Here is a 230,686-nt window from a genome sequence, read left to right on the forward strand (position 1 = left end):
GCGGCCCGCTTCGCTGCAACCGCACGCGAACGACGCGTTGGCTTTTTTTCATCGGTATTCACACATTTACCTCATCCATCTGGTGTCACCGCATCATAGCAAAGGGATTCATCGCTGCCCAATCCGCGCCCTGCACCTTTTTTGCTCAGCCTGCATGCAAAACGTGCAGCGAATTTTGACCATATGGTCTGAAATGGACCAGTTACTCCACATAACACTTTCGGGTTATTTTTAACTCATTGTTATCTAAAAAAATAAAAAATGTGGCACACAGTTTGCAGAATTGTGACTGAGCGCAGCCTACAGGGACGTAGCAGGATGCAGTGCCGCGCGTGAAACACCTTTCCCCCATCGCAACGAGGTTTCACATGAAGATAGGCGTCTTTATTCCGATTGGTAACAATGGCTGGCTGATTTCGTCCAATGCGCCGCAGTACATGCCGACCTTTGAACTGAACAAAGCCATCGTGCTGAAAGCCGAGCATTACCACTTCGACTTTGCGCTCTCGATGATCAAACTGCGCGGCTTCGGCGGAAAAACAGAATTCTGGGATCATAACCTGGAGTCATTCACGCTGATGGCGGGCCTGGCTGCCGTCACGTCACGTATTGAGATCTACGCCACCGCAGCCACCCTCACGCTGCCCCCGGCGATTGTGGCGCGCATGGCATCCACTATCGATTCCATTTCAGGCGGTCGTTTCGGCGTTAACCTGGTGACCGGCTGGCAGAAACCCGAATATGAGCAGATGGGAATGTGGCCGGGCGATGAGTACTTCGGCAGCCGTTACTCTTATCTGACCGAATACGTTACCGTGCTGCGCGACCTGTGGGGCACCGGGAAATCGGACTTTAAAGGTGAGTTCTTCACCATGAATGACTGCCGCGTCAGTCCGCAGCCACAGCGCCCGATGAAGGTGATTTGCGCCGGTCAGAGCGATGCCGGAATGGCCTTCTCCGCCCAGCACGCCGATTACAACTTCTGCTTCGGCAAAGGAGTGAACACGCCTTCTGCATTCAGCTCGACCTCGATTCGCATGAAGCAGGCCGCCGAAAAAGCGGGCCGCGATGTCGGCTCCTATGTGCTGTTTATGATCATCGCAGCCGAAACAGATGAAGAAGCGCGGGCTAAGTGGGAACACTACAAAGCCGGGGCGGATGAAGAGGCGCTCTCGTGGCTCACTACCCAGAGTCAGCAGGACACCAAATCAGGCAGCGACACCAATGTGCGGCAGATGGCGGATCCGACCTCGGCCGTCAACATCAATATGGGCACCCTGGTGGGTTCATACGCCAGTGTCGCGCGGATGCTGGATGAAGTGGCGCAGGTTGAAGGCACTCACGGCGTGCTGCTGACCTTTGATGATTTCCTGGAAGGTATTGAGAACTTCGGTCAGCACATTCAGCCGCTGATGGCCTGCCGCAGCGCCCTGCTTGACACACAGCAGGAGGTGGCATGATGAATACCGTTTATTGTGCCCACACGCCGGATGTTCCGCAGGTTGAACTGCCGGCGCGGCCAGAACCGATTGCTTTTCCGCCTGGCCAGACGGCACTGATTGTTGTGGATATGCAGAATGCTTACGCCACAGAAGGCGGTTACCTGGACCTGGCGGGATTCGATGTTTCCGCCACGAAACCGGTCATTGCGAAGATCCATCAGGCAGTGACGGCGGCCCGTGCGGCCGGCGTTCAGATCATCTGGTTCCAGAACGGCTGGGACAGTGACTATGTTGAAGCCGGTGACGCCGGTTCCCCCAACTTCCACAAATCGAATGCACTGAAAACCATGCGCAAACGGCCTGAACTGCAGGGTTCACTGCTGTCGAAAGGCGGCTGGGATTACGCGCTGGTTGATGAGCTGGTGCCACAGGCCGGTGACATCGTGCTGCCAAAATCGCGCTACAGCGGCTTCTATAACACCCCGCTCGACAGCATGCTGCGCAGCCGCGGGATCCGCCATCTGATTTTCACCGGCATCGCCACCAACGTCTGTGTGGAATCGACCCTGCGCGACGGCTTCTTCCTGGAGTACTTCGGCGTGGTGCTGGAAGACGCCACGTATCAGGCTGGCCCGCCCTTTGCTCAGCAGGCGGCCCTGTTCAATATCGAAACCTTTTTTGGCTGGGTATCGGATGTCGATACCTTCTGCGAAAGCCTGAATACCCGTTAATCCACGAAGAGGACGTCGCTATGCCGAAAAGTATCATTGTTCCACCTGGCACCACCACGCCCATCGCCCCGTTTGTGCCCGGTACGCTGGCGGATGGCGTGGTCTATGTCTCGGGTACGCTGCCGTTTGATGGTGACAACAATGTCGTCCATGTGGGTGATGCCGCCGCGCAGACCCGCCACGTGCTGGAAACCATTAAAAAGGTGATAGAGACCGCCGGTGGCACCATGGACGATGTGACCTTTAACTCGATCTTCATCACCGACTGGTCGAATTACGCCGCGGTGAATCAGGTTTACGCCGAATACTTCCCCGGTGAAAAACCTGCCCGTTTCTGCATTCAGTGCGGGCTGGTCAAGCCTGACGCGCTGATTGAGATCGCCAGCGTGGCGCACATCGGCAAGCCGGAGGTCTGATGCAGCTGGATATTCTGGGCCTGCAAAATCCTGAGGCACCGACGCTGGTGCTCTCTTCCGGTCTGGGCGGCGTGGCGGGTTTCTGGCAGCCGCAGCTGGCAGCGCTGACGGCACGCTATCGGGTCGTACTGTATGACCAGCGCGGCACCGGTCGCAGCGCGGACAGCTTACCGGAAGGCTACAGCATGGCGATGATGGCGGCGGAGCTGGCCGACGCGCTGGCGCAACACGGCATCCTGCGCTTCAGCCTGATCGGTCACGCGCTGGGCGGTCTGATGGGGATGCAGCTGGCGCTGGATTATCCGGATCGGATCGAACGGATCGTGGTGATCAATGGCTGGCTGTCGCTGCATCCGCATACCCGCCGCTGCTTCCAGGTGCGGCAGGATCTGCTGCTCAATGTTGGCGTCGAGGCTTTCGTGCGCGCTCAGCCACTGTTTCTCTATCCTGCTGAGTGGATGGCCGAGCATCAGACGCGTCTGGAGCAGGAAGATAGTCATCACATCACGCATTTTCAGGGGATGGAAAACCTGATGCGTCGGCTGCACGCCCTGATGAGCGCCGATTTCAGCACACGGGCCGCCGCCATTCCGCAACCGGTGCTGGTGATTGCCAGCCAGGACGATCTGCTGGTGCCGTGGAGCTGCTCAACCGAGCTGGCCGCGGCGCTGCCGAATGCCACTGAACAGATGATGGCCTGGGGCGGCCACGCCATGAGCGTCACCGACCCTGAAAAATTTAATGCCCTGCTGCTGCAGTGGCTGGATCAGACTGATGACGTGCAGCCGCTGCAGCGCGTCGCAGGATAACCCTTTCGCGGAGAACACTATGAGCCTGGAAACCCTTACCCCAGCCATTGAGAAAACTGAGTTTCGGAATGCGATGTCGCGGCTGGGTGCTGCGGTCAACATCATTACGACGGAAGGCCCGGCCGGACGCGCAGGTTTTACCGCTTCTGCCGTGTGCAGCGTCACCGATTCGCCGCCGACGCTGCTGGTCTGCCTGAACCGCTCTGCCTCGGTGTATCCGGTGTTCCGCGAAAACATGCAGCTGTGCGTCAATACGCTGGCAGCGGGCCATGAAACGCTCTCCAATCTGTTCGGCGGGAAAACGCCGATGGCTGACCGTTTTATTGCCGCTGAGTGGTCAACGGCCGTAACCGGTTCGCCGGTGCTGAGTGGCGCCGTCGCCTCCTTTGACTGTCGTATCACACAGATTGTCAGTGTGGGTACGCATGACACGCTGTTCTGCGAAGTCGTGGGCCTGGTGCGTAATGACGACACCCATGGTCTCGCCTGGTTTGACCGGGGATACCATCCCCTGATGCGGCAGGATGCCTGTTAACACTTCCCTGTAACCCACCGGCATTCATAACGCTCTGGAGTAGACGATGGCACGATCCTGGTTTCCGCAATGGCAAAAGAAGTCGGCACTAACTGAAAACGGTATTATCGCCCCGGATGAGACACTCCCCCTGGGGCAGACGCTGGTGCTGGGTTTACAGCATGCGGTGGCGATGTTTGGTGCAACGGTGCTGATGCCGCTGCTGATGGGGCTGGATCCCAATCTGGCGATTCTGGTCTCGGGTATGGGCACGCTGCTGTTCTTCTTTATTACCGGTGGTCGGGTGCCCAGCTATCTCGGGTCGAGTGCCGCTTTTGTTGGCGTAGTGATTGCGGTAACCGGTTTCAGCGGTCAGGGACTGAACCCAAACCTCAGCGTGGCGCTGGGCGGCGTCATCGCCTGTGGCGTGCTTTATACGCTGATTGGGCTGGTGGTGATGAAGTCCGGCACGCGCTGGATCGAAAATCTGATGCCGCCCGTGGTGACTGGCGCGGTGGTAATGGCAATTGGGCTGAATCTGGCTCCGATCGCGGTTCACAGCGTCTCCGCCTCTTCATTCGACAGCTGGGTCGCGGTGATGACCGTGCTCTGTATCGGTCTGGTGGCGGTGTTTACCCACGGGATGATTCAGCGTCTGCTGATTCTGGTCGGCCTGATTCTGGCCTGGGTGATCTATGCGATTCTGACCAACGGTCTGGGATTGGGCAAACCGGTCGATTTTACGATGCTGTCACAGGCAGCCTGGTTTGGCCTGCCGCACACCACCGCACCGACTTTTGATCTGCAGGCGATGGTGCTGATCGCGCCGGTGGCGATCATTCTGGTGGCTGAAAACCTCGGACATCTGAAAGCAGTGGCAGGCATGACTGGCCGGAACCTCGATGCGTACATGGGACGGGCTTTTGTCGGCGATGGTCTGGCAACCATCCTCTCCGGCTCGATTGGCGGCAGTGGCGTGACGACCTATGCCGAGAATATCGGTGTAATGGCCGTAACCAAGGTCTACTCTACGCTGGCATTTGTTGCCGCGGCCATCATCGCTATCCTCGCCGGCTTCTCTCCGAAGTTTGGTGCGCTGATCCACACCATTCCGGCTCCGGTCATTGGTGGCGCATCCATTGTGGTGTTCGGGCTGATTGCGGTGGCGGGCGCACGCATCTGGGTGCAGAACCATGTCGATTTAGGTCAGAACAGTAACCTGATAATGGTCGCCACCACGCTGGTTCTCGGCGCAGGGGATTTCGCACTGAAAATCGGCTCCTTCACGCTGGGCGGGATCGGTACCGCCACCTTCGGCGCGATTATCCTCAATGCCATTCTGCGCCGACGCAGCGCGGCGCAGCAGGATAAGCCGCTGGCGCGGCAGCAGGGTTAACTACTCCAGCGGTGTAGCAGCAGGCTGCACCGCTTTTTTTCGTTTCAGCCGCAGCTCACTGACGATCACACCGCAGACAATCAGCGCCCCACCCAGCAACGCCAGCCCCGGCAGTCGCTCACCCGCAATACGCCCCACCACACCCGCCCAGACCGGTTCCCCGGCATAAATCACCGTGGCACGGGTTGGCGAAACGCTGCGTTGTGCCCAGTTCATGGTGACCTGAATCAGGGCACTGGCCGCACCCAGTCCCAGCGCGCTGAGCAGCAGCGGCGTTGAGATCGCGGGCACCGTCTCACCATTGGGGATCATCAAGGCAAAGGCACACAGCGACGCCACCGCCAGCTGAATCAACGTCACGCGACGCACATCGACCTGACCGGCGTAGCGGCTGATTAAGATGATCTCAGCGGCAATCGCCAGCGTGCTGAGCAGCGTCGCTATTTCACCCGCATTCAGGCTGATGCGACCATCCTGCGGCCCGGCCACCAGCAACAAGCCGGTAAACGCCAGCAGAATCCCCAGCCACGACATTAATCCCGGCGGACGGCGTAAAAACAGCCACTGCAGCAACGGTACGACCGGAACATAGAGCGCGGTGAGAAAGGCAGACTGACTGCTGGAGATGGTCTGCATGCCCCAGGTCTGAAGGCCATAGCCTCCGGCGATCGACAGGCCAATCAGCGCGCCCGCTTTGACCTCCAGCCAGGTTATACCGGCCAGATAACGGCGGAAGAAGAGCGCCAGCAGCAGTGCAGCGGTGGCGAAACGCAGTCCGACAAAGAAGAACGGGCCGGCGTGCTGCATCGCGCGATGCACCACCAGAAAGGTGCCGCCCCAGATCATAGTGATAAAAAGTAATACCAGCTCCTGCCGCGTCAGGCGCAGGGTTAAACCGCGGAATGTGTCCGACATAATTCACCTGATGATGGGTTCGGACGATATTGTGGGGAGAGCGAGGTGGAAAAGCAATGATGTTCACCGCCGGTCTCAGCCGGCGGCAGTGCGGGGTTATGCGTCCGCTTTTTTAGGGCTGCTGCGTCCGCCCTTCTCACCGGCACGTGCGGCACGCTGTGGATCATTTTTGAAATTACCGCCGCTGTTTTTCCCCCCTTTCCGTCCCGCCTCTGCGGCACGTTCACGGTTTTCAGCAAAATTTCCTGAACCGCCACGATGTGTCGTCATGATTTGCTCCTGTCGCGTAGTGCGATAAATAAGAATAAAAAGCAGAGGGCTGACGGCCCGAAGGCGAATCCATCCCATGCTTAAATAATAGCCAGATTCTGCTTTAACTCGTCTGGCAGTCACATTTTGCAACAGAGTTATCACCAGCAATTTGATTAAAGAACGAACATTCTGCCAACATACAACCGATTAGCTGCAGATTTATTGACCGGCTCTTGCCCTGCAGACCCGGCATCGCCTGCGTAAAATGAAAGCTCTTCTATACTTTTTCTGGACGTCAAAACCACCTGGAGAGATTTATGGCCAAAATTCTGGTGCTCTACTACTCGATGTACGGACATATTGAAACAATGGCGAACGCGGTTGCAGAAGGCGCTCGTCGGGTTCCCGGCGCGGAAGTGGATATCCTGCGGGTACCAGAAACGATGGAGTCCGATCGCTTTGCACAGGTGGGCGGCAAAACCGATCAGCAGGCCGCTGAAGCCACGCCTGAGGTGCTGCCGCAGTATGACGCGATTATCGTCGGCACCCCGACCCGCTTTGGCAACATGGCCGGGCAGATGCGGACATTCTGGGATCGCACTGGCGGTCTCTGGGCGTCGGGCGCACTGTTTGGCAAGGTTGCCAGCGTCTTTACCTCAACCGGCACCGGCGGCGGTCAGGAACAGACCATTACGTCAGTCTGGACCACCCTGGCGCATCACGGCATGGTGATTGTCCCTATCGGCTACGGAACCAAAGAGTTGTTCGATATCTCACAGGTTCGCGGTGGCACGCCTTATGGTGCGACCACGCTGGCGGGCGGCGACGGTTCGCGTCAGCCTACAGAAGCGGAACTCAACATCGCCCGTTTCCAGGGTGAACATGTTGCCGGACTGACCGTTAAACTGCAGGACTGATTTAACTAAAGGAGAAAAGTATGTCTACTGAACAATCGAAAGCACATCACGTTGGCGAATGGGCAAGTCTGCGTCATACCTCCCCTGAAATTGCCGAGGCCATTTTCGAAGTGGCGAATTACGATGAGAGACTGGCAGAAGAGATCTGGCGTCAGCAAGGCAGCGATGACGTGCTGATTCGCGCCTTCGAAAAAACCGATAAAGATCTCCTGACCTGGGATGACAAGCCCGTAGAACGTAAGAACGTCTGATTCAGGGGCGGGACTTTCCCGCCCTCAATTTTTTAGCTCACCAAGGAGTACGCTATGTCTTCCTATCAAAGCATTAATCCCGCGAACAACCAGTTGCTGAAAAGCTGGCCGTCACACGATGAAGCCGCCGTCAGCCATGCCCTGGACGTGGCCGATCGCCTTTTCCACTCCTCATGGAGCAAAGGTGAGATCCAGCCACGTCTGCAGGTGCTGAAAAAACTGGCTGATCTGATTGATAGCCGCGCGGAAGAACTGGCCACCATCGCCAGTAAAGAGATGGGTAAACTGATTGGTCAGAGCCGTGGCGAAGTGAAAATCTGTTCGCAGATTGCCCGCTACTATGCAGAGAATGCAGAACGTATTCTGCAGCCGCAATCCTATCCGAGCGATCTGGGCGAAGCCTGGGTCGAGTATCACCCGATTGGCGTGTTAGTGGCCGTCGAACCGTGGAACTTCCCTTACTATCAGCTGATGCGCGTGCTGGCGCCTAACCTGGCGCTGGGTAACCCGGTGCTGGCAAAACACGCCAACATTGTACCGCACTGTGCCGATGTGTTTGAAAAGCTGGTTCGTGAAGCGGGTGCGCCTGAAGGCGCCTGGACTAACCTGTTCATCTCCACCGATCAGGTCGCCGATCTGATTGCTGATGATCGTGTTCAGGGTGTCGCCCTGACCGGTTCCGAGCGCGCAGGCAGCGCCGTGGCTGAGCAGGCCGGTAAACATCTGAAGAAATCGACGCTGGAGCTGGGCGGCAATGACGTGTTTGTCGTGCTGGATGATGCCGATCTCGACGAAGCCGTTCGTCAGGGCGTGCAGGCGCGCCTCAGTAACTGTGGTCAGGTCTGTACTGCTGCGAAACGGTTTATCCTGCATGAGAAGATTGCCGATCGCTTTATCAGCCAGTTCAGCGCCGCGCTGAGTTCCGCCACGCTGGGCGATCCGCTGGATGAGAAGACCACGCTTGGCCCGCTCTCTTCCGCTGACGCGCGTGACCGTCTGGTGAAACAGGTCGATGAAGCCGTCGCTAATGGCGCAAAACTGGTGACGGGCGGTAAAGCTGTTGAAGGTGCAGGTTGCTTCTATCAGCCAACCATCCTCACTGGCATAACCCCGGATAATCCCGCTTATTATCAGGAGTTCTTTGGTCCGGTGGCGCAGGTTTATGTCGTGGGTGATGATAACGCGGCGGTGGCGCTGGCAAACGACTCGCACTACGGTCTGGGCGGCTCGGTCTGGACGCGTGACACGGCACGTGGTCGTAAACTGGCGTCTGCCATTGAAACCGGCATGGTGTTTATCAACTCGCAGAGTGATACCTCAGCGGAGCTGCCTTTTGGCGGTGTGAAACGTTCAGGCTATGGTCGTGAACTTTCCGATCTGGGTATCAAAGAGTTTGCTAACCAGAAACTGGTTGTCGTGGCGGGTTAATCGTCGTGCAGCCATAAAAAAACCCCGTCTCGACGGGGTTTTTTATTATCGGCGAAACAGCGCGATTACTGTGTTGCCACAGCCGGTGACTTCGATTCGTCGTTGTGCGCCGCTGCAGGTGTATTCGCAGCGTTAGCCTGGTCAGTTGAGGCTTTCGCGTCACTGGCCGATGCGGCTTTGTCTGCTTTCGCTTTCTCAGCAGCCGCTTTGTCCGCTTTTGCCTTCTCAGCAGCGGCTTTATCGGCTTTTTCTTTATCAGCGGCGGCTTTATCGGCGTCAGCTTTCGCTTTGGCCGCGGTCGCTTTATCCGCTTCAGCTTTGTCAGTAGCCGCATCATGGGTCGCTGCAGCTTTAGCACTGTCATCGTCAGTCTGGGCTGCCGGTTCCGGTGCTGCCGCTGGCTGCATTGGCGTGCCCTGCAGCGCAGCATTCAGCGCCTGAGAGAACTGATCCCAGCTGCAATAGCCATTGGCATCAGTCTCACAACCCGCCAGCTGCAGCGTGACGCGCTTCGGTGGGTTCTTCAGGCTCAGCACGTCTGCATTACGCAGCTGATCGGCGGTCTGATAGACATACTCAACTTTAAGCAGGTCTTTATCATTTTTCGCATCATGCCAGCGTTCGAAAACAACCTGACCGCCAATCGGCGTTTTTTCGTAGGTATCAGGCAGTTCGTAAGGCTTGACCTGCAGGGCGCTCAGCAGTGAGGCGATGTTCGAGTCATGGCCGACCATCAGCGTGATTTTCGGCGCGTTGGCTTTGTCCTGATCCACTAACTGACTGCGGATGTAATCCACCAGCGGTGCAGCCACTTCACGGGAAACGTCCGGGCTGGTAAACAGCGCGTCCTGATAACCATTTTTGATCGCTGACAGCTCTTTCCACTGTTCAGGCGTCTTGATCTGGCCCCACGCAACCTGATCCAGCGGGAAACCTTCGTAATATTGCAGCGTGAAGGCGTCCATCAGAGAGTTACCCACTTTCAGCGGGCCACTGACAGTCGGCTCTTTACCGTTTTCAGCGCTGAAGGTGTTCTGGCCGCTGCTGAGATCACACTGCTTTTTGTTGTTGCAGGCAGGCGATGCTTTGTAATCGACAATCTTTTCCAGGCGCTGGAAGGCAGGCTTCAGCGACAGTTTTTCATTCGCAGCAGTCATCGCGGCCAGGGCTTTCTTATTGAATGCATCGCTGCCGTCGGTGATGACCGGATTGAAGATAGGATCCATGGAGCCCATTTCATCCTGATGAGTGACCGTCACGTCACAGCCAGGGAAGGCACCATTGACAAAGAACTGGGCGGTGGCAACGGTGCGCTGCAGGCTGTTAGCGTAAACAAAGACGTTATTGCTGTCAGGACAGCTGCCGTTCTTCACCAGGCCCTGCTGTGCCAGCCACTGACGGGTGTAGTTACCCATGTAGACTTCCAGCACCCCCCCTTTCGTGGTCAGCTGTCCGCCGGGAACATCCCACTGCGGCCAGCTTTTTTTGGTCGACTGCTCCAGCACACTGCCATTATCGGCCAGCGGCGCACGCAGATTGTGACGACTCAACATCAGCACCTGTTGCAGCTGCATATCACCCTCAGCAGCAAATGCTACCGTTCCGACCGGCAATGCAGCGAGCACTGACAATGCGCAAAGACTCAGTTTCTTGATCATTGTGCCTATTCCATTTATTCAGTAAAGAAACACTCTGGCTATCAACCGATTAGCTCGCCTCAGAGCGATGTATTTAACAGTGTAACTCAGCTCGCCTCAGAAAAGCGCCAGATGTTTGCAAAAACAGTGAGTGGACTATAGCAGAGATGCAATGGACAGATGAATGCGCAGCCGCGCGTCATCGGCAGTGGCGACCGTTTTTTCGGACTGGAGGAAGAAACAGGAATGGCAGAAACGAAACAGGCCAGCACTGAGTGCTGGCCTGTAAAATGTGGCGGAGGAGGAGAGATTCGAACTCTCGGATGGTTTCCCATCGGCGGTTTTCAAGACCGCTGCCTTAAGCCGCTCGGCCACCCCTCCGTTTTGAAACAGTACTGCGTCGGAAAAATCGTTGATTTTTACCGCTTTATTGCCTGTGGCAGATAAAGTGGCGGAGGAGGAGAGATTCGAACTCTCGGATGGTTTCCCATCGGCGGTTTTCAAGACCGCTGCCTTAAGCCGCTCGGCCACCCCTCCGCAATGACGCGCACTATAAACACCCCGTTTAGGGATGTAAAGCATCTATCTGTTTATTCGCCTGAAAAACAGCCAGATTGTGATTTTTTGATGTCAAAATCGCCACTCTGCTCAAACAATTAGCAGATTAGCGCGTAAAGAAGGGTAAAACGCCTTTTCCCTCATTAATGGCCTGCGTATTCTCGGCACATATTTTACGATCTGCTGATTAGTGTTCTGCTTAAAGGAGCGCAACATGGAAAGAATTGTCACCTCATCGCAGTCCTCGCTGCTGTCAACACACAGAGTTCTGCGTAATACCTATTTTCTGCTGGGGCTGACCCTGGCCTTCTCGGCCGTCACGGCGACCGCCAGCACCCTGCTGGCCTTACCTGCGCCTGGCTTAATCCTGATGCTGGTCGGCTTTTATGGCCTGATGTTTTTAACCTACCGTCTGGCTAACAGTCCGATGGGGATTCTGGCCGCCTTTGCGTTTACCGGTTTCCTGGGATATTGCCTGGGTCCTATCCTGAGCTCCTTCTTAACCGCAGGCATGGGCGACGTGATCGCGCTGGCGCTGGGCGGTACGGCGCTGGTGTTCTTCTGCTGTTCAGCCTACGTGCTGACTACCCGTCGTGATATGTCCTTCCTGGGCGGCATGATGATGGCAGGCTTTGTGGTACTGCTGGTCGCGGTGGTCGCAAATATCTTCCTGCAGCTGCCGGCATTGCATCTGGCTATCAGCGCCCTGTTTATTCTGTTTTCTGCCGGTGCCATTTTATGGGAAACCAGCAACATCATTCATGGTGGCGAAACCAACTATATCCGCGCGACGGTCAGCCTCTATGTTTCGTTGTACAACATCTTTGTCAGCCTGTTGAGTCTGCTGGGTTTTGCCCGCAGCAACTAACTTGGAGTGACAGTCAGCCTGTAAAACCCCGCTTCGGCGGGGTTTTTGCTTTTACTGCCCGCCAGGTTTGCTAAACTGCGCCGTCATTTACAGAGAGGACATCACGTGAATTTTAACGGTAACGAAATTGCCGTCGATGCCGAAGGCTATCTGAAAAGTACCGACGACTGGAGTGAAGCGCTGGCGGCACACATTGCCGGTCTGGAAGGCCTCACCATGACCGAGGCGCACTGGGAAGTGGTCCACTTTGTGCGCGCGTTTTATCTGGAATTTAACACCTCACCGGCCGTGCGGATGCTGGTAAAGGCGATGGCGCAGAAATATGGCGAAGAGAAAGGGAACAGCCGTTACCTGTTCCGCTTGTTCCCTGAAGGGCCAGCCAAACAGGCGACAAAAATCGCCGGCCTGCCCAAACCGGCGAAATGTCTGTGATTAGGCGGTTTTAAAATCACGGGGCGGCTCTGCGGGCTGGCAGGGCTCCACCAGCACCTTATCAACACGCGCGCTGCGGGGCCCGCCCGCTTTAAGCCAGGCGATCAGCGCATCGACCTGCTCCGCCTCGCCCCAGGCCAGTACCTCGACGCTGCCGTCCTCCAGATTTTTCGCGTACCCCATTACGCCCAGCGTCCTGGCTTCTGCCTGAGTACTGTAACGAAACCCGACGCCCTGGACGCGGCCATGAACCCATGCTTTAAAACAGGCTGCTGACATTATTCTCTCCTGCTGCTGTTCGTTGCAATTTCCCGTTATCCACCGGACAATGGCGCCTCATTTTTTCAGGTAAGCATAGCAAACTATGACAGTCAGATTGATTCTCGCAAAGGGACGTGAAAAGTCCCTGCTCCGTCGCCATCCATGGGTCTTTTCAGGTGCCGTTGCGCGTCTGGAAGGTAAAGCGCAACTGGGTGAAACCATTGACGTTTGTGACAGTAATGGTAAATGGCTGGCTCGCGCCGCTTATTCACCCGAGTCGCAGATTCGCGCCCGCGTCTGGAGCTGGCAGGCCGATGAATCCATCGATATCGCCTTCTTTGTCCGCCGTTTTGAACAGGCACAGCAGTGGCGTAAATGGCTGGCAGCCCGCGATGGTCTGGACAGTTATCGCCTGATCGCCGGTGAATCTGATAATTTACCGGGCGTCACCATCGACCGTTTTGGCAACTTTTTAGTGATGCAGCTGCTCTCGGCTGGCGCGGAATATCAGCGTGCAGCGATCATTACTGCCCTGCAGCAGTGTTTCCCTGGCTGCGCCATCTATGACCGTTCTGACGTCGCCGTACGTAAGAAAGAGGGTCTGGAGCTGACGCAGGGCACCGTCACCGGTGAACTGCCACCGCCGCTGCTGCCGATTACTGAACATGGCATGAAGCTGCTGGTTGATATCCAGGGCGGCCATAAAACCGGTTATTACCTTGATCAGCGTGACAGTCGCCTCGCCACGCGCCGTTACGCGCAGGATGCCCGCGTACTCAACTGCTTCTCTTATACCGGCGGATTTGCGGTTTCTGCCCTGATGGGCGGCTGTAAAGAAGTGATCAGCGTTGATACCTCACAGGAAGCGCTGGACGTTGCCCGTCAGAACGTTGAACTGAATGAACTGGACCTCTCCCGTGCGCGCTTTGAGCGTGATGATGTTTTCAAACTGCTGCGCCGTTATCGTGACAGTGGTGAGAAATTTGATCTGATCATTATGGATCCGCCGAAGTTCGTCGAAAACAAAAGCCAGTTGATGGGCGCCTGTCGCGGCTATAAAGACATCAATATGCTCGCCATTCAGTTACTGAATCCGGGCGGCGTCTTAATGACTTACTCCTGCTCCGGTCTGATGGCCACCGATCTGTTCCAGAAGATCATCGCCGATGCTGCGCTGGATGCGGGCCGCGAAGTGCAGTTTATTGAGCAGTTCCGTCAGGCCGCCGATCATCCGGTCATCGCAAGCTATCCGGAAGGTCTCTACCTGAAAGGTTTCGCCTGCCGCGTGATGTGACTTGAAAAAACGGCTCCTGCCCCCATATTGGTAAGAGAGCTTTTTTTCGGAGGTCACTATGATTGCCAGTAAATTTGGTATTGGTCAGCAGGTTCGTCATCGTTTGTCCGGCGTACTGGGCGTTATCGTCGATGTCGATCCTGAATACTCGTTAGATGAGCCTAAAATTGAAGATGTTGGCGCGGAAGAGAAGATGCGCACCGCGCCCTGGTATCATGTGGTGATGGAAGATGAGGAAGGCGATCAGGTGCATACCTACGTCGCGGAGATTCAGCTTTCCGGTGAGACCAGCATTGAACATCCTGAACAGCCTTCAATGGATGAGCTGGCGGCGTCAGTCCGTCAGCAGCTACAGGCGCCTCATCTGCGACATTAATCTGTGGCGGCACGCTCTGCCGCCACGCTAATTTTTAACGCGTTATCCCCAGACGCGGAATTTCAATCTTCGGGCAGCGATCCATAATCACCGTCATGCCCGCATCCTGAGCCAGCACTGCCGCCTGTTCGTTAATCACACCCAACTGCAGCCATAATGTTTTTGCCCCCACGGCGATCGCTTCCTGCGCCACGCCCCATGCCGCTTCTGAATTGCGGAAGACATCCACCATATCAATCTCGCCGGGTACATCCGCCAGGCTGGCATAGCCCTGCTGCCCCAGCAGGGTTTTACCGGCCAGTTTCGGGCTGACCGGGATCACTTCATAGCCCTGATCGAGCAGATATTTCATCACACCGTAACTGGGACGGTCAGGGCGATCACTTGCCCCAACTAAGGCGATACGACGGGTGCGCGTCAGCACGTCACGAATTGTCTGGTCGTTCATGTTTATCTCCTTTCAGGCCAGTGTTTAGTGTAGATGGGCACGCCCGTCTGCGGGTAAGTCCGGAGCGCAATTAATTGAACCTGCGCACGAATAAATATGTTTAAATGTAAATTAACTGCCATAATGTAAGAATTTGCTACACATCACCCTTTGTGTCATCGGTTACCGGAGTAGAAATGAAGCTGTCGCTGGCTGTAACGGGGTTATTAACACTCCTCGTTTCGGCGTCCTGTTCTGCCATCACATTAAAGCTCGATCCACAGATCGATCTGCTGGTGCTGGATGGTCGAAAAATTTCAGGCTCTCTCCTTAAAGGAGCAGACAGCTTAGAGCTGGATCGTGGTCAGCATCAGTTTCTGTTTCGGGTAGAGCAGCAGCGCGAGGGTCAGAAAGAGAACGTTATCTCTTATCAGTCGCTGCCCATGATCGTCACGTTTACCGCAGTCGCTAAAACCATCACCATCCGGTTACCGGCGCTGGAGACAAAACGCGAGCGTTATCATTTTGACCGCAGCCTGAATTTTCAGCTGGTGGATGAAAAAGGCGCGGAGATTGCCAGCGTGCGCGACCATCTGCCGGTCACGACAAATGCAGATATGGAAAAAGCGATGCTGAATTATAACCGCACCCGCCAGATCGCCTCTGTGCCCCGGTTTGCAAATTCCGCTTCTGCACCCCCCTCTTCCGTAGAGCTAACCGCCGATCTGGACTGGACGACGCAGGCCGAACTGCCCTCGCTGCATCGCTGGTTTCACCGCTTCGATGAAGCCACGCGCCAGCAAATTCTGACCCTGGTTAAAATGCTACGAACGAGTTGATAGCGTCGAATGGCCAGAGGTAAACTCGTGCTTTCTCTTCTTGCGCATGAGCCTTATCAGGACGCCTTTATGGAACAGACTGTTCGTACCCTTGGCACCATAAAACATATCGCGCTGGTCGCCCATGACCACTGCAAAGCCGCCCTGCTTGACTGGGTGAAACAAAACCAGCCCGCGCTGGAATCGCACATCCTCTATGCAACCGGGACCACCGGAAATCTGATTAATCGCGATACCGGCCTGAATGTGACAGCCATGCTGAGCGGCCCGATGGGCGGCGATCAGCAGGTGGGTGCGCTGATTTCGGAAGGGAAAATTGATGCGCTGATTTTTTTCTGGGATCCACTCAATGCCGTGCCGCACGATCCGGATGTGAAAGCGCTGCTGCGTCTGGCGACCGTCTGGAACATTCCGGTCGCCACGAACCGCTCCACAGCGGACTTTATTATTCAGTCGCCCCTGTTTGCGCAAAGCGTGGAGATAATGATTCCCGACTATCAGCGTTATCTGGCCGATCGCCTGAAATAACTCAGGCTTTACGCAGCACCGGCACGCCCAGTTGGCGGAAGTGATCGACAAACGGTGACGGCGCTGCCTTATCGAACATCAGAAAGACCTGCTGGCGCGCGCGCGTCAGCGCCACATAGGCCAGACGGCGCTCTTCCGCATCCGGGAACGCTTCGGGTTGCGGTAACAGACCCTGTTCAATAATTGATTCACGAACTTCTGCCGGGAAGCCCTCTTTGCCCTGCTGTAATCCCAGCAGAATGACGTAATCCGCCTGCTGACCTTTGCTGGCATGAATTGTCATAAATTCCAGATTGAGCTTCGGCCAGCGGGTTCTGGCTTTATCCAGTAAGTCCGGCCGCAGATAGTGATAGCGCGCCAGCAGCAGAATTCGCTCCTCAGGTTTCGCATAACCGCTGAGTTTGTTCAGCAGCGCTTCCAGCTGATCCTCCGCCAGCAGTGAAATCGACTTTTTGTTGCCTTTAGTGACGCTGTTCAGCGGTTTTGCCAGCTGCTGCGGATTCTGCTGGATAAACCGGTTTGCAATATCGCCAATGCGATCGTTGAAGCGATAGGTGGTGTCCAGCACGCAGCGGTCGCCCTCGCCAAAATAGTGATGAAATGCGGTGGTCAGCGTCATCTCGGCACCGCTGAAGCGATAGATAGCCTGCCAGTCATCACCGACAGCAAACAGCGCGGTACGCTTATTCTGCTGGCGCAATGCACTGAGCAACGCGGCACGCTGCGGCGAGATATCCTGGAACTCATCGACAAGGATGTGTTTCCACGGGCTGATGAACCGTCCTTTTTCAAGAATGGCAATCGCCTGGTGAATCAGACCCGAAAAGTCGACCGCCCCCTCCTCTTTTAACGCGCTCTTCCACGCTTTCAGTAACGGTGCCATCAGTTTGATGCGTTTACTGAAGAGATCCCGGACCTCTTCCGGCACATCCGCGATCATGGCCGCCTGCGCGCCGCCATGCATACGCATCAGACCGAGCCAGCGCTCCAGTCGTGACGCCAGCCGGTTTGCCAGCCTGTCGTCCTCCCAGAATGGCCCCTCCGGTAACTCCCACTCCAGTTCGTCCCGCAGCCACTGACGCCAGCCGTTTGCCATCGCCTTCTTCTCATGGCACTGCTGTCGCCATTCCTGGATCAGTAATGTGCGACGCGCCTCGGCATCGCTCTCCAGCTTGCTGATAACCGGCTGTTTGTTACTGCCTTCGCGGATAATATGCAGCGCCAGAGAATGGAAGGTACGCGCCTGGATATCACCGGCGGAGAGACGTGACTGGATACGCTCGTTCATCTCTTCGGCAGCCTGGCGACCAAATGCCAGCAGCAGGATTTGATCCGCGCTGGCCAGTTTGCGCTGCATCAGCCAGCCTGCACGGGCCACCAGCACAGAGGTTTTACCGCTGCCTGCACCGGCCAGCACCAGCAGAGAATCTTCGCCATTGACCACCGCCTCACACTGCGACTGATTAAGCGGCGTGCTCTCAACGCTGGCGAAGAACGCCTGATAGCGGGTCAGCATAGCGGCCGTCCAGTCGCGGTTTCGCTGGCGCAGGGCCGCGTCGCCCTGATCCAGCCAGCGCTGACAGAACGACCCGTTTTCGCGGCAGTCCGGAAAATCTTTTAAGCGGGTGAGCGGCATCGGTAACGCATCAAACTGTCTGAGAATTTTAGTTTTCAGCGCCTGCAACTCATGGCGGTTAAGCCAGCGATCCTGCGCGCCAAAGGCCTCGATGTCATCACGTAGCGACTGGAGTACCTCACGGCACACCACGCTCATCTCCAGACTCCAGTTCTGCCAGGCCTGCATCAGATAGTGGTGAAAACGCTGCGTCTCCTGCCATTCCGTGCCGTGCAGCCTGACCACTTTTTCATCGGCCAGCAAAAATTCCAGCTCGCCCCAAACCAGCCCGCGCTTGCAGGCGATATCCAGTAACTGGTTAAAGGGAATCAGATACTCGTGCTTATCGCCACTGACTTCGACGCCCGCCGCCATCAGGCGGACACGATTATAAGGATGCTGGGCAAGCCGTTTGCCCATCGAGGTTGCTTTCAGTTCCACGCCGACACCAACGTCAGATAACAGGATTAAGGGGAGTTTACCTGTCAGACCCTTGGCGCTCCAGCCTTAAAACAGGCTAAACTTGGCGTCACATCTTGCGGAATGCAAAAGGAAAAGAAGATCATGCGCACCGTTTTAAATATTCTGAATTTTGTTCTGGGCGGCTTTTTTACCACCCTGAGCTGGCTGTTTGCCACGTTGATCAGCGTCGTGCTGGTTTTTACCCTGCCGCTGACCCGCTCCTGCTGGGAAATCACCAAACTTTCGCTGCTGCCGTTTGGCAACGAGGCGGTGCATGTTGATGTGCTTCGTCCTGAAAGTAAGAGTCATATTCTGAATACCGGCGGCACCTTTCTGAACATCTTCTGGCTGATTTTCTTCGGCTGGTGGCTCTGCCTTTCGCACATCTCTGTGGGCATTGTGCAATGCATCAGCATCATCGGTATTCCGGTAGGGATTGCGAACTTTAAAATCGCCGCGATTGCGCTCTGGCCGGTTGGACGCCGGGTGGTATCCGTGGAAGAGGCGCGTGCTGCGCGCGAAGCCAATGCCCGCCGCTATTAATATGATGTCGGATGCAGTGCCAGGCTGGCGAAAATATCTGTTTAACAGTACGTGGCGCTATCTGCTGCGGATCCTGTTTGCGCTGAGTGGCTGCGCCGCCATTCCCTGGTGGCTGCATCAGATTGAGTGGACAATCCCTTTAACACTGGGGGTTGTCGCGGCTGCGCTGGCCGATCTTGATGATCGCCTGGCCGGTCGCCTGAAAAATCTGCTGATTACCCTGCTCTGCTTCTGCATCGCCTCGGTTTCAGTCGAGTTACTGTTTCCTTATCCCTTTGCCTTTATTATCGGGCTGGCCATCTCCACCTGGGGTTTTATTCTGCTGGGTGCCCTCGGCCAGCGCTACGCCACCATCGCCTTTGGTGCGCTGCTGATTGCGGTCTATACCATGCTCGGTATCGGCCTCTTCAGCCAGTGGTATATGCAGCCGATGCTGCTGCTGATCGGTGCCCTGTGGTACAACCTGCTGACGCTGCTGGGCCATCTGATGTTCCCGGTCCGGCCGGTTCAGGAACAGCTGGCGGGCAGTTTTTCACAGCTGGCGCGTTACCTGGATGCCAAAGCCAACCTCTTCGACCCGGATGCGGGCGAGCAGGATGACGCCGCGTTTATTGATGCCGCGATGGTTAACAGCCAGTTGGTGGCGCAGCTCAACCTGACCAAGACCACTTTGCAGAGTCGCCTGCGCGGCGATCGCGGCTCACGCGGCACCCGTCGCAGTCTGCACTACTACTTTGTGGCGCAGGATATTCACGAACGGGCCAGCTCTTCCCATCTGCAATATCATCTGCTGCGCGGAGACTGGCGCTATAACGAAATTCTGTTTCGCTTTCAGCGCCTGCTGAATATGCAGGCGCAGGCCTGTCGCCAGCTGGCGCATTGCATTCTGATGCGTGAAAGATGGGTGCATGACAGCCGCTTTGAGCGCGCGTTTGAACGATTACAGAAAGCGATAGAACGTCTGGAACAGCATGAGCCTGAGGCGACGCATACCCGTGCGCTGTTCTGGCTACTGCGCAACCTGCGCGCTATTGATGCTCAGCTCGCCTCCATTGAATCTGAACAGACACTGGCCGGTGAAGATCCTCAGCACAGTGACAATCTGTTGTCGCGCGAAGGATTGAGTGGCTGGAGTGATATCCGGTTGCGCTTCAGCCGTCATCTCTCCCCCTCTTCGGCGCTGTTCCGGCATGCGGTTCGCATGTCAGTGGTGCTCTGTATTGGCTATGGTTTCATCCAGATCACCGGACTACAGCGTGGATACTGGATTCTGCTGACCAGCCTGTTTGTCTGTCAGCCTAACTACAGTGCCACGCAGCGACGGCTGGCCTTACGAATTGGCGGCACGCTGGCAGGGATTGCGATTGGTCTGCCAGTTTTATGGCTGGTGCCTTCGATTGAAGGTCAGTTAATCCTGATTGTGATTACCGGTGTGCTGTTCTTTGCTTTCAGGCAGGTACAGTATGCGCAAGCCACGCTGTTTATCACCCTGCTGGTCCTGCTCTGCTTTAACCTGTTAGGGGAAGGCTTTGAGGTCGCCCTGCCACGGGTGGTGGATACCTTACTCGGCTGTGGTCTGGCCTGGCTGGCTGTCGCATTTATCTGGCCTGACTGGCGCTTTCGTCAGTTACCGGCGGTGGCAGAACGCACACTGAAAGCGAACTGTCGCTATCTGGATGCAATCATGGAGCAATATCATCAGGGCAAGGATAACCGTCTCGCCTACCGTATTGCCCGCCGTGATGCGCACAATGCGGATGCGGAGCTGGCGTCGGTGGTTTCAAATATGAGCAGTGAAAGCCGCACCAGCCAGAAACTACGTGAATCGGCTTTTCAGCTGCTTTGCTCCAATCACTCTTTCCTGAGTTACATTTCTGCGCTGGGTGCCCACCGCGATAAAATTACCGCGCCGGAACTGCTGGCCTTGCTGGATGATACGGTTTGCTACGTTGAGGATGTGCTCCAGACGGATGTGGTCAGCGATGAGCATGTTGAGACGATGCGCCAGCAGCTGGCTCAGCGAATCAGCCAGCTGGCTGCAGATGCGGATACGCGTGCGCCGCTGGTGCTCCAGCAACTCGGTCTGCTGGTGGCCTTAATGCCTGATGTGGCTCGCCTGCGTCGCACGCTAATCACTGATTAGCCTTCGCCGCTTCGCAGGTCGGGATTTGATAAAAGTGTGCGCTGAAACCACGCGTTCAGCTCCACCCGGATGGCCAGCGGCAGCGCGGCGGCATGGTGGCCCGTGATCGCCCCCTGCAGCGCCAGCAGAGTCTGAAACCCCACGTGCTGGTTGATCGCTTTCAGCTTCAGCCAGCACTGTTTGGCCCCCATCTGATAGAGATGATTGACGGTCATAATACCCGCCTCGTACAGCATCATCTCCATGCGTACGCTGAGATTCGGCAGATCTTTCAGTCGCGGAGAGGATTGTCTGTCCTGTAACTCCAGCTGCGCCGTTTCTAAAGAAGCGGCTGAGAGCGCCAGCAGATGGTCAGGATCACGCCATAATGTTTCATCGACCCGAAAATAATTAAGGCTTACCAGTTTGCCCCTCTTGCGAAAGATCAGGGGTTGCAGCGGCCGATCGGTAATGTATTCCCGCAAAGGTTCACTGGCGCGCAGGTAGAGTTCATCTTTATTTATCAAGGCAAAAACCACACTTTCAACAGCCAGCGCATATCCCCCAAACTGGGTGCGGGACTCTATGGTTCCCAGCGGGGCCAGCTGGGCTCTGGAGCGCTCTACGACCGGATTCACCTTTTTCATTGCACCACCTCCATGTAAGAAATTTCTCGTAAATTACCTTGGGTATCAGGTAATTAGAAGATAGAAAAAAGCGTCAGCGGGTTCAATGAATAAATAGTGCTTCAACTAATCTTGTCGCGTTTTTGCGAGGCGTTTTCAGAAATTTGGGTTGATCTTTATCCAGGATGACAGTACTGTATATTCATACAGTCCACTGCTGGTGATTAACTTATGCGAACACAACATCCTAATAATGCACGCTATGCTCATCATTATGCGTCCTCTTCCGTTCCGGCCTCGCAGGGTGGTGGAATTACTGAGTTACGTTACAGCGAGCAGCCCGGTATGATGCAGATGATGCTGTTGCCGTTATTGCAGCAACTGAGTCAGCAGTCCCGCTGGCAGCTGTGGTTAACACCGGCGTATAAACTGAATCGCACCTGGCTGCAGGAATCGGGATTACCACTGGATAAAAGTATGCATATAGCGGATTCTGAACGTCTGAATGCCGTTGAAGCGATGGTTAAAGCGTTGCGTACAGGAAATTACAGTGTTGTTCTCGCATGGATTCCGTACGATTTGGATGAAGATGAGCGACGTCAACTCGAAAATGCGGCAGCTGAGGGTGAAGCGCTTGGCTTAATTTTACGGGCAAGCGGAACATCGGAAGCGCCTCTCAGACCGCAAAGTTCCATAAAAATTCAGTCGGATTTGTTTCATTAAGTAAAAATAAGAAGTTTCCCAGGCTATTTTTCTAATCTGTCGCCGCTAAACCACTGATTCTGTTAGTTCGAGCTGTGACAATGGTTTAGCGGGTTTTTCGGCCTTTTTACCGCGACAATACGACCACTCTAATTGTTAGAAATTATGTATAAATCGCTGTTTCTTTACAGAAGTGCCTCACATCATACTTGTAAGTTTCCAATCTCGTTGTAGACTTTAGCTCGCCAGGGTGCTCAATAACCTCCGTTTTTTGCGGTAGAGTCATAAGCGAGCGTTTTGACCCGGCGAAGGATTTAAACCAAGAGCAACCTTTTTGCTCATTGCCTATTTGGATGATAACGAGGCGCAAAATGAAAAAGACAGCTATCGCAATTGCAGTGGCACTGGCTGGCTTCGCTACCGTAGCGCAGGCCGCTCCGAAAGATAACACCTGGTACACCGGTGCTAAACTGGGCTGGTCTCAGTATCACGACACTGGTTACTACGGTAACGGTTACGAGAACAATGACGGTCCAACTCATGAAAGCCAGCTGGGCGCAGGTGCGTTCGTTGGTTATCAGGCAAACCCATACCTGGGCTTCGAGATGGGCTATGACTGGCTGGGCCGCATGCCTAACAAAGGCAATGTGACTAACGGCGCATTCAAAGCACAGGGCGTACAGCTGGCTGCTAAACTGAGCTACCCAATCAATGACGATCTGGACGTGTATACTCGTCTGGGCGGCATGGTATGGCGTGCAGATGCAACGCAGACTAACCCAACTACTGGCCGCATCAGCGACCACGACACCGGCGTTTCTCCGCTGGCTGCTGTTGGTGTTGAATATGCGCTGACCAAAAACTGGGCTACCCGTCTGGATTACCAGTGGGTTAACAACATCGGTGATGCACAGACCGTTGGTACGCGTCCAGACAACGGCATGCTGAGCGTAGGCGTTTCTTACCGCTTCGGTCAGGATGATGTCGCAGCTCCGGCTCCAGCGCCGGCTCCAGCACCAGCTCCAGTTGTTGAAACCAAGCGTTTCACTCTGAAGTCTGACGTTCTGTTCACCTTCAACAAATCTACCCTGAAGCCAGAAGGCCAGCAGGCTCTGGATCAGCTGTACAGCCAGCTGAGCTCAATGGATCCTAAAGATGGTTCCGTTGTCGTACTGGGCTTCACCGATCGCATCGGTTCAGAGCAGTACAACCAGAAACTGTCTGAGAAACGTGCTCAGTCAGTCGTAGATTACCTGGTATCTAAAGGTATCCCTTCTAACAAGATCTCTGCACGTGGCATGGGTAAATCTAACCCAGTTACCGGCAACACCTGTGACAGCGTGAAAGGCCGTAATGCCCTGATCGACTGCCTGTCTCCGGACCGTCGCGTAGAAATCGATGTTAAAGGCATCAAAGACGTTGTAACTCAGCCACAGGCTTAAGTTTATACGTTATAAAAAACCCCGCTAAGGCGGGGTTTTTTTATGCCGGTAATAAAACCGATTTGAATTTCGCAGACGCTGATTGCTCTACCCGGTTATTCGCTTTCTGAACCCGACTTACCCAGAATGGCCTGCAAATCCTGCTTCAGACTCGACATCTGCGTGGCATATTTTTCTTTGCGTTCTGCATCTTCTATCAGCTGAACAATCGTTTCAGAGAGCGTGCAACCGCGCCGCTGTGCCAGACCAGCCAGTCGCTGCCAGACCAGATATTCCAGGTCGATTGATTTTTTGCGGGTATGCTGATGTTCAGCATTGAAATGGCGTTTCCGCCGGGCGCGGATGGTCTGCTTCAGACGGTTATCCAGATCGGAATGAATATGTTCTGCAATCCATTCATTTACCGTCGCCGGATTATTTTCCATCGCCAGCAGCTTATCGACTGCCGCCTGCGCCGCACTTAATTCAAGGTGACGCGTGATCAGTTCACCTTCCCGATGTTTTTTCACCAGGTATTTCCACTTCCATCCACATTCAAGATTTTCGAGTTGCTGGTATTTCATCGGAATCTCATCGTGATCACGTAACGAACTAAGAATAACAGCTTTTTTCCCGGATGCAGCAACGAAAAACATGCTGTCATCGTCACATCTTCAACAGGAAGTCTGCAGTGCTTAACAAGGGTGAATCCTGTATAATCTCGCTTTTCTTAATACAGACAAATGCGATTATTTTGACCAGCACCCAACTTACGTGGCAGACCTTACAGCCGGATAGCGCGCAATACCAATCCGTTTTCTCCCGAATTGCTGATGAAGAAACTGATGCTCTGGCAACGGTACAGCCCCGGTTGCTGAATGCACTGGCGCACTTACACCACCAGACGCAAGGTTTCCCGTTACTGCTGGTTCGTAGCCAGGAGAATCGCGACTATCTGACATTCATTGTCCAGGCCGCACAGCGGGTCATGGCAGACAGTACCACTTTGTACGGCGGTGATTACCATATCATGGCTGACAACGTCACGCTTCAGCCCCCTTCCGATCCTCAACGACCGTTCACCAGTCAGGGTGGCATTCACTTTGCTGAATGGACTGAGATGGAGCAGCTGTTTGGCTGCGTGCGTCAGTATAAAGATCGCATCCAGCTGGAGCCGGGCCTGATTCATCGCGCCAATGGCGGCACGCTGGTCCTGTCACTGCGCAGCCTGATGACACAGCCGATTCTCTGGCTGCGCCTGAAAAAGTGTATTGAGCAGGGCTATGTTGAGTGGACATCTCAGGATGAACGCCGCCCGCTACCTGTCTCCATTCCTCCCCTGCCACTCAGCCTTAACCTGGTCCTGTGTGGCGACCGTGAAGCGCTGGCAGATTTTCAGGAGCTCGATCCTGAAGCGCACGAAATGGCCATCTATACTGAATTTGAAGAGAACATTCAGATTCTGGATGAAGATGACATGCTCGCCTGGTGTCGCTGGAACGCTGAACTGGCACAACAGGCAGGCCTGCCTCTGCCGGAAGAGGACTTCTGGCCAGAGCTGATCAAAGAAGGCGTCCGCTACAGCGGCGATCAGGATACCCTGCCACTCTGTCCCCGCTGGCTGCAGCGTCAGATGCGCGAGTCAGCTCTGATGGGCGATGAACTCAATGCTGAAGCGCTGCGTGATGCGCTGGAAGCTCGCCTGTGGCGCGAGAACTATCTCAATGAGCGGATGCGTGACGAGATCCTGCTGCGACAGATTCTGATAGAAACTGAAGGTGAAGTGGTCGGTCAGATTAATGGTCTGTCGGTTGTGGAATATCCTGGCCATCCCCGCGCCTGGGGCGATCCGTCGCGCATCAGCTGCGTGGTTCATCCCGGTGATGGTGAGTTCATGGATATTGAGCGCAAAGCGGAGCTGGGCGGTAATATCCATGCCAAAGGCATGATGATTATGCAGGCTTACCTGACCGCAGAGCTGGAACTCGATCAGCAACTGCCCTTCTCGGCCTCAATGGTATTTGAGCAATCTTATTCCGAGGTGGATGGTGACAGCGCCTCGCTGGCTGAACTGTGTGCCTTAATCAGCGCCCTGGCTAATCAGCCGATTAATCAGCAGATTGCGGTAACCGGCTCGGTCGATCAGTTCGGCAACGTTCAACCGGTGGGCGGGCTGAATGAGAAGATCGAAGGCTTCTTTGATATCTGCCATCAGCGTGAACTGACGGGCCAGCAGGGTGTGATTATTCCCGCCTGCAATGTGCGTCATCTCAGTCTGAACCAGGCGGTTGTCAGTGCAGTTGAGCAGGGGCGTTTCCATATCTGGGCCATTGACCAGGCCGAGGAAGCGCTGCCGCTGCTGACCGGAAAAATCTGGAGTACCGAGGATGGTCAGGGCGATTGCCTGCTGAATGCCATCCAGGAACGCATTAGCCTGTTCAACCAGCCGGACGGTCCGCAACGTCCCTGGGCGCTGCGCTGGCTTAACTGGTTCAACCACCGTTAATCAGATTTGCTCAGCGTACAACTGTTCGCTAATATTCGTGATTCACTAAAACAAGGCTTATTGAAAACATGGTAGATAAACGCGAATCCTATACCAAAGAAGACCTGATTCTGTCAGGTCGTGGTGAACTGTTTGGCGAAAATGGTCCGCCGCTTCCATCTGGCAACATGCTGATGATGGACCGCGTGGTCAAAATGACCGAAGACGGCGGCAAATATGACAAAGGCTTTGTTGAAGCGGAGCTGGATATCAATCCTGATCTCTGGTTCTTCGGTTGCCACTTTATTGGCGATCCGGTGATGCCGGGCTGCCTGGGCCTGGATGCCATGTGGCAGCTGGTTGGTTTCTATCTGGGCTGGCTGGGCGGCGAAGGTAAAGGTCGTGCGCTGGGCGTGGGTGAAGTGAAATTCACCGGTCAGGTCCTGCCAGAGGCGAAGAAAGTCACCTATCGCATTCACTTCAAGCGTGTAATTAACCGTAAACTGGTCATGGGCGTGGCAGATGGTGAAGTGCTGGTTGACGGTAATCTGATCTATACCGCCAGCGATCTGAAAGTCGGCCTGTTTAAAGATACCGCCGCTTTCTAAGCGTTTCCCCCCGGAAACAAAAACCTCCGCGCATGGCGGAGGTTATATTCCCTTTTCAGTGACATCCGGTTATGCAGCTACCGACCTGTCCTCCATGGCTTGTCGCCAACCTCCCAACCAGTGAGACTTAGCGTCAATCAACTGATACGGACACATCTCTTTTGAGCGTCCAGTAATGCCTGCCTGATAACCACGTGAATGGGCGCGTTCGAGGCGGTCTCGTTTCTGTCTCTTCATACTCCGTGTCCCTCATGTAAGGTCTGTGGAATCTGGTGGAAAGAAATGTGGTGAATTAATGTTCAACCACTCTTATGTTCTACCCCCTGCGTATCCAAAGATCAATGCCCAATCTTCATGCCAGTGTCATAAATGTGACCTTAATCGGTAAGATTAACGCTCCTTTATGAATCATTCGACAACACTATCTTTCTGATTAAACTCATAAAAAAGCCCCTGCCCGATATCGAAAAATGACGATAATCAGACAGGGGCTTAGCTTATTTATTCACATCAATCTTAATTTAACGCAACCACACTATTGGCAATCTTCTGCGCCGTCTGCTGCCAGCCAGCCGCCAGCGTCCGGACCATGGCATCATAGCCATCTTCAGTCTGCGGCAGGACCAGGTTAAACGCCTGTTTCGTCAGACGGCCCTGATGCTCCAGCGTCCATTCACCACTGACGATGACTTTGCCATCGTAGCGACCCTGGAAGCCTGTCACAGTGACATTCAGCGTATCGTGCTGCGCGCCTAATGGTGAACCTGCCACCAGTCGTCCTGGCAGCGCTTTGCTCAGGTTAGTAATCAACGTCTGCTGCAGCTGCTGATCGAGCGGGCTGGCCCAGAGATTATTCGTGGCGATGACATATTTCACATCACTGGTCTGATAAACCAGCCCATTACCTGCCAGATAGTCCGGCACCGTCACCTGCTGCACCCACAACATCGGCTGCGCTTCATTGAGCTGGCTGCTGGTGACCTGCATGGATGCCGCCCCGGAGGGCAGCTGATACCAGGTATTGTCAACGCTGCTACTGCACGCACTCAACATCAGCGCGGCACAAAGTATCAATCCTTTTTTCACTGTTTCGCCCTCTTCGGCTGGGGATCCTGTCCCGGTTTCACCTCAAATACCAGCGCATTGCTCTTATTGTTCAGCGTTCTCAGCACCGGCTGGAGCTCACGCAGAACCTGATCCAGGCGCTGCATATCCCCCACCACTTTGGTGTAGGCTGGCGAACCTGGCTGCAGGCCTTTCATGCTGCGGTTCAGCTCGCGCAATGTCTGCTGCAGATCCTCAGGCAGAGTTTTCATCGCCGGACTGCCGGTGACTTTGTTGATGTTGTCGATGGTGCGCTGCAGATCACGCATCGTTTTCTGGCTCTCTTTCAGCGTCCCGGTCGCTTCATTGACCATACCGTTCAGTGGCAGACTGTTGATCTTATCCAGCGCCGCCATCAGCTTCTGCTGAATCTGGCTCAGGCCACCGCTGACGGTTGGGATCACTTCATAGCCAGAGACCTTCTGCGGACCTTTGTAAGGCGGCGCATTGTCATAGAAGTCGAGATCGACATAGAGCGCACCTGACAACAGATTGCCGGTTTTCAGCGTGGCACGCAGGCCGCGTTTTTTACCATCCTGCAGATGCTGCTCCAGATCGAAGTTCTCACCCAGCCGGCTGATAAAGCGATCCGGTTCAATGCGAATCAGGACCGGCACGCGGTAATCATTATTCAGCGCCTGAACCAGTCCCGCTTTCATCAATGGCGCTTCAGAGACGGTGCCCAGACGAATACCCCGGAACTCAACCGGTGCGCCCGCCTGCAGACCACGAATGGAGTCGGTGAAGAACAGCACGTAGTCGATATGGTTGGTGTAGAGCGAGTCCTGAATGCTGCGCTGATCGTCAAACAGATGATAGTCAGACTTGTTCTGCGCAGGCTGACCCAGTTCCCAGCCATCCGGCACGTCGAAACTGACGCCGCCGCTAAACAGCGTGGTGAGCGATCCCATTTCCACCCGCATACCGGAGGCAGACATATCCACGGCGATACCGCTGTCTTTCCAGAAACGCACGTTGGTCGTCACCAGTCGGTCATAAGGCGCGGCCACAAACAGCTGATAGGTCATCATGCGTTTGTCAGTATCAAACACACTGGTCTCGACCGTACCCACGCGATAGCCACGGAACAGCACCGGATCGCCCGGATTAAGCTGGCCCGCTTTTTTACTGTCCAGCACGATGCGGATACCTTTGGCATCCGGTGGCGCTAACGGAGGGGCATCCAGCAGCTGATACTGCTCGGGTGGCTGTTTTTTAGTGCCGGGCTGCAGTTCGATATAGGCACCTGACAACAGGGTGCCCAGACCGCTGATCCCTTCACGACCAATCTGCGGTTTCACTACCCAGAAGACGCTGTCGCTGTGCAGCAATTTTTCCATGCCCGAATTGAGGCGCGCTTTGATTTCCACATGGTGAAGATCGTCGCTTAACACCGCGCTCTCCACCACACCGACATCCACGCTGCGGCTTTTAATCGTGGTTTTACCCGCCACAATGCCTTCGGCGTTTTCGGTGATTAAGGTAACTTCCGGCCCCTGATGGCTGAAGTGATAAAAGAGGATCCATCCGCCGATTAACAGCGTAACGATGGGGACAATCCAGACCGGCGACCAGCGCTTAATCTGTTCCACCTTTGCATGGCCGTGGTTAGTTTCCGTCAAGGCGCGACTCCTTCATATTGTTTTCGCGTACACGATCCCAGGTTAACCGCGGGTCAAAGGTCATGGCAGCAATCATGGTGATAATCACCACCATCGCAAAGAGTACTGCCCCCCACGCGGGATAAACATTCATTAATTGCCCCATACGCACCAGCGCAGAGAGCACGGCAATCACAAATACGTCGATCATTGACCAGCGGCCAACAAATTCGACCACTTCATAAATTTTGTGCATCCTGTGGCTGTCACGCTGTCCGCGTCCGCTGGCATCCCAGCAGAGCCAGCCAATCGCCAGCATTTTCAGCGTCGGCACCATGATGCTGGCGATAAAAATCACCAGCGCCACCGGATAAGAACCATCGCCCCACAGCACAATCACACCCGCCATAATATTGGAGGGATAGGCTGTACCGAGGGTTTCCGTCACCATGATTGGCAATAGGTTGGCCGGGATATAAAGCAGTATGGAGGTAAAGAGTAGCGCCAGCGTCCACTGCAGGCTGTGCTTACGCCGTGCCTGGGCCGTGACGCCGCAGCGCGGACAGGCAGGCTCAGCTTCAGGCAGAATGGCGGTACAGCAGGGACAGGATCGCAGCCCCTGCTCTAATCCGCTGACGCCCACTTCGGGCGGATGAGGCAGCGCAGGTCGGGGTGACAGACTGTCCCACAAGCTGCGCCGGTCCACACACTGAAAGGCCCGCAATTGTAACAGGCAGAACAGCACCCACGGCCAGAAGCTGGTCTCCAGGCCAATCTCGCCATAGGCCATCAGCTTGACGAAGCTGACGAGCACGCCCGCCATAAAGATTTCTGCCATGCCCCAGTTACGCAGCTGAAACAGGATGCGCGCCAGACCGATTTTGAGTCGGGTTGGTAAGGGAACACGATTGACCAGCAGGAGAATGGTGATCATGCAGAAGGCCGGAACCGCCTGCACAAACAGCAGGAACAGCGTCGCCAGGCTGCTGTAATCTTCCGTCACCATCACCTGGGGGATTTGTGACAGAGTAATCTGGCTGGTCAGCCCGGCGACCTTCATCGAGACGAAAGGAAACAGGTTCGCCAGCAGCAGCATAAACAGGGCTGCCAGCGCATAGCCCGTCGGCCGCTTACGCGGCTCGTGCCAGTTGGCCGTCAGGGAGGTGTGGCAGCGCGGGCATGACGCACGGCTGCCCACGGGAATGTCCGGCAGCTTAATCATTAAATCGCATTGTGGACAGAGCATCCACGCGTTACTTTTCACTGCTGAACACATCCGTTAGCCCTGCCCTACGCGCCGTTTTTCAGTGACTCAAGCTCTTCCCAGCGCGCAAAAGCCGTTTCCAGCTCCTGCTCAGCCTGCGCCAGATTATCCAGCACCGGTTGCGTCTGATCGTGTGCCTGACTGAAGAAGTCCGGGTGACTCATCTTCGCCTGCAGTTCACCGATGCGTGCTTCCAGCTGCTCCAGTTTTTGCGGCAGCTGTTCCAGCTCACGCGCCAGATTGTAGCTGAGCTTATTCACGTTACGCTTAGCGTCACCCTTCTCTGCGGCAGGCTTAGCGGTGTTACCCGCTGCTTTCGCGGGGGCCGCAGCCCGGTGCTGCCGGTAGGCGGCGCGCTGCTGCTGCGCATCGTGATAACCGCCGACAAAGGTACCGATCTCGCCGTTGCCTTCAAAGATCCAGCACTCGGTGACGGTATTATCGACGAACTGACGATCGTGGCTCACCAGTAAGACGGTGCCCTGATAGCCATCAATCAGCTCTTCCAGCAGTTCCAGCGTTTCAACGTCGAGGTCGTTGGTCGGTTCATCCAGAATCATCAGGTTGCTGGGACGCAGGAACAGGCGCGCCAGCAGCAGGCGGTTACGCTCACCACCCGAAAGGGCACGCACCGGCGTCATCGCACGTTTTGGATGGAACAGGAAGTCCTGCAGATAGCCCAGCACGTGGCGCGGTTTGCCGTTAACCAGCACTTCCTGCTTGCCTTCGGCCAGGTTGTCCATCACGGTGCGATCCGGATCCAGTTCAGCGCGATGCTGGTCAAAGTAAGCCACTTCAAGCTTGGTGCCGGAATGCACGCGGCCATGATCGGCTTTCAGCTGCTGCAGCATCAGGCGCAGTAAGGTCGTTTTACCGCAGCCGTTCGGCCCAATCAGCGCAATTTTGTCGCCACGCTGAACCTGGGTAGAGAAGTCCTTCACCAGCACTTTGCCATCGACCGCGTAGTCGACATTTTCCAGCTCAAAGACAATCTTGCCGGAGCGGGACGCTTCACCGACCTGCATGTTGGCTTTGCCCATCACTTCGCGACGTTCGGAATGCTCACGACGCAGCGCTTTCAGCGCACGCACACGGCCTTCGTTACGGGTACGACGGGCTTTGATGCCCTGACGGATCCACACTTCTTCCTGCGCCAGCTTGCGGTCGAATTCAGCGTTCTGCATCTCTTCAACGCGCAGCGCTTCTTCTTTGCCTTCCAGGTAGAGATCGTAGTTGCCCGGCCAGGAGACCAGCTTGCCACGGTCAAGATCGACAATGCGCGTCGCCATGTTGCGGATAAACGAACGGTCATGCGAGATAAAGACGATGCTGCCGCTGAAGTTCTTCAGGAAGGTTTCCAGCCAGTCGATGGTTTCGATATCGAGGTGGTTGGTTGGCTCATCCAGCATCAGCACGCGCGGGTTACTGACCAGCGCACGGCCCAGCGCCGCTTTACGCAGCCAGCCGCCAGAGAGTGACGACAGCTCGGTATCGGGCTGCAGACCAATCTGCTCCAGCACATCATGGATGCGGCTCTCCAGCTGCCACAGGTTCTGATGGTCGAGAATGGTCTGCAGACGCGCCATCTCATTAAGGTTTTTATCGCTGGGATCGTCCATCACCACATGGGAAATGGCGTGATAGGCTTTCAGATGCTCAGCCTGCTCTTCAACGCCCTCGGCCACGAAGTCATAGACCGAGCCGGTAATATTGCGCGGTGGATCCTGTTGCAGACGCGCCACGACCAGGTCGGTTTCATAAATGATGCGGCCATCATCCAGTGGCTGTTCGCCATTGATGATTTTCATCAGCGTGGATTTACCCGCACCGTTACGGCCCACCAGACAGACGCGTTCGTTCTCTTCGATGTGCAGTTCGGTATTGTCTAACAGCGGCGCATCGCTGAAGGAGAGATAAGCGCCGTGGATACTGATTAATGACATGTAATCTTATTCCTTACCGGCGTGAGTGATCAGCCAGCAGTTGTGAATTTGACGGTTACGCGCGAAGTCCTGCGACTGCGTTTTCTGGGTAATATCCTGCGCCTGCAGGCCCAGTGCTTTCAGGCCATCCATGTCCATTTTGAAACCGCGTTTGTTATTGGAGAACATGATGGTGCCGCCGCGACGCAGCAGGCGCTTCAGGTTTCGCATCAGCATCATATGATCGCGCTGAACGTCAAAGCTCTCTTCCATACGTTTTGAGTTGGAGAAGGTTGGCGGATCGATAAAGATCAGGTCAAAATTCTCGTCACTCTCATTCAGCCAGCTCAGGCAGTCCGCCTGCATCAGACGGTGCTGACGCCCGGTCAGTCCGTTGAGGCGCAGGTTGCGCTCTGCCCACTCCAGATAGGTACGCGACATATCTACCGTGGTGGTTGAACGCGCCCCACCCAGACCGGCATGCACACTGGCGGTGCCGGTATAGGCAAACAGGTTCAGGAAATCTTTGCCCTGACTCATCTGGCCGAGCATTTTACGGGCAATGCGGTGATCGAGGAACAGGCCGGTATCGAGATAGTCGGTCAGATTCACCCAGAAATGCGCATTAAACTCTTTAACTTCGAAATAGTCGCCCTTCTCGCTGAGCTTCTGATACTGCGCTTTGCCTTTCTGGCGTTCACGCGTTTTCATAATCAGACGGTCGGCAGGCAGTTCCAGCACGCTCAGGGTCGCGCTGATCACATCGAACAGGCGCTGACGCGCTTTGTTTGGATCGATGGTTTTCGGTGGCGCGTACTCCTGGATAATTACCCAGTCGCCATAGCGATCGACAGCAACGTTGTAGTCTGGCAGATCGGCATCATAAATGCGGTAGCATTCGATGCCTTCCTGACGCGCCCACTTCTCCAGCTTTTTCACGTTTTTACGCAGACGGTTCGCGTAATCTTCCGCAATCTGTCCGGCGCTTTCATGGCTGTTAACCGCCAGCTGATAGTTTTTCTGCACGCAGTCCAGCGGACCGTTCTTCGCTTTAAACTGGCGATCGGCACGCAGCTGCAGGCAGCTCAGCAGTTCTGGTGAGGCGCTGAACAGCGACAGGTTCCAGCCGCCAAAATGCTGCTTCATCAGACGTCCGAGCTGGCTGTGCAGCGCAATCAGGGCAGGTTCGCTTTCCAGACGCTCACCGTAAGGCGGATTGCTCAGTACCGTGCCGTGAATCGTCGGATCGACCGGATTGGTCAGCTTCAGCAGGTCCTGCTGAGCAAACGTAAAGAGTTCATAGACGCCAGCGCGGCGGGCATTCGCCTGCGCCCACTCCAGCACACGACCATTGTTGTCGTAGCCAAAGAAGCGCGCCTGAGTCGCGGCCGTACCTGCGCGGGCACGGTCCTGCGCCTCAGCTTTTACGTCCTGCCACAGCGCAGCATTAAACTGGCTCCATGCGGTGAAGCCCCAGTGCTTACGCAGCAGGCCGGGTGCGCGATCGCAGGCGATCAGCGCCGCTTCAATCAGCAGTGTACCGGAACCACACATCGGGTCGATCAGCGGTGTGGTCGGCTCCCAGCCTGAACGCAGCACGATTGCCGCCGCCAGCGTCTCTTTTAACGGTGCCTGACCGGTCTGCTGGCGATAACCGCGCTGATGCAGCGAGGTGCCGCTGAGATCCAGCGCGATGCTGGCGCGGTCGTCATTCAGCCAGACGTTGACGCGGATATCCGCCTGCTCGCGATCGACATTTGGCCGTTCGAGATTCTGACGGGTAAAGCTGTCCACGATGGCATCTTTCACTTTCAGCGCGCCGAACTGGCTGTTACGAATGGAGTCGTTGGTGCCGCTGAAATGCACGACAAAGGTTTTGTCGCTGCCGAACATCGACGGCCAGTCCACGCTCTGCACACCCAGATAGAGATCGAGATCGCTGTAGACGCCAAACTCTCCCAGCGGCAACAGGATGCGTGATGCTAAACGACTCCACATCAGGCTTTGGTACATGGCGCGATCGTCGGCTTCGTAGTGAACGCCTCCCTGCACCACTTGCAAATCCTGCGCGCCCAGCGCGTCCAGCTCACTTTTTAACAGCTCTTCGAGCCCACGCGCCGTGCTGGCAAACAGAGAATTCATATCGTCACTTTTTAACTCTTGAGAAAATTGTCGCGCATTATAGCGAATCGGAGACCTATGTCATAAAGTTAGCTTCTTTTGTGTCGCGCGTCGGGTTCAAGGAGAACACCATGATCACGCTTTCCCGCTTATTTATTCATCCTGTGAAGTCGATGCGGGGATTAGCATTATCACATGCGCTGGTCACTGACAGCGGACTGGCGTTTGATCGACTGTTCATGGTGACCGAACCTGATGGCACCTTTATTACCGCCCGGCAGTACCCGGAGCTGGTGCGCTTCACGCCCGCTATTTTACCGGATGGCCTGCTGCTGGCGGCCCCGGATGGCAGTCAGTCCCTGATCCGCTTCAGCGATTTCGATGAGCAGGAACATCCCACCGAGGTCTGGGGCAATCATTTTACCGCGCGCATCGCGCCGCGTGCGATAAACCAGTGGCTGAGCCAGTTCTTCACGCGTGAGGTTCAGCTGCGCTGGGTCGGTCCGCAACTCCGCCGCCGCGTCAAAGCGTTTGAAAATATTCCACTGAGCTTTGCCGATGGCTTTCCGTTTTTGCTGATCAACAACGCGTCGCTGCATGATCTGCAACAGCGCTGCCCGGCCAGCGTCCGGGCCGAACAGTTTCGCCCGAATCTGGTCATCAGCGGTGCTGCCGCGTGGGATGAAGATAGCTGGGCGGAGATTCAGATTGGCGACGTGATATTCGAGGTGCCTAAGCCCTGCAGTCGCTGCGTGCTCACCACGGTCAGCACTGAGACCGGCGTTAAGCATCCCACCGGTCATCCGCTGGCCACGCTGCAGACGTTCCGCACCGCCCAGGATGGCAGTGGTGATATCGATTTCGGTCTGAACTTAGTGGCGCGCAACAGTGGCGTGGTTCGTGCTGGTGATGAAATGGTTGTCCTGAAACGCCATGCCCCGCGCAGCTATGGTGCCGGTGAAGTCGTCGAAACACTGAAACCTATGCAGCAGGCGCCTGATGCCGTGACCATTACTTACCAGGGTCAGACGTTCACCGGAGATAATCAGCAGGTGTTACTGGATCAGCTGGAGATGCAGGGCTTCCGCATCCCCTACTCCTGTCGGGCGGGCCTGTGTGGCAGCTGCAAGCTGAATCTGGTCGCGGGCGAGGTGAAGGCGCTGAAACAGAGTGCCCTGCGTCAGGACGGCACACTGTTAAGCTGTAGCTGCATTCCGGCAGGGGATATCGAACTGAACTGATCAGACGGCGCGTGCGTACCGCGGCGCGACGTCCTGATGCCAGGGCTGCAGGCGATCGTTCATTACCTTGATGGCATCGCCAAGCACCATATTTTTTCCGGCCAGCGTTAATCCTGGCTGCGCCAGCAGGCAGAGCGCCGCATTATCACCACTCTCCACCACCAGCAGACGTGCCAGCGTTCCCTCTTCAGCCAGCGTGACCTGTACCATTTCGCCAGGACGAGGCTGCATGGCCGGGGCATACGAAGTGAAATGCCAGCTTTTCGGCATCAGGGGTTTGAGGAAGCGGGCAGCGACCAGCGCGTTTAACACCAGTTCAGCGCGATGGCTGCCGCTGAGTTTGCAATGGCGGCAGGTCTCTTCAAAGGTGTAATAAAGGGCGGCATCGTCAACACAAAAACCCGATTCAGTGAAGGCATCCGGCGTGAGCATTTTGCGCGAATAACGGGAACGAAAAAGCATACCGTCTGCCAGGTCGAGCATCATTCGGTCGTGGCTGCTGTCAAAATACCAACGCCAGTTATCATCGGGTTTAATTTTCATCGTGTGCCCTGTATTTACCGCTGCGCCAAAAATCGCGCAGAATTCAGCGAAAAAAGAAACATAAGGAAAAGCTGAAAAAGCGTGCAGCAGGACAAAATATAAACGAGCCGAGGGGATAAATAAACCCCCCGGCCAATCATTGTGAGAATTGTCTTAGAGATGGGTGACGATATCTTTAATTAATCCTGGCCCCTGATAAATAAAGCCTGAATAAATCTGAACCAGCGTTGCCCCGGCGGCGATTTTTTCACGCGCTGCGGTCAGAGAATCGATGCCACCAACGCCAATAATGGGCAGGCGACCCTGCAGTTCCTGAGAAAGGCGCTGGATGACCGCCGTGCTGCGAGACTGCACTGGCCGGCCGCTTAATCCACCCGCTTCTTCAGCATGTTTAAGACCACTTACCAGCGAACGATCGAGCGTGGTATTACTGGCAATGACGCCATCAATCTGATGACGAATTAAACTGTCCGCAACCTGAATTAACTCTTCTTCAGAGAGATCGGGCGCAATTTTTACGGCCAGCGGAACATATTTAAGATGACGCTGTTCCAGCTCTTTTTGTTTCTGTTTGATCGACGAGAGCAGATCATCCAGCGCCTCACCATATTGCAGCGAACGTAAACCTGGGGTGTTAGGCGAAGAAATATTGATGGCAATATAACCGGCGTGGGCATAGACCTTTTCCATGCAGATCAGATAATCATCTTTACCCTGCTCGACCGGCGTATCTTTATTTTTACCGATATTGATCCCGAGGACGCCGTTAAATCGCGCTTTTTTTACGTTCTCAACCAGGTGATCAACACCCAGATTATTAAATCCCATCCGATTGATAATTCCGCCCGCTTCCACCAGACGAAACATCCGCGGCTTATCATTGCCTGCCTGAGCGCGCGGTGTAACGGTGCCGACTTCGACAAAACCAAAGCCCATCGCCGCAAACGCATCAATGCACTCTGCGTTCTTATCCAGACCTGCGGCCAGGCCCAGGGCATTCTTAAAGGTCAGTCCCATACAGGTAACCGGACGCGACGGCAGATTCTGGCGATAAAACATCTCCAGCGGGGTGCCGTTCATAAAACGCAGTTGCTGAAAGGTGAGTTCGTGTGCGCGTTCGGGATCGAGTTTAAACAGCGCCGGTCGGACGATAGGATAAAACATGCACTCTCCTGAAGGACGGAAGCGATCGTGGAAGTCGGTGCACGGGAAAATGTGCGCCAGAATGGTAAAGTGCTCTGGCGCAAAAGTAAATCTAACTGCGGGGATGCGTGAAGTTATCTGGAAATGCTTTGATCTTACGCAGCGGAATCGTTTACGGGGTGATTTTCCACCCGTGACGGGAAAAGATAGTCCCGCAGGATGCCGTGACGCTGCATGATGCCAAAAATACCGATGCAGACGAACGCTTCAGCCCCGACCATCGACCATGCGGCCCCGATCGCACCAAACTTCCACGCCAGGAAACAGCACAGCGGCACGTTAATCACCCCCGCGGCCATCATCACCCACATACGCTGACGCGCTAAACCGTGTGGGATCAGAATCTGCAATCCGGCCGGATAGGCAATGTTGCCAAACAGGAAGCAGAGCACGAACACGCGCAGCACATCCGCCGACGGGATAAAGTCTTTACCCAGTAAGATTGAGACCACCAGGTCCGCAAAGAACCAGGTGAAGATCACAATCGACAGACTCAGGGAAAACGACAGCATCAGGCTTTTACGCGTTGCCGCAATCGCAGCCCGTTTATCCCGGCCAAACAGGTGACTGACGCGCGGGAAGAAGGCGCTGCCGATCTGCTCCGGGACCGAGTTAGCGGCTTTACGCAGGCGATCCGCACCGTTATAGATCCCGACCATATAGGTCGAGGTAAACGAGGCGAGGATCACGACGTTGACGCTGTTGAAGAGATTGGCACCAGCGATGGCGATAAAGACATCCATGCTGTCGGTGATGCGCTGTTTGATTTCACGCGGTTCAAAGCGGTAGCGGCCAATGACCTTCATCTCCAGAACAAATTTCAGCGTTATCGCTGCGCTGATGATGGAGACCGTACCCGGGATCAGGGCAGCCAGCCAGGTATCCTGCGGGGACTTCACCAATAAAAAGGTCAGTGGAATCGCACAGAAGTTACCAAAGGTGGCGATCATCGCCGTCTTACCCAGCTTCTCAAAACCCTGCATCAGCCAGCCGAATGAAAACAGCGAGCCTATCAGCGTGGTGCAGTTCGCCAGGATAATAAAGAACAGCGGATGCCAGGCGGGATTAAACCAGGTCGCGGTCAGCAGCGTGCCACTGGTCACCACCAGCAGCATCAGCTTGGCGTTAAACGTTGACCAGAAGAGCTGACTGACGCGTTCCTTGTCATCACGATGGTGCGCAATATCTTTGGTGGTAAAGACATTGAATCCCCAGTCGGAGATGGTGCTGCAATAGAGCACGCAGGCGATCGCCAGCGCCAGCGTACCCATCTGCTCTACACCCAGAACACGGGCAAGATAGGGCAGCGTGGCCAGCGGGAACAAAAACGACGCGCCGCGATAGGCCAGCAGCGAGAAAATATTAATAACCAGACTTTTATCGAGTACTTTTGCCATGACGCAACAACCTTATACACATTGCATGTCTCACCTTCTCATTTCGATAAGGGATAAACAATATCGCTTCACATTTTTCAGAATCAGGCTGATTTTCAGAATCAGGCGGCGTTTTTCAGCTCTTTTTTAACCTTGTAATGCTGCAGTGCAATAAACAGTTCAGGACGATTGAACAATAACCATTCTTTAGCGTTTTCTGTTTTAACGTTACGGCCCATAAAACGAATCGCATTCAGCACATATTCCGGTACGGGGGTGCGGTTATAGAGCGATAAATAGATCATCAGACGAAAGGAGTGGATTAAATAGGCTTTTTCCAGCGTATCGCGCCATGCAGATTTAACCAGGGAACTGGTCAGAGTATTGTAGGCGTTCATAAAGGCATCATAGCGCTGATAGAAAAACTCATTGCTTTTGGTACTGTTGGTCAGTGAGCCATTGCGAATACGCTGCTTATAATAGACCTGATGACTGACCCAGGCCTGCTGACTTTTCATAAAGCAGGAGAGCGTAAAGTTATGGTCTTCATGAACGCGTTTAACAAAGCGTAATTTATGCTGCTCAATAACGCGTTTGCTGATGACATAGCTCCAGGCCGCAGAGGTGTAGCTGCCATTGCGCAGCAGGCGCAATAAGACTTCCTGTGATTTCTGCTGGCCAAACTGCTCGTGTCTGACTTTTGGCGAGGTTATGTCAATCTGACCATCGCGGTAGACGCAGGAGTTAAAACAGAACAGGTTGGTTTCAGGGTGCTTTTCCGCCACCATAGCCAGTTCAGCGACCAGCCCATCTGCCACGACGTCATCCGGGTCACAGAAAAAGAGAAACTGGCCCTTCGCCTGCTCGATACCCACATCACGAGCACGACCGGCCCCCCCATTTTCGGTGGTAATTATTTTAACCTGAGAAAGATGCGAATAATTCTGTTCAAGTAAGGCTAATGTTCCATCGGTGGAGCCATCATTCACAATGAGTATTTCATTGGGCGCTTTAACCTGACGTAATAATGAATCAACGCACTCCACAATATATTTTTCAACATTGTAAGTTGGAATAATTACGGATAATAGAGTGTCAGACATAGGCAATTCTCTGCTGTTAGAAAAATGACAATACGATTCACCTGCCAGATGCAGGGCCTGACCAGAGGCGAAACGTCGAAAAGAGTAATGCGCTAATATTATGATGGCTTTCATTTAGCCCGATTATCTTAGACCGGTTATGCGAAAAAAGACCAGTCGTAAAAGTTCTCTTAACGTTTCACATCATTATCACTGTTCAGGAAAGTGCATCTATAGTCTGCGTTAATGTTAAAACCGTTGAGGAATGATTTAAAATTGCCCTCCCAGTCAGACGTAACCAGATTGAGAAATCTGTAAGCGAACATCTTAAAGGGTGAATAACTTCGCCATTCCTTCATTTTTATTACAGTTTTCTTTCTGCAATTAATCCTAATTTCTGGTGAACACCGCCGCAGATAAGCTGATTCCGTGCCGCTTTTACGCGCTCTTTTGCCAGCCGTTTCGCTTTAAAACGGTGACATCCTCAGGAAGACTGATTAATCAATCAGACGAAAGAGATTTTTTTCAGCCAGCCGGGCGTTTTTGCGTATCTCTTATCATCCCTCTTAATGAATTGTTCCGTTGTCCGCGCCGAATTTAAGAATTATCGGAATCAGGCAGCGTCGCGTTTGGCGCCTTGACTTCTATTTGCAGTTTTCACCGTTGCTTTGCCAGATAAATCATTTAAGCCCACTCCCCTGCTCTGACAGTATGAAGGCATTAGTTCTCAACATTAGATAATCAATAACTTTTAGTTATAAGGAGTGATGATGCGAGTTATTACGCTGGCAGGCAGCCCACGATTTCCTTCCCGCTCGACCTCACTGCTGACGCTGTGTCAGCACAAGCTGGAAGCCCGTGGCATCGAAGTCATTCCCTGGAATATTCACAACTTTCAGCCTGACGATCTGATCAATGCGCGTTTTGATGCGCCCGCCCTGCTGGCCCTGCGTGAAGATCTGGCTTCGGCCGATGGCCTGATTGTGGCGACACCTATTTATAAAGCGTCGTTTTCAGGTGCGCTGAAGACCCTGCTCGATCTGCTGCCTGAGCGCGCGCTGGAACACAAAGTTGTGTTGCCGCTGGCGAGCGGCGGCAGTGCCGGCCACATGCTGGCGCTGGACTACGCCCTGAAGCCGGTTCTCAACGCTTTAAAGGCGCAGGAGATCCTGCACGGCGTGTATGCGGAAGACAGCCAGATTACTCATTACGATCGTCAGCCGGTATTAGAAGATTCACTGGCAGAACGTCTTGACGACGCGGTCTCTGCGTTCTGGCTCGCGCTGACCCGTCACCACCACCCCGTTGCACAAGCGGTATAAGGAAGCAATTGATGAAACAACGATTAGGAAAGTGGCTGGTGGCGGGATTGTTACTGGCGGGGCTGCAGGTTCAGGCCGCCGAATCGGATCCGGCTGAAATTCGTATCGGCTATCAGAAAGGCTCGGTCAGCATGGTGCTGGCAAAGTCACACCAGTTACTGGAGAAGCGTTTTCCCCATACCCGGATTAAGTGGATAGAGTTCCCGGCAGGCCCGCAGATGCTGGAAGCGCTCAACATCAATAGTATTGACCTCGGCAGTACCGGTGACCTCCCGCCGCTGTTCGCCCAGGCCGCCGGCGCGGATCTGCTTTATGTCGGCTCTGAGCCGCCAAAACCCAAAGCAGAAGTCATTCTGGTGCCGAAAAACAGCTCCCTGAAACAGGTTGCGGATCTGAAAGGTAAGAAAGTCGCTTTCCAGAAAGGCTCCAGCTCTCACAACTTACTGCTGCGCGCCCTGCAGCAGGCCGGTCTGAGCATTAAAGACATCACGCCCGTCTATCTGACACCCGCCGATGCGCGCGCCGCCTTCCAGCAGGGTGACGTTGATGCCTGGGCAATCTGGGATCCCTACTACTCCTCGGTGCTGCTGCAGGGCAATTCGCGTCTGCTGACTGATGGCAGCTCATTGAATCTGACTGGTTCGTTCTATTTAGCGACCCGCAGCTATGCCGAAGCGCATGGTGCGTTTATTCAGCAGGTGCTCGACACCTTCAGCGCGGCCGACGCGCTGACAATCAGCCAGCGTCAGGAAAGCACCACGCTGCTGGCGCAGGCGATGGGCCTGCCTGAGCCGGTCATCGCCAGCTACCTCAGCCATCGGCCGCCCACCCGGATTTCGCCGGTCAGTGCCGAAACGGCCGCAGCCCAGCAGCGCACTGCTGACCTGTTCTATGCCAATCATCTGTTGCCGGTAAAAGTGACGATTCAGGATCGCATCTGGCAACCGCATACCGTAACGCAGTAAGGAGCAACAATGAGCGTATCTATTTTCTGGTTCCTGCCGACGCATGGCGACGGTCACTATCTTGGTACGGCTGAAGGGGCGCGACCGGTTGATCACGCCTATCTGCAACAGGTGGCGCAGGCTGCTGACCGTCTCGGCTTTGGGGGGGTATTAATCCCAACCGGCCGCTCCTGCGAAGATGCCTGGCTGGTTGCCGCGTCGCTGATTCCGGTAACCCAGCGCCTGCGCTTCCTGGTGGCGCTGCGTCCCGGCGTGATTTCTCCGACTCAGGCGGCGCGTCAGGCTGCCACCCTGGATCGCCTCTCCAATGGCCGCGCGCTGTTCAATCTGGTGACCGGCGGCGATCCGGAAGAGCTGGCGGGCGACGGCGTGTTCCTGGATCACCGTGAACGTTACGCCGAATCCGCCGAGTTTACCCGCGTCTGGCGTCGGGTACTGGAAGGCGAAACCGTCGATTACGAAGGCAAGCACGTGAAGGTTCGCGGCGCACGTCTGATGTTCAAACCGGTGCAGCAGCCTCGTCCTCCGCTCTGGTTTGGTGGCTCTTCTGAACCCGCCCAGGAGCTGGCGGCTGAACAGGTCGATGTTTATCTCACCTGGGGTGAGCCACCTGCACAGGTCAGAGAGAAGATTGAGCAGGTGCGCGCGAAAGCGGCCGCTCAGGGACGCACCGTTCGCTTCGGCATCCGTCTGCATGTGATTGTGCGTGAAACCAATGAAGAGGCGTGGCAGGCCGCCGACCGGCTGATTGCTAATGTCGATGACGCCACTATCGCGAAAGCGCAGGCCGCGTTCCAGCGGGCAGACTCTGTCGGGCAGCGCCGGATGGCCGCGCTGCATGGCGGTCGCCGCGACAGGCTCGAAATCAGCCCGAACCTGTGGGCAGGCGTAGGCCTGGTGCGCAGCGGAGCCGGTACCGCGCTGGTCGGCGATGGTCCGACTGTCGCCGCACGCATCAAAGAGTATGAAGCGCTGGGTATAGAGACCTTTATCCTGTCGGGTTATCCGCATCTGGAAGAGGCGTATCGCGTCGGTGAACTGCTGTTCCCGCATCTTGATGTTCAGGTTCCCCTGGTGCCACAGCCGCGCGTCGTTCAGGCGCACGGAGAAGCGGTCGCCAACGATTTTACCCCTGAGAAAAAAGTCGCCCGGGGCTGAGGAGAGCATAATGGCCAGAACCCGAAAACGCCTTGCTGATACGCTGCTGCCGTGGCTGCTGCCGACGCTGCTGGTCGTGGTGTGGCAGATTGCTTCGCAGACCGGCTGGTTATCGAACCGCATTCTGCCTGCGCCGGAGAAAATTGTGACGACGTTCTGGCAGCTGACCGCCAGCGGTGAACTCTGGCAGCATCTGGCGATCAGTAGCTGGCGGGCGCTGATCGGCTTCAGTATCGGTGGTTCCATTGGCCTGCTGCTGGGCTTAATCACCGGCACCTCGAAAACCGGTGAGCGGTTGCTGGATACCTCACTCCAGATGCTGCGCAATGTGCCGCATCTGGCGCTGATCCCGCTGGTTATCCTCTGGTTCGGTATTGATGAATCCGCCAAAATCTTTCTGGTGGCGCTGGGCACGCTGTTCCCGATTTACCTGAATACCTATCACGGCATCCGCAACATCGATCGCGGACTGGTTGAGATGGCCCGCAGCTATGGCCTCTCCGGCTGGAGCCTGTTCATTCAGGTCATCCTGCCCGGTGCACTGCCGAATATCATGGTCGGCGTGCGTTTCGCGCTGGGTCTGATGTGGCTGACGCTGATTGTCGCTGAGACTATTTCTGCCAGTTCTGGCATCGGCTATCTGGCGATGAATGCGCGTGAATTCCTGCAGACCGATGTGGTGGTGGTCGCCATCATTCTCTATGCCCTGCTCGGCAAACTGGCGGATGTCGCCGCGTTGTTACTGGAACGTGTCTGGCTGCGCTGGCATCCCGCTTATCAACTGAAGGAGGAGAACGCATGAGCCAGACTTTCTCACCGGCACGCCTGAATACCGGCACGCCCGTTGGCGTTAACGGCGTCAGCAAACGGTATGGCAATCGCACCATTCTCAATAAGATTGACCTGCATATTCCGTCTGGTCAGTTTGTGGCGGTGGTAGGCCGCAGCGGCTGTGGCAAAAGTACCCTGCTGCGCCTGCTGGCCGGCCTTGAACAGAGCTCCAGCGGTGAACTGCTGGCGGGCAATGCACCGCTGCAGTCGGCTCGTGACGATATCCGCCTGATGTTTCAGGATGCGCGACTGCTGCCGTGGAAAAAAGTGATCGATAACGTTGGTCTGGGCCTGCGCGGACGCGAATGGCGCAGCGCGGCAATGGATGCGCTGGCGGCGGTGGGACTGGCCGATCGGGCCGATGAGTGGCCAGCCGCTCTCTCCGGGGGGCAGAAACAGCGCGTGGCACTGGCCAGGGCGCTGATCCATCGGCCCGGTTTACTGCTGCTGGATGAACCGCTGGGGGCGCTGGATGCCCTGACCCGTATTGAAATGCAGGGATTGATTGAGTCACTGTGGCAGCAGCATCACTTTACCGTGCTGCTGGTCACGCACGACGTCAGTGAAGCGGTAGCGATGGCGGATCGCGTGCTGTTAATCGAAGAGGGCGAAATCGGTCTGGATCTGCTGGTGGATTTGCCACGTCCGCGGCGTCGTGGATCTGCGCGGCTGGCCGAGCTGGAAGCGGAGGTGCTGGATCGGGTGATGCAGCGCACGGAGCGACCACAGCCGTTACGGTACGCGCAGCAGCGCTGAAAAAAGGGAGCGTTTTATACGCTCCCGTTTTTATTATCAGGCGTTGAGTGCCCGGGTAATTTTCTCGTAGAGATCGCCAGAGAGTTTATCCAGCTCCAGCAGTTGCTCCAGCGCCTCGCGCATCATCGCCTGACGGCCTTCGTCATAACGTTTCAGACGAATCAGCGGCTCCACCATCCGTGCCGCAACCTGCGGATTACGGGTGTTGAGGTCGGTGAGCATCTCCACCAGGAACTTATAACCGCTGCCATCCTGAGCATGGAACGCGGCCGGGTTAGCTGAGGCAAAGGCCCCCACCAGCGAGCGCACGCGGTTCGGGTTACTCATGGTGAAGGAGCGATGAGTCAGAAGCTGACGCACATTGCGCATCACGTTGGCAGCCGGACTGGTCGCCTGCAGCACAAACCATTTGTCCATCACCAGACCATCCTGATGCCAGCGCTCATCGTACGCCGCCAGCAGCGCATCACGGCACGGTAACTGAGCCGCGACAGCCGCAGAGAGCGCCGCCAGCGCATCGGTCATGTTGGTCGCCTGGTGATACTGCGTCTGCACCAGCTTGTCCGCCAGCTGTGCGTCGCTGAAGGCGAGATAGGTCAGGCAGATATTTTTCAGGCTGCGCTGACCAATCGCGTCATGTTCCACGCGGTATTCAGGCTGCTGATTGGCGTTGTAGATGGCAAAAAACTCATCGGCCAGTTCGCGGGCCAGCGTGCGTTGCAGTGCGTCACGCACCAGCGCAATCGCCTGCGGATCGATAGTATCGAACAGCTCGGCAATCTCATTTTCCGACGGCAGCGTCAGGATCAGCGCCGTCAGGGCCGGATCGCAATCGGTGTCGAGCAGTACGGCGCGGAAAGCGTCGGCAACATGCAGCGGCAGCGACAGATGCTGGCCCTGCTGATAGCGGGCGACGTTCAGACGAATGTAGGTCGCCAGCAGGCTCTGAGCCGCATCCCAGCGGGAGAAGTCGTTGCGCGCATGGCGCATCAGGAAGGTGAGCTGAGCATCGCTCCACTTGTAATCGAGCTTCACCGGCGCAGAGAATTCACGCAGCAGCGACGGCACCGGCTGGAAATAGACGTTATCGAAGATAAAGGTCTGGAACTCTTCGGTGACATTCAGAACATGATGGACCGGATGGCCGTTGTTCTGCAGCGGAATCACCTTGCCTTCACCGTCATAGAGTTCGATATCCAGCGGGATATGCAGTGGCAGCTTCTCTTTCTGATCGGCAGTGGCTGGCGAGTGCTGCGTGACGTGCAGCGTGTACTGCTCCAGCTCCGGATTGTAATCGTCGCGGACCGTCAGTACCGGCGTACCGGACTGGCTGTACCAGCGGCGGAACTGCGACAGATCGACGTTTGAGGCATCTTCCATCGCCTGCACAAAGTCATCACAGGTCGCGGCGCTGCCGTCGTGACGATCAAAATAGAGCTTCATGCCCTTCTGAAAATTCTCTTCACCCAGCAGAGTGTGCATCATGCGGATCACTTCTGACCCTTTTTCATACACGGTCAGGGTGTAGAAGTTGTTCATCTCGATAACCTGATCCGGACGGATCGGGTGCGCCATCGGGCTGGCATCTTCGGCGAACTGCGCACCGCGCACGATACGCACGTTATCAATGCGGTTCACCGCACGCGAACCCAGATCGGAGCTGAACTCCTGATCGCGGAACACCGTCAGCCCCTCTTTAAGACTGAGCTGGAACCAGTCGCGGCAGGTCACGCGGTTACCGGTCCAGTTGTGGAAATATTCGTGGCCGATGACCGCCTCAATGCCGAGGTAGTCTTTATCCGTCGCCGTTTCCGCTTTTGCCAGCACATATTTGGCGTTAAAGACGTTAAGGCCTTTGTTCTCCATCGCACCCATGTTGAAGAAGTCCACCGCCACGATCATAAAGATGTCGAGGTCATACTCCAGGCCGAAACGCTCTTCATCCCACTTCATACTGTTTTTCAGCGAGGTCATCGCCCAGTCGGCACGGTCGAGGTTACCGCGATCGACGAAGATCTCCAGCGCCACATCACGGCCTGAACGGGTGGTAAAGCTGTCGCGCAGCACGTCGAAATCGCCCGCCACCAGCGCAAACAGGTAGCAGGGTTTTGGGAACGGATCTTCCCATTTTACCCAGCTGCGGCCCTGCTCATCCAGGCCGCTGTCAATGCGGTTACCATTGGAGAGCAGGAACGGATAACGCTCACCGTCGGCATAAATCGTGGTGGTAAAGCGCGCCAGCACGTCAGGGCGATCGAGATACCAGGTAATATGACGGAAGCCTTCAGCCTCACATTGGGTGCAGAGCGCCTCGCCCGATTTGTACAGCCCTTCCAGCGCGGTGTTCTGATCCGGATGAATATCATTGATGATTTTCAGGGTGAAGCTGTCCGGCAGCTGGCTGATGACCAGTGCGCCCTCTTCTTCACGGAAAGCCGTCCAGGGTTGCCCGTCGATCTCCAGCGCAATCAGCGTTAACGCTTCGCCGTCCAGTCGCAGCTCAGCCTGGCTGTCGCCCTGTCGTTTAACCTGGCTGATGGCTGTAACGCGGGTGGTGGACGCATCCAGTTCAAAGGTTAAATCGATATCGGTGATGGTGTAATCAGGCGCACGGTAATCGTGGCGATACTTGATTTGGGGCTGTTGCGTCATATTGCGTCTCGCGTTGTTATAAGTTTACCGGCAAAGTCTAAGCTTGTTACCAGAAGCTTGCCACGCACAATGCACCTAAAGGGTGAAATGGCTACAGTTTGTTAACAAAGGCACAGATTGGCCTCGACCCGCCCGACTGAAATATGCTGTGATTGGCTTCAGATAGTGAATTATACTTTTGCGTCTTTATGACTGTGTACAACACCGGGCTCTGCGCCACCGAACAGGATGCTGAAACGCGCCATGACAGGACATGCTTCCCCGATACTGACCTCGCTGCTGGATACGGACGCCTATAAGCTCCATATGCAGCAGGCCGTTTTCCACCGCTACCATGACGTAACGGTGGCGGCGGAGTTTCGCTGCCGCGGCGACGAACTGCTGGGTCTCTACGCTGACGAAATTCGTGACGCGATAACCGCAATGCAACACCTGGCGCTGACAGAGGATGAAGCGACCTGGTTGTCTCACCTTCCCTTCTTCCAGCAGGATTACCTCAGCTGGTTACGCCAGTTCCGCTATAACCCGGATCAGGTTGAAGTGCGCAATCACCACGGCAAGCTGGAACTTCGTATTCAGGGGCCGTGGCGTGAAGTGATTCTGTGGGAGGTGCCGCTGCTGGCGCTGATTAGCGAGATTGTGCATCGTCATCGCACGCCGCAGGTCACCACCCAGCAGGCGATTGACCATTTACATCAGAAACTCGGCGACTTTAAGACGCAGGTGGCGGACCTTGATATGTCACGCTTCCGCCTGATGGATTTCGGCACCCGCCGTCGCTATTCGCAGGATGTGCAGCAGTCGATCGTCTCAACGCTGAAACAGGATTTCCCGTGGCTGATTGGCACCAGTAACTATGATCTGGCGCGCCGTCTGTCGCTGACACCGGTAGGAACCCAGGCGCATGAGTGGTTCCAGGCCTTCCAGCAGATCAGCCCGGTCCTCGCCAACAGCCAGCGCGCCGCGCTGCAGGCATGGCTGGACGAGTATGACGATCAACTGGGCATCGCCCTCACCGACTGTATTGCTATGGATGCGTTCCTGCGCGATTTCGGTCCGGTCTTTGCCCGCCGCTACCAGGGACTGCGCCACGACTCCGGCGATCCGGTTGAGTGGGGTGAAAAAGCGCTGGCTCACTATCAGAAGCTGGGTATCGATCCGCAAAGCAAACACCTGGTCTTTTCTGACAACCTGAATCTCGACAAAGCGCTGGCGCTCTACCGCCACTTTGGCCAGCGGACGAATGTCGTGTTCGGCATCGGTACCCGTCTGACCTGCGATATTCCGGGTGTTACGCCACTGAACATCGTTATCAAGCTGGTGCAGTGCAATGGCAAGCCGGTGGCGAAACTTTCAGACAGCCCGGGCAAAACCATCTGCCAGGACAAAGCCTTTGTCAGAGCCCTGCGTAAAGCGTTTGATCTGCCGCTGGTGAAAAAAGCGAGTTAAACCTCTTCTTATCGGGGCGTTGATACGCCCCGCCTCTGCTGTAATAAATAGGCTTTCCCCCTGAATTTTGCTTGTTTCCTGAAGACTCGCAAGTAACATAGCAAAACCCCGGATGGGGCAACTTTTTACTCACTTCTTCTATATAGAGAGATATTTATGAGCGTAGTGCCTGTAGCGGACGTACTGCACGGTCGCGTCGCGGTTGACAGTGAAGTCACCGTACGTGGTTGGGTGCGTACCCGAAGAGATTCCAAAGCCGGTCTTTCCTTCATCGCTGTCTATGACGGCTCCTGCTTTAATCCCGTTCAGGCTGTCGTCAATAATTCTCTGAATAATTATCAGGATGAAGTGCTGCGTCTGACCACGGGCTGTTCCGTTATCGTCACCGGTAAAGTGGTGGCATCACCAGGTCAGGGCCAGGCGTTTGAGATTCAGGCGACCCGCCTGGAAGTGGTGGGCTGGGTCGAAGATCCGGACAGCTATCCGATGGCGGCGAAACGCCACAGCATCGAGTATCTGCGTGAAGTGGCGCACCTGCGTCCGCGTACCAACCTCATTGGCGCGGTTGCCCGCGTTCGCCATACCCTGGCGCAGGCGCTGCATCGCTTCTTCCATGAAAATGGCTATTTTTGGGTTTCCACGCCGCTGATTACCGCCTCCGATACCGAAGGTGCCGGTGAGATGTTCCGTGTCTCGACGCTGGACATGGAAAACCTGCCGCGTAACGACCAGGGCAAAGTCGATTTCAGTGAAGATTTCTTTGGCAAAGAAGCTTTCCTGACCGTTTCCGGACAGCTGAACGGCGAAACCTATGCCAGCGCCCTGTCGAAGATCTACACCTTCGGCCCGACGTTCCGCGCAGAGAACTCCAACACCAGCCGTCATCTGGCGGAATTCTGGATGCTGGAGCCGGAAATTGCGTTTGCCTCACTGGATGATGCCGCCGCACTGGCAGAATCAATGCTGAAGTATGTGTTCAATGCGGTGCTGGAAGAGCGCGCCGATGACATGGCTTTCTTCGCTGAGCGCGTTGATAAAGAGGCCGTAGAGCGCCTGCAGCGTTTCATCACTACGGATTTTGCCCAGGTCGACTATACCGATGCGGTTGAAATTCTGATGAACTGCGGCCAGACGTTCGAGAACCCGGTTTCCTGGGGTATCGACCTCTCTTCAGAGCATGAGCGTTACCTGGCAGAGAAACACTTTAAAGCGCCGGTGGTGGTGAAAAACTATCCGAAAGACATCAAAGCGTTCTATATGCGCCTGAACGACGATGGCAAAACCGTGGCGGCGATGGATGTTCTGGCGCCTGGCATTGGTGAGATCATCGGTGGTTCACAGCGTGAAGAGCGTCTGGATGTGCTGGATGCGCGACTGGAAGAGATGGGTCTGAATAAAGAAGATTACTGGTGGTATCGTGACCTGCGTCGCTACGGTACCGTGCCACATTCTGGATTTGGTTTGGGCTTTGAACGTTTAATCGCCTATGTTACGGGCGTACAAAATGTCAGGGATGTCATCCCCTTCCCACGCACTCCACGCAACGCGAGTTTCTGATTTCGGCATTAAATATAAGAAATTCATATATATAACGAGGTCGGCACTGCCGGCCTTTTTTTATTTTTGTAAATTTTGAGTTCTCTCACAAAGTTCCGTGTTTTTTACATCTTGTAATACAAATTTTCCCCCTGAAACAAGATTACGAGTTTAGTAGCATTTAAGCGCTAGAATTACGGCGGGTGGGATGGAAAGATGCGTGCAGACACAGGAAGACACCAAACTTCGTTCAGGGTTCCCGTAAAGGTTTCTTGACGGCAGTGGCAGGTGTACAAATAACTCCAATGAGGGTAATGAATAATGATGAAGCGCAATATTCTTGCAGTGGTTATCCCTGCTCTGTTAGTAGCTGGCGCAGCAAACGCTGCAGAAATCTATAACAAAGACGGCAACAAACTGGACCTGTACGGTAAAGTGGATGCACGTCACCAGTTCTCTGACGACTCTGGCAGCGATGGCGATGAGTCTTATGTTCGCTTCGGCTTCAAAGGCGAAACCCAGATTAATGACCAACTGACCGGTTACGGCCAGTGGGAATACAACATTCAGGCGAACAACTCTGAAGGTTCAGACGCACAGGACGACAACAAAACCCGTCTGGGCTTTGCCGGTCTGAAATTCGGTGATGCAGGCTCAATCGACTACGGCCGTAACTACGGTCTGGTCTACGATGCAATCGGCTGGACCGATATGCTGCCAGTATTCGGTGGCGACTCAGGAAACTCAGATAACTTCCTGACTGGTCGTAGCACCGGCGTTCTGACTTACCGCAACACCAACTTCTTCGGCCTGGTTGATGGCTGGGACTTTGCTGCTCAGTATCAGGGCAAAAACGATCGCGACGGTAACAGCGATGGTGTGCGTCGTTCAAACGGTGACGGCTACGCGTTCTCAACTTCATACACCTCACCAATTGGTGTAGGCATCGTTGGTGCGTACAGCAACAGCGACCGTACTGATCTGCAGTCAGCGGGTGTTGCTGTTAATGGTAACGTAGTCGGTGAGGGCAAACGTGCTGAGAACTGGGCAACCGCGCTGAAATATGATGCGAACAACGTTTACCTGGCAGCGCTGTACGGTGAAGGCCGTAACTCTACCGCTATCGGCATCCCTGTAGCTAACACTACCAACACAGTGACTGCATTTGCCAATAAAACCCAGACTATTGAGTTAGTTGCTCAGTACCAGTTCGACTTCGGTCTGCGTCCATCCGTTGCATACGTGCAGCAGAAAGGCAAAGATATCGAAGGTATCGGCGATGCTGACCTGTACAAATATGTCGACATCGGCGCGACTTACTACTTCAACAAAAACATGTCTACCTATGTTGATTACAAAATCAACCAGCTGGATGACAACAACCCACTGGCTCTGAACACAGACGACGTGGTGGGTGTTGGCCTGGTTTACCAGTTCTGATTCCGCTTAAACATGTTTAAAAACGGGGCTAAGGCCCCGTTTTTTTATGGCTGTAATTCCCCAGAACTGCGTTTCTTCCCTGCCCGTTACTCCGCTTTAACCTGTGCTTTTCCCCTTATCGCAACCAACACCGCAAAATGCAGGAATTTGTCTCGCAAACGGTTGGCATTTGTCTGGCCGGACGCTAACCTGAGAGCTCTTTCCGCTAAAGTTCACGCTAATGGACCTGACACATGTTTGAATCGATCTCTGCTGCACCCGCCGATCCTATTCTTGGGCTGGCCGATCTGTTTCGTGCTGATGACCGCCCTGAAAAAATCAATCTGGGTATCGGCGTCTACAAAGACGAAACCGGCAAGACCCCGGTACTGACCAGTGTTAAAAAAGCTGAGCAATACCTGCTGGAAAACGAAACCACGAAAAACTATCTCAGCATTGATGGTCTGGCTGATTTCGCCCGTTGCACCCAGGCCCTGCTGTTCGGCAATCAAAGCCCGCTGATCACTGCAGGCCGCGCACGTACGGCTCAGACGCCGGGCGGCACAGGTGCGTTGCGTGTAGCAGCAGATTTCCTCGCCACGCAAACTTCCGTGAAGCGGGTCTGGATCAGCAATCCAAGCTGGCCGAATCACAACAACGTGTTCAATGCTGCCGGTCTGGAAGTCTGTGAATATCACTATTATGACGCAGCAAACCATACGCTTGATTTTGAGGGGATGCTGACGTCGCTGCAGCAGGTTCAGCCTGGCGACGTGGTGCTGTTCCACGGCTGCTGCCATAACCCGACCGGTATCGACCCGACCGCTGAGCAGTGGCAACAGCTGGCAGAACTGTCACAGGCCAATGGCTGGCTGCCGCTGTTCGACTTCGCCTACCAGGGCTTTGCCCGTGGTCTGGATGAAGATGCAGAAGGCCTGCGCATTTTTGCCGCCTCGCATCAGGAACTGATCGTCGCCAGCTCATACTCCAAGAACTTTGGTCTGTATAACGAGCGTGTGGGTGCAATCACGGTGGTGGCGGCTGAAGCCAGCGTGGCAGATACGGCGTTTAGTCAGGTGAAATATACCATCCGCGCTAACTACTCCAATCCGCCGGCGCATGGTGCCGCTATCGTCGCCACAATTCTGGGCAACGATACACTGCGTACTATCTGGGAGCAGGAGCTGTCAGATATGCGCCAGCGCATTCAGCGCATGCGTCAGCTGTTTGTGAACACCCTGGCAGAGAAAGGGGCTCAGCGTGACTTCAGCTTTATCATTAAGCAGAACGGTATGTTCTCGTTTAGTGGCTTAACCAAAGACCAGGTGATTCGCCTGCGCGACGAGTTCGGTGTTTATGCCGTCAACTCAGGCCGGGTGAATGTGGCAGGCATGACGCCAGACAATATGTCGGCGCTGTGCGAAGCGATTGTCGCCGTGCTGTAACGCAGACGACAGAACAAAAATGGGCCTGATGGCCCATTTTTTATTGCAGGAAAGGATTACTGACGCGTTCATGACCCAGCGTTGAGATCGGGCCGTGACCGGGAAGGAAGGTCACATCATCGCCCAGCGGCAGTAATTTCTTGCGGATAGCCTCGATTAACTGCTGATGATCGCCCTGCGGGAAGTCTGTGCGTCCCACGCCACCATTAAAAATGACGTCGCCTGAAATCAGTAACCGTCCCGGACGATCAAAGAACACCACATGCCCTGGTGAATGCCCTGGACAGTGCAGAACCTCCAGCGTGGTCAACCCGACCTGCACGCTCTCCCCCTCTTCCAGCCAGCGATCGGGGGTAAATGGCGCGCACTCGTCAAGTCCGAACATCCGGCTCTGAGTCGGCAGGGCTTCCAGCCAGAACGCATCACGCTTCTGCGGCCCGACAATCGGAATCTGCCAGAAGGCAGCCAGTTCAACGGCCGCACCGACGTGATCGAGGTGTCCATGCGTCAGCAGAATCTGAGCGGGTTTAAGTCTGAGCTGTTCCAGCGTTTGTTTGATCAGATCGGCATCGCCGCCCGGATCGACCAGCGCGGCTTCACGAGTGGACTCGCACCAGATCACTGAACAGTTCTGGGCAAATGCGGTAACAGGAATAGTGTGGTAATTCATAACGCTCCATGACCGGCTCACGCAGCGTTGCCGGTGTCGTTACCAGTGCCTGATCGGCCCGGTATCAATATGTACAAAGTTACTGCGGGGATAATATCCTACACCACCCGCACGCAGAGATAACGCCGCTTTGCGTACATTGGCTAATGAAATGCCTTCGATATGAAAATCCATCGCCTGGCCTTTGGTGTGATAGCTGTGCTTTGCCACACCAGGACCACTCTCGCGTAACATGTTATTGGTAGCCAGTGAACGGTAGCCGGAGACCAGCTGGATCGGTTTACGCATGCCCAGCAGCGCCTGCAGGCGGAAGATTTGGTCAAACAGATGCGGATCGATGCTTTTCACTTTATTAGCGCGATAGTCGCGGAAAAAGTGATTTAATCGTGACAACTCATCCTTGTCGTAACTCTTACCATTAAAAAACTCAGTTTTAAGGGTTTCACCGGTGTGAAGATTATTAAGCATCAATACACGCGGGCGAGACGTAGAAAGCGAGGCCCTTGCAGAAGCTGGCAATAATGCCAGTCCGGCGGCGGCACTACCGCACAGCAGTAGTTTGCGACGAAAAGAATCAATAGTAGACATGTAACGATTTACCTGAGAGTGAAGCCATAGAAATGTGCAAAAAGCGCACAGGCCGAACCATAACTTTCTCTCAGAGAAGCGTCAACCCATCTGCCCGGAGTTTGCGAGGCGATCCCCGCAGGGATCGCCATTTGAAAAGATTTCGATTAATAACCGGCACGCCGCTAACGATTTAAAATCAATCACTAGAGCAGTAATTGCTCAGCACGACTGAGTGCCTGACTGCCTGAGCGGGCGGTGTCATCATAATTGTAAATATCTGTGCGGAACTGTGGTTTGCCATCATCTGCGACCCACGCTGTCAGATAGTAGAGATTGACCGGAATGCGATGGCGAATCGGCACATAACGGGTGTCCCCCTCTTTCAACGTGCTGGAAATACGGGAGTCATTCCAGCCGGCGTCCTGCAGTAATAAACCCGCCAGTTCAGACGCTTTATTCACGCGGACACAGCCTGAGCTGAGCGCGCGGATATCACGCTGGAACAGGTTATGGTTTGGCGTGTCGTGCAGGTAGATCGCATCTGAGCTTGGCATATTAAATTTATAACGGCCCAGCGCATTCGCCTCACCCGGAGCCTGAATCAGCCGGTAAGGGAACGAAGACGCGGTGACCATGCGCCAGTCGATCATGCTGGGATCAATCACTTCCGCATCAGCACTCCAGCCCGACAGCAGGGTATAACCGTGCTTGTAGAGATAGGTCGGATCCTGCTTCACTTTAGGAATGATATCTTTACGCACCAGCGTGGTCGGCACATTCCACGGCGGGTTCAGCACCACATTATTCAGCGCGCTGCGCATCAACGGCGTTTTACGGTCGGGACGCCCGACGATGACCCGGGATGAGAGGATCTTATTGCCGTTGTTGTAATAAATCAGCGAGTAGTTGGCAATGTTCACCATGATGCCGTTGTGCATATCATCCGGCAGCAGGCGCAGTCGCTGAATATTCAGTGCCAGCAGCGAAGCACGCATCTGTGGCGAGACGTTAAGCCACTGCCGCGTTCTGGCACCGATAGCCCCATCGCCATCCAGTCCCTGCCATTGCTGGAAACGCTTCACGCCTGCCACCAGCGTCTCGTCATAGACATTGGCGGTGTTCCCTTCCAGCGTCTGACTCTGCACGTTACCCGGTGATTGCAACGGCGGAGCTGGCGGATCGCCCACTGGCGCGGCTGACGGACTGACCGCAACAGGCTGGTCGCTGTGGGTCACTGGCGAAGCAGCGACCGGCACCGCATCGTCATCCGGTGCTGGCGCCTTGACCTGCGTCGTGAGCATGCCGCTGCGCTGCAGAATCTCACGCAGCGCCGGAACATCGTCACTGACCTGTCCCGGACGCAGCGTTTCACTGCTTTTCAGCTGCGGCCAGGGCTGCTTATCGCTCAGCAGGGTTTTCAGCGCGGCGTGCATCGGCTGATATTGCGGATGCTGCGGCTGCAGCGACGCAATAAAGGTGTCGTCCGATCCCGCATTAACCGCGTTCTGCCACTGATTCACCACCGCCACTGACGGCTGAGTCAGCCTGTAAGGCACATTGCTGTAGAGCCAGGTCTCACCCTGGGTCGGTACATTCGAAACAAACTGCAGATAGCCCAGCATCGCATCGGACAGCGCGACATCCCGGGCGAAGCCGGTAATGGCCGGATTAGTCAGACGCTCAACCCAGCGCGTGAACTGTGGCTGGACGCCAGAAAGGGCCACCTCAGCCAGCTGCTGCTGAAACTTCTGAACCGCCTGAGTATCCTGCCAGAGCGGCTGCATATGACGGGACGCATAGAGCGTCGCCAGCGGCCCCAGATAGAAAGGCTGATCGGCGCTGGAAAAAGCCTGCCGGATGCGTTGCTGACTTTCGGAAACGGAGATGGCCGCCTGCGTTGTTCCAGGCAAAGCGGCGATGACAGCGGCCTGCGGGTGCGTAAATGGAACAACGGTTAGCGCCAGCGCTAACAATGATACAACGCGATGATGATTTAATTTTTTTACCAGCAACATCCCTGCCCCCTTGTTTTTCAACTTCGCAGCGTTCCCTGTATCCGCTGCGACCGCGCCGTGACTCATCATGTGAGTATACAAACAAAAACGGCATTTGCCTCATGCGACAAATGCCGTAACCAGATTAACGAATGGTTCAGTTTTTGACTACGTTTCCGCCTGCGATTTTTCAGCGGTTAAATCGGGTAGCGCATCCGCTTCGCTTCCTGCTCTGACCGGCGAAGGATCGGCAGCAAAACCACGCAGGCCGACCACATGGACATGCTCGGTGTTATTGAACACCTTACGCACCAGTTTGTAGGTCGTGCCTTTCTCCGGACTGATGTTCTCCGGCGCGGCAATGACCAGTTGCATCTCCAGTCGCTCACACAGTTCAAACAGCGTGGCGATGGAGCGGGCATCCAGACGGGCCGCTTCGTCCAGGAACAGCAGCCGGCATGGCGAAATATCTTTGCCGCGCAGACGACGGGATTCCTCTTCCCAGCTCTGCACCACCATCACCAGAATTGACATACCGGTACCGATCGCTTCACCGGTTGAAAGCGCACCGCTCTCTGCGCGCAGCCAGCCATCGGAACCCCGGTTAACTTCCACTTCCATCTCCAGATAGTTGCGGTAGTCCAGCAGCTCCTCACCGATGGTCTGCGGCGTGCGCTGACCCATGTCGATATGCGGATTAAGACGCTGATAAAGTTTCGCCAGCGCCTCCGAGAAGGTCAGGCGGTTACTGTTAAACAGATCCTGATGCTGCTCGTGCTCTTCCGACAGCGTATCCAGCAGCATGGCGTGGGTTTCACGCACGTTCACGTTGAGCCGCACGCTGCGCACCTGACCAAAGCTGACGGTCTGCAGGCCCTGGTTCAGCTGACGGATACGGTTCTGTTCGCGCTGAATAGTTTTACGGATGATGTTCGCCGCACTGCGCGAACTGATCGCCAGCATCTGCTCACGCGCCGTCAGCTCTTCGGTCAGACGGTTCAGTTCGATTTCCATCTGCTCAATCGCTTCGACCGGATCGTCGGTGCGAATAATATCCTGACGAATACGCTCGCGCAGATGCTGATAGACCGCAATAAAGAACTGAATTTTACGTTCCGGACGTTTTGGATCTTCCGACAACCGCAGCACGTCGCGCAGATGTTCGTTGTCCGCCACCGCCAGACGCAGCGCACCCAGCGCTTTATCCGACATAGAACGCAGTTCATCGCCGCTCAGATAAGCCAGTTCACGACGATGCAGACGACGCTCAACGCCATTCTCTTTCACCAGACGCAGGACGGTACACCAGCCCGCTTTGGCGCTGACCACCTGCTCGCGCACCTGATGATAGTTACGCTCCAGCTGACGCAGCCGCTTCTGCAGGTTATCCATCTCGGCTTCGCAGAAGGTGAGCTGTTTCTCCAGCTGATTGCGACGGGCGCGGTTGTGGCTCAGTGCGGTGTAGAGCTCGTCCCGGCGAACGCGCGCGCGTGCTTCTGCGCTGCTGTCAGCCTGGACGCCGATGTCCTGCATCTCCTGCTGCAGCTCTTTCAGCATGTCGCGTTTGGCGTCCCAGGCGCTTTTCAGCGAGGCCAGCACCTGCGAGTATTGCGTCAGCTGCGCCTGATGTTCACGCAGGCGATCGCGGCTGCGGCTGCGTTCACTTTCAGCCTGCTCCAGACGCTGACGCAGTTTATCGCTCAGATCGTTGTTGCCATTGAGCATGCTGGCCGAGTCGTCATAGCTGAAGTGGGCGCGACGCTGCACCACTTCTGTCAGCGCAAAGGCCTGCTGACGCGCATTACGCTGCTGCTGCTTTGCCTGCTGATAATCCGCCTGTAACTGCTCATGCTGTTCCGGATCGCTCTGCAACACGGCGAGGATCGGTTCCAGTTTCGCCAGCTTAGCGCCATGCTGATGCAGGAAGCGCGCGGCTTCCTGTGCCGCATCGACCTGCTCACGGATCTCTTCGCAGCGATCGCCCAGCGTATCGTCCAGCAGCAGGTTGACGCGTGGCAGCAGTCGGTTTAACTGCGACACGCCCTCTTTCGCCAGCTCATACTGCTGACGCTGCTGCTGATTATTGCTTTCATGCTGATTCAGCGCCCGCTCCAGTTCACCCCGACGCGCGCCCAGCTGACGGATCTGCGCTTCCGGATCGGCGTCAAAGGCCACGGCCAGATGGCTGCCGATAAAGCGGCTGAATGACTGATGCAGACGCTGGGTTTTCTGCACGTCGAACGACAGCGTGGCGTAGCGTTCGGCCAGCTTATCGCGTTCAAGGTGCAGCTGCTCCAGCTGATTTTCACGCGCTGCGCGACCAAACAGCGGGATTTTCGGGAAGCGGGAGTAGCGCCACTGACGTTCTGCCACCTTCACCACCACCGCATTCTGCAGCTCATCCACGCCGAAGACGCTGTCATCGAACGACTGCGGATCACCCTCGATCAGGTAGAGATCTTCCGGGCAATCTTCCAGTCCATCCAGTAACTCACGCACACGCGAGAGTTCCGGCACCACGATCGCATGACGTGACGGACCGTAGAGCGCCGAGAAGTACGGCGCATCATCCAGCGTCACATCATCATAAATTTCAGAGAGTAATACGCCGCCAAAACGTTCCGCCAGCTGGGTCAGGCGCGCATCTTCCGCACCGCCCGGCTGGCTGAGACGTTCAATCTGCCGCTCGATATCACGTTTTTGTGCCGCCACTTCGTCACGCTCGACGGTGGTTTCACGCTCACGCTCCAGCAGCTGCTGCATATATTCGGTGACGTCCTGGCTGCTGTTCAGCGCCTGGCCGGTCTGTTCGCTGAGCTGGGTCAGGATCTCCTGCGCCGCCAGCCAGTGTGGCGCACGGGCGGTCAGGCTGGTGATGCGTTCGCGCAGCTGTTCCAGCTCCTGACGCATCATCATACGCTGCTCACCGGCGTCCGAGACGCTGCTGTTCAGCTGTTCAATCTGGGCTTCAAGCTCCTGCTGCAGGCCAGCCAGCGCATCCGCTTCGTACTGCTGCCCCTGACGCTTGCAGAACTCGGCCAGCAGACGCTCCGCCTCATGCTGCTCGCGCAGGCGCTGTTCCAGCTCATTCAGACGCAGACGCAGCGACGAGAGCTGCTCGGCGTGATGACGCTGATTGCTGGCATCACGCAGCAGTTCGCGGCCGGTCTGCCAGGCATCCTGACGGGTAACGTCACCGGCAATACTGGTGACCAGCGCCAGCGCCTGTTCGAACTGACTGTGTGCCGCTTCCGCTACGCTCAGCTTCTGCTCCAGGCGCAGCAGGCGTTCTGTCGCCTCTTCCTCTTTCGCCTGGAAACTTTCCTGCCATTCAGCGGCATTGTCGATGCTCAGATCCGGCAACTGGCAGAGCGAGCGGGCGCGTTCCAGCGCCTGCAGGGCCTGCTGATACTGGATCGCACGGGTTTGCTGCACGTCGAGCGCCTGCTGGAAATCGGCCAGCTGACTTTTCAGCTCATCCACTTCCAGCTCGGCCGCTTCGGCACGCGCTTCATTCTCTTCCTGAATTTCACGCGCTTCGGCGACCACTTCGGTCTGCTCTTCCAGACGCAGCGTCAGATCTTCGATATCTGCATCGTAACGCTCAATCTTCTCCTGCTGACGCATTGCCGTCTGCACCAGGTTCAGATGATCGCTGGCGGCCTGATAATCGACTTCGAGATCGTTCTCTGCGCCACTGTGCTCAGCCAGTTCGCGCGCCATCTCAACATGACGATACTGCTCGGTGGCGAGTTGCTTACGGCTGCTGAACAGCTCACCGCGAAGCTGTAACGCGCTGTCGAGGTGTCCCCGACGCTCGTTGGCGTGACGCATGTAGTCAGCCGAAACGTAGCTGGTCGCCTCGGAGATCAGATGCTTAAAGAGATCGCGGTCAGACTGGGTAACGCGGATCGCCTCCAGCGTCATGCGGTTCTCGCGCAGCGCGGCTTCCATATCCTGGAATGCTTTGCGCACGCCACTGTTTTCAGGCAGCAGGTAATCACGCAGCGATCGGGTGATGGCGCTGGAGATACCGCCATACAGCGAGGCTTCAATCAGGCGATAAAACTTGCTGCGATCGCTGGCAGAGCGCAGACGACGCGGCACCACGCCCAGATCAAACATCATGGCGTGGTAATCGGTAACCGAGTTATAGGCGCGGAACTGCACGCCTTCCTGCGCCTCAACCCGCTCTTTCACCTCGTTCAGCGGCAGCACGCGTGCCTGACGGCTGTTAAGCACTTCCGTCAGCATGTCGGTCGGGTTGGTATCGGTTGGCAGGCCATGGATACTGAAAGGCTTGATATCGACCTTTTTATCGCGTCCGGCGACCTGTTGCAGACGGACACCCACCACCACACGCTGATGGCGTGAGTTCACCACATCCAGCATGGAGTAGCAGACGCCGGCCCGCAGTTTACCGTGCAGACCTTTGTCACGGGATCCCGACGTCGCGCCCGCTTCGGTGGTATTACGGAAGTGCAGCAGCGTTAAATCGGGGATCAACGCGGTGACAAATGCCGCCATCGTGGTGGACTTACCCGCACCGTTACCGCCTGACAGCGTGGTCACTAATTCATCGAGATCAAAGGTCCGGGCAAAAAAGCCGTTCCAGTTAATCAGCGTAAGCGAACGAAACTTTCCGCGCTCAATCATGCCTGTTCTTCCTCTGCGTTCTCACTCGCGTCGCCTTCCTGCCCTTCACCATCATCGGTGTCGACCGGTGCTGTCGCGTTTTCCAGTAGCATGGCTTCGCCATCACGAATCAGGCGAAGCTGCGCTTCACGGGCATCATCACCGCTGCGCACGTCGGCACCAAAGCGAAACACCGATTCCGTAATGCGGAACTTGCTGTTGTCGTTGCCGAAAAACCACACCATGCCAAGACGACGCAGGCGGCTCAGGGAGGCGCGCACTTTCTCCTGCAGTTTGGTGCGATCCAGATCCGAACCGGTCGAACGCTGGTTAACCAGCTTCAGCAGACGGTTCTCATCAGCCAGGGAGAGCAGCTCGTCATACAGCTCCTGCTGGGTAAAGATCCCCTCATTGGCCAGACGTTCCGGGCTGAGATAGAGATAACAGAGGATCTTCCCGACCATCATGTCCAGCTCAGAGAGCACGGAACGCGGAATCAGCGTGGTTGAACGCGGACGCAGATAGAAGAAGCCTTCCGGCGCACGGATTAACTCAACGTTGTAGCGGCTGTAGAACTCTTCGAGATATGACTGGTAGTCCATCAGAAAAGCGTGGTTATCCAGCTCTTCGATACCGATGTGACGTCCGGCGCGTAACTGGCTGTCCAGCGCGGGAAAAATCGGGTTGGCCAGTGCCTGTGCCAGCTTAACCGGCATCACTTGTTCAATATTTGTCGATGACATGTGCCTGCACCTTGGCTCCGTAATCATTGATGGCTTGCCATTCCACAGGCAAACCGGCTAAATCAGCTTCCGCTACGCCAAGGCGTACCGCCTGATCCACCACAATGCGCGCCAGGTCGAAATGGCGGGCGCGTGGATACTGGGCCAGGTAGTCGCGCATCACTGACGCGAGGTTGAGCGGTTTTTGTTGCGATTTGTAGACCTGCAGCGCTTCTTCAATCATCGCTGCCAGCTGTTCGCGAATTTCGTTGATCTCTTCGTATTCCATCTCCGGCGGCAGTTCGCCCATCACTTCGTCATTCCGCAGCGTCAGCGCTTCATCACGCATGTCATACAGGCGGTCGGCGTTGGCGTAGGTCAGCGCCCAGGGCGCGTCGAAGTAATTCTGTACCGATACCCGCAGGCGCTGTGCAAAGACGCGGTTTTTATCCATGTCGATGGCGGTACGAATAAATTTATGGACGTGACGGTCATAGCCGATCCACAGGTCGATCGCCTGCTGGCCCCAGCTGGTAATACGGTCGAGTTTGCTTTGCAGGTCAAACACCAGCTTATCGACGAAGCCCAGATCCGGGCTGTCCAGCGTGGCATCCTGAATGCGCAGCAGGTTTTCCTGAAGTTTGTCGCCCGCGGCTTCCAGCGTATCCTGCAGTTCACGCAGCGTCCCTGACGTTTCAGAGAGCAGCATTTCACAACTGGAGATAGCCGCGCGCCAGTCTTTGTTCAGCAGTTCGGCGATATCGTTTTTTACTGCCTGCTGCTGTTCATCCATCAGACGCTGGGTCATATCAATGCTGTCAAAGATCTCAGCCACCGAATATTTCAGCGGCGCGAAAACATTGCGATGCCAGTGGAACTCATCACCATTTTCCTGCGCGGCGTCGGCTGCCCGCTTCAGCTCATTGGCCACAATCGACAGCTGCATCGACAGGCGCAGCGTTGAAAACTCACGCTGACGGATGTAGTAGTCGGTGATGCCGATCGCCAGCGGCGTCAGGCGATAGATGGCGTTGCCTTCGGTGAGTTCGCTGGTAAAGCGATTGAGCAGGCGCTGTCGCACCATATCGTTGATGGCGTTGTTGGCGCGAACCAATACGGTTTCATGGGTTTGTTCGAAAGCTTTACTGACGTGACGGAAAGCATCAATCAGATCGCCTTCGCTCATTTCGCCATCCATCCGCTCACCGTTGAGGGTGGCGATAGCCAGCAAAAAGGCCAGACGTTCCACTGGCAGCGCAAGGGAAAAGTCATTTTTGCGCGCCCAGGATACCAGTTCAGGTACCGTCTGGGAAAATTCACTCATAATTCGTCCTTCTGCCCGGGTTTACGCGCGGTCACGTGGATGTAACGCCCTAAGCTCAAAAAGGGTTCCTGACGGCAGTAACGCCGCTCCATCTCAATAATTTCGTCGTCGCTCTTCGGCTCGCCCTTAGGCGGCTTCATGTAGTCGCTGAACACCCGGATCCCGGCACGCTGCTCAATCACAAAGCCACATTCTTCCAGCCAGCGATAAACCTGCACGGGGTCGCGCGGATAGTCCGGCGACAGCGTTCGCTTTTTGCGTTTGGTCAGGTTGGTGCGCAGATAGCCGAAGTTACCCAGCGTTAAGGTGCGCAATGTCAGGCCGTGCAGATTGTAAAACATCAGCGACATAACGCCTCCCGGCCGCAGCAGATCGAACAGCGCTTTAAGCACCTTATCCGGTTCAGCGACCCACTCAAGCACAGCGTGGAACAATACCAGATCCACCGGCTTATCCAAATGTTCGCCCACCTGCTGAGCGCTAATTTGTCTGAATTGCATGTTGTGGCTCACACCCTGCGCCGCCGCATGTTCCTCTGCCCGGCGCAACATCTCACCAGAGAGATCGCACAGCAGAACCTGATGGCCCTGTGCAGCAAGCCCGCTGGAGACCTGGCCGACACCGCCGCCAGCGTCCAGCACCGACAGCGGGTGTGGCGACAGTCCGGGCAGTATCTTCTCCAGCTCATCCCAGAGGATGGCCTGGCGTATCTTCCCTTTGGTGGTGCCGTAAATATTTTGCGAAAATTTATCCGCGAGATCGTCAAAGTTACGATCCTGCATGGCATGCGCTCCGGTATGCTGCGGTGAGACTTGTGCTATTTTGTCACAGGCACCAGAAGAATGAACCTTTCATCCCCATCTTCCCTTCCGGGTGCTCTATTTTCGGACAACAGGACTCTTTTTTGATGTTATTTACCCTGAAAAAAGTCATCGGCGGGCTGCTTTTACCCCTGCCGTTTCTGCTTTTGCTGATGGCGGCTGGTATTTTACTGGTTTGGTTTACCGGCTGGCAGAAAAGCGGCAAAACCGTGATCTCTGTTAGCTGGCTGTTACTGCTGCTGCTGAGCCTGCAACCGCTGGCCGATCGGCTGCTTTTGCCGCTGGATAGAAGCTATCCGACCTGGAACGGCTCAGAGAAGGTGGACTACATTGTGGTGCTGGGCGGAGGCTATACGTTTAATCCGGCATGGGCACCCAGCTCGAATCTGCTGAATAACAGTCTGCCGCGCGTGGCAGAAGGCGTTCGTCAGTGGCAGCGCAATCCGAAGTCGACGCTGATTTTTACTGGTGCAGCGGGCGGCACCAATCCGAAGAGCAGCGCCTGGGTGGCGGCACAGGTCGCTGAGAGTCTGGGCGTGCCGCGCGAACATATTCAGATTCTCGACCAGCCACGTGACACGGCAGATGAAGCGCAGGCGGTCAAAGCCGTGGTGGGCGAGCATCCGTTGCTGCTGGTGACCTCAGCGAATCATATGCCGCGGGCCATTCGCTTTTTCCACGCGGTCGGGTTGACGCCGATCCCCGCGCCGGCCAATCAGTTGGCGATTACCTCTCCGCTGAATGGCTGGGAACGGGCAATTCCGTCATCGATCTGGCTGAGTCACAGCGAACGTGCGGTGTATGAAACGCTGGGCACGTTACTGCAGCGGCTGAAAGGCGGAGAAGGCTCAGCCGAGCCAGGGAAGTAATTGTGCGCGTGCATGGTCAAAACGTGCACGATTAAAGACGCCGGTCTGAATCAGGCTGTCGATGCAGTCCCACAATTGATAAACCCACCGACGCCAGATAAAGCCCTCAGAAACCGGCGCCCGTTGCAGGTAATAGTGCAGCAGCGCCGTTTCGGCGGGCGACTCATCCAGATGGATCAGGTCATATTCGCGGGGTGCCCAGAGAATCGTGCCCGGCTGTGTCATGGCGATTAACTGATCGCTGCGGCTGTTCTTCAGCATGCTCTGCAGCCGCACGTTACCGTGAACCATCACACAGGGATCATCAAAGCCGCGGAACAGATGCGCCAGACGCGCACGGCAACGGAACAGAATCTGCCGATCGTCCAGCGTAAAAGCGGGCGGACGCAGGTAGCTCAGGGTCGCCCATAACACCTCAACCCGTTGTGCATACCAGGCGGGCCAGCGGTTCTGCTGCGTGCTGTCAACCGTGCCGACCAGGCCGTGGCTGTCGAGCCGGTGCCAGGCCAGCAGTCCCTCGACCACCTGTTCGCAAAACTGTTGCCAGCGCTGAGCATCCCGCGCCGGGGCTTCCGCCGTCACGCCATTCAGCCGCGCCAGTAAGAGCATTTCATGCACCGGCGGCTGCTGGCTCAGCACCAGCCCATAGACTGCGGGCACGGCGACCAGCCCGGCCTGCCCCAGCAATGCCAGCTTTCTCGCTTCCATTGCCGCCCGGCCCTGATGACGAAAATATTTCGCCACCACGGGCATGGGGAGGCCTTCCCGATCGTATAACGCATAAAGTCGGGTGGGTGGATGTTCACTGATCATTTCGAGGCGGCTGATGGTTTCACCCAGCGCCAGCGTGAGTTCCGATTTAAGCTGTTCCATGCGGCATCCTCCTCAGATGAGTATCGTAATATCCTGAAGGAAGTGTTGGAGATAAGTTTAGCGGCGGATCAATAACGTGGGACTGAAACGGGGAGACTGGCTCCCCGGTTTTCAGGGCTGCATGGCAAGACGAACGCGTTGCAGATCGTCTGGCGTATCCACACCCACACTGGGGATGGTTTGCGCCACGGCGACATGAATTTTTTCGCCGTACCATAAAACACGCAGCTGCTCGAGCAGCTCAATCTGTTCCAGAGGGCAAGGTGCCCAGGCAACATAGCGGCGAATAAAACCGGCACGATAGGCGTAGATGCCAATGTGGCGCAGCAGCGTGTCACCGATTTGCTCGCGCGAGGCGGCATAGCGTTCACGATCCCACGGAATGGTGGCTCGTGAGAAATAGAGCGCGTAGCCGTTCGAATCCATGACGACTTTCACCGCGTTCGGATTAAAGGCTTCTTCCGCATCCGTGATCGGCACCGCCAGCGTCGCCATTCCGGCCGCTGAGCCCGCCAGATTGGTCGCCACCTGACGCACAATCCCGGCCGGAATCATCGGCTCGTCACCCTGCACGTTGACGATAATTTCGTCATCCGCAAACTGATATTTTTCGATCACTTCGGCCAGCCGCTCCGTGCCGGACTGGTGATCGGCGCGCGTCATGCAGACTTCGCCACCTGCCGCTTCCACTGCCCGCGCCACGTCGGGATGATCGGTGGCAACAATGACCCGGCTGGCACCCGATTCACGGGCGCGCTCCATCACATGCACAACCATCGGTTTACCATGAATATCGAGCAGCGGCTTGCCGGGTAAGCGGGTAGACGCATAGCGCGCAGGAATGATGGCGGTGAAACTCATGGATGAATCTCTTCAACGGACAGCGTGCGGGCTTCCGTTTCCAGCAGCACCGGAATACCGTCACGTACCGGGAAGGCCAGGCCATCAGGTTTGCAGATCAGCTCCTGCTGCGCGTTGTTGAAGTAAAGTTTGCCATTGCACACCGGGCAGGCGACGATTTCGAGTAAACGATGATCCATATGTCCTCCATCAGGGACCGAATGCTTAGGGGTTCAAGCATACCATAGCGCGGCGCATGCGGGATGGGGTAAAACGCCCTCCCGCGGCCGCTGCCGCAAAATTGATTAATCCAGCGTCCACAGGGCTGGCCACTGATCTTTAAGAGTATCGGGTGCCTGCAGGATGGCAACGCTTTCTGCTCCCTGCCAGGCCGCGAAGCGTTCAATCGCACGCCGGATATCCACCACAAAACGTGCCGTGACGCGCGTCTTCTCCTCCAGCCAGATATTCTTAATCTCCAGCTGTTTTGCCTGACGCAGCATGCGGGCATCGAGCCGACCTTTTATCTGACCACGATGAAGGATGGGCAACACAAAATAGCCAAATTTGCGTTTTTCCTCGGGGGTGTAGCACTCGATACGATAGTCAAAGTTGAACAGCTCCAGCGCACGTTTGCGATCCCAGACCACCGGATCAAACGGGGACAGTACTGTGCTGTGCGTCGCCTGCAGCGGCGTCTCCAGCAACGGCAGGTAGTCACGATGCAGCCACATCTCACCCAGCCCCTCTGTATTGACGGCGACCAGATCGCCTGCGCCCTGGGCATCAGCGATAAAGTCGGTCAGGGGTGCCCGCTTCAGGCGATAGTAGTCCGGCAGCCAGGCCGCGCGGAAAATCCCTAAGCTACGGGCGCTGTTCATCAGCATCTGACGGATTGCCTCGGCTTCGCTGATGCCATGCATTTCATCCTGCCAGTCGGGCATTACGCGGCTGCGCAAATCGTAGACGCGCTGAAAATTACGGCGTTCGGCGACCATCAGCTCACCGGCGCTGAACAGATTTTCCAGATGGCGTTTGTGCGGTTTCCAGTCCCACCAGCCCGACTTCGGGTTATCGGCACGGGTAAAATCGGCGGCGCGCACCGGGCCGTTTTCCTGGATCTGCTGCAGTAATTCGGCGATGGCCTGCTGATGGTCAGCGACCCACTGCGCGTTATATTTCCAGCCCAGACGTTCCGGCGACAGCATGCGATGACGAAGCAGCCTGTAGTCGTCGCGGGGAATAAAGCAGGCTTCGTGCGCCCAGTACTCAAAGAGTTCGCCCTGGGCCAGCGCCTGTTCCAGCCATGCCTGAGGATAATTTCCCAGGCGACTGAACAGCACCAGATAAGGACTGCGTGCCACGACATGAATGGTGTCGATTTGCAGCAACGACATGCGGGAGATGCAGCTAATCAGATCCTGATAAACCGCGCGTTTTGCCGGAGCACGCAGCAGGCCCTGCGCGGCGAGATGAAGGTGACGTGCTTCCTGTAATGAAAGTGAATGCAGGCTGTTCATCCTCTTCCTTATCAGGCTTTGCCTGAATGGGTGCGGGTATCAGGGAGTGCGGCGGCAGCGTTGTTCAATATCGGCCAGTAATGGCATTACGGCTTTGCCGGTTAAATGGGCATCAACCGGCAGATACCACCAGTCAGGCTGAGCAAAATGACGGCATTTGACGGCGTCCTTTTCGGTCATTAACAGTTGCTGACCCGGCTGGAGTAATCGGGTCAGCTCATCCTCGCTGTAAGCGTGATGATCCGCAAAGGCGATCTCTGCAACCGGCGTGATGCCCTGCTGTTTCAGCGTGGTGAAAAAACGCGGAGGATGACCAATCCCGGCCATGGCAACTACTGCACCCAACTGCTCAGGCGGGCGGGTTTCCCCGGTCAGCAGATTAGTGGCCTGCCCGGGCTGAAGTTGCATGGCAATCTCGTCAGGCTGCGCTTCGCCGCCGTTAATGATGACGGCATCGACCTGCTTCAGACGATCGGCACGTTCGCGCATCGGACCCGCAGGCAACCACCAGCCATTGCCAAAGCGACGAACGCCATCCACCACGACGATCTCGCAATCGCGCTGCAGGGCATAATGTTGCAGGCCATCATCAGTGATGATCACATCCAGCGGACCCTGTTGCAGTAACGCCTCAATCGCCTGTTGCCTTTTGGGCGCGACCGCGACCGGCACCCCGGTGCGCTGGGCGATTAACACCGGCTCATCACCGGCCTGTTCCGTGCTGGTCTGTGCGGTGACCAGCAAGGGATAGTGGTCCGCTTTGCCGCCATATCCTCTGGAGACAACGCCAGCGCGCAGGCCGCGCTGCTGCAATGCCTCAACCAGCCAGATGACTACCGGCGTCTTTCCATTGCCACCGGCAGTCAGGTTACCCACCACCACGACCGGCAGAGGCGCACGCCAGCTTTTACGCCAGCCGCGCCTGTAACTGAAACGTATCAGGGCCGTGATCGCACCATACAGCAGGCTGAATGGCCATAGCAGTAGCCATAGCGGTGAGCGACCACTCCAGATACGTTCAATCATTGGCCGAATTGCATCTTGTGCAGCTGTGCATAGGCGCCACGTTCTGCCAACAACACCTGATGCGTTCCGCGTTCAACAATCTGACCATCTTCAATTACGACGATCTCATCCGCTTTTTCGATGGTAGAGAGGCGGTGCGCAATCACCAGCGAAGTACGGTTCTTCTGCAACTCATCCAGCGCCGACTGAATGGCGCGTTCTGACTCGGTATCCAGCGCAGAGGTCGCTTCATCCAGGATCAGGATCGGGCAATCGCGCAGCAACGCACGGGCAATGGCAATACGCTGACGCTGACCGCCAGATAACAGCACGCCATTCTCGCCAATCACCGTATCCAGGCCTTTATCCATTTTATTGATAAAGTCCATGGCATGCGCCATGGTGGCCGCCTGCTCGATCTCTGCACGGCTATATTGCTCACTGCGGGCATAAGCGATGTTATTGGCAATGGTGTCATTAAAGAGATGCACATTCTGCGAGACCAGTGCGACCTGATTACGCAGCGAACGCAGGCTGTACTCACGCAGATCATGTCCGTCCAGCAGAATTTCGCCCTGCTGAATGTCATAAAAGCGGGTCAGCAGGCTCGCCATTGTAGACTTACCGGAACCGGAACGGCCCACCAGCGCGACCGTTTTACCTGCCGGCAGCGACAGATTGATATTACGCAGTGCCGGAATATCACGGCCCGGGTAGGTAAAGGTCACATCACGGAATTCGATATCCCCTTTTGCGCGGATGATTTCGCGCGTGCCGTTGTCCACTTCCTGCTCGCTATCCAGAATCGAGAACAGGGTCTGACAGGCCGCCATGCCGCGCTGGAACTGGGCATTGACGTTGGTCAGAGACTTAAGCGGGCGCATCAGGGCAATCATCGAGGAGAAGACAACGGTGATCGTACCGGCTGTCAGGGTATCCATGACGCTTGGGAAGCTGGCAGCATAGAGGACAAAAGCCAGGGCCAGCGACGCGATCAGCTGAATAATCGGATCCGAAATAGAAGAGGCCGAAACCAGTTTCATTCCCTGCTGGCGCATACGGTTACTGACGCGGGAAAAACGCTCCGATTCAATTTCCTGACCGCCAAAAATCAGCACTTCTTTATGACCCTTCAGCATCTGCTCGGCGCTGGTTGTCACCTGCCCCATCGTGTTCTGCATACTTTTACTGATGGTGCGGAAACGCCTGGACACGGTGCGGATCGCAAATGAGACGATAGGTGCCAGTACAATCAGGATCAACGACAGCTGCCAGCTGTAGTAGAACATCATGATGAACAGGCCAATAATCGAGGCACCTTCACGTACTACGGTGACCAGTGCGCCCGAAGAAGAGGAGGCGACCTGCTCAGAATCGTAGGTAATGCGCGACAACAGGGTACCGGTGGACTGCTGGTCAAAAAACGAAACCGGCATACCCATCATATGGCTGAACAGCCGACGGCGGATATTCATCACGACATTGCCAGAGACCCAGGAGATGCAGTAGCTGGAGATATAACTGGTTATTCCGCGTACCACCATCAGGCCAATAACCACCAATGGCATCCATAGCATCACCGACCTGTCAGCTTTACCAAAGCCATCATCCAGTAACGGTTTCAACAGGGAGAGCATTAAGGCGTCGCCCGCAGCATTAATTATCAGGGCGACAGAGGCCACGATTAATCCCGCTTTATTAGGCGCGATCATCGGCCAGAGTCGGCGAAACGTCTGCCACGTAGAGAGATCTTTATCTTGATGCATTATTTATTCACGCTGTTGGAAATAGCCGGCCATTCTACCTGGATTCGCGTTTGACGCCAAACCACTGATGATACCAACGGGGCATTAATTGTTCCCGCAGGGTGGAAACCTGCACTCTGCCCTGCTCTATCCTGATACTGATTTGTCCGGATTGCCCCGTATCCCGCCACTGAAAACCGGCCGTTCGGTAGTTTTCCAGCACATTTTTCGCGGGCATGCGCCAGGCATTGTAACGTGCCAGAGAGGCGATAGCGGTGTGCCCTTCTGTTTTGCGCAGCATCAGGGAGGTCGATGAAGTCCGGCTTCCGTGGTGCGGCACCTGCAGAATATCGACCTTCAGACCCTGCTTCTCGAGTGCCACCAGCTGGCGTTCAGCCTTAGCCTCGATATCGCCGGTTAACATCAGACGGACCTGGCCATCATCGACGATGACCACACAGGAGTCATTATTCCCACCCGGTAAAGGTGCCGTCAGCGGCCAGACAACCCGAAAGTGGAGCCGCTGCCAGCGCCACTGCGTGCCACGTACACAGGGTAAATGCGCCTTATCGGCCAGCGCGCTTCTGATTTCAACCGCTGGCCAGCGTTGCGAGATCGCCTCCAGCCCGCCCGTATGATCCAGATGGTTATGACTGAGGATGATCTGTTTTAACCTTAGCTGCCTGCGCTCCAGCCACGGAATGATCACCCGGCTACCCGCATTATCGTTCTGCCAGCGCGGTCCTGTGTCATACATCACCGCTTCGTCGCCCTGACTGAGCACCAGGCTCAGTCCGTGCCCGATATCCAGCATATCGATGCGCCAGCCCTGCTCCTGTTCAGGCTGACGGCTCAGTATCATTGCCAGCGCTAACGCGCAGCTGCTTAAGGGCAGAGAGAAGAAGAGCTGCGCACGCCAGAAAATCAGACCGCCCCATACCATTACCGTAAACCAGGTTGTGCCACTCAGCGGCCACCAGCCCGGCGGCAGTAATGTCAGGCAATAAAACAGGCCTCGCAAAGAGAGATCGGCCGCTCCCCAGAAGAAACCCGATAGATGGGCCACCGGCAGCAGCATGGCAAGTGTGACTAAAGGCATGGTGATAAACGAGACGACCGGGATGGCGACAACATTGGCCACCAGCGCGGTAAGGCTAATCCCGTTAAATATCGCCACCTGCATCGGCACCATCAAAATCATCATGCCCGTCTGCAAATGCAGCAGCTGTAACGGAATCCAGCGCCGTTGATGACGGAACCGGGCAGGCAGTGGGAACCAGTGGTACCAGACCAGCAGCATGCCGACAGCCAGAACTGAGAGCCAGAAGCTATCAGATAAAACGGTCAGCGGATCCGTTACCAGCAGCAACGCAATACAGAACGTCCAGACCTGCCAGCTATTCAGCTGAACACCCGCAAACCGGGTTATTGCCCAGAGTGTCAGCGCCAGTAGCGAGCGGGCTGCAGGAGGCTGAGCCCCGGAGAGCCAGGTATAGACTGCAGCAAACAGCCAGCTCACGATGAGGGGAAAAAGATAGCCGATATAGCGGGCTGGCAGGATAAATTGCACCCCACGCGCCACCACCCAGCCGGTGCTGGCGGCAAGGGCGATATGCATGCCCGATATCGCCATCAGATGCGCGGTGCCGGTATCCCGTAGTAGCTGACGTGTCTGCTGGCTCATCTCATCCCTGATACCAAAAGCCAGGGCCTCCAGCGTGGCACGAAAAGGCATGTCACGGGTTCTGTCACGGTGCCATACAATAAAACGCCAGCGTCCATCGCAGCGTTCGCTGACGGCAGTCTGTTTAAGGATCCGGCCCTGAAGCGGCGTGTTATTAGCCAGTGCAAAACGCTGCGCATCGAAGTCGCCCTCATTAAGGCGGGCATGTACCGGTCGCAGTCGGAGGTGCATGGTCCAGCGTTGTCCCGGACAGTAAATCGCCGGGTCAGCATCGAACCAGATCCAGGCAAAGCGAGGCGGAAATATCATCCTGCCCTGCTCTTCCAGCAGACGAACCCGGATTTGCTTCCGCTCCTGCCGCAGTTCATTCACCTGCACGGTGAAGGTTGTGGGGCGTGCAGAAAACTGTTCAATATCCCGCACCATCAGACGGGCGTCGTTGCAGGCCCATGCCAGACACAACAGGGTAATACCGGTCAGCCGGGCGGGTGGATAAGGACAATGCAGCAGAGCCCCTCCTGCTGTAAGGAAGAGTATGATCGCTTCGCCTGAAGGCAGTCGCGCCATCAGCAGTAGCGGTAAAGTCGCAACGATCGCCAGTCGCGCCAGAACAATCCATGTCAGCATAATCGTATCCATTGATTGAGTTCGATTATTCTGGGCAATTGGGAAGAAAGTAACAGCGGACGATGGCTAAGGCTGGAGCGGTCTCGCAGGGAGTGTCTGGCATTACAGTCTGGATGACCGCAATCTGGATGTCAGGTCTCAACCTGTATAGCAGGCAAAAAAAAACGACATCCGGAGATGTCGTTTATCTGGTTCGGTATCGGCTTAGCCGTAGATATTTGCGCGATCGCGAAGCTCTTTGCCTGGCTTAAAGTGGGGAACGTATTTACCTTCCAGATCCACTTTGTCACCCGTTTTCGGGTTACGTCCAGTACGCGGAGCGCGATAATGCAAAGAAAAGCTGCCGAATCCCCGGATTTCGATGCGTTCGCCCTGTGCCAGCGTAGTGGCCATGTGCTCCAGCATCTCTTTTACTGCATCCTCAACGACTTTCGCCGGTATATGAGTATGCTGTCCCGCCAGTCTTTCGATCAGTTCTGACTTGGTCATGTAACCTCCGGTTTATCCCTGTGGGAATGTATGACAGCTTTTACCGAAACCGGGTGGTTGCCCACCCGGTGCTTCAGGTCGATTACTCGCCTTTAGCCGCTTTGAACGCTTCAGCCATAGCGCTAGAGAAATTGCCTTCTTCCTGTTTGGTGTTAACAGTATTGATAGCTTCTTTCTCATCAGCCTGGTCTTTCGCACGGACAGACAGGCTTACGACACGGTTTTTACGATCAACGCCGGTGAACTTAGCTTCAACGTCGTCGCCAACGTTCAGAACCAGAGTTGCATCTTCAATGCGGTCCAGTGAAGCTTCAGAAGCGCGCAGGTAACCCTCAACGCCGTCTGCTAATTCAACTGTAGCACCTTTAGCATCAACTGCAGTCACTTTACCGGTGACGATGGCACCTTTCTTGTTCAAAGTGATGTAGTTGTTGAACGGATCTTCTGCCAGCTGTTTAACGCCCAGAGAGATACGCTCGCGCTCTGCATCAACCTGCAGTACAACGGCAGCGATTTCGTCGCCTTTTTTGTACTCACGAACGGCTTCTTCGCCAGTCGCGTTCCAGGAGATGTCAGACAGGTGAACCAGACCGTCGATGCCGCCGTCCAGGCCGATGAAGATACCGAAGTCAGTGATTGACTTGATTTTACCTTCAACACGATCGCCTTTGTTGTGCGTCTCAGCGAACAGCTGCCATGGGTTAGATTTACACTGCTTCAGACCCAGGGAGATACGACGACGCTCTTCGTCAATGTCCAGAACCATAACTTCAACAACATCGCCTACGTTAACAACTTTAGACGGATGGATGTTTTTGTTGGTCCAGTCCATTTCAGACACGTGTACCAGACCTTCAACGCCTTCTTCGATTTCCACGAAGCAGCCGTAATCAGTCAGGTTGGTAACACGACCGGTCAGGCGGGTGCCTTCCGGATAGCGTTTAGCGATAGCAACCCATGGATCTTCGCCCAGCTGCTTCAGACCCAGAGAAACACGGGTACGCTCGCGGTCGAACTTCAGCACCTTAACGGTGATTTCGTCGCCAACGTTAACGATTTCGCTTGGATGCTTAACACGCTTCCACGCCATGTCGGTGATGTGCAGCAGGCCATCAACGCCGCCCAGATCAACGAATGCACCGTAGTCAGTAAGGTTCTTAACGATACCTTTAACTTCCATGCCTTCCTGCAGGTTTTCCAGCAGCTGATCGCGCTCTGCGCTGTTTTCGGATTCGATAACCGCACGACGTGAAACCACGACGTTGTTGCGTTTCTGATCCAGCTTGATCACTTTGAATTCAAGCTCTTTGCCTTCCAGGTGCAGCGTATCGCGCACCGGACGCACATCTACCAGTGAACCTGGCAGGAACGCACGGATACCGTTCAGCTCAACTGTGAAGCCGCCTTTAACTTTGCCGTTGATAACACCGGTAACAGTTTCAGCGTCTTCGTAAGCTTTCTCCAGCGTGATCCATGCTTCATGGCGCTTAGCTTTCTCACGGGACAGCAGGGTTTCACCGAAGCCGTCTTCCACTGCATCCAGAGCAACATCAACTTCGTCGCCTACCTGGATTTCCAGTTCGCCGGCTGCGTTCTTGAACTGCTCTGCAGGAATTGCAGATTCAGATTTCAGACCCGCATCAACCAGAACGACATCTTTGTCGATAGAAACGACGATGCCACGAACGATAGAACCCGGGCGGGTTTCGATTGTTTTTAAGGATTCTTCAAATAGTTGAGCAAAAGATTCAGTCATATTGATAATCTTCAGGATTCTTCAATTTAACGTCCATCTGACTTCATGTCGGATGGGGTTGTTTCACATGCCCGGCACCTGATCCATGGTACAGGGTGATAAATTCAGTTAAGCCGTAATACCCAGCTTCTCGCGGGCATAGTGTAGCGCTTTTTCAATGACTTGATCGATAGACATCTCAGTAGAGTCCAGAACCAAAGCATCGCCAGCGGCTACTAAAGGCGCGATTGCGCGGTTACGATCGCGGTCGTCGCGTTCTTTTATCTCGGCTAAAAGGCGGTCAAAGTTAACATTAAAGCCATTATCCTGCAACTGTAGCATACGGCGCTGGGCACGCTCTTCCGGGCTGGCATCAAGGAAAATTTTCACAGGTGCATCCGGAAAAACTACGGTGCCCATATCACGTCCATCAGCAATCAGGCCCGGCATCTCGCGGAAACCGCGCTGGCGGCGCAATAGCGCCTCGCGTACCCGGGGAAAGGCGGCAACACGAGAAGCGGTATTACTGACTTCCTGAGTGCGGATTTCACCGGTGACATCTTCACCTTCAAGAATGACCTGCATTTCACCGTTTTGTGACACAAAGCGCACATCGAGGTGTGCAGCAATCGGCACCAGTGCCTCTTCAGATTCGATGTCCACCTGATGATGTAACGCGGCTAACGCCAGCACGCGATAAATAGCACCGGAGTCCAGCAGATGCCACTGCAGCGATTCTGCCATCGCTTTGCACAGGGTTCCCTTTCCCGCTCCACTTGGCCCATCAATAGTTATGACCGGGGCAGTTACTGTCATTATTCCCTCCTGTTGCTGCGTGCTTCCTGACCTTTCGGCCACCATTAATGACTAGCATTATACGCTGCATAGCGCGGCTTGGTTACCCTTTCGCACTAACCGGATTCGTAATATGAGTTAATTCAGAGGATCTCTGGGCGGCTACAGCCAGATTAAATCAGGGGAGATCCGGTGCGGAATCGCACCGGAAAGAGAGATATCAGGCACTCTGGCTGATTTTAGCCAGCTGAACGAAATAGTCCGGGAAGGTTTTTGCCGTACAGCCAGGGTCAAGAATGGTTACTGGCGTATCGGAAAGAGCAACCAGCGAAAAACACATCGCCATGCGGTGGTCGTTGTAGGTACCAATGTCAGCATGAATCAGCGTCGCCGGCGGGGTAATACGAATAAAGTCATGACCTTCTTCGACTTCCGCACCCACTTTACGTAGCTCTGTAGCCATTGCGCTCAGACGATCGGTCTCTTTTACCCGCCAGTTATAAATATTGCGTAACTGGGTGGTGCCTTCAGCAAACAGCGCGGTGGTTGCGATGGTCATAGCGGCATCCGGGATATGATTCATATCCATATCGATGGCCTGCAGCTTGCCCGCCGTGCAGGCAATGTAATCATCGCCCCATTCAATCGTCGCACCCATCTTTTCCAGCACGTCAGCAAAACGGATGTCACCCTGCACACTCTGGCGTCCGATACCGGTGACCCGAACCGTTCCGCCTTTTATCGCAGCAGCAGCCAGGAAGTAAGAAGCAGAAGAGGCATCGCCTTCAACCAGATAATCGCCCGGAGACTGATACTGTTGCTGTCCCTTAATCAGGAAGCGTTGATAGTTCTGATTCTCAACATCGACGCCAAAGCACTGCATCAGATTGAGGGTGATATCGATGTAAGGCTTCGAAACCAAATCACCTTTGATCGTGATGCAGGTATCCTGCTGCGCCAGCGGCGCGGTCATCAGCAGTGCTGTCAGGAACTGGCTGGAGACGCTGCCATCCACACTGACTTCACCGCCGGTAAAACCACCCCGCAAACGCAGCGGCGGATAGTTTTCGTTTTCCAGGTATTCGATAGTTGCTCCACCCTGACGAAGCGCGTCAACCAGATGACCGATTGGACGCTCTTTCATGCGGGGTTCGCCGGTCAGTTCGATATCGTGCTCACCCAGACACAGTGCTGCTGCCAGCGGACGCATTGCGGTTCCGGCGTTGCCCAGAAACAGTGACAGCGGTTGGGATGTGTGCAGGGGTCCGGCATTTCCCGTGACTTCACACACGGTACGATCGCTGGAAAGCGTATAGCTTACGCCCAGCGCGGTCAGCGCATTCAGCATGTGCTTCACATCATCGCTGTCGAGCAGGTTGGTGAGACGGGTGGTGCCTTTAGCCAGTGCAGCCAGCAACAATGCGCGATTCGAAACGCTCTTTGAGCCAGGCAGATTCACGGTGCCATCGACGCGCGCAATAGGTTGGAGAGTCAGGGAGTCCTGCATGTGAAACGAAATCCTCAAAAAATACAGAGACCTCGCCATAGACGAGGTCTGGCACCAGCATCAATGCTGATATCTTAGTAATCAGCCGTGACGGCGTTCAAAATCGACCATGAAATCGGTCAGAGCCTTCACACCTTCCAGCGGCATCGCATTGTAGATAGATGCGCGCATACCGCCTACGACACGGTGTCCTTTGAGCGCATGTAATCCCGCCTTAAAGGACTCTTCCAGGAACAGCGCATCGAGTGACGAATCCGCCAGCTGGAAAGGAATATTCATGCGTGAGCGGTTTTCTGTCGCCACATCATTGCGATAGAAGCCACTGTGATCGATGACGCCATAAAGCAGATCAGATTTTGCCTGATTGATACGATCGATTTCAGCGACACCGCCCTTCTCTTTCAGCCATTTAAATACCAGCCCTGAGAGATACCACGCAAACGTCGGCGGGGTGTTAAACATCGAATCGTTATCGGCCAGCACTTTGTAATCAAGGATGGAAGGCACGGAGGCATGCGCCTGACCCAACAGATCCTCACGAACGACGACCAGCGTTAATCCAGCCGGGCCCACATTTTTCTGCGCGCCCGCATAAATGACACCATAGCGACTGACATCAATCGGACGTGACAGAATGGTGGATGAGAAATCAGCCACAACGGTTTTACTGCCAAAGTCTGGCTGTTCATCAATAGCGATGCCATCAATGGTTTCATTCGGGCAGAAGTGCAGGTAAGCGGACGCTTCACTCACCTGCCATTCGCTCATCGGCAGGATGGCTCGTTTACCGTCACGGGTGGTTTTGACATCCAGCGTGCGGGGGGAGCAATACTTTTCTGCTTCTTTAATTGCGCTATGCGCCCAGTAGCCGCCATCGACATAGTCGGCACTGGTCGCCTGCCCCAGCAGATTACCCGGCACAGCAGCGAACTGCGCACGCGCTCCGCCATGACAGAATAAAACTTTGTAATTGGACGGTATTTTTAGCAGATCACGGAAGTCCTGCTCAGCTTCCTCAGCCACCTGAATAAACTCTTTACTGCGGTGACTGATCTCCATTACAGAGGTACCCAGACCGCGCCAGTTCGTCAGTTCCTGTTCTGCACGACGAAGCACTTCAACCGGTAGCATCGCCGGGCCAGAGCTAAAATTATAAACTTGCGTCATTTCCCCTCACCACTGTCATATCGAACGGTTATGAATAACCATCCGGTTTTATCACTGCATTCTGATAGCTGCAATCATAAATCAGGGCACGGTCACATTTTCTGAATCCGGCTCGCCGGAGGTTATGTTACCAATGCAAACCCACGCGGAATTTTGTGAGGCTTCATCCAGCACCATTAATCCGCGTTTGGCCTGAGAGCCGATGTGATAAAAACTAAGCCGGTAAAAAAGTCCCGCCCTGATAGCGGTCTGTTACCAAAATCCGTATCATTGCGCGCTTTACGCACCCTATGACAACTGAGAGAGCGGCACTATGACGCAAACATTTATCCCGGGCAAAGATGCCGCACTGGAAGACTCCATCGCGCGTTTCCAGACAAAGCTGCAGGATCTTGGCTTTAATATTGAAGAAGCTTCCTGGCTGAATCCTGTTCCCCACGTCTGGTCAGTGCATATCCGTGACCGCGATTGCCCGCTCTGCTTCACCAATGGCAAGGGCGCCAGTAAAAAAGCGGCACTGGCTTCTGCACTGGGCGAGTATTTTGAGCGTCTCTCAACTAACTACTTTTTTGCTGACTTCTGGCTGGGGAAAGAGATCGCTAACGGCGACTTTGTTCACTATCCCAATGAAAAATGGTTCGCATTACCTGAGGATGATTCCTTACCTGAAGGCATTCTGGATGCGCGCCTGAACGCGTTTTACGATCCCGACAATGCTCTGACGGCGTCTGGCCTGATTGATCTGCAGTCTGGCAATGCTGAGCGCGGTATCTGCGCCCTGCCGTTTACCCGCCAGTCCGATCAGCAAACGGTCTATATCCCGATGAACATCATCGGCAACCTCTATGTCTCAAATGGCATGTCCGCAGGTAACACCGCGAATGAAGCGCGTGTTCAGGGCCTGTCAGAAGTGTTTGAGCGCTACATCAAGAACCGCATCATCGCGGAAGCAATCAGCCTGCCAGCGATTCCTGATGAGGTGATGCAGCGTTATCCGGAAGTGATCGAGGCGATTGCACGCCTTGAAGCGGAAGGCTTCCCGATTTTCGCTTATGACGCCTCGCTGGGCGGTAAATATCCGGTTATCTGTGTGGTGCTGTTTAACCCGACCAACGGAACCTGTTTTGCGTCATTTGGTGCGCATCCTGATTTCGGTGTGGCACTGGAACGTACCGTCACTGAGTTGCTGCAGGGCCGAAGCCTCAAAGATCTGGATGTGTTTACCCCACCGACGTTCGATGACGAAGAAGTGGCTGAGCATGCCAATCTTGAAACACACTTCATCGATTCAAGCGGCCTGATCTCCTGGGATCTGTTTAAAGAGACGGCGGATTATCCTTTTGTGGACTGGTCATTTGCGGGCAGCACCGAACAGGAATTTGCCACGCTGATGGCAATCTTCGCCGCTGAAGATCAGGAAGTTTATATTGCTGACTACGAGCATCTGGGTGTCTATGCCTGCCGTATCATCGTACCTGGCATGTCTGATATCTATCCGGCAGAAGATCTCTTCCTGGCGAATAACAGCATGGGCGCGGGCATGCGTGAAACCCTGCTGGCCCTGCCTGACAGCAACTGGAATCCGGAAGAGTATCTGGACCTGATTGGTCAGCTTGATGATGAAGGCTTTGACGACTTCACCCGCGTTCGCGAACTGCTGGGTCTGGCAACCGGTAAAGACAACGGCTGGTACACACTGCGTGTTGGCGAATTAAAAGCGATGCTGGCGCTGGCGGGCGGCGATCTGGATCAGGCATTGATCTGGACAGAGTGGACGATGGAGTTCAACAGCTCAATCTTTACGCCAGAGCGTGCCAATTACTATCGTTGCCTGCAGACCCTGCTGTTACTGGCAATGGAAGATGAGCGCGATCCGCTGCAGTATCATCATGCCTTCCTGCGTATGTATGGTGAGAGCGCGATGGAAGCAGCCTCAGCCGCTATCAGTGGCGAACAGCCATTTAACGGACTTCAGGCTGTTGATGATGAGCTACAGGCATTCCCGGCGCATCAATCCCTGCTGGCTGCTTACGAAAAACTGCAAACGGCTAAGCGTCTTTACTGGAAAAATGCCTAAGTTTTAACGCGTCAGACCCGTAAAAGAAGGTTAAAAATGGCACCGCATTTATCGGGTGCCATCATTCTCCACTTTCCCCTGAAACATTAGCTTCATTTAATTCCTTTCCATTACATCACATCATTTTTATTAACAGATAAGCCATTAATTAATAACATATCTCAGGCCATTTTTTTGACTCAGCAGTTTGCGTTAAAATATTTTTGTATTTTTAAAATTAATTTATTAGATTAAATTCAGATATTTAACCGAAATATTTTTTACTGGCGGAGGAATAGCTGGCTACCGGTTCGCCAAACATGATCCACATCAATTATTGTCTCATACTCCTTTGTTAGTATTTTTTCAGACAACTTCTGGAGTAAGTTAGTGTGAAAACTGACAACCCTTTTAATCTTTTATTACCAGCCGCCATGGCGAAAGTCGCCGAAGACGCCGGTATCTATAAAGCAACCAAACATCCCTTCACCACCTTCTTTCTGGCAATAAACGCTGGCGTATTTATCTCCATCGCATTCGTTTTTTATATTACAGCGACCACCGGTAGCGGCGCGATGCCCTACGGTATAGCCAAACTGATTGGCGGGATCTGTTTCTCGCTTGGCCTGATGCTGGTTGTGGTATGTGGCGCCGACCTCTTCACCTCAACGGTATTAATCGTCGTCGCTAAAGCGAGTGGTCGCATCAGCTGGGGCCAGCTGGCCCGCAACTGGATTAACGTCTACGCCGGTAACCTTGCAGGTGCCCTCTTCTTCGTTGCCCTGATGTGGTTTGCCGGACAGCATATGGTGGCGAATGGTGCCTGGGGATTAAATGTTCTCGAAACCGCCGATCACAAAATGCATCACACCTTCATCGAAGCGGTCTGTCTGGGTACCCTGGCAAATCTGCTGGTCTGCCTCGCCGTCTGGATGAGTTATTCCGGCCGGACGCTGACCGACAAGCTGGTAGTAATGATTCTGCCTGTCGGAATGTTTGTCGCCAGCGGTTTCGAACACAGCATCGCCAATATGTTTCTTATTCCTTATGCCATTGTCATCCGCGACTTCGCGGCACCTGAATTCTGGCAGGCTGCTGGCACCACGGCTGCACAGTTTCATTCGCTTACCGTCAGTAACTTTATTCTCGACAACCTGATTCCCGTGACCATCGGAAACATTATCGGCGGCGGCCTTCTGGTTGGGTTGACCTACTGGGTTATCTATCTCCGTAAAGGTGACCAGATTCATTAAACCTATTTTGACGGCACAGGATGTTGACTGTGCCCGACCGTAAAAGTCTCTTCATATAAGGCAGGTATATTATGACCGAACTTAATGCAAAACTGGCTTCAGCATGGGAAGGATTTGCTGAAGGCGAATGGCAGAATAGCGTCAATGTGCGCGACTTCATTCAGAAAAACTACACCCCTTATGAAGGTGATGAGTCGTTCCTGGCGGGCGCAACTGAAGCGACCACTAAACTGTGGGAAAGCGTGCTGGAAGGCATCAAAATTGAAAACCGCACCCACGCGCCAGTCGACTTCGACACCGATCTCGCCTCAACCATCACCTCCCACGACGCGGGCTACATCATCAAGCCGCTGGAAAAAATCGTAGGTCTGCAGACTGAAGCCCCATTAAAACGCGCGCTGATTCCTTTTGGCGGCATCAAAATGGTCGAAGGGTCATGCAAAGTGTATGGCCGTGAACTCGATCCTTCACTGAAAAAAATCTTCACCGAATACCGTAAAACCCATAATCAGGGTGTGTTCGACGTTTACACCCCGGACATCATGCGCTGCCGTAAATCAGGTATCCTGACCGGTTTGCCAGATGCCTATGGCCGCGGTCGCATCATCGGTGACTATCGTCGCGTGGCGCTTTACGGCATCGATTTCCTGATGGCGGATAAATTCTCTCAGTTCGCGTCTCTGCAGAACGATTTAGAGAATGGCGTGAATCTGGAAGCGACCATTCGTCTGCGTGAAGAGATCTCTGACCAGCATCGTGCGCTGGCGCAGATTAAAGAGATGGCTGCAAAATATGGCCACGACATTTCCGGCCCGGCCACCAATGCCGTTGAAGCCGTACAGTGGACTTACTATGGCTACCTGGCTGCCGTTAAATCACAAAACGGTGCTGCAATGTCCTTTGGCCGCGTCTCAACCTTCCTGGATGTTTACATCGAGCGTGACCTTAAAGCCGGTAAACTGACTGAAGAACAGGCACAGGAACTGATTGACCATCTGGTCATGAAACTGCGTATGGTTCGCTTCCTTCGTACCCCTGAATATGATGAGCTGTTCTCAGGTGACCCAATCTGGGCAACGGAATCACTGGCAGGTATGGGCGTTGATGGCCGTACTCTGGTTTCAAAAAGTACTTTCCGCTTCCTGAATACCCTCTACACCATGGGTCCTTCACCTGAGCCGAACATGACCATTCTGTGGTCAGAAAAACTGCCGATTAATTTCAAAAAATATGCCGCTAAAGTCTCTATCGATACCTCATCTCTGCAGTATGAGAACGATGACCTGATGCGTCCTGATTTCGACAATGATGACTACGCCATCGCCTGCTGTGTCAGCCCGATGATTGTCGGTAAACAAATGCAGTTCTTTGGCGCACGTGCCAACCTGGCGAAAACCCTGCTCTACGCAATTAACGGCGGCGTGGATGAAAAACTGAAAATGCAGGTAGGACCGAAAGGCGACAAAATCAGTGACGCCGTGCTGGACTTCGACACCGTCATGGAGCGTATGGATCACTTCATGGACTGGCTGGCAAAACAGTATGTGACTTCGCTGAACATCATTCACTACATGCATGATAAATACAGCTACGAAGCGGCGCTGATGGCCTTACATGACCGTGATGTCTATCGCACCATGGCGTGTGGTATCGCCGGTCTCTCCGTTGCTGCGGATTCACTGTCTGCGATTAAATATGCCAAAGTGAAACCGATTCGTGATGAAGATGGCCTGGCGATCGACTTCGATATCGAAGGTGAATATCCACAGTTCGGTAACAACGACTCCCGCGTTGATGACCTGGCCTGCGATCTGGTTGAACGCTTCATGAAGAAAATTCAGCAGCTGACCACTTATCGTAATGCCGTGCCGACTCAGTCTGTTCTGACCATCACCTCAAACGTGGTATATGGTAAGAAAACCGGTAATACACCGGATGGACGTCGCGCAGGTGCACCGTTTGGACCAGGTGCTAACCCGATGCATGGTCGTGACCAGAAAGGTGCGGTAGCTTCACTGACTTCCGTAGCCAAACTGCCGTTTGCCTATGCGAAAGATGGTATCTCCTATACCTTCTCAATCGTGCCAAACGCGCTGGGTAAAGATGATAACGTGCGTAAAACCAACCTTGCCGGTCTGATGGATGGTTACTTCCATCATGAAGCCAGCATTGAAGGCGGTCAGCACCTTAACGTTAACGTCATGAACCGTGAAATGCTGCTGGACGCGATGGAGCATCCAGAGAAGTATCCGCAGCTGACCATCCGCGTTTCCGGTTATGCTGTGCGCTTTAACTCCCTGACTAAAGAGCAGCAGCAGGATGTGATTACCCGTACCTTCACACAGTCCCTGTAATCACGGTTAAACCCGATAAAAAAGGCTCCTCGCGGAGCCTTTTCCTTAAAAGTCTGTTCTGGTGGTCATCTCTGTCAGGGTTCCCACCAGAATCGATTTCCTGCCCTGAGCGCAACAGAGATTGCGCCGTCTGTCCCGGCAGACTCACTGGAGAAAACATCGCAATGTCAGTTAACGGTCGTATCCACTCATTTGAATCCTGCGGCACCGTCGATGGTCCCGGCATCCGTTTCATCACCTTCTTCCAGGGCTGCCTGATGCGCTGCCTTTACTGTCACAACCGCGACACCTGGGATACTCACGGCGGCAAAGAGATCAGCGTCGACGCACTGATGGCGGATGTGCTCTCCTATCGCCATTTTATGAATGCCTCTGGTGGCGGCGTCACCGCGTCAGGCGGTGAAGCGATTCTCCAGGCTGAATTTGTGCGCGACTGGTTCCGCGCCTGCAGGGCAGAAGGCATTCATACCTGTCTCGACACCAACGGCTTCGTACGCCGCTATGATCCGGTGATCGATGAACTGCTCGACGTGACTGACTTAGTGATGCTCGACCTGAAACAGATGAATGACGATGTGCATCAGATTCTGGTGGGGGTCTCTAATCACCGTACGCTGGACTTTGCCCGTTATCTGCAGAAAAAAGGCAAGAGAACCTGGATCCGTTTCGTCGTCGTACCCGGTTATTCCGACGACGATGATACTGCTCATCGCCTGGGTGAATTCACGCGTGACATGGAGAACGTTGAGAAGATTGAATTGCTGCCCTATCACGAACTGGGTAAGCATAAATGGATTGCGATGGGTGAAGAGTACAAGCTGGATGGCGTAAAACCGCCCAGCAAAGAGACGATGGAGCGCGTGAAAAACATTCTCGCCAGCTATGGCCATGAAGTGATGTACTAGAGAACCGGCCATAAAAAAGGGAGCTTAACGCTCCCTTTTTGCTGCTCAGCGATCAGGCATGTGCCACTGGTGTAGCCTGATGATTCGCTTTGCGCAGCAGCATCACCAGATAAACCAGCGCCACAGCCGCGATCATCACGAACAACAGTTGGTCAGAGTAATTCTGCATCAGAACAGAGGTCATTGCCGGTCCAGCCAGACTGCCTACGGTATAACTCATCAGCAGCGCCTGATTCATCGCAACCAGTTCATGGTGTGAAACCGTTTCACACGCCCAGGACATCGCCACCGGATAGAGTGTGAAGCCCGCCAGTCCCAGAACAAACAGCGCCGGAGCCATCGCGGCATTGGTTAACATGGCCATGGCACCCAGGATAACCACAAAGACCTGAACCCGCAGCACCAGCATGCGACCAAAACGATCGGCCAGACGGCCAACGGGCCACTGCCCAACAATGCCTGCGCTGACCAGCAACGCCATCCAGTAGCCGACGCTGGCATCACTCATTCCCTGATGTGACAGGTACAGTGGCATCAGGCCATAAAGCGAGCCCAGAAGGATGCCAGAGATGATGCAGCCATTGATACCCAGGCGTGAGCTGCGGCGACGCAGCATCGGCCAGATGCGGGCCGGCGCGGCTTCGGTCGCTTCACCGTTGCTGGAGACGCGGGTAAAGACCAGCGGCAGCACGGCGCAGAAGACCAGCGACGTCACCCACGGAATCACGCTGAGTAATTCCGTAGAGAGTTTGCTGACCAGTAACTGGCCGGTCACGGTGCCAATGTAATAGACAACCATGTAGGCCGCCAGCAGCTGTCCCCGATTACGTACCGTTCCGCTGCACAGTAGTGCGCTCTCAACCACCACCCACATCAGCGCACAGCCAACACCGGCGATGAAGCGCATTGAACTCCATGCCCAGAAGCCTGACATCATCGCCAGGCACAGGGTTGCGACGGCAAACATCACGGTCGCCAGGTAGTAGCTACGGTTGAAGCCATACTGCCGGATTAACCAGCCAGCCAGCAGCGTGCCTGCCAGATTACCGGTGTAATAAGAGGAGCTTACGATTCCTACCTGCCAGGTTGTCAGTAAGTCATGCGTCAGCCACAGTGGAACAAGCGTATTCAGCACGGCAATTGCGACAGTCATTAACATCAGGCCGCAAAGCAGCAATATCACGGGGCGTGACCAGGTAGACATAGGGGATAGAAACCAGAGCAAAATGAAGGAAATTGCGCGCAGTTTGCCACTGGCTTTTTTAAAGTCAATGGGCGCAATTTGACGGCAGCACATTTTGCTGTCCGACAATTTAATTTACTAATCTTCAGTGGGTTACAGCCGTGTCAGGCGGCAGACGACGAAATGCTATCTCTATGAAAAATTAGGTTTTTAAGTATTCCAGTCCATCTGATATCGATAACGTTTATTTGTGATTAAAACTGAACGTATGGACTCTCTTTTTTCATATGAGAGGCATAAAAAAACCCGGCCATGGCCGGGTTCACAGATTCAGAATCGCTTAGCCGATAATTTCTACGCCATTCATGTATGGACGTAAAACTTCAGGCACGGTAATGCGACCATCTTCCTGCTGATAGTTTTCCAGCACCGCCACCAGAGTACGGCCTACAGCCAGACCCGAGCCATTCAGGGTATGAACCAGACGCGGTTTCTTATCCTGTTTGTTGCGGCAACGCGCCTGCATACGACGCGCCTGGAAATCACCCATGTTGGAACAGGATGAGATCTCGCGGTACGTATTCTGCGCCGGTAACCAGACTTCCAGATCGTAGGTTTTGGTCGCTCCAAAGCCCATATCGCCGGTACAGAGTAAAACCTTACGATATGGCAGGTTCAGCAGCTGCAGGACTTTTTCAGCGTGACCGGTCAGCTCTTCCAGCGCATCCATTGACTGTTCCGGAGTAACAATCTGCACCATCTCAACTTTGTCGAACTGATGCATACGGATCAGACCGCGCGTGTCACGACCGTAAGAACCCGCTTCAGAACGGAAGCACGGCGTATGCGCAGTCAGTTTGACCGGCAGCGTATCCTCTTCAAGGATCTCGTCACGCACCAGGTTGGTCAGCGGCACTTCCGCGGTAGGAATCAGTGCATAGTTGCTGCTGTCTGACTCCTCTTCCAGCGGACGGGTGTGGAACAGGTCTTCGCCAAACTTAGGCAGCTGTCCGGTACCGTAAAGCGTTTCGTGGTTAACCAGATAAGGCACATAGGTTTCAAGGTAGCCATGCTGCTCAGTGTGCAGGTCAATCATAAACTGACTCAGTGCACGGTGCAGGCGGGCAATCTGCCCCTGCATGACCACAAAGCGCGAACCGGTCAGTTTCACGGCAGCCGCAAAATCCAGGCCTTTCGCCGCTTCACCCAGCTCAACGTGATCTTTAACCTGGAAACTGAACTCGCGCGGCGTACCCCAGCGGCTCACTTCCTGGTTTTCGCTGTCATCTTTACCCAGCGGCACTTCGTCTGCCGGAATGTTTGGCAGTGCCAGCGCGAAGTCACGGATTTGATTCTGCAGTTCATCCAGTTCTGCTTTTGCGGCATCCAGGCGTTCGCCCAGCGCGTTCACTTCCTGACGCAGCGGCTCGATGTCTTCCCCACGTGCTTTGGCCTGACCGATGGATTTGGATCGGGAGTTACGCTCTGCCTGCAGATTTTCTGTTTCTACCTGCAGTACTTTGCGACGCTCTTCAAGCGAACGCAGCGTTTCCACATCCAGTTTATATCCCCGGCGTGCCAGTTTTTCTGCGACTGCGTCTGGCTCGTTACGCAGCAGATTGGGATCGAGCATGCTTATCCTGTGTATAAAAAGTTGGTTGAAAGAAGGGACGCATTCCTGCGGAATGCGTTGAAAACATTGCCCACATTACCGTAACGTCTGTTTCAGCGGTAGCGTTTTGTCGGGCTATTTTGATCCTGCTCAGCGAGCCAGCTTAGCTTTTCACCAATCTTACCCTCAAGCCCGCGCTGGGTTGGGATGTAATAGCGCGCGCTGGCCAGTTCCTGCGGAAAATAGACTTCCCCGGCGGCGTAGGCGTTGGTTTCGTCATGGGCATAACGGTACTCTTTGCCCAGCCCCATCTCTTTCATCAGTTTAGTTGGCGCGTTGCGCAGATGTTCCGGCACATCGTAATCGGGATTATCGCGCGCATCACGCATCGCCGCTTTAAAGGCGTTATAAACCGCGTTACTTTTTGGCGCGCAGGCGAGATAAACAATCGCCTGAGCGATGGCGCGCTCCCCTTCTGCCGGACCCACGCGCGTGAAGCAATCCCAGGCCGCAATCGCCACCTGCATACCGCGCGGGTCGGCATTGCCGACATCTTCAGAGGCAATGGCCAGCAACCGGCGTGCCACATAAAGCGGGTCGCCGCCTGCGGTGATGATGCGCGCATACCAGTAGAGCGCCGCATCAGGGGCGGAGCCGCGGACTGATTTGTGCAGAGCCGAAATCAGATCGTAAAAACGGTCACCCTTGTTATCAAAACGCGCGGACCGCTCACCCGAGACTTCGTTAAGCAACTGCGGCGTCAGTTCACGCTGACCCGAGGCGGTGATTTCGGCCATATCCGCCATCATCTCCAGCGTATTCAGTGCCCGGCGTGCATCACCATTAACCAGTTCAGCAATCATCCTGCGGGTGTTATCCGGCAGCACGATGTCACTGTCGCCATAGCCCCGCGCGTTATCCTGCATCGCCTGATCCAGCACCTGCTCAATATCCTCGGTGGTCAGTGATTTCAGCAGGTAAACGCGGGCGCGTGACAGCAATGCGGAGTTGAGTTCAAAAGAGGGGTTTTCGGTGGTCGCACCAATAAAGGTGATGGTGCCATCTTCAATATGCGGCAGAAAAGCATCCTGCTGGCTTTTGTTGAATCGATGGACCTCGTCCACAAACAGGATGGTACGCCGCCCGGCATGCTTATTCTGTCGGGCGCGCTCAATTGCTTCACGGATCTCTTTGACGCCGGAGGTCACTGCCGAAATACGCTCCACGTCGGCATTGCCATAGTGTGCGATGATCTCTGCCAGCGTGGTTTTGCCGGTCCCGGGCGGTCCCCACAGGATCATTGAATGCAGGTGCCCTGCTTCAATCGCGCGCGGCAGAGGTTTGCCCGCGCCCAGCAGATGCTGCTGACCAATGTACTGTTTCAATGTTTCTGGCCGCATACGCGCGGCCAGTGGTTTGAAATTTTCGGTGGAAAAATCCAGGGACAGGTTACTCACCGTGACCTCACTGACGTTGGTCGTCCACCGTCACGCCTTTAGGCGGTGTGAACGTAAATTTGTCCGGGCTGATGGCGCCGTTCTGCTGGCTTTTCAGCTGGTAATCGCTGCGCTGACCATCCTGCTCAATCGCGCTGAAGCGGTTAATGGTGCCGCTGGACGTCACCTGGATGGTGAACTGTTTCAGGTTGCCGTCGCTGTTTTTGGGTGTCAGTTCAAAATTGTCACCCTGCTGTTTGATGTTGTACTGCTTCCAGTCGTTTGATTGGTTGCGGGCAATCAGCATAAACGGCGTGTTGCTGGTCGCATTCTGCAGCCGGCTTACGGTTGCCTGCTCAACAAACGGATTGTAGAACCACAGCGACTTACCATCGGAGATGATGATGCTTTCGTCCGGTGCCGTCATGTGCCAGTTAAACAGGCTGGGACGTTTTACCCACAGTTCGCCTTCGCCATCCTGCACATTCGCACCGCTGCTGTCGGTCACTTTTTGGGTGAAGCTGGCGTGGAAGCTGCTGACCTTGTTCAGGCGCTGTTGCAGATCACTGGAAGCATCAGCCAATACGCTGGCTGAAGAAAAGGTGGCCAACAGGCCCAGAGCGATTACGCGTAATTTCATCTGCTTCAATTCCTTATTTAAACGTTCCCATCGATAACTGCATTAAGCCTGGTCGCCGTTCCGCCATCAGAACAGAGGAAAAAACCGAAAGCTGATTCAGATATGGGGTTTAACCGCATAAAAACAATGAGCCAGTCGGAACTGGCTCATTGAGTAGTGTTTCAAAACATTTAACCGCTACATATCGTGAGGCGGCGGCGACAGCACTTCACGGTTACCATTGTGGCCGGGTGCAGAAACGATGCCCTGCGCCTCCATCTGCTCAATGATACGTGCCGCCCGGTTATAACCGATGCGGAACTGACGCTGAACGCCGGAAATCGACGCACGACGTTTATCGACCACGAAGCCAACGGCCTGATCAAACAGCGGATCGAGCTCTTCATCGCTGTCGATGCCACCGGCGCTTTCGCTCTCTTCACCTGCCGTAATGCTGTCGATATATTGCGGACGGCCACGTGCTTTCCAGTCCTGAACCACAGCATGCACTTCCTGATCACGAACAAACGCACCGTGAACACGAATCGGCAGCGACGAGTTTGGCGGCATGTAGAGCATGTCACCCATACCCAGCAGTGACTCCGCGCCGCCCTGATCGAGAATGGTACGTGAGTCAATTTTGCTCGAAACGGTAAAGGCGATACGTGTCGGGATGTTCGCTTTGATCAGGCCGGTGATGACATCCACAGAAGGACGCTGAGTTGCCAGCACCAGATGGATGCCTGCGGCACGGGCTTTCTGTGCCAGGCGCGCAATCAGCTCTTCAACCTTTTTACCCACTGCCATGATCAGGTCAGCAAATTCATCGACCATCACAACGATGTAAGGCAGTTTTTCCAGAACCGGCGGCGTCATATCCATGCTGTCGCCCGGTTTCCAGAACGGATCAGGAATCGGACGACCCATCGCTTCGGCCTGTTCCACTTTTTCGTTGTAACCTGCAAGGTTACGCACGCCCAGCGCCGACATCAGCTTGTAGCGACGCTCCATTTCACCGACGCTCCAGCGCAGCGCATTCGCCGCATCTTTCATGTCGGTGACGACTTCGGTCAGCAGGTGCGGAATGCCTTCATAGACCGACAGCTCCAGCATTTTCGGATCGATCATGATAAAGCGAACTTCTTCCGGCGTCGCTTTGTAGAGCATGCTGATAATCATGGCGTTTACGCCCACAGATTTACCGGAACCGGTGGTACCGGCAACCAGTAAGTGCGGCATTTTCGCCAGATCGGCCACGACCGGCTGACCGGCAATGTCTTTACCCAGCACCACGGCCAGCGGAGACGGGTTGTCGCGGAATTTAGGGCAATCCAGCACTTCACGCAGATAGACGGTCTGACGATGTTTGTTCGGCAGTTCCAGACCCACGTAAGGCTTGCCAGGAATGACTTCCACCACACGCACTGCGACCGTCGAGAGTGAACGCGCTAAATCGCGCGACAGGTTCGAAATACGCGCTGCTTTCACGCCTGGTGCCAGGTCCAGTTCGAAACGGGTGATAACCGGGCCAGGCGAGATGCCAACCACTTCAGCTTTGACGCGATAATCACCTAAGCGTGATTCGACCAGGCGGGCAGTCTGCTCAAGCGAGAACATATCAACCGGTTCTTCCTCGACAGGTGGAGCGGTCAGCAGATCCAGCGAAGGCAGTGGCGTGGAGGGTTTCTCCAGCGGCTGCTCATGACGCATCAGGAACGGATGAATCAGGCTGTCATGCAGTGAAGGTTTCGCCTCTTCAACCGGCTGAACCGGCGCCGCAGCTGGCGCGCCATAAGCAGGCGAAGAATAAGCCGGAGCCTGTGGTGCCGCTGGTGTGCTATAAGCGGGCGCTGCAGGCGCAGCATACACCGGCTCTGCAGGTTCTGAAGGCACACTATAGACAGGCTCTGTCGGGGCAAAGCTGGCAGGCGCAGGAACCTGAGCGGCTGCCTGAGGTCTTGAAACCTCACTCACCTGCTGCCACGGTTCGTGTGAAACCGCCGGGGCGTCCGGTTCTGGCGTCGCAGCAATGGTAAATAACGGTTCAGAAGGACCGTCATCCACCAGATCTTTCATCGGTGAAAAATCAAACGCTGAGGCAGTATCGATATTGAATACCGGCTCTTTTTTTACTTCTGGCTCATAGCGCTGCTGTTGCTGCTCGGCGAACTGACGCGCCAGTGCATCCTGCTGCTGCGCATCCTGCTCATCTTCCTCATCCTGCTGCCAGCTGGTGCCATAACGCTGCTGCTGTTCAGACTCGAAAGCCTGACGCAGTTCAGCCTGCTGCAGCGCCTCTTCAGCATCCGGTGCTGTAGAAACTGCTCCGGTCGGGGCTGTTTCGCTCTCTCCCGTTTTCGCTTTCTCTTCAGCCATGCGCTGAGAAGGCAACTTAATGCCATAAGAGGCGAGTTCACGACGGGTAGGCAGTTTTACCGGATTCGGACGCGGCAGCGCCGGTCCGATACCCTGCTTAACCTGTGGATTGAGATTGGTTTCAGGAGCTAAGTCGAAAACAGGTGCAGTACGCGTCGTTGCCGTTGCGGCTGTTGCAGCAGCAGCGGCGGTCGCAGCGGCTGGAGCCGCAGGGATCGCTGATGCGTCACGCCAGTTACCCATTTTAGGTTCGTCATCGTCGTAAGCACTGAACGAGGGCGCAGCCGGGGCTTCGTCCGGCATTTCAAAGTGATAAAGCGGTGGTGCGGCCGCAGGCGCTGGAGCACTCTGCGCCGGAGTCGGAGCAGTTGTTGCACCATAGGATGGAGGCGCGCTCGGTGCAGCTGCTGGTTGTGCTGGCGATGCTGGCGCAACTGGAGCAGATGCCGTATACGCCGCAGCAGCCGGTGCTGCAACAGCGGCAGGCGCAGGCGTTTCAGAAGCAGCGGGTGCAAGAGTCACCTCTGCAGCTTCCGCCGTCGCCGCTACCGCAGCACTGGTTGCTGCCGCCGCTTTAGCCAGCAACGGATCCGGCTGTGACGCTGCAGCGGCTGCACGTGGCGCAGAAAGCAGCACATCATCATCCTGATCCGCAGCATGGAGTTGAGGGACATCCACGTATTCATGCGCGTCCTGCTCGTCATCCTCTTCCTGCCAGGGTTCATCGTGACGCGAACGGTTGCTGGCAAACGTCAGCACGCCCATCACCACGCCACCGATTCTTTCTGCAATGGTGAGCCATGACCAGCCGGTATAAAGGGTAATGCCCGCCGCCCATACGCAGAGCAGCATCAGCGTACCACCAGCCGGACTGAACCAGGGGGCAATCGCGTTACTCACCAGGCTGCCAATCACGCCGCCCGAGGCAAAATACCAGATATCATCGGCGTTCAGCGCCGCCATACCACAGGTCGTCACCACCAGCGCAAGGACGCCAATTAAGCGCAGCCCGACGGCAAAGTAGTCAAAATAGTCCTGGCTATCGCGCTGACGGAAAGCAATCCAGCACAGACCCAGGATGACAGGAGGAATGGCGTACGCCATCACACCAAAAATGAAGAGTAAGGTGTCAGCCAGCCAGGCACCGACGCTGCCGCCGATATTATGGATAGGTTCATGCCAGGCCGTTTGCGACCAGCTCGGGTCGGAAGGGTTAAAACTGACCAGTGAAACCATCAGGTAGATGGCAAACAGCGCCACCAGAATAAGCAACGCTTCCAGCAGACGACGTCCACTGCTCAGCGATTGTAACGAAACGTCTTTATCTTCTGTATATTCCTGGCTCAAGAGGACTCTCCAGGTGCCTGTAAAGTAAGAAGCAACAGCGTCGGGCAAGCCCGACGCTGATCCTGTATGAATTCACAGGAGTGTACCGAAATCTCACAGGTTTTGCACCTGCCCCGCATCAGCGAGTTTTGATCACCAGTCGATTGCTCTGTTTGACCTCTTCCATCACCACATAAGTTCGCGTGTCGTTTACGCCCGGCAGGCGCAACAGGGTTTCACCCAGTAGCTTACGGTAGGCAGACATATCAGGTACGCGCGTTTTCAGCAGGTAGTCGAAATCGCCGGAAACGAGGTGACACTCTTGAGTTTCCTCAAGTTTTTGCACAGCGGCGTTAAATTGCTCAAACACATCCGGCGCACCACGATTCAGAGTAATCTCAACGAATACCAGCAGAGACGCATCCAGATAGTGCGGGTTTAACTGCGCGGTGTAGCCAAGAATAAATCCCTGACGTTCGAGACGACGCACGCGCTCAAGACATGGCGTAGGTGATAAGCCCACGCGTTTGGAAAGCTCTACGTTTGAAATGCGACCATCTTTCTGAAGTTCATTCAGAATGTTCCTGTCAATTCTGTCGAGGTCTTTCCCGGGGCGTTTCTTATTGTCTACCATTATTATTGTCTCTCTTAATTCCTTCCCTTTACCTGCCACGCCCTGAAAACGCTCATTGTTCGGGGCATTTTTGAAGTGAGCTAACAGAGCCTGTGTTCTGATTCCTATCGATATGACGCATGTTGTCTGTCCACATCATGCGTCATTATCCATATCAGGCTGCTTTTATTCGGCGTTAAGTGCAAAACAGGCGAGGAAAACCTGTTTTGTTCCGATAAATGTTATTCGCTTCTGATAATGTTTTCGCAAAAGCGCAGGCGATTGTCAAAGTAAAATCACCAAATTCAGGACAAGATGCCAGACAGACCGCTGGGTATCTGTTTTTAAATGAGTATTTTTCCACTTTTGCACCCGTTCAGCCCGAGTTTTGCCCCCTTTTGGCGCATTGGCCAGGCAAAAACGCCGCTCATCGTCTACGCCGTTTGCAGCTATCGTTAACAAAATTGGCTAAGCCTTGTCATTGTCGCCGGATATTCCCTACAATCGCAGGTTATGTCAGCCGAATGAAACTGAGGAACGCATGAGTACGGCCAAACACAGTAAGTTACTCATTCTGGGCTCCGGCCCAGCGGGTTATACCGCAGCCGTTTATGCTGCACGCGCCAACCTGAACCCGGTGCTGATCACCGGTCTGGAAAAAGGCGGACAGCTGACCACCACGACTGAAGTGGAAAACTGGCCGGGCGACCCGCACGATCTGACAGGTCCATCGCTGATGGAGCGCATGCACGAGCATGCCGAAAAATTTAATACTGAGATCATTTTCGATCACATCCACACCGTGGATCTGCAGAACCGTCCGTTCACCCTCACTGGTGACAGCGGCGTCTACACGGCAGATGCGTTGATCATTGCCACCGGTGCGTCAGCGCGTTACCTGGGTCTGCCCTCTGAAGAGGCGTTCAAAGGCAAAGGCGTTTCCGCCTGCGCAACCTGTGACGGCTTCTTCTATCGCAACCAGAAAGTCGCGGTGATTGGCGGCGGCAACACGGCCGTCGAAGAAGCACTCTACCTGGCTAACATTGCAGCTGAAGTGCACCTGATTCACCGTCGTGACAGCTTCCGTGCAGAGAAGATTCTGATTGACCGCCTGATGGAAAAAGTGCGCAACGGCAATATCGTGCTGCACACCCATCGCACGCTGGAAGAAGTGGTAGGCGATCAGATGGGCGTGACCGGTCTGACGCTGCGTTCTACCCAGAACGATGAGACAGAAGCGCTGGAAGTCGCAGGTCTGTTTGTCGCTATCGGACACAGCCCGAACACGGCCATCTTTGACGGTCAGCTGGCGCTGGAGAACGGTTACATCAAAGTTCAGTCAGGTCTGCATGGCAATGCGACTCAGACCAGCATCCCTGGCGTCTTTGCGGCAGGCGATGTGATGGACCATATCTATCGTCAGGCGATCACTTCTGCGGGCACCGGCTGCATGGCCGCGTTAGACGCTGAGCGTTTTCTTGACGGGCTGGTTAAAAACGATCAGTAAGTTGTTAACCCTCTGATCTCAAATGTTCTAGGCGACGGTTTTTCCGTCGCCTTTTTTATTGCTCTCATGCTAGATTCTTGCGCCTGAAGAGATGGAAATGTCTTTCCATTTTCCCCCGTCATCGACATCTATCATGGTCACGCATGGAAAAATCGCGGCAGCAGCATCTTACCCGCTGGCTTCGTCAGCAACGTCGTTTCGCCGGTCGCTGGTTGCGGCTTAACACGCTGCTGGGCATGGCGAGTGCCCTGCTGATCATTGCCCAGTCGGGTTTACTGGCCTCGCTGCTGCAGGCGCTGATCATTGACCAGCAGCCGCGTGAAACCCTGACGGTCAGCATCCTCCTGTTACTGCTCTGCTTTGTGCTCCGTGCCCTGATTAACTATGCCCGTGAACTGACCGGCTATCGTGCCGGGCAGGCTATCCGTCAGGCTTTACGTCAGCAGGTCTTAGATCGGTTATCTGCGCTGGGTCCGGCGTGGATTCAGGGAAAGCCAGCCGGAAGCTGGGCAACCCTGCTGCTGGAGCAGATCGAAGAGATGCAGGAATACTACGCCCGCTATCTGCCGCAGATGACCCTGGCGGTGCTGATCCCCTGCTGCATTCTGCTGACTATTTTCCCGCTGAACTGGACGGCAGGTCTGATCCTGCTTGCCACCGCGCCGTTGATACCGCTGTTTATGGCGCTGGTCGGAATGGGTGCGGCCGAGGCCAACCGCCGTAACTTCCTGGTGCTGGCCCGCCTGAGCGGTAACTTTCTTGACCGTCTGCGCGGCAGAGAGACGCTGCGGCTGTTTCATCGTGGTGAAGCAGAGCAGCAGGCCGTCGCCGCTACCACCACCGATTTTCGCCAGCGCACAATGGAAGTGCTGCGCTTAGCCTTTCTTTCCTCCGCCGTACTGGAGTTTTTTGCCTCGTTAGCCATTGCCGTGGTCGCCGTCTATTTTGGTTTCTCCTATCTGGGGGAATTGCATTTCGGTGCTTACGGCCAGAGCGTGACGCTGTTTGCCGGGTTCCTGGTGCTGATCCTCGCCCCGGAGTTTTTCCAGCCGCTGCGCGATCTCGGCGCGTTCTATCACGCCAAAGCTCAGGCGGTGGGCGGAGCCGATGCGCTTGAAGCCTTTATGCAGGCGACGCCCGACGCTGCAACGCAGGAAGGCCAGCTGTCTTTCACTGCCGATTGCGCCATCGCACTTGTCGCCGATGAGCTGTGCGTCTGCGCCCCCGATGGCCAGGTGCTGTGCGGCCCGCTCACCTTTACCATCGCCGCGGGTGAGCAGATTGCGCTGGTCGGTCAAAGCGGGGCCGGTAAAACGGCCCTGATGAATGCCCTGCTCGGTTTTCTGCCTTATCAGGGCTCGCTGATGGCGAATGGCGTTGAACTGCGTGATATACGGCGAAGTGACTGGCATCAGCAGCTGAGCTGGTCAGGACAGAACCCGCAGTTACCGGCCGCCACTTTGCGCGACAACATCCTGATGAATGCCCCCTGGGACGGCGAACGCTTTGCGGCGCTGCTGGAATCGTGTGGCATTAACGAATTTCTGCCGCGTCTGCCCCTGGGTATTGAGACCCAGCCTGGCGATGGCGGTAATCAGCTGTCGATAGGTCAGGCGCAGCGAATCGCGGTCGCACGCGCACTTTATAAATCCTCACATTTTTTGCTGCTCGATGAACCGGCAGCCAGTCTGGATGCACTCAGCGAACATCATGTGATGCTGGCGCTTAACGAGGCAGCAGCCCGGCAGACCACACTGATGATTACCCATCAGATTGATACGCTCAGTCGCTGGCAGACGCTCTGGGTGATGGACGCGGGTAAGCTGGTGCAACAGGGTAACTGGCAGCAGCTGTCGCAACAGCCGGGTGCTTTTAGTGAGATGCTGAAGCACCGTCAACAGGAGATCCGCTGATGTCCGCGTTACGTCCTTTTCTTCGTCTCTGGCTACGTCACCCGTTTCGTCTGGCGTTGGGCATCGTGCTGGCGATCGTTACGCTGCTGGCCAGCATCGGCCTGCTGACGCTCTCTGGCTGGTTCCTGGCCGCCTCGTCGGTGGCCGGTGTCGCCGGTCTCTATACCTTCAACTATATGCTGCCTGCGGCAGGCGTTCGTGGCGCAGCCATTATTCGCACCGCCGCACGCTACGCTGAACGGCTGGTCAGCCACGATGCGACGTTCAGGGTGCTTCAGCATCTGCGCGTCCACACCTTCAGCCGCCTGATGGCCCTTTCGCCGGGCCAGCTTTCGCGGTTCCGGCAGGCGGATCTGCTTAATCGCTTTGTGGCTGATGTTGATACGCTGGATCACCTCTATCTGCGCGTTATCTCGCCGCTGCTGGGCGCGTTTGTGGTTATTGTCGTGGTCACTGTCGGGATGAGTTTCATTGATGTACCGCTGGCACTGACGCTGGGCGGCATCATGCTGTGTACACTGGCCCTGATGCCCGCGCTGTTTTATCGTCTGGGATCACCCGCCGGCGTCGCCATTGCACGGGGCCGTGCCCGCTGGCGCTTGCAGCTGATGCAGTGGCTGGCGGCTCAGGCCGAACTGACTTTGTATGGTGCATCGCAGAGCTGGCGTCATCAACTTGATCAGGATGAGGAGCGCTGGCAGCAGGCGCAGAGTCAGCAACAGCGTTTGCAGGCCGCCGCCCAAAGTCTGCTCCTGCTGACCAGCGGCGTTACGGTCACACTTCTGCTCTGGCTCAGTGCTGCCACTCTCAGCGAACAGCATCTACCCGGCTCGCTCATAGCGCTGGTGGTGTTTTGCGCCCTGGCCGCCTTCGAGGCGCTGGCACCGGTAGCCGGGGCCTTCCTGCCCATGTCGCAGGTGATAAACGCCGCTCAGCGGGTCAATGACATTATCGATCAGTCACCCGCGATCACCTTCCCGCCACATTCAGATGCCCGGCCTGGCCCTCTGGCGGTCGATATCGACCAGCTCGATTTCAGCTATCCCGATCGGCCGGATAAGGTGCTGAACCGCTGCACGCTTAAGGTGGCAGCCGGTGAACACATTGCCTTGCTGGGACCGACCGGATGCGGAAAGTCAACGCTGCTGGCGCTGTTAACCCGTGGCCGGGAGAGTCAGCACGGCGTGATTAATCTTAATGACCTGCCGATTACAGCCTGGTCTGAGCCAGCATTACGCCAGCGCATCAGCGTTGTGACTCAGCGCGTTCACCTCTTCAGCCAGAGCCTGCGCGATAACTTACTGCTGGCCTGCCCCGGTGCCAGCGATGAGCAGTTGACCCGCGCACTGAACGACGTTGGCCTGCAGCGTTTGCTTGAAAACCAGGAAGGATTAAACGCCTGGATGGGAGAAGGCGGTCGCCCGCTGTCAGGCGGCGAACTGCGTCGGCTGGCGCTGGCACGTGCATTACTGCATGACGGCGATCTCTGGCTGCTGGATGAACCCACCGAAGGGCTCGATGCCACCACCGAGCAGCACATTCTTGCCCTGCTGCAGCGGCTGACCGCCGGAAAGACGATGATCATGGTCACCCATCGTCTCAGCGGTCTGGAGCAGATGGATCGCATCTGCGTGATGGATAATGGTGCCATTGTTGAACAGGGTAGCCATGCGGAATTAATCTCAAAAGCGGGTCGCTACTGGCGTTTCCGGCAGCGTATTGCGTTATAGTCTTAGCGAAATGCTGCTGGGTAACATAACGCAATGAGACTGGTACAACTGTCACGGGAATCTCTGCAATTTCCCCCACCTGAAATGGCGCTGCGCGAGCCAAACGGCCTGCTGGCGATGGGCGGGGATCTCTCCCCTGCCCGATTGCTTAACGCCTATCAGCGCGGCATCTTTCCGTGGTTTTCGCCTGGCGATCCGATTCTCTGGTGGTCACCCGATCCCCGTGCCGTTCTGTTACCCGAGCAGTTTCATCTCAGCCGCAGCATGAAGCGTTTCCATAGCCGCTCGCCCTATCGGGTGACGATGAACGAATCGTTTGATGAGGTGATCGAGGGCTGCGCCACCGGTCGCGAGGAAGGTACATGGATCACCTTTGAAATGAAGCGCGCCTGGTTGCGATTGTATGAAATGGGCCACGCCCACTCCATTGAGGTGTGGGATGAGCATCAGCTGGTGGGTGGGATGTACGGGCTGGCGATGGGACAAATCTTCTGCGGCGAATCGATGTTCAGCCGTCAGCAGAATGCGTCTAAAACCGCACTTTGGGTGTTCTGCCAGCATTTCATCCGTCATCAGGGGCGTCTGGTGGATTGTCAGGTACTTAACCCGCATACCGCCTCTTTAGGTGCGCAGGAAATCCCGCGCGCGGACTATCTGCAATATGTACAAAGCCTTGCGAGCCAGCCGGTCAGCGATGGCTGCTGGCAGACACAAACGCTTTTTTAGCCGCACAGAGATGTTTTGCACACACAAAGGCGCATAAGTGGTATAATAGTCGAGTTTGGTATGTCGTCCGCGCTTCGCAATAACGAGCCGGAATTGCCAGGCTGGGAATCTCAACGCACTCTCGGAACTGTTTTCAATCGTGCGCGTGTAACCGGTTGATACAGATTCTTAGCCCGCTAATCCCCCGCAGACGTCACCATAAACACCCTAATTTTACCGGATGCGCGCAACTGACGTGCACCCCGGCAAAGCGTTGGCAAAATCGCCGACGGTTCTTTACATAAATCGTTGAATTGGGCATTATCTTGCCGGTTCAACTGAAAGGTAGTACACCCAGAGGATTCGATGGCCAAAGAAGACAATATTGAAATGCAAGGTACCGTACTGGATACGTTACCTAACACCATGTTCCGCGTAGAACTTGAGAACGGACACGTGGTTACTGCTCACATCTCCGGTAAAATGCGCAAAAACTACATCCGCATCCTGACGGGTGATAAAGTGACCGTTGAGCTGACCCCGTACGACCTGAGCAAAGGCCGCATTGTCTTCCGTAGTCGCTAATTTGCAGTAATCTCATCGCTCTGCATTTTTGAAGCGAAAAAAAAGGCCGGATTTTAATCCGGCCTTTTTCACATCTGCAGCAATTGATTAATGCACAGTGCCTTCGGTTTTGCGTTTTTCAGCACTCAGGAAGTGATAGGTCAGTTCACCCTTCTCACGATCCAGCGCCACTGACACCGAGCCGCCATCCACCAGCGAACCAAACAGCAGTTCATTAGCTAATGGTTTCTTCAGGCTGTCCTGCACGGTGCGCGCCATCGGACGTGCGCCCATCGCTTTGTCATAGCCTTTCTCAGCCAGCCAGTCGCGCGCTTCATCACTGACTTCCAGCGACACGCCTTTCGCATCCAGCTGCGCCTGCAACTCGACAATAAACTTGTCGACCACCTGATGGATCACCTCTGGTGACAGGTGACTGAACCAGATGATGTTGTCGAGACGGTTACGAAACTCTGGCGTAAAGATCTTTTTGATCTCTTCCATTGCATCGGTGCTGTTGTCCTGATGAATCAGGCCAATCGACTTACGTTCAGTCTCACGCACACCGGCGTTGGTGGTCATCACCAGCACCACGTTGCGGAAGTCCGCTTTACGACCGTTGTTGTCGGTCAGCATGCCGTTGTCCATGACCTGCAGCAGCAGGTTGAAGACATCCGGGTGCGCTTTCTCAATCTCATCCAGCAACACCACCGCATGAGGATGCTTGATCACCGCATCCGTCAGCAGGCCGCCCTGATCAAAACCAACGTAACCCGGAGGCGCACCAATCAGACGACTGACGGTGTGACGCTCCATGTACTCGGACATATCGAAACGCAGCAGCTCAATGCCCAGCGCTTTCGCCAGCTGTACGGTAACTTCTGTTTTACCGACACCCGTTGGTCCGGCAAACAGGAAGGAACCGACCGGCTTGCGATCCTGACCCAGACCGGCGCGGCTCATTTTGATGGCTTCAGTCAGCACCTCAATGGCTTTGTCCTGTCCAAACACCAGCATCTTCAGACGATCGCCCAGATTTCTCAGCGTATCGCGGTCGGTTGCTGACACGCTCTGCTCAGGAATACGGGCAATGCGGGCTACGACGGTTTCAATGTCAGAGACATTGATGGTTTTCTTGCGCTTGCTGGCCGGCATCAGGCGCGCACGCGCACCCGCTTCATCAATTACGTCGATAGCCTTGTCAGGCAGATGACGATCGTTGATATATTTCACCGCCAGTTCCACGGCTGCACGCACCGCTTTCGCGGTATAACGCACGTCATGATGCGCTTCGTACTTGGTTTTCAGGCCATTCAGGATCTGCACGGTCTCTTCAACAGAAGGTTCCGTAATATCGATCTTCTGGAAGCGACGCGCCAGAGCACGGTCTTTTTCGAAGATGTTGCTGAATTCCTGATAGGTCGTAGAACCCATCACGCGGATTCTGCCGCCAGAGAGCAGCGGTTTGATCAGGTTAGCCGCATCAACCTGGCCACCGGACGCGGCACCCGCACCGATAATGGTATGGATCTCATCGATAAACAGAATGCTGTGTTCGTCTGACTCCAGCTGTTTCAGCAGCGCCTTGAAGCGTTTTTCAAAGTCACCACGGTATTTGGTGCCCGCCAGCAGCGAACCGATATCCAGCGAGTAAATCGTGCAATCTTTCATGACTTCCGGAACATCGCCCTGCTCGATACGCCAGGCAAGACCTTCAGCAATAGCGGTTTTACCCACACCCGATTCACCCACCAGCAGCGGGTTGTTTTTACGACGACGGCACAGCACCTGAATGGTTCGTTCCAGCTCTTTATCGCGACCAATCAGTGGATCGATACCACCGACGCGAGCAAGCTGATTTAGATTGGTGGTGAAGTTTTCCATACGCTCCTCCCCGCCTGCTTGCTCTTCGTTAACCGGATTTTCAGCGCCTGGCGCCTGGCCCGGCTCGTCTTTGCGCGTACCGTGAGAGATGAAATTCACCACATCAAGGCGGCTGACTTCATGTTTGCGTAACAGATAAGCCGCCTGCGACTCCTGCTCGCTGAAGATGGCGACCAGCACATTCGCTCCGGTGACTTCGCTGCGACCGGATGACTGGACATGGAAAACCGCACGCTGCAGGACGCGCTGGAAGCTGAGCGTCGGTTGTGTATCGCGCTCCTCTTCGCTGGCGGGCAGCACCGGCGTGGTTTGTTCGATGAAGGCTTCGAGTTCCTGCCGCAGAGCCACAAGATCCACCGTACAGGCTTCCAGTGCCTCTCTGGCCGACGGGTTACTGAGCAACGCCAGTAACAGATGCTCGACGGTCATAAACTCATGACGGTGCTCACGCGCTCTGGCGAAAGCCATATTTAAACTGAGTTCCAGTTCTTGATTGAGCATTAGGCACCTCCCCCAATTATCGCCCTTACCTGTTTCCTATATGGAGACGGGTTCAGGCTTTTTCCAGCGTACACAGCAACGGATGATGGTTTTCCCGCGCATAATTGTTCACCTGGGCCGCTTTTGTTTCGGCGACTTCTGCAGTAAATACACCACAGATCGCCTTGCCGTGATAGTGAACTTTCAACATCAGCTGCGTTGCACGTTCAACATCATAAGAAAAGAACTTTTGTACGACGTCAATAACAAATTCCATAGGTGTATAATCGTCATTATTCAGAATGACTTTATACATAGAAGGCGGCTTTAACCCTTCGCGTACTTTGTCTTCGGCCAGATGTTCAAAGTTAAGCCAGTCGTTTGTGTTTGCCATAGTGTTCCGTTGAGATTTTGCTTTTAGCCTTATCGGGCTACATGTTGAGAGTTTAACATGCCTGTCAAGCTGCTGGCCGCTGCTGAAAATTTATTCAGAAATTCCCTTGCGCGACCTGCATCACAAAATTCGCAATAGCGTTAACTGCCTCAAATTTTGATGATTTTTTCCCCACCTGGCCCGGTGGTTTGCTTGACGCCAGCGGCGCTTTCTCTACATTCTACCTGCACAGGCTGATTGAGTTTTAATCAAATCCGACTCACAGCTTAAAAGACCTCACCTACTTATAAAATGTCTTGCGAGGGAAGTAAAAGCATGGAGACGGGCACAGTTAAATGGTTCAATAATTCCAAAGGCTTTGGCTTTATCTGTCCGGTTGGCGGTGGCGAAGATATTTTTGCGCACTACTCCACTATTCAGATGGAAGGCTACCGGACGCTTAAGGCAGGCCAGCAGGTTCAGTTCGATGTCCATGAAGGTCCGAAAGGCAATCACGCCAGCCTCATCGTGCCGGTTGAGGTACAGGCCGTAGCCTGACACTGAACCCACCTCTGAACAGTGACCCAAAAATGCCAGCCAGTGCCGCTGGCATTTTCATGTCTGACAGGCCTCAGTCCGCCTGGCCCTGCGCAAGCCCAATCACCCGGGCAAACATCTGTCGCATCAACGGCGGGATGGCTTCCGGCCCGCGTTCCGCCGCCGATGTCGCCACAGCGATCGCCAGTTCTGGCTTGGAGCTCTGGTGAATCGCTTTGGTAATAATACGCCTGGAACTCATCGGGACGTTTAACGGCAGGTGCGCCATCTGATGATAAACATCCTGAAAACCGTGCTGATAGAGAAAATTCTCCATATCCAGCGCCGGTAACTGCGTCAGAAAACGCGGCTCAGGATCGCCCGGCTGTAACTGCGTGCGTGCCGTGCTGGCATATTTATTCCCCGCCTGATCGCCGTCAGTCAGCACATGCCAGGCGATACCCATGCGTCGGGCAAACTTCAGCAGTGGCTTCAAACCCGACTGAGCAAACTCAATCACTTTGACGCCTTCCGCCGCGAAGTTGTAACCGCACTGCTGCGCCAGCTCATTCATGATCCAGACTTCGGTTTCTCCCTCCACCAGCAGCCAGCAACGGGCGAACAGCGCCGCAGGCCGGTTGACGCGAATATGGAAGCCGATGCGACGACTCTCTTCGGCGCTCAGTCCCTCCGGACCGATGCGCCAGGCCGTCACGCGTGAGGGCCCACGCACCAGACGACAGACGTTTTCCACCGGCACCTGTGACAGCAGCTCGGAAGAGTTGGTGGTGGCGATTTTTTGCAGCGGCAGCAGCTTCAGCAGGTTCCATGCGACGGACAGCATAATCGGATGCAGGCGGGTTTCCGGATCTTCAATCAGCAGCAGCGGCCGGGCACCGGCGGCCAGCGGGACGTCGCCGCGTGCTTCGATCAACAGAGTAAACATCTGCAGCAGAATCAGCTGACGACTGCGGGAGTCGGTTCCCGCTATCAGCTGATTGAGGTGATCCAGCGCCCGCCATCCCTGCTCCCCATCGCGCGTCTGCGGGTCCCGTGACCGGGTCTCGCCCCCCGCGCCGGGCGGCTGCACCAGAAAGTAGTGCTGCATCAGTTGCTGCATGGTCTTCAGACCCTGTCGCAGTACCTCATCGCTGAGCTGCTGCGGATGATGCTCCAGATCGCGCGCCAGCGTCTCCATCCCCGCCAGCAGTTCCGGATGTGGCGGTGATACCGGCACACTGTTGCGCGTCCGCTTGCTGAAACGCGCATCGCGTAATCGCAACACCGGATAACGCTTCAGCAACAGGTCGATTGCCGCCGCGCAGTTCTGTTCAGGCAACAGCTGAGCATTTGCGTCAACAAAACGGCGACGGGTTTCTATGCCGCTGTCACGCCAGGTGGCACTGACGCTGTAATAAAGCCGACGCTGGCCCTCTGCATCACGCTGCCAGAAGGTCGAGAGCACCGCATCCGGGTCGCTGCCGTCATCACGAAAGTGGAACACCACCGAAAGTCGGCGCATCGGTTCGGTCACATCGCCCGGCGTGAAATGGAAATCAGCCTGGGTAAAAACATAAGCCGGCTCATGGGGCGAAAGCAGCAGGCTCAGGGCATCCAGCAGGCTGGATTTGCCCCATGCATTCTCACCAATCAGCAGATTGGTCTGGGTTAAAGGGAGTGAGAGCTTATTGATGCCGCGGAAACCGCGAATGTCGATATGTTCCAGAATCATAGGCGTCCATCCTCAGTTTATAAACAGCATGGTTGCCGCCTGCCAGCCGGTCAAGCCACTTTCTCAGGGTTTACTCGGTTACGCTTTTTGGTTAGCGTGTGGCCTCTTTATCCCATGGATGGCAATGATATGTACTCCGGACTCCTGATAATTCTGCTGCCGCTGATCGCTGGCTGGCTGTTACCGTTCCGCAAAACCGCCACCCTGCGTCGCGTGAATCAGCTGCTGGGCTGGATGGTTTACGTCATTCTGTTCTTTATGGGCATCAGCCTGGCCTTTCTCGACAACCTGAGCAGCAATCTGCTGGCGGTCTTCCACACCGCGCTGGTGGCGGCGTTCTGCATTCTGCTGTGCAACCTGCTGGCGCTGCGCGGACTGGAAAAATATGCACCCTGGCAGCATGCGCATCGGCAGGAGAAACTGCCGTCACGGCTGCATATGGCGCTGGACTCGCTGAAGCTGTGTGGCGTTGTCGTCATCGGTTTTGTGCTTGGCCTGACCCAGTGGCCCCTGCTGCATCACGCCTCCACCGCCAGTGAATATGCGCTGATCTTCCTGCTGTTTCTGGTGGGCATTCAGCTGCGTGGCAGCGGCATGACGCTGCGGCAGATTATCCTGAACCGTCGCGGCATGCTGGTCGCCAGCGTGGTGCTGTTCAGCGCGCTGATCGGCGGCATGATAGCGGCATTGTTACTGGGCGTGCCGCTGAAAACCGGTCTGGCATTAGCCAGCGGCTTTGGCTGGTACTCGCTCTCCGGCATTCTGATGACCGAAGCTTTTGGCCCGGTCATCGGCAGCGCCGCCTTCTTCAACGACCTGGTGCGTGAGCTGGTCGCCATCATGCTGATCCCGGCGCTGATTGGCCGCCATCGATCCAGCGCGCTGGGACTGTGCGGTGCCACCTCAATGGACTTCACCCTGCCGGTGCTGCAGCGGGCGGGCGGCAATGAGATTGTCCCGGCCGCTATTGTGCACGGTTTTGTGATGAGCCTGCTTGCCCCGATTCTGATCGCCCTCTTCTCTGCCTGAATCCTGTCTGAGATGCGCTGAGCTTTGCCCAGCGCATTTTTTCACGCCTGCTTTTCTGCCGTGTCGTCTACGCTTCTTTTTTCGGTTCTGGTCACGTCACTCTTCAGGGCGGGCCGACAAAGGAGAAGAGCATGAAACAATCCGTGGCGGCGCTGGTCGCCAAAACGCTGGAAAGCGCGGGCGTAAAACGCATCTGGGGTGTCACCGGGGATTCCCTTAACGGCCTGAGCGATAGCCTTAATCGTATGGGCACCATCGAATGGATGCCGACACGCCACGAAGAAGTCGCCGCCTTTGCGGCGGGCGCAGAAGCCCATATCAGCGGTGAACTGGCGGTCTGCGCCGGTTCCTGTGGACCCGGCAATTTACATCTCATCAACGGCTTGTTCGACTGCCATCGCAACCGCGTCCCGGTTCTGGCGATTGCGGCGCATATCCCCTCCAGCGAAATCGGCAGTGGCTATTTCCAGGAAACCCATCCGCAGGAGCTGTTCCGCGAATGCAGCCACTATTGCGAGCTGGTCTCGAATCCTGAGCAGTTACCGCAGGTGCTGGGCATCGCGATGCGCAAAGCGATTCTGAATCGTGGCGTCTCAGTGGTGGTACTGCCTGGTGATATTGCGCTGAAACCAGCACCGGAAAGCGCCAGCGCAGAGTGGTATCCACCGCAGTTGCCGCAGGTCCTGCCTCAGCCCGCCGAACTGGCCCGGCTGGCACAGACGCTGAACGAGGCCACAGATATCACGCTGCTGTGCGGCAGTGGCTGCGCCGGTGCGCATCAGGAAGTGGTGGCGCTGGCAGAAGCGCTGAAAGCGCCGATTGTCCATGCGCTGCGCGGCAAAGAACATATCGAATATGACAACCCTTATGATGTCGGCATGACCGGGCTGATCGGTTTCTCATCCGGTTTCCACGCCATGATGAATGCCGGGACGCTGGTGTTACTTGGCACCCAGTTCCCCTATCGCGCCTTCTATCCGGAGAACGCAAAGATCATTCAGATCGACATCAATCCGGGCAGTCTGGGATCACACTGTCACGTCGATCAGGCCTATGTCGGTGATGTGAAAAGCACACTGCAGGCGCTGCTGCCGCAACTGACGCCTAAAAGCGATCGCAAACATCTCGACAGTGCGGTTAAGCATTATGGTGAGGCGCGCAAAAGTCTCGACGAGCTGGCGCAGCCCAATGACAAGCAGCCGATCCACCCGCAATATCTGGCACAGCAGATTAGCCACTACGCCAGCGACGACGCTATTTTTACCTGCGATGTCGGAACTCCGACCGTCTGGGCGGCGCGCTACCTGAAGATGAACGGCCGACGTCGCCTGCTGGGTTCGTTTAACCACGGCTCGATGGCGAATGCGATGCCGCAGGCGCTGGGCGCGCAGTCGATCGATCGCAATCGTCAGGTTGTCGCGCTGTGCGGCGATGGCGGCTTCAGCATGCTGATGGGTGATTTTATCTCGCTGGCGCAGCTGAAAATGCCGGTCAAACTGGTGATCTTCAACAACAGCGTACTGGGCTTTGTGGCGATGGAGATGAAGGCTGGCGGCTATCTCACCGACGGCACCGAACTGGAGAATCCTGACTTTGCCGCTATCGCCCAGGCCTGCGGCATCCGGGGTATCCGGGTGGAAAAGGCGTCGGAACTGAATGGCGCGCTGGAGCAGGCGTTTGCCCATGATGGCCCGGTGCTGGTGGATGTCATTACCGCCAAAGAGGAACTGGCGATGCCGCCGCAGATAAAAATGGAGCAGGCCAAAGGCTTCAGCCTCTACATGCTGCGCGCCATCATGAATGGTCGTGGGGATGAGGTGGTAGAACTGGCGAAAACCAACTGGCTGCGGTAAAACAGAGGTTCCATCCAGGCGGGCGTGATGCCCGCCTTTTTTTTCTCTTCCGCCACGTTCAGGAGCATAAGGTGATTGATTTACGCAGTGATACCGTGACCCGGCCCAGCGCCGCCATGTTAAGCGCGATGATGTCTGCCGAAACCGGTGATGACGTCTACCGTGACGATCCCACCGCTAACGCCCTGGAGGCGGAAGCCGCACGACTGAGCGGCAAAGCCGCAGCGCTGTTTTTCCCTACCGGCACCCAGGCAAACCTGGTGGCGTTGCTCAGCCACTGTGAACGCGGCGATGAATATATCGTCGGTCAGCAGGCGCACAACTACAAATATGAGGCGGGCGGCGCAGCGGTGCTGGGCAGTATTCAGCCGCAGCCGGTACTGGCCGCCGACGATGGAACCCTGCCGCTTGACGTGGTGGCTGCCGCTATTAAGCCGGACGATATTCACTTTGCCCGCACGCGCCTGCTGAGTCTGGAGAATACCCATCACGGTAAAGTGCTGCCGCTGGCGTATCTGGAACAGGCCTGGACCTTCACCCGCGAGCATAAGCTGGCGCTGCATATTGATGGCGCGCGTATTTTCAATGCAGTAGTCGCACAGAAGACCACGCTGGCGGCAATTGCCCGCTACTGCGACACTCTCACCATCTGTCTCTCTAAAGGTCTGGGCACGCCCGTCGGTTCGCTGCTGTGTGGCGATACGGCGCTGATTGAGCGCGCCCGTCGCTGGCGTAAAATGACCGGCGGCGGCATGCGCCAGACTGGTATTCTGGCGGCGGCGGGTCTCTACGCGTTAGAACACAACGTGGCGCGACTGCAGGAAGATCATGACAATGCCGCCTGGCTGGGACAGCAGCTGCATGAACTGGGCGTCAGCGTTATCGATCAGCAGACAAACATGCTGTTCGTGTCCGTGCCGGAAGCCCAGGTCAAACCATTACGTGAGTGGATGAAGGCGCGTGGCGTGTTAATCAGCGTGGGAACGCGCACCCGACTGGTCACCCATCTGGATGCTGATCGTGCGGCGCTGGAGCAGGTTGTCACCCACTGGAAAGCGTTTCTGCAGCAGTAACCCGCTACTCCGCCGCGCCATACTTATCCAGTAGCGCGGCCGCTATCGCGGCGGTTTCGGCATCGGGCTGACCGCGATAATCCTCAGGCCGGAAATGCATCTGAAACGCGGCAATCACCTTCTGCTGCTCACGCGCACTCATCCCGGCTGTCACCGCATAACCGTATCGCTGCAGGCTTTCCATGAGCGGCTGCACGGGCACCCGCGCGTGCGGATCCTGACCTGCCAGATAAAACTGCACCCGTCCGGCATCGGGCCAGGCACCGAGTCCGCGCTGCGCCAGCGATTGCCACGGGAACAGTGGACCGGGATCCTGTTTGCGCTGCGGCGCGATATCACTGTGGCCGACGATGTTTTCCGGTGGAATGCCGTAACGGCGGGCAATATCGCGCACCAGCGACTCCAGCGTGGTGATCTGCGCGGCGGTAAAGGGCTGCCATTCGAGACCGGTCAGCGTCCGGCGATAACCCCGGTTCACCAGTTCAATACCAATCGAAGTGTCATTGATGCGACTGGCGCCGCGCCAGAAACTGGGTCCGGCATGCCAGGCGAGTTGCTGCTCCGGCACCAGCTGCCAGATGACGCCTTTACCGGCGCGCTGAGGCGGCTGGCGCGGGATCAGATAGTGGGCGCTGACTTCCCGATCGGTGAGTGTCGCCAGCGACGAAGGAAAATCTTCGGCGGTGTAGTGGATCACAATCACCTTCACCCGCGGTCGCGCGCCCTGCGCCGGATGCCGCAGATCGGCCCAGTAGCCGTCACGGGATTCCATCCCGGAGTGACACCCCGCCAGCAGCAGCGCCAGCAGCATCAACAACCCGCGTTTCAACGGATGATCACCGCCGTGCCGCTGACGCTGACCATCAGCATGCTGCCATCTTTGCCGACCGTTTCGTAATCAATATCGATACCGACTACCGCGTTGGCGCCCAGCGCTTTTGCCTGCGCTTCCAGCTCTTCAAACGCAATCTCGCGCGCCTTGCGCAGCTCTTTCTCATACGCGCCGGAACGGCCGCCGACCACATCACGGATGCCCGCGAAAAAATCACGGAAGATGTTGGCACCCAGAATCGCTTCACCGGTCACCACACCGCAATATTCGCTGATGCTGTGACCTTCCAGCGTGGGGGTTGTTGAAAATTTCATCGCATTCTCCTTGTTGAAAACCAGGCTAAGGCTCTTTCGACTAAAAAGCACGGCTATACTCTATGCTAAAAAGGGCACCTTGCCAGAGAACCATAAGGAAATCGAGATGAGAAACAACGCGTTTGCGCTAATGATCCCGGCGGCCCTGCTGCTCAGCGCCTGTACCACCGTTGAGCCAGTCATTAAGGATAATGGCCCGCGTACCGCCCCCTGCATTGAAGGCGGTCCTGACCAGGTAGCCCAGAAGTTTTACGACCTGCGTGTCGAACAACCCACGCAGGGCCTGCCTGACAGCAACACCCTGGCAAAATATCGCCCTTACCTGAGTGATGCGCTCTATCACTCCCTGCAGGCGGCCAGCGGCAGCAATGCCGGCGCACAGTGGCGTAACGGCGATCTCTTCTCCAGCCTGTCACAGGGCCCGACAGCCGCCAGCGTCGCCGATGCCTCCTCCATTCCGAACCGCGATGCGCGCAACATCCCGCTGCGGGTCGATCTGAGCCGCGACGGCAAACAGTGGCAGGATGAAGTGCTGATGATCCACCAGGGCACCTGCTGGGTGGTCGACGACGTGCGCTATATGGCTAACCCTGCCCATGCCGAAGGTGGAAGCCTGAGCCAGATGCTTGAAAAATCAAAAAAATAACCTCAGCTTTAATGGTTATGAGAAGCGCAGCCGCCACAGGCGCTGCGCTTTTTTTATTGCTGCCGCCCGCCACACGGCGCTGGGCTGACGCCAGACGGCGCATGATATTGTGCTAAGCTTTGGCTGTTTACCTGCTGTTTTACAAATTTTAACCCACCTTATTTGCATAACTATTCTGGTGACGTTAAAATCCGCGACACTAATAGCTATTCAAATCTGGCGCATGAGTATTCAACTAAACGCAATAAACTGCTTCTACGGTGCTCATCAGGCGCTGTTCGACATCAACCTTGAGTGTCCGCAAGGCGAGACCCTGGTTCTGCTGGGTCCCAGCGGTGCGGGCAAGAGTTCGCTGCTGCGGGTACTTAACCTGCTGGAGCAGCCCCGTTCAGGTCAGTTGCAGATTGCCGGCAATCAGTTCGACTTCACTCAGAAACCGTCCGATGCCGCGATTCGCGAACTGCGTCAGAACGTCGGTATGGTGTTCCAGCAATATAATCTCTGGCCGCATCTGACCGTGCTGCAGAATCTTATCGAAGCGCCCTGCCGGGTTCTGGGCCTCAGCAAAAGCGATGCCCGCGCCCGTGCTGATAAGCTGCTTGACCGGCTGCGCCTCAAGCCCTACAGCGATCGCTTCCCGCTGCACCTCTCCGGTGGCCAGCAGCAGCGTGTGGCGATTGCCCGCGCACTGATGATGGAGCCGCAGGTGTTGCTGTTCGATGAGCCGACGGCCGCGCTGGACCCTGAAATTACCGCACAGATTGTCAGTATCATTCGCGAACTGGCACAGACCCGTATTACCCAGGTGATTGTGACCCATGAAGTGGAAGTGGCACGTAAAACGGCCAGCCGCGTGGTTTACATGGAGAACGGTCGCATTGTGGAACAGGGCGATGCCAGCCGCTTTACACAGCCGCAAACCGAGGCGTTTGCTCACTATCTTTCGCACTAAGTCAGGATGCTAAAAATGAAAAAAATGGTACTTGCTGCACTGCTTGCCGGTTTTAGCCTGAGCGCTACCGCGGCACAGACAATTCGTTTTGCGACCGAAGCCTCTTATCCTCCTTTTGAGTTTGTGGATGCGGACAACAAGATTCAGGGCTTTGATGTCGATCTGGCCAACGCAATGTGCAAAGAGATCGACGCGACCTGTACCTTCACCAACCAGGCGTTCGACAGCCTGATCCCAAGCCTGAAATTCCGTCGTTTTGATGCGGTGATGGCGGGTATGGATATCACGCCGGATCGTGAAAAACAGGTCCTGTTCACCAAGCCTTACTACGATAACTCGGCGCTGTTTGTTGCTCAGAAAGGCAAAGTAGCCAGTGTTGAAGCGCTGAAAGGCAAACGCGTTGGCGTCCAGAACGGCACCACTCATCAGAAATACCTGACGGATAAACACAGCGACATCACCATCGTTCCTTACGACAGCTATCAGAACGCGGTGCTGGATCTGAAAAATGGCCGTATTGATGCTGTCTTCGGTGACACCGCCGTGGTTAATGAGTGGCTGAAGCAGAATGCTGCGCTGGCTGCCGTTGGCGACAAAGTGACGGATAAAGCCTACTTCGGTACTGGCCTGGGCATTGCGGTACGCACTGGCAACACCGATCTGCAGACTAAATTCAATGGCGCGCTGGATAAGATCAAAGCGGATGGCACGTACAAAACCATCTACAGCAAATGGTTCCAGCAGTAATCTCTGATGAATGAAATGATGACCCTCGCAAGCGCCGCCGGGATGACCGTCGGCCTTGCTGTTTGTGCTCTCATCGCTGGCCTGGTGCTGGCGATGATTTTCGCTGGCTGGGAGTCACTGCGCCTGAGACCGCTGGCGTGGATTGGCACCGGTCTGGTGACGCTGATCCGTGGCCTGCCGGAAATTCTGGTGGTGCTGTTTATCTATTTTGGCGCCTCACAGCTGCTGCTCACCCTCTCTGACGGCTTCACGCTGAACTTCGGGCTGTTTACGCTGCCGGTTCAGATGCAGATTGAGAACTTCGATGTCAGTCCTTTCCTGTGCGGCGTGATTGCGCTGGCGATGCTCTATGCCGCCTACGCCTCACAGACGCTGCGCGGCGCACTCAAAGCGGTGCCGGTTGGTCAGTGGGAGTCGGGTCAGGCGCTGGGCATGAAAAAATCGGCCATCTTTCTCCGGCTGATCATGCCGCAGATGTGGCGGCACGCCCTGCCCGGTCTGGGTAATCAGTGGCTGGTGCTGCTGAAAGATACCGCGCTGGTCTCGCTGATCAGCGTCAACGACCTGATGCTGCAAACCAAAAGTATTGCCACCCGTACGCAGGAGCCCTTTACCTGGTTCCTGGTGGCGGCCGCGATCTACTTAGTGATTACGCTGTTCAGTCAGGCGGTGTTACGCCGCATCGAACTGCGCACGACCCGCTTTGAACGGGGGAACAGCTAATGCTGGCCTATCTGCCTGAACTCCTGAAAGGGCTGCACACCAGCCTGACGCTGACGGCGGCCTCGCTGGTGGTGGCTCTGCTGCTCGCGCTGCTGTTCACCGTGGTGCTGTCGCTGAAAACACCGGTGTTTAATCCGCTGGTGAAAGGCTTTATCACGCTGTTTACCGGTACGCCGCTGCTGGTGCAGATCTTCCTGATCTACTACGGTCCGGGTCAGTTCCCGTCGATTCAGCAGATCCCCTGGCTGTGGCATTTACTGTCGCAGCCGTGGCTCTGCGCGATGCTGGCGCTGTCGCTGAACAGCGCGGCTTACACCACGCAGTTGTTTTACGGTGCGGTCCGGGCGATTCCTTCCGGACAGTGGCAATCGTGCGCGGCACTGGGCATGAGTCGCAAAGATACCCTGCGCATTCTGCTGCCGTATGCATTTAAACGCGCCCTCTCCTCCTACTCCAATGAAGTGGTGCTGGTGTTTAAAGGCACCTCGCTGGCCTACACCATCACCCTGATGGAAGTCATGGGCCATGGTCAGTTGCTCTATGGCCGCACCTACGACATCACGGTCTATGCCGCAGCAGGCCTGATTTATCTCTGCGTTAACGGCTTGCTGACGCTGATGATGCGCCTGATCGAAAAGCGCGCTCTGGCCTTTGAACGGCGTAACTGAATTCCGGGCGAGGCTCCTCGCCCTTTTCGCCTGAAAAATCACACTAATTGCATAAAAATTCATTTTATGGCAGGGTATCGCCTTCTCTGGCTGACCACATCACAGGAATCATAAAATGAAAAAATGGATTATTGCCGCTGCGCTGGCTTCACTCGCCATCACCGCCCAGGCAGCAGAAAAGATTCGCTTCGCCGCTTCAGCAACTTATCCGCCATTTGAAACGCTTGATCGGGAAAATAACCTGGTGGGGTTTGATATCGACCTGGCTAAAGCGCTATGCCAGCAGATGAAAGCGGAGTGCACCTTTACCAACAACGCCTTCGACAGCCTGATTCCGTCGCTGAAGTTCCGCCGCTATGACGCGGTCATTTCCGGCATGGATATCACCGCTGAGCGCAGCAAACAGGTCGATTTTACCCAGCCCTATTACGCTAACTCCGCCATTGTGATCGCGCAGAAAGGCAAGTTCAGCAGCTTCGGTGATCTGAAAGACAAACGCATCGGTGTTGAAAACGGCACCACCCACCAGAAATATCTGCAGGATAAGCATCCGGAAGTGAAAGTGGTGGCGTATGACAGCTATCAGAATGCGATTCTGGATATGAAGAATGGCCGGCTGGATGGCGTGTTTGGCGACAGCGCAGTCGTGAATCAGTGGCTGAAGACCAATCCGGATCTCGCCACGGTCGGTGAACATGTCACGGATGCAGATTACTTTGGCACCGGCCTGGGCATTGCGGTGCGTAAAGGCAATACCGCGCTACGCGATCGGTTCAATCAGGCGCTGACCGAACTGAAAGCTAACGGCAGCTGGCAGCAGATCAATCAGAAATGGTTCCCGGAGTAATTCCGGGTACGTCACCGGACTCACTGCTGACGGCGGGTTAACAGCGTCAGCACTTCAAAATGGGCGGTGTGCGGGAACATATCGAACAGCTGTACCTTTGTGACCTCATACGCGCTCAGCCGGGCAATATCCTGCGCCATGGTCTGCGGATTACAGCTTGAATAGAGCAGATAATCCGGGGCCATCTGGCTGAGATAATCACACAGCGCTTCCCCAATCCCACGGCGCGGCGGATTTACCAGCACCAGCTGCGGCACCGCGTCGCGTCCGGTCGCAAACGCCGTAGAGTCCAGCGCCGCAAACTGCACTTTTTCCAGTCCCAGCATCTCAGCAGAACGTCGGGCGCATTTAATCGCCTCAGCACTAATCTCAATGCCGGTCAGCTCCATCTCGGGTGTCGCGCAGTGCAGGCCAAAACCGCCTACGCCGCAGAAGAGATCCCACATGCTGTTAACCGGCAGCGCCCTGACCCAGTCGCGCGCGGTTGCATAGAGTGCGCTGGCAACCTGCGGGTTGGTCTGAAAGAAGCTCTGCGGGCGGATCCACAGCGGCACGCCGTTGAAGTTCTCTGCCAGCGACTGCGCGGGCGTCAGCGCAATCTCCTCTTCTCCCTCCAGAATCGCCATATGCACCGGCTGAATATTGGCCGAGATCACCGCCAGTTGCGGCAACTGCTGTTGCAGGCACGGCAATGCCGCGCGCAGTTGTTCCAGCTTGGCGGTTGAGCGCAGGACAAAGCGCAGCATAATGCCGCCCTGCTGGCTTTCGGTAATCAGCAGGAATTTCAGCTCGCCGCGTTTGCGCGCCACGTTATAGGGCGTCAGCCCGGCACGGGCGATAAAAGGCTTAAGCGCCGCAAACACCGGCTGGAAGCTGGCGGGATAGAGCGGGCAGTCGCACAGATCGACAGCCTCGCCATCACGATGGATAAGACCCAGCACCGGACGCTCCACACTGCCGCTGACCACCATTTTGGCTTTGTTACGGAATGCCTGCTGTGGTGATGTTACCGGCGGCAACCAGGCCGCAACCGGCTGTTCAGCCAGTAACTGTTCCAGCATGGACTGTTTGTCGCCTAGCTGTGTGGAATAGGGTTTTTCCAGCCACTGACAGGAGCGGCAACGGTTAGCGTCATAAAGCGCGCAGTGCATGGTAGAGCCTTAACGATGGGGTCGGGCGGAGCGCGATTGTATCATCGCTTTCTGAAAAAAGCGCGGCTGCTGGCGGGCAGAAACAGCAGCATCAGCACCACCAGATCGGGGATTTTCTGCGACAGGGTGTGGTGGATAATCTGGACGTTGTTGTCGCCATCGATGCTGAAAATCTCCGGGTAGATTCCGCCCAGCGAGGCGAACAGCATATAGATCAGCACAACCCCCTGCGTCGCCGCATAGCCCCAGCGGCCGCGGTTGCTGCCGCGCATCAGGGTAAAGGCGCAACGCAGTTCAAACAGGAAGATCAGCTGGCTGGCGATAAAGATGAGCGTAGCGTCCCAGGACTGGGCGCTGCGGTGCACAAAGTTGGCGAGTTCGCTGTAACCCAGCTCGTTTGCCAGCATCAGAACGCTCAGGCAGCGGGTCGCGATAATAGCAATGCCCGCAACCGTCACCGGAACCGGTGCGCCTGAGAGCGTGGCGCTGCTTTTGAAGATTTCTGACATAGTCCGTGACTCCACCTGATCGAAAAACGGGCCGGTTAAACCGGCCCGTTCATATAGTGGCAAAGGTTACGGATTTCAGCCACGTTTAGCTTTCTGAATATCGCTTAAACGCTGTTTTTCTTCGTGTGCCATGAACCGCCAGGCGATAAAACCGACTAAACCGACCACAAACAGGATCAATGAGGCCAGCGCGTTGATTTCCGGGTTTACACCACGACGCACGGTGGCGAAGATCGCCATCGGCAACGTGGTGGCGCCTGGCCCGGTCACAAAGCTGGCGATCACCAGATCGTCGAGTGACAGGGTAAACGCCAGCAGCCAGCCGGTGACAATGGCCGGCGCAATCATCGGCACGGTAATCACGAAAAAGACCTTCAGCGGCGTCGCGCCTAAATCCATCGCCGCCTCTTCGATTGAGCGGTCCAGTTCACGCAGACGCGAGTTAATCACCACTGCCACATAGGCGGTACAGAAGGTGACGTGCGCCAGCCAGATGGTCAGCATGCCGCGTTCGCTCGGCCAGCCAAAGGCGTTGCCCATGGCGACAAACAGCAGCAGCAGCGACAGTCCGGTGATGACATCAGGCATCACCAGCGGCGCGGTCAGCATAAAAGCAAAACCGTTGTGCCCGCGAAAGCGACCAAAGCGCACGATAATCACCGCCGCCAGCGTGCCCAACACCACTGCCATGGTGGCCGAAAGCCCGGCGATGCTCAGACTCAGCAACACCGCGTCGATCATCGCGCTGTCCTGGAACAGTACCCTGTACCAGTGGAACGAGACGCTCTCCCACACCGTCACCAGCGGGGAGCTGTTGAAGGAGTAGACCACCAGCAGCAGCATCGGCGCGTAGAGGAACAGGAAGCAGCAGATCAGAATGCCGGTACGCCAGGGCGAGCGGATGGTTGGCAAATTATTCATGCCTTCTCTCCCATTTCACGGTTTTGATGCTTATGGAACCAGATGATCGGCAGAATCAGGATCAGCAGAATAATCACCGCCAGCGCGGAAGCCACCGGCCAGTCGCGGTTATTAAAGAACTCCTGCCACAGGATACGGCCAATCATGATGCTGTCCGGGCCACCCAGCAGTTCAGGAATTACGTACTCCCCCACCGCCGGAATAAACACCAGCATCGACCCGGCGATAATGCCGCCTTTGGTGAGCGGCACAATCACGCTGAAAAAGGTCTTGAGCGGACGCGCACCCAGATCCAGTGAGGCTTCCACCAGCGAGTAATCGATACGGGTCAGCGCGGTGTAGATCGGCAACACCATAAATGGCAGATAGCAGTAGACGATACCGATATAGACCGCGGTGTTGGTGTAGAGGATCACCAGCGGATGATCGATTACGCCCAGCCATAACAGGAAGCGGTTCAGAATACCGTTGTTGTTCAGCAGCCCCATCCAGGCGTAAACGCGCACCAGAAACGAGGTCCACGACGGCAGGATCACCAGCAGCAGCAGAATAGTGCGCATCGACGGCTTGCTGTGCGCCACGGCCCAGGCGAGCGGATAGCCAATCAGCAGACAGATTACCGTGGAGATCGCCGCCACTTTCAGCGACTGCAGATAGGCGTCGATGTAGAGCGGGTCGTCGGTCAGCGTCAGGTAGTTGCCGAAATTGAGCACAATGCTGAACTGGTCATCTGCCCAGGTCACCAGCTCAGTGTAAGGGGGAATCGCACGCGCAATGTCCGCGAAGCTGATCTTCAGCACCGTCAGAAACGGCAGCAGGAATAACAGCACCAGCCAGACATAAGGCAGTGCGATCACCAGCTTGCGGCCATGCTGCATTTTTACCCGCGTGGCCCAGCGCTGCAGTGGCGTGCCGACCAGGCGGGCGGGCGCTTTGGCGCGTTGGAAAATCTGGCTCATAGCCGCTCCTTAAACTGTCAACACCACGCAGCTGTCGCTTTCCCAGCAGAGGCGGACTTCATCGCCCCAGGTCGGCAACCCTTTGCGGTAGCGATGCGCGTTTTGCAACTGTGCGCTGATCATCTGTCCGCTGTGCAGACGGACATGGAAGATAGAGAGGTCGCCGAGATAGGCGATGTGAACCACTTCACCCACCGCAAAGTTAAAGCCATCGGCGGGCACTTCATCGCACAGCATCACTTTTTCCGGACGCAGCGCGACATGCACCGGCACGTTATCGACCACCGAAACATCGGAGTCGACTTTCAGCGGATGCATCAGGCCGGGACTGTCGATCACCAGGCCATCCGCCTGACGTTCACGCAGTAAGCCTTCGAAGACGTTAACCGACCCGATAAACTCCGCGCTGTAGCGGCTGGTCGGATGCTCGTAAATCTCCTCCGGCTCGCCAATCTGCACGAACTTGCCGCGATTCATAATCGCGATACGGCCTGCCATGGTCATCGCCTCTTCCTGGTCGTGCGTCACCATCACGCAGGTGGCGCCCACGCGCTCCAGAATATCGACCACTTCCAGCTGCATCCTGTCGCGCAGCTTCTTATCCAGTGCGCCCATCGGCTCATCGAGCAGCAGCAGTTTTGGCCGTTTCGCCAGGCTGCGGGCCAGCGCCACGCGCTGACGCTGACCACCGGAGAGCTGATGCGGTTTGCGTTTAGCAAACTCCTGCATATGCACCAGTGCCAGCATTTCGGCAACCCGACTGTTGATCTCCCCTTTCGGCAGCCGATCCTGCTTCAGACCAAAGGCGATATTCTGCTCCACCGTCATGTGCGGAAACAGCGCGTAGGACTGGAACATCATGTTGATCGGGCGCTGATAAGGGGCAACGTGCGACAGGTCCTGACCATCCAGCACAATCTGGCCGCTGGTTGGCGGTTCAAAACCGGCCAGCATGCGCAGCAGCGTGGATTTGCCACAGCCTGACGCGCCCAGCAGGGCAAAGATTTCACCTTTATAAATGGTCAGACTGACATCATCCACGGCGTGCTGGCCGTCAAAGGATTTGGTCAGATTGCGAATTTCCAGCAGCGGCGTTAACGCCTTTGCGGTTTTATTTTGAGGACGGGGAATGGCATCGTTCACAAAGGGTTCTCTCCGGAGCCAGGCGGAACATTGCGGCAAAATTTGCCGCTAAAAATGGCACAACAGAGGCCGGGGTTGCGCCTCTGTTGCTGATGCGTGACAGGTCAATCCGTTAAGGACGAACTACTTACCACTTTTTACTTTAGTCCATGCGCGCGTACGCACACGATCCAGTTTCGGATCCTGGACTTTCAGCACGAACAATTTCGACATCGCTTCTGGCGTCGGGAAGATACCCGGGTTGTTGCGGACGTCGGCATTGATCAGCGGCAGCGACGCTTTGTTGCCGTTGGCGTAGTTCATTTTGTTGGAGACATCTGCGATCACTTTTGGATCCATGATGTAGTTGAGCCAGGCGTAAGCGCCGTCGAGGTTTTTGGCATCTTTCGGGATCGCCATCATATCGAAGAACGCCAGTGCGCCCTCTTTCGGCACGCTGTAGCCCAGATGCACGCCATTTTTCGCTGCATCGGCACGGTTTTTCGCCTGCAGAATATCGCCCGACCAGCCGATAGCGACGCAGATGTTGCCGTTGGCCAGATCGTTAATGTACTGCGACGAATGGAAGTAGCGGATATTCGGACGCAGTTTCAGCAGCAGGTCAGTGGCCGCGCCGGAATACTCTTTGGCATCCGAACTGTTAGGATCTTTGCCCAGATAGTTGAGGACCGTGGCGAAAATCTCTTCCGGTGCATCCAGGAAGGAGACGCCACAGCTTTTCAGCTTCTCCAGGTTTTCCGGCTTCAGCACCAGATCCCAGCTGTTGACCGGCGCATCGGCGCCCAGTGCGGCTTTGACCTTGTCGATGTTATAGCCGATACCGGTGGTGCCCCACAGATACGGAATGGCATATTTGTTACCCGGATCGTGCTGCGCCACTTTTTCCATCAGCGCCGGATCGAGGTTTTTGTAGTTTGGCAGTTTGCTCTTATCCAGCGGCTGGAATACCCCGGACTGCAGCTGACGCGCCAGGAAGCTGGAGGATGGCACCACCACGTCATAGCCGGTGCTGCCCGCCATCAGTTTGCCTTCCAGCACTTCGTTAGAGTCAAACACATCGTAGACCACTTTGATGCCGGACTGCTTTTCAAAGTTCGGCACGGTATCTGGCGAAATATAATCGGACCAGTTGTAGACGTGCAGCGTTTTATCTTCCGCCATGCTGCTGGCCGACGCGGCCATCAGCGCAGCAGCTACCACAGCTGACAGCCATTTCTGACGTGAGTTGAACATATTTTTCCATCCTCCTGAGCGGGTCATTACAACGCTGCAAACCAGAGATCCCTGCATTGCGTTCTGTACAAGACGTCAGTGACACAATGAATCATTATTCAGCGGGAGTTTAATAGCAAAATCCTATAGCTGAGGCGAAGTTACGCGCCTGTCACAGCCCCGCAAGCATAGCCCCCCCGGTCAGGCTGTACCAGACCCCAGCGTAAAAAACGCCTGAAACCGATATTTTATGCATGTTTAAGCTATGAGGTTCGGCTTTGATGGCATAAACCACGACAAATATCTGGCGTTAAAGGGCAAAGTGCAGAATAAAAAATTATCGCGGCAGCGGATGGCGGGCATAAAAAAGCCGTCTCAGGGACGGCTTAGTGGGTGACCATGTCGGGCTAGTGCAGCACAGAATGGACGCTGGTCACCGGAACGTACTCTTCTTCTTCACCCACAATCAGCAGATTGTTGGCAAAGGCTTCCAGGATCACCATGGAGATCTGCTCTTCACTCTGTTTCATAAAGTGTGAGAACTGACCAAAGGTTAATCCGGCGGTCGTAATCATTGACTGACAGACAATGAGTTTCGGCAGATTATCATCCTGAATGTCGATAAATGCTTTCACCGTCAGTGAGCTGGCATTGATTTGCGACAAATCGCCAACCAGCGGAATCAGCGCCGTCGGCTTCACTTCAGCCAGCGCCGAAAACAGAATGACGTTGTCGACCAGATCGATTTTGGCGTCAAACACCCCATCGAAGTTTTGCATGTGCGGCAGATGAAGTGCCTGACAGGCATCGCATTCGAACCAGGTGATATTTTGCTGATCCAGCCAGCGACGCAGCAGGTCGATATCCGGAACGACAAGAGAATCCATCGTAAAATCCCAGTGGGGTGATAAACAGGCGACTTAGCTTACGGAAAAATGGGCGGCGATGCCATGAAAACTGCTGAAAAGCGCGTGTCAGCCAGCGGTTTTAGGACGGAGCCCGGGGATGGCCTGCTGCTCAATCCGCTCAATCATCAGCGCGGCGAGGTTAAGGTCACTGCTGGTTTCAATGCCTTCCAGACCGGGCGAGGCGTTCACTTCCATCACCAGCGGGCCGCGATGGGCGCGCAGAATATCGACACCGGCCACTTCCAGCCCCAGCGTGGCGGCGGCTTTCACGGCCATCTGCCGCTCCTGCGGCGTAATCACCACCGGATACGCTTTGCCGCCGCGATGCAGGTTAGAGCGAAAATCGCCCTCTTTCGCGACCCGCTCAATCGCTGCCACCACCTGATTGCCAATCACCAGACAGCGCACATCACGCCCTTGTGCTTCTTTAATAAATTCCTGCACCAGAATATGCGCATTCAGGCCGCGAAAAGCATCAATAACGCTTTCTGCCGCCTGACGCGTTTCCGCCAGCACCACGCCAATGCCCTGGGTGCCTTCCACCAGCTTGACCACCAGCGGCGCACCGCCGACCATGGCGATCAGATCGTCAGTGTCATCGGGCGAGGAGGCAAAGCCGGTGACCGGCATATCGATGCCTTCACGTGCCAGCAGCTGCAGCGAGCGCAATTTATCCCGGGTGCGGGTAATGGCGGCGGACTCATTCAGGGGATAGCTGCCGCACATCTCAAACTGTCGCAACACTGCCGTGCCATAAAAGGTAATGGCGTTGCCGATACGGGGGATAACAGCATCGAAATGGCCCAGCGGTTCACCGCAATAGTGAACCGCCGGTGAGGCGGTATTGATGTTCATATAGCAGGAGAGCGGATCGATGATTTGCACCTCGTGGCCGCGCGCGGCGGCCTCATCACGCAATCGTCGACTGGAGTAGAGCGTCTCATCACGTGACAGGATAGCTATCTTCACCGCTGCTCTCCCTTTCTGAATTAACGCGTGGCCCAGCCCTGCTGATGCAGATAATCGAGCATAAACGGACGCGTCTCTTTAATGATCAGCCGCTGAATCAGCTCGCTCCAGGTTTCGCTACGCTGGTTGCTGTCGCGCTGCTGGTAATAGAGTTCCGTGCGGCTATCGTATTCTGCCAGCACCACAGGATCCAGTGGCTGATAGCGATTTTCATGCACCAGCATCGCATGCGGCATACGCGGTTTGACGTCCGGCTTTGATTCCGGATGCCCCAGGCAGAAACCAAACAGCGGCAGCACAAATTTCGGCAGACCCAGCAGTTCGGTCACTTCCGCAATGCTGTTACGAATGCCGCCGATAAAGACGCCGCCCAGATCCAGCGATTCCGCGGCGACCATGGCATTCTGTCCCATCAGCGCGGTGTCGACGCAGCCCAGCAGCAATTGCTCGGCACGGCCCAGCTGCGCATCCGGGCAAATCTGCAGGTGGCGATTAAAGTCGGCGCAGAAAACCCAGAACTCAGGCGCATCTGCGACCCATGTCTGTCCGCCCGTCAGCGTCACCAGCTTGTCACGCAGCGCTTTGTCGGTGATACGAATAATAGAAGAACACTGTAAAAAGCTGGATGTGGACGCCGATTGCGCCGAATTAATAATCGCTTCACGCTGGGCTTCGCTGACCGGCTGGTCAGTAAAGGCGCGGATCGAACGGTGGCTGCACAGTAAATCAATGGTCGGTGTCATAAAGTCTCCAGCAACATTTATCTTTTTTTATCAATCTGATTGAACAGCTGTGGCGCGATCGCTTTCGCGGTGCGCCACATTAACAGCCAGGCAGCAGGCAGCATCAGAACCACGCCAGCGATGAAGAGCAAAGTCGCCAGGGTCTTGACATCAGCCAGACCGGGTAGCGGAAGCCAGTGGTTGATCAGCAGCAACGCGCCCAGGATCAACAGGCCACCTGCCGCCTCCAGCACCACCACAAACCGGGGTAATCTGGCCACACTCTGCATCACATCCTCCTGCCTTAGCGGCTTACTGAGCGTCAATTATGGTCAACAACCCAAAAATTGCGCGGGATACACGGGTTGCCGTCGCGAAAAATCTCTTATTTCAGAGGGTTCCTGAGCGGGCGGTCATAGCGTGCGGGCATCAGACTAACAGGCAAATCCTGCTTTCCTTAAGCGATACGAGCGGGCATCATGGTTGCCATTCTCTGTTTCATTGTGTGATATACATCACATAATAGTCGCTGCAAGGAGTTCTCAATGATTGCTGTTATTTTTGGTCGTCCGGGCTGTCCCTACTGTGTCCGTGCCCACGAACTGGCCGACAAACTGACCGCTGAGCGCGATGATTTTAGCTATCAGTATGTCGATATTAATGCAGAAGGCATTACTAAGGCCGACCTGGAAGCGAGCGCCGGTAAACCGGTCAGCACCGTGCCGCAGATTTTCGTGGACGAAAAACACATCGGTGGCTACACCGAGTTTGCTGCCTGGACCAAAGAGAATCTGGGATTTGTCGCGTAAGCGCAGATAGCCGGAATGAAAAAGGCGAGACAGGAATTCCTGTCTCGCCTTTTTGCTTTCTGCCTGAGGCAAATCATCCGGCAGCGTTTAGTTGATTGATGCCATCACAATCTGCATCAACCGCACCAGCAACGCTCCGCATCCTGCCCAGAACAGCGCACTCAGGCTCCAGGCGACTAAAAAGAATCCGCTGCTGTGAATAAACAGGCTGTTATTTAACAGCAATGCTGCCAGTAACGTTCCCCAGAGTCCCATCAGCAGCGTGCTTTTTAACGGGCTTTCCACCTGCATCAACGCCATCACAATACCGGGCAACATAAAGAGCAGGAGTTCGGGCTGACCCCGAAGCGGGCCGGGACCGACCTGCCAGAAATGACAGGTAAAAACAAACACCAGACTATACAACACCACGCCGCACAGGCGGGTAGTCCAGAGATAAGAACGCTGCGGCATACCACCCCACTGATTAAAAGTAACCCCCGACAATAACCTGCTGATATCCCTGATGCGTTCAGATGGAAATAAAAAGAAACAGTTCGCTGTGGCAACGAATGAAAACAGCCAATAGCTGTGAAAGATTTTTGTGATTAGAATAGCGCCGCGGTAAAGGTTCCATTTGTCGTGTTGATACAACAGAACCTCAACGGCTTGCTCACGATAGCGAAAAACAGGCCACTCTTCAATAGCTTACATGTAAACAAGAAGTTAAACAGTGAATATTAACGTCGCAGGATTGTTAAGCGGAAATGACATTTTGTTATTGTTTGTCGTTTTAGCGCTCGGCCTCTGTCTGGGTAAGTTGCGTCTTGGCTCAGTTCAGCTGGGAAATTCGATTGGCGTATTAGTCGTTTCGCTCTTATTAGGCCAGCAACACTTCACGATCAATACCGATGCATTGAGCCTGGGCTTTATGCTGTTTATTTTTTGTGTCGGCGTCGAAGCCGGTCCCAACTTTTTTTCCATTTTCTTCCGCGACGGTAAAAACTATTTCATGCTCGCCATCGTCATGGTGGTCAGCGCGCTGTTGCTGGCGCTGGGGCTGGGCAAACTCTTTGGCTGGGATATTGGTCTTACCGCTGGCATGCTGGCCGGATCGATGACCTCAACGCCGGTGCTGGTCGGCGCGGGCGATACCCTGCGGCAAAGCATCAGCGATCCAAAGCAGCTCGCACTGATGCAGGATCAACTGAGCCTCGGTTATGCCGTGACCTATCTGATTGGCCTGGTAAGTCTGATTTTTGGCGCACGCTACCTGCCCCGTCTGCAACATCAGGATCTGCCCACCTGTGCCCAGCAGATCGCGCGTGAACGCGGTCTGGATGCCGACAGCCAGCGCAAAGTCTTCCTGCCGGTGATCCGTGCCTATCGTGTGGGCGCGGAACTGGTGGCGTGGAGTGGCGGCAAAAACCTGCGTGAACTGGGTATCTATCGTCAGACCGGTTGCTACATTGAGCGCATCCGCCGCAACGGTATTCTCGCCAGTCCCGATGGCGATGCGGTGCTGCAGCTCGGTGATGATATCTCGCTGGTAGGCTATCCCGACGCACACGCCCGGCTCGATCCCAGCTTCCGTAATGGCAAAGAGGTGTTTGACCGCGATCTACTGGATATGCGCATCGTCACTGAAGAGATCGTGGTGAAGAACCACAACGCGGTGAACAAGCGCCTCAGTAAGTTAAACCTCACCGATCACGGCTGCTTCCTGAACCGGGTGATACGCAGTCAGATTGAGATGCCGATCGACGACAGCATTATGCTGAACAAAGGCGATGTGCTGCAGGTCAGCGGCGAGGCACGCCGGGTGAAAAGCGTGGCGGATCGCATTGGTTTTATCGCGATTCACAGTCAGATGACCGATCTCTTAGCCTTCTGCGCCTTCTTTATCGTCGGTCTGATGATTGGTCTGATCACCTTCCAGTTCAGCAATTTCAGTTTCGGTATTGGCAACGCGGCGGGCCTGCTGTTTGCCGGTATCATGCTGGGCTTCCTGCGCGCTAACCATCCGACCTTTGGATATATTCCGCAGGGCGCGCTCACCATGGTGAAAGAGTTCGGGCTGATGGTGTTTATGGCGGGTGTTGGATTAAGTGCCGGCAGCGGCATCAATCATGGTCTGAGCAGCGACGGCGCGCTGATGCTGCTGTGCGGCCTGCTGGTGAGCCTGATTCCGGTGATCATCTGTTATCTGTTTGGCGCTTATGTGTTGAGGATGAACCGCGCCCTGCTGTTTGGTGCCATCATGGGTGCGCGCACCTGCGCACCGGCCATGGAGATCATCAGTGATACGGCACGCAGTAATATTCCGGCGCTGGGCTATGCCGGGACCTATGCCATCGCCAACGTTTTGCTGACCCTGGCCGGGACGCTGATTGTGATTATCTGGCCGATATTGCCCTTATAAAATTTTTTTGTCGGCGTCCAGAACTTTATAGTTAAGCGATAGTCATAATAAGTGCCACTGCTTTTCTTTGAAATCCCCAAATTGTGGAGCCCGCTGGTCTTTTTCCCGGCGGGTTTTTTTATGCCTTTTTTCCTCGCAGCCCCACTCCACCGGCACCACAATCAGACACGAAACGGTCATAAAACTTAAACAGTTGTGCAACTCATTATCAGATTCAGAGCCTTTCCGTAGACGAATCGCCCCATAAAAAGCAGGATAGATGGCTGTTAAGTTAGCTATTTGTGCTGAGGAATTTATCCCGAAATGGAAGAGCTGAACCACTCACTGTTTACTGCCATCAATGCCACACCGGCGTCCCCCGCCTGGTTAATCCACCTGGCGACCTTTATTGCCAGAGACCTGATTGCCATTGTGCCGCTGTTAATTGTGGCGATGTGGCTCTGGGGACCGCGCGATCAGGTTTCTTCACAGCGGGCGCTGGTACTGAAAACCGGCATGGCGCTGATTTATGCGCTGGCGATCTCCTGGTGTGTCGGCCATCTGTTACCGCATCCCCGCCCTTTCGCCATTGGCTACGGTTATCAGTTCCTGCATCACGCTGCCGATGACTCTTATCCCAGCGATCACGGCACCACGATTTTCACCTTTGCGCTGGCCTTTATCTTCTGGCATCGCCTCTGGTCGGGTGTGGTGCTGATGGTGGCGGGTTGCGCTATTGCCTGGTCACGGGTTTACCTGGGCGTTCACTGGCCAATGGATATGCTGGGCGGGTTCCTGGTGGGTCTGCTGAGTTGTCTGGCATCGCATCTGGCGTGGCAGTTCTATGGCGAGCGGATGCTGGCGGTGATCAACCCGCTCTATCGGGCGCTGTTTGCCCTGCCGATTCGTAAGGGCTGGACGCAGAATTAAGAAAGGGACTGCTCATAAGCCTGAGTCAGGATCTCACAGCGATCGATAAGCTTAACCCGAAGGGAACACGGGCAGAGGAGGAAAGCGTCCCGCGCCATGGACAAAAACGCCGGGAGCGTTTTTGAACAACGCAAAGCGTTGGCCCGTTTACGGGCGCACCTCAGGGATGAGGTGCGTAATCGCGCGGGCAGAGCATGTCAGGGACTGGCCTTAGCGTCTTTCCGATCTGACCGTGTTCCCTGAGCAGGCTCTGTCTTACAGCTTACGGAACACACTAATCAACTGTCTCAGGGACGCATCAGCGTCCCTGCTGACTTATGACAGCCACTTCCCGAACCAGCCGTTGAACTTCATCATCACAAAATCAATCATCCGGCTGAAGAAACCGCCTTCCGGCACATCCTGCAGCACCACCAGCGGACGCTGCTCGATCGTTTTGCCATCCAGCTGGAAATCGATGGTGCCGACCACCTGATTCTTCTTCAGCGGCGCTTCAAGCTGCGGCGCATTGAGTTTAAAACTCGCCTTCAGATTCTTCATCTGCCCTTTCGGGATGGTCAGCGCGGCATCTTTCGCCACGCCCAGATTCACCTGACTCTTATCACCGAACCAGACCCGCTGCTGCGCAAACGGCGCATCCGCTTTAATCGGCATCACCGTTTCAAAGAAACGGAATCCCCACGTCAGCAGCTTTTCACTTTCGCGGAAACGAATGGCATCGCTGGCGGTGCCAAGTACCACCGAGATCAGACGCATATCGCCCTCGGTCGCGGAAGCGACCAGGTTATTGCCCGCGCCGGAGGTATGGCCGGTTTTAACGCCATCCACCTTGAGGTTGGTGCTCCACAACAGACGGTTGCGGTTGATCTGACGGATATTATTAAAGGTGAACTCTTTCTCTTTATTCAGCGCGTACTCTTCCGGCACATCGCGGATCAGCGCCTGAGCAATCAGCGCCATATCCCGCGCCGTGCTGTACTGCCCTTCTGCATCCAGACCATGCACCGTCATAAAGTGGGTGTTCTGCAGTCCCAGCGCCTTCACGTAGTTGTTCATCAGGCCGATGAACGAGTCCTGACTGCCCGCCACATAATCCGCCAGCGCAATACAGGCGTCATTGCCGGACTGAATCACAATGCCTTTATTCAGCTCATGCACCGGAATGCGATCGCCCGGCTTGAGGAACATCAGCGAAGAGCCACGCAGCTTAGGATTACCGGTCGCCCAGGCATCCTGTCCGACGGTGACCAGATCATCCGGTTTGATCTTGCCCGCTTTAATCGCCTGACCGACCACATAGCTGGTCATCATCTTGGTCAGACTGGCGGGATCGAGACGCTGATCGGCACTGGATTCGGTTAACACTTTACCGCTGGCGTAGTCGATCAGGATCCACGCTTTAGCATCAATACCTGGCGCGGCGGGAGCCTGCTCAGCAAAAACGCTGATGGGGGCAAGAATCAGTAGTGAGGTGGCAGCAAGGTGCCGCAGGCGAGATGAGAAGCGAGTGTTTGTCATGGGCTTGACCGGATTGTCCTTGTTAAATCGAAATTCCAGGGGCAGAAAATTCTCACTCAAACGCTAACCGTTGCCGGCAGCGAAAAAAACCGCCGAATCGTAAAGTTTTTTAGAGTTTAGTAGAGTAACCCTGGCATAAGCGCCGCGCGCGTGCCTGTTTTCGGGGATTCTGTCGCTATAAAAACTGAGCGAAATTCCGATTTTTCGCAGAAGAGTTAAGCCCGTCACAAATATCAGTTAACCTGAAAGCCAGTCAGCCGAGGAGACCGACCATGGACTTAGCCCTTTTTGATCTTGATGAAACACTCATTTGTGAAGACAGCACCAGCCTGTGGCTGCGCTGGCTGGTATCACAGGGATTCGCCCCCAGTGAACTGATTGATCAGGAACAGGCATTAATGAATCAGTACTATGCCGGTACGCTGTCGATTGAAGAGTATATGAACAAAACGCTCTCCCCTCTGGCGGGCATGGCGACGCTGACCGTTGAAGGCTGGGTGCGACGCTTCATCCAGCGCGACATTCTGCCTCGCGTTTATCCTGCCGCCCGCGAGCGGATTGAGTGGCACCGGGCGCGCGGCGACAGGGTGATGGTCATCTCTGCCAGCGGCGAGCATCTGGTGGTGCCGATTGCCGAGAAGCTGGGCGCCTGCGGTGCGCTGGCGATTGGTGTTGAAATCGTGGACGAGCGCTACAGCGGCAACACGTATGGCACCATGACCTATAAAGAGGGCAAGGTGACCCGACTGGGTGACTGGAAAGCGCTGCAGCAGGAGGAGGCATTTGACCGCACGTGGGCTTACAGTGACTCAATGAACGACCTGCCCCTGCTGGAACAGGCCGATCATGCCCATGTGATCAATCCGGATGAACAGCTGCACCAGGAAGCGTTAAACCGCGGATGGCAGGTTTATCACTGGGCACGCTGATTCAGAGCCTGGCGCATCAGTCTCTTAGCCGCGGGATGCTCCGGCATCCTGCGCTAATCCCACCTTCAGCAGCTTGCCATTGGCCTCATCGGTCAGCACATAGAGATAACCATCCGGCCCCTGCCGTACATCGCGAATCCGCGCACCCTGATCGCCCAGCAGACGCTGCTCTTCCACCACTTTCTCGCCGTTGATACTCAGGCGAATCAGGTTTTTCTCTTTCAGCGCGCCGATGAACAGCGAGTTTTTCCATTGCGGAAAACGCGCGCTGTTATAAAACGCCATGCCGCTGATGGCCGGAGAGACCTTCCAGTGGTACAGCGGCTGTTCGGTACCCGCGACATGGGTGCCCTTCGACTCCGGCACTTTTTCGCCGCTGTAGTCAATGCCGTACGTCGCCAGCGGCCAGCCGTAGTTCTTGCCCCGGCCCATGATATTCACTTCATCGCCGCCGCGCGGGCCATGCTCGTTTTCCCATATCATGCCGGTCCAGGGATTAAGCGCCAGCCCCTGCGGATTACGCAGTCCATAGGCCCAGATCTCTGGCCGTGCGCCGGGCTTTTTCACAAACGGGTTATCGTCCGGCACGCTGCCATCGGCGTTGAGCCGCAGCAGTTTGCCCTGCAGCTTACCGAGGTCCTGCGCCGCGCTGCTGACAAAGTTGTCACCGAACGCGATCCAGAGATAACCCTGAGTATCGAACGCCAGCCGGGTGCCGATATTGTTGCCGCTGGAGAGCATCGGCGTCTGACGAATCACCTCGCGGAAATCGCTGAGCTGCCGGTTATCCTGGCTCAGCGTGCCAGTGCCTACTACCGCACCCGCTTTGCCACTGCTGTTCGCCTCGGTATAGCTGAGCCAGACGCGACGACTGGTCGCGAAATCGGGAGCCAGCACGACGTCCAGCAAGCCGCTCTGCCGTTCAGCCCAGACTTTCGGCACGCCTTTGATGGGCTGCGACAGGCCACCCTGTGGGCTCCAGCTGCGCAGCTGTCCGCTGCGTTCCGTAATCAGCAGCGTTTTGTTGTCGGGCAGGAATGCAATGGACCATGGATGTTGTAGCTTATCCTGTAAAACCTCGACCTTTACGTCGGCGGCAAACAGCGGCAAGGCCGCAAAAAGCGCGCCACTCAGCAGCAGGGCTGTCGATAAACGGGACATAGGGTTCTCCTGACGGGATAGCGTGACCTTAAGCGTAGTCATCCGTCGCAGGGTGAACCTGAGGCTTTACAAAAGATTAAATTGGGCGACAAGGGTATGCCGCCCTGAAAGGTTATGGCGTGTTGAAACTTAGCGTGTCACGGACCAGCATATCGATACCTGGCTTCAGGTCATCAAAGGTGATTCGCGACACACTGTTGATGACCGTTTTGGCAAAAGCTTTCCGCACGACCCGAATCGACGGTTTGCTGGTCCCGGCATCGCTGGCCGAATCAGACGGCTTCAGCTGACTGTAATCGGCTAAGAGATTCGAATAGTGCTGCTTATTCGTAACATGAGAAGTACATCCCCTGAGCAACAGTGCGGAGACTGCCAGCAGAGCAGCAACTAACGTTTTACGTATGTTCAACTCGCTGGTGCCAGTAAGGTTTAAGCAAGCTTAAGATCTCTGAATGAATCAATGACTCATATTGTATTGACCCTGCTCAATTTTCATCCTTCTCCCCTGTGTAAACCTCCATTTTCTCATCATGGAATATGTCTGCTGTCGCATCGCTTTTGCTGGCGCGCTTATCACAGGAACAAGAGGGAATTGACATGGAACAGCAATGTACCAACTTACTGACACCGGAATTAGTTGCCTCACTGGCGCACCCACCATTTTCAACTGACAAGAAGGCTGGTATGCCAGAGGGAGCCCGTGAGGTTGTAAAAGAACAGGAGGTGTTCCTGCGGGACCATCCGGTGATAGCTGTTTACCGGATTGCTGTTGACGGGGCGCTGATACAACGCTGCGGGGTGGTAAGTACTGCCTTGAACGGCTCTGAAATAGCGCTGGAAAACGAACAGAAGGCCAGTATTGCGCTGGAAGGTGATGAAGTGGTTTATTCCGACGGGACTACCGCCCGTATTGTTACCGGCAGCGGCATGAAATATACCAAAGACGGGCGGGGGATAGCGCGGGTTGGCAGCCAGCTAAATAATGGAGATGTGATTATCAGCACCCCGCAGGCGGGATGCATACTGAATGTGCGTAAAGGTTTGCCGATGGATGCCGGTTTTTTTACCGGCAGAGGGCTGAGCCGATGACCCGAAGAGGCTGTGTTATTCACGGTAAAAACGTCGGGTTGCACGGGGATATGACCTCCACGGGGGCACAATGTATCGCGGCCCGCCCCGGCATGTCAGTTATGGGTCTGCTGAAACTTTATATCGGTGACAAGACCACCCCCTGTCCGAAATGCGGAGAAGTGGGGATCATTGTGAGTGGCGATTACCGGCTCTCAAACAGCGCCGCTGTCGCGGTTGACGGCTCAAAGATCCATTGCGGGTGCCCGCAGGGCACGAATTTTTTGATCGCACCGGATACGATTACTAAAAGCCGTCCTCTGGTTTCTGCACCGGCATCACCGGAGCCGGAACAGCACGCGCAGGCCGCAAAAAAAGAGAAACCGGCACGGGAAATCACGCTGACCATTGGTGTGTTCTTTGACGGCACCGGCAACAATGCCGTTAACACGCAGAACATGCTGAAAGCATATACCGCAGGTCATTACAATCTGGATGACCCGGAAGCCGAGTCTATTCTGGCAAAGTGCGCCCGTGAAAATTTTGGCGTGTCGGGCAGCGGTGCTACCAGCTATACCGGGTATTACACCAATATTCACTGGCTCAGTATGTTGTATAAACAGGACATACCTGTAGATAAAGGAACCGTCCAGTCTGCCATTTATATTGACGGTATCGGCACCGACGCGGGTAAACCTGACAGCATGCTGGGGCAGGGTTTTGGTATATCCGATACAGGGGTTGTTGCTAAAACAGATAATGCTGTAGCCAGGATGAATGATGTACTGAATGAGAGTATCAGGGATATCAGAAGGCAGGTGACAGACCGTGAGCTTGTAATCAAGTCCCTGCAGTTCGACATCTTTGGTTTCAGCCGCGGGGCTGCAGCAGCCCGTCATTTTGCCAACCGCGTACAGTCAGAAGACCCGTCCATTATCAGCGCCATCCGCCAGGGTATGGCTGACACGACCTTCAATGGTTCTCCTTCAGGAAAGACCCGCTTCATCGGCATTTTCGATACTGTTGCCGCCATTGGCACGCCGGTTAACGGTATGAACCCGCATAGCGCAAATACCGGCGATGTGAAACTCACCTTGCGCCCCGGCGTGGCGGAGAAGGTTTTCCACATCACTGCCGCGAACGAGTGCCGCTTTAACTTCGCGCTGAACAGCGTGAAACCGGCCTGGCCGGAACTGGCGTTGCCCGGCGTGCATTCCGATATCGGCGGTGGTTATCTGCCCGTCACGAAGGAAGACCTGTTTCTGACCCGTCCTGCAACGGAGACGGTGCCGTACAGCCTGCCCGGCGAAAAGACCCAGGCTTACCGGCAGACAGTAGCGCAATTGCAGACGCTGGATAGGTCGCCTTGCCTGGCCCCGCTGCTGCGGACAAATGAAATATCGGCAGAAACCTGGCATGACGACAGACTTCCTCCGGACAGGTACGTCCAGATGCAGAAGCGCAGCTTTGCGGCGCTGACCCTGCGGGGGCGGAACGTCAGAAACGACTGGTCCCGCGTGGCGCTCAGGGTGATGCTTGAGGCTGCACGGGAAGCCGGGGTGGTGTTTGACCCTGTCGATCCGGCTAATCCGAACATGACTCTTTCTGATGAATTGTCTTCCCTGTGTGATAAGGCGCTGGGAATGGGTAAGGCAGCACGCAGCGGCCAGATGCCTCAGGCGTTCAGTCAGGATGAGCTGGACGTGATTGCGAAGAAGTATATTCACTGCTCAGCCAACTGGAATGCCATCGTGGTGAATACTGATGGCTTCATTCACGGGGGCGCATCACCCTCAGAGCTGATTGGCTTTATCAACCGGCCGGATGAGCAGTGGAAACGTTCTGTCTACAGCATGGACGGGAAGAAGGTATGAAAATGAAAGCACTTATTCCCCTGCTGATGCTGGTCATGGTCATGGTCAGCGGTTGTCGCACAGGCGAAGCGCAGACGCCGGAAGACACCGCCGAAATGCATTACGGGGAGGTCGATTTTGCGTTTTTAACCCCGCGAGCCTTACCTGCAGTGGTAACAAAGGCGCTGATCATCGACAACGAAAAGGTGGTTTCCACCTTCCGGACGCTGGACAGCACTCAGGAAAATCCTGACAGTGTGGGAAGCTGGAGCAGTCGGGTCAGCAGGCATGCTCAGTTTAATAAAGTCAGGCATCCTCCCGCACAGATGCTGTTCTGCTGGGATTCAGTCATTGATAAAAAGACCTATGAGACGCGCATCACCTTCTCACCTGTCCTGCGGGAAAAAATGTCGGTGCCAACCGGAAAGGACTGGCGTGGGAATACGGCCTGGTATAACACGCTGTTGTTTGGGCTGGCACCAGAAGGCAAAGTGCGCATCTGGCTTCAGAACACCGCCCCGATCGACAATCTGCCGGTTGAACCGGTAAAAATCACCACGCTGTCCGGGGATAAACTGGATGCCTGTAAAGGGATTACGGAACATCCCAACGGGTATGTTTATTACGGTGAAACCCCTGACTTTATCAAAGGGAAAACCTATCCCTATGGCAGCTGGTAACACCGACAGATGAAATTTGTCGGGCAATATGCATTGGGGCGATGGCATCTGTTTTACCGGTCTGAGGGGCCGGCTTTATGCTGGTTTCCACCAACCTGAACTGTACACCTGAACGGGTTGATCGGCTGGGTACTATTGACGGCCAGCTTTTCCTCCCCGAGGAGAATGGACTATTTGACCGTGAGGTGAATGCTTTACGCTACCTGGTTGAATCATCAAGCCCGGGTTTTAATATCTGGTGTACCAATGCCTATAGTCTTACCCGATTTCCGGGCTGGCTTGAGCGACAACAAATAGCCTGCCGTGCGTTAGATCGCACTGTTCTGCGCCACGACTACATACAGAGGCGGTTCAGCCAGAAGCGGCGCGTCGCTGTCCGGACCTGAAACAATATTGTCGCTGCGCTGACACGATTTTATGAATGGGCCGCTATGAACAGGCAATGCTGAAATAAGCGCTGTTTAAAGGAGTTATATGTGCAGGACGTTCGGTGAAAACCCGCCGCAGGACGCAGCGGGTGAAAAGCATTACTCGAAGCAGGTATCAGGATTGTCCGACAGGGTAATGAACTGCTTACCACCCTGGGTCAGCGCCATGATGGTGCCGGTTTCGATGTCGTAAACCCAGCCGTGCAGACGCAGTTTGCCGTTACGCAGGGCAACGGAGACTGACGGATGCGTCTTCATGTTGTTGAGCTGAGCGATGACGTTCTCTTTGACCATCTCGTTCAGTTTCTTCTCTGGTGAGTCATATTCACGCTGCTCAACCACCGCTTTTGCCGCATCGGCATAGCGCAGCCAGTGCTCAACCGCAGGCATGGTGTCCATGCAGGCGCAGGAGGCGATGGCGTTCATCGCACCACAGTTAGAGTGACCACAGATGATGATGTCGGAGACACCCAGAGCGACCACCGCATATTCGATAGTGGCAGAGACACCGCCTGGCTCCGGGCCGAATGAGGGAACGATGTTGCCCGCATTGCGGATAACGAACAGCTCTCCTGGCTCCTGCTGTGTGACCAGTTCAGGCACCAGACGGCTGTCTGAACAGGAGATAAACAGCGCTTTCGGATTTTGATTTGACGCCAGGCTTTTGAAAAGATCCTTCCTTTCAGGAAACACATTCTGCTGGAAATTCAGAAATCCGTTGATGATCTCTTTCATTATTTAGCTCTCACATTATCCATTCATTACCTGAGGGGCATAGCCCCCTCAGTGGGGTTAGCGGGTTTATTATTAATGAAAACAAGTGAATATCAACCCGCGTTTTTCAGTCAGACGTGAAGCGCTGCGACTTTCAGCGTTTCGCTTATCTGTCGGGCAGCGGCACCGGAGCGGATTTCTTTTTATAGCACGGGAAGTTACCGGAAACGGCAGGGTTTAATCGACACGCTTTTTTTGCCTGTGCCGCGGACCGGCTTTTACGCGTTTTTTCACTACTTTACGTCGGGGGAAGAGTCAGAAGAAAGCTTTCGCCGAATCGGGAACCGACCCGGAAGAGGTGGCGGGCAGCCCATGCACCAGGCTGCCATCACGGAAAGATTCAGCACTCAGCCATACTGCTGCTGATGCGCCTTTTTGCGTTTCAGGTAGTCCTCATCTTCACGCAGTTTGTCCCAGTACGCTTTGAAAACCGCCGCCGCAGCGGCCTTTTCCTCGTTGACGCCGCGCGGCAACTCTTTGCCGTCCGCGTCATACTTGCGTCCGCCTTTGTGGTTGCTGTAACGGCGCGCACGGGTGTACCCCATCTGGATAAATTTGCGCGCCATATCCATGCCAACAAAATCGTCCTGACGCCGGTAATCTTCAAACAGCGCCATGATTTTCTCAGCGGACTCTTCAGCAATGGGAACGGTGCGAAAACGCCAGTGCGGCAGAATTTCGCCTTTATAAGGCTCGACCATCAGCACACCCTGCTCGCCACGCCCGACCTGATAAAGTTCGGGATGCTGACGGAAGTCGATAGTGCTGAAGTCCTGATCATAATCGAAAGGTTTCATCTCTTTAGTTTAGGATCAAGTGCGTCACGTAGCCCGTCGCCGAGCAAATTAAATGCCAGCACCGTAAGGAAGATGGCCAGGCTGGGGAAAATGGCCACGTGCGGCGCCATCACCATATCGGCCCGCGCTTCATTCAGCATTGCGCCCCACTCCGGCGTGGGCGGCTGTGCGCCCAGCCCCAGAAACGACAGGCTGGCGGCGGTGATGATCGAGGTGCCGACACGCATCGTAAAATAGACCACAATTGGCGAGACCGTGCCGGGCAGGATATGCCGCATCAGGATCGTCCAGTCAGATGCACCGATGCTGCGTGCCGACTCAATATAGGTCTGATGCTTCAGCACCAGCGTATTACCGCGCACCAGGCGGGCAAAGGCCGGGATACTGAAAATAGCGACCGCCACAATCACGTTGCTCATGCCGCTGCCCATAATCGCTACCACCGCAATCGCCAGCAGAATGCCGGGGAAGGCAAACAGTACATCGCAGATGCGCATGGTGATGCGGTCCCACCAGCCTTCGTAATAGCCGGCTAACAGACCAAAGAATGTGCCAATCAGTGCGCCTATCACCACCGAGAAGAACCCGGCAATCAGGGAAATCCGCGTACCGACCAGCACCCGGCTGAAGATATCGCGGCCCAGCGAATCGACGCCAAAGAAGTGCAACAGTGAGGGTCCTTCATTGAGCCGGTCATAATCGAAGTAGTTCTCTGCGTCGAACGGCGCAATCCATGGCGCGATCACCGCCAGTATAATCAGCAGCAGCACAAACGCCCCGGCCAGCAGCGCTACCGGTTGCTGCCGGAAACGCCGCCAGAACTCCCGCCACGGCGTACGCACCCGATTTTCCGTCATCAGCGGCATCGTTTTCAGTGCCGCCTCACGTCGCCAGTTTTTCATCGCGACTCCTTGAAGCGAATAGCGGGATTGATTACCGCATAGAGCATGTCGACAAACAGATTGATCAGAATAAACTCCAGTGAAAACAGCAGCACTTCGGCCTGAATAACCGGATAGTCGCGCATCGCCACCGAGTCAACCAGCAGACGACCCAGTCCCGGCCAGTTAAACACGACCTCGACGACGATCGATCCCCCCAGCAGAAAGCCAAACTGCAGCCCCATCATCGTGACCACCGGAATCATCGCGTTGCGCAGGCCATGTTTCACCACCACCAGCGACTCGCGCACCCCTTTGGCCCGGGCGGTCCGCATGTAATCTTCCTGCATCACCTCCACGAATGAAGCGCGGGTAAAGCGCGCCATGACCGCCGCCACCGCCGCGCCTAAGGTGATTGAAGGCAGAATGTAATGTTTCCAGCTGTCAGCACCCACGGTTGGCAGCCAGCCCAGCTCCACCGAGAAGACCTGCATCAGCAGCATGCCCAGCGCAAAGGCGGGAAACGAAATGCCCGACACCGCCAGCGTCATCCCCAGTCGATCGGGCCAGCGGTTACGCCAGACAGCCGAAACGATGCCGATAGTCATGCCAAAAATCACCGCCCAGATCATGCTGGCCAGCGTCAGCCACAGGGTCGGCATAAAGCGCGAGGCGATCTCATCCGCAACCGGCCGCTTCGAGACCATCGACTGACCAAAATCGCCCTGCAGCGCATTCAGCATGAAATGCCAGAACTGCTGCGGTAGCGGCTGATCCAGCCCCAGCTCCTGACGCACCAGCGCTACCACGGAGGCATCGGCTTCCGGCCCGGCGATCAGGCGTGCGGGATCGCCCGGCAGCAGGTGAACAAACAGGAACACCAGCACCGCCACAATCAGCAGCGTCGGGATCAGCCCAAAGAGTCGTTTGAGAAAATAGTTAAACATGCAACATCCTGCAGCAGCGGCCAGCCACGCGGGCTGGCCGGCTCCGTTACTTCAGAGTGGCCTCATCAAAATTGAATGAGGTATCGGGCATCACATAAAAACCGCTGAGGTTTTTGCTGTTGGCAGAAACCAGTTTCTCAACCACCAGCGGGATCCACGGATGGTCCTGCCAGATGGTGTCCTGTGCATCTTTATAAAGACGCGCTTTCTCAGCACGGTCTGTAGTTTTCAGCGCATCGGCCAGATCTTTATCGACCTCAGGATTGCTGTAGAACGCCGTATTGAAGATCGCCGGTGGCCAGGCTGCGGTCGCAAACAGTGGCGTCAGCGCCCAATCTGCTTCGCCGGTTGAGGCAGACCAGCCGGTGTAGAACATGCGCACACCGCTCTCTTTCTGGCTTTTGCCTTCCACTTCCGCGGCGCGCTGTCCCGCATCCATCGCGGTGACTTTCACCTTCACGCCGACCTGCGCCAGCTGCTGCTGAGTGAACTGCAGGACTTTCTGCGCGGTGCTGTGGTTATGTGACGACCAGAGCGTGGTTTCAAATCCGTTCGGATAACCCGCCTCTTTCAGCAGTGCCTTAGCTTTGGCAGGATCGTAGCTGATGGCCGGATAGGTCTGCGCAAAATCGACGGCAGGCGGCACGATGCCGGTTGCCGGTGTGGCGTAACCGGAGAAGGCCACCTTCGCCAGCGCCTGACGGTTGATGGCATATTCCAGCGCTTCACGTACCTTCGGGTTGTCGAACGGCTTCTGCGTGACGTTGAGGCTGATGTAACGCTGCATAATCGAAGGCGAGGTCACCACATCCAGCTTGCTGTTCTTCTCCAGCAGCTTCACCTGCTCATACGGCACCGGGAACGCAAAGTTCGCCTCGCCGGTCTGCAGCATTGCCGCACGGGTATTGTTGTCTACCACCGGACGCCAGGTGATGCTGTCCAGTTTCGGATAGCCTGGCTTCCAGTAGCCGTCCCACTTCTTCACCTTCACAAAATCGGTCTGGTTCCAGGTTTCAAACACAAACGGACCGGTTCCCACCGGATGGAAGCCGATCTCTTTACCATATTTTTTCAGCGCGGCAGGCGAAATCATCGCCGCCGCCGGATGCGCCAGATTGTTGATAAAGGCGGAGAACGGCTCTTTCAGCGTCACTTTTACCGTGGTCGGATCCACCACTTCGGTGCTGGCGATGCGCTTAAAAAGGTTGTAGCGCTTAAGATGATTATCCGGGTTGCTGGCGCGATCGAGGTTGACCTTAACCGCTTCCGCATTGAAGTCCGTGCCATCCTGGAATTTAACGCCGGGACGCAGCTTAATGGTGTAGGTCAGGCCATCGGCGCTGGCCTGATAGCTCTCCGCCAGCACGTTGGTGAGCTTCATATCCTTATCGAAGCCAAACAGGCCCTGATAGAAGGATTTCGCGACCGCCTGCGACAGCGTGTCGTTGGCGTCATAGGGATCGAGCGTGGTGAAGTTGGACGCCACGGCAATCACCGCATCCTGTGCTGCCCAGGCGGGCAATGTCATCGCGCTGCTTAATACGCCAGCTGCCAGTAACCCTTTACGCATCGTCATCTGCATCTTGTTCTCCTGTAATCCCTGTCGGGTTGGTCGCCGGGGCGACATCTTCACTGTTCAGGTCGCGCTGATAACGTGGCGGGCGACGAAATGGCCCGGAGCCACCTCCATCAGCGGCGCCACTTCAGGTTCATCCCCTAACGCATGGATCGGGCTGGGGATCTCATCGACCAGTAAGGCACGTTCGCGACGCCGGTGAGCCGGATCGGCGACCGGCACCGCGGCCATAAGTTTTCGGGTGTAGGGATGCTGAGGCTGTTCAAATACCGCCTGACGCGGCCCCATCTCGACTATCTGGCCGAGATACATCACCGCTACGCGGTGGCTGATACGCTCCACCACCGCCATATCGTGAGAAATAAACAGGAAGGCGATGCCAAACTCACGCTGCAGGTCGAGCATCAGATTAATAATCTGCGCCTGAATCGACACATCCAGCGCCGAGACGGACTCATCGGCGATCACCACTTTAGGATTCAGCGCCAGCGCGCGGGCGATACAGATGCGCTGACGCTGTCCGCCGGAAAACTCATGCGGATAACGCTGCGCATGTTCCGGCAGCAATCCTACTTTATCCAGCAGCCAGGCAACGCGCTGCTCCGCCTCACGACGCGGCATCGCCTTGTGGACCAGCAGCGGCTCCATAATTGAGAAGCCGACCGTCAGCCGGGGATCGAGCGAAGCGTAGGGATCCTGGAAGATAAACTGAATGTCGCGTCGCAGATGGGCCAGCGCGGCGCCGGAAAGATGGTCTATCCGCTGGCCGTCAAACGTCAGCGTGCCGCCCTGACTGGCCACCAGCTTCAGCAGCGATCGCCCGGTGGTCGATTTACCGCAGCCGGACTCCCCCACCAGCGCCAGCGTCTCACCTGCATAGAGATCAAAGCTGACTTTTTCGACGGCGTGAACCCGGCTTTTAACGCGATTCAGCAGGCCACCGCGAATATCAAAGCGGGTAACCAGATCGCGCACCTGCAAAATCGGTGGCTGCAGGCGGCGAACCGTATCCTGCGGCACATCATCAACCGCATCGCTGTGCAGCAACGGGAATTTGGCGGGTAAGGGCTGTCCCTGCATCGAGCCGAGCCTGGGCACCGCCGCCAGCAGCGCCTGGGTATAGGGCTGCTGCGGCGCGCTGAACAGCTCGGCGACCGGGGCATTTTCCACCACTTCACCGCGATACATCACCTGAACCCGGTCGGCCATTTCGGCGACCACGCCCATGTCGTGCGTGATAAAAATCACCCCCATCTGCATCTCTTTTTGCAGCACGCGGATGAGCTGCAGAATCTGCGCCTGAATGGTGACGTCGAGCGCGGTGGTCGGCTCATCGGCAATCAGTAGTGCCGGTTTGCAGCAGAGCGCCATCGCGATCATCACGCGCTGACGCATCCCGCCCGACAGCTGGTGTGGGAAGCGCGATAAAACATTGTGTGCATCGGGAATACGCACCAGGTCCAGCATCCGGCGCGCCTCAGCCAGCGCACCGGCGTGACTCAGGCCCTGATGCAGACGAATGGATTCAGCAATCTGCTCGCCCACCGAAAAGACCGGATTCAGCGAGGTCATCGGCTCCTGAAAGATCATCGCCATATCCGCGCCGCGTACCCGGCGCATCTGACCTTTTGAGGCGCGCATCAGATCCAGCACGTCGCCGTTACGACGACGCAGCTGCACCTCACCGCTGACGATGCCGCCCGCCTGCTCAATCAGCCGCATCAGCGCCAGCGAGGTGACCGATTTACCGGAACCTGACTCCCCCACCAGCGCCAGTGTTTCGCCGCGAAACAGATCGAGCGACAAATGACGCACCGCGTCTGTGACGGTGCCTTCGTGCTGAAAACGCACATTGAGATCGCGTACTGCCAGTACCTGCTCAGGGGCCAGCGGCGGTAACGTTTGCCTGTCGCTCATCACTGCTCCTTAACTTTCGCGATAGATAGCGACGTCCGCCGCTTCGCCGACTCGCCCAACGCCCCGGTACATGCCTTCGCTGTTAAACGGCAGCGCCACGTTGCCAGCGCGATCGACCGCAATCAGCCCGCCGCTCCCGCCCAGTTCCAGTACGCTGTCATGAATGACGTTAACCGTAGCCTGCTGCAGTGAGCGTCCGGCGTAGCGCATCTGCGCAGCCACATCGTAGGCCGCCAGCGTGCGCATAAAGACTTCGCCGGTGCCGGTACAGGAGACTGCCACGCTGTCGTTGCTGGCGTAGCAGCCTGCACCCGGCAGCGGCGAGTCGCCGACCCGCCCGGCCTGTTTGTTGGTCATACCGCCCGTTGACGTCGCAGCCGCGAGGTTGCCCTCAAGATCCAGTGCAACCGCGCCAACTGTGCCGAATTTACGGTCCGGGTCGAGCGGATCGTCGCTGTGCGCGGCACCATCATGGTCCAGCACTGCGGTATCGCTGTTGAGCGCACGCTGCAACTGCTCCCAGCGTTCCGGCGTTGAGAAGTAATCAGGCGCGACCGTTTCCAGTCCATTCGCCACTGCAAACTGCTCTGCACCCTCGCCGATAAACAGCACATGTTCGCTTTTTTCCAGCACGGCTCGTGCTGCCAGCACCGGATTGCGAACCCGCGTCACGCCTGCAACCGCGCCCACCTCCAGCGTTCGGCCATCCATGATGCAGGCATCGAGTTCATGGGTGCCCTGATGGGTGAACACCGCCCCTTTACCGGCGTTAAACAGCGGACACTCTTCCAGCAGTCGCACGGCCTCGGTCACCGCATCGAGTGCGCTGCCACCCCGAGCCAGTATCTGCTGACCCTGAGTGACAATATCGTGTAGCGCCTAGCGATAACGTTGTTCCTTTTCGGCGCTCATTGCTGCGCGCGTAATAGCACCTGCGCCGCCGTGAATGGCGATCACTGCATTGACCATAACGCTCTACCCTGTAGTTGCATCAGGACGAAAAACACTGATTTAAAATGGTTTTCACCGGGTTTGGGTGATTTTTGACTATAGAAAGCCTGCTAAGTGTTGTAAAGCGGAAACTGTTCCTGTGGTTATAACCTTTTCTTACCATTCTATTTCCTTTTTGCCATAACAACCGGCGCGCCAGGCCGACACCGATGTGACTCAGCGGCCAATCCGACCCATAATAGGCAGCATCTGAAACAACCAGGCTGGACTGTTCATGGAAAGTTTTACTGCAGGTTTGATCTCCCTTGAGGAGGCGCAACAAAAAATGCTGTCACAGCTGACGCCCGTCACCGACTCCCTGAGCGTGCCGCTGGCCGACGCGGTCGGCCGGATCACAGCAACCGCAGTCACCTCGCCGATTGCGGTGCCGCCCTTTGATAACTCCGCGATGGATGGCTACGCCGTCAGGCTGGCCGATGTCAGCAGCGGACAGCCGCTCCCTGTGGCAGGTAAAGCCTTTGCGGGCGCGCCCTTCAGCGGTGAGTGGCCACAGGGCAGCGTGATTCGCATCATGACCGGTGCGCCGGTGCCCGCCGGCTGTGAAGCGGTGGTGATGCAGGAGCAGACCGAAACCCAGGGCGAGGCGATTGTGATTACCGCGCCGGTGCGTCAGGGACAAAATATCCGTCTGACCGGTGACGATATACAGCCAGGTCATGTCGTGCTGGAAGCGGGAACGCGTCTGGGCGCCGCGGAGCTGCCGCTGCTGGCTTCGCTGGGTATTGCGCAGGTCAGCGTGCTGCGAAAACTGCGGGTGGCTATCTTCTCCACCGGCGATGAACTTCAGCCGGTCGGTGAGCCGCTGGCAGAAGGCCAGATTTACGACACCAACCGTTTTGCCGTCTCGCTGATGCTGCATAAGCTGGGCTGCGAAGTCATCGACCTTGGCATCATCAAAGACGATCCCGCTGCCCTGCGCGCTGCATTTGAGGAAGCGGATCGGCAGGCCGACGTGGTGATCAGCACCGGGGGTGTCTCAGTCGGCGAAGCGGACTTCACCAAAAGCATGCTGGAAGAGCTCGGCGCGATCAGCTTCTGGAAGCTGGCGATTAAACCCGGCAAGCCGTTTGCCTTTGGCCGCCTCAACAGCAGCTGGTTCTGCGGTCTGCCTGGCAATCCGGTCTCCGCCGCCGTCACTTTCTATCAGCTGGTGCAGCCGCTGCTTGCCACCCTCACCGGCCAGCAAAAATCTGCTTTGCCGCCTCGTCAGAAGGTGCGCTGCGCCTCGCGACTGAAAAAGTCACCGGGCCGTCTCGACTTCCAGCGCGGCATCCTGCGCCAGAATGCACAGGGTGAACTGGAGGTGGAGACCACTGGCATGCAGGGTTCGCACGTCTTCAGCTCTTTCGCTCAGGCGAACTGCTTTATTGTGCTGGAACGGGATCGCGGCAACGTTGAGCCGGGCGAATGGGTTGAGGTAGAGCCTTTCAACGTGCTGCTGGAGGCATAAATGCTGCCTGAACTCAGCGATGAGGAGATGCTGCGCTACAACCGGCAAATTGTCCTGCGCGGCTTTGATTTCGACGGTCAGGAGCGGCTGAAAGCGAGCCATGCACTGGTCGTCGGGCTGGGCGGACTCGGTTGCGCTGCCGCGCCCTATCTGGCTTCTGCGGGCGTCGGCAATCTGACGCTGCTCGACTTCGATACCGTGTCGCACTCCAACCTGCAACGGCAGCTCCTGCATCATGATGCGGATATTGGCCGCGCCAAAGTGGACTCCGCCGCGCAGAGCCTGGCCGCCATCAATCCGCACTGCCAGCTGAATCCGGTCAACGGTCAACTGGATGATGCGGCGCTGCTGGCACTGATTGCCCGGCAGCAGGTGGTGCTGGACTGCACCGATAACGTTGCGGTGCGTGAGCAGCTCAACCGGCTTTGCCGGCAGCAGCGGGTGCCACTGGTTTCCGGCGCCGCGATTCGGATGGAAGGTCAGATCAGCGTATTCAACTGGCAGCCCGGTACACCTTGCTATCGCTGTATCAGCCGCCTGTTTGGTGAACAGACCCTGAGTTGCGTCGAAGCGGGCGTCATGGCCCCGCTGGTTGGCGTGATTGGTGCGATGCAGGCGATGGAAGCCATTAAGGTGCTGACCGGATTCGGCACCCCCGCCACCAGCCGGTTGCTGATGTATGATGCCATGAGCGCGGAGTTCCGCAGCATGAAGGTCGCGCAGGACGCGCATTGTGAAGTGTGTGGCGGTGGGGCTTAAGGTCAAAAGCAATACATCTGCTCAGTGAAGCCAGCGCTGTTTTGAACTCTGCCTGCTTTAGGGAACACGGTCAGATCGGAAAGTCGCTTAGACCATCCCTGGGCGCTCTGCCCGCGCGATTACGCACCTCATCCCTGAGGTGCGCCCGTTGCCGGGCCAACGCTTCGCGTTGTTCAAAAACGCTCCCGGCGTTTTTGTCCATGGCGCGGGACGCTTTCCTCCTCTGACCATGTTCCCTGCGCTTTAAACATATGCGTTGCGGCCAAATTCACTCTGAACTGGCTTTATCAGAATTCTTAACGATGGGGGCCTGCGTCGAACACATTCCCCGATCCCACGCTCAATCCACTTACAGACAACTCAAAACTTAAAGCGAAGGGAACATACGCCTGTAGCAAAGCATAGCGGGCCAGGGATGGCCCGCGCTGAGCATGCCATGGATGGTGTCTTTTGCGTCTTTGCGAAAGGCGTATGCTCCCTGAAGCCCGCACAGTGGTGACGTTTTACCTGCTTAGGGAACCTGGTCAGATCGGAGAAAGTCGCTTAAACCATCCCTGGGCGCTCAGCACTGCCGGGCAAAAAAACGGGGTGGCCTGCGCCACCCCGTTTTTTATCAGACGATACCCTGACTCCGCAGGTAATCTTCATAATTACCGGTGAAGTCCACCACCTTGTCTGCTTTCAACTCAATCACACGGGTTGCCAGCGAGCTGACAAATTCGCGGTCATGCGAAACGAACACCAGCGTGCCTTCATACATCTCCAGCGCCATATTGAGCGATTCAATCGACTCCATATCCAGGTGGTTAGTCGGCTCATCCATAATCAGGATGTTCGGTTTTTCCATCATCAGCTTACCGAACAGCATACGACCCTTCTCACCACCGGAAAGCACTTTTGCCGGCTTCTTAATATCATCCTGCGAAAACAGCAGACGACCCAGAATACCGCGAATGGTCTGCTCATCATCGCCAGGCTGTTTCCACTGACTCATCCAGTCAAATACTGTCAGGTCATTGGCAAAATCATCGGCGTGATCCTGAGCGTAATAACCAATACGCGCATTCTCTGACCATTTAACCGTGCCATTATCTGGCGTAAGCTGACCGACCAGCGATTTCAACAGCGTTGACTTACCAATACCGTTGGCACCAATTACCGCCAGCTTCTCACCCACTTCCAGCAGCAGATTTAAATTCTTAAACAGCGGACCGTTATCAAACCCTTTGGTTAAACCTTCCACTTCCAGCGCATTACGGAACAACTTCTTGTCCTGCTCAAAGCGGATAAACGGGTTCTGACGACTGGACGCTTTCACTTCATCCAGTTTAATTTTATCCATCTGCTTAGCGCGTGATGTCGCCTGACGTGATTTAGAGGCGTTGGCGCTAAAACGACTGACGAATGATTGTAAGTCAGCAATCTGCGCTTTCTTCTTAGCGTTGTCAGATAACAGACGTTCACGTGCCTGCGTTGCAGCGGTCATATATTCGTCATAATTACCGGAATAAACCCGCAACTCGCCATAATCCAAATCGGCCATATGGGTGCAGACCATATTAAGGAAGTGACGGTCATGCGAAATGATAATCATGGTGCTGTCACGCTCGTTCAGCACCTGCTCCAGCCAGCGAATAGTATCGATGTCCAGGTTGTTCGTCGGTTCGTCGAGTAACAAAATATCGGGATTAGAAAACAGCGCCTGCGCCAGCAGCACACGCAATTTAAAGCCCGGCGCAATTTCGCTCATCGGGCCGTAATGCTGCTCAACCGGAATACCCACGCCGAGTAATAACTCACCGGCACGGGACTCGGCGCTATAGCCGTCCATCTCACCGTAAAGCGCCTCAAGATCGCCGACTTTATACCCCTCTTCTTCGCTCATCTCTGGCAAAGAATAAATACGGTCGCGCTCCTGCTTCACTTCCCATAATTCATGGTGACCCATGATGGCGGTGTCCAGCACGCTGAATTGTTCAAAGGCGAACTGATCCTGACGCAACTTACCGATGCGCTCATTAGGATCGTAAGAGACGTTGCCGCCTGACGGCACCAGATCGCCACCCAAAATCTTCATGAAGGTGGATTTTCCGCTGCCGTTCGCACCGATTAAACCGTAACGATTACCGCCGCCAAATTTAACGGAGATATTTTCGAACAGTGGCTTGCTGCCAAACTGCATGGTGATATTGCTGCTAACTAACACGGCATTGACCTTTGTGAAGAAATGGATGAAAAAACGGCGGCTATTATGCCAGATGTGACGCAGCGCACGCCAGCGTCAGGCGTGGATTCCTGGCGGGGTGATTGATATCCCGGCAGAAATAAAAAAGCCGGAGGGCCATAATGGCCCCCCGGCTCCCACTTACAAGGATTGTGTCGATCAATCGATCAGGAAACTGTCCAGGCTTTTACCGGAATCCAGCGCTTTTTTAATCGCTGCTGGGGTACGGCCCTGGCCAGTCCAGGATTTCTGCTCACCGTTCTCGTCGGTGTAAGAATATTTAGCCGGACGCGGCGCACGCTTGGTACGTTTTTTTCCGCTTTCCAGCGCACCTAATAATTCATTAGGATCGATGCCGTCAGCCAGCAGCATTTCGCGATATTTAGACAGCTTTTCTTCTTTTTCGCGATTCTGCGTCTCTTCTGCTTCTGCTTCTTCGCGGCGCTCAGTAACAACAACAGTTAATTTTTCCAGGATCTCTTCAAGATCGGTCAGTGGCAGTTCACGAGCCTGGGCACGTAATGTGCGAATATTGTTCAGTACCTTAAATGCGTCACTCATCACAATGTCCTTGATTAAGGGGGGTTAATAAAACTGTAGCGCCAAGACTACCTAATTCAAATAAAAAAATAAATTATTTTTACGCTACAGATAATTCTTAAGTATTAATTCAGACAAAATACCACTATTAAAATCGACAGTGCCTGCCGTTTTATTAACGCCGAATTAACAACAAATCGCACTTTTACTCAGCCAATGAAAACGATTTCAGCCAGATTATACCGGTAGCGCATAGTTAACGCTGTTCGCTAAAAGCGGGCTGTATAGCAGCATTATTTACAATCAGGGTCCCGGCAATAACAGTTTAAAACGGTGCCCCAGGCGCGATCCCTGTCACACCAGCTTACAGATTATGCTTAAAAAGCCATCCGCAGTACCGTTAAATAGCGCAAAAGAATTACCGCCTGACTGTTTTTTTAATTATGTCTCCTGCCGCCCGATAATCGTTTTTGCCGCTGCGATTAAGGGCAGAGTCAGATAATTCGCAGAGCGCGACGCGCTGCACAATAACAGCGCGCTCTGGTTCAGCCTGACGAATAGTCGCGCGCGTCTCCGCTCGCTCAGTCGTGAGATACCTTAAAAAATCGACAAAAAAATAAATGCAGAAAAGTGACGCAGCTCAAAAACGGCAATCCAGGATGCGTCAGCAGCATAAAAATAATCACTCGCCAGGGGCGCTGATAATATCCCTGCCGTTGCCTGTGGTTTATTTTCTGCGGACTGAGACGGAGAGGATGATGCTGAGATATCCACTTATTCAACGGGTTAGATCATCATGAACGACCTGGACAGGCTGAAACTTTCTGTTTTAACGCGGAGAGAGGGAGAGATAAGGCAGTCGCTGTAGTGAGGCAGCGACCGCCGGGGGATTAATTCGCCTGCGTAGCCGGGCCAAATACCGGGTAATCCGGCATATCAACGTTCTGGTAGGTTTCCCAGCCGCCGCCCAGCGCTTTATAGAGCGCCACTAAATCGAGTGCACTTTGCATCCGCGCCTGCGTCGCCTGCTCCTGTGCCTGCGCCAGCTGACGCTGCGCATCCAGCACCTCAAGGAAGGTGGAGAGCCCCTGCCGATAACTGTCGCTGGCGAGATCAAAGGCGCGCTGCAATGCACCAGTCGTCTCATCCAGTGCGGTAACGCGCTGCTGATCGGCGCGGTAACTGACCAGCGCATTCTCCACATCCTGCAACGCCGTCAACACCGTCTGACGATAATCCAGCGCGGCGCTGGCCTGCTGCGCCCGCGCTAACTTCACGCTCGACACCAGCTGTCCGCCCTGGAAAATCGGAATCGATAACGACGGGCCAAAGTTGTAGAAATGGCTGCTCCAGTTATCGAGATAGCTGACGTCAGTGTTACGCACGCCCAGCTGGCCGGTCAGAGACAGGCTCGGGAAAAGCTGCGCGACTGAGACGCCAATCTCAGCGGTTTGTGCATGCAGCGTCGCTTCAGCCTGTCGTATATCCGGACGACGGCGTGCCAGCGTGGACGGAATGCCCACCTGGACAAACTGCGGCAGCGGCGGCAGCGCTTTTGGTGTGCTGAGCTCAGCATCCAGCGCGCCCGGTGTCTTGCCGAGCAGCACCGCTAACCCATTCATCGCCTGCCGCGCCTGCGCCTGATACTGCGGCAGTTGCGCCTGCAGCGTGCTGAGCTGGGCACGGGCATTCTCCACATCGGTCAGCGGAGCCAGACCATTACGCTGCTGGCTTTGCGTCAGCTCCGTCGTCTGCTGTGCAATTTCAATCTGCTGCTGCAGCGTCTGGATGGTCGTCTGCGCGCCTCGCAACTGCAGCCAGGCTCGCGCCACTTCGGCCTCCAGCGAGACCAGCGCATCATTGCGCTGTTCTATCGCGGCCTGCTGCTGAGCATTGGCGGCCTCAACCTGACGGCGCACTTTGCCCCACAGGTCGAGCTCCCAGCTGGCGTCAAAGCTGCCCTGATAGAGGTTCACCGGCTGGGTCAGGCCATTTAGCTGGCTGGCCACATTGCTGTCGAGCTGATCGGTTGCGCCATTAGATTCCAGCAGGCCTTTGAGTCCAGGCTGCTGACGCGTCACTTTGGCCGACCCGCTCAGGCTGGGTAACAGACTGCCCTGCGCCTGCGTCAGCTGTTCACGCGCGCCAGCAATGCGCAGCACCGTCTGCTGCAGGCTCAGGTTGCCCGCTATCGCCCGCTCAATCAGGCTGTCGAGCTGCGGATCGTTGAAACTGCGCCACCAGCGGGAATTAATTGCGGCATTTTGCGGCTTAGACGCTTCCTGCGAATCCAGGGTGTTATAGCTTCCCGGCACGACAGGTTTCGGTGCCTGATAGTCAGGCCCGACGGCGCAACCCGCCAGCCCAAGGGCCAGCAGTAAACTCAGGGGTTTCAGGCGATGAGAGTATAAAACCTTCATGTTAGTGTGCTCCTGCACTGCCTTCGCTCTTAATCGGCGACAGCAGCCAACAAAATGGAATCAAAATCAGGGCGACAATACTCAGGCCTGAGAAGACATCGATGTAAGCGAGAATACGCGACTGCGCAATCATCTCCTGATAGAGCTGTCCGGTTGCCAGCGTGACGGGATCGCCCACCGCCGAGGTAAAGTCGCGTATCGCCTGCGCCCAGTGCTGAACCGTAATGTTGAACGGCTCGTTCAGCGGCGTCATGTTATGCACCATATCTGCCGACCGCGCCTGTGCGCGCTCGGTGATCGCCGCAGTCGAGAGCGAGATCCCAATCGATCCGGCCACGTTACGGAACATGGTAAACAGCGCCGAGGCATCCGCATTAAGTCGCTGCGGAATGGTGACAAAGGCGATAGTGGTCAGCGGAACAAACAGGAAACCCAGCCCGATTGACTGTGCGCTACGCATCATCACCAGCGTTTTGAAATCGACATTCGGCGTCAGGGTAGAAGAGTAGAAAAACGCCACGGCCAGACAGCTGAAGCCAAAGGCGATGATGTATCGCGTCTGTACAATCGGCATCAGTTTCAGCACCAGCGGAATGGTCAGCACGATCAGCACCGCGCCCGGCGACAGCACCAGCCCTGACCAGGTGGCGGTGTAACCCAGATCCTGCTGCGCCAGCTGTGGCAGCACCACGGAACTGCCGTAGAGAATCATCGCCATGCCCGCCATCAGCAGCCCGGCTACCCAGAAGTTGCGATCTTTCATCACCAGGATATCGACCACCGGTTTACGGGCATACATCAGCCAGTAAACGGCCCCGACGATGCCGACCAGCGCCAGAACAGCGAACAGCACGATAAAGTGCGAGGCGAACCAGTCTTCATCTTCGCCGCGGTCCAGCATCACCTGCAGACAACCCAGCCCTAAGGTAATCAGGCTGATACCGATGTAATCGATCTTCAGCTTACCTTTGGCCCATTTGCGCTCCCACGGTGGATCTTCCAGCAGCTGATAGATCGCCAGCACGGTCAGCACGCCCACCGGGATGTTGATAAAGAACACCCAGCGCCAGCTGTAGTTGTCGGTGATCCAGCCACCCAATGTCGGACCAATCACCGGCGCGACAATAATGGCGATAGAAGAGAGACCAAAGGCCTTGCCGCGATCTGCCGGCTTGAAGTAGTCCAGCAGTACCGACTGCTGAACCGGCTGCAATCCGCCGCCAAAGAAACCCTGCAGAACGCGGAACAGAATGATCTGCCACAGTTCCGTTGCGATGCCGCACAGGAAAGAGCAGATGGTAAACATGACGATGCAGATCAGGAAGAACTGTTTACGGCCAAACAGCCGGCTGAAGAACGCAGAGATAGGCAGCACAATACCGTTCGCCACCAGATAGGAGGTCAGCACCCAGGTGGACTCATCGTAACTGGAAGAGAGCGAACCGGCGATGTGCGGCAGCGCCACGTTAACGATGGTGGTGTCGAGGATCTCCATAAACACCGCCAGCGTCACCGTGATCGCCACTAACCACGGATTACTGGCCGGTTTCCAACTCTGCGCCGTACTCATTCCACCGTTACCTTCGGTTCAACTGAGAGACCCAGCGGCAGGGGATGGTTGGGATCCAGGCCCTTGTCGATCACGATTTTCACCGGCACGCGCTGAACAATTTTCACGTAGTTACCGGTTGCGTTCTCTGACGGGAAGGTCGAGAAGCGGGAACCGGAGCCCATCTGAATACTATCGACATGCCCTTCCAGCTTCATATCCGGCCAGGCATCGACGCTGATTTCAACTTTATCGCCCGGATTCATGCGTTGCAGCTGAGACTCTTTGAAGTTTGCGGTCACCCAGATTTCAGGCGAAACCAGCGAGAACAGCGAGGAGCCCGCCTGCACCAGCGTGCCGAGCTGAACGTTACGCTTGGTGATAAATCCGTCATACGGCGCGCGAACCTGGGTATAGGAGAGATTAAGATCGGCCGTGCTCAACTGCGCCTTCGCCTGCTCAACCTGTTGCTGACGCGCTTCAACATTGGTCTCCTGCTGACGAATCTGCAGGGCAACCTGTGACGCGACTTCAGTCTGGGCTTTCGCACTCTGTAACTGCGCCTGCGCCGAACGTAACTGCGCGGAGGCGCTATCGATATTACGCTGACTGGTCGCGCGCGGATCGACACCACGCTGGCGACGATAATCCGCCTGCGCATTCAGCAGATTTGCTTCCGCTTTAGCCTGATCGGCCAGAGCCTGATCGCGCTGGGCCGGATACTGTACCTTCGACAGCGCCAGCTGGGCCTGCGCCTGATGCAGCTGAGCCACCGCTAAACCGAGCTGCGCATTGGCCTGTTCACGCTGGGCACGGTTGTCGCTCGGATCGATCTCCACCAGCAAATCGCCCTTCTTCACTCGCTGGTTATCTTTCACCAGCAGCTTCACGACATAGCCGGACGCTTTAGGCGCAATGGTCACGGCATCGCCTTCGGTAAAGGCATCGTCGGTGGTTTCAATATTGCGGGTAGATAACCAGAACCAGAGACCGACAATCAGCATAATCACCACCACCACCGCCAGAATAATCAGCGGCTTTTTACCGGGGCGTTTACGCTCAGGCTGCTGGTCGTTGTCCTGATTTTCCTCTGACTGACGGCTCTTATCCGTCGCGTTTTCTGCGTCCTGCTGGTGTGGATCGCGTTGATTATTCTCGCTCATAGTTCCCATCACTGGCTAAGGCCCTGATTCCGGGCATAAAGGTCCTGTTAACCTTATATCGGAAACTGACAAAATCCAGTGCAACTTTACGAAACTTGAGGAATGGCGCACGTCCTGCCACCTCCGGGAGGCAGCAGGACGCGTCGGGCCTAATTAAGCAACCGCAGAAGCAGCCAGCCGCTGGCCATTGACCAGGCCAGCAGAGGAATGGAGAAGAGATGGAATTGCCACCAGACGGCGCGATCTTTCGCCATACGCAGGGCGATCAGGTTAGCCAGTGAACCCGGCAGGAGGCCGAATCCGCCAATGTTGACCGCCCAGGCAAGCAGTTCGGTCGGCGGGACCTTCTGCAGCAGCAGAATGGTGGCCGGGACGTTACTGATCACCTGTGACAGACCAATCGCCAGCAGATAGAGCTGCCCCTGACCGAAATGCGCTACCGCATCAAAGTGAGCCTGCATGACCGGCAGGCGCGTCAGCAGGAAGACGTCAACAAACATGGCGATAAACACCGCCAGCAGGCTCCAGTCGATGCGTTGCAATACCTGACGCGCCATCACCATGAAGGTGGCGAGGATCAGCAGCAGTATCCAGCCGGTGATCTCCAGCTCCAGACCGGCAATAAACAGCAGGTATAACACCACGCTGACGATAAACAGCGGCTTCTGCCACTCCGGCTGTTCCGGATTCTCATGCTTATCAATCGACCGCTTTGAGAAGCTGAACCAGGTCAGTACCACCAGGCTCAACAGCAGCCAGGCGGCCAGCGGCAGCATCTGCACAATGAATGCAATAACGCTGAGCTTGCCGTGACTCCACAGCAGAATGTTTTGCGGATTACCGACCGGGGTCAGCAGCGATCCGGCATTGACCGCCAGTGCCTCGAAAATGATCAGGCGTGAGATAGGTAAATGTGAGAACTTCCGCAGCGTCAGCGTCAGCGGCACCAGAATAAATAGCGCCACATCGTTGGTCAGAAACGTCGAAAGCAACGCAGCAGCCAGCACCATAAACAGCGCCAGCGCACGTTCATGCCGGAAACGGGCAATCAGTCGTCCCCCCAGCACGTCAAAGTAGCCGCTGGTTTCCAGCCCTTTGGTCAGGATTAACAGCCCGGTGAGTGTGATAATCGTGTGCCAGTCGACGGCACCGGGCAGATCGGCCCAGCGGAAATCCGCCAGAAATGCCAGAACTACACCAATAACGATTAATAAATGCAAAATTGAGTCATGCAAAAAAGATCGAAGCAGTTGAGGCATGGTGAGGGTACGCCTTAGCGTTAACGGGTTTCGGAGAACTTCTTAAATACAGCCAGCGTTTCATCACTGACGTGATGTTCAATACCTTCTGAATCGCGTCGGGCCGTTTCGGGACTGATGCCCAACGCCAGCAGAAAGCTTTCAACAATATGATGACGGGCGCGGCTCTCCTCTGCCAGCTTCTCACCTTCGCTGGTCAGGAAGACACCGCGGTAAGGCACCTGCTCTACCAGCCCGGCACTGCCAAGCCGCTTCAGCATTTTAGCCACGGTCGGTTGCGAAACGCCCAGACGGGCTGCCATATCGACCTGACGCGCTTCGCCAAATTCACCAATCAAATCAGAGATTAACTCAACGTAGTCATCAATTAATTCCCGACGATGCGCTTCACGCACCTGCCGAAAACCTTCGACATGCTCTTCAATATCTTTCAGTGGTCCTTTTGGCGCAGAAACCACGCTTTTAGCACGACGACTCATTCAGCTTCCTCATTATTATTTCCCGTACTGACACTGCTGTACGGATTTAGCTGCGCTCATTGTAAACCAGCCGCAAAGAAGCTCAAATTTTTCGTCATTAGCCTTGGCTAAACGATATAGCCAGTGCTATATTCGATGATAATGTAAGCAGTAAAAGTACGATCCTTGTGGATCCTTTACTGCTCCGGTGATGATGACGCTTCTCACCGCAGGTTGCTGACTACCGCGTCGACAATGATTGGGAGGTGATTCTATGAGCACCCTGAAATGTTGCTTAGATTGCAGCAAATGCTTCCAGGCTGAAAAGAAAACAACCACGGAGATGAAATCCTGGCTGTGCCTGCTGACGCGTTCCCCGTTCACACTGCGTCTGATGTTGATTGAGAAACTGCTGGGCCATAAGCCTGCCGATCGTCGCTGCCAGAATCTGATCTGGCGCGGCTAATCCTGATTCAGTGCCTTTCAGCCACTGGCTGAGAGGCTCACTTTCCCCCCTTCTTCTCTGAATTCCTGCCAGAACAGAGTGCCCTGCGGCATAGCGTCGCATGGCTGTTGATCGGCTTCAGTTCTCAGAAAGGGTCGGGAAAGGGAGAGAGGTGGGAGATGGCGGGTAAAATCAGCACAATAAAAAACGGCCCACAAGGGGCCGTTTTTTTGCAGGTCAGCTAAGCTAAACTTAGAAGCTGTAACCTACGCCAGCAATCCAGGTACCGACGTCAACGTTACGGATACGGCTCTGCTCGTAACCAACGTCAACAGCGATGTCCTGCATTGGGTTAAACTGCATACCTGCGCCGTAAGAGAAGCCTACGTCGCTGGTGTCAGCTTTATCGCGTGATGAAGTATCGTTAGCCTGGTATTTACCGTAGCCGATACCTACAACACCATAGATGCTAGCCCAGTCGTTCAGACGGAAAGCAGGACCACCGGTCACACCGTAGTACTGGCCTTTGTTGTAAACGCCATCTTCGGTACGATCTTTTTCAGTGTAGGTGAATGAACCGATCCAACCCAGTGGGTTAGAACCGTCTTCGTAGCGGTATTTCAGGTTGAAGCCGTTAGCTTTGTTAGCAACGCCCTGATAATCGCTCTGAGCATAGCCACCAGTTACGGTGCTCTGTGCCATTGCTGAACCTGCAGATACTGCCAGTACACAGGCTAATGCTGAAAGACATGCAATTTTTTTCATAACCACCTCAAATGTGAAAATACTTCTCTCCTGACAACGCTGAAAATATAACAAAAAATAGCGAGAAACTCTGCCCGGATTTTGTTGTCTAACAGAATGTTTGGTGTAACAGGAAGTTAATGCGACAACCTATGTCATTCATTTTTCTTATAAAAAGCGTCATATTCCTGCAACAATCATTTTGTGCTCATTTCATTCTTTAAGTAAAATCCTAAAAAATCCTGACATTTCTTTACCAAAATGGCCCTGATTCTGACCAAAAAATGCTCAGCAGAAGTAAATTTAAAACACAAATCCGTGCTTTTTTGCCCCTCATTTCCTTACACTGGCTCACTCATTACGTTGATGACCAGGAAAAGTACACAGGATGTCTGCCTCTCCCGCTGCAAAAAATCTTACCCCGATAGTGTTGCCGATTGCCGTACTGCTGATTGCGATGCTGTCGCTGCAGGGCGGCGCCTCGCTGGCGAAAAGCCTGTTTCCTGCCGTCGGTGCGACCGGGATTACCGCGCTGCGTCTGGGCTTTGGCACCCTGATCCTCTGTGTCATCTTCAAACCCTGGCGTTTACGCTTCAGCCGGGAGCAACGTCTGCCACTGCTGATGTATGGTCTGGCGTTGGGCACCATGAACTTCACCTTCTATCTGGCAATTCGTACCGTGCCGCTGGGCGTGGCGGTGGGACTGGAGTTTACCGGTCCGCTGGCGCTGGCGCTGTTTGGATCGCGTCGCCCGCTCGATTTTGTCTGGGTGCTGCTGGCGGTGATTGGCCTGTGGTTCCTGCTGCCTTTTGGCACCGGCATGACCGCAATTGATCCGCTGGGCGCAGCGCTGGCCGTGGGTGCGGGTGCCTGCTGGGCGATCTATATCCTGGCAGGACAGCGGGCAGGTGCAGAACATGGCCCTGCAACCGTTGCCATCGGTTCGCTGATTGCTTCGGTGATTTTTGTGCCGCTGGGGCTGACGTTCGCAGAAAGTGGCATCTGGACCTGGGCCGTGATGCCAGTCGCGTTGCTGGTTGCCCTGCTCTCCAGCGCCATTCCCTACTCGCTGGAGATGATCGCCCTCACCCGCTTACCGGCGCGCATCTTCGGTACGCTGATGAGTCTGGAACCGGCTATGGCCGCCTTTTCCGGCATGCTGTTTCTGGGAGAAACCCTGACCGGACTACAGTGGCTGGCGCTGCTGGCCATCATCATCGCCTCGGCCGGGTCAACGCTGACCATGCGACCGAAAAAGAGTCAGATAAACAGCGTTGAATTAGCAGACGATAGTCAGAAATAAACCCGTTAAGCTCGCCCTGGTGGCGGGCTAAATAACAATCATGCTCATCATGAGAATTATTCTTAACCTTCGCCTTTTCCTGCGCTGACTATTTTGAAACAGACGCTTACCAGTTATTAACAATTTACTTTAATTAATTGATTTTTAATCATAAATCATGAATTTTATATTTTAACATGGCATTAACCGTCTGCGCGCTACTCTTTTATTAATAAAGCCACACGCTATTTCATCCATCGACAAAGTCGTTTCTGCAAAGCTGAAAAGCGCTGCTATACTTATCCGGTACTTGATTAGGACAACCATCAAAGAGAGGACTGAAACGATGAGTACCGCTAAATTGGTTAAAACTAAATCTTCTGACCTGATTTATACCCGCAATGACGTGGCCGAAGACGAAAAGAAAGCCACCATCGCGGTGTTGAACCGTCTGGTAGTCGAGTTTATTGACCTGTCATTGATTACTAAGCAGGCGCACTGGAACATGCGCGGTGCTAACTTCATCGGTGTACATGAGATGCTGGACGGCTTCCGTACTGCGATCACCGATCATCAGGACACCATTGCCGAACGTGTTGTTCAACTGGGTGGCGTGGCGCTGGGCACCACGCAGGTTGTTAACGATACCACTCCGCTGAAAAGCTATCCGCTGAACATCCACAGCGTTCAGGATCACCTGAAAGCCCTGGCCGACCGCTACAGCGTTGTTGCTAACGATACCCGTAAAGCCATTTCAGAAGTGAAAGACGAAGATACCGCTGACATCTTTACTGCGGCATCACGCGATCTGGATAAATTCCTGTGGTTCATCGAAGCCAACATTGAATAAGACTCAATGCAGTCAATCAGGCGGGGAAACCCGCCTTTTTTACGTCTGTGTTACCGCATTTTTATGACCCTGTTAACAGTTTTTCCTTCCTTCGCTTCACAGCCTTAACATCTGAGGCACACTACCGCTTGCACCAAAACAGCCACCTGCACCAAAATCGAGCACCATAACGGTGCAAAGGCAGAATTAACTGCAAAATCGTGTCAGCTATGTTATTTAACTCTCTGATTTCGCGGATTTTGCAATGTTGGCATAATTCTTTCATATGACAAGCCGCAAACGCAGGCCCTGCCGCCTGGTAGTAAAAAAAGGAAAAATGATGAAGTCACTGTTAAAAGTTTCTGTGGCCGCGCTGGCGCTGGCCTTCTCCCTCTCCTCCACTGCAGCAGAAAAGAAGCTGGTCGTCGCTACCGATACCGCCTTTGTTCCGTTTGAATTCAAACAGGGTGACAAGTATGTCGGCTTTGACGTCGACCTGTGGGATGCCATTGCGAAAGAGCTGAAGCTCGATTACACCCTCAAGCCAATGGACTTCAGCGGCATTATCCCTGCACTGCAAACGCGCAATGTCGATCTGGCACTGGCGGGTATCACCATCACTGAAGAACGTAAAAAAGCGATCGAGTTCTCTGATGGCTATTACAAAAGCGGTCTGCAGGTGATGGTGCGTAACAACGAGAACGACATCAAAGGCATCAGCGATCTGAACGGTAAAGTGGTCGCAGTGAAAAGCGGCACCGGCTCTGTGGAATACGCAAAAGCCAACATCAAATCTAAAGATCTGCGTCAGTTCCCGAACATCGACAGCGCCTACATGGAGCTGGGCACCAACCGTGCGGACGCGGTGCTGCATGACACGCCTAACATCCTTTACTTCATCCACACCGCCGGTAAAGGCCGCTTTAAAGCAGTAGGCGATTCAATCGAAGCGCAGCAGTACGGTATCGCCTTCCCGAAAGGCAGCGACGATTTACGTGAAAAGGTCAACGGCGCACTGAAAACGCTAAAAGAGAACGGCACCTACAACACGCTCTATAAAAAATGGTTCGGCACCGAACCTAAATAATAATCTGCCCGTTATCTGATTTCAGCAGGGAAACTTTTTCCCTGCTTTTTTCCATCGCAACATATCTGGAGTGACACCATGGATTTTGACTGGAGCGTCATCTGGCCCGCCATGCCAGCGCTGCTTGAAGGCGCTAAACTGACCTTAATTATTTCCATTATCGGACTGGTTGGCGGCCTGTTCATCGGGCTGATAGCCGGTTTTGCCCGCGCTTACGGTGGCTGGATCACCAATAACATCGCACTGGTGTTTATCGAAATCATCCGTGGCACCCCTATCGTGGTGCAGGTAATGTTCATCTATTTTGCTCTGCCGATGGCGTTCCCCGACCTGCGCATTGACCCCTTCAGCGCAGCGGTGGTGACCATCATGATTAACTCGGGCGCGTATATTGCCGAGATTACCCGTGGTGCCGTGCTGTCGATCAACAAGGGCTTCCGCGAAGCCGGACTGGCGCTTGGCCTGTCGAGCCGCGAAACGCTGCGCTACGTGATTATGCCGCTGGCGCTGCGCCGTATGCTGCCGCCGCTGGGCAACCAGTGGATTGTCAGCATCAAAGACACCTCGCTGTTTATCGTTATCGGTGTGGCTGAACTGACGCGTCAGGGTCAGGAGATTATTGCCGGTAACTTCCGCGCTCTGGAAATCTGGAGCGCCGTCGCGATCATCTATCTGGTGATTACGCTGGTGCTGAGCTTTGTGCTGCGCCGCATTGAGAAAAGGGTGAAAATCCTGTGATTGAATTTAAAGATGTCTCCAAGCATTTTGGCCAGACCCAGGTGCTGCACAATATTGATCTGAAGATTAACCAGGGCGAAGTGGTGGTGATTATCGGCCCATCCGGTTCCGGTAAATCCACCCTGCTGCGCTGCATTAACAAGCTGGAAGAGATCACCAGCGGCGAGCTGATTGTTGATGGTCTGCGTGTGAATGACCCGAAAGTCGACGACCGCCTGATTCGTCAGGAAGCGGGCATGGTGTTTCAGCAGTTTCATCTGTTCCCACAGATGAGTGCGCTGGACAACGTCGCCTTTGGTCCGATCCGGGTGCGCGGGGCCAGCAAAGAAGCCGCACGTCAGCTGGCGCGTGAGCTGCTGGGTAAAGTGGGTCTCGCCGAGCGTGCGCATCACTTCCCGTCTGAGCTCTCCGGCGGCCAGCAGCAGCGCGTGGCGATTGCCCGTGCGCTGGCGGTTAAGCCGAAGATGATGCTGTTTGATGAGCCGACTTCAGCGCTGGACCCGGAGCTGCGTCACGAAGTCCTGAAAGTGATGCAGGATCTGGCGGAAGAAGGCATGACGATGGTGATTGTGACGCACGAAGTGGGCTTCGCTCAGAAGGTCGCGTCGCGCCTGATCTTTATCGACAAAGGCCGGATTGCGGAAGATGGCGATCCTGACAGCCTGATCAGTAATCCACCCAGTGACCGTCTGCGCGAATTCCTGCAGCACGTCTCCTGATCAAAACGGGCCGCTTAGCGGCCCGTTTTTTTTATGCCCTGAGCCGCAGTAATACCGTGCCTGCACCGGGAACACCCTAGCTTCCCAGACGACTCAGCAGTTTGCTGCGCTGTGCGGCAGGCATAAAACTCCACGCCAGGAAGCGACTCTGCTTCTGGCCCTGCGCCATATTCACCACCCGCACCTCAGCGACGTCGAGCGCCTGCAGCTGTTTTTCCAGCGCCGGTAAGTTCTCTTTGCGCGACACCAGCGAGGTAAACCAGCCGATCTGACGACCCAGCGCCACGCTCTCGGCGATCATCTTGCCGATAAAGCCTTTTTCACCCCCCGGATACCACAGCTCATTGTGCTGACCGCCAAAGTTAAGTGGCGCACTCTTGTCCAGTCCGAGATTGCGGACCTTACGCTGCGAACCGGCCACTGCCTCATCCGGGGACGCGTGGAACGGCGGATTACACATCACCGCGCTGAAGAATTCCGTTTTGCTGACCACTCCCGCCAGCACCGCATCGTTGTTTTTCTGACGACGCAGACGGATCTGGCGCGTCAGGCGTGGGTTAGCCGCGACGATGCGGTTAGCGGCTTTGATGGCGGCTTCATCAATTTCGGTGCCGGTAAAGCGCCAGCCATATTCCGCCGCACCAATCAGTGGATAGATGCAGTTTGCGCCGCAGCCAACATCGAGAATGTCCGCCATCGGGATAACGCCGTTGTTATCCAGCGCCAGCAGATCGGCAAGATAGTGCAGATAATCGGCGCGTCCCGGTACTGGCGGGCAGAGTGAGCCAGGAGAAAGCTGCCAGTCGATGTCGTAAAAGAGTTTGATCAGCGCCTGGTTCAGCAGCATCACCGCCTCCGGGTCCGCAAAATCCACGGACTTCACGCCATAACCATTAGGCCGGACTTTAGCCTTCAGCGGCGGATGAGCTGCGGTTAACGCGGCAAAATCGTATTCGCCCTGATGGCGATTGCGGGCGTGGAAGGGCGACGTGCTGGCTGACTTTTTCATACGTTCTCTCAATTATTCAGGCGCGCGTACAATACGCTGTAGGCGGCGGAAAATAAACCCGCACCATCCGCTTACCTCTTTCCGATTCCGTCGGGTGATGCTGTCGGGCTAAGATAAATAAAATTCCCTGCTGGAGAAGTTATGAGCCATAAACGCTATTCCTATCAACCCCGTGCGGGTCACGGTCTGCCGCACGATCCGCTGAACGCCATTATCGGGCCGCGCCCGATTGGCTGGATTAGCTCTGTCAGCGCCAGCGGCCAGCGTAATCTGGCACCTTACAGCTTCTTTAACTGCTTCAACTATCATCCGCCGATTATCGGGTTCGCCAGCAGCGGCTGGAAAGACAGTGTCCGGAATATTGCAGAGACGAAAGAGTTTGTCTGGAACCTGGCCACCCGCCCGCTGGCCGAAGCGATGAATGAAAGTTCCGCTTCGCTGCCTGCCGATCAGGATGAGTTCGCCTTTGCCGGATTAACGCCGCTGGCGGCTTCCCAGGTTAACGCCAGCCTGGTGGCAGAAAGCCCGGTCAACTTCGAGTGCCGCCTGACGCAACTGATCCAACTGCAGGATGCCAGCAGCAACCTGCTCGACAGCTGGCTGGTAATGGGTGAAGCGGTGGCGATCCACATCGATGAATCGCTGCTGGAAGCGGGCATTTATCAGACCGCGAAAGCCGAACCGATTCTGCGCGCGGGCGGCCCGAGCGCCTATTACGGCATCAGTGAAGCGCAGCGTTTTGATTTAGTCCGTCCGGACGCACGCCGCAAATAATCCTCACCCCACAAGCGCATCGGTCCGGTGCGCTTTTATCTGCGCCACTGCGCGGGCGATATCGGGCGCCAGCCAGCGATCCTGCTGCCAGCGCTCAACGACCTGCCGCAGATGCTGCCAGGCACGCCGCGTGCCTGCTGCCAGCTGTGATTCACCGTGAAACTCCAGCGCCTGCGCCGCCAGCAGATACTCAATCGCGATAATGTGATCAACGTTGCTCACCAGCTTCAGCAGTTTCAGCGCCGACCCGGTGCCGAGGCTCAGATGATCCTCCTGTAATCCCGACGTGACATAGTTGTCGAGCACCGCAGGCTGCGCCAGCTGACGGTTTTCCGCGCAGAGCGAGGCCGCCACGTACTGCGCAATCATCATGCCGGAATTGACACCCGGCTCAGCCACCAGAAACGGTGGCAGGCCGCTGACCAGCGGATTCACCAGACGATCCAGCCGTCGCTCGGCGATACTCCCCAGCTCCGCCAGCGCAATCGCCAGCAGGTCACAGGCCATCGCCACCGACTCGCCATGCGGATGTGACTGTGACACCACGCGCCATGCCTGCGGCGTGCCCAGAATCAGCGGATTGTCGGTACAGGCGTTGAGTTCGGTCTCCACCTGACGGGCGGCGTGATCAAACTGATCGCGGCAGGCACCATGAACCTGCGGCATCGACCGCAGACTCATCGCATCCTGAGTCCGGATGCCGACGCTCGCCTTCAGCAGCGGGCTGTCACTCAGCAACTGGCGCAGGCGTTCGCCGCTGCGCTGAATCCCCGGACTGGCCTTGAGCGCCAGCACCTCCGGATCAAACGCCACCAGCTGACCGCGCAGCGCCTCAAAGCTCATTGCGCCCGTCACATCCGCCCAGTCCAGTAGACGTTCGGCATCGTCCAGCGCCAGACAGGCTAAGCCGGTCATGCAGGGCGTGCCGTTGACCAGGCTCAGCCCCTCTTTGGCGCCGGGCCGGAAAGGCGCTAATCCCGCCTGGGCCAGCGCCTGCTGCGCGGGCATGATTTCGCCGTGCCACTCCACCTCGCCGATGCCGATCAACGCCAGGCCGATATGCGCCATATGGGTCAGATAGCCTACGGATCCCTGCGACGGCACCTGTGGCGTAATCTGCAGATTCAGCAGCGCCAGCAGCTGCTGCACCAGCGCCACTGACACACCGGATTTACCGTGGCTATAATTGGCAATCGCAGCGCACATAATGGCGCGCACTTCCGCTTTTTTCAGCACCGGTCCGACACCACAGGCATGACTCAGCAGGGTATTGCGCGACAGCTGGCTCAGTTCATCTTCAGAAAGGGTGATGTTGCACAACGCCCCCAGCCCGGTATTGATGCCGTAGGCGACCTGCCCCGCCGCCACGATATTGCCGACGATGTCACGACTCTGCGCGATGCGCTGCCAGGCGCTGTCGCTCAGCATCAGGGTCGCATTGTGCCGGGCGACCTGCACCAGCATCTGCCATGTCAGCGGGCCATCGCCCCAGACCCGTGTCTGACTCATCCCGTCGTTCATACCACCGGCTCCACCTGATGATGACTGGAGATAAACTGCTTAAAGCGCGCCGAACCGGCGTCGCCGAACATCGCCTCTGGCGTGCCCTGACAATCAATCGTGCCCTGATGCATAAACACCACCCGGTTTGAGACGTTGCGGGCAAAGCCCATCTCATGCGTGACCACCAGCATAGTGCGCCCCTCTTCGGCCAGGCTGCGCATCACCTTCAGCACCTCGCCTACCAGTTCCGGATCCAGTGCCGACGTCGGTTCATCAAACAGCATCACCTCCGGGTCCATCGCCAGCGCGCGGGCGATCGCTACCCGCTGCTGCTGACCGCCGGAAAGCTGGGCAGGATAGAAATCTTTGCGATTCAGCAGGCCGACCCGATCCAGCAGCTGTTCCGCCTGGGCGATGCAGGCTTTTTTATCGCGCTTCAGCACGTAGTGCGGCCCTTCGATGACGTTTTGCAGGACGGTGAGATGCGACCAGAGATTAAAACTCTGAAACACCATCCCGAGCCGGGAACGCAGCCGCTCAATCTGACGCGGGTTAGCCGCCAGCTGGTGCCCGCGCGCATGACGCTTCATCTCAATGGTTTCACCGCCGACGCTGACAACGCCGGAATCGGGCGTCTCCAGCAGGTTGATGCAGCGCAGCAGCGTACTTTTACCCGAGCCGCTGGCACCGAGAATAGAGATGACATCGCCCTGGTGCGCCTGCAGCGAGATGCCCTTCAGCACCTCCATCGCGCCAAAGGATTTATGGATATCGCTGGCCGACAGCGTGACGGGTGGCAATTCAGACATGTTTATTCTCCTCCGGGGACAAGCGCTTAGCGGCCGGTGACGGCTTTTTTTCCGCTTTGTGAACCGGCGTCAGACGCCGCTCCAGCAGGGCATACAGCTGGACGATGATGAAGTTAAGGATCAGGTAGATCGCTGCCGCACAGAGAAACACCTCCATGGTGCGGTAAGTACGCTGGATAATCTGCTGCGCCACGCCGGTGACATCCCACACCGTCACCAGACTGGCCAGCGCGGTCGATTTCACCAGCAGAATCGCTTCGGTGGAGTAAGCGGGCAGCGCATAACGCAGCATCACCGGTGCGATAATGCGCCGCAGCAGCAGGCCGCGCGACATGCCGCACGCCATTCCCGCCTCCACCTGACCGGGCGGGACCGCCAGCAGCGCACCGCGCAGGATCTCCGCCGTGTAGGCGGCGGTACAGAGCGACAGAGCCAGCACCGCGCAGGTAAAAGGCTCACGCAGAAACGGCCAGAAGACGCTGTGGCGGATCACCCCAAACTGCCCCAGGCCGTAGTAGATCAGGAACAGCTGGATCATCAGCGGCGAGCCACGAAACACCAGAATGTAGCCGCGGGCAAACGCACTCAGCAGCCGCCAGCGGCTCATGCGTAGCGCCAGAATGCCCACCGCCAGCACGCCCCCGCAGAGAAAGGCGCTGATAAACAACCCGAGCGTGACCGGCAGCGCCGCGCTGAGTTTCAGGAAGGTGTCCGAGAGGAACGCGAAATCGATCATAAGTCTCCTTAATGCTGTGCAGCGGTGCGGCTTTGCCAGGCGCGACCAAGACGGGATTCGGCCCGCAGAAAGGCGCGGTTCGACAGCAGCGTCAGCAGCAGATAACAGGCGCCGCCCACCAGGTAAAAGGAGAAGTAGTCACGGGTTGAACCGGCTGCAATCTGGCTGGCCCGCATCAGTTCGACGATGCCGGTTACCGACACCAGCGCCGAATCTTTCAGGCTCATCTGCCAGACGTTTGACAGGCCCGGCAGCGCATAGCGCGCCACCTGCGGCAGCAGGATACGCTGCCGGATGCGCCAGCGCGGCATACCAATAGCGACGGCGGCTTCGATCTCCCCTTTCGCCAGAGCCAGCCGCGCAGCGCGATAGACTTCCGCCTGGTAAGAGCCAGAGATAAGCCCGATGGCCAGTGCCCCTATCAGAAACGGCGGCGCTTCGATAAAGCCGTCTGCGCCAAACAGTTGCCCGATCTGTGTGATCAGTCCCGATCCACCGAAGTAGAACAGGTAGATCACCAGCAGCTCAGGAATGCCACGAAAGATGACCGAGTAGCTTTCCCCCAGCCAGCGTACCGCCCGGTGCGAAGACAACTTTGCGGCGGCAACGCCCGATCCCACCACCGCGCCGACCAGCAGCGCGGAAAACGACAGCAGTAGCGTGGTCAGCGTGGCACTCAGAATCAACCGTCCCCAGCCGTCGGGACCAAAACTCAGCAGGCTTATCATCAGTTACCTCACTCAGGGTGTGACGTCAGTTTTGAACCACTTCTCGCTCAGCTTTTTCACTGTGCCGTCGGCCAGCGCGGCTTTGATGGCCTGATCCAGCCGGGCTTTCAGATCGTTGTCTGCCATGCGCACACCCATCGCCTCGCCCTCACCCCAGATAGGGCCGCCCAGCTGTGGACCGCTGAAGCTGAGGTTACGGTTGTCTGGTCGGGCCAGCATCGACTGCGCAAAGGTCACATCGTCAAACACCGCGTCGATACGCCCCGCCTGCAGGTCGAGGATCGCATCGGCTGAGCTGGTGTATTCACGGACATCCGCCACCCCTTTGAAGTACTTATCGATAAACGGCGTGTAGACCGTGCCGGAGGCGATACCGATCGTTTTGCCCTTCAGCGCCGCTTTCAGGGGGGCGATGGCGGGCTCGATGGTTTTCTCATCGTCGGTGAGTTTGATGATCTTGCTGTCGGCGGGCAGCAGTGCCCCTTTCACCGTGATAAAGGTGGCGGGCGTTGAGGCGTAAGGCACGGTGAAATTCACCACTTTCTTGCGGTCAGGCGTAATCACAATCGCATCCATGATCACGTCATATTTTCCGGCATTCAGTCCGGCGATCATGCCATCCCAGTTCTGCACCACCAGCTTGCACTGGATCGCCATGCGCTGGCAGAGATCCGCCATCAGCTCCGGTTCGAAACCGCCCAGCTTGCCGCCCGGCAGGGTGAGGTTCCAGGGTTCATAACTGCCTTCAGTGGCAATCGTGATCGACTTCCACTCTTTAGCCTGGGCGCTGACGCCACAGAGCAGCAGACTGGAAACCAGCGTAGTAAGACATAAACGACGAAGAGTCAGAGGGTGTGTCATACGGTTCTCCTGAAGTAGCGGCCTGATGATCGCCCTGACGAGATTTAACATAAATTTCACAGGATGATATGTCATGTATATACAAGTTAACGCAGCGCACTTCATTGCCGGCTTTATCATTTTGTGAGCCAGACGTAATTTATGACGGGGGTGATGGCGCTGCTGTACTTGTACATACAACCAAGCAAAGGTTATGCCAGCTCTGCAGAGACGGAAAAAGGGGCGGGAGGATGGGCGCAGGCAGGCGACACGCCCTCTCCTGCACCCGATTAGCGCAACGCTGCACCGGGGTGGCGCATCGCGGCATTATTGCGGTTTGGCCTGCGCCAGCATGGCGTGGATCATCGCCTTCAGCACTTTCTGCAACCGGGCGGCACGCGCCTGCTGCCAGGCGTAAGGCGGGGTTTCATCCATGTAGTTGAGCTGCGCCAGTTCCAGCTGGACTGCCTCAATCTGCTGCTGCGGCTGGCCATACGCGCGGGTAATGTAGCCGCCTTTAAAACGCCCGTTGATCACCCAGCTGTAGTCGTTCTGCGCTGCGCACACCGCCTCAATCGCCGCGCTCATGGCAGGCGTACAGCTTACGCCGTCGTTGGTGCCGACGTTGATATCGGGCAGACGGCCCTCAAACAGGCGGGGAATTTCACTGGCGATGGAGTGCGCGTCAAACAGCAGCGCATAGCCATGCAGCGCTTTAAGCCGCGCCAGCTCCTGCTGAATCTGCTGATGATAAGGCTGCCAGATCTGATCGATGTAGTCCTGACGCTCCGTGGTATCCGGCGTTTTGCCTGGCGCAAAGGTCGGCGTGCCGTCGAACAGGGTTTCCGGGAACAGGCCCGTGGTGGCCGTGGTGTAAAGCGGCTGGTTATCGGGCGGACGGTTAAGATCGACCACAAAGCGGGAGTAGCGCCCGATTAACACGCTGGCGCCGAGGTCACGCACAAAATCATACAGCAACGGGATATGCCAGTCGGTGTCAGGCAGGCCGCGCGCGGCCTCACTCAGTCCGGCTTCCACGCCAGGCGTCAGTTCGGTACCGGCGTGGGGAATGCTGACCAGCAGCGGCAGGCTGCCCTGGGTAAAATAGAAAGGGTTCATTGCGGTTCTCCACGATAGACAACGGTACAGGGCAGCTCACCACCCAGCCAGTAAACCAGTTCTGCCGGACGGGCCAGCGGCCAGTGCACGAAGTTTGCCACCTTTCCCGCCTCCAGCGAGCCGTGACTCTCCGCCAGTCCCAGCGCTTTTGCGCCCCACAGGGTAACGCCGGCCAGCGCCTCTTCCGGGGTCATGCCAAACAGCGTGCAGCCCATGTTGAGCATCAGACGCAGAGACAGTGCAGGCGAGGTACCAGGATTGGCATCGCTGGCCAGCGCCATCGGCACACCGTGTTGCCGGAATAGTTCCACCGGCGGGCGCTGGGTTTCGCGCAGCAGATAAAATGCACCGGGCAGCAGCACCGCCACGGTGCCATGCTCTGCCATCGCTCTGGCATCCTCGTCGGTGGCGTATTCGAGATGATCAGCAGAGAGTGCGCCGTAGCGCGCCGCCAGCGCTGCACCACCCAGCGATGAGAGCTGTTCCGCATGCAGTTTCACCGGCATGCCAAGCGCCACCGCCCGATCGAACACCCGCGCCACCTGCTCCGGGGAAAAGGCGAGATGCTCGCAGAACGCATCCACCGCATCCGCCAGCCCCAGCGCTTTAACCTGCGGCAGCAGCCGGTCGCAGATAATATCGACCCAGCCGTCCGGGTCGTGCTTAAACTCCGGCGGAAAGGCATGCGCTGCCAGACAGGTCGCATGGACATCGGCGGCTACGCTCTCGCCCAGCTGGCGAATCGCCCGCAGCATCCGCAGTTCGCTCTCTTCATCCAGGCCATAGCCGGACTTGATCTCTACGGTAGTGACACCCTCGGCCAGCAGGCGGTTGAGCCGCCAGCGGGCCGACGCCACCAGTTCGTCTTCAGTGGCAGCGCGAGTGGCGCGCACGGTGGAAAGAATGCCTCCGCCCTGCGCGGCGATCTCTGCGTAGCTGACGCCATTCAGGCGCTGTTCAAACTCCTGGCTGCGGTCGCCGCCAAACACCAGATGGGTATGGCAATCCACCAGTCCCGGCGTCACGATGCCGCCCGGCAGTTGATGATGCTGATCGGCGACGAACGCGGGCATCTCCGACTGTGGCCCGACCCACACCAGCTTGCCCGCCCGCACCACCAGCGCGCCCTGAGGGATCAGATGGTACTTTCCGTCACGCATGGTGACCAGGTCGGCCCCGGTCCACACCGTCTCTACGCGCATCTCTTCTGCCATCGCTGCCTCATGCCTCCGCCGTTTACACTGTGCCTCAAAGTATGTATATGTATATACAACCACATCCGATGAGGATCAACCATGGCAACGTTTTTTGCCCCGCGCGCATTGCTGGCGGAGGGCTGGCAGCAGCAGGTGCGTATCACGGTCAATCAGGCCGGTTTTATCGACTCCATTACCCCGGACAGCCACGCTGAGCAGGCTATCCGGCTCAACGGCGAGGTGATCCCGGCGATTGCCAACCTGCACTCGCACGCCTTCCAGCGCGCCATGGCGGGTCTGGCTGAAGTGGCGGGCGATCCTCAGGACAGCTTCTGGACCTGGCGGGATCTGATGTACCGCATGGTGCAGCGCCTGACGCCCCGGCAGGTGGGCGACATTGCCGCCCTGCTCTACATCGAGATGCTGAAAGGCGGTTATACCCAGGTGGCGGAGTTTCACTATCTGCACCATGACCCCAGCGGCGCGCCGTACGATGATGACGCGATGCTGCAACAGCTGATCGACGCGGCTGAGATCGCCGGTATCGGCCAGACGCTGCTGCCGGTGCTCTACAGCTACAGCGGCTTCGGTAGCCAGCCCGCAGCGGCCGGTCAGAAACGTTTTATCCAGCAGACCGATCGCTATCTGCAACAGCAGGCGCGGCTGGAGGCGTGGCAGCAGCAGCGGCCACTGCTGAACCGTGGCCTCTGTTTCCATTCGCTGCGGGCGGTGAGTGAAAGCCAGATGCACGACGTGCTGGCGGCCAGCGATCCGACGCTGCCGGTGCATATTCATGTGGCTGAGCAGCAGAAAGAGGTCAATGACTCGCTGGCGTGGAGCGGCGAGCGTCCGGTGGCCTGGCTGCTGAACCGCTTTGCGGTGGATGCGCGCTGGTGCCTGATCCACGCCACCCATCTGGATGAGAGCGAACTCTCGCGCCTCGCCCGCAGCGGCGCGGTGGCGGGCCTCTGTCCGACCACCGAAGCGAACCTCGGTGACGGCATCTTCCCGGCGGTGAAGTACATCGCGCAGGGCGGACGCTGGGGCATCGGCTCTGACAGTCACGTCTCGCTGAGCGCCCAGGAAGAGCTGCGCTGGCTGGAATATGCGCAGCGACTGCGCGACCAGCGTCGAAACCGGATTACCCTGCCCGGCCAGCCGTCGGTAGGCGACCTGTTGTGGCAACAGGCGGCAGCGGGTGGCGCACAGGCGTGCGGCATTCAGCAGGGCGCGCTGGCGGTGGGACAACGTGCCGACTGGCTGGTGCTGCGCGATGAAGCGTGGCTCGGCAGCGTTGAGTCCCACGCCGTGCTGAACCGCTGGCTGTTTGCCGGACAGCGCGATCAGATTCGCGACGTCTATGTCGCCGGTAAGGCCGTGGTGGAAGATGGCGAGCATCCGCAGCAGGCGGCGTGTGCCGCACGCTTTGCTCAGGCGATGGCGGCGCTGCGATGATCGCCCGCTTCGCATACGAGGATCTGGCGGTGAGCCGCTGGCGCAACGGCGGTGGCGAAACCCGCGAAATCCTCAGCTTCCCACCGGGTGCCGAACGCTTCGGCTGGCGCGCCAGTATTGCGACCCTGGCACAGGATGGTCCCTTCTCTGCCTTTCCGGACATCGATCGGGTCATCACCCTGCTGCATGGCGACCCGGTGTTATTAACCACGCCTGACGTGCAGCATCTTCTGACGCCGCAACAGCCGTGGGCGTTTGCCGGAGAACTCGCCTTAACGGCGCAGCTGCAGGGCAGCGTCAGCGAAGATTTTAATATCATGACGCGGCGCGGTGAATGGCAGGCCACGGTGGAGGTCGTTACCACGCCCGTCACCGCACTGCATGGCGTCGCCTGGGTTCTGGCGGGCGCGTGGCAGACGGCCGACGGGGAAAGGCTGACCGCGCAACAGGGCGCATGGTGGGTCGATGAAGCGGTACAACTCAGCCCGTGTGCGTGTGATGCCAGGCTGCTGTTTACGCGTCTTAGCCGTGTCCTCTGAAGCGACCCAGCAGTTTGTAACGTGAGCCGGGATAGAGCAGCCGCGCATAGGTCACGATTTTAGTGTCGCTCCAGGTCTGACGGCGAATCAGCAGGCAGGGTTCGTGTTCATCCAGCGACAGATGTTTACGCTGACGTGCATCAGGCAGCACTGCTTCAACGATGTGCTCGCCCGCCGTCAGCGGCGCAACCCGCATCAGATAGGTGTACGGCGTCATCTTCTCGTAATCCTGCGTCAGGTAATCGGGCGCGACCAGCGGATTAACCAGACGATCCTCCAGCTGCACCGGCAGATCATTTTCGTAGTGCACAATCAGCGAATGGAAGAGCGTCTGCCCGGTGGTGAGTCCCAGCACCGCAGCCTGCTCGGGATCGGCTTTGTTCTGACCGATGGCGAGGATTCTGCAGCTGTGCTGATGACCGCGCTGGGCGATCTCATCGGCGATGTTATGCACCTCCAGCATGGCGGTGTAGCCTTTCATCTCCGCCACGAAGGTTCCGACGCCCTGCATCCGCACCAGGAAGCCTTCGCTGGTGAGTTCACGCAGCGCCCGGTTGATGGTCATGCGGCTGACGCCGAGTTCATTCACCAGTTCACTTTCTGATGGCACACGCTGATTCGCTTTCCACAACCCTTCACGGATCTGGCTGACGATGGCCTGCTTGACCCGCTGATAGATCGGGGCGGGTTCATCGCTCATTGCCGCCGCCAGTTGTGCCAGTGCCGTATGCTCAACCATTTGCTGTTCCTTATGCTGAAAGTTCCCCAAGTTTACTGTCTCACCGCGTGAATGTATATACATCCAGTAGCGCACGCGGTGCCCCACTGGTGCAGCCTGCGCATCCTGATGGTGCAGCCTCTCCATCGCGCTTCGCACGCAACCCGCAGCGGGCGGAGATTCGATTTTTGTGATCGGCCTGGCACGACGCTTGCTTCTCTGACTTGATTGTATAGACAAGCATAGACAAGAATTAAGGCTTATGTTTCACTCGAATTATTCCGCTGGTCAGGGCAAGGAAAGCAGCTTAGCCACGCCAGCACACTTGTATAGACAGGAGTAGACTATGTCAGGTTCGTTTCAGGCATTGCGCCTGGTGCCAGGCGAGGTGGACCTCGCCACATTACGCGCTATCTATCAGGGTAACGTCACGCTGAGCCTTGATGAGAGTGCACATCAGGCGATTGCGGCTGCCCAGCAGACCGTGGATGCGATTGTCGCCTCCGGCAACGTGGTGTATGGCATTAACACCGGCTTTGGCAAGCTGGCGCAGACGCAAATCCCGGCCAGCCGGCTGGCGGATCTGCAGCGTAATCTGGTGCTGTCACACAGCGTCGGCCTGGGCGATCTGCTGCCCGACAATGTCACCCGTCTGGTGGTCGCAACCAAAATCATCAGCCTGGCGCGCGGTCACTCTGGCGTGCGTCCCGAACTGGTTGAGGCGCTGCTGGCACTGTTCAACGCGGGCGTGATGCCCTGCATCCCGGAAAAAGGATCGGTCGGCGCTTCCGGCGATCTCGCGCCGCTGGCGCACATGTCGCTGATGCTGCTGGGTGAAGGTCAGGTCCGGCTCAATGGCGAATTGATCCCGGCAACAGAAGGTCTGGCAGGTGTTGGCCTGTCGCCGTTTGTGCTCGGCCCGAAAGAGGGACTGGCGCTGCTCAACGGCACCCAGGTTTCAACAGCGCTGGCGCTGCGCGGCCTGTTTGAAGGTGAGAACCTGTTTGCTGCCGGTCTGATGGCGGGTGCGCTGTCGCTGGAGGCGATCAAAGGCTCGCTGAAACCGTTCGACGCCCGTATCCATAAGGCGCGCGGCCAGCAGGGCCAGATTGCGGTCGCCGCCGCCGTCAGCAGCCTGATTGAGGGCAGTGAAATTCTGCAGTCGCATACACATTGTGGCCGCGTGCAGGACCCCTACTCCATCCGCTGCGTGCCGCAGGTGATGGGTGCCTGCCTGGATAACTTCAGCCACGCGGCGCGGATTCTGGAAATTGAAGCGAACGCCGCCTCGGACAACCCGCTGGTGTTCAGCGACAGCGGCGATGTGATCTCCGGCGGCAACTTCCACGCCGAGCCGGTGGCCTTTGCCGCTGACATCCTGGCGCTGGCGATTGCCGAAGTCGGCGCCATCTCTGAGCGGCGAATGGCGCTGCTGCTGGACAGCGGCCTCTCCGGTCTGCCGCCCTTCCTGGTGCGCGACGGCGGCGTGAACTCCGGTTTTATGATCGCCCAGGTCACCGCCGCCGCGCTGGCCTCTGAGAACAAATCGCTGGCCCATCCGGGCAGCGTGGACAGCCTGCCGACCTCCGCTAACCAGGAGGATCACGTCTCCATGGCGACCTACGCCGCCCGCCGTCTCGGCAGCATGTGCTTTAACAGCGCCGCCGTGGTCGGCATCGAAGCGATGGCCGCCGCGCAGGGCATTGAATTTAACCGGCCGCTGAAAAGCTCCGCGCTGATTGAGCAGGCCATCGACACCATTCGCGAGCAGGTCGCCTTCCTTGAGGAGGATCGCCTGCTGGCCCCCGATATCGAGGCCATGCGTCAGTGGGCAAGTCGCGCTGACTGGCCTCAGGCATTGACCGCGCTGCTGCCGAGCATGCGCCCAACTTCTTGAATTAAGGAATCTTTCATGAGCGAAACTCTTTCTCAGGCTGTAGCACGTGAGATTCGTGCGCCGCATGGCACCACCCTGCACTGCGCCAACTGGCTGATTGAAGCGGCTTACCGCATGATTCAGAACAACCTCGATCCCGATGTGGCCGAGCGACCGGAAGATCTGGTGGTTTACGGCGGCATCGGTAAAGCGGCGCGTAACTGGGAGTGCTTCGAGCAGATCCTGCGTTCACTGCGGGCGCTGCAGCCGGATGAAACGCTGCTGATCCAGAGCGGCAAGCCGGTCGGCATCTTCCGCACCCACGCAGATGCGCCGCGCGTCCTGCTGGCGAACTCCAACCTGGTGCCGCACTGGGCGACCTGGGATCACTTCCATGAGCTGGATAAAGCGGGCCTGATGATGTACGGCCAGATGACCGCCGGTTCCTGGATCTACATCGGCGCGCAGGGCATCGTGCAGGGCACCTACGAAACCTTCGTGGAAGCGGGCCGTCAGCACTATAACAACGACCTCAGCGGACGCTGGATCCTGACCGCCGGGCTGGGCGGCATGGGCGGCGCGCAACCGCTGGCGGGCGTGCTGGCCGGTGCCTGTGTGCTGGCGATTGAGTGCCAGGAGTCGCGCATCGATTTCCGTCTGCGTACCCGCTACGTCGACTATAAAGCCACCACGCTGGACGAAGCACTGGCGTTAATCAGCGAAGCGACCGCCGCGAAGAAAGCGATTTCGGTCGGGCTGCTGGGCAATGCCGCGGAGATCCTGCCGGAACTGGTGAAACGCGCCCAGGCGGGTGGGCCGAAGCCGGACATCGTGACCGATCAGACTTCGGCACACGACCCGATTAATGGTTATCTGCCGATTGGCTGGGATCTGGCGCGCTGGCAGCAGGAGCGCGTTTCACAGCCGAAAGCGGTAGAGAAAGCGGCGCGAGCCTCTATGGCAGTTCACGTCCAGGCGATGCTCGACTTCTGTCATATGGGTATCCCGACCGTGGATTACGGCAACAATATCCGTCAGGTCGCGCTGGATGAGGGTGTCAGCAACGCCTTCGATTTCCCTGGCTTTGTACCGGCCTACATCCGTCCGTTGTTCTGCGAAGGCAAAGGCCCGTTCCGCTGGGTGGCGCTGTCAGGCGACCCGGAGGATATCTACAAGACCGACGCCAGACTCAAAGAACTGTTTCCGCACCACAAAACGCTGCATCGCTGGCTTGATATGGCGCAGGAGCGCATCGCCTTCCAGGGCCTGCCGGCACGTATCTGCTGGCTGGGACTGGGTGAACGGCATCTTGCCGGTCTGGCGTTCAACGAAATGGTGCGCAACGGCGAGCTGAAAGCACCGGTGGTGATTGGCCGTGACCATCTCGACTGCGGCTCGGTCGCCTCACCTAACCGTGAGACCGAAGCGATGAAAGATGGCTCGGATGCCGTCTCTGACTGGCCGCTGCTCAATGCGCTGCTGAATACTGCAGGTGGCGCGACGTGGGTCAGCCTGCATCATGGCGGCGGTGTCGGCATGGGCTTCTCACAGCACTCGGGCGTGGTGATTGTCTGTGACGGCAGCAAAGAGGCCGATGCGCGTCTGGGACGGGTGTTATGGAACGACCCGGCAACCGGTGTGATGCGTCACGCCGATGCAGGTTATGAGCTGGCGCAGAGCTGTGCGGCAGAGCATGGCCTGAACCTGCCGATGCAGAAATAATCTCCTGAACGGGGTGAGCTGCAGCTTGCCCCGTTTTCTTCGTTTTTCTCCCTTCTGAATCCGTTCTGAAATCACTTCCTTATTACTTATTCCATTTTGATTTAGCCTATAGCCCTATTTAGTCCTGACGGCGATAGACGCCGCGCCACCCGATCACTAAAGTGAAATCTTCTCATTCTGTATGGAGCGCGACTCTGCATGACCCTTTCCCCTGCCCTGCTTGAAGATGCCCTGCGCTGGCGCCGTGAGTTTCATCGCCAACCCGAATTAGGTTACCAGGAACAGCAAACCAGCCAGTTTATCGCGGAAGAGTTAGCGCGTGCGGGATTGCAGGTATTTCGTGGTCTGGCGGGTACCGGGGTCATTGGCACGCTGGAAAACGGTCCTGGCCCGGTTATCGGGCTGCGTGCAGATATGGATGCGCTGCCGATTACGGAAAAAGGCGACACTGAGTGGCGCTCCGCGACGCCTGGCGTGATGCACGCCTGCGGACACGACGGTCACAGCGCCATTCTGCTGGCCGCTGCCCGCCAGCTGGCCGCTACGCGTCGGTTCAGCGGCACGGTGCATTTCATTTTTCAGCCTGCCGAAGAGAATCTGGGCGGTGCGCGCAAAATGGTGGAAGAGGGATTGTTCCAGCGCTTCCCGATGGATGCGATCTACGCCATGCACAACTGGCCGGGGCTGCCGCTGGGCTCACTGGCGGTTAACCCGGGTGCGATGATGGCGTCACTGGATTCGTTTGAAATTACGCTGCACGGCAAAAGCTGCCATGCGGCGATGCCGGAAAGCGGTGCCGACCCGATGGTGGTAGCGGCCGAGCTGATTCTGGCGCTACAGACCATTCCGTCACGCCGGCTCTCGCCGCTGGCGTCAGCGGTGGTCAGCGTGACGCAGATTCACGGTGGCGAAGCGATCAACGTCATCCCGGAACAGATTGTGTTGCGCGGGACAGTGCGCTGCCTGCAGACCAGCGTGCGCGAAAAAGTGCGCGGGCTGATTGATGAGTTTGTGGCGACCCTGCCGCGTCCGTTTGGCGTCAGCGGTGAGATTGACTGGCTGCCGGGCTATCCGGTCACGGCTAACCATGCCGCCCCGGCTGAGCAGGTGCGCGACGTGGCGCTGGCGACGCTGGGGGCAGAACAGGTTCACTGGCAGGTGAATCCGTCGATGGCGTCAGAAGATTTTGCCTGCATGATGGAAGCCTGTCCCGGCGCTTACTTCTGGCTGGGCGCGGACGGTGAAACCCCCTCCGCGCCGCTGCACAACGCCCGCTATGACTTCAACGACGCGCTGCTGCCCATTGGCATCCGTTTCTGGCAGAACCTGGTTGAACAGGCGCTGCCCGCCGCCTGAATCAGTAACCGGCAGCGCTGATCTGCTGCTCTGCCGCCGCCAGCGAGTCGCACTGGCCGCTGGCGCGCAGACAGCAGGCGAGCTGCAGTCGCAGTGACGCAGGCACCGGGCGCTGCTGATTCAGCACCTCTTCAATCCAGCGCGCAGTCACCTCTGCCGTCTTGTCTGCCGGCAGTTCAACCGCCACTTCAGGCTGACGCTCAACCCACACTTCCGCTTCCGCACCTGCGCCCTGAATCATGCTGATTGCCGGGCAGCGCTGAGGATTGGCATAGACCTCCCCTTCGGTGCCATTCAGCAGTATGGCCGGGGCATCGATGTCGCTGAAGAATTTCGCCACGCGCGGCACATACTCCGGATGCGAGACGCTCGACAGCCGCAGCGCCGTTCGCTCCGCAAACGGGGTCGCCAGTTTTGCCAGCGTATGTGCACTGTTACGCACGCCCATCCGCCAGCGCAGCGACAGCTGTTTGGCCATGGGCGGACAGAGGTGATCGATGGTGATAAAGGCCAGCTCGCCCTGATCGAGTTTCGCCTGCGCCGCCTCAGCGGTAGTGACAGGCATAATGCCCAGCGCGGCAAACACCGCTTCACTGGTGATGCGCGTCGCGTCATCGCTGACGCCATGCACCAGCACCGGGAAGCCGAGTTTCACCAGCAGCAGCGCCAGCAGCGGCGTCAGATTGCCCTGGCGGCGCGCACCGTTGTAGCTGGGGATCACCACCGGCATCGGCCGGTTTTCTGGCGCACGCAGTTGCATCATCTGCGCCTGCATCGCCTGATAAAAACCGCGCATCTCTTCTTCGCCTTCGCCTTTGATACGCAGCGCAATCAGGATGCCGCCCAGCTCCAGGTCCGGCACCTCGCCCGCCAGCATCGCGCCATAGAGCGCCACCGCGGTATCAAAATCGATGTCGCGGGCATGATTTTTACCGCGACCAATCTCTTTAATGATTTTATTCAGTTCCATCACTCGCTTCCGGTTCAGTGCGCGGCTCAGCGCCGCGTGGGACGTCGTTTACGCACCGTGTTTTTGGGCACCACGGTGGCCGGTATCGCTTCCGGCTCTGGCGTTTCGGGCTGTTCAATCGGGAAGATCGGCAGCGCAGCTAATAACCGGCTGCCGTAGGATTTGCTCAGCAGACGGCGGTCATAAATCACGATTTCGCCATAACATTGATGGCTGCGAATCAGGCGTCCGACCTGTTGAATCAGGGTGAATGAGGCGCTGGGTAAACTCTGCACCTCAAACGGATAGCGCTTCAGGCTTTTCAGCCACTCGCCTTCGGTCAAAATTACCGGACTGTCTACCGGGGGAAAAGCGATTTTGTGAATATGCACCTGACTCAGCAGATCGCCTTTCAGATCCAGCCCCTCGGCAAAGGACTGCAGGCCTATCAGCACGCTGGTTTCGCCTTTGGTGACGCGCTGACGGTGCAGGTCCACCAGGCGGCTGCGCGGCTGATCGCCCTGCACCAGCATGGAGAGCCGCAGGTCGGGCAGACAGGCGACAAACTGCTGCATCGCCCGGTTGCTGGCAAACAGCACCAGCACGCCTTTGTGCTTTTTCTCCGCCATCTGCTGACGGAAAAAACCGGCCATCTCCGCGATGTGCTCCGCTTCATGCGTCATCAGCGGCTCAAAGCGCATCTGCGGGATCACCAGCTTGCCCTGCTCCACGTGGTTAAACGGCGAGTCGAGGGCCACAAAACGGTCACCCGCTTTCTCGCTGAGCCCCGACATCTCCTGCAGGCGATTGAAGCTGTTGAGCGATCGCAGCGTGGCGGAGGTGACCACCACGTGTGGAATTTTGCGCCACAGCATCTTCTCCAGCTGATCGCTGACGCGGATCCCGGCGCAGTGAAACAGCAGATGCGCCTGACCTTCACGCAGCTCGCGGGTGATCCACTTCGATACCGGCGCGCCAGAGGCTTTTTCCATCGCCGCCAGCCGCCACAGCTTGCTGACCGATTCGAACCAGCCAAACTGGCGATTGAGCTGCAAAAGATTGCGATGCAGACGCACCAGATCGACTTTACCGGTCTGTTCGCTGAGCGCATTAATCAGGCCTTCGCTCAGGCCGCGCAGGGCATCGCTGAGTTTGAACAGCCGGGCACAGAGTTCCAGTAATTCCTGCGGCAGCGCGCCCAGCACAAAGCGAAATTCGCCCGGCTGGTTATGCGGCGGCAGCAGCGGATTCAGCGCCTGCGCGGTGGTGGTCAGCAGTCCGCGCAGCTCATCGCAGTGCGCCTTCAGCCGCTCAGGATTAGCCAGCGGCGGCGGCGATTTTGGCCGCATCTGCGTCATGATGCTCTCAACCAGCTTGATAAACAGGTCGAGCTGCAGGCTGCTCCAGCCCGGCGTGATGTCGGCGCTCATCTCCAGCGCATCACGCGCCACTTCCGGCAGGTGATGTCCTTCATCCAGCACCAGCATCAGGTTTTTGGCCGGTGGCAGCACCGACTCGTTCTCCATCGCCGCCATCACCAGCGCATGGTTCGCCACGACTACATCCACCTGCTCTATTTCGCGCCGCGCCACAAAGAACGGGCATTCACGATACCAGTGGCAATGCGAGCCGAGGCAGCTCGCTTTGTCGGTAGAGAGGCGCTGCCACAGGCTATCGCTGACGTTCTCCTCGCTGTGATCGCGCAGGCCATCCCACTGGTAGCGATCCAGCGATTTCTGTAAGCGACCACACTGCGTCTGTTCTTCTTTGGTGCTGCTGACCGCGTCATCGTCGAGATAGAGCAGCAGATCGCCCTGCTGATCGGCGTCGGCCGCCATCGCCGCCAGATTGCGCGGACAGACATAGCGCCCGCGGCCAAAGGCAGCAGTAAAAGTGAGGTCAGGGATGATTTTTTTCAGCAGCGGCAGATCTTTGGTGAAGATTTGATCCTGCAGCGCCACATTGGCGGTGCTAATCACCAGCTGCTTTTCCTGGGCGCGGCTGGCCGCGATGCCCGGAATGAGATAAGAGAGGGTTTTGCCCACGCCGGTCGGCGCTTCAACCGCCAGATGGCGCGAATCGTCGCCCGCCAGACATTTTGCCACTTCGGCAATCATCTGACGCTGCGGCGCACGCGGGATGAAATCAGGCACCTGCTCCTGAAGCGCTTTATACCATTGCGCTATCTGGCTTTTTACTGCGGCTGTCAGGGCCATGATTTGCTTTACCACACCGAAAAACTGGCCTGTATTTTTACACAGTATCCCGGCGGCGTCAGCTTTCACGCCGAATTTTTCGTGCGCCGTCGTAAATTTCAGCGGTTGCCCGACGGCGGTGATTTACGCCAGCACTTTGTACATCACCGTGGTGGCATCCAGCACGCCGGGGGTGGATTCGGCATAAAACGGGATCGACCCCGCCACCTGCCAGCCCAGCGAACGATAGAGATCGCTGGCGACATCGCCGCTGCGCGTATCCAGCACCAGCAGGGTTTTGCCCTGCTCGCGCGCCCGCTGCTCAGCGCGCTGCATCAGTTCACGGGCGATGCCCTGACGGCGTGCCTGCGGATGAACCAGCAGTTTGCTGATCTCAGCCCGGTGGCGGCCGTTGGGCATGCCGCTGCGATTGATAATGACCGTCGCCACAATGCGCCCCTGCTGACGCGCCACCAGTAATTCGCTGTCGCCGCCGGTAATGCTGACGATCCGCTGCTGCCAGAAGCGCGTCATCACTTCAATGTCTTTGGCATCGATAAAACCGACACTGGCCCCGTCTGCCACACAGCCCTGCAAAACGTCGGTCAGTTCGCCCAGATGCTGTTGCGCCTGTGTCGCGCTGAGTGTTGTGTAGTCAATCATGGTTTTGCCACCACCAGTAAATAGCGCGCGCCGTCGGTCAGGTGCGCCTCAAAAGCCGATTTTCCGACCAGATGAAAACGTAAGCAGTCGCCTGGCTGCAGCGTCCACGCCTGAGACCCCATCGAGATGGTGAGGCCGCCCTCGCGCAGCCAGATATGTTGCTCCAGTCCCTGGATAGGTGGCGCATCGTAATCGATACGCGCACCAGGCCGTAACTTGCCCTCAACCAGTTCGCATCTAAAATGAAGTGCGGGTGGTGAAATATTGCGGCGGATAAATCCGCTGGCCTCATCCTGCCACACCGGCTGTTGATTCTCTGTGACCAGCAGACTGGACTCCTCCTCTACTTCACTCAGCAGGCGCGACATCGTTAATCCGTAGGCCGCACAGAGACGATTGAGCAGTGCAGCAGTAGGGCTGGTCTCGCTTCGCTCAATGCGCGATAATGACGCGCGGCTGATGCCCGTGGCGACAGAAAGTTCATCCAGCGACCAGCCGCGTTGCAGGCGTAATTCTGCCAGCCTCACCGCCAGTCGTTGCTCAGTATTCAGCTCCGGCATGGTGTTTTCTCAAATATGGGAAACATTCCCTTAAATGAGATATAGCTGAGAAAGGGCGTATCAGTCAAGTTGTACATTGAGAAATGTATTGTACAACTTAGTTTGCTTCGTTATGGTAATCGCACTCAGACCAATCGAAAGAGGAATTTATGACCTTATACAGTATCGGTGACGTCGCCGAGCGCTGTGGCATAAACCCAGTCACCCTGCGCGCCTGGCAGCGTCGTTATGGCTTACTGAAGCCGCAACGTACCGAAGGCGGACATCGTCAGTTTGACGAAGAAGATGTTCAGCGTATCGAAGAGATTATGCGCTGGATTGAAAGTGGCGTGCCGGTCGGTAAAGTGAAAGCACTGCTGGAAGGTGGCGATGTTGATGCACACGATGGCTGGACCACACTGCAGGATGAGCTGATTAGCGTACTGCGCCACGTCAGACCCGCCAAACTTCGTAATAAAATTGCCGCGATTGGTCGCGAACATCCGATTGATGCGCTGATTGACCATGTTTTCATGCCGGTACGTCAGAAGCTGAGCCTGGACCAGAACACCGCCCGCACGATGTGCAGTCTGCTTGATGGTTTGCTGATCGACTATGTCGCCTTCTGCCTGACCGGCAGCCGCAAAAAATCGGGAAAAGATGCGCTGATTATTGGCTGGGGTATCGACGATCGGACCCGCATCTGGCTGGAAGGCTGGCGTCTGTCGCAGCATGGCTGGCGGATTGATGTGCTGGCTGAACCGCTCGATTTGCCGCGTCCTGAACTCTTTCCTGGCATGAATATGTTTGTCTTCACCGGTAAAAAACTGACCCGTCGCCAGCAGGAACAGCTGTCACACTGGCAGGAACAGGGTTATGCCGTACGGTTGCATGAACCCGGCTGATAACAAAAACGCACGCCGGGCACTTTGCCTTCTGCCTTGCGCGCGCTATTATCCCCGCCTCACTGTTAACAAGCTCAGGTTTTAACCATGAATGTCAAAAAAGCCTTTTTCGCCACGCTGTTTTTTATTATGGCGGCCGGCGGCACCAGCGGTCTGATGCTGGTCGGATACTCTCTCATCGTTCACTCACGCTGAACCACCGCTGAAGGCGCTCAAACAGGCGATCGCTGACTATTGCCAGCAGCGCCACCAGCAGTGCCCCCTGAATCACATAGGCTGTATTAAAGCCGCTTAAGCCGATAATTACCGGCGATCCCAGACTTTTCGCGCCGACCGTCGAGGCGATAGCCGCCGTGCCGATGTTGATGATCACCGAGGTACGTATCCCGGCAATGATCACCGGCGCAGCCAGCGCCAGCTCAATCTGCCATAACCGTTGCCAGCTGCTCATGCCGACCCCGATGGCGATCTCCCGGCTGCTGGCGGGCACGCTATCAATGCCCGCCAGGGTACCCTGTAAAATTGGCAGCAACCCATAGAGCAATAGCGCCACCACCGCAGGCCAGGCACCAAACCCCATCACCGGCACCGCAATCGCCAGCACCGCAACCGGCGGAATCGTCTGCCCCGCCGCCACGATAGTTTCCATCAGCGGCCGGAACGCACGGCCCGCCCGCCGCGTCACCAGTACGCCACTGCCGATGCCAGTCACGATCGCCAGCAGGCTGGCGGTGACTACCAGAAACAGATGCGCCAGCGTCAGCTGCCAGAAGCTCTCCTGCTGATAGAGGGGTCGAGCCAGGTCCGGAAACCAGCGGTGAAACAGCGGCCCGCTATACGGCATCAGCGTCAGCAGCGCACCATAGAACAGCACCAGCCACAGCAGCGGATCCTTTAGCCTGCGCATGTTAACGCCTCGCGCAGTTGCAGCAGGTCGCCAAAGTGGAGCACGCCCAGCGGCTGCTGCTGATCGTCGATGACCGGCAGTTTATCGGTGCGACGCGCGATAAACTGCGACAGGGCGTCCCGCAGCGTCAGAGCGGCAGCGATCGGTTCGCCTGCCAGCCATTCGCCACGCCGTACCGCATTCCCGACCTGTTCCAGCGACAGCAGCCGGACGCCCATTTCACTGCGGCCAAAGAAGTCGCGCACAAAATCATTTTTCGGCTGGGTCAGCAGCTCAACCGGCCTGCCCTGCTGAACAATCTCACCGTTATCCATCAGCACGATGCGGTCCGCCAGCGTCAGTGCTTCGTCGATGTCATGAGTCACCAGCACGATGGTGCGGCCCGACAGCCGATGAATACGCAGCATCTCCTGCTGCAGCACGCCGCGCGTCACCGGATCGAGTGCGCCAAATGGCTCATCCATCAGCAAGACTTCCGGGTCCGCCGCCAGTGCCCGCGCCACGCCCACCCGCTGCTGCTGGCCGCCGGAGAGCTGATGCGGATAGCGATTCAGCAGTTGCCCGTCAAGACTGAGCAGTGCCAGTAGCGTCGCAATACGCTCATCGACCTGTGCTCGGGGCCAGCCCAGTAAAACCGGCACCGTGGCGATATTCTTCCGCACCGTCCAGTGCGGAAACAGGCCAATCGACTGAATGGCATACCCCATGCGTCGCCGCAGCGTGCGGGCGTCGAGCTGGCGGATCGACTCACCGGCAAAGCGAATCTCGCCACTATCAAACTCCACCAGCCGGTTGATCATCTTCAGGGTGGTCGATTTGCCGGAGCCGGAGGTGCCGAGCAGTACGCAGAACTCCCCTTTTGCCACCTGCAGTGACAGATCTTTCACCGCGGCTTTGCCGTTAAACGCGCGGGAAACGCCATCAAACTCAATCATCTTTTCTCTCCAGCAGTGAGATAAGCAGACGGAACAGCGCATCGATGACGACCGCCAGCGCAATCACCGGGATAACTCCCAGCAACACTAAATCCAGCGCACTGCTTAACAGCCCCTGGAAAATAATTGCGCCAAAGCCGCCCGCGCCAATCAGCGCCGCCACCACCGCCATGCCCAGCGTCTGTACCACGACCACGCGTAGCCCCGCCAGCCAGACCGGCAGCGCCAGCGGCACATCCACCGCAATAAACTGCTGCCAGCCGCTCATGCCCGTGCCGCGCGCGCTTTCACGCACCTCCTGCGGCACCTGTTGCAAGCCCACCACTACGCTGCGCACCAGCGGCAACAGGGCATAAAGCACCAGGGCGATCAGCGCCGGTGCCATGCCAATGCCGCTGATCCCCCAGTCGCCGAGCCACGGAAACTGCTGGGCCAGACCGGCCAGCGGCGCGATCAGCAGGCCAAACAGCGCCACCGACGGCACCGTCTGAATCACATTCAGCACGCCAAACACGCCACCCTGCCAGCCAGGCCGCCGGAACAGCGTGACGCCCAGCGGCAGCGCAATAATCAGCGCAGGCAGCACGGTGCCCGCCAGCAGGGTCAGATGACGGCTCAGCGCCGCATCAAACACCGCGTGACGATTCGCATACTCTTTCAGCAGGGAGAGATCATTAAGCTGGCCGCTGAACAGCAGCAACAGCGGCAACAGCCAGACCTGCAGATTGAGCAGCAGCTGAGCCAGCCGATGGGAAGTGAGTTGCCGCACCTGATCGGTGATCAGCAGCAGGATAAGCGCACCGCTGCACCACAGGCCGCTGGCAAAGCTGGTGCGCGCCAGACGGCTGCCCTGCTGGCTGAGCAAAGTGGCCTGATGACCGCTGAGCCAGATGACCGCGGCCAGCATCAGTTCGGCGGCCAGCAGCGCCACAATCAGCGTGCTGCGCCCTGCCGAGCGCCACAGCAGCAACCACAGCGTCGCCAGCGGCAGCAACAGCAGCCCGAAACGGCTGATCTGCCAGCCCATCAGCGGTTCGCCCGCCACCAGACGGTTCGGGGCGAAGTTAAGAAACGGCAATGCCACCAGCGCCAGACTCAGCAGCGTCAGCAGCAGTAACGCCACCGGCTGCTGAACCGGACGGCGTATCGCTTCCCGCGATATCTGCATCGGTTACAGCAGCTTTTTCTGCTGCAGCCACTCGGTCGCTACGCTGCTGGCATCCTGACCGTCGACCGCAATTTTGGCGTTAAGCTGTTGCAGGGTCTTCTCATCAAGCGCACTGAACACCGGCTTCAGCCAGTCGGCAATCTGTGGGTAGGCTTTGAGGACCGATTCGCGGATCACCGGCGTCGGCGCATAGATTGGCTGAACGCCTTTAGGATCGCTGAGCGTCTGCAGACCCAATGCCGCCACCGGGCCATCGGTGCCGTAAGCCATCGCCGCATTCACGCCGGAGGTCTGCTGAGCCGCCGCGCTGATGGTGACAGCGGTATCGCCGCCCGCCAGCGACAGCAGCTGATCCTGCTTGAGGTCAAAGCCATACGCTTTTTCGAAGGCCGGTAAGGCATCGCTGCGTTCAATAAATTCGGCTGAGGCCGCCAGTTTGAAGGTGCCGCCTTTTTTCAGAAAGGCGCTGAGATCGACCAGCGAGGTGAGCTGATTTTTCTCCGCCAGATCTTTACGCACGGCGATGGTCCAGGTGTTGTTAGCCGGCGCTGGCGTCAGCCACACCAGATGGTTTTTCTCCGCATCCAGCTTCTTCACCTTTTCGTAGCCTGCGGTGGCATTCTTCCAGGCGCTGTCTTTCTCATCGTTGAAGAAGAATGCGCCGTTGCCGGTGTATTCCAGGTAGATGTCGAGTTCGCCCGCCGTAATGGCACCGCGCACCACCTGGGTCGTGCCGAGCTGGATTTTATTGACGGTTTTTACCCCATGCTTTTCCAGCACCTGAAGAATCACATTGCCCAGCAGCGATCCTTCGGTATCAATTTTAGAGCCGACCCGCACCGGATCCGCCGCGTGTGCCATCCCCATGCTGAGCAGCAACGCGCTGACTCCCATCCAACCCCGAATTCTGACCATGGCCTTTTCCTTATCGCATTTCGCGTTTCGTTATTACGTGATGTGTTCGCGTGGCGTCGTTCAGGCTGCGCTCCTGCCGGGGAGAGGGAGAGTGGCAGAATGGGCAGCGGAAATAATCTGCCTTAAAAGCGTAGCCTGGCGCAGCGGTGATGCAGCTGACTTTATCGCAAATTAATAACGATGTGAGATTAGAAAATTATTATCTATAACCGAAATGAATTTACGTCTGGGCGTCTAAACGGCTATTCTCGAAAATCTGTTTTTATAATAAAAGACGCACAACATCATGTCCGACCTGACCTCTTCCGCCCATGTGGCAACAGCAGGGAGTTCGCCCGGTGGCGAAACGCAGTGGATTCGCAGCGCAGCTGACGTCTCCCGATTAGTGAACAGCGGCGACAGCGCCCGTAACAATGCCCGCATTGTGGTGGCGATAGCGCTGGGAGGCGTGTTCCTCGACGCCTACGACCTGGGCGCGCTGGCGTTTGGCATCAAAGATATCACGCGTGAGTTCAGCCTTACTCCAACCGGCACCGGCATGGTCGCCTCGGCAATCACTTTTGGAGCGATTATCGGCGCGCTGATCGGCGGCTATCTCACCGACAAAATTGGCCGTTATCGGGTCTTTATGGCCGATATGTTCTTTTTCGTGGTGGCGGCTATCGCCTGTGCATTTGCGCCCAATGAGTATGTGCTGGCTGGCGCGCGTTTTGTGATGGGGCTTGGCGTCGGGATCGATCTGCCGGTGGCGATGGCGTTTCTGGCGGAGTTTTCAAAGCTGCGCGGCAAGGGGAATAAAGCGGCCAGCGTGGCGATGTGGTGTCCGACCTGGTACGCGGCGATCAGCATCTCGTATCTGCTGGTGCTGCTGCTCTATGCGGTGCTGCCCGAAAGTCACACTGACTGGCTCTGGCGGCTGATCCTCGGGTTTGGTGCCGTTCCGGCGATTGTCATTATCGCCATCCGCAGCCGTTACATGAGTGAATCCCCGGTGTGGGCGGCCAATCAGGGTGATTTAAAAGGGGCCGCCGCGATTTTACGCAGTGCGTGGAATATCAATGCCCAGGTGGCTCCCGACGCCGGGCTGACCGCTGCCTCGCCGGTGCGCAAGGCGAGCTGGCGTAACTATGGTGCGCTGCTGCAGGGCGTCTATCGCCGTCGAACGCTGCTGGCGACCATTACCTCCATTGCCTCGTCCTTTGCCTATAACGCGGTGGCGTTTGGTCTGCCGGTGATTATCTCCAGCTTTTTTGCTCAGTCGATGCTCACCACCATTCTGGTCTCGCTGGCGCTGAATCTGCTGTTTGCCTTTGTTGGCGGGATTCTGGCAGTGCGGCTGGTGCCGCGCCTGGGGGCGTGGAAGATGTCGGTAGCGGGTTATGGCTGTCAGTGCGTGGCGCTGCTCGGGCTGGCGCTGATTGGTCGCCCGGAAGGCGGTCAGGAAGCCGCGCTGGCGATCGGCATGCTGGCGCTGTTCCTGTTTGGTCAGGGATTCGGGCCGGGTTCGCATACGATGACGTTCGCGTCGCTGAGCTACCCCACTTCGCTGCGCGGCGTGGGTGTCGGCTTCAATCAGACGCTGATGCGCGGCAGTTCGACCGTTTCACTGTTTCTGTTCCCGGTGCTGGTCGCGGCACTGGGCACCGGCGTGTTCTGGGTCATCTTCCTGGCTCCGCTTGCGGGCCTGCTGGCGCTGCTGGCAATCCGCTGGGAACCGTCGGGATATGACGTGGATGCAGAGGATTTTACTGTACGCCATTGACTTACCCCCTTCGAATGATAAGATGACCCATAACCTACGCCATTGACGTATAGCTATGTTATTTATTGAAACTCCAGTTTTCACGGAAGATGTAAAGGAACTACTCAGCGATGATGAATATCGCGAGTTTCAGCAATTCATGGCCGACAATCCCTACTGGGGTGATGTTATCCAGAATACGGGCGGTCTGCGTAAAGTCCGCTGGGCTGCTAAAGGCAAAGGTAAGCGTGGCGGCGTTAGGGTGATTTACTATTACAAAGTCTCTGACTCGCAAATCAGGCTGCTGCTGATTTATAAAAAAGGCGTCCAGGATGATTTATCCGAGGATGAAAAACATCTGTTAAGGGCGTTGAATAAGGGCTGGTAATGGACAAAAAACTGTTTGAGCGTTTGAAAGAAAGCATGACGCAGATGAATGAAATTGTCGAAGGCTCCCGAGAGCCTTCCCGCGAGACTACGGTCACTGCGGTTAAAGTCAAAGCGATCAGAAACGCCACAGGTCTTTCACAAAGCGGGTTCGCTAAGCTGATTTCTGTAAATGTTGACACGCTGAAGAACTGGGAACAGGGACGACGTGAGCCAACTGGCCCGGCGAAAGCATTACTACGGGCCATAGAGCGCGATCCGAAGCACGTCATCCCGGCTTTAGCGGATAAATAGGCAATGAAGAAACCGGTGTGTGCCGGTCTGTAAGCGAAGCAGAAAGGCTTACAGAACACGAATCAACCGCAGGACCCGCAATAAGACCAAATCCTGGCATCGCAGATAAACAATTGACTCATTAAGTCCTGACTTCTCTCACCCACAACTAAACCGCACCTCAGTGCGGTTTTTTTATGCCGTAACAGCCGGGAAAGGAAACTGCTCCAGATAGTCCGGGATACGTGGGAAGGTGTGCAAAAACCACGGGGTGAACTGCTGTGGCTGCTGCTGCATCTGCTCTTCGATCAGCGCCATCGGGCGATAATCCCAGGCATCCGCTTCCTGCGGATTAAGCTGCGGCAGGGTGTCGCAGACGGCAAAGAAGACGTGACCATATTCATGCTCGATCAGGCCATTGCTCAGCTTCAGGTTGTAGCTCAGTTCAAAGACCGGCGTCAGCGTTACGTCCATCCCCATCTCTTCACGCAGACGGCGCTCGGCGGCATCGCGGGTCGATTCATGAGGATAAGGATGACCACAGCAGGTATTACTCCACAAGCCTCCACAGTGATATTTATCGCTGGCACGCCGCTGCAGTAACAGCTCCTGCCGGGAATTGAAGACGTAGACCGTCACCGCGCGGTGCAGCAATCCTTTTTCATGCACTTCCAGCTTTTCCATTTTGCCGGTGGGACGATCGAGGTGGTCAACGAGGATAACTTCAATAGCAGACATGGCGTTTCCTTGAGATTATTCCCAACTATTCTGGCACAGAATGCGCAGTTTGGGCGGATCAGCGAGGATTTTTTAGCCGGGTCGGGTGGAGATAAGCGGATGAAGCAGAGAGGGAATCAGGCCAGCAAGGCTGGCCTGAAGGAGGATTACAGTCGGAAGCTCTGAACAACACGCTCAAGCTGGGTGCTCTGCGATTCCATCGCCTGCGCGGCAGCGGAAACCTGCTCCACCAGCACGGCGTTCTGCTGTGTGGTGCCATCCAGCTGGGTAATCGCGACGTTGACCTGTTCGATACCCATGCTCTGCTCGCGGCTGGCTGACATGATTTCGCTCATCAGGGTCGTTACACTGCTCACGCCCTTCATCAGCTCGTCCATGGTCTGACCCGCCTGCTCAACCAGCGCGCTGCCGGTATCGATGTTCGCCACTGACTCTTCGATTAACTTTTTAATTTCACGCGCCGAGTTAGCTGAACGTTGTGCCAGGTTGCGCACTTCCGATGCCACCACCGCAAAACCGCGACCCTGTTCACCGGCACGTGCGGCTTCTACCGCAGCGTTCAGCGCCAGGATATTGGTCTGGAATGCGATGCTGTCGATCACGCTGATGATATCGACCACTTTACGGGATGAGTGATGAATCTCACCCATAGTGGTGACCACCTGACGAACCACTTCGGTACCACGCGCGGCCACCTGCGAGGCATCGCCCGCCAGCTGGTTAGCGTGAGTTGCGTTGTCGGCGTTCTGACGCACGGTGCCGGTCAGCTGTTCCATCGACGCAGCGGTTTCGACAATCGAGCTGGCCTGATCTTCAGTACGCGAGGAGAGATTGGCGTTGCCGCTGGCAATTTCCCGCGACGCGGCAGTAATCGCCAGCGCGCTATCGCCCACCTGCTGAAGCAGACCCTGCAGATAGCTGATGAACTGGTTAAAGCTCTGCGCGACGGCGTTGAATTCCGGGCTGTTGCTGGCTGGCAGACGCTGCGTCAGATCCGCACCGCCGGTCGACAGCGCTTCAATGTTGCTGTTCAGCACGTTAAGACGTTTCATCATGGCGCGGACAAAGCCCAGCGACACCAGCAGCAGGATGACCGCCAGTGGGATCTGCACCAGACCCAGGCGGGTCAGCATATTGTGCGACTGCGCTTTCAGCAGGCTGGTTGGCAGGCTGCTGGCGAGATACCACGGGCTGCCAGGAATGGCCTGCACGAACAGTGTCTGCTCGCCTTCGCTGCTGTCATAGGTGGTTTCCAGCGGCTGATTACCCACGCCGTTCAGCAGCGTTTTCAGCGGTGCCGCCATCGGAATCTGCACGTCAGCCAGATTCTCCAGCTTCGGCGCGGCATTCACCAGCGCGCCGTTGCCTACCACTTTGCCGTCGGCTTCAACGATCAGCACGTTGCCATGGATGGTTTCACCCATCTGCTTCGCCAGCTGGTTAAAGAATCCCAGCGTCACGTCGATGGTGGCAACACCCCACGCTGAGCCGTTGCGATAGATAGCCATGGCGCAGTTGGTACGCGGCTGCGGGCTGGCAGCATCCTGATAGGCTTTTGCCCAGGCACACTGCCCTTTCGCAGCCGCCAGGCCATCTTTGTACCAGGGCTGCTCCCAGTATTTGTCGGCGGCGTCGGAGTTCCAGTAGGTGTTGACCTGCAGTTCATTGCTCGCGTTACGCGCAAAGAAGCTGCTGTCTTTCTCTTTGGCCGGATCACGACGGTTTGGCAGTGGCCAGATACCGCCACCAAACACGTTGCTGTCCTGATACTGGTTTACCAGCGTCGGTAACAGAGTGTCGATAGTCGCGCTGTCCATCACGGAAGCGGCTTCGGTAATTGCACGCTGCTGTGCCTGCACGCGGTTCATCTGTTCAACGATACCAGAGGCGAGTGAATCGACCTGATAGCGAACCAGACGGCTTTCGCTGTCGACGAGCTGTGGCGCGACGAACTGATTAATGACCCAAACTGTAACGAGTAAAAGCGCAACAAAGAATGCGATCATTGTTGCGGTAAAGCGGGATTGTGTTGTTTTAAACATCTTTGTTCCCCAGAACCAGGTACGGCGCGATTGCCATAACCGGGTTAACGGCTGGCTTTAGGGGAACTTGAGATGGGCGGGATCACATATTTGAGAAATGTATGATTTCTGTAAAAATTTAATTTCACTGCGGGACTATCACGTCCCCGGCAGGTGCCGGGGACGTGCGTACAGGCGCATTATGACTGGTCTACTCTTCTGATTCGACCACCTGCTGGCGCGGACGGAAAACGTGATCGTTGCCATCTGCTGTTAACAATTCTCTTAACTTCTGGCCGCCATGCTCATCCGCCTGCGCGAACTGCCGCTCCGCTTCGGTGACTGGCGTGGTCCAGAGCAGCGTCGGGCGATCGCCATCGCGTTTCGGCAGCGTGAACTGCGCGGGCGCGGGTGCCAGTTCATTCGCCAGCAGAAAGCTTTCAAAGCCGACGGGTGCAACTTCCGACGCCAGCGTATGGCCCTCGCCCAGCCAGGTCAGCCGCGCCCACGGCAGATGCACGAACTCTGCCAGTGCGCTGGCCATCTGCACCGCGTTGCTTTCGGTCATGACCTCACCGTCAACCGCCATGCCCAGTTCGATACGGCGATACTGCGGTGCCAGCTCATCAAACAGATAATCGACCTGCGGCATAGGCCGGATACTCATGCCAAGCGTCAGGAAGTACCAGACGCCCTGATGCCAGTGCTGCGAGATCGCCATCGGCGGCCAGCTACCCTGATCAATCGCATAATATTTCACCGACTCGCCAAAGCGTGCCTGATAGCAGGCCATCAGATCCTGCTGCACCTTGTCCCACTCGCTGCCGTCGTGCCATTCGCGCCAGAACTGTCGCTGATGTTCCGCACGCGCATAGTAGTCATTGGTCGATGCCGATCCCAGCGGGGCTGTCAGCCGGTTCTTTTTGATGCAGCCCGCCGAGAAGCTTACCTGCTTCTCCTGATAGAGGCTCCAGCCGGGAATGACCGCCAGCAACTGGCCGTAATACCACAGCGCCGCGCCATCATCGCTCGGCTCCCACAGGACCTGCAGACCGGCCGGGTCCAGCGCGGGCTCCGCTTCCAGATTACGGCAATACTCTGCGCTGAGCAGCGGCGCTATGCCCTGCTCCATCGCCTCGCGATCTTCCTGTGCTGGCGCAGGCAGCAGGTTGCGAAGCCAGCAGCCGCGCACCGCATACTGACTGCGGAACAGATCGGTGGGCCAGATGTAAAAATATGCGGTGCGCTCATCCTGCTCGACAATGGCGGTCAGTGTGCGCTGCTGATTGTGGACTTCAGCAATCAGGGATTTGTACGTCATAGTGCCTCGACAAAGCCTGGAGGAATCCATTTTCCCCGAGAATAGAGCAGGATCCTGGCTGCCGCACTCTGAGACAAGGGTAATAGTCTCAAAGTGTGGGGGGTGCATACAGGGGGTAAAGGTTGTAAGAGGCGGTAAGCTCGATTTTAACGTCATGAGAGATAGCGGCCCCGAGATTATCTGAGCAAAAACAGACCCTGCAGGTTTCTGTCCTCTTCTCACTAAAGATAAAAAAGGCTCATCCGCACGCACACAGGCTCCCTGCATCATTGTTTCCGACATTAAACATTTGCCCTTTCGGCGGCGCTATTAACCTGATGGCGGAAGACGCGTTGGGGTTTCATCACTCACTATATAGTCATTCTGAGCGCCATCCTCTTACCTTTTATCTTTGCTTTTCAGGCAATAAGAAAATATTCCGTTAAAAATCGGTGTCACTCGCGATACATGACCGTTTTTTATGATATCCGGCAGGATTTACCTTGCTTCATCAGCACTGCCACTCTGAATGAAAGCTAAATGATCTGACTGCAAAAAAAGTAAAACTTGACACCAGTACGCCCGGATGTAAATTAGGGCGACTGCTCTAATTTATCTTTTTTACTTTCAGACTATTTTCACTGTCTGTTTATTTTTCATATCTACAATTAAGGGATGCGTAATGAAGTCTGATAAATTCCGTTGCAGAAGCTACCTGAGCGCCTTTGTCTTTACCTCAGCATTAACGGCATTCCCGGCAGCGTATTCGCCAGCAACCTATGCTGCCGAAACAAAACCTGTCAACATCGCGGTTTACAGAGGAGAAGCGGGTTGCGAAGGCTGTTCGGAGATGGTTGTTAAATCGCTTAAAAAAACAGGATTAAACCTTTCTGTCAGTTACATTGGCGAAAATGAAAAACTAAAAATAAGCAGCGACAACCTGAAAAAATTCGATATTTATATTCAGCCAGGTGGCGGACAGGATATTCCTGCGGCTTATGATGCTATAGGCGATGACGGGGCTGAAGCCATCCGGAATTTTGTTCGCTCTGGAAAAGGGTTTCTTGGCCTCTGTATGGGCGCTTATCTTGCTGACAAAGACTGGATAGGTCTGATTGACGCACCTCTTGATACAGAAGCAGGAAGACCGGGCGCAGAAGCCACTGATGAGGGCGATTACACGCTAACAATACTGTGGGGAGGAAAGAAAGAATCAGCTTATTATCAGGATGGTCCTTATCTGAATAACAGTTCCGCCAGTAAAGGATTTACCCCTATCTCCTGGTATAGCAATGGCGATGTTGCCATGGCGGCCTATACCTATGGAAAAGGTAAAGTGGTACTCACCGGACCCCATCCTGAAGCAGACGAAAGCTGGATCGATGCCAGCCAGCCAGGATATATACCCGCTGAGCGCAAAATGATAAAACTACTAAAATATCTGGACGTCAGTCATCTCTGAACGCTGACAAAGCATAAACGCACGAGCTCGTCTTTATCTCAACACCTGAAGAGAAAAATCAAAAATCTCTTTAAGAAAGAGAGCTCGTTTTTCTTCAGAATAATCAAGAATGATCATACTTGAATAACCATCAAGCACAGCCGCAATTTGTCGGGCTGAAACCTGGCTATTTGCAGAGGTAAATTCCCCCGCCTCGATACCACGCGTTATGATATCTTCAACGATTTCATTCCACTGCAACAGGTTGGCGTGAATAAGGTCAGCATAGCGCTGATCTCTCGCTGAAAGAGGCCATATTTCAAGATATAAAATCCAGTGTGAAGAGGGCGCATCTGGCAGAAGGTAATCTAAAAAGTACAATAACTCTTCTGAGACTTTCCCTGTGTCACTCTCTTTTTTCTTCAGAAAATAATCATTAACATCATCATCCAGCAACTTTTTTATGGCGTCGAGCTTAAGCTCTTCCCAGTTGCTGTAGTAATGATACATATGGCTTCTGGAAATATTAAGCCGGGCATTCAGATCCCGCGTTGAAACATTGTTCAGACCCTTCTCTTTGAAAAGGTTTAATGCAGCTTTCTTTATAAGATCTTTGAATGAATCGACTTTCATTTTCAATAACGACTTTATTAACTTTGCATCACCTCACAATACCATTTTAACTAACTCAACGCTAACGGCTGTAAAGGTAAGCTGCGTCTTATATCCGCCTCAACATAATACGCGGCTCCTGCTGCATCATTCAGCACCTATTGCGCTGCTGATTGTGGACTTCAGCAGTCAGGGATTTGTACGCCATAGTGCCTCGACAAAGCCTGGAGTAATCCATTTTCCCCGCGATTAAAGCAGAATCCTGGCTGCCATACTTTGAGACAAGGGTAATAGTCTCAAAGTGTGGGGGTTGGTGGGGTGCTGGGTGCTGAGCTTTGTAAGTGTGACCATTGTTGGCCTTAAAGGCCGATATCAGCGAACAGCGGACGAGCGCAGGTTTTCAATAATTGATACCGGCTTGTGACGCAATCGCGTATTTTTCTACGGGGGTTAGTTAACGTGCATAGCTCTCACAGTGGATAATCATAAATATATCACTCAGGCCAGGCTTAACTATATGTTTTGATGAGTAAATTACTTCCGCACTTATCGTGAAGTACTAAAGTACAGATTTCAGATAGTTTGGTGTTCCTTTTTTGAAACTCAGCAGATAATTTCATGATAAAAAGAGCGGATCACGTCGGTTTTTCAGTTAAAAACATTGAGGAGTCATTACTCTTCTGGACTCATATTCTTGGAGGGGAGTTATTACGCGAAGGGAAAATGTCTGGGCCTGTCATTGATGAAGTCACAGGCGCAAGGGGGGCTGATGTACGAATGGCGTTACTTGAACTGGCTGGTATCAAAATTGAATTACTGCAATACGATAACATTAAACAGCCAGAAGAACCTTCAGCACCTTACATCCCTGGCTATGCTCACCTTGCGTTTATAGTTGAAGACCTTGATACGCTCCTGAGCAAAGTATCGGAGTATGGCTGGAAGACACCAGGTAAACCTCAGACAGTCTTATCAGGCCCCATGCAGGGAACCAGAGTAATATATTTACAAAGCCCCGATGGACAGACGCTGGAGTTGATGGAGCGCGGTCAATAAAATCCACATGGCCTGACCCGTTATCTTCTTATTAAAACAACGATGTTTGCAAGGTCCGCTCCTGGCACAAAGCGGACATTCATAGCCCATTCACCCCAGCCTCCCCATCCTCACCATTGCCCTATACCACGCTCCGCGCTGAATCGACCATCTCAATCCCACCGCAATCGCATTGATCTTCTGGTCAATGATCGCCTGCTCAAAGCGGCCGATCTCACGACCGGACATCGCCTGCGCCCACGCGGGCATCAGCCCGAATCCGGACTTCAGCATGATTTTCATCACCGGTTTCGCCTGCCAGCTGGGTGCAGGGGCATTCATCAGCAATCGCGTCACTTCGGCAGTACGCTGATCAAAACGCAGCTCTGAACGCATCTGTTGCAGGTAATCTGCCACATCGACGACGCTTTTCGGCACCTTCTCTGCGCCCAGCGCTTCGGCAATCTGCGCCGCTTCCTGATAGTACTGATCCTGTTCGGCGCGGGTAAGCTGCGGATTTTTGTAGCGCAGATGAGCGGCCAGAAAACGGCTGGTTTCCGCCACATGCACCCAGGTCAGCAGATGCGGATCGCTGGCGGCATAAGGTTTGCCCTCGCTATCAACGCCGCTGACTTTCAGGTGGATGCGTTTCACCCGCTCGATCAGCGTCTGTGCATCCTGCGAATTACCGTAGGTGGTCACGGCGATAAACTGACTGGTGCGCCGCAGACGGCCCATCATATCTTCGCGGAAATTGGAGTGATCCCACACACCCGCCAGCGCCGCCGGATGCAGCATCTGCAACAGCAGCGCGCTGATCCCGCCGCACATCATGGAGGTGAAATCACCGTGAACGCGCCAGATCACGCTGTCCGGGCCAAACAGGCCGGGATCGCCAGGCGGTTGAGAAAGGTCAAATTCATTCATCGACAGGCCGTTAAGGCGGAATACCTGCTGCTGAATGCGGTCACGCAGATTAATCATGGCGGCTCTGATAGTGGATATGATGCGGCGCGCGGTAGCAGGACGCTAACGACGCGCCGCATCACCTTCCCCTGCATTCAGGGGAAAGGCTGACGGTTATTGATAGTTGAACTGCGCATCCTGAGTACGAACGGAATCGAGTCCAATCATCACGTTGAATTTGCCGGGCTCTGCAACGTGCTGCATCTGCTGGTTCCAGAACTTCAGCGCATCGACGTCGATCTTAAACGTCACATTTTGCGACTCGCCCGCTTTCAGCATGATGCGCTTGAAGCCACGCAGCTCCTGCACCGGACGGCTGATGGAAGCGACCGGGTCGTTGAGGTACATCTGCACCACCGTCGCACCATCGCGCTTACCGCTGTTGGTCACGGTCACAGTGGCTTCAACGCTGCCGTTACGCGGCATAGTCGGCGACGACATTTTGACCGGCGACACGGTGAAGCTGGTGTAGCTCAGGCCGTAACCAAATGGATAGAGCGGCCCGTTAGCGGCATCGTAATAGTGCGAGGTGTACTTGTTAGGCTTAGCAAAGTTGTAAGGACGGCCGGTTGGCAGATGGTTGTAGTAGATTGGAATCTGACCGACTGAACGCGGGAAGGAAACCGGCAGTTTGCCCGACGGGTTGTAGTCGCCGAACAGCACATCGGCGATGGCGTTGCCACCTTCGGTGCCGCTGAACCAGGTCTCCAGCATCGCATCGGCCATCCGATCTTCATTCACCACCGACAGCGGGCGTCCGTTCATCAGCACGATCACCAGCGGCTTACCGGTGGCTTTCAGTGCCGCTAAAAGCTTCTGCTGGCTCGGCGGGATAACCAGGTCACTGCGGCTGGAGGCTTCATGCGCCATGCCCTGCGCTTCGCCCACGGCGGCAACGACCACATCGGCCTGCTTCGCTTTGGCGACCGCATCATCAATCATCTGCTGCGGTGAACGTGTATCAACAGAAACCGCCTGCTCATAGAGGTTCAGGAAGTCCTGAATGCCTTTGTTGTCGGTGACGTTGGCGCCTTTCTCATACAGCAGCGTCGCTTTGCCTTCGGTGGCATTGCGCATGCCCTGCAGCAGCGAAACGGATTGCTTCGCCACGCCCGCCGCCGACCAGCTGCCCATAATGTCGCGCTGACTGTCTGCCAGCGGTCCAATCAGAGCAATGGTGCCCGATTTTTTCAGCGGCAGTGTTTCCAGGCGGTTTTTCAGCAACACCATACTCTTGCGCGCAACGTCGCGCGCTTCGGCCCGGTGCAGACGGCTTTCCGCATTGGTGTCCTGCGGGTCGCTCTCTTTCGGCCCTAAATGGCTGTAGGGATCGTTAAACAGACCCATGTCATATTTGACGTTAAGCACATGGCGCGCCGCATCGTCAATCTCAGCCATGGTGACGTCGCCGCTCTTCACCAGGGCCGGCAGATACTTGCTGTAATACTCGTCGCTCATGCTCATATCGACGCCCGACTTCAGGGCGATACGAACCGCTTCCTGCGGATCGCTGGCAACGCCATGTTTGATCAGCTCTTTAATTGCGCCGTGATCGCTGATGGTGATGCCTTTGAATTTCCACTTATCGCGCAGCAGATCTTTCAGCAGCCAGCTGTCCGCAGTCGCAGGCACGCCATTGATCGAGTTGAGCGCGACCATCACGCCGCCGCTGCCTGCATCCAGTGAGGCTTTATAAGGCGGCAGATAGTCCTGGAACATGCGCTGCGGGCTCATGTCCACGGTGTTGTAATCGCGTCCACCTTCCACGGCGCCATAGAGTGCGAAGTGCTTCACGCTGGTCATCACGCTGTAGCGATCGGCGGCGCTTTTGCCCTGCATCGACTGCACCATGCTGCGACCCATTTCGCTGGTGAGATACGTATCCTCACCGAAACCTTCGGAGCCACGGCCCCAGCGGGGTTCACGGCTGACATCCACCATCGGCGCCCAGGTCATATTCAGGCCATCGTCCGCCGCTTCATAGGCAGAGACGCGCCCCACCTCTTTTACCGCATCCAGATCCCAGCTTGATGCCAGGGCTAAAGGAATCGGGAAAATGGTGCGCTGACCATGAATCACGTCGTAGGCGAAAAAGAGGGGGATTTTCAGGCGGCTGAGCTGCATGGCCTGATCCTGCATCGCGCGGATATCCTGACGGGTCACGGTATTAAAGATCGCGCCAACCTGACTCTTCTGAATCATGTCGCGAATCACTTCTTTCGGATTATCAGGTCCGACGCTGATTAAACGCAGCTGGCCGATTTTCTCGTCCAGCGTCATTTTTTTAAGCAGTTGGTTAACGAAGGCATCCCGCGCCTGTTCGGTCATCGGGTGGTTACCTTGCAATGTCTCAGCTAATGCGGGTTGCATCGCGAGGGAGACAGCGAGACTAACAGAGTAAATCCATTTCATCAGGTTGGGTTCTCTTAAGTAACTGCGCAATATCGAATAAACAGGCGGCAGTGTGCCACAAGATGAGAATAGCAGGTAGCGGCCAGGCTCACACTGCGTTGAGGTCAGTTGACGTGCTACAGTTAGGACGCACTGATAAGACAAGGGAATTGCTCATGATACAAACCTCTGCCCTGCTTTCTGACCTGCGCCGCCTGGTCGGCCCCTCCCATTTGCTGACAGAACCTGAACAGACCGCCCGCTATCGCAAAGGCTTTCGCTCCGGCGAAGGTGACGCGCTGGCCGTGGCGTTTCCCGGCACGCTGCTGGAGCTCTGGCGGGTACTGCAGACGCTGGTGAATGCGGATGTCATCATCCTGATGCAGGCGGCGAATACCGGCCTGACCGAAGGCTCAACGCCGCACGGCGACGACTACGATCGTCCGCTGGTGATCGTCAGTACCCTGCGACTCGATAAGCTTCAGCTGATCGACGAAGGTCAGCAGGTGCTGGCGTTCCCCGGCAGCACTCTCTATCAGCTGGAAAAAGCGCTGAAGCCGCTGGGACGCGAGCCTCACTCGGTGATTGGCTCCTCCTGTATTGGTGCCTCGGTACTGGGCGGCATCTGTAATAACTCCGGCGGATCGCTGATTAAGCGCGGTCCGGCCTACAGCGAAATGGCCCTGTTTGCCCAGATTGATGCGCAGGGAAGACTGAAGCTGGTGAACCATCTGGGTATCGATCTGGGTACCTCGCCGGAAGAGATTCTGGGGCGGCTGGATGACGATCGCTGGCAGCCCAAAGATGTGCAGCACGATGGCCGTCACGCCTCCGATCATGAATATGCCGACCGGGTGCGTGACGTCGATGCCGATACGCCAGCGCGTTACAACGCCGATGCGCGTCGCCTGTTTGAAGCGTCCGGCTGTGCCGGGAAGCTGGCGGTGTTCGCGGTGCGACTCGATACCTTCACCAGCGAACCGCAGCAGCAGGTGTTTTACATCGGCACCAACGAACCCGGTGTACTCAACGATATCCGCCGCCATATGCTGGCGCATTTCACCCATCTGCCGGTGGCGGGCGAATATATGCACCGCGACATCTATGACATTGCGGAAGTCTACGGTAAAGATACTTTCCTGATGATCGACAAGCTGGGCACCAACAGGATGCCGCTGTTTTTCACGCTAAAGGGACGGGTTGATGCCTGGCTGAGCAAGCTCTCTTTCGTTAAACCGCACTTCAGCGATCGCCTGTTGCAGCGCCTGAGTAAACTGTTCCCGGCGCATCTGCCTGCACGCATGAAGCAGTATCGCGACAAATATGAACATCATCTGATGCTGAAGATGTCAGGCGACGGCGTGGCGGAAGCGCGTACCTATCTGCGCGACTACTTCCGCGAAGGCGGTGGTGAGTTCTTCGAGTGTGAAGGCAAAGAAGGGGCGCATGCTTTTCTGCATCGCTTCGCGGCAGCGGGTGCGGCCGTGCGCTATCACGCGGTGCATGCGGATGAGGTCGAGGATATTCTGGCGCTGGATATCGCCCTGCGCCGCAACGATGCGGACTGGTTCGAAACCCTGCCCGATGAGATTCGCGCCTCACTGAGCCATCGCCTCTACTATGGTCACTTCTTCTGTCACGTCTTCCATCAGGATTACATCGTCAGAAAAGGGGTTGATGTGCATGCGCTGAAAGCACAGATGCTGGAGATCCTTCAGGCGCGTGGCGCGGAATATCCCGCTGAGCATAACGTCGGTCATCTCTATCAGGCCAAACCGCAGCTGGCGGCGTTCTACCGCCGGCTCGATCCGACTAACAGTTTCAATCCCGGCATTGGCAAAACCAGCAAGCAAAAAGGCTGGGCGGTAAAACAGGTTTAACGACGTTAATGGTCAGCCTGCCTGTGTGAGCAGGCTGACCGTCACGCTTGTGGTTGACCCATTTACTCCCCTTTTCGACCTGTTTTTATTACTAACATCTTCATCAAAAAATTAATTCCTCTTCCCAGATTGAACCTTCTTTATTTTCTCTCATCAGGTTATGCGCAACGTCTCACAAATCATTACCCTGCCATTTGATAATTCGCCTCACGAAAAATAAATTGTCGCCACAAAAATAATAGATCAATTGAATTTCATTCAGGGAATGATGATCGATGCGAAAAATTAATTACGCGTTGGCGTTAATAGAATCAGCCACCTTAGCCCTTGCGTTATCAGCAATGGGTACATCGCCGGGTTATGCCAGTGGATTTATTGAGGACGCATCGCTAAAAGGTAATGTCTTTTACTGGCAGCGTCAGCGGGACCGCAGAGACACCGATCCCAACAGTGAATATCAGGGACAGTATCGGGATAATTTACATCACGCCTCACTTAACAGTAATCTCGACTTTCAGTCAGGCTATGCGGGGGAGTGGATTGGTCTGGACTTCGCCGTTTTTGGTGCCGCCGAACTCTCCAGTAGCGGCCCCGCCGCCCCCAATGAAATTGGCTTCAGTAAGGCGCGCACCCGCTGGGATGAAAAGTGGGATGGCGACAGCAGCGGTGCATCTGTTTATAACGCTGCGCTGAAATTTAAATATAACGATTACTGGTTACGCGCCGGATATATTCAGCCAACTGGTCAGACAATTATTGCGCCGCACTGGAGTTTTTTACCCGGCACCTATCGTGGCGCCGAAGTCGGTGCGCGATATGATTTCAAGGAGGCCGGAGCATTATCACTTTCCTGGATGTGGAGCGATAAATATAAGGCACCCTGGTATCGTGATTTATATAATTTCCGCCAGGCTGATGGCAAAACGCCTGTCAGCTACCTGCATTCATTCGGCATGAAATATGACTTTAAAAATAATCTGGTGCTGGAAGGGGCATTTGGTCAGGCGGCAGATTATATGGATCAATATTTTGCCAAAGCCGCCTGGTCGGCCACGCCTTACGGCAATGCACTCTCTGCCAGCTATCAGTTTTACGGCGCGCACGACAAAGTCTCAGGCGGTGCCGCTAATCCCCGTGATGTCTATGATGGCCTGGCCTGGTTACAGGCGATCACGGTCGGTTACAACGTCGGCCCGCTGGATCTGCGACTCGAAGGCAGCTGGGTCAAAGCAGAAGGCAATCAGGGCTTCTTCCTGCAGCGCATGACGCCGGGTTACGCCAGCTCCAATGGACGACTGGATATCTGGTGGGATGCCCGTTCCGACTGGAACGCCAATGGCGAAAAAGCGGTCTTTGCCGGTGCGATGCTCGACTTAACGCCGTGGCAGCTGGCGGGATGGAAAGTGGGTGCATCGTACGTCTGGGGCTGGGATGCCAGACCCGCCACCCTGCCCGGCGTTGACCCGCGTCAGCGGCTGAAAGAGTCCGCCTGGAACCTTGATCTGATCTATCAAATCCAGCAGGGCCGCGCCAGAGATACGCAGTTCAGACTGCACTACACCCATTACGACAATCACAGCGATCTGCCTGGTTACAGCGGCGGTTACGGCAACATCTTCCAGGACGAGAAGGACATCAAATTCATGGTTCTCGTGCCGTTTACGCTGTTCTGACGCCCTGCGGACTCCTGGATACTTTTTCAGCAGCAAGGATGACTCACTATGTTTAAGTTAAGCTTTATCGCGCTCACTCTGCTGGGCATTGCAGTCACAGGCTACGCCAGCCCATCCGATCAGCAGGTGGTGAATCAAATCAGCCAGTTCGGCGTCACGTATCAGGTGAACGATAATCAGGCCGCTCTGAACGGCACCGACTGTGCCGTGCTGGGTGCCGACTATGCCGCCTGTCAACGCGCCACCATTACCCTGACCAATAACGGCCCGGCACTGACCGACAAACACTGGGCTATCTACATGAGCAACGTCCACCAGACGCTTCGGGTTGATAACGACCAGTTTAAAATGACCCATCTGGTCGGCGACTTAACCCGGCTGGAGCCGACGGAGAAATTCACCGGCATTGACGCCGGCGAATCAGTGGAGATCCCCATCGTTAACGAGTACTGGCAGCTGTTTATCACCGATGTGATGCCGCGCTGGTATGTCACGGCCGGGCAGGCACCCCCCAAAATTATTGCCAGCACCGACCATGAAGATCTCACCCAGTTTGTGTTGCCGCTGGGCGATCACTGGCGGCGCAGTGCCGATGATCATAATGTCCTGATGCAGCCTGCCAGCCGGTTTGAGAAAAACAGCGATGTTGCCACCCTGCCCGCCTCTGCGTTGCGGGGCCAGATAACGCCCACGCCCCTTGAGGTGAACCTCCGCTCGCACGATGCCGATCTCAGCCGGGGTGTCAGGCTGACGCTGACCGGGCTGAGCGATGAAACCAGTGAGGCGGTAAAACAGCAACTGATTCAACTTAGCCTGAAAGAAGCGTCGGATGGGTTTGCTATCACGACGCAGATCAAACCGGGTCGCTTCAGCGGCAAACGGGCTAAATCGGGCGCATACCATCTGGATATCACTCCCCGTCGCGCCATCGTAGTGGGCTATGATGCTGCCGGTGTTTTCTATGGTCTGATGTCGATTCTCTCGCTGGTGCCCGGTGAAGGCGCGCCGCGTATTGCCGCGCTGGAGGCCCATGATGCACCGCGTTTTGCCTATCGCGGCGCGTTTCTTGACGTTGCCCGTAACTTTCACAGTAAGCAGGCGGTGATGCGGCTGCTTGATCAGATGGCAGCCTGGAAGATGAACCGCTTCCACTTTCACCTCAGTGACGATGAGGGCTGGCGGATTGAGATTCCCGGCTTACCGGAACTGACGGATGTCGGCGCCAGACGCTGTCATGACCTGACCGAACAGCGTTGCCTTCTGCCGCAACTCGGTTCCGGTCCGTTCAGCGATAACAACGGCAGCGGCTACTTCAGTCGTGCCGACTACATTGAGATAGTAAAGTACGCGCAGGCCCGCCATATTCAGGTCATCCCGGAAATCGATATGCCCGCCCATGCCCGTGCGGCGGTGATCTCAATGGAAGCGCGCTACCAGCGGCTGATGAAAGCGGGAGAGCCAGAACAGGCCAGCGCGTATCGCCTGATTGATCCTACCGACGATTCCAGTACCACCTCCGTCCAACTTTATGATCGCACCAGTTATCTCAATCCCTGCATTGAGGGTTCACTGCGTTTTGTCGACAAAGTGATCGGCGAGATTCAGGCGATGCACAAAGAGGCGGGACAGCCGCTCAGCATCTGGCATTTTGGCGGTGACGAAGCGAAGAATATCCGGCTGGGCGCAGGCTACTCTGACAAAAACAGTCCCAAACCGGGCACCGGTCTGCGCGACTGGAGTAAAGAAGATCTGCCGTGGGCGAAATCGCAGGTCTGTCAGGCGCTGGTGAAAAGCGGCAAAGTGGAAGATCTGGCGCACCTGCCGAGCTACTTCGCCCTGTCCGTCAGTGAGATTGTTAACCGGCACGGCATTAGCAAAATGCAGGCGTGGCAGGATGGCCTGAAAGATGCCACAAACGCTGGCGCCTTCGCCACCCGGCATGTTGCGGTCAACTTCTGGGACACCCTCTACTGGGGCGGTTTTGACAGTGCCAGTGACTGGTCACAGAAAGGTTACGACGTGGTGATCTCCAGCCCCGATTACCTCTATCTGGATTTCCCGTATGAGGTGAATCCGCTGGAACGCGGCTATTACTGGGGCACTCGCTTCAACGACGAGCGCAAAATCTTTGGCTTCGCACCAGACAACCTGCCGCAGAATGCGGAGACCTCCGTGGATCGCGACGGCAACTTTTTCAGCGCCACATCAGAGAAGCCGTGGCGCGGTGCTTATGGTATTTCGGCCCAGCTGTGGAGCGAAACCGTGCGCACTGACGCCGGGATGGAGCACATGATCTATCCGCGTCTGTTTGCGGTCGCGGAACGAAGCTGGCACCGCGCCAGCTGGGAACAGGATTACCAGGCCGGTCAGACGTATGCAGGCGGTAAGACGCATCGGGTTGATCAGCAGGCGCGCCTGAATGACTGGCAGCGATTTGCCAATCTGCTGGGACAGCGGGAACTGCCGAAACTGGATAAGGCAGGTATCCATTATCGCCTGCCGGTGCCGGGAGCAAAAATCGTTGATGGCATCCTGTCGATGAACGTGGCTTTGCCTGGCGTGACGCTGGAGTACAGTCTGGACAAGGGCGCAAACTGGCAGCGCTACGATGCTAAAAGACCGCCGCAGGTCAGCGGTGCCGTGGCAATCCGCTCGGTGAGCCGCGATGGCCAGCGCACCAGCCGCGTTGAGACGCTGTAGAAAGCGGGAGTGGCACGGGGATAAGAAACCAGCGCCTTAAAAATACAAAAGGCCGACATAAGTCGGCCTTAAATTTTGACAAAATCTGACTCGCTTCGCTGTGAGAACGTGCATACGCAGGAAATAGGGTCAGATCGGAAAGACGCAAAAAACGTCATCCATGACACGCTCTACCCGCGCCGTCCCTGGCGCGGGACGCTTTCCTACTCTGACCCTATTCCCTGCACGTTTGGCTAATTTGTTGCTGCCAGATTCCCACTTATGTGAGTAAATTGTATGAGGCCAAAAGAGATCAGCCCCTTTCACACCTAAACCAGCTTCTCTTCGGGTACCGGCTCCACACCCGCCATCTGCTGACGGCGCTCGATAATCATGGTTTGCGGTGTCGAGAGCAGGATGCCCTCTTTACGCAGACGCGTCAGAATATCGAACAGCAGGTCGCTCTTCGCGCCAGAGATCTGGCGCTGACCCGCCACGTTACCGGTGACGCTCAGAATAATCCCCTGCTGGGTCAGATCTTTAAACGAAACAGACGGCTCCGGCGTTTCCAGAATACGTTCGTTCTCGTTGTAGACCTCCAGCAGAATATCGCGCACCTTCACCGGATCGATATCCAGCGGGAAGGTCAGCGTAATCGTGACCACACCCTGCGCATTACCCATCGTCGCGTTGCGAACGTTCTGCGAGATAAACTGCGAGTTCGGCACGATCACTGTGGATTTATCGCCCAGCTGGATCTCGGTGGCACGCACATTAATGCGGCGGATATCCCCTTCGATGCCGCTGATACTCACCAGATCGCCGACTTTAACCGGCCGCTCGGTCAACAGAATCAGACCGGAGATAAAGTTCTTCACTATCTCCTGTAAGCCAAAACCGATACCGACCGACAACGCACTGACGATCCAGGCCAGCTTGTTCCACTGCAGACCCATGATCGACAGGGTCAGCAGGATAATCAGCACATAACCGATGTTGCTGAACAGCGTTACCAGCGACACCCGCATCCCCACATCCATGGTGGTTTTTGGCAGGAAATCGGTGTCGAGCCAGCGGCGTACCGAGCGCAGCACATAGATGCCGACAATCAGGCAGATGATCGCATTGACCATGTGCGCCGGCACGATATTCAGGGATTCGAGTCCTTTACCGCCCCAGAACTCAATCACTTTTTGCAGCAGCTCAATCGGCGTTGAGGAGGCAAAGGTGCCGTTGAGCAGCGCCAGTGCCACAACCAGCACCAGGAAGGTCTTACCGATGGCCGTCAGCAGCGTGGCGGTTTGCTGCAGGTGACGCTCATTGATGTTAAGTGAACTCTGAATGCGGCGACCGGTGGCGTTACTGGTCGAGAAGAGACTCTCACAGCCATCTTTGAGCAGGTGACTGAGGAAGTAGAACGAGCCAAACAGCAGGCCGCACCAGATCACCTCATAACTCAGGAAGCGCGCCAGCGTGACGTACCCGATCAGCAGTGACACAAGGATGGCAATCGCGGTCAGCGTCAGACCCATCTGGATCAACCCGACCAGCGTCGAGCGGGCTTCCGGCGGCGTACCCGCCTGGGTCATACGACGACGCACACGGTTGGTACGCATGCTGATGGCCAGCGCGGTACAGCCAATCAGCAGAGCCGTCAGTCCGTTGGCAAAAATAGTGGTATTCAGGCTGGTGCCGACGCTGTAGTTGAACGCTTCGACCGTCTGGAAGATAAACACCAGCACCGCAGTAATCGGCGGGAACGGCTTAAGTGCCATCGCCACTTCATTGGAGATGGCCGGTAAGCGCCAGCTGGGCCTGCGCGTAGAGAGGAACGCGCGTCCCAGTCCGGCAATCAGGCCACAGAACACGCTGAGCTGCACCAGGCGATCGACAAAGTCCTGAACGTTTTCAGAGACCTCATCACGGCGGGTAAAGGCCAGGGAGATAAAGTTAAAGGTGAGGACGACCGCTGCCAGTGTGGTCAGGGCTATCGCGGCGGCCAGGAAACTGCGGCGCAGCTTCCCTTCCGGCAGTTTATTAATGCTGACCCAGGCCAGAAACTCTTCACTGTAGCGACGGCCTACCGTCATCACCAGCATCGCCGCCAGCAGCCAGAAAACACTGCCGACGCGCCAGCCCGGCTCCCATGAGAGCGCTGCGGTGTCCTTCAACTCCTGCAGGAACTCACCAATTTTCTCGCCATCCAGATCCTGCGTACTCAGCAGTGGTGACCAGAAGCGCGACCCAAGGATACTGCCGGAGTTCAGCGCCAGCTGGCTTTTCAGCTGATCACGACGCAGGTTAACAATCTGCGAGGAGAGCATCAGCGCGCCATTTTTAATCCCTTCGGCCTGCTTAATCTGGTCGTCGAGTTTGCCTTTCTGGCTCTCAAGCGCGTTACGCTTGCGCGTCACTTCCGGGGTTTCTTTCACCCCGCTGTCGGCTTTCGGGGCCGGGCCAAGGACGCCCAGCTGTGCATCAACCTGCTGACGATCGGGAACCAGCGCCTGACCCAGCGTATCGGCATTGCCAGAGAGCTCCAGCGCCATTTCATTCAGCTGCGTCAGCTTGTTTTCACCGGCATCGACGGAGACCTGACTTTTGATTTTATCGAGGATCTTCTGCATTTTCGGCAGTTCCACCGCAGCATTCAGCTTCGGTGGCGCATCCTGTCCCTGAGCAGGCGTGGCCGTATCATCCGCGGCCAGCGTCAGCGCCGGGGCAAACCCCACCAGCGCCAGCATTAACAATGCAAAAAAGGATCGTATAAACATATGAGTAAGATTCCGGCTGCTTAAATCAGGCGATCTTCCCTCGCCAGTCGCGCGTAGTGTAGGGCTTTGCAAGGGAGGGCAATATAGGAATAACGGGCATTTTTCGGGCTGATTCCGGAGGGTCAGAGGCAAAAAAAGGGTTTTAAGCCGCTGGCCCTGTACTCCCGGCTACCTGCTCAGCCTGCAGGTAACGCCAGTGCGCGCAGTGCGCGACACCGGCTATTTTCTACTCGACGTCGGCACTGCCGGCACCATTGCTGGCGACCTGACCCGACTTCTGTTTTTTATACGCCAGCGCGGCGGCAGGCACCGGAGCCGCTTTGCCGGTCTCAATCCAGCTACGCAGACGGTTAGCGTCGGCGAAGTGGGTATATTTACCAAACGCATCCAGCACCACCAGCGCCACCGGACGATTATTAATCATGGTGCGCATCACCAGGCAGTGGCCTGCCTCGTCGGTATAACCGGTTTTGGTCAGCTGAATGTGCCAGTCATTTTTATACACCAGATGGTTGGTGTTGCGGAACGGCAGCGCATAGCTCGGATGGGCAAAAACCGCCGTCTCCTCTTTCGTGGTGCTGAGCGCGCCAAGCATCGGATATTCCCGCGTCGCTTTCAGCAACTTAATCAGGTCCTGCGCGCTGGAGACGTTTTGCGTCGACAGGCCGGTTGGCTCAACATAGCGGGTCTGTTTCATGCCCAGTGAGCGCGCTTTGGCGTTCATCGCGCGGATAAAGGCGTTATATCCGCCCGGATAGGCGTGAGCCAGGCTGGCGGCAGCGCGGTTTTCTGAGGACATCAGCGCCAGCAGCATCATATTACGACGGCTGATCTGGCTGTTGAGCTTCACGCGTGAGAAGACGCCACGCATTTCTGGCGTCTGGCTGACATCGACGGTGATCATCTCGTTCATCGGCTGATGCGCATCCAGCACCACCATCGCGGTCATCAGCTTGGTGATCGACGCAATGGGTCTGACCCGATCCGGGTGGCTGGAGAAGAGCACTTTATTGGTCGTGAGATCGACAATCATCGCACTGCCAGAGGCGATCTGCGGCTGAGCAATAGGCGCAAGTTGCGACAGTGACGTTGTCGCCTGCGCCGGAAGTGAAACAATCTGCCCTGAAACGAGCAGCGCCAGCGAAAGCAGGGTGGAACGAATTTTTGCAGGCATCGTAGAAAAAAACCCGGTTATGAAGGTGTACTGTGTCAGACCGACACAGGCCGCCCGCTTCAGTGACGTCGGAGCGCGGGCTGGCAGCGGTATCATACCCGTAAGGTTAAGAAATTTCCTGGCGAGATTGTTTCCGGGCGTAAAAAGAGAACTGCCGCCAGAGCGGCGGCAGCGGTCGATCAGAACAGATGCGGTCCATATCCCCACAGCACCACGGTCAGTGCCAGTAACACTTCAAAAACCAGCACGCCGATGGCCAGCGTAGAACCGGAAAAGCGCAGGCTCTCTTCGCGGTCGATATTCAGAAACAGGGGTATGCCAATATAGAGCAGATAGCCGGTGTAGAGCAGCGCCAGCGCCCCTGCCAGTACGCAGAGCCAGACCAGCGGATAGAGCGCCACCAGCCCACTGAGAAACAGCGGCGTGGCCACATAACCCGCAAATACCGTACAGCGCTGGACGCCAGGGCGCTGCGGAAAATCACGTGCCATCCAGTGAATCACGCGTCCCATCACGGCGACGCCACCCAGAATAATGAGATAGAACAGAATGCCCAGCCCGATCCCGGTCGCCAGGTTAAGTTGCACATATTGCCCCTCGCCCAGATTCCAGCCCAGCTGAGTTGTACCGATAAAGGCGCAGATCACCGGGATCGCCGCCATCAGCAGAACATGGTGGGTGTAATGGTGCGAGACGCTCTCATTCTCTTGCTTGATATGACGCATTTCCTGATTCGGATGCGCCAGAAGTCCCCAGACATGGTTCATACAGTCACTCCTCTGATGCGATGGGCCGCCCGGTGCTGCATGCGTCTTTGAGGGCAGCGTCTCTTCAAGTATAAGCGGCAGTAAAATTTTCGTGGTGGCCGGACAAAAAAACAGCATAAATAAACAGACGTGATGCCCGGGCGGAAGCGAAGCCAAATCGCGTATAGACTTGAGGGACCATCACCGAACAGGGAGAGTCATTTTGCATCTGGATATCAACGCATTAATTACGCAGTACGGTTATCTGGCACTTTTTATTGGCTGTATTGCCGAGGGGGAGACATTTACGTTGCTGGGCGGCGTTGCCGCACATGAGGGACTGCTGCATTACGTTGGCGTGGTGCTGGCTGCGATGGGCGGCGGTATTGTTGGCGATCAGCTGCTCTACTGGGTCGGTCGCCGCTGGGGCACGCGCATCCTGCGCCGCTTTAAAAAGCATCAGGATAAAGTGGTCAAAGCGAATCGTCTGATCAAACGCCGTCCCAGCCTGTTTGTGATTGGCGTGCGCTTTATGTATGGCTTTCGGCTGATTGGTCCGATCATCATTGGTTCCAGCCGCCTCAACCCGATGAAGTTTTTTATCCTTAACGTTATCGGTGCGGCGATCTGGTCGGTGATCTTTGTAACGCTGGGCTACTTCGCGGGCGGCATTATCGCGCCGTGGCTGCACAAACTCGACCAGCACCTGAAGCACCTGCTGTGGCTGGTCGGCGCGGTCGTCTTCGCGTTTGTACTGCGCTGGGTGATCCGCCGCTGGCACAACCATCGTGCCGATCAGCCATAAATGAACTGCGGCCTTGCCCGTTGACGCACAGTCGCCAGACTCTGAACGGAGTCTGGCGACCGTGCCGACCCCGTGAATCTCACCCGCCCCCCTCCCCTTTGCTTCCTCATTAAACCGTGCGTTAACCATCTGTGCCCAAACGAAGCCGCATCGGATAGCTCAGCTATAGTTAGCAAGGACACTGACAGGGAGATGAGGATGAGTAAGGTAAAACGTAAGATTGACGACCACGGCGTTATCGGCGATTTGCGTACCTGTGCGCTGATCGCTAATGACGGCACCATTGATTATCTCTGCTGGCCCGAACTCGACAGCCCGTCGGTCTTTGCCGCCCTGCTCGACAGCGATGAAGCTGGCCTTTTCTCCCTGGCCCCTGACTGGCCCAATGCGCGGCGTCAGCAGCTTTACCTGCCCGATACCAACATCCTGCAAACCCGCTGGCTGGATGATGAAGGCGTAGCGGAAATCACCGACTACATGCCGATTTGTGATGACACGAACAAGCTGCCGCGCCTGATCCGGCGGGTCAAAATGGTGCGTGGCAGCGCGACCTTTCAACTGCGCTGTTCGCCCCGCCACGACTATGCCCGCGCGCAGACCCGTGCCGAAGCGCATAAAGGCTGTATCGATTTCCATGCGGAGGGCCAGCCATCGCTGCGCCTTGCCGCCTCCGTGGTCATGACGCTGGAAGAGGAGAGCGCGACCGCCCGTTTCACGTTACAACCTGGCGAACATGCGCAGTTTGAATTTGGCAGCGTGGATGATGCGCATATCGAAGCGCTGGCTACTGAACACTGCTTTGAAGAGACGGTGAACTACTGGCGACGCTGGAGCGCCCACAGTACCTATCAGGGACGCTGGCGCGAGATGGTGCAGCGTTCGGCGCTGGTGCTCAAGCTGCTGACCTCGCATCAGCACGGTTCTATTGCGGCGGCGGCAACCTTTGGCCTGCCTGAAGAGCTGGGCGGCGAGCGCAACTGGGACTATCGCGCCTCCTGGATCCGCGACGCCTCGTTCAGCATGTATGCCCTGATGCGGCTGGGCTACGTCGATGAAGCCAAACACTTCACCCACTGGGTCGGTCGCTGCGTTGAAAACAGCCATCACGATGAGATGCGTCTGCAGGTCATGTACCGGCTGGACAGCGGCACCGAGCTGCATGAGATGGAGCTGCTGAATCTTTCCGGCTACGCCGACTCACGGCCGGTGCGCATCGGCAACGGTGCCTGGCAGCAGACCCAGCTGGATATCTACGGCGAGCTGATGGATGCGATCTATCTGGCCAATAAATATGGCGAGGCGATCTCCCAGCGCGGCTGGGAACATGTCGTTAAAATGATCGACTGGCTGAGTGAGAACTGGGATCAGCCCGATGCCGGTATCTGGGAGATGCGCGGCGAGCCGGAACATTTCCTGCATTCGCGTCTGATGTGCTGGGTAGCGATGGATCGCGCACTGCGTCTCGGCATGAAGCGATCCCTGCCGATGCCCTACGAGCGCTGGGACCGGGCGCGCCGGGAGATCCGCGAAGATATCTGGGCTAACTTCTGGAACAGCGAACGCGGCCACTTCTCTGCAACCCGGCATGGCGAACATCTCGACGCCTCTATGCTGCTGATGCCGCTGGTGCGCTTCGTCGGCGCGACCGATCCGGACTGGATTGCCACGCTGGATGCGATCAAGACCCATCTCGTCAGCGACGGGATGGTGCGGCGTTACAATATCCATGAGACGCCTGCCGATGGCCTTCAGGGTTCGGAAGGCTCCTTTGGTGCCTGCTCCTTCTGGTATGTCGAATGTCTGGCGCGCGCGGGCCGGATTGAGGAAGCGCACTTTGAATTTGAGAAGCTGCTCAGCTATGCCAACCCGCTGGGCCTCTATGCCGAGGAGTTCGACACACACGGCCATGCGCTGGGCAATACGCCACAGGCGCTGACGCACCTGGCGTTAATCAGTGCCGCCTTTTTCCTGAATCGTAAACTCAGCGGCGAGCAGACGCAGTGGCAGCCTTAGTGAGCGGCAACCCCGGAAAGCCCCATTTTTACGCTCCTGCTTTCCGGAAATGCGCTAACATCCGCGGTGAATTTTCGTAAAGTATTGCAGGCAGGTTAAAATCCCGATTCACAACGTCAGTTTAATGAACATATAATGCGCAGCAGGTCACATTGGCCAGCATGAATTCGACACACTGAACAGCCTGAAATATGGCGATAAAGAATTGTAAAATATGAAAATCATTCGCGCTTTCGCTTCAATCGCACTGGCTCTGGCGGCCTTCAGTCAGTCAGCCTTTGCTGTGGTTTACCCGTTACCGCCGGCTAACAGCCGTCTGATCGGGGAAAATATCGAAATTACGGTTCCTGAAGACAGCAAACTGCCGCTGGAAGCTTTTGCGGCGCAGTACCAGATGGGCCTCAGCAACATGCTGGAAGCCAATCCGGGCGTTGACGTTTATCTGCCTAAGGCTGGCAGCAAAATGATCATCCCACAGCAGCTGATCCTGCCTGACGCGCCGCGTGAAGGCATTGTGATTAACAGCGCGGAGATGCGTCTTTATTACTACCCGAAAGGCAGCAAAACCGTCGTGGTTCTGCCAATTGGTATCGGTGAACTGGGTAAAGATACCCCGATCAGCTGGACCACCGCGGTAGAACGTAAAAAAGATGGCCCGACCTGGACGCCAACCAAAGGCATGCATGCGGATTACGCGGCACGCGGTGAAACGCTGCCAGCGGTGTTCCCGGCAGGTCCGGATAACCCGATGGGCCTGTACGCGCTCTACATCGGTCGTCTCTATGCGATTCACGGCACCAACGCCAACTTCGGTATCGGCCTGCGTGTGAGCCACGGCTGTGTGCGTCTGCGTGCTGACGATATCAAATGGCTGTATCAGAACGTGCCGGTTGGCACGCGCGTACAGTTCGTTGATCAGCCCGTGAAAGCGACCGTAGAGCCAGACGGTTCACGTTATGTCGAAGTGCATAACCCCCTGTCGACCACCGAAGAGCAGTTCAACTCACGTGAGCTGGTGCCGATTACCCTGACTCAGGCCGTGAGTAAAATTGTGGTTGATGCCAGTGTGAATCAGGATCAGGTTAACGCCGCGATTCAGAGTCGTACCGGTATGCCAGTAAAAGTGAACGGTGTGGAGAACAACATCCAGACCGCGCCTGTTGCGGTGCCGGAAAACTCACAGGCTGCTCCTCAGGAAGAGCCAATGACGCCGGTCACCCCACAGGGTGCAAACAGTGATGCCGCGCAGCCCCAGCAGCCGGCCACTGAACCTGCCGCGCCAGCTGCACCGGTAACGCCAGCAGCCCCGGCAGCCCCGGCGAATACCAGCTCGTAACTGCCGTCAGCTCTGAAAAGCCAGCGCCTGTCGCTGGCTTTTTTATTGCCTGCACTAAGGCAAATCATCGAATATTTCTTCTATTCTTCCCCGCGTGACCATCATTAATCTGTCATATAAAGCGCGTATCACACTGCGTTAACCCGATGCAAATCAGCATCCGGCATCAGCCACGTGAGGTACACCATGAGCGAAAACAGTCTCTCCTCCTCATCAGCCCAGGGACGCCCCGATTTCAACGGCAAAAGCAGTCGCTTCAGCAAACCGCTGTTTTTCATTCTGCTGATCGCCGGGCTGGCCTTCGCCGGACTTAACCTGGTCAATGACGTAGAACAGACCAACACCCCGGTCACCAGTTATCTGCCGTTCTTCCTGCTGGGACTGGCGCTGCTGATCGCGCTGGGTTTTGAGTTCGTCAATGGTTTCCACGATACCGCCAATGCGGTCGCCACCGTCATCTATACCCATTCGCTGACGCCCGGCGTCGCAGTGGTCTGGTCCGGTTTCTGTAACTTTATGGGCGTGCTGCTCTCCAGCGGCGTGGTGGCGTTTGGCATTATCTCGCTGCTGCCCGTCGAGCTGATCCTGCAGGCCAGCAGCGGCAACGGCTTCGCGATGGTTTATGCGCTGCTCTTCTCCGCCATTATCTGGAATCTCGGCACCTGGTATTTCGGTCTGCCCTCATCGTCGTCGCATACCCTGATCGGTTCGATTATCGGCGTCGGGGTGGCTAACGCGATGCTGCACGGCCGCAGCGGGCTGAGCGGCGTAGACTGGGATCAGGCACTGAAGGTGGGCTATGCTCTGCTGCTGTCGCCGGTAGTGGGTTTTGTCTGCGCCGGGCTGCTGCTGTGGGTGATGAAGATCTTTATCCGCAATCGCCAGCTTTATCAGGCCCCGAAAAGTGACCAGCCGCCACCGGTCTGGATCCGTGGCCTGCTGATCCTGACCTGTACCGGCGTCTCATTTGCGCACGGCTCCAACGATGGGCAGAAAGGGATGGGGCTGATTATGCTGATCCTGGTCGGCACCATGCCGATCGCCTATGCGCTGAACCGATCGCTGCCCGCCGATCAGATCCCGCGCGTGGCCGCGCTGACGGAAGTCACTGCGCATCAGCTGCTGCAACTGCAACCCGCTTCAGCGACCCCTCCGGCCGCCCGCGACGTGCTGACCGGCTTTGTCGGCAGCAACAAAATGAATGCCGATGTGTTACCGGCGCTGGCGAATACGCTCAACGAGGTGGGCGATCAGATTCGCCGCTACGGCTCGATGGATAACATTCCTGCCCAGGCGGTGACCAACACCCGCAACCAGATGTACCTGGCTTCGGAGTCGATCAAGCATCTGCAGACCGCGAAGGTGGCACTGCCGCAGGAGACCGAACGCAATCTCAAGGCAGTGAAAACGGAACTCGACAGCGCCACGCGCTTTATTCCGATGTGGGTGAAAGTGGTGGTGGCGATTGCGCTGGGACTGGGCACCATGGTCGGCTGGCGCAGGATTGTGGTCACGGTGGGAGAACGGATCGGGAAAACCCATCTGAGCTATGCACAGGGTGCCAGCGCCGAACTGGTGGCAATGATGACTATTGGCGCGGCCGATGGCTTTGGCCTGCCAGTATCGACCACCCATGTGCTGTCGTCCGGCGTAGCGGGCACGATGGCGGCCAACCGATCTGGCCTGCAGTTTTCTACCCTGCGTAATCTGGCTGTCGCCTGGATATTAACGCTGCCAGTCTCGATTCTGCTTTCCGCCCTGCTCTACTGGCTGTTTACCCATTTCTGACAGCCGTCGGCTCACCGCGTCTCAGGCGGTGAGCCGCTGTTGCCCATAGAGCCGCAACGTAATCAGCAGTGCGCCCAGCACCATCATCGCGGCAGCCAAGTAGACCGACTGCATCCCCCAGTGTCCGATAAACAGTCCCGCCACCGGGCCGGTTAAGCCCAGCCCCAGATCGAGAAAGGCGGAATAGGTGCCCAGCGCCGAGCCCTGATCCTGGCGCTCAACCCTTTTAACCGCCTCAACACCCAGCGCCGGAAAGACCAGCGAAAAGCCGCTGCCGGTCAGGAATGCGCCCGCGCCCACCAGCCAGGCGCTGTCGGCCTGCCAGATAATCAGCAGTCCCAGACACTCCAGCAGGAAAGAGAACAGCGACACGCGCAATCCGCCAAAGCGGGTAATAAAGCGACCAAATCCCAGCCGCACCAGCACAAACCCCAGGCTGAACAGCGTCAGCGCATAGGCCGCGCCCTGCCAGTCACGGCTGGCAAAATAGAGGGTGATAAAGGTGGCGATGACGCCAAAGCCGATAGTGCCGAAGCCCAGCGCCAGGCCATAGAGCCAGACGCGGGAGAAGACGCGGTGAAACGGTATGCGCTCGCCCACACTGACCGTCACTGCCGGTTTGCGGCTCGCCATCAGATAACCGACGACGCCCATCAGCGCAATCAGTCCGGCAAATCCGCTCATGCCAAATTCACTGTTGAGCAGCACGCCCAGCGGCGCACCGACGGCCATTGCCAGATAGGTGGCGACACCGTTCCAGGAGATCACACGCGCAGTCTGCAACGGCCCGACGATATTCATGCCCCACAGCGTGGAGCCGGTACTGCTGAAGCTCTCACCTACCCCGAGAAACAGCCGCCCGATAGCCAGCAGCGCCAGACTCAGCCATGGCCAGCTGCTCATCATTGCAGCCACGATAGTCAGCACCCCGCTCATGCCGCAGCAGAGCAGTCCCAGCATCACCACCCGTTTTGGTCCAAGCCGATCGGCCAGACGGCCCGACTGCGGACGGCTGAGCAGCGTCGCAAAATATTGAATGCTGATAATCAGTCCGGCGATAAAGGAGCTGAAGCCAAGATGATTTTTGACGAAGCCCGGCAGTACAGCCAGCGGCAGTCCGACGGAGAGATAGCAGAAGAAGGTGAAGATGATAACCGAGAGGATTCGTTTGTTGAGCTGGCTGTTGCTCAATACAGCGGTGTCAGACATAGCAGGCAAGGGGTATGGGGAATTTGGCCCACTATACCGTCAGGCCGCTAAGGGGTCGCCTGATTTTTTATCACAAACCATGAAAAATCGCGTGACGATCAATCGCCTGCGCAATATCACCTGAGTTTTTTAACGCACGGATTTCACTGAATAAGCCATCAGCTTCGCCATAGGCTTTACGCAGATAACCCAGCCACTGTTTGATACGTGCCACGTGATAGAGGCCGGTATCGCCCTGCTTTTCCAGGCGGCTGTATTTCTGAAGTAACCGCACCACATCAGGCCAGGCCATCGGCGGCTCGTTATATTTCACAACCCGGCTCAGGTTGGGGATGTTCAGTGCGCCACGGCCAATCATCACCGCATCGCAGCCCGTGACCGCCATACAGTTTTGCGCGCTTTGCCAGTCCCCTATCTCGCCGTTGGCAATGACCGGAATACGCAGCCGCTGACGAATCTCGCCAATCGCCTGCCAGTTGATCGCCTCTGCGCGATAGCCCTCTTCTTTGGTTCGCCCATGCACCGTCAGCTCGCTGGCACCGGCCTGCTGCACCGCATCGGCAATCTCCAGACTGCGGGCGCTGGAATCCCAGCCGAGCCGCACTTTCACCGTTACCGGTAAATCCGCAGGCACAGCTTCACGCATCGCTTTCGCGCCGCGATAAATCAGATCGGGATCTTTAAGAAGAGTGGCGCCGCCTCCGCTGCCGTTGACCAGTTTAGAAGGACAACCACAGTTGAGATCGACACCCCAGGAGCCCAGTTCCACCGCGCGTGCGGCGTTCTCGGCTAACCATTCGGGATGCTGCCCCAGCAGCTGCATCCGCACCCGCGTGCCCGAAGGCGTGCGGCTGGCGTTATGCAGTTCGGGGCAGAGACGGGTGAAAGATTTTACCGGCAACAGTTGATCGACGACGCGCAAAAACTCAGTAATGCAGAGATCGTAGTCGTTCACTTCCGATAACAGCTGGCGCACCAGTGAATCCAGCACGCCCTCCATCGGTGCCAGTAAAACCCTCATACTCAGACGTTTCCGGTGCGCTTCGCTGCTGCCGGACGACGCGGACGGGCTGCTGCGGGCTTATCGCCCTGAGGTGCGCCCTGGCTCTGACGACGCGCCTGAGGACGCTTTTCGCCGGATGAAGATGAGCGCGATGCGCCTGCACCCTGACCACCCTGGCTGCGACCACGGCCGCCACCACCACCTGCACCGCCGCGAGACTGCTGCTGACGACCGTTGATGATCGGCTCCGCTTTGATGCTCGGATCCGGCTCATAGCCTTCAATCGCCAGACGCGGGATTTCACGCTTCAGCAGACGCTCAATATCACGCAGCAGTTTATGCTCATCGACGCAGACCAGTGACAGCGCGACACCGGTCGCGGCAGCACGGCCGGTACGGCCGATACGGTGAACGTAATCTTCGGCGACGTTAGGCAGCTCGTAGTTCACGACGTGTGGCAGCTCTTCGATATCCAGGCCACGGGCCGCGATATCCGTCGCAACCAGCACGCGAATGCCGCCTGACTTGAAGTCGGCCAGCGCACGGGTACGTGCACCCTGGCTCTTGTTGCCGTGGATCGCGGCAGCGGAGATGCCATCTTTGCCCAGCTGCTCGGCAAGGTGGTTAGCGCCGTGTTTGGTACGGGTAAAGACCAGCACCTGCTGCCAGTTACCTTCGCCAATCAGCTGCGACAGCAGTTCCCGCTTACGCTTCTTATCAACGAGATGAACCTGCTGCGCAACCTGCTCGGAGGCGGTGTTGCGGCGAGCCACTTCAATCATTTCCGGGTTGGTCAGCAGTTTCTCAGCCAGGCCTTTGATCTCATCAGAGAAGGTGGCAGAGAACAGCAGGTTCTGACGCTTAGCCGGCAGACGCGCCAGTACGCGACGGATGTCGTGGATAAAGCCCATATCCAGCATGCGGTCCGCTTCATCCAGCACCAGAATTTCGACCTGTGACAGGTCAACGGCGTTCTGTTGTGCCAGATCCAGCAGGCGGCCAGGGGTTGCGACCAGCACATCAACGCCGCCACGCAGCTTGACCATCTGTGGATTGATGCTGACGCCACCAAACACCACCAGCGAACGCAGTGAAAGATATTTGCTGTAGTCGCTGACGTTTTCGCCGACCTGCGCCGCGAGTTCACGGGTTGGGGTCAGGATCAGGGCGCGCACCGGGCGACGACCGCGGACAGGCGTGGCAGTCGCAGAGAGTTTCTGTAACAGCGGTAACGTAAAGCCGGCCGTTTTGCCGGTGCCGGTCTGGGCACTCGCCAGCAGATCGCGGCCTGCCAGCACAACAGGAATCGCCTGGCGCTGGATAGGTGTAGGTTCGCTGTAGCCTTGTTCGGCAACAGCGCGCAAAATATCGGCACTCAGGCCGAGAGAGTCAAAAGACATTAAGTGTTTTACTCCGGTCCGCTCTGGCCGTGATTCACGGTGTAGTTTTCAGAGGGATAGTGACGCCAGTTGGGGCTGACGCGTGAAAAGGGCACAAACTACGATGCGTAAGCGGGCGAGTGTATCAGCTTTAAGGGAAGTGTGCGAGATAGCTCACATTTCGTGACACAACTTAATCGTCTGAAAACAGGAAGGCCACCTTCCGGTGGCCTTCAACTTAACTACGTTTGTTTTCGATTCGCCGCGGTGGCTCTTTCGCCAGCAGCGAGACCAGCGCCGGACCCAGCAACATCACCACGCCGAGACACGCCAGCAGCAGGTTGTTGTGGTAAATCCGCGACACCAGGAACAGTGTCATCATGGCGGCGCCAAAGTAGTAAGTGGTGGTCGCTTCTTCAAGATAATCGCCGAGAGTGCGTAAACGGGGAATGCGCTGTGTTACCAGCATGGCAACAAAAACCAGTGCATACATCGCCACCAGCGTGCTGCAGACATCAACCAGAGCTTTGTGCTTCCAGCCCCAGATCAGCGCAGCGATCACCAGCAGATGCATAGCGATATGCATCAACGTCTGACCCGTGATGATTTGAATACGATTAGACCATTTCATTCAGTTCTCCTGGCAGACCCAACAGGTCGCCCAAGTGCTACCGGCACAAGCCGGAAACGATTTCCTCAATGTAAAACAATTTTCGGATAACGCCCTAATTATTGCCCTCTTTCACCACCCATTTGTGACAAAGACTACACTTTGATTCTATTGATGATGAAAAGGAGTGCGTCGCGAGTATGCCACAAAACAAGCAAGGATTTTCAATAAAAATCCTGACGATCAATACACACAAGGGTTTCGCCCCTTTTAATCGCCGCTTCATCCTGCCCGAATTACGCGATGCCGTTCGCGCAACGGAGGCGGATGTGGTCTTTCTGCAGGAGGTGATGGGCACGCATGCCATCCACTCCCTTAACCATGAGGAATGGCCTGAATCGCCCCATTATGAGTTTCTGGCCGACACTATCTGGAACGATTTCGCCTATGGGCGCAATGCGGTCTATCCGGAGGGACATCACGGCAATGCGGTGCTGTCGCGCTTTCCGATCACGGAATATGAAAACCGGGATATCTCGGTGGCGGGCAGTGAAAACCGCGGCATGCTGCACTGTCAGATCGCCCTGCCTGAGCCGCACGGCACGCTCCATGTGATCTGTGTGCATCTGGGTCTGAAGGAGGCGCATCGTCACGCCCAGATGAAGAAAATCTGTGAAATGGTCAACTCGCTGCCGCCCGACGCACCGGTCGTAGTGGCGGGCGATTTCAACGACTGGCAGGGACGCGCCAACGCCATCTTAAAACAGGGCGCAGGCCTGAAAGAGGTATTCAGCATGAAGACCGGACGCCCGGCACGGACTTTCCCGGCGCGCTTTCCGGTGCTGCGACTCGACCGCATCTATGTGCGCAACGCTACCGTGAGTCATCCGTGGGCGCTGCCGCGTAAGCCCTGGTCCCATCTTTCCGACCATGCCCCGCTGGCAGTGGAGATCCACCTATGAATTTTAGCTGGCAGGAAGGCAACCGGCTGCTGTTGCTGGAAAATGGCGAAGCATTCTTCCCGCGCGTCTTTGGCGCGATTCAGCGGGCAGAACGCACCGTATTAATCGAAACCTTTATTCTGTTTGAGGATGACGTCGGTAACGCCCTGCACCGCGAGCTGCTGGCCGCCGCGCAGCGCGGCGTGCGGGTCGAAATCATGGTCGATGGCTACGGTTCTGCCGAGCTCTCTGACAAATTTGTGAACAGCCTGACCAGCGCGGGCGTGCGCTTCATCTATTACGATCCGCGTCCGCTGGTGATGGGCATGCGCACCAACGTGTTCCGCCGTCTGCACCGCAAAACCGTGGTGGTGGACGACGTGGTCGCCTTTGTCGGCGGTATCAACTTCTCGGCTGAGCACAACACCGATTACGGCCCGGAGGCGAAGCAGGATTATGCGGTGCAGGTCAAAGGCCCGGTGGTGGCCGATATTGCCCGCTATCTGCAGCAGGCAATTGGCAGCGAACAGCATACCCGTCGCTGGTGGGGTTCGCGTTCTCATCGTCCGGCGGTGAATGCTAAACCCGGCGATGCGCAGGTGCTCTATGTTTATCGCGATAACGACGAGCATCGCGACGACATCGAAGTGCATTACCTGGAGATGCTGCGCGAGGCGAAGCGGGATGTGATCATCGCCAACGCCTACTTCTTCCCGGGCTACCGGCTGCTGCGTGAGATGCGCAATGCGGCGCAGCGTGGCGTGCGGGTGCGCCTGATTGTGCAGGGCGAACCGGATATGCCGATTGTGAAAGTGGGTGCGGAGCTGCTCTACAACTATCTGGTCGATGGCGGCGTCGAGGTTTACGAATATATCCGTCGTCCGCTGCACGGCAAGATCGCCGTGAAAGACGATCACTGGGCCACCGTCGGCTCCAGCAACCTCGATCCGCTGAGCCTCTCGCTGAATCTGGAAGCCAATCTGATTATCCACGATCGCCCCTTTAACCAGACGCTGCGCGACAACCTCGAAGCGCTGCTGGCCAATGACTGCCAGCGCGTGCAGGAGGATCGCCTGCCGCCACGCAACTGGTGGCAACTGAGTAAAAGCGTGGTGGTATTCCACTTCCTGCGCCATTTCCCGGCCATCGCTGGCTGGCTTCCGGCGCACACGCCGCTGCTGGCCCAGGTGGGTGAGCCGGTACAGCCTGAAATGGAGACGCAGGATCGCGTTGAAACTGACAACCCGGGAGCAAAATCCTGATGGCAAAAAAACATCCACGCTGGCAACTGGCAAAAAAGATTCTCACCGTCCTGTTTTTCATCGCGGTGGTGGTTCTGCTGGTGGTTTATGCCCGCAAAGTGAACTGGGAAGATGTTTATGACGTCATCGTTAACTACAACCGCTTTGTCGTTCTGACCGCTGCCGGACTGGTGGTGCTGAGTTACCTGGTGTACGGCTGCTATGACCTGATTGGCCGCGCCTACTGCGGCCATAAGCTGGCGAAGCGGCAGGTGATGCTGGTGTCGTTTATCTGTTACGCCTTTAACCTGACGCTCAGCACCTGGGTGGGCGGCGTCGCGATGCGCTACCGGCTCTACTCCCGGCTCGGCCTGGACAGCGGCACCATCACCCGCATCTTCTCCCTGAGTATCGCCACCAACTGGCTCGGCTATATTCTGCTGGCGGGCGTGGTGTTCAGTGCGGGCATGGTCTCGATTCCCGGCGGCTGGTTTATCGGTGAGACCACGCTACGGCTGATTGGCGCGGTTCTGCTGGTGCTGGTCGCGGTTTACCTGTGGGCCTGCGCCTTCTCAAAACAGCGTCGCTGGACGATCAAAGGCCAGACGCTGCAGCTGCCTTCGCTGCGCATGGCGCTGCTGCAGTTCGGGGTTTCCTGCGCCAACTGGATGGTCATGGGCGCGATTATCTGGCTGTTGCTGGGACGCGACGTCGGTTATCCGATGGTGCTGGGTGTGCTGCTGATCAGCAGTATCGCCGGGGTGATTGTGCATATTCCGGCGGGCATTGGCGTACTGGAAGCGGTCTTCCTGGCGCTGCTCAGCGGTCAGCACGCCTCGCATGGCACCATTATTGCGGCGTTGCTGGCTTATCGCGTGCTCTACTTTATCCTGCCGCTGCTGTTAGCGCTGGTACTCTATCTGGGGCTGGAGAGTCGGGCGAAGCATCTGCGTCAGAAGAACGAGCAGAAGTTACAGAAGTCATAAAAAAGGGGAGGCGCACACAGTGCGCCTCCCCCGCTCTCCCCCACAGACTTAACGGCGGTTGCCGAAAATCCGCAGCAGCATCAGGAACAGGTTGATGAAGTCGAGATAGAGCGTCAGTGCGCCCATAATCGAGTAGCGACGCAGGTTCTCCGTGTCGCGGGCATCAATCTGCTCACCGATGTTTTTCAGCTTCTGTGTGTCATAGGCCGTTAACCCCACGAACACCACCACGCCGATGTAGGTAATCGCCCACATCAGCGCCGGGCTTTTCAGCCAGAAGTTCACCAGTGACGCCAGCAGAATACCAATCAGCGCCATAAACAGCAGGCTGCCGAAACGGCTCAGATCGCGTTTGGTGGTGTAGCCGTAGAAGCTCATCGCACCAAACATCCCTGCCGTGATAAAGAAGGTGCTGGCGATCGAGGAGTTGGTGTAGACCAGGAAGATACTCGCCATAGTCAGGCCGGTCAGCGCCGAATAGAGCATGAACAGCCCGGTTGCCACGGCCCCGCTCAGGCGATGCACCATGCCTGACAGGAAGAAGACCAGCCCCAGCTGCACGATAATCAGCCCGAAGAATGTGATGCGGTTGGCAAACACCATCTCCATCACCGCTGGCGTGCGCGCAGCGTACCAGGAGACAAACGCGGTCAGTAACAGACCGCAGGTCATCCAGCCATAGACCTGCGCCATATAGGCTTGTAAACCGCGAGATGCGGGTTGAACGATGGAATCATTGCGTGGATATCGGTCCATGATGCACCTCTTGTTAGACGGATGAACAGATGCGCTCCCGACAGGGAGCCATGCCAGAGGCTAAGTGTGGCACAGCTCAGCTCAACTGCGCCACAACATGCCGCTTAACGCCGCGACAGACACTGCTGATAACGGCTATCGACGCGCTGCGCAAACCACGCCGTGGTGAGATTACGGGTAATTTTCGGGCTTTCCAGCTTGATGCCCGGCAGCATTTCACGCGGTAGCTTACGACCGGCCATTTTATCCGCCAGGGTAAAGACCTGTTTCCAGAGCTCGCTGTCGCTGAACGACTCTTTCTCTCCTTTCTCCAGATCGCGGCGGATATCGCTGTTGCTCATGTCGATCTGCTTCGACAGCGTGCGCACCGCCAGTTCGGTGCCGCCCGCCGCATCCGATCCGTAAAGAATCAGATCGCCATCCAGCGCCAGCTTCATGCCGGTAGCGCGTGACACCGCCGCCTGGAACGCTGCGTTGCGGCTGGCGTACCAGCCCGCATTGTAATCGGCAAAGCGGTAGAGCGGCTGGCTGTAGTCTGCCGGGTAGCCAAGCAGGTGCATCGTCCCGAAGTAGATCCCCCCGTGACGGGTAAAGACTTCGCGCCGGATGGTGCCATCAATCGGCCACGGGTAGCCTTTGGCGTGGGCTTCGGCAAACGCAATGCTGACCTGCATCGGTCCGCCGGTGTGGATCGGGTTGAGATTGCCGAACAGCGTCTGGCCCATCGGCACCATATCGATCAGGTCATCGAAGATGGCGCTGAGATCTTTTTCACTGCGTACCTTGTCCAGACGGGCCGCGTAGCTTTCTCCGGTCGGCGATTTGATCAGCAGCGCGGTGCGCACCAGGAAGGCCGGAACATGCACCTGCGCCGCACGGCGGTTGATCTCACCCCAGGCGATTTTCGGAAGGCCCGGCACGGCGGCCTCGGCGCTGAAGTTGCTCTCCTGATCCGCCACGGCGATCACCGCACAGAGGTTACTGGCGCTGGGATCGATCTGCTGCGTACGGAAGGTGGTGTAGATGTCGTCGCTCCACGCCGCTTTATTGCTGACGTGCGACGGCAGCAGCCGCTGGATCTGCGCTTTGACATCTTCAGGCTGCCGCACCGGCGCCTCAGGGGTTTTCTTGCTGCTACAACCCGCCAGCACCAGCGCGGCGACCAGTGTCAGACGTTGCAGAATCGGGGTGGATGACATGCCTGTCCTCAGAATGAACCAAAGCCCTACTCTACCATTGCCAGAGTTTCACAGGCAGGAGAGAACTGAACTAAGGTTACCTTTTTTAACGTTAAAGGAACTTACGATGTTTAAACTCTGGCCTGTTGCGGCGTTCAGCCTGTTATTAACCGGCTGCGGCGCCAATAATACCCCTGCCCAGGTGCAGTCACCGGGCGCGCCCACCTCCTCCTCACTGAAGGTGCTGGAGACCGGCGCCAGCGTGATGCAGTCACGTCCGCCTATCGACGCCATCAACACCTATCTCGATGGCTTCCATTTTTATAACGGCGACAAGAACGGTCAGATGGAGGCGCATCACTATGTCACCGTGCTGAACGACGATGTGATGCAGGCGGTGATTTACGACGGCAACACGCGCGACGCGCGGCTGATGGGCGTGGAGTACATTATCAGCGAACGGCTGTTTAAGACCCTGCCGCCCGAAGAGAAGAAGCTGTGGCACAGCCATCAGTATGAGGTGAAATCGGGCACGCTGATTGCGCCAGGCTTACCCGCCGCCGCCGACCATGCCCTGATGACGCGCATCGCGAACACTTACGGGAAAACCTGGCACACCTGGCACACCGACCGCGACAAAACCCTGCCGATTGGCATTCCGGCGCTGATGATGGGCTTTACAGCGGATGGTCAGATGGATTCACGACTGCTGGCGGATCGCGATCGCCGTTTTGACGTCGACAGCAAACAGATCCGTGCCGAGCGGGCGGATATTGTGGCGCATCCGGCGGCTCCGGGTGCTAACGCCTGGCAGCAGGGCCAGGTGATTCAGCTGAAGCGCACCAATGGTGGCGGTGAACACAGCCACGGCCAGACCGGCTTTGGCCCGGCGGAGCAGCTGAAGCAGCCTTAAGCGGTGTAAAGCGCGGACTTGCAGGCAGTAACGTGTGGATGTTCAGAGAAGACGCAGCGGGCGGAACCCCTCCGGCCCGCTGCGTTGAACACGCCGGCTTAGTCCCAGCGCTGAGCAGCCTGGTGATCGCTGTCGCGGGCATCCACCCAGCGATCGCCCTGCTCTGTCGCTTCGCGCTTCCAGAACGGCGCGCGGGTTTTCAGGTAATCCATGATGAACCCGGCGGCAGAAAAGGCGCTGCCACGATGGGCGCTGGTGACGCCCACCAGCACGATCTCATCGCCGGGAAACAGCTCGCCGACGCGGTGAATCACCGTGACGCGCTGCAGCGGCCAGCGTTCGCGTGCCGCATCCACAATCTCCCGCAGCGCTTTTTCGGTCATGCCGGGATAGTGCTCCAGCGTCAGCGCCGCCACGTTATCACCCAGATTATGGTTGCGGACTTTGCCGGTAAAGGTCACCACCGCACCATCTTCATCACAGGCCGCCAGCCAGCGATAGGCTTCCGCCATATCAAAGGGCGCGGGGCCGACGCGAATCTGCGTTTCCATCTCAGCCTCCGGTCACGGGCGGGAAAAAGGCCACTTCATCACCGGCGTGCAGCGGGTGACTCATCGGCACCAGCGTCTGGTTCACCGCCGCCAGCAGCTTGCCTGACGCCAGCGCCAGCGCCCAGCGGTCGTCGCGTTCGGCCAGCGCACTCCGCAGCGCGGCCACATCCGGATAATCAGCCCCCACCTCAAGCGATGCGGTGCCGGTCAGCTCCCGCACCTGAGCGAAAAACAGCACCTTAATCATTTGCAACCGCCTGGAAATCGCCGCTTTTACCGCCGCTCTTGCTGATTAAACGTAGCTGATCGATGACGATATCTTTCTGCACGGCTTTGCACATGTCATAGATGGTCAGGGCGGCAACCGAGGCGGCCGTCAGCGCTTCCATCTCGACGCCGGTTTTACCGGTCAGGCGACAGAGCGTGGTGATGCGAACCCGGCTATGGTCCGGTTCCGCTTCCAGGTTCACTTCCACTTTGCTCAGCATCAGCGGATGACAGAGCGGAATCAGCTCCCAGGTGCGCTTCGCCGCCTGGATCCCGGCGATGCGCGCCGTGGCGAAGACATCCCCTTTATGGTGGCTGCCTTCCATAATCATCTGCAGCGTTTCCGGCTGCATCAGCACCAGCACTTCTGCCCGCGCTTCGCGCACGGTTTCAGCCTTGGCGGAGACATCCACCATGTGTGCTTCGCCCGCGGCGTTAATGTGTGTGAGTTGAGACATACTTACCGTTTCTTCAGGTGTGAGACAAAATTACAGGGCGCGGTGCGCGCATCAAGCTGGTCAGCGATAATCCGCTCCCAGGCGGTGCGGCAGGCGCTGGTTGAACCCGGCACGGCCAGAATCAGCGTCCCGTTAGCCAGACCGGCAACGGCGCGCGACTGCAGCGTGGAACCGCCAATCTCTTCATAGGAAACCATCCGGAACAGTTCGCCGAACCCGTCAATCTCGCGATCGAACAGCGGCAGCAGCGCTTCCGGCGTGCTGTTTTTCAGGTTAAAGCCGGTGCCGCCATTAATGATCACCACCTGGACATCTTCACTGGCGATCCAGCGCGACACGGTGGCGCGAATGCGGTAGAGGTTATCCGGCACGATGGCGTGATCGACCACGTCATGACCCGCTTCCGCAGCCGCCTCACGCAGATAGTCGCCGGAGGTATCGTTGCTGGCATCGCGACGGTCTGACACCGTCATCACCGCAATCTGCAATGCCTGAAATTCGCTGGCTGGTTTACCCATACTGCCTCCTGAAATTAGCCGCCAATGTAAGAGAGATTCTGTGTGATGCCGGTGTTGCCCTGATGCAGGAAGTGCGTCTGCTTCTTCTGCCCCAGGCTGCTGGCAATGCGCGCCTGCAGTTCGGCCTGCTGCTCATCGGACGCCAGCAGGTCGCGCAGCGGCACACCGCCGTCACCAAACAGGCACAGGTGCAGATTGCCATGCGCCGAGACGCGCAGACGGTTGCAGCTGGCACAGAAATCTTTGGCATAAGGCATGATCAGGCCAATTTCGCCGACATAGTCGGGATGATAAAAGACCTGCGCCGGGCCGTCGCTGCGTCCGCTTTCGCGACGCTGCCAGCCCTGGGCGATGAGTTGATCGCGGATCACCATGCCGGAAACGTGCTGATCGCGGAACAGCGTGCCGCCGTCGCCGGTCTCCATCAGTTCAATAAAGCGCAGTTGGATCGGGCGGGTACGGATCCAGTCGAGGAACGTGGCCAGATTACGGCTGTTGAGATCGCGCATCAGGACGCTGTTGACTTTGACCTGACGGAAACCGGCATCCAGCGCCGCATCAATACCGCTCATCACCTGATGGAATTTATCCTGACCGGTAATAGCGTGAAACTGACGGGCATCCAGACTGTCGACGCTGACGTTGAGCGCGGTCAGACCTGCATCGCGCCACTGTTTCACGTCGCGCGCCAGCCGGTAGCCGTTGGTCGTGACTGCGATCTGGCGGATAGAGGCGTTTTCACGCACCGCCGCAATGATGTCGGTGAAATCACGGCGCAGCGACGGCTCACCGCCGGTCAGCCGCACTTTTTCGGTGCCGGCAGCAGCGAAGGCCCGCGTGACACGGCGGATTTCATCCAGTGAGAGAAAACTTTTGTTTTGAATTCCCTGCGGCTTGTAGCCGTCAGGCAAGCAGTAGGTACAACGGAAATTACAGACATCCGTGACCGACAGGCGCAGGTAATAGAACTTACGCGCGTATGCATCAGTAAATTGTGACACCAGAACACCTTTCCAGATTGGGAGATGCAGTCATTTCTTCCTGCACCCTGGCAGCTCGATGGCTACGGCCTGAACCCCCTATCCGCAGACTTAGGCATTCAGGCTTGAGTGTACGCTGACCCGTTGGTCAGCGCGGTAAGCATGATGGTAGCGTGTATTTCGCCACTCTTCCATTTGCTCTTTTCGCTATATATTCTTATACATATCGAACTTTCACCGCATTTTCGC

At 56.3% G+C, this 230,686-nt stretch carries 205 protein-coding genes, 2 tRNA genes, 2 pseudogenes and 1 riboswitch (1 of these 210 running past the window's edge); of the genes and pseudogenes, 91 read left to right on the plus strand and 118 right to left on the minus strand.

Features of this window, described 5'->3' with window-relative positions; all coding sequences use genetic code 11:
* Positions 1-62 carry the beginning of an HTH-type transcriptional regulator RutR gene (gene rutR, locus PU624_RS15915; protein WP_283545760.1) on the minus strand. 574 nt of this gene lie to the left of the window's left edge, so the window shows 62 of its 636 coding nt (coding positions 1-62); the start codon lies at positions 60-62; its stop codon lies off the left edge, out of view.
* A 306-nt stretch (positions 63-368) separates the two neighbouring features.
* On the opposite strand from rutR, the gene rutA reads away from it, so the two are divergent.
* The 6 genes from rutA to rutG are packed head-to-tail and all read left to right on the plus strand — an operon-like array spanning position 369 to position 5,308.
* Positions 369-1,460 (plus strand): pyrimidine utilization protein A, encoded by a 1,092-nt coding sequence (gene rutA, locus PU624_RS15920; RefSeq protein ID WP_283545761.1) that lies wholly within the window; start codon positions 369-371, stop codon positions 1,458-1,460.
* Complete coding sequence (gene rutB, locus PU624_RS15925; RefSeq protein WP_283548014.1) at positions 1,460-2,173, plus strand: pyrimidine utilization protein B; 714 nt, start codon at positions 1,460-1,462, stop codon at positions 2,171-2,173. Before rutA ends, rutB begins: the two co-directional genes overlap by 1 nt.
* 20 nt (positions 2,174-2,193) lie before the next feature.
* On the plus strand, positions 2,194-2,589 hold the full coding sequence (gene rutC, locus PU624_RS15930) for a pyrimidine utilization protein C (protein WP_283545762.1): 396 nt from the start codon (positions 2,194-2,196) through the stop codon (positions 2,587-2,589).
* The gene (gene rutD / locus PU624_RS15935; protein WP_283545763.1) at positions 2,589-3,398 is read left to right on the plus strand and encodes a pyrimidine utilization protein D; all 810 of its coding nucleotides are present in this window, start codon (positions 2,589-2,591) and stop codon (positions 3,396-3,398) included. The genes rutC and rutD overlap by 1 nt, the downstream gene beginning before the upstream one ends.
* 19 nt (positions 3,399-3,417) lie before the next feature.
* On the plus strand, positions 3,418-3,933 hold the full coding sequence (gene rutF, locus PU624_RS15940) for an NADH-dependent FMN reductase RutF (protein ID WP_283545764.1): 516 nt from the start codon (positions 3,418-3,420) through the stop codon (positions 3,931-3,933).
* A 46-nt stretch (positions 3,934-3,979) separates the two neighbouring features.
* Positions 3,980-5,308 carry a pyrimidine utilization transport protein G gene (gene rutG / locus PU624_RS15945; RefSeq protein ID WP_283545765.1) on the plus strand — a complete coding sequence of 443 codons (1,329 nt, stop codon included), beginning with the start codon at positions 3,980-3,982 and terminating at the stop codon, positions 5,306-5,308.
* Here rutG and PU624_RS15950 read toward each other — a convergent pair whose 3' ends face one another.
* Positions 5,309-6,223 (minus strand): DMT family transporter, encoded by a 915-nt coding sequence (locus tag PU624_RS15950; RefSeq protein ID WP_283545766.1) that lies wholly within the window; start codon positions 6,221-6,223, stop codon positions 5,309-5,311.
* A 96-nt stretch (positions 6,224-6,319) separates the two neighbouring features.
* Positions 6,320-6,493, minus strand: a complete 174-nt coding sequence (locus tag PU624_RS15955; RefSeq protein WP_013357370.1) for a con-10 family general stress protein — start codon at positions 6,491-6,493, stop codon at positions 6,320-6,322.
* Positions 6,494-6,792: 299 nt separating this feature from the next.
* Here PU624_RS15955 and wrbA point away from each other — a divergent pair, with 299 nt between their 5' ends.
* The 3 genes from wrbA to PU624_RS15970 are packed head-to-tail and all read left to right on the plus strand — an operon-like array spanning position 6,793 to position 9,071.
* The gene (wrbA, locus tag PU624_RS15960; RefSeq protein ID WP_283545767.1) at positions 6,793-7,392 is read left to right on the plus strand and encodes an NAD(P)H:quinone oxidoreductase; all 600 of its coding nucleotides are present in this window, start codon (positions 6,793-6,795) and stop codon (positions 7,390-7,392) included.
* A 20-nt stretch (positions 7,393-7,412) separates the two neighbouring features.
* Complete coding sequence (locus tag PU624_RS15965) at positions 7,413-7,643, plus strand: YccJ family protein (RefSeq protein ID WP_003850006.1); 231 nt, start codon at positions 7,413-7,415, stop codon at positions 7,641-7,643.
* A 54-nt stretch (positions 7,644-7,697) separates the two neighbouring features.
* A complete protein-coding gene (locus PU624_RS15970) occupies positions 7,698-9,071 on the plus strand; it encodes an NAD-dependent succinate-semialdehyde dehydrogenase (RefSeq protein ID WP_283545768.1) in 1,374 nt (457 codons plus the stop codon).
* A gap of 65 nt (positions 9,072-9,136) precedes the next feature.
* Here the strand turns inward: PU624_RS15970 and agp are convergent, their stop codons facing one another.
* From agp to PU624_RS15985, 3 genes are all read right to left on the minus strand, one after another.
* Complete coding sequence (gene agp, locus PU624_RS15975) at positions 9,137-10,729, minus strand: bifunctional glucose-1-phosphatase/inositol phosphatase (RefSeq protein WP_283545769.1); 1,593 nt, start codon at positions 10,727-10,729, stop codon at positions 9,137-9,139.
* Between the two features lie 272 nt (positions 10,730-11,001).
* Positions 11,002-11,089, minus strand: a tRNA-Ser gene (locus tag PU624_RS15980).
* A gap of 68 nt (positions 11,090-11,157) precedes the next feature.
* A tRNA-Ser gene (locus tag PU624_RS15985) sits at positions 11,158-11,245 on the minus strand.
* 235 nt (positions 11,246-11,480) lie between these two features.
* Between PU624_RS15985 and yccA the strand changes: the two genes are divergently transcribed.
* Together yccA and PU624_RS15995 are read left to right on the plus strand one after the other, a co-directional pair.
* Entirely contained in the window at positions 11,481-12,134 is a 654-nt protein-coding gene (yccA, locus tag PU624_RS15990) for an FtsH protease modulator YccA (protein WP_003850014.1), read from the plus strand.
* 105 nt (positions 12,135-12,239) lie between these two features.
* A complete protein-coding gene (locus tag PU624_RS15995) occupies positions 12,240-12,566 on the plus strand; it encodes a TusE/DsrC/DsvC family sulfur relay protein (RefSeq protein WP_090962426.1) in 327 nt (108 codons plus the stop codon).
* Here the strand turns inward: PU624_RS15995 and yccX are convergent, their stop codons facing one another.
* On the minus strand, positions 12,567-12,845 hold the full coding sequence (gene yccX, locus PU624_RS16000; protein ID WP_283545770.1) for an acylphosphatase: 279 nt from the start codon (positions 12,843-12,845) through the stop codon (positions 12,567-12,569).
* 85 nt (positions 12,846-12,930) lie between these two features.
* Here yccX and rlmI point away from each other — a divergent pair, with 85 nt between their 5' ends.
* Together rlmI and hspQ are read left to right on the plus strand one after the other, a co-directional pair.
* A complete protein-coding gene (gene rlmI, locus PU624_RS16005) occupies positions 12,931-14,121 on the plus strand; it encodes a 23S rRNA (cytosine(1962)-C(5))-methyltransferase RlmI (RefSeq protein WP_283545771.1) in 1,191 nt (396 codons plus the stop codon).
* Positions 14,122-14,179: 58 nt separating this feature from the next.
* Complete coding sequence (gene hspQ, locus PU624_RS16010) at positions 14,180-14,497, plus strand: heat shock protein HspQ (RefSeq protein WP_010246651.1); 318 nt, start codon at positions 14,180-14,182, stop codon at positions 14,495-14,497.
* A 34-nt stretch (positions 14,498-14,531) separates the two neighbouring features.
* On the opposite strand, the gene PU624_RS16015 is transcribed toward hspQ, so the two are convergent.
* A complete protein-coding gene (locus tag PU624_RS16015; protein WP_283545772.1) occupies positions 14,532-14,945 on the minus strand; it encodes a CoA-binding protein in 414 nt (137 codons plus the stop codon).
* Between the two features lie 176 nt (positions 14,946-15,121).
* Here PU624_RS16015 and PU624_RS16020 point away from each other — a divergent pair, with 176 nt between their 5' ends.
* Both PU624_RS16020 and mgsA read left to right on the plus strand, forming a co-directional pair.
* Complete coding sequence (locus tag PU624_RS16020) at positions 15,122-15,763, plus strand: YccT family protein (protein ID WP_283545773.1); 642 nt, start codon at positions 15,122-15,124, stop codon at positions 15,761-15,763.
* A gap of 69 nt (positions 15,764-15,832) precedes the next feature.
* A complete protein-coding gene (gene mgsA / locus PU624_RS16025; protein WP_090962438.1) occupies positions 15,833-16,291 on the plus strand; it encodes a methylglyoxal synthase in 459 nt (152 codons plus the stop codon).
* 1 nt (position 16,292) lies between these two features.
* Here the strand turns inward: mgsA and helD are convergent, their stop codons facing one another.
* The gene (gene helD, locus PU624_RS16030; protein ID WP_283545774.1) at positions 16,293-18,347 is read right to left on the minus strand and encodes a DNA helicase IV; all 2,055 of its coding nucleotides are present in this window, start codon (positions 18,345-18,347) and stop codon (positions 16,293-16,295) included.
* Between the two features lie 123 nt (positions 18,348-18,470).
* On the opposite strand from helD, the gene PU624_RS16035 reads away from it, so the two are divergent.
* Together PU624_RS16035 and yccS are read left to right on the plus strand one after the other, a co-directional pair.
* Entirely contained in the window at positions 18,471-18,911 is a 441-nt protein-coding gene (locus PU624_RS16035) for a YccF domain-containing protein (protein WP_283545775.1), read from the plus strand.
* Entirely contained in the window at positions 18,895-21,054 is a 2,160-nt protein-coding gene (gene yccS, locus PU624_RS16040; RefSeq protein ID WP_283548015.1) for a YccS family putative transporter, read from the plus strand. The genes PU624_RS16035 and yccS overlap by 17 nt, the downstream gene beginning before the upstream one ends.
* On the opposite strand, the gene PU624_RS16045 is transcribed toward yccS, so the two are convergent.
* Positions 21,051-21,680, minus strand: coding sequence for a TfoX/Sxy family DNA transformation protein (locus tag PU624_RS16045; RefSeq protein WP_283545776.1), 630 nt, complete (start codon positions 21,678-21,680; stop codon positions 21,051-21,053). The genes yccS and PU624_RS16045 overlap by 4 nt on opposite strands.
* Positions 21,681-21,890: 210 nt before the next feature.
* Between PU624_RS16045 and sulA the strand changes: the two genes are divergently transcribed.
* Both sulA and ompA read left to right on the plus strand, forming a co-directional pair.
* Entirely contained in the window at positions 21,891-22,382 is a 492-nt protein-coding gene (gene sulA / locus PU624_RS16050) for an SOS-induced cell division inhibitor SulA (protein WP_283545777.1), read from the plus strand.
* 350 nt (positions 22,383-22,732) lie between these two features.
* Entirely contained in the window at positions 22,733-23,803 is a 1,071-nt protein-coding gene (ompA, locus tag PU624_RS16055; protein WP_090962456.1) for a porin OmpA, read from the plus strand.
* A gap of 95 nt (positions 23,804-23,898) precedes the next feature.
* Here ompA and matP read toward each other — a convergent pair whose 3' ends face one another.
* The gene (gene matP, locus PU624_RS16060) at positions 23,899-24,366 is read right to left on the minus strand and encodes a macrodomain Ter protein MatP (RefSeq protein ID WP_283545778.1); all 468 of its coding nucleotides are present in this window, start codon (positions 24,364-24,366) and stop codon (positions 23,899-23,901) included.
* 53 nt (positions 24,367-24,419) lie between these two features.
* Between matP and PU624_RS16065 the strand changes: the two genes are divergently transcribed.
* Both PU624_RS16065 and fabA read left to right on the plus strand, forming a co-directional pair.
* Complete coding sequence (locus tag PU624_RS16065; RefSeq protein WP_283545779.1) at positions 24,420-26,288, plus strand: AAA family ATPase; 1,869 nt, start codon at positions 24,420-24,422, stop codon at positions 26,286-26,288.
* Between the two features lie 68 nt (positions 26,289-26,356).
* A complete protein-coding gene (fabA, locus tag PU624_RS16070; protein ID WP_008925876.1) occupies positions 26,357-26,875 on the plus strand; it encodes a bifunctional 3-hydroxydecanoyl-ACP dehydratase/trans-2-decenoyl-ACP isomerase in 519 nt (172 codons plus the stop codon).
* 69 nt (positions 26,876-26,944) lie between these two features.
* On the opposite strand, the gene rmf is transcribed toward fabA, so the two are convergent.
* The 6 genes from rmf to rlmKL form a co-directional block, all read right to left on the minus strand.
* Positions 26,945-27,112, minus strand: coding sequence for a ribosome modulation factor (gene rmf / locus PU624_RS16075; protein ID WP_008925875.1), 168 nt, complete (start codon positions 27,110-27,112; stop codon positions 26,945-26,947).
* Positions 27,113-27,391: 279 nt separating this feature from the next.
* Positions 27,392-27,961, minus strand: a complete 570-nt coding sequence (gene pqiC / locus PU624_RS16080) for a membrane integrity-associated transporter subunit PqiC (RefSeq protein ID WP_283545780.1) — start codon at positions 27,959-27,961, stop codon at positions 27,392-27,394.
* Positions 27,958-29,601, minus strand: a complete 1,644-nt coding sequence (gene pqiB, locus PU624_RS16085) for an intermembrane transport protein PqiB (RefSeq protein ID WP_283545781.1) — start codon at positions 29,599-29,601, stop codon at positions 27,958-27,960. The genes pqiC and pqiB overlap by 4 nt, the downstream gene beginning before the upstream one ends.
* Complete coding sequence (gene pqiA, locus PU624_RS16090; RefSeq protein WP_283545782.1) at positions 29,588-30,856, minus strand: membrane integrity-associated transporter subunit PqiA; 1,269 nt, start codon at positions 30,854-30,856, stop codon at positions 29,588-29,590. The genes pqiB and pqiA overlap by 14 nt, the downstream gene beginning before the upstream one ends.
* Positions 30,857-30,870: 14 nt before the next feature.
* Positions 30,871-32,787 (minus strand): ABC transporter ATP-binding protein, encoded by a 1,917-nt coding sequence (locus tag PU624_RS16095; protein WP_283545783.1) that lies wholly within the window; start codon positions 32,785-32,787, stop codon positions 30,871-30,873.
* 6 nt (positions 32,788-32,793) lie between these two features.
* Positions 32,794-34,908 carry a bifunctional 23S rRNA (guanine(2069)-N(7))-methyltransferase RlmK/23S rRNA (guanine(2445)-N(2))-methyltransferase RlmL gene (rlmKL, locus tag PU624_RS16100; protein WP_283545784.1) on the minus strand — a complete coding sequence of 705 codons (2,115 nt, stop codon included), beginning with the start codon at positions 34,906-34,908 and terminating at the stop codon, positions 32,794-32,796.
* 110 nt (positions 34,909-35,018) lie between these two features.
* On the opposite strand from rlmKL, the gene PU624_RS16105 reads away from it, so the two are divergent.
* Positions 35,019-36,128, plus strand: a complete 1,110-nt coding sequence (locus tag PU624_RS16105; protein WP_283545785.1) for a YcbX family protein — start codon at positions 35,019-35,021, stop codon at positions 36,126-36,128.
* On the opposite strand, the gene PU624_RS16110 is transcribed toward PU624_RS16105, so the two are convergent.
* The 4 genes from PU624_RS16110 to PU624_RS16125 all read right to left on the minus strand — a co-directional run bounded on the left by PU624_RS16110 (position 36,129) and on the right by PU624_RS16125 (position 40,353).
* Positions 36,129-36,671 (minus strand): cell division protein ZapC, encoded by a 543-nt coding sequence (locus PU624_RS16110; RefSeq protein ID WP_283545786.1) that lies wholly within the window; start codon positions 36,669-36,671, stop codon positions 36,129-36,131. It lies immediately after the preceding gene.
* A 153-nt stretch (positions 36,672-36,824) separates the two neighbouring features.
* Positions 36,825-37,835 carry a quinone-dependent dihydroorotate dehydrogenase gene (gene pyrD / locus PU624_RS16115; protein WP_010255000.1) on the minus strand — a complete coding sequence of 337 codons (1,011 nt, stop codon included), beginning with the start codon at positions 37,833-37,835 and terminating at the stop codon, positions 36,825-36,827.
* Positions 37,836-37,969: 134 nt separating this feature from the next.
* On the minus strand, positions 37,970-39,271 hold the full coding sequence (locus PU624_RS16120; protein WP_283545787.1) for a flippase: 1,302 nt from the start codon (positions 39,269-39,271) through the stop codon (positions 37,970-37,972).
* Positions 39,272-39,372: 101 nt separating this feature from the next.
* Positions 39,373-40,353, minus strand: a complete 981-nt coding sequence (locus tag PU624_RS16125) for a glycosyltransferase family 2 protein (RefSeq protein WP_283545788.1) — start codon at positions 40,351-40,353, stop codon at positions 39,373-39,375.
* Positions 40,354-41,102: 749 nt separating this feature from the next.
* Between PU624_RS16125 and ssuE the strand changes: the two genes are divergently transcribed.
* Genes ssuE through ssuB form a run of 5 tightly spaced genes read left to right on the plus strand, consistent with a single transcriptional unit; the run spans position 41,103 to position 45,364 of the window.
* The gene (ssuE, locus tag PU624_RS16130) at positions 41,103-41,654 is read left to right on the plus strand and encodes an NADPH-dependent FMN reductase (protein WP_283548016.1); all 552 of its coding nucleotides are present in this window, start codon (positions 41,103-41,105) and stop codon (positions 41,652-41,654) included.
* An 11-nt stretch (positions 41,655-41,665) separates the two neighbouring features.
* Positions 41,666-42,619, plus strand: a complete 954-nt coding sequence (locus PU624_RS16135) for a sulfonate ABC transporter substrate-binding protein (RefSeq protein WP_283545789.1) — start codon at positions 41,666-41,668, stop codon at positions 42,617-42,619.
* 9 nt (positions 42,620-42,628) lie between these two features.
* Positions 42,629-43,777: an FMNH2-dependent alkanesulfonate monooxygenase gene (gene ssuD, locus PU624_RS16140; protein WP_283545790.1), complete on the plus strand. Its 1,149-nt coding sequence runs from the start codon at positions 42,629-42,631 to the stop codon at positions 43,775-43,777.
* A 10-nt stretch (positions 43,778-43,787) separates the two neighbouring features.
* On the plus strand, positions 43,788-44,579 hold the full coding sequence (gene ssuC / locus PU624_RS16145) for an aliphatic sulfonate ABC transporter permease SsuC (RefSeq protein WP_283545791.1): 792 nt from the start codon (positions 43,788-43,790) through the stop codon (positions 44,577-44,579).
* Positions 44,576-45,364, plus strand: a complete 789-nt coding sequence (gene ssuB / locus PU624_RS16150; RefSeq protein WP_283545792.1) for an aliphatic sulfonates ABC transporter ATP-binding protein — start codon at positions 44,576-44,578, stop codon at positions 45,362-45,364. The genes ssuC and ssuB overlap by 4 nt, the downstream gene beginning before the upstream one ends.
* 36 nt (positions 45,365-45,400) lie before the next feature.
* On the opposite strand, the gene pepN is transcribed toward ssuB, so the two are convergent.
* Positions 45,401-48,016, minus strand: a complete 2,616-nt coding sequence (gene pepN / locus PU624_RS16155; protein WP_283545793.1) for an aminopeptidase N — start codon at positions 48,014-48,016, stop codon at positions 45,401-45,403.
* Positions 48,017-48,259: 243 nt separating this feature from the next.
* On the opposite strand from pepN, the gene pncB reads away from it, so the two are divergent.
* The 4 genes from pncB (at position 48,260) to PU624_RS16175 (ending at position 53,865) form a co-directional block, all read left to right on the plus strand.
* Complete coding sequence (pncB, locus tag PU624_RS16160; RefSeq protein WP_283545794.1) at positions 48,260-49,465, plus strand: nicotinate phosphoribosyltransferase; 1,206 nt, start codon at positions 48,260-48,262, stop codon at positions 49,463-49,465.
* Positions 49,466-49,621: 156 nt separating this feature from the next.
* Positions 49,622-51,022 carry an asparagine--tRNA ligase gene (gene asnS / locus PU624_RS16165; protein ID WP_283545795.1) on the plus strand — a complete coding sequence of 467 codons (1,401 nt, stop codon included), beginning with the start codon at positions 49,622-49,624 and terminating at the stop codon, positions 51,020-51,022.
* Positions 51,023-51,322: 300 nt separating this feature from the next.
* Positions 51,323-52,441, plus strand: a complete 1,119-nt coding sequence (gene ompF, locus PU624_RS16170) for a porin OmpF (protein WP_283545796.1) — start codon at positions 51,323-51,325, stop codon at positions 52,439-52,441.
* A 233-nt stretch (positions 52,442-52,674) separates the two neighbouring features.
* The gene (locus tag PU624_RS16175) at positions 52,675-53,865 is read left to right on the plus strand and encodes an amino acid aminotransferase (protein WP_283545797.1); all 1,191 of its coding nucleotides are present in this window, start codon (positions 52,675-52,677) and stop codon (positions 53,863-53,865) included.
* 40 nt (positions 53,866-53,905) lie between these two features.
* Here the strand turns inward: PU624_RS16175 and PU624_RS16180 are convergent, their stop codons facing one another.
* The 7 genes and pseudogenes from PU624_RS16180 to cmoM form a co-directional block, all read right to left on the minus strand.
* Positions 53,906-54,535 (minus strand): MBL fold metallo-hydrolase, encoded by a 630-nt coding sequence (locus PU624_RS16180; protein ID WP_283545798.1) that lies wholly within the window; start codon positions 54,533-54,535, stop codon positions 53,906-53,908.
* 39 nt (positions 54,536-54,574) lie between these two features.
* Positions 54,575-55,123 (minus strand): peptidoglycan L,D-endopeptidase MepK, encoded by a 549-nt coding sequence (gene mepK, locus PU624_RS16185; protein WP_013357329.1) that lies wholly within the window; start codon positions 55,121-55,123, stop codon positions 54,575-54,577.
* Positions 55,124-55,308: 185 nt separating this feature from the next.
* Positions 55,309-56,994: pseudogene (gene ldtD, locus PU624_RS16190) on the minus strand (L,D-transpeptidase); the annotation flags it as partial.
* A gap of 273 nt (positions 56,995-57,267) precedes the next feature.
* Positions 57,268-61,755, minus strand: coding sequence for a chromosome partition protein MukB (gene mukB, locus PU624_RS16195; protein ID WP_283545800.1), 4,488 nt, complete (start codon positions 61,753-61,755; stop codon positions 57,268-57,270).
* Positions 61,752-62,477, minus strand: a complete 726-nt coding sequence (gene mukE, locus PU624_RS16200) for a chromosome partition protein MukE (RefSeq protein WP_283545801.1) — start codon at positions 62,475-62,477, stop codon at positions 61,752-61,754. Before mukE ends, mukB begins: the two co-directional genes overlap by 4 nt.
* On the minus strand, positions 62,458-63,780 hold the full coding sequence (mukF, locus tag PU624_RS16205; protein WP_003849384.1) for a chromosome partition protein MukF: 1,323 nt from the start codon (positions 63,778-63,780) through the stop codon (positions 62,458-62,460). The genes mukE and mukF overlap by 20 nt, the downstream gene beginning before the upstream one ends.
* Positions 63,777-64,562, minus strand: coding sequence for a tRNA uridine 5-oxyacetic acid(34) methyltransferase CmoM (gene cmoM, locus PU624_RS16210; protein ID WP_283545802.1), 786 nt, complete (start codon positions 64,560-64,562; stop codon positions 63,777-63,779). Before cmoM ends, mukF begins: the two co-directional genes overlap by 4 nt.
* 125 nt (positions 64,563-64,687) lie before the next feature.
* Between cmoM and elyC the strand changes: the two genes are divergently transcribed.
* Complete coding sequence (elyC, locus tag PU624_RS16215; RefSeq protein WP_283548017.1) at positions 64,688-65,470, plus strand: envelope biogenesis factor ElyC; 783 nt, start codon at positions 64,688-64,690, stop codon at positions 65,468-65,470.
* Here elyC and PU624_RS16220 read toward each other — a convergent pair.
* The 12 genes from PU624_RS16220 to serC all read right to left on the minus strand — a co-directional run bounded on the left by PU624_RS16220 (position 65,450) and on the right by serC (position 79,457).
* Complete coding sequence (locus PU624_RS16220; RefSeq protein WP_283545803.1) at positions 65,450-66,343, minus strand: phosphotransferase; 894 nt, start codon at positions 66,341-66,343, stop codon at positions 65,450-65,452. The genes elyC and PU624_RS16220 overlap by 21 nt on opposite strands.
* 111 nt (positions 66,344-66,454) lie before the next feature.
* Positions 66,455-67,204 carry a 3-deoxy-manno-octulosonate cytidylyltransferase gene (kdsB, locus tag PU624_RS16225; protein ID WP_283545804.1) on the minus strand — a complete coding sequence of 250 codons (750 nt, stop codon included), beginning with the start codon at positions 67,202-67,204 and terminating at the stop codon, positions 66,455-66,457.
* The gene (locus PU624_RS16230) at positions 67,201-67,383 is read right to left on the minus strand and encodes a Trm112 family protein (RefSeq protein WP_003849374.1); all 183 of its coding nucleotides are present in this window, start codon (positions 67,381-67,383) and stop codon (positions 67,201-67,203) included. The genes kdsB and PU624_RS16230 overlap by 4 nt, the downstream gene beginning before the upstream one ends.
* A gap of 105 nt (positions 67,384-67,488) precedes the next feature.
* The gene (locus tag PU624_RS16235; protein ID WP_283545805.1) at positions 67,489-68,703 is read right to left on the minus strand and encodes a winged helix-turn-helix domain-containing protein; all 1,215 of its coding nucleotides are present in this window, start codon (positions 68,701-68,703) and stop codon (positions 67,489-67,491) included.
* Positions 68,704-68,742: 39 nt separating this feature from the next.
* Entirely contained in the window at positions 68,743-69,729 is a 987-nt protein-coding gene (gene lpxK, locus PU624_RS16240) for a tetraacyldisaccharide 4'-kinase (protein WP_283545806.1), read from the minus strand.
* Entirely contained in the window at positions 69,726-71,474 is a 1,749-nt protein-coding gene (msbA, locus tag PU624_RS16245) for a lipid A ABC transporter ATP-binding protein/permease MsbA (protein WP_283545807.1), read from the minus strand. Before msbA ends, lpxK begins: the two co-directional genes overlap by 4 nt.
* Positions 71,475-71,508: 34 nt before the next feature.
* Complete coding sequence (locus PU624_RS16250) at positions 71,509-73,764, minus strand: DNA internalization-related competence protein ComEC/Rec2 (protein ID WP_283545808.1); 2,256 nt, start codon at positions 73,762-73,764, stop codon at positions 71,509-71,511.
* 204 nt (positions 73,765-73,968) lie between these two features.
* Positions 73,969-74,253 carry an integration host factor subunit beta gene (gene ihfB, locus PU624_RS16255; RefSeq protein ID WP_003849360.1) on the minus strand — a complete coding sequence of 95 codons (285 nt, stop codon included), beginning with the start codon at positions 74,251-74,253 and terminating at the stop codon, positions 73,969-73,971.
* A gap of 82 nt (positions 74,254-74,335) precedes the next feature.
* Positions 74,336-76,009 carry a 30S ribosomal protein S1 gene (gene rpsA / locus PU624_RS16260; protein WP_003849352.1) on the minus strand — a complete coding sequence of 558 codons (1,674 nt, stop codon included), beginning with the start codon at positions 76,007-76,009 and terminating at the stop codon, positions 74,336-74,338.
* 108 nt (positions 76,010-76,117) lie between these two features.
* The gene (cmk, locus tag PU624_RS16265; RefSeq protein WP_283545809.1) at positions 76,118-76,804 is read right to left on the minus strand and encodes a (d)CMP kinase; all 687 of its coding nucleotides are present in this window, start codon (positions 76,802-76,804) and stop codon (positions 76,118-76,120) included.
* A gap of 199 nt (positions 76,805-77,003) precedes the next feature.
* Positions 77,004-78,290, minus strand: coding sequence for a 3-phosphoshikimate 1-carboxyvinyltransferase (gene aroA / locus PU624_RS16270; protein WP_283545810.1), 1,287 nt, complete (start codon positions 78,288-78,290; stop codon positions 77,004-77,006).
* An 81-nt stretch (positions 78,291-78,371) separates the two neighbouring features.
* Positions 78,372-79,457, minus strand: coding sequence for a 3-phosphoserine/phosphohydroxythreonine transaminase (gene serC, locus PU624_RS16275; protein WP_283545811.1), 1,086 nt, complete (start codon positions 79,455-79,457; stop codon positions 78,372-78,374).
* A gap of 313 nt (positions 79,458-79,770) precedes the next feature.
* Between serC and ycaO the strand changes: the two genes are divergently transcribed.
* The 4 genes from ycaO (at position 79,771) to pflA (ending at position 86,025) form a co-directional block, all read left to right on the plus strand.
* Positions 79,771-81,534 carry a 30S ribosomal protein S12 methylthiotransferase accessory factor YcaO gene (gene ycaO, locus PU624_RS16280; RefSeq protein ID WP_283545812.1) on the plus strand — a complete coding sequence of 588 codons (1,764 nt, stop codon included), beginning with the start codon at positions 79,771-79,773 and terminating at the stop codon, positions 81,532-81,534.
* A 371-nt stretch (positions 81,535-81,905) separates the two neighbouring features.
* Positions 81,906-82,766, plus strand: a complete 861-nt coding sequence (focA, locus tag PU624_RS16285; RefSeq protein ID WP_283545813.1) for a formate transporter FocA — start codon at positions 81,906-81,908, stop codon at positions 82,764-82,766.
* 71 nt (positions 82,767-82,837) lie between these two features.
* Positions 82,838-85,120: a formate C-acetyltransferase gene (pflB, locus tag PU624_RS16290; protein WP_179896225.1), complete on the plus strand. Its 2,283-nt coding sequence runs from the start codon at positions 82,838-82,840 to the stop codon at positions 85,118-85,120.
* A gap of 164 nt (positions 85,121-85,284) precedes the next feature.
* Positions 85,285-86,025 (plus strand): pyruvate formate lyase 1-activating protein, encoded by a 741-nt coding sequence (gene pflA, locus PU624_RS16295; RefSeq protein WP_283545814.1) that lies wholly within the window; start codon positions 85,285-85,287, stop codon positions 86,023-86,025.
* A 52-nt stretch (positions 86,026-86,077) separates the two neighbouring features.
* On the opposite strand, the gene PU624_RS16300 is transcribed toward pflA, so the two are convergent.
* The 6 genes from PU624_RS16300 to lrp all read right to left on the minus strand — a co-directional run bounded on the left by PU624_RS16300 (position 86,078) and on the right by lrp (position 95,211).
* Complete coding sequence (locus PU624_RS16300) at positions 86,078-87,229, minus strand: MFS transporter (RefSeq protein WP_283545815.1); 1,152 nt, start codon at positions 87,227-87,229, stop codon at positions 86,078-86,080.
* Positions 87,230-87,548: 319 nt separating this feature from the next.
* A complete protein-coding gene (serS, locus tag PU624_RS16305; RefSeq protein ID WP_283545816.1) occupies positions 87,549-88,841 on the minus strand; it encodes a serine--tRNA ligase in 1,293 nt (430 codons plus the stop codon).
* 92 nt (positions 88,842-88,933) lie between these two features.
* Positions 88,934-90,277 carry a replication-associated recombination protein A gene (locus PU624_RS16310; RefSeq protein ID WP_283545817.1) on the minus strand — a complete coding sequence of 448 codons (1,344 nt, stop codon included), beginning with the start codon at positions 90,275-90,277 and terminating at the stop codon, positions 88,934-88,936.
* Between the two features lie 7 nt (positions 90,278-90,284).
* Positions 90,285-90,896: an outer membrane lipoprotein periplasmic chaperone LolA gene (gene lolA, locus PU624_RS16315; RefSeq protein ID WP_283545818.1), complete on the minus strand. Its 612-nt coding sequence runs from the start codon at positions 90,894-90,896 to the stop codon at positions 90,285-90,287.
* Positions 90,897-91,073: 177 nt separating this feature from the next.
* Positions 91,074-94,598 carry a DNA translocase FtsK 4TM domain-containing protein gene (locus tag PU624_RS16320; protein ID WP_283545819.1) on the minus strand — a complete coding sequence of 1,175 codons (3,525 nt, stop codon included), beginning with the start codon at positions 94,596-94,598 and terminating at the stop codon, positions 91,074-91,076.
* Positions 94,599-94,716: 118 nt separating this feature from the next.
* Positions 94,717-95,211, minus strand: a complete 495-nt coding sequence (gene lrp / locus PU624_RS16325) for a leucine-responsive transcriptional regulator Lrp (RefSeq protein ID WP_006118610.1) — start codon at positions 95,209-95,211, stop codon at positions 94,717-94,719.
* A gap of 520 nt (positions 95,212-95,731) precedes the next feature.
* Here lrp and trxB point away from each other — a divergent pair.
* The 5 genes from trxB to infA all read left to right on the plus strand — a co-directional run bounded on the left by trxB (position 95,732) and on the right by infA (position 101,630).
* Positions 95,732-96,697 (plus strand): thioredoxin-disulfide reductase, encoded by a 966-nt coding sequence (gene trxB / locus PU624_RS16330; protein WP_283545820.1) that lies wholly within the window; start codon positions 95,732-95,734, stop codon positions 96,695-96,697.
* A 143-nt stretch (positions 96,698-96,840) separates the two neighbouring features.
* On the plus strand, positions 96,841-98,610 hold the full coding sequence (gene cydD, locus PU624_RS16335) for a heme ABC transporter permease/ATP-binding protein CydD (RefSeq protein WP_283545821.1): 1,770 nt from the start codon (positions 96,841-96,843) through the stop codon (positions 98,608-98,610).
* A complete protein-coding gene (gene cydC, locus PU624_RS16340) occupies positions 98,610-100,340 on the plus strand; it encodes a heme ABC transporter ATP-binding protein/permease CydC (RefSeq protein WP_283545822.1) in 1,731 nt (576 codons plus the stop codon). The genes cydD and cydC overlap by 1 nt, the downstream gene beginning before the upstream one ends.
* A gap of 33 nt (positions 100,341-100,373) precedes the next feature.
* Entirely contained in the window at positions 100,374-101,066 is a 693-nt protein-coding gene (gene aat / locus PU624_RS16345; protein ID WP_283545823.1) for a leucyl/phenylalanyl-tRNA--protein transferase, read from the plus strand.
* A 345-nt stretch (positions 101,067-101,411) separates the two neighbouring features.
* Positions 101,412-101,630, plus strand: a complete 219-nt coding sequence (gene infA / locus PU624_RS16350; protein ID WP_002211347.1) for a translation initiation factor IF-1 — start codon at positions 101,412-101,414, stop codon at positions 101,628-101,630.
* Between the two features lie 87 nt (positions 101,631-101,717).
* Here the strand turns inward: infA and clpA are convergent, their stop codons facing one another.
* Both clpA and clpS read right to left on the minus strand, forming a co-directional pair.
* Entirely contained in the window at positions 101,718-103,994 is a 2,277-nt protein-coding gene (gene clpA, locus PU624_RS16355; protein WP_283545824.1) for an ATP-dependent Clp protease ATP-binding subunit ClpA, read from the minus strand.
* 52 nt (positions 103,995-104,046) lie between these two features.
* Positions 104,047-104,367, minus strand: a complete 321-nt coding sequence (gene clpS / locus PU624_RS16360) for an ATP-dependent Clp protease adapter ClpS (protein ID WP_003849318.1) — start codon at positions 104,365-104,367, stop codon at positions 104,047-104,049.
* A gap of 315 nt (positions 104,368-104,682) precedes the next feature.
* On the opposite strand from clpS, the gene cspD reads away from it, so the two are divergent.
* On the plus strand, positions 104,683-104,904 hold the full coding sequence (gene cspD / locus PU624_RS16365; protein WP_179896244.1) for a cold shock-like protein CspD: 222 nt from the start codon (positions 104,683-104,685) through the stop codon (positions 104,902-104,904).
* A 73-nt stretch (positions 104,905-104,977) separates the two neighbouring features.
* Here cspD and PU624_RS16370 read toward each other — a convergent pair whose 3' ends face one another.
* The gene (locus PU624_RS16370; RefSeq protein WP_283545825.1) at positions 104,978-106,615 is read right to left on the minus strand and encodes an ATP-dependent nuclease; all 1,638 of its coding nucleotides are present in this window, start codon (positions 106,613-106,615) and stop codon (positions 104,978-104,980) included.
* 129 nt (positions 106,616-106,744) lie between these two features.
* Between PU624_RS16370 and PU624_RS16375 the strand changes: the two genes are divergently transcribed.
* The 3 genes from PU624_RS16375 to ltaE all read left to right on the plus strand — a co-directional run bounded on the left by PU624_RS16375 (position 106,745) and on the right by ltaE (position 110,570).
* Positions 106,745-107,644 (plus strand): LysO family transporter, encoded by a 900-nt coding sequence (locus tag PU624_RS16375; protein ID WP_283545826.1) that lies wholly within the window; start codon positions 106,745-106,747, stop codon positions 107,642-107,644.
* A gap of 131 nt (positions 107,645-107,775) precedes the next feature.
* On the plus strand, positions 107,776-109,497 hold the full coding sequence (gene poxB / locus PU624_RS16380; RefSeq protein WP_283545827.1) for a ubiquinone-dependent pyruvate dehydrogenase: 1,722 nt from the start codon (positions 107,776-107,778) through the stop codon (positions 109,495-109,497).
* Between the two features lie 71 nt (positions 109,498-109,568).
* Positions 109,569-110,570: a low-specificity L-threonine aldolase gene (gene ltaE, locus PU624_RS16385; protein ID WP_283545828.1), complete on the plus strand. Its 1,002-nt coding sequence runs from the start codon at positions 109,569-109,571 to the stop codon at positions 110,568-110,570.
* 4 nt (positions 110,571-110,574) lie between these two features.
* Here the strand turns inward: ltaE and PU624_RS16390 are convergent, their stop codons facing one another.
* Positions 110,575-111,399: an N-acetylmuramoyl-L-alanine amidase gene (locus PU624_RS16390; protein WP_283545829.1), complete on the minus strand. Its 825-nt coding sequence runs from the start codon at positions 111,397-111,399 to the stop codon at positions 110,575-110,577.
* The gene (locus PU624_RS16395) at positions 111,396-111,716 is read right to left on the minus strand and encodes a heavy metal-binding domain-containing protein (protein WP_161734254.1); all 321 of its coding nucleotides are present in this window, start codon (positions 111,714-111,716) and stop codon (positions 111,396-111,398) included. Before PU624_RS16395 ends, PU624_RS16390 begins: the two co-directional genes overlap by 4 nt.
* A gap of 106 nt (positions 111,717-111,822) precedes the next feature.
* On the opposite strand from PU624_RS16395, the gene PU624_RS16400 reads away from it, so the two are divergent.
* The 6 genes from PU624_RS16400 (at position 111,823) to PU624_RS16425 (ending at position 116,299) form a co-directional block, all read left to right on the plus strand.
* Complete coding sequence (locus tag PU624_RS16400; RefSeq protein WP_283545830.1) at positions 111,823-112,362, plus strand: lipoprotein; 540 nt, start codon at positions 111,823-111,825, stop codon at positions 112,360-112,362.
* Between the two features lie 223 nt (positions 112,363-112,585).
* Positions 112,586-113,314, plus strand: coding sequence for an arginine ABC transporter ATP-binding protein ArtP (gene artP / locus PU624_RS16405; protein ID WP_283545831.1), 729 nt, complete (start codon positions 112,586-112,588; stop codon positions 113,312-113,314).
* Positions 113,315-113,329: 15 nt separating this feature from the next.
* Positions 113,330-114,061, plus strand: coding sequence for an arginine ABC transporter substrate-binding protein (artJ, locus tag PU624_RS16410; RefSeq protein ID WP_283545832.1), 732 nt, complete (start codon positions 113,330-113,332; stop codon positions 114,059-114,061).
* A gap of 6 nt (positions 114,062-114,067) precedes the next feature.
* Positions 114,068-114,784, plus strand: a complete 717-nt coding sequence (gene artQ / locus PU624_RS16415; RefSeq protein WP_003849293.1) for an arginine ABC transporter permease ArtQ — start codon at positions 114,068-114,070, stop codon at positions 114,782-114,784.
* Positions 114,784-115,452: an arginine ABC transporter permease ArtM gene (gene artM, locus PU624_RS16420; RefSeq protein WP_179896261.1), complete on the plus strand. Its 669-nt coding sequence runs from the start codon at positions 114,784-114,786 to the stop codon at positions 115,450-115,452. The genes artQ and artM overlap by 1 nt, the downstream gene beginning before the upstream one ends.
* 115 nt (positions 115,453-115,567) lie before the next feature.
* Entirely contained in the window at positions 115,568-116,299 is a 732-nt protein-coding gene (locus PU624_RS16425; RefSeq protein ID WP_283545833.1) for an arginine ABC transporter substrate-binding protein, read from the plus strand.
* A 20-nt stretch (positions 116,300-116,319) separates the two neighbouring features.
* On the opposite strand, the gene rlmC is transcribed toward PU624_RS16425, so the two are convergent.
* From rlmC to PU624_RS16475, 10 genes are all read right to left on the minus strand, one after another.
* Complete coding sequence (rlmC, locus tag PU624_RS16430) at positions 116,320-117,450, minus strand: 23S rRNA (uracil(747)-C(5))-methyltransferase RlmC (RefSeq protein ID WP_283545834.1); 1,131 nt, start codon at positions 117,448-117,450, stop codon at positions 116,320-116,322.
* A gap of 41 nt (positions 117,451-117,491) precedes the next feature.
* Positions 117,492-117,959, minus strand: coding sequence for a YbjO family protein (locus PU624_RS16435; protein WP_283545835.1), 468 nt, complete (start codon positions 117,957-117,959; stop codon positions 117,492-117,494).
* A 75-nt stretch (positions 117,960-118,034) separates the two neighbouring features.
* A complete protein-coding gene (gene potI / locus PU624_RS16440; protein WP_283545836.1) occupies positions 118,035-118,880 on the minus strand; it encodes a putrescine ABC transporter permease PotI in 846 nt (281 codons plus the stop codon).
* Complete coding sequence (gene potH / locus PU624_RS16445; protein ID WP_283545837.1) at positions 118,877-119,839, minus strand: putrescine ABC transporter permease PotH; 963 nt, start codon at positions 119,837-119,839, stop codon at positions 118,877-118,879. Before potH ends, potI begins: the two co-directional genes overlap by 4 nt.
* Before the next feature lie 9 nt (positions 119,840-119,848).
* Complete coding sequence (gene potG / locus PU624_RS16450) at positions 119,849-120,982, minus strand: putrescine ABC transporter ATP-binding subunit PotG (protein ID WP_283545838.1); 1,134 nt, start codon at positions 120,980-120,982, stop codon at positions 119,849-119,851.
* Between the two features lie 123 nt (positions 120,983-121,105).
* Positions 121,106-122,215 (minus strand): spermidine/putrescine ABC transporter substrate-binding protein PotF, encoded by a 1,110-nt coding sequence (potF, locus tag PU624_RS16455; protein ID WP_003849278.1) that lies wholly within the window; start codon positions 122,213-122,215, stop codon positions 121,106-121,108.
* Positions 122,216-122,601: 386 nt separating this feature from the next.
* Positions 122,602-123,081 carry a YbjN domain-containing protein gene (locus PU624_RS16460; RefSeq protein ID WP_283545839.1) on the minus strand — a complete coding sequence of 160 codons (480 nt, stop codon included), beginning with the start codon at positions 123,079-123,081 and terminating at the stop codon, positions 122,602-122,604.
* Positions 123,082-123,168: 87 nt separating this feature from the next.
* Positions 123,169-124,071 (minus strand): 30S ribosomal protein S6--L-glutamate ligase, encoded by a 903-nt coding sequence (rimK, locus tag PU624_RS16465; protein ID WP_283545840.1) that lies wholly within the window; start codon positions 124,069-124,071, stop codon positions 123,169-123,171.
* Between the two features lie 20 nt (positions 124,072-124,091).
* Positions 124,092-124,814 (minus strand): oxygen-insensitive NADPH nitroreductase, encoded by a 723-nt coding sequence (nfsA, locus tag PU624_RS16470; RefSeq protein ID WP_283545841.1) that lies wholly within the window; start codon positions 124,812-124,814, stop codon positions 124,092-124,094.
* A 17-nt stretch (positions 124,815-124,831) separates the two neighbouring features.
* On the minus strand, positions 124,832-125,083 hold the full coding sequence (locus PU624_RS16475; RefSeq protein WP_283545842.1) for a DUF1418 family protein: 252 nt from the start codon (positions 125,081-125,083) through the stop codon (positions 124,832-124,834).
* Between the two features lie 255 nt (positions 125,084-125,338).
* Between PU624_RS16475 and PU624_RS16480 the strand changes: the two genes are divergently transcribed.
* Complete coding sequence (locus PU624_RS16480) at positions 125,339-125,602, plus strand: GrxA family glutaredoxin (protein ID WP_003849263.1); 264 nt, start codon at positions 125,339-125,341, stop codon at positions 125,600-125,602.
* Positions 125,603-125,689: 87 nt separating this feature from the next.
* On the opposite strand, the gene ybjM is transcribed toward PU624_RS16480, so the two are convergent.
* The gene (gene ybjM, locus PU624_RS16485; protein WP_090962675.1) at positions 125,690-126,055 is read right to left on the minus strand and encodes an inner membrane protein YbjM; all 366 of its coding nucleotides are present in this window, start codon (positions 126,053-126,055) and stop codon (positions 125,690-125,692) included.
* A 259-nt stretch (positions 126,056-126,314) separates the two neighbouring features.
* Between ybjM and PU624_RS16490 the strand changes: the two genes are divergently transcribed.
* Positions 126,315-128,003, plus strand: a complete 1,689-nt coding sequence (locus PU624_RS16490; RefSeq protein ID WP_283545843.1) for an aspartate:alanine antiporter — start codon at positions 126,315-126,317, stop codon at positions 128,001-128,003.
* A 303-nt stretch (positions 128,004-128,306) separates the two neighbouring features.
* Positions 128,307-128,912 (plus strand): undecaprenyl-diphosphate phosphatase, encoded by a 606-nt coding sequence (gene ybjG, locus PU624_RS16495; protein ID WP_283545844.1) that lies wholly within the window; start codon positions 128,307-128,309, stop codon positions 128,910-128,912.
* Positions 128,913-129,227: 315 nt separating this feature from the next.
* Here the strand turns inward: ybjG and PU624_RS16500 are convergent, their stop codons facing one another.
* Complete coding sequence (locus PU624_RS16500) at positions 129,228-130,430, minus strand: serine hydrolase (RefSeq protein ID WP_283545845.1); 1,203 nt, start codon at positions 130,428-130,430, stop codon at positions 129,228-129,230.
* A 272-nt stretch (positions 130,431-130,702) separates the two neighbouring features.
* Between PU624_RS16500 and PU624_RS16505 the strand changes: the two genes are divergently transcribed.
* On the plus strand, positions 130,703-131,359 hold the full coding sequence (locus PU624_RS16505) for an HAD family hydrolase (RefSeq protein ID WP_283545846.1): 657 nt from the start codon (positions 130,703-130,705) through the stop codon (positions 131,357-131,359).
* Positions 131,360-131,383: 24 nt separating this feature from the next.
* Here PU624_RS16505 and PU624_RS16510 read toward each other — a convergent pair whose 3' ends face one another.
* The gene (locus PU624_RS16510; RefSeq protein WP_283545847.1) at positions 131,384-132,520 is read right to left on the minus strand and encodes a PQQ-dependent sugar dehydrogenase; all 1,137 of its coding nucleotides are present in this window, start codon (positions 132,518-132,520) and stop codon (positions 131,384-131,386) included.
* A gap of 112 nt (positions 132,521-132,632) precedes the next feature.
* On the minus strand, positions 132,633-132,929 hold the full coding sequence (locus PU624_RS16515) for a DUF3313 domain-containing protein (protein ID WP_283545848.1): 297 nt from the start codon (positions 132,927-132,929) through the stop codon (positions 132,633-132,635).
* 188 nt (positions 132,930-133,117) lie between these two features.
* Between PU624_RS16515 and PU624_RS16520 the strand changes: the two genes are divergently transcribed.
* The 4 genes from PU624_RS16520 (at position 133,118) to PU624_RS16535 (ending at position 136,507) form a co-directional block, all read left to right on the plus strand.
* Positions 133,118-133,609: a PAAR domain-containing protein gene (locus PU624_RS16520; RefSeq protein WP_283545849.1), complete on the plus strand. Its 492-nt coding sequence runs from the start codon at positions 133,118-133,120 to the stop codon at positions 133,607-133,609.
* The gene (locus PU624_RS16525; RefSeq protein ID WP_502921574.1) at positions 133,606-135,462 is read left to right on the plus strand and encodes a type VI secretion system family protein; all 1,857 of its coding nucleotides are present in this window, start codon (positions 133,606-133,608) and stop codon (positions 135,460-135,462) included. The genes PU624_RS16520 and PU624_RS16525 overlap by 4 nt, the downstream gene beginning before the upstream one ends.
* On the plus strand, positions 135,459-136,121 hold the full coding sequence (locus tag PU624_RS16530) for a DUF2931 family protein (protein WP_283545850.1): 663 nt from the start codon (positions 135,459-135,461) through the stop codon (positions 136,119-136,121). The genes PU624_RS16525 and PU624_RS16530 overlap by 4 nt, the downstream gene beginning before the upstream one ends.
* A 77-nt stretch (positions 136,122-136,198) precedes the next feature.
* Complete coding sequence (locus PU624_RS16535) at positions 136,199-136,507, plus strand: hypothetical protein (protein ID WP_283545851.1); 309 nt, start codon at positions 136,199-136,201, stop codon at positions 136,505-136,507.
* Positions 136,508-136,648: 141 nt separating this feature from the next.
* Here the strand turns inward: PU624_RS16535 and PU624_RS16540 are convergent, their stop codons facing one another.
* The 7 genes and pseudogenes from PU624_RS16540 to PU624_RS16570 form a co-directional block, all read right to left on the minus strand.
* Positions 136,649-137,284, minus strand: a complete 636-nt coding sequence (locus PU624_RS16540) for a carbonic anhydrase (protein WP_283545852.1) — start codon at positions 137,282-137,284, stop codon at positions 136,649-136,651.
* 386 nt (positions 137,285-137,670) lie between these two features.
* A complete protein-coding gene (locus PU624_RS16545; RefSeq protein WP_283545853.1) occupies positions 137,671-138,120 on the minus strand; it encodes a DUF4385 domain-containing protein in 450 nt (149 codons plus the stop codon).
* Positions 138,117-139,022, minus strand: coding sequence for a glutathione ABC transporter permease GsiD (gene gsiD / locus PU624_RS16550; protein ID WP_283545854.1), 906 nt, complete (start codon positions 139,020-139,022; stop codon positions 138,117-138,119). The genes PU624_RS16545 and gsiD overlap by 4 nt, the downstream gene beginning before the upstream one ends.
* Positions 139,019-139,948 (minus strand): glutathione ABC transporter permease GsiC, encoded by a 930-nt coding sequence (gsiC, locus tag PU624_RS16555; protein WP_283545855.1) that lies wholly within the window; start codon positions 139,946-139,948, stop codon positions 139,019-139,021. The genes gsiD and gsiC overlap by 4 nt, the downstream gene beginning before the upstream one ends.
* A gap of 46 nt (positions 139,949-139,994) precedes the next feature.
* Complete coding sequence (gsiB, locus tag PU624_RS16560) at positions 139,995-141,530, minus strand: glutathione ABC transporter substrate-binding protein GsiB (RefSeq protein WP_283545856.1); 1,536 nt, start codon at positions 141,528-141,530, stop codon at positions 139,995-139,997.
* A gap of 54 nt (positions 141,531-141,584) precedes the next feature.
* Positions 141,585-143,441 carry a dipeptide ABC transporter ATP-binding protein gene (locus PU624_RS16565; protein ID WP_283545857.1) on the minus strand — a complete coding sequence of 619 codons (1,857 nt, stop codon included), beginning with the start codon at positions 143,439-143,441 and terminating at the stop codon, positions 141,585-141,587.
* Positions 143,442-143,450: 9 nt separating this feature from the next.
* Positions 143,451-144,410 (minus strand): annotated as a pseudogene (locus tag PU624_RS16570) (isoaspartyl peptidase/L-asparaginase family protein).
* A 256-nt stretch (positions 144,411-144,666) separates the two neighbouring features.
* Between PU624_RS16570 and moeA the strand changes: the two are divergent.
* Together moeA and moeB are read left to right on the plus strand one after the other, a co-directional pair.
* Entirely contained in the window at positions 144,667-145,902 is a 1,236-nt protein-coding gene (gene moeA, locus PU624_RS16575; protein WP_283545858.1) for a molybdopterin molybdotransferase MoeA, read from the plus strand.
* A complete protein-coding gene (gene moeB / locus PU624_RS16580; protein ID WP_283545859.1) occupies positions 145,903-146,661 on the plus strand; it encodes a molybdopterin-synthase adenylyltransferase MoeB in 759 nt (252 codons plus the stop codon).
* Between the two features lie 613 nt (positions 146,662-147,274).
* On the opposite strand, the gene PU624_RS16585 is transcribed toward moeB, so the two are convergent.
* The 7 genes from PU624_RS16585 to mntR all read right to left on the minus strand — a co-directional run bounded on the left by PU624_RS16585 (position 147,275) and on the right by mntR (position 156,295).
* On the minus strand, positions 147,275-148,867 hold the full coding sequence (locus PU624_RS16585; RefSeq protein WP_283545860.1) for an ABC-F family ATPase: 1,593 nt from the start codon (positions 148,865-148,867) through the stop codon (positions 147,275-147,277).
* Positions 148,868-149,044: 177 nt separating this feature from the next.
* Entirely contained in the window at positions 149,045-149,446 is a 402-nt protein-coding gene (locus PU624_RS16590) for an H-NS family histone-like protein (protein WP_003850507.1), read from the minus strand.
* 869 nt (positions 149,447-150,315) lie between these two features.
* Positions 150,316-151,845, minus strand: coding sequence for an efflux transporter outer membrane subunit (locus tag PU624_RS16595; protein WP_283545861.1), 1,530 nt, complete (start codon positions 151,843-151,845; stop codon positions 150,316-150,318).
* A gap of 1 nt (position 151,846) precedes the next feature.
* Entirely contained in the window at positions 151,847-153,415 is a 1,569-nt protein-coding gene (locus tag PU624_RS16600; protein ID WP_283545862.1) for a DHA2 family efflux MFS transporter permease subunit, read from the minus strand.
* Entirely contained in the window at positions 153,412-154,557 is a 1,146-nt protein-coding gene (locus tag PU624_RS16605; protein WP_283545863.1) for an HlyD family secretion protein, read from the minus strand. Before PU624_RS16605 ends, PU624_RS16600 begins: the two co-directional genes overlap by 4 nt.
* Before the next feature lie 149 nt (positions 154,558-154,706).
* On the minus strand, positions 154,707-155,816 hold the full coding sequence (locus PU624_RS16610; protein ID WP_283545864.1) for an SLC13 family permease: 1,110 nt from the start codon (positions 155,814-155,816) through the stop codon (positions 154,707-154,709).
* Between the two features lie 20 nt (positions 155,817-155,836).
* Positions 155,837-156,295 (minus strand): manganese-binding transcriptional regulator MntR, encoded by a 459-nt coding sequence (gene mntR, locus PU624_RS16615; RefSeq protein ID WP_003850512.1) that lies wholly within the window; start codon positions 156,293-156,295, stop codon positions 155,837-155,839.
* A gap of 253 nt (positions 156,296-156,548) precedes the next feature.
* Here mntR and PU624_RS22240 point away from each other — a divergent pair, with 253 nt between their 5' ends.
* Complete coding sequence (locus tag PU624_RS22240; protein ID WP_033782439.1) at positions 156,549-156,740, plus strand: hypothetical protein; 192 nt, start codon at positions 156,549-156,551, stop codon at positions 156,738-156,740.
* Positions 156,741-156,971: 231 nt separating this feature from the next.
* Here the strand turns inward: PU624_RS22240 and ompX are convergent, their stop codons facing one another.
* The gene (gene ompX / locus PU624_RS16625) at positions 156,972-157,484 is read right to left on the minus strand and encodes an outer membrane protein OmpX (protein WP_283545865.1); all 513 of its coding nucleotides are present in this window, start codon (positions 157,482-157,484) and stop codon (positions 156,972-156,974) included.
* 367 nt (positions 157,485-157,851) lie between these two features.
* On the opposite strand from ompX, the gene rhtA reads away from it, so the two are divergent.
* From rhtA to glnQ, 5 genes are all read left to right on the plus strand, one after another.
* A complete protein-coding gene (gene rhtA / locus PU624_RS16630) occupies positions 157,852-158,766 on the plus strand; it encodes a threonine/homoserine exporter RhtA (RefSeq protein WP_283545866.1) in 915 nt (304 codons plus the stop codon).
* Between the two features lie 325 nt (positions 158,767-159,091).
* Entirely contained in the window at positions 159,092-159,595 is a 504-nt protein-coding gene (gene dps / locus PU624_RS16635; RefSeq protein ID WP_090962719.1) for a DNA starvation/stationary phase protection protein Dps, read from the plus strand.
* Between the two features lie 319 nt (positions 159,596-159,914).
* Positions 159,915-160,661 carry a glutamine ABC transporter substrate-binding protein GlnH gene (gene glnH / locus PU624_RS16640; RefSeq protein ID WP_090962721.1) on the plus strand — a complete coding sequence of 249 codons (747 nt, stop codon included), beginning with the start codon at positions 159,915-159,917 and terminating at the stop codon, positions 160,659-160,661.
* A 78-nt stretch (positions 160,662-160,739) separates the two neighbouring features.
* A complete protein-coding gene (glnP, locus tag PU624_RS16645) occupies positions 160,740-161,399 on the plus strand; it encodes a glutamine ABC transporter permease GlnP (RefSeq protein WP_136197138.1) in 660 nt (219 codons plus the stop codon).
* Positions 161,396-162,118, plus strand: a complete 723-nt coding sequence (glnQ, locus tag PU624_RS16650) for a glutamine ABC transporter ATP-binding protein GlnQ (RefSeq protein WP_003851741.1) — start codon at positions 161,396-161,398, stop codon at positions 162,116-162,118. The genes glnP and glnQ overlap by 4 nt, the downstream gene beginning before the upstream one ends.
* A 76-nt stretch (positions 162,119-162,194) precedes the next feature.
* Here glnQ and rlmF read toward each other — a convergent pair whose 3' ends face one another.
* Positions 162,195-163,127 carry a 23S rRNA (adenine(1618)-N(6))-methyltransferase RlmF gene (gene rlmF, locus PU624_RS16655; RefSeq protein ID WP_283545867.1) on the minus strand — a complete coding sequence of 311 codons (933 nt, stop codon included), beginning with the start codon at positions 163,125-163,127 and terminating at the stop codon, positions 162,195-162,197.
* Between the two features lie 141 nt (positions 163,128-163,268).
* Between rlmF and PU624_RS16660 the strand changes: the two genes are divergently transcribed.
* Positions 163,269-163,901: a flavin reductase family protein gene (locus PU624_RS16660; protein ID WP_283545868.1), complete on the plus strand. Its 633-nt coding sequence runs from the start codon at positions 163,269-163,271 to the stop codon at positions 163,899-163,901.
* Positions 163,902-163,904: 3 nt separating this feature from the next.
* Here the strand turns inward: PU624_RS16660 and PU624_RS16665 are convergent, their stop codons facing one another.
* From PU624_RS16665 to hutI, 7 genes are all read right to left on the minus strand, one after another.
* Positions 163,905-165,410 carry an HAL/PAL/TAL family ammonia-lyase gene (locus PU624_RS16665; protein WP_283548019.1) on the minus strand — a complete coding sequence of 502 codons (1,506 nt, stop codon included), beginning with the start codon at positions 165,408-165,410 and terminating at the stop codon, positions 163,905-163,907.
* An 8-nt stretch (positions 165,411-165,418) separates the two neighbouring features.
* Entirely contained in the window at positions 165,419-166,213 is a 795-nt protein-coding gene (locus PU624_RS16670) for an ABC transporter ATP-binding protein (protein ID WP_283545869.1), read from the minus strand.
* Complete coding sequence (locus PU624_RS16675) at positions 166,206-166,949, minus strand: ABC transporter permease (RefSeq protein ID WP_283545870.1); 744 nt, start codon at positions 166,947-166,949, stop codon at positions 166,206-166,208. The genes PU624_RS16670 and PU624_RS16675 overlap by 8 nt, the downstream gene beginning before the upstream one ends.
* Positions 166,950-166,957: 8 nt before the next feature.
* The gene (locus PU624_RS16680; RefSeq protein WP_283545871.1) at positions 166,958-167,677 is read right to left on the minus strand and encodes an ABC transporter permease; all 720 of its coding nucleotides are present in this window, start codon (positions 167,675-167,677) and stop codon (positions 166,958-166,960) included.
* A gap of 12 nt (positions 167,678-167,689) precedes the next feature.
* Positions 167,690-168,538 (minus strand): transporter substrate-binding domain-containing protein, encoded by an 849-nt coding sequence (locus PU624_RS16685; RefSeq protein ID WP_283545872.1) that lies wholly within the window; start codon positions 168,536-168,538, stop codon positions 167,690-167,692.
* Between the two features lie 306 nt (positions 168,539-168,844).
* Positions 168,845-169,636, minus strand: a complete 792-nt coding sequence (gene hutG / locus PU624_RS16690) for an N-formylglutamate deformylase (RefSeq protein WP_283545873.1) — start codon at positions 169,634-169,636, stop codon at positions 168,845-168,847.
* The gene (gene hutI, locus PU624_RS16695) at positions 169,633-170,850 is read right to left on the minus strand and encodes an imidazolonepropionase (protein ID WP_283545874.1); all 1,218 of its coding nucleotides are present in this window, start codon (positions 170,848-170,850) and stop codon (positions 169,633-169,635) included. The genes hutG and hutI overlap by 4 nt, the downstream gene beginning before the upstream one ends.
* Before the next feature lie 81 nt (positions 170,851-170,931).
* Here hutI and PU624_RS16700 point away from each other — a divergent pair, with 81 nt between their 5' ends.
* A complete protein-coding gene (locus PU624_RS16700; protein WP_283545875.1) occupies positions 170,932-172,287 on the plus strand; it encodes a formimidoylglutamate deiminase in 1,356 nt (451 codons plus the stop codon).
* Positions 172,284-172,826 carry a HutD/Ves family protein gene (locus PU624_RS16705; protein WP_283545876.1) on the plus strand — a complete coding sequence of 181 codons (543 nt, stop codon included), beginning with the start codon at positions 172,284-172,286 and terminating at the stop codon, positions 172,824-172,826. Before PU624_RS16700 ends, PU624_RS16705 begins: the two co-directional genes overlap by 4 nt.
* Here the strand turns inward: PU624_RS16705 and hutC are convergent.
* Positions 172,810-173,565 (minus strand): histidine utilization transcriptional repressor HutC, encoded by a 756-nt coding sequence (gene hutC / locus PU624_RS16710; protein WP_283545877.1) that lies wholly within the window; start codon positions 173,563-173,565, stop codon positions 172,810-172,812. The two genes, PU624_RS16705 and hutC, sit on opposite strands and share 17 nt — an antisense overlap.
* A 325-nt stretch (positions 173,566-173,890) precedes the next feature.
* Here hutC and hutH point away from each other — a divergent pair, with 325 nt between their 5' ends.
* The 3 genes from hutH (at position 173,891) to PU624_RS16725 (ending at position 178,498) form a co-directional block, all read left to right on the plus strand.
* Positions 173,891-175,441 carry a histidine ammonia-lyase gene (hutH, locus tag PU624_RS16715; protein ID WP_283545878.1) on the plus strand — a complete coding sequence of 517 codons (1,551 nt, stop codon included), beginning with the start codon at positions 173,891-173,893 and terminating at the stop codon, positions 175,439-175,441.
* A 15-nt stretch (positions 175,442-175,456) separates the two neighbouring features.
* Complete coding sequence (gene hutU / locus PU624_RS16720) at positions 175,457-177,142, plus strand: urocanate hydratase (protein WP_283545879.1); 1,686 nt, start codon at positions 175,457-175,459, stop codon at positions 177,140-177,142.
* 198 nt (positions 177,143-177,340) lie between these two features.
* Complete coding sequence (locus tag PU624_RS16725; RefSeq protein WP_283545880.1) at positions 177,341-178,498, plus strand: M20 aminoacylase family protein; 1,158 nt, start codon at positions 177,341-177,343, stop codon at positions 178,496-178,498.
* Position 178,499: 1 nt separating this feature from the next.
* Here the strand turns inward: PU624_RS16725 and ybiB are convergent, their stop codons facing one another.
* The 4 genes from ybiB to PU624_RS16745 form a co-directional block, all read right to left on the minus strand.
* Positions 178,500-179,468: a DNA-binding protein YbiB gene (gene ybiB / locus PU624_RS16730; RefSeq protein ID WP_283545881.1), complete on the minus strand. Its 969-nt coding sequence runs from the start codon at positions 179,466-179,468 to the stop codon at positions 178,500-178,502.
* A 26-nt stretch (positions 179,469-179,494) separates the two neighbouring features.
* Entirely contained in the window at positions 179,495-181,663 is a 2,169-nt protein-coding gene (dinG, locus tag PU624_RS16735; protein ID WP_283545882.1) for an ATP-dependent DNA helicase DinG, read from the minus strand.
* 123 nt (positions 181,664-181,786) lie between these two features.
* Entirely contained in the window at positions 181,787-182,305 is a 519-nt protein-coding gene (locus PU624_RS16740) for a GNAT family N-acetyltransferase (protein ID WP_283545883.1), read from the minus strand.
* Positions 182,302-182,865 carry a helix-turn-helix domain-containing protein gene (locus PU624_RS16745; RefSeq protein ID WP_283545884.1) on the minus strand — a complete coding sequence of 188 codons (564 nt, stop codon included), beginning with the start codon at positions 182,863-182,865 and terminating at the stop codon, positions 182,302-182,304. Before PU624_RS16745 ends, PU624_RS16740 begins: the two co-directional genes overlap by 4 nt.
* Before the next feature lie 149 nt (positions 182,866-183,014).
* Between PU624_RS16745 and PU624_RS16750 the strand changes: the two genes are divergently transcribed.
* Positions 183,015-183,749 carry a MerR family transcriptional regulator gene (locus tag PU624_RS16750; RefSeq protein WP_283545885.1) on the plus strand — a complete coding sequence of 245 codons (735 nt, stop codon included), beginning with the start codon at positions 183,015-183,017 and terminating at the stop codon, positions 183,747-183,749.
* 87 nt (positions 183,750-183,836) lie between these two features.
* On the plus strand, positions 183,837-183,944 hold the full coding sequence (locus PU624_RS16755) for a YohO family small membrane protein (RefSeq protein WP_242634131.1): 108 nt from the start codon (positions 183,837-183,839) through the stop codon (positions 183,942-183,944).
* On the opposite strand, the gene PU624_RS16760 is transcribed toward PU624_RS16755, so the two are convergent.
* Genes PU624_RS16760 through osmF form a run of 4 tightly spaced genes read right to left on the minus strand, consistent with a single transcriptional unit; the run spans position 183,925 to position 187,674 of the window.
* On the minus strand, positions 183,925-184,656 hold the full coding sequence (locus PU624_RS16760; protein WP_283545886.1) for an ABC transporter permease: 732 nt from the start codon (positions 184,654-184,656) through the stop codon (positions 183,925-183,927). The genes PU624_RS16755 and PU624_RS16760 overlap by 20 nt on opposite strands.
* Positions 184,644-185,591, minus strand: coding sequence for an ABC transporter ATP-binding protein (locus tag PU624_RS16765; RefSeq protein WP_283545887.1), 948 nt, complete (start codon positions 185,589-185,591; stop codon positions 184,644-184,646). The genes PU624_RS16760 and PU624_RS16765 overlap by 13 nt, the downstream gene beginning before the upstream one ends.
* A complete protein-coding gene (locus PU624_RS16770) occupies positions 185,584-186,759 on the minus strand; it encodes an ABC transporter permease (protein WP_283545888.1) in 1,176 nt (391 codons plus the stop codon). The genes PU624_RS16765 and PU624_RS16770 overlap by 8 nt, the downstream gene beginning before the upstream one ends.
* A gap of 3 nt (positions 186,760-186,762) precedes the next feature.
* Positions 186,763-187,674: a glycine betaine ABC transporter substrate-binding protein OsmF gene (osmF, locus tag PU624_RS16775; protein WP_283545889.1), complete on the minus strand. Its 912-nt coding sequence runs from the start codon at positions 187,672-187,674 to the stop codon at positions 186,763-186,765.
* Positions 187,675-187,960: 286 nt separating this feature from the next.
* On the opposite strand from osmF, the gene PU624_RS16780 reads away from it, so the two are divergent.
* From PU624_RS16780 to nadS, 3 genes are read left to right on the plus strand one after another with little or no spacing between them, the layout of a single operon-like run.
* On the plus strand, positions 187,961-189,436 hold the full coding sequence (locus PU624_RS16780) for an MFS transporter (RefSeq protein WP_283545890.1): 1,476 nt from the start codon (positions 187,961-187,963) through the stop codon (positions 189,434-189,436).
* Positions 189,437-189,491: 55 nt separating this feature from the next.
* On the plus strand, positions 189,492-189,803 hold the full coding sequence (locus PU624_RS16785) for a type II toxin-antitoxin system RelE/ParE family toxin (protein ID WP_283545891.1): 312 nt from the start codon (positions 189,492-189,494) through the stop codon (positions 189,801-189,803).
* On the plus strand, positions 189,803-190,096 hold the full coding sequence (gene nadS / locus PU624_RS16790; RefSeq protein WP_150012147.1) for a NadS family protein: 294 nt from the start codon (positions 189,803-189,805) through the stop codon (positions 190,094-190,096). The genes PU624_RS16785 and nadS overlap by 1 nt, the downstream gene beginning before the upstream one ends.
* 174 nt (positions 190,097-190,270) lie before the next feature.
* On the opposite strand, the gene idi is transcribed toward nadS, so the two are convergent.
* From idi to PU624_RS16805, 3 genes are all read right to left on the minus strand, one after another.
* The gene (gene idi / locus PU624_RS16795; RefSeq protein WP_283545892.1) at positions 190,271-190,813 is read right to left on the minus strand and encodes an isopentenyl-diphosphate Delta-isomerase; all 543 of its coding nucleotides are present in this window, start codon (positions 190,811-190,813) and stop codon (positions 190,271-190,273) included.
* 146 nt (positions 190,814-190,959) lie between these two features.
* On the minus strand, positions 190,960-192,855 hold the full coding sequence (locus PU624_RS16800; protein WP_283545893.1) for a methyl-accepting chemotaxis protein: 1,896 nt from the start codon (positions 192,853-192,855) through the stop codon (positions 190,960-190,962).
* 190 nt (positions 192,856-193,045) lie between these two features.
* Entirely contained in the window at positions 193,046-194,155 is a 1,110-nt protein-coding gene (locus PU624_RS16805) for a suppressor of fused domain protein (RefSeq protein ID WP_283545894.1), read from the minus strand.
* 661 nt (positions 194,156-194,816) lie between these two features.
* Here PU624_RS16805 and PU624_RS16810 point away from each other — a divergent pair.
* On the plus strand, positions 194,817-195,596 hold the full coding sequence (locus tag PU624_RS16810) for a BPL-N domain-containing protein (protein WP_283545895.1): 780 nt from the start codon (positions 194,817-194,819) through the stop codon (positions 195,594-195,596).
* Positions 195,597-195,629: 33 nt separating this feature from the next.
* Here PU624_RS16810 and PU624_RS16815 read toward each other — a convergent pair whose 3' ends face one another.
* On the minus strand, positions 195,630-196,208 hold the full coding sequence (locus PU624_RS16815) for a TetR/AcrR family transcriptional regulator (RefSeq protein ID WP_283545896.1): 579 nt from the start codon (positions 196,206-196,208) through the stop codon (positions 195,630-195,632).
* 597 nt (positions 196,209-196,805) lie between these two features.
* On the opposite strand from PU624_RS16815, the gene PU624_RS16820 reads away from it, so the two are divergent.
* Positions 196,806-197,243 carry a VOC family protein gene (locus PU624_RS16820; RefSeq protein WP_283545897.1) on the plus strand — a complete coding sequence of 146 codons (438 nt, stop codon included), beginning with the start codon at positions 196,806-196,808 and terminating at the stop codon, positions 197,241-197,243.
* Positions 197,244-197,333: 90 nt separating this feature from the next.
* Here PU624_RS16820 and PU624_RS16825 read toward each other — a convergent pair whose 3' ends face one another.
* Complete coding sequence (locus PU624_RS16825; protein WP_283545898.1) at positions 197,334-198,206, minus strand: oxygenase MpaB family protein; 873 nt, start codon at positions 198,204-198,206, stop codon at positions 197,334-197,336.
* Positions 198,207-198,302: 96 nt separating this feature from the next.
* Complete coding sequence (bglX, locus tag PU624_RS16830) at positions 198,303-200,600, minus strand: beta-glucosidase BglX (protein WP_283545899.1); 2,298 nt, start codon at positions 200,598-200,600, stop codon at positions 198,303-198,305.
* 155 nt (positions 200,601-200,755) lie between these two features.
* Here bglX and dld point away from each other — a divergent pair, with 155 nt between their 5' ends.
* From dld to PU624_RS16845, 3 genes are all read left to right on the plus strand, one after another.
* Entirely contained in the window at positions 200,756-202,459 is a 1,704-nt protein-coding gene (dld, locus tag PU624_RS16835) for a D-lactate dehydrogenase (RefSeq protein ID WP_283545900.1), read from the plus strand.
* 275 nt (positions 202,460-202,734) lie between these two features.
* Positions 202,735-204,132, plus strand: a complete 1,398-nt coding sequence (chiP, locus tag PU624_RS16840; RefSeq protein WP_283545901.1) for a chitoporin ChiP — start codon at positions 202,735-202,737, stop codon at positions 204,130-204,132.
* A 48-nt stretch (positions 204,133-204,180) separates the two neighbouring features.
* The gene (locus tag PU624_RS16845; protein WP_283545902.1) at positions 204,181-206,832 is read left to right on the plus strand and encodes a beta-N-acetylhexosaminidase; all 2,652 of its coding nucleotides are present in this window, start codon (positions 204,181-204,183) and stop codon (positions 206,830-206,832) included.
* A 308-nt stretch (positions 206,833-207,140) separates the two neighbouring features.
* Here PU624_RS16845 and PU624_RS16850 read toward each other — a convergent pair whose 3' ends face one another.
* The 3 genes from PU624_RS16850 to PU624_RS16860 all read right to left on the minus strand — a co-directional run bounded on the left by PU624_RS16850 (position 207,141) and on the right by PU624_RS16860 (position 211,526).
* Positions 207,141-209,585, minus strand: a complete 2,445-nt coding sequence (locus PU624_RS16850; protein ID WP_283545903.1) for a DUF3772 domain-containing protein — start codon at positions 209,583-209,585, stop codon at positions 207,141-207,143.
* 226 nt (positions 209,586-209,811) lie between these two features.
* Complete coding sequence (gene pbpG / locus PU624_RS16855; protein WP_283545904.1) at positions 209,812-210,759, minus strand: D-alanyl-D-alanine endopeptidase; 948 nt, start codon at positions 210,757-210,759, stop codon at positions 209,812-209,814.
* A gap of 179 nt (positions 210,760-210,938) precedes the next feature.
* On the minus strand, positions 210,939-211,526 hold the full coding sequence (locus tag PU624_RS16860; protein WP_283545905.1) for a Yip1 family protein: 588 nt from the start codon (positions 211,524-211,526) through the stop codon (positions 210,939-210,941).
* Positions 211,527-211,728: 202 nt separating this feature from the next.
* Here PU624_RS16860 and PU624_RS16865 point away from each other — a divergent pair, with 202 nt between their 5' ends.
* The 4 genes from PU624_RS16865 (at position 211,729) to PU624_RS16880 (ending at position 217,447) form a co-directional block, all read left to right on the plus strand.
* Positions 211,729-212,310: a DedA family protein gene (locus tag PU624_RS16865; RefSeq protein ID WP_283545906.1), complete on the plus strand. Its 582-nt coding sequence runs from the start codon at positions 211,729-211,731 to the stop codon at positions 212,308-212,310.
* A 198-nt stretch (positions 212,311-212,508) separates the two neighbouring features.
* Positions 212,509-214,323 (plus strand): glycoside hydrolase family 15 protein, encoded by a 1,815-nt coding sequence (locus tag PU624_RS16870; protein ID WP_283545907.1) that lies wholly within the window; start codon positions 212,509-212,511, stop codon positions 214,321-214,323.
* A 214-nt stretch (positions 214,324-214,537) separates the two neighbouring features.
* On the plus strand, positions 214,538-215,659 hold the full coding sequence (locus PU624_RS16875) for a L,D-transpeptidase family protein (protein WP_283545908.1): 1,122 nt from the start codon (positions 214,538-214,540) through the stop codon (positions 215,657-215,659).
* A 186-nt stretch (positions 215,660-215,845) separates the two neighbouring features.
* On the plus strand, positions 215,846-217,447 hold the full coding sequence (locus PU624_RS16880) for an inorganic phosphate transporter (protein ID WP_283545909.1): 1,602 nt from the start codon (positions 215,846-215,848) through the stop codon (positions 217,445-217,447).
* A gap of 21 nt (positions 217,448-217,468) precedes the next feature.
* Here PU624_RS16880 and PU624_RS16885 read toward each other — a convergent pair whose 3' ends face one another.
* The 4 genes from PU624_RS16885 to PU624_RS16900 all read right to left on the minus strand — a co-directional run bounded on the left by PU624_RS16885 (position 217,469) and on the right by PU624_RS16900 (position 221,669).
* Positions 217,469-218,656: an MFS transporter gene (locus PU624_RS16885; protein ID WP_283545910.1), complete on the minus strand. Its 1,188-nt coding sequence runs from the start codon at positions 218,654-218,656 to the stop codon at positions 217,469-217,471.
* Positions 218,657-218,726: 70 nt separating this feature from the next.
* On the minus strand, positions 218,727-219,677 hold the full coding sequence (dusC, locus tag PU624_RS16890; protein WP_283545911.1) for a tRNA dihydrouridine(16) synthase DusC: 951 nt from the start codon (positions 219,675-219,677) through the stop codon (positions 218,727-218,729).
* Between the two features lie 2 nt (positions 219,678-219,679).
* A complete protein-coding gene (gene rhlE / locus PU624_RS16895; RefSeq protein WP_283545912.1) occupies positions 219,680-221,059 on the minus strand; it encodes an ATP-dependent RNA helicase RhlE in 1,380 nt (459 codons plus the stop codon).
* 217 nt (positions 221,060-221,276) lie between these two features.
* Positions 221,277-221,669: a YbhQ family protein gene (locus PU624_RS16900; protein ID WP_090962822.1), complete on the minus strand. Its 393-nt coding sequence runs from the start codon at positions 221,667-221,669 to the stop codon at positions 221,277-221,279.
* A 179-nt stretch (positions 221,670-221,848) separates the two neighbouring features.
* Between PU624_RS16900 and PU624_RS16905 the strand changes: the two genes are divergently transcribed.
* From PU624_RS16905 to PU624_RS16915, 3 genes are read left to right on the plus strand one after another with little or no spacing between them, the layout of a single operon-like run.
* Complete coding sequence (locus PU624_RS16905; RefSeq protein ID WP_283545913.1) at positions 221,849-222,610, plus strand: endonuclease/exonuclease/phosphatase family protein; 762 nt, start codon at positions 221,849-221,851, stop codon at positions 222,608-222,610.
* On the plus strand, positions 222,607-223,851 hold the full coding sequence (gene clsB / locus PU624_RS16910) for a cardiolipin synthase ClsB (protein WP_283545914.1): 1,245 nt from the start codon (positions 222,607-222,609) through the stop codon (positions 223,849-223,851). Before PU624_RS16905 ends, clsB begins: the two co-directional genes overlap by 4 nt.
* Entirely contained in the window at positions 223,851-224,816 is a 966-nt protein-coding gene (locus PU624_RS16915; RefSeq protein ID WP_283545915.1) for a lysylphosphatidylglycerol synthase domain-containing protein, read from the plus strand. The genes clsB and PU624_RS16915 overlap by 1 nt, the downstream gene beginning before the upstream one ends.
* A gap of 48 nt (positions 224,817-224,864) precedes the next feature.
* Here the strand turns inward: PU624_RS16915 and PU624_RS16920 are convergent, their stop codons facing one another.
* Both PU624_RS16920 and PU624_RS16925 read right to left on the minus strand, forming a co-directional pair.
* Positions 224,865-225,572, minus strand: coding sequence for a Bax inhibitor-1/YccA family protein (locus tag PU624_RS16920; protein ID WP_136198809.1), 708 nt, complete (start codon positions 225,570-225,572; stop codon positions 224,865-224,867).
* Between the two features lie 104 nt (positions 225,573-225,676).
* Positions 225,677-226,771: a DUF1615 domain-containing protein gene (locus PU624_RS16925; protein WP_283545916.1), complete on the minus strand. Its 1,095-nt coding sequence runs from the start codon at positions 226,769-226,771 to the stop codon at positions 225,677-225,679.
* A gap of 106 nt (positions 226,772-226,877) precedes the next feature.
* Between PU624_RS16925 and PU624_RS16930 the strand changes: the two genes are divergently transcribed.
* Positions 226,878-227,663, plus strand: a complete 786-nt coding sequence (locus PU624_RS16930; RefSeq protein ID WP_283545917.1) for an OBAP family protein — start codon at positions 226,878-226,880, stop codon at positions 227,661-227,663.
* A gap of 98 nt (positions 227,664-227,761) precedes the next feature.
* Here the strand turns inward: PU624_RS16930 and moaE are convergent, their stop codons facing one another.
* The 5 genes from moaE to moaA form a co-directional block, all read right to left on the minus strand.
* Entirely contained in the window at positions 227,762-228,214 is a 453-nt protein-coding gene (moaE, locus tag PU624_RS16935; protein WP_283545918.1) for a molybdopterin synthase catalytic subunit MoaE, read from the minus strand.
* 1 nt (position 228,215) lies between these two features.
* Positions 228,216-228,461: a molybdopterin synthase sulfur carrier subunit gene (moaD, locus tag PU624_RS16940; protein WP_283545919.1), complete on the minus strand. Its 246-nt coding sequence runs from the start codon at positions 228,459-228,461 to the stop codon at positions 228,216-228,218.
* The gene (moaC, locus tag PU624_RS16945; RefSeq protein ID WP_283545920.1) at positions 228,454-228,939 is read right to left on the minus strand and encodes a cyclic pyranopterin monophosphate synthase MoaC; all 486 of its coding nucleotides are present in this window, start codon (positions 228,937-228,939) and stop codon (positions 228,454-228,456) included. Before moaC ends, moaD begins: the two co-directional genes overlap by 8 nt.
* Before the next feature lie 2 nt (positions 228,940-228,941).
* On the minus strand, positions 228,942-229,457 hold the full coding sequence (moaB, locus tag PU624_RS16950; RefSeq protein WP_283545921.1) for a molybdenum cofactor biosynthesis protein B: 516 nt from the start codon (positions 229,455-229,457) through the stop codon (positions 228,942-228,944).
* 14 nt (positions 229,458-229,471) lie between these two features.
* Positions 229,472-230,458 carry a GTP 3',8-cyclase MoaA gene (gene moaA / locus PU624_RS16955; protein WP_283545922.1) on the minus strand — a complete coding sequence of 329 codons (987 nt, stop codon included), beginning with the start codon at positions 230,456-230,458 and terminating at the stop codon, positions 229,472-229,474.
* Positions 230,448-230,581: riboswitch (molybdenum cofactor riboswitch) on the minus strand. Its footprint overlaps the gene before it by 11 nt.
* Positions 230,582-230,686 lie beyond the last annotated feature (105 nt).

The organism is Pantoea sp. Lij88 (genome assembly GCF_030062155.1).
Lineage (GTDB): Bacteria > Pseudomonadota > Gammaproteobacteria > Enterobacterales > Enterobacteriaceae > Pantoea.

Excerpts from the sequence above, each read along its gene's own strand:
- rutA (WP_283545761.1), top strand. The coding sequence starts at position 369 with ATGAAGATAGGCGTCTTTATTCCGATTGGTAACAATGGCTGGCTGATT.
- rutB (WP_283548014.1), top strand. The coding sequence starts at position 1,460 with ATGAATACCGTTTATTGTGCCCACACGCCGGATGTTCCGCAGGTTGAA.
- rutC (WP_283545762.1), top strand. The coding sequence starts at position 2,194 with ATGCCGAAAAGTATCATTGTTCCACCTGGCACCACCACGCCCATCGCC.
- rutD (WP_283545763.1), top strand. The coding sequence starts at position 2,589 with ATGCAGCTGGATATTCTGGGCCTGCAAAATCCTGAGGCACCGACGCTG.
- rutF (WP_283545764.1), top strand. The coding sequence starts at position 3,418 with ATGAGCCTGGAAACCCTTACCCCAGCCATTGAGAAAACTGAGTTTCGG.
- rutG (WP_283545765.1), top strand. The coding sequence starts at position 3,980 with ATGGCACGATCCTGGTTTCCGCAATGGCAAAAGAAGTCGGCACTAACT.
- PU624_RS15950 (WP_283545766.1), bottom strand. The coding sequence starts at position 6,223 with ATGTCGGACACATTCCGCGGTTTAACCCTGCGCCTGACGCGGCAGGAG.
- PU624_RS15955 (WP_013357370.1), bottom strand. The coding sequence starts at position 6,493 with ATGACGACACATCGTGGCGGTTCAGGAAATTTTGCTGAAAACCGTGAA.
- wrbA (WP_283545767.1), top strand. The coding sequence starts at position 6,793 with ATGGCCAAAATTCTGGTGCTCTACTACTCGATGTACGGACATATTGAA.
- PU624_RS15965 (WP_003850006.1), top strand. The coding sequence starts at position 7,413 with ATGTCTACTGAACAATCGAAAGCACATCACGTTGGCGAATGGGCAAGT.
- PU624_RS15970 (WP_283545768.1), top strand. The coding sequence starts at position 7,698 with ATGTCTTCCTATCAAAGCATTAATCCCGCGAACAACCAGTTGCTGAAA.
- agp (WP_283545769.1), bottom strand. The coding sequence starts at position 10,729 with ATGATCAAGAAACTGAGTCTTTGCGCATTGTCAGTGCTCGCTGCATTG.
- yccA (WP_003850014.1), top strand. The coding sequence starts at position 11,481 with ATGGAAAGAATTGTCACCTCATCGCAGTCCTCGCTGCTGTCAACACAC.
- yccX (WP_283545770.1), bottom strand. The coding sequence starts at position 12,845 with ATGTCAGCAGCCTGTTTTAAAGCATGGGTTCATGGCCGCGTCCAGGGC.
- rlmI (WP_283545771.1), top strand. The coding sequence starts at position 12,931 with ATGACAGTCAGATTGATTCTCGCAAAGGGACGTGAAAAGTCCCTGCTC.
- hspQ (WP_010246651.1), top strand. The coding sequence starts at position 14,180 with ATGATTGCCAGTAAATTTGGTATTGGTCAGCAGGTTCGTCATCGTTTG.
- PU624_RS16015 (WP_283545772.1), bottom strand. The coding sequence starts at position 14,945 with ATGAACGACCAGACAATTCGTGACGTGCTGACGCGCACCCGTCGTATC.
- PU624_RS16020 (WP_283545773.1), top strand. The coding sequence starts at position 15,122 with ATGAAGCTGTCGCTGGCTGTAACGGGGTTATTAACACTCCTCGTTTCG.
- mgsA (WP_090962438.1), top strand. The coding sequence starts at position 15,833 with ATGGAACAGACTGTTCGTACCCTTGGCACCATAAAACATATCGCGCTG.
- PU624_RS16035 (WP_283545775.1), top strand. The coding sequence starts at position 18,471 with ATGCGCACCGTTTTAAATATTCTGAATTTTGTTCTGGGCGGCTTTTTT.
- yccS (WP_283548015.1), top strand. The coding sequence starts at position 18,895 with ATGCCCGCCGCTATTAATATGATGTCGGATGCAGTGCCAGGCTGGCGA.
- PU624_RS16045 (WP_283545776.1), bottom strand. The coding sequence starts at position 21,680 with ATGAAAAAGGTGAATCCGGTCGTAGAGCGCTCCAGAGCCCAGCTGGCC.
- sulA (WP_283545777.1), top strand. The coding sequence starts at position 21,891 with ATGCGAACACAACATCCTAATAATGCACGCTATGCTCATCATTATGCG.
- ompA (WP_090962456.1), top strand. The coding sequence starts at position 22,733 with ATGAAAAAGACAGCTATCGCAATTGCAGTGGCACTGGCTGGCTTCGCT.
- matP (WP_283545778.1), bottom strand. The coding sequence starts at position 24,366 with ATGAAATACCAGCAACTCGAAAATCTTGAATGTGGATGGAAGTGGAAA.
- PU624_RS16065 (WP_283545779.1), top strand. The coding sequence starts at position 24,420 with ATGCAGCAACGAAAAACATGCTGTCATCGTCACATCTTCAACAGGAAG.
- fabA (WP_008925876.1), top strand. The coding sequence starts at position 26,357 with ATGGTAGATAAACGCGAATCCTATACCAAAGAAGACCTGATTCTGTCA.
- rmf (WP_008925875.1), bottom strand. The coding sequence starts at position 27,112 with ATGAAGAGACAGAAACGAGACCGCCTCGAACGCGCCCATTCACGTGGT.
- pqiA (WP_283545782.1), bottom strand. The coding sequence starts at position 30,856 with ATGTGTTCAGCAGTGAAAAGTAACGCGTGGATGCTCTGTCCACAATGC.
- PU624_RS16095 (WP_283545783.1), bottom strand. The coding sequence starts at position 32,787 with ATGTCATTAATCAGTATCCACGGCGCTTATCTCTCCTTCAGCGATGCG.
- rlmKL (WP_283545784.1), bottom strand. The coding sequence starts at position 34,908 with ATGAATTCTCTGTTTGCCAGCACGGCGCGTGGGCTCGAAGAGCTGTTA.
- PU624_RS16105 (WP_283545785.1), top strand. The coding sequence starts at position 35,019 with ATGATCACGCTTTCCCGCTTATTTATTCATCCTGTGAAGTCGATGCGG.
- PU624_RS16110 (WP_283545786.1), bottom strand. The coding sequence starts at position 36,671 with ATGAAAATTAAACCCGATGATAACTGGCGTTGGTATTTTGACAGCAGC.
- pyrD (WP_010255000.1), bottom strand. The coding sequence starts at position 37,835 with ATGTTTTATCCTATCGTCCGACCGGCGCTGTTTAAACTCGATCCCGAA.
- PU624_RS16120 (WP_283545787.1), bottom strand. The coding sequence starts at position 39,271 with ATGGCAAAAGTACTCGATAAAAGTCTGGTTATTAATATTTTCTCGCTG.
- PU624_RS16125 (WP_283545788.1), bottom strand. The coding sequence starts at position 40,353 with ATGTCTGACACTCTATTATCCGTAATTATTCCAACTTACAATGTTGAA.
- ssuE (WP_283548016.1), top strand. The coding sequence starts at position 41,103 with ATGCGAGTTATTACGCTGGCAGGCAGCCCACGATTTCCTTCCCGCTCG.
- PU624_RS16135 (WP_283545789.1), top strand. The coding sequence starts at position 41,666 with ATGAAACAACGATTAGGAAAGTGGCTGGTGGCGGGATTGTTACTGGCG.
- ssuD (WP_283545790.1), top strand. The coding sequence starts at position 42,629 with ATGAGCGTATCTATTTTCTGGTTCCTGCCGACGCATGGCGACGGTCAC.
- ssuC (WP_283545791.1), top strand. The coding sequence starts at position 43,788 with ATGGCCAGAACCCGAAAACGCCTTGCTGATACGCTGCTGCCGTGGCTG.
- ssuB (WP_283545792.1), top strand. The coding sequence starts at position 44,576 with ATGAGCCAGACTTTCTCACCGGCACGCCTGAATACCGGCACGCCCGTT.
- pepN (WP_283545793.1), bottom strand. The coding sequence starts at position 48,016 with ATGACGCAACAGCCCCAAATCAAGTATCGCCACGATTACCGTGCGCCT.
- pncB (WP_283545794.1), top strand. The coding sequence starts at position 48,260 with ATGACAGGACATGCTTCCCCGATACTGACCTCGCTGCTGGATACGGAC.
- asnS (WP_283545795.1), top strand. The coding sequence starts at position 49,622 with ATGAGCGTAGTGCCTGTAGCGGACGTACTGCACGGTCGCGTCGCGGTT.
- ompF (WP_283545796.1), top strand. The coding sequence starts at position 51,323 with ATGATGAAGCGCAATATTCTTGCAGTGGTTATCCCTGCTCTGTTAGTA.
- PU624_RS16175 (WP_283545797.1), top strand. The coding sequence starts at position 52,675 with ATGTTTGAATCGATCTCTGCTGCACCCGCCGATCCTATTCTTGGGCTG.
- PU624_RS16180 (WP_283545798.1), bottom strand. The coding sequence starts at position 54,535 with ATGAATTACCACACTATTCCTGTTACCGCATTTGCCCAGAACTGTTCA.
- mepK (WP_013357329.1), bottom strand. The coding sequence starts at position 55,123 with ATGTCTACTATTGATTCTTTTCGTCGCAAACTACTGCTGTGCGGTAGT.
- mukB (WP_283545800.1), bottom strand. The coding sequence starts at position 61,755 with ATGATTGAGCGCGGAAAGTTTCGTTCGCTTACGCTGATTAACTGGAAC.
- mukE (WP_283545801.1), bottom strand. The coding sequence starts at position 62,477 with ATGTCATCGACAAATATTGAACAAGTGATGCCGGTTAAGCTGGCACAG.
- mukF (WP_003849384.1), bottom strand. The coding sequence starts at position 63,780 with ATGAGTGAATTTTCCCAGACGGTACCTGAACTGGTATCCTGGGCGCGC.
- cmoM (WP_283545802.1), bottom strand. The coding sequence starts at position 64,562 with ATGCAGGATCGTAACTTTGACGATCTCGCGGATAAATTTTCGCAAAAT.
- elyC (WP_283548017.1), top strand. The coding sequence starts at position 64,688 with ATGTTATTTACCCTGAAAAAAGTCATCGGCGGGCTGCTTTTACCCCTG.
- PU624_RS16220 (WP_283545803.1), bottom strand. The coding sequence starts at position 66,343 with ATGGAACAGCTTAAATCGGAACTCACGCTGGCGCTGGGTGAAACCATC.
- kdsB (WP_283545804.1), bottom strand. The coding sequence starts at position 67,204 with ATGAGTTTCACCGCCATCATTCCTGCGCGCTATGCGTCTACCCGCTTA.
- PU624_RS16230 (WP_003849374.1), bottom strand. The coding sequence starts at position 67,383 with ATGGATCATCGTTTACTCGAAATCGTCGCCTGCCCGGTGTGCAATGGC.
- PU624_RS16235 (WP_283545805.1), bottom strand. The coding sequence starts at position 68,703 with ATGAACAGCCTGCATTCACTTTCATTACAGGAAGCACGTCACCTTCAT.
- lpxK (WP_283545806.1), bottom strand. The coding sequence starts at position 69,729 with ATGATTGAACGTATCTGGAGTGGTCGCTCACCGCTATGGCTACTGCTA.
- msbA (WP_283545807.1), bottom strand. The coding sequence starts at position 71,474 with ATGCATCAAGATAAAGATCTCTCTACGTGGCAGACGTTTCGCCGACTC.
- PU624_RS16250 (WP_283545808.1), bottom strand. The coding sequence starts at position 73,764 with ATGCTGACATGGATTGTTCTGGCGCGACTGGCGATCGTTGCGACTTTA.
- ihfB (WP_003849360.1), bottom strand. The coding sequence starts at position 74,253 with ATGACCAAGTCAGAACTGATCGAAAGACTGGCGGGACAGCATACTCAT.
- rpsA (WP_003849352.1), bottom strand. The coding sequence starts at position 76,009 with ATGACTGAATCTTTTGCTCAACTATTTGAAGAATCCTTAAAAACAATC.
- cmk (WP_283545809.1), bottom strand. The coding sequence starts at position 76,804 with ATGACAGTAACTGCCCCGGTCATAACTATTGATGGGCCAAGTGGAGCG.
- aroA (WP_283545810.1), bottom strand. The coding sequence starts at position 78,290 with ATGCAGGACTCCCTGACTCTCCAACCTATTGCGCGCGTCGATGGCACC.
- serC (WP_283545811.1), bottom strand. The coding sequence starts at position 79,457 with ATGACGCAAGTTTATAATTTTAGCTCTGGCCCGGCGATGCTACCGGTT.
- ycaO (WP_283545812.1), top strand. The coding sequence starts at position 79,771 with ATGACGCAAACATTTATCCCGGGCAAAGATGCCGCACTGGAAGACTCC.
- pflB (WP_179896225.1), top strand. The coding sequence starts at position 82,838 with ATGACCGAACTTAATGCAAAACTGGCTTCAGCATGGGAAGGATTTGCT.
- pflA (WP_283545814.1), top strand. The coding sequence starts at position 85,285 with ATGTCAGTTAACGGTCGTATCCACTCATTTGAATCCTGCGGCACCGTC.
- PU624_RS16300 (WP_283545815.1), bottom strand. The coding sequence starts at position 87,229 with ATGTCTACCTGGTCACGCCCCGTGATATTGCTGCTTTGCGGCCTGATG.
- serS (WP_283545816.1), bottom strand. The coding sequence starts at position 88,841 with ATGCTCGATCCCAATCTGCTGCGTAACGAGCCAGACGCAGTCGCAGAA.
- lolA (WP_283545818.1), bottom strand. The coding sequence starts at position 90,896 with ATGAAATTACGCGTAATCGCTCTGGGCCTGTTGGCCACCTTTTCTTCA.
- lrp (WP_006118610.1), bottom strand. The coding sequence starts at position 95,211 with ATGGTAGACAATAAGAAACGCCCCGGGAAAGACCTCGACAGAATTGAC.
- trxB (WP_283545820.1), top strand. The coding sequence starts at position 95,732 with ATGAGTACGGCCAAACACAGTAAGTTACTCATTCTGGGCTCCGGCCCA.
- cydD (WP_283545821.1), top strand. The coding sequence starts at position 96,841 with ATGGAAAAATCGCGGCAGCAGCATCTTACCCGCTGGCTTCGTCAGCAA.
- cydC (WP_283545822.1), top strand. The coding sequence starts at position 98,610 with ATGTCCGCGTTACGTCCTTTTCTTCGTCTCTGGCTACGTCACCCGTTT.
- aat (WP_283545823.1), top strand. The coding sequence starts at position 100,374 with ATGAGACTGGTACAACTGTCACGGGAATCTCTGCAATTTCCCCCACCT.
- infA (WP_002211347.1), top strand. The coding sequence starts at position 101,412 with ATGGCCAAAGAAGACAATATTGAAATGCAAGGTACCGTACTGGATACG.
- clpA (WP_283545824.1), bottom strand. The coding sequence starts at position 103,994 with ATGCTCAATCAAGAACTGGAACTCAGTTTAAATATGGCTTTCGCCAGA.
- clpS (WP_003849318.1), bottom strand. The coding sequence starts at position 104,367 with ATGGCAAACACAAACGACTGGCTTAACTTTGAACATCTGGCCGAAGAC.
- cspD (WP_179896244.1), top strand. The coding sequence starts at position 104,683 with ATGGAGACGGGCACAGTTAAATGGTTCAATAATTCCAAAGGCTTTGGC.
- PU624_RS16370 (WP_283545825.1), bottom strand. The coding sequence starts at position 106,615 with ATGATTCTGGAACATATCGACATTCGCGGTTTCCGCGGCATCAATAAG.
- PU624_RS16375 (WP_283545826.1), top strand. The coding sequence starts at position 106,745 with ATGTACTCCGGACTCCTGATAATTCTGCTGCCGCTGATCGCTGGCTGG.
- poxB (WP_283545827.1), top strand. The coding sequence starts at position 107,776 with ATGAAACAATCCGTGGCGGCGCTGGTCGCCAAAACGCTGGAAAGCGCG.
- PU624_RS16395 (WP_161734254.1), bottom strand. The coding sequence starts at position 111,716 with ATGAAATTTTCAACAACCCCCACGCTGGAAGGTCACAGCATCAGCGAA.
- PU624_RS16400 (WP_283545830.1), top strand. The coding sequence starts at position 111,823 with ATGAGAAACAACGCGTTTGCGCTAATGATCCCGGCGGCCCTGCTGCTC.
- artP (WP_283545831.1), top strand. The coding sequence starts at position 112,586 with ATGAGTATTCAACTAAACGCAATAAACTGCTTCTACGGTGCTCATCAG.
- artJ (WP_283545832.1), top strand. The coding sequence starts at position 113,330 with ATGAAAAAAATGGTACTTGCTGCACTGCTTGCCGGTTTTAGCCTGAGC.
- artQ (WP_003849293.1), top strand. The coding sequence starts at position 114,068 with ATGAATGAAATGATGACCCTCGCAAGCGCCGCCGGGATGACCGTCGGC.
- artM (WP_179896261.1), top strand. The coding sequence starts at position 114,784 with ATGCTGGCCTATCTGCCTGAACTCCTGAAAGGGCTGCACACCAGCCTG.
- PU624_RS16425 (WP_283545833.1), top strand. The coding sequence starts at position 115,568 with ATGAAAAAATGGATTATTGCCGCTGCGCTGGCTTCACTCGCCATCACC.
- rlmC (WP_283545834.1), bottom strand. The coding sequence starts at position 117,450 with ATGCACTGCGCGCTTTATGACGCTAACCGTTGCCGCTCCTGTCAGTGG.
- PU624_RS16435 (WP_283545835.1), bottom strand. The coding sequence starts at position 117,959 with ATGTCAGAAATCTTCAAAAGCAGCGCCACGCTCTCAGGCGCACCGGTT.
- potI (WP_283545836.1), bottom strand. The coding sequence starts at position 118,880 with ATGAATAATTTGCCAACCATCCGCTCGCCCTGGCGTACCGGCATTCTG.
- potH (WP_283545837.1), bottom strand. The coding sequence starts at position 119,839 with ATGAGCCAGATTTTCCAACGCGCCAAAGCGCCCGCCCGCCTGGTCGGC.
- potF (WP_003849278.1), bottom strand. The coding sequence starts at position 122,215 with ATGTTCAACTCACGTCAGAAATGGCTGTCAGCTGTGGTAGCTGCTGCG.
- PU624_RS16460 (WP_283545839.1), bottom strand. The coding sequence starts at position 123,081 with ATGGATTCTCTTGTCGTTCCGGATATCGACCTGCTGCGTCGCTGGCTG.
- nfsA (WP_283545841.1), bottom strand. The coding sequence starts at position 124,814 with ATGACACCGACCATTGATTTACTGTGCAGCCACCGTTCGATCCGCGCC.
- PU624_RS16475 (WP_283545842.1), bottom strand. The coding sequence starts at position 125,083 with ATGCAGAGTGTGGCCAGATTACCCCGGTTTGTGGTGGTGCTGGAGGCG.
- PU624_RS16480 (WP_003849263.1), top strand. The coding sequence starts at position 125,339 with ATGATTGCTGTTATTTTTGGTCGTCCGGGCTGTCCCTACTGTGTCCGT.
- ybjM (WP_090962675.1), bottom strand. The coding sequence starts at position 126,055 with ATGCCGCAGCGTTCTTATCTCTGGACTACCCGCCTGTGCGGCGTGGTG.
- ybjG (WP_283545844.1), top strand. The coding sequence starts at position 128,307 with ATGGAAGAGCTGAACCACTCACTGTTTACTGCCATCAATGCCACACCG.
- PU624_RS16500 (WP_283545845.1), bottom strand. The coding sequence starts at position 130,430 with ATGACAAACACTCGCTTCTCATCTCGCCTGCGGCACCTTGCTGCCACC.
- PU624_RS16505 (WP_283545846.1), top strand. The coding sequence starts at position 130,703 with ATGGACTTAGCCCTTTTTGATCTTGATGAAACACTCATTTGTGAAGAC.
- PU624_RS16510 (WP_283545847.1), bottom strand. The coding sequence starts at position 132,520 with ATGTCCCGTTTATCGACAGCCCTGCTGCTGAGTGGCGCGCTTTTTGCG.
- PU624_RS16520 (WP_283545849.1), top strand. The coding sequence starts at position 133,118 with ATGGAACAGCAATGTACCAACTTACTGACACCGGAATTAGTTGCCTCA.
- PU624_RS16525 (WP_502921574.1), top strand. The coding sequence starts at position 133,606 with ATGACCCGAAGAGGCTGTGTTATTCACGGTAAAAACGTCGGGTTGCAC.
- PU624_RS16530 (WP_283545850.1), top strand. The coding sequence starts at position 135,459 with ATGAAAATGAAAGCACTTATTCCCCTGCTGATGCTGGTCATGGTCATG.
- PU624_RS16535 (WP_283545851.1), top strand. The coding sequence starts at position 136,199 with ATGCTGGTTTCCACCAACCTGAACTGTACACCTGAACGGGTTGATCGG.
- PU624_RS16540 (WP_283545852.1), bottom strand. The coding sequence starts at position 137,284 with ATGAAAGAGATCATCAACGGATTTCTGAATTTCCAGCAGAATGTGTTT.
- PU624_RS16545 (WP_283545853.1), bottom strand. The coding sequence starts at position 138,120 with ATGAAACCTTTCGATTATGATCAGGACTTCAGCACTATCGACTTCCGT.
- gsiD (WP_283545854.1), bottom strand. The coding sequence starts at position 139,022 with ATGAAAAACTGGCGACGTGAGGCGGCACTGAAAACGATGCCGCTGATG.
- gsiC (WP_283545855.1), bottom strand. The coding sequence starts at position 139,948 with ATGTTTAACTATTTTCTCAAACGACTCTTTGGGCTGATCCCGACGCTG.
- gsiB (WP_283545856.1), bottom strand. The coding sequence starts at position 141,530 with ATGCAGATGACGATGCGTAAAGGGTTACTGGCAGCTGGCGTATTAAGC.
- PU624_RS16565 (WP_283545857.1), bottom strand. The coding sequence starts at position 143,441 with ATGAGCGACAGGCAAACGTTACCGCCGCTGGCCCCTGAGCAGGTACTG.
- moeA (WP_283545858.1), top strand. The coding sequence starts at position 144,667 with ATGGAAAGTTTTACTGCAGGTTTGATCTCCCTTGAGGAGGCGCAACAA.
- moeB (WP_283545859.1), top strand. The coding sequence starts at position 145,903 with ATGCTGCCTGAACTCAGCGATGAGGAGATGCTGCGCTACAACCGGCAA.
- PU624_RS16590 (WP_003850507.1), bottom strand. The coding sequence starts at position 149,446 with ATGAGTGACGCATTTAAGGTACTGAACAATATTCGCACATTACGTGCC.
- PU624_RS16595 (WP_283545861.1), bottom strand. The coding sequence starts at position 151,845 with ATGAAGGTTTTATACTCTCATCGCCTGAAACCCCTGAGTTTACTGCTG.
- PU624_RS16600 (WP_283545862.1), bottom strand. The coding sequence starts at position 153,415 with ATGAGTACGGCGCAGAGTTGGAAACCGGCCAGTAATCCGTGGTTAGTG.
- PU624_RS16605 (WP_283545863.1), bottom strand. The coding sequence starts at position 154,557 with ATGAGCGAGAATAATCAACGCGATCCACACCAGCAGGACGCAGAAAAC.
- PU624_RS16610 (WP_283545864.1), bottom strand. The coding sequence starts at position 155,816 with ATGCCTCAACTGCTTCGATCTTTTTTGCATGACTCAATTTTGCATTTA.
- mntR (WP_003850512.1), bottom strand. The coding sequence starts at position 156,295 with ATGAGTCGTCGTGCTAAAAGCGTGGTTTCTGCGCCAAAAGGACCACTG.
- PU624_RS22240 (WP_033782439.1), top strand. The coding sequence starts at position 156,549 with ATGAGCACCCTGAAATGTTGCTTAGATTGCAGCAAATGCTTCCAGGCT.
- ompX (WP_283545865.1), bottom strand. The coding sequence starts at position 157,484 with ATGAAAAAAATTGCATGTCTTTCAGCATTAGCCTGTGTACTGGCAGTA.
- rhtA (WP_283545866.1), top strand. The coding sequence starts at position 157,852 with ATGTCTGCCTCTCCCGCTGCAAAAAATCTTACCCCGATAGTGTTGCCG.
- dps (WP_090962719.1), top strand. The coding sequence starts at position 159,092 with ATGAGTACCGCTAAATTGGTTAAAACTAAATCTTCTGACCTGATTTAT.
- glnH (WP_090962721.1), top strand. The coding sequence starts at position 159,915 with ATGAAGTCACTGTTAAAAGTTTCTGTGGCCGCGCTGGCGCTGGCCTTC.
- glnP (WP_136197138.1), top strand. The coding sequence starts at position 160,740 with ATGGATTTTGACTGGAGCGTCATCTGGCCCGCCATGCCAGCGCTGCTT.
- rlmF (WP_283545867.1), bottom strand. The coding sequence starts at position 163,127 with ATGAAAAAGTCAGCCAGCACGTCGCCCTTCCACGCCCGCAATCGCCAT.
- PU624_RS16660 (WP_283545868.1), top strand. The coding sequence starts at position 163,269 with ATGAGCCATAAACGCTATTCCTATCAACCCCGTGCGGGTCACGGTCTG.
- PU624_RS16665 (WP_283548019.1), bottom strand. The coding sequence starts at position 165,410 with ATGAGTCAGACACGGGTCTGGGGCGATGGCCCGCTGACATGGCAGATG.
- PU624_RS16670 (WP_283545869.1), bottom strand. The coding sequence starts at position 166,213 with ATGTCTGAATTGCCACCCGTCACGCTGTCGGCCAGCGATATCCATAAA.
- PU624_RS16675 (WP_283545870.1), bottom strand. The coding sequence starts at position 166,949 with ATGATCGATTTCGCGTTCCTCTCGGACACCTTCCTGAAACTCAGCGCG.
- PU624_RS16680 (WP_283545871.1), bottom strand. The coding sequence starts at position 167,677 with ATGATAAGCCTGCTGAGTTTTGGTCCCGACGGCTGGGGACGGTTGATT.
- PU624_RS16685 (WP_283545872.1), bottom strand. The coding sequence starts at position 168,538 with ATGACACACCCTCTGACTCTTCGTCGTTTATGTCTTACTACGCTGGTT.
- hutG (WP_283545873.1), bottom strand. The coding sequence starts at position 169,636 with ATGAACCCTTTCTATTTTACCCAGGGCAGCCTGCCGCTGCTGGTCAGC.
- hutI (WP_283545874.1), bottom strand. The coding sequence starts at position 170,850 with ATGGCAGAAGAGATGCGCGTAGAGACGGTGTGGACCGGGGCCGACCTG.
- PU624_RS16700 (WP_283545875.1), top strand. The coding sequence starts at position 170,932 with ATGGCAACGTTTTTTGCCCCGCGCGCATTGCTGGCGGAGGGCTGGCAG.
- PU624_RS16705 (WP_283545876.1), top strand. The coding sequence starts at position 172,284 with ATGATCGCCCGCTTCGCATACGAGGATCTGGCGGTGAGCCGCTGGCGC.
- hutC (WP_283545877.1), bottom strand. The coding sequence starts at position 173,565 with ATGGTTGAGCATACGGCACTGGCACAACTGGCGGCGGCAATGAGCGAT.
- hutH (WP_283545878.1), top strand. The coding sequence starts at position 173,891 with ATGTCAGGTTCGTTTCAGGCATTGCGCCTGGTGCCAGGCGAGGTGGAC.
- hutU (WP_283545879.1), top strand. The coding sequence starts at position 175,457 with ATGAGCGAAACTCTTTCTCAGGCTGTAGCACGTGAGATTCGTGCGCCG.
- PU624_RS16725 (WP_283545880.1), top strand. The coding sequence starts at position 177,341 with ATGACCCTTTCCCCTGCCCTGCTTGAAGATGCCCTGCGCTGGCGCCGT.
- ybiB (WP_283545881.1), bottom strand. The coding sequence starts at position 179,468 with ATGGAACTGAATAAAATCATTAAAGAGATTGGTCGCGGTAAAAATCAT.
- dinG (WP_283545882.1), bottom strand. The coding sequence starts at position 181,663 with ATGGCCCTGACAGCCGCAGTAAAAAGCCAGATAGCGCAATGGTATAAA.
- PU624_RS16740 (WP_283545883.1), bottom strand. The coding sequence starts at position 182,305 with ATGATTGACTACACAACACTCAGCGCGACACAGGCGCAACAGCATCTG.
- PU624_RS16745 (WP_283545884.1), bottom strand. The coding sequence starts at position 182,865 with ATGCCGGAGCTGAATACTGAGCAACGACTGGCGGTGAGGCTGGCAGAA.
- PU624_RS16750 (WP_283545885.1), top strand. The coding sequence starts at position 183,015 with ATGACCTTATACAGTATCGGTGACGTCGCCGAGCGCTGTGGCATAAAC.
- PU624_RS16755 (WP_242634131.1), top strand. The coding sequence starts at position 183,837 with ATGAATGTCAAAAAAGCCTTTTTCGCCACGCTGTTTTTTATTATGGCG.
- PU624_RS16760 (WP_283545886.1), bottom strand. The coding sequence starts at position 184,656 with ATGCGCAGGCTAAAGGATCCGCTGCTGTGGCTGGTGCTGTTCTATGGT.
- PU624_RS16765 (WP_283545887.1), bottom strand. The coding sequence starts at position 185,591 with ATGATTGAGTTTGATGGCGTTTCCCGCGCGTTTAACGGCAAAGCCGCG.
- PU624_RS16770 (WP_283545888.1), bottom strand. The coding sequence starts at position 186,759 with ATGCAGATATCGCGGGAAGCGATACGCCGTCCGGTTCAGCAGCCGGTG.
- osmF (WP_283545889.1), bottom strand. The coding sequence starts at position 187,674 with ATGGTCAGAATTCGGGGTTGGATGGGAGTCAGCGCGTTGCTGCTCAGC.
- PU624_RS16780 (WP_283545890.1), top strand. The coding sequence starts at position 187,961 with ATGTCCGACCTGACCTCTTCCGCCCATGTGGCAACAGCAGGGAGTTCG.
- PU624_RS16785 (WP_283545891.1), top strand. The coding sequence starts at position 189,492 with ATGTTATTTATTGAAACTCCAGTTTTCACGGAAGATGTAAAGGAACTA.
- nadS (WP_150012147.1), top strand. The coding sequence starts at position 189,803 with ATGGACAAAAAACTGTTTGAGCGTTTGAAAGAAAGCATGACGCAGATG.
- idi (WP_283545892.1), bottom strand. The coding sequence starts at position 190,813 with ATGTCTGCTATTGAAGTTATCCTCGTTGACCACCTCGATCGTCCCACC.
- PU624_RS16800 (WP_283545893.1), bottom strand. The coding sequence starts at position 192,855 with ATGTTTAAAACAACACAATCCCGCTTTACCGCAACAATGATCGCATTC.
- PU624_RS16805 (WP_283545894.1), bottom strand. The coding sequence starts at position 194,155 with ATGACGTACAAATCCCTGATTGCTGAAGTCCACAATCAGCAGCGCACA.
- PU624_RS16810 (WP_283545895.1), top strand. The coding sequence starts at position 194,817 with ATGAAGTCTGATAAATTCCGTTGCAGAAGCTACCTGAGCGCCTTTGTC.
- PU624_RS16815 (WP_283545896.1), bottom strand. The coding sequence starts at position 196,208 with ATGAAAGTCGATTCATTCAAAGATCTTATAAAGAAAGCTGCATTAAAC.
- PU624_RS16820 (WP_283545897.1), top strand. The coding sequence starts at position 196,806 with ATGATAAAAAGAGCGGATCACGTCGGTTTTTCAGTTAAAAACATTGAG.
- PU624_RS16825 (WP_283545898.1), bottom strand. The coding sequence starts at position 198,206 with ATGATTAATCTGCGTGACCGCATTCAGCAGCAGGTATTCCGCCTTAAC.
- bglX (WP_283545899.1), bottom strand. The coding sequence starts at position 200,600 with ATGAAATGGATTTACTCTGTTAGTCTCGCTGTCTCCCTCGCGATGCAA.
- dld (WP_283545900.1), top strand. The coding sequence starts at position 200,756 with ATGATACAAACCTCTGCCCTGCTTTCTGACCTGCGCCGCCTGGTCGGC.
- chiP (WP_283545901.1), top strand. The coding sequence starts at position 202,735 with ATGCGAAAAATTAATTACGCGTTGGCGTTAATAGAATCAGCCACCTTA.
- PU624_RS16845 (WP_283545902.1), top strand. The coding sequence starts at position 204,181 with ATGTTTAAGTTAAGCTTTATCGCGCTCACTCTGCTGGGCATTGCAGTC.
- PU624_RS16850 (WP_283545903.1), bottom strand. The coding sequence starts at position 209,585 with ATGTTTATACGATCCTTTTTTGCATTGTTAATGCTGGCGCTGGTGGGG.
- pbpG (WP_283545904.1), bottom strand. The coding sequence starts at position 210,759 with ATGCCTGCAAAAATTCGTTCCACCCTGCTTTCGCTGGCGCTGCTCGTT.
- PU624_RS16860 (WP_283545905.1), bottom strand. The coding sequence starts at position 211,526 with ATGAACCATGTCTGGGGACTTCTGGCGCATCCGAATCAGGAAATGCGT.
- PU624_RS16870 (WP_283545907.1), top strand. The coding sequence starts at position 212,509 with ATGAGTAAGGTAAAACGTAAGATTGACGACCACGGCGTTATCGGCGAT.
- PU624_RS16875 (WP_283545908.1), top strand. The coding sequence starts at position 214,538 with ATGAAAATCATTCGCGCTTTCGCTTCAATCGCACTGGCTCTGGCGGCC.
- PU624_RS16880 (WP_283545909.1), top strand. The coding sequence starts at position 215,846 with ATGAGCGAAAACAGTCTCTCCTCCTCATCAGCCCAGGGACGCCCCGAT.
- PU624_RS16885 (WP_283545910.1), bottom strand. The coding sequence starts at position 218,656 with ATGTCTGACACCGCTGTATTGAGCAACAGCCAGCTCAACAAACGAATC.
- dusC (WP_283545911.1), bottom strand. The coding sequence starts at position 219,677 with ATGAGGGTTTTACTGGCACCGATGGAGGGCGTGCTGGATTCACTGGTG.
- rhlE (WP_283545912.1), bottom strand. The coding sequence starts at position 221,059 with ATGTCTTTTGACTCTCTCGGCCTGAGTGCCGATATTTTGCGCGCTGTT.
- PU624_RS16900 (WP_090962822.1), bottom strand. The coding sequence starts at position 221,669 with ATGAAATGGTCTAATCGTATTCAAATCATCACGGGTCAGACGTTGATG.
- PU624_RS16905 (WP_283545913.1), top strand. The coding sequence starts at position 221,849 with ATGCCACAAAACAAGCAAGGATTTTCAATAAAAATCCTGACGATCAAT.
- clsB (WP_283545914.1), top strand. The coding sequence starts at position 222,607 with ATGAATTTTAGCTGGCAGGAAGGCAACCGGCTGCTGTTGCTGGAAAAT.
- PU624_RS16915 (WP_283545915.1), top strand. The coding sequence starts at position 223,851 with ATGGCAAAAAAACATCCACGCTGGCAACTGGCAAAAAAGATTCTCACC.
- PU624_RS16920 (WP_136198809.1), bottom strand. The coding sequence starts at position 225,572 with ATGGACCGATATCCACGCAATGATTCCATCGTTCAACCCGCATCTCGC.
- PU624_RS16925 (WP_283545916.1), bottom strand. The coding sequence starts at position 226,771 with ATGTCATCCACCCCGATTCTGCAACGTCTGACACTGGTCGCCGCGCTG.
- PU624_RS16930 (WP_283545917.1), top strand. The coding sequence starts at position 226,878 with ATGTTTAAACTCTGGCCTGTTGCGGCGTTCAGCCTGTTATTAACCGGC.
- moaE (WP_283545918.1), bottom strand. The coding sequence starts at position 228,214 with ATGGAAACGCAGATTCGCGTCGGCCCCGCGCCCTTTGATATGGCGGAA.
- moaD (WP_283545919.1), bottom strand. The coding sequence starts at position 228,461 with ATGATTAAGGTGCTGTTTTTCGCTCAGGTGCGGGAGCTGACCGGCACC.
- moaC (WP_283545920.1), bottom strand. The coding sequence starts at position 228,939 with ATGTCTCAACTCACACACATTAACGCCGCGGGCGAAGCACACATGGTG.
- moaB (WP_283545921.1), bottom strand. The coding sequence starts at position 229,457 with ATGGGTAAACCAGCCAGCGAATTTCAGGCATTGCAGATTGCGGTGATG.